The organism is Marivirga arenosa (genome assembly GCF_030503875.2).
GTDB classification, from domain to species: domain Bacteria; phylum Bacteroidota; class Bacteroidia; order Cytophagales; family Cyclobacteriaceae; genus Marivirga; species Marivirga arenosa.
On the sequence record NZ_CP129968.2, the window covers coordinates 1,095,758 to 1,326,443 of the forward strand.

The following is a 230,686-nucleotide window of genomic DNA, read 5'->3' on the forward strand; positions in this document are numbered from 1 at the left end:
AAGTACTCATATTATTACCTAATCAAGTAGAAGAAGCTGAAAAAGAAACTCTTCATAAGCTATTAAAAGCTATAGGGATAGAGAAAAATCAATATGAAGTTATAAATGATCATCCTGATAGTTTAAAATCAATTCAGCACTTAAAGCTATTCTTGTCTTTTCATAACCAATATCTTCAATCTGAAGAATACAGTATTCTCAAAATTAATAAAGGGAATGCTATTTATGCTCATAGCTTATCAGATCTGAATACAGATCAAAATAAAAAGCTAATGCTATGGAATCTCCTCAAAAAAATCGTTTGAGAATCTTTTGGGCGAGAAATTTTCAATACCATATATATCCTAAAAATTAAATAACCCATTTCTTTTTTTATATCCTGTTTCTAATGCTTATAGCTATAGTATTAAGGTGCATAGTATCTAATCATATTTTACTATAAATTATTTATTTAATAATTTGGTTTATAATATAAACTATATTATATTTGTTATGTACTAATTTTTATAGCCATGAAAAATATTTTAAGTTTAGTATTAGTTATTGTTTTCCTAGCTTTAGGAGCTGAAAAAGTTAGGGCGCAAGGTGGGTTTGGTGGGATTCATGTTGCATCAGAATTTACACCGAACGGTAATTTGTTATTGATGGGAGGCGGTGGAGCCTGGGTAATCAATTCAAATTTTTATTTAGGTGGTGCTGGTTATGGATCAGTCAATACTTTGGGAACGAATTCAGGTGATCTTAATTCAATGGGATATGGTGGATTTATGTTCGGTTATTATAAGGAGATTCAAAACTCATTTAAATTAGGTGCTGATATTTTAACCGGATCAGGAGGCTATTCTATAGATAATCAGGAAGATGATTTCTTCTTTATAGAGCCTAATTTAAAGCTCTGGTACTCAGTGCTTCCTTACATGCATATATCGGTTGGGGCTTATTACAGAATAGCATATCTTAATGCAGACGCTGTTTTAAATCCAAATGATTTGAGTAATGTAGGAATCAAGCTTAGTTTAAATTTTGGAATATTATAACAATAAAAAGATGGAACAAGATAATTTAAAAGTAGAAGAAAGTTTGAACATCATCTCACAGATGGTGAATACTACAAGGTATAATATAAGTGAAGATAAGATAATTTATCTAATGTGGGGTTATGCCGTAGCTTTATCAGCTATCACCCAATATATTCTTCAGTACCAATTAAATGTAGAAATGGCTTGGCTAGTATGGCTTACAATGCCAATAGCTGGAGTTGTTAATGGTATTTATTTTGGAAGAAAAAAGAAAAAGGCAACAGCCTTTAGTTTTACTGATAGAGCACTAAGTTCTTTATGGAAAGTTTTTGTGGTAGCCTTAATTATATTTTTATTTGCCTCACCAGTATTAGGTTGGGATGGTATTTATCCTGTATTGATGGTTTTATATGGTATAGGTACTGCTAGTACAGGTGGCATAATAAAATTTAAAGCCTTATCCATAGGGGGATATGTAAGTATGTTTATAGGTTTAGTAGCATTCTATTTAGGATTTGAAATTCAATTGTTTTTATTAGCCTTATCGGTAATGGTAAGCTTTATCATTCCAGGTCATTTATTACCTAAAAACTAATACCATGTTTGAGCCATTAGATCCATTATTACATTCTCAATTACGCTTAGCTATAATGAGCTTATTGATGAATTTAGAGGAAGCGGATTTTAATTACATTAAAGAAAAGACTGGTGCTACGGCAGGTAATTTAAGTGTTCAGGTGAATAAGTTAAAAGATGCTAATTATATAAAGGTTGAGAAATCCTTTAAAGATAATTATCCTCACACGAGTTGTAGCATAACAGAAAAGGGTGTTGATGCTTTTGAATCTTACTTAAATGCATTAAGGTCATACATCAAACCAACAGATTAAAGTTTTTTTAGATCTATATGGTTTATAAAATAAAGTAAATTATAAAATTAATAATGACGTCAAAAGATAAGATGGGAAGTCACGGAAGTTAGGAAAGGATAGAGTGAAATTTAAAGGACACTTGAGTATCTACTTTGTGGTTAAATTGTTCTTTTGAAACTTTTCTAGCATATAAGATCAATATATTTTTCTGTTATGACCTACATGAGTAAGCCTTGGATGGCCATAACCAGTGCTTTTAAATTTTTAGGAGTTTATGTAAATAATTCATTCATGTCTATATGATCATGAATATCAAAAATTGAAACAAAAGTAATAAGTAGATTTATGAATAAGAATGATTGCTAGCGTTTAGCTATTCAAGCTTCAACTATTCATAATCTAATAATCTGGAATTTTTTTTGTCAATATAGTTTATAAAATAAAGTAATTTATAATGAATAATTTAAGAATAAGTTTAGTAGTCATTTTTGTAGTGTTTTTTAATATGCAATTCAGCAATGCACAAAAGAAAGATAGTTTAATGTATCAAGCCTATCTGCTTAGCAGTGAAAGTTTATGGGAGTCCGCACTTAATCAATACAGTAGTGATTTGTGGTCTTTAGACAAAGCAGTTGCTTATTACGGGCTTTTGAATAATACAATGATTCATTCGAATGAAGATAAGTTTGATGAGTATGTAGAACAGGCCTTAGATTACCTTGAGACAATGGAGGAAAAAGGACTTCATACTGCAGAAGCCATAGCCATGCGTTCATCTATTTATGGATTTATAATGGCATACTATCCATGGAAAGGTATGTATTATGGTCCTAAAAGCTCCAATGCGATTGAAAAGGCTTTGAAAACGAATACTGAATCCTCCATAGTGAATATGGTGTTGGGCATCTCTTTATTTTACACACCAGAATCCTTTGGTGGAAACAAGCAGGCAGCAGTAGAAGCTTTTCAGAAATCTGTGGATTTATATGAAGAACAGGGGTACAATGGATGGCTTTATCTCAATACACTTGCTAATCTTGGAAAGGCTCATCAAGCAGTTGGTCAAAATCAAGAAGCAATAAATGTATATGAAAAGGCATTGGCAGTTGAGCCTAATTTTAAATGGGTATCAAGAAAGCTGTTGCCTGATGCTAAGAGAAGCAAATAAAGACGAGGAATCCCCAACAGAATACATCAAGTGGTCAAATAAATAATTTTTAATGATGAAGAATTTTCTATGTGTCCTTTGTTTTTTCTTTCTTATGAGCAGTATATATGCACAAATCACAATATCTGGGAAGGTAGTTTCTATTGAAGGAGTACTTCCCGGGGCTCATCTTTGGAAGAAAAGTAATTACAAAATCAACGATGTTACGGATGCTAATGGTTTTTTTAGGATTTCAGGCTTGAAACAGGGTGATACTATAATCTGCAGCTTTATTGGATTCAAAGAATATTCATTTAAAGTTGATGCATCAAAAGATAATATGCTCATAGAAATGCAATCTTTTTCGCAGCAATTGGAAATAGTGGAAGTAAAGGCCAGTGTTTTAGGAGCCGAAAATTTTGCTTTTGAAAAAATAAAGCCTTTGGATATTTATAAAAATCCTAATTCGAAAGCTGATGCCTTAGTGGCCATAACTACACAGATGTCTTCCACTACCAAAGATGAGAATGCAGCAGTTGCTTTTAGAGGGGCTTCTCCTCAGCAGACCGGATATTTCTTAAATGGAGTGCCGGTGAAAAATCCTGTGAAATATGCTCAATTAACGAATACAGGTACATTAAGTATTTTCAATACAGACTTTCTCAAAAGTGCTACTGTCTTTCCAGGAAATCCACCAATAGAATGTGGGCAAGCTACTTCTGGCACTGTAGTGCTGGAGCTTGCAGATCGTTTTCCTGAATATTGGCAACATACCGCAAGTATTTCCATGGCTAATGTAGGCTATTCTAGTAGGGGTCAGGTTGGAGAAAAATCTCATCTCGGCTTATTTGCCAATTATCAATTTGACGGAGTCTTAAAGAATGTCAATTCAGTAAATTTTCAGGACATCAATAGTTTTAATGCATTGGAGGGGGGAATCCTTTTTACTACCCATCAATCGTGGGGTTCTGTCAAGTTCTATCAGTATGGTCTAAATGATTCCTATAATTTTAATTTTGAACACCCTAGTTATCAGGATGGTTTTTTACAAGATTCTGAAAGAAGCTTAACCACCCTGCAGTGGATTCAAAATTTCGGTTACTGGCAGGCATCTATTGTGGCAGGAAATTCTTTTAATAAAAAACAATTCCAATTCGGTAATATGAATTATCATACCAGTAATACCGATCCCTATGCGGCTACAAACCTTACCTATTCTAACCAAGGTGATGTTTTTAAGTCAGGTTATGCGTACTGGGGACAGAATAGTTGGATTGTTGGCAGTGTGCCCACTTTGAATTACGCACTTGCACCTGATCATCCTTCCGTGAAGATTGATATGGATGATCATTTGGAAAGCCATGAGCTTTATGTATATGGTAGGAAGAAATGGAGGAATCAAGCCTTCGGATCAGGGGTTCGGACAGCATTTATGCCTGAAAGTAATAAGCAATTGTGGAGTTATCAATTCAACTATTTGTTAGACATAACACAAAATTTAAAGATAAAAGCCGGACACGGAAAGTATTATCAAACTCGCATCGATACGGAAAGGCAAATAATACAGCAAGCTCAAACAAGTTTAGACCTAGACTTTAAAGGAAAAAGATGGGCTATTCATCAAAGTTTTTTTCGTAATCACGGTGATTCTGCCATCACAGGTAGTGAGAGTCGAGTGAGTATATTCTTAAGAAGAAATTTTCAATTAGATCAGTCTACATCTTTTTATAATCAAGAGGGTGAATGGGAATGGTTTGCCCGAACATTTATAAAATATAATCCTCTTACAGATTGGACCTTGAATGCTTCATTTCAAGCTTTTAAAGGAAATACTTATAGATTAGTGAATAGTACTATTTATCTATCAGATCTTGATGTTTATGCACCCACTGAGCGCTCTTCTATACAGTTATTTAGCCCTTATGCTAATATTTCTATTGGAGCTAGTAAACTTTTTCAATTTTCAAATAAATTGAATGGTCTGATTTTCATTAATGTGTCAAATGTCTTCGACTTTAAAAATGAAAACTCTATAACTTATGATTTCGACTACAGTGCTTATGACCATAATTTATTAACAAGAAGAAGTTTATATGCTGGAATTATCTTTAATTTTGTCAATGATTAGTTTCAGATACAATTATCCAACAGTTCGAATTTAAATCAAATTTATCAGTATTAATCAGCTAAATAGTTCATATATAGTTTGATAAATTAAGAAATATGTAGAATATTTAATTATAATTCTATATATGTTTAAACAAGTACTGTTTTTTATTCTTCCTTTTCTTCTATTAATAAATTTCTCAATTTTCGCTCAACATCGTGCTGAGAAATTATACGAGGAATCAAATACTTGCTTTGATAATTCAGATTATGATTGTGTGGTAATTAAATTGGAGGAAATATTATCTTCCTCCGAACATGATGCTTTTTCTGAAGACTTTATCTTGAAGGTTTATCAAAAGATCACAGAAAGCTATTATCAGTTAGGTGATTTTCAAAATACATTAAAATACGTAGAAAAATCTTTATCGTTAACTTCCGGTGATTATAAACCATTTTATTATGCAGAAGCTAAGAAAGTAAAAGCTCATGTATTATGGCGAAAGGGAGAAAATGTTGCTTCTATTAATGAAATTTTAGAAAGCATTAAATCATTTGAACATCTTCATGATACTTCTAAAATTATAGAATCTTCAAATATTTTAGCAGGAATATATGTGAGCATAGCAGATTATAAAGAAGCTGAAAATATTTATGAAAAAATGCTGCAAATAGCTTTAGAGCGGAATGATTCAGCTAAGATTGCAGAGAATTATGAATATAAAGGGATCGTTAAATTTTTCGATGGGAAATTCGATTCCGCTATATATTATTACGATGAAAGCTTAAAAATTAATCAGAAGCTACAAAAGCCAATTGAAAGCTCGATCAATTTTGCAAACATAGGAGAAGCATATTTTAAAATGAATAATTATGTTCAAGCCTCTAACTACTTATTAAAAGCCATTGAGTTACAGAAAGAATATAGCTTTAATTCAGGGTTAATATTTTCATTATTTACCTTAGGTAATGTGTATACTAATCAAAATGAATATGATAGCGGTCAATATTATTATGATCAATCTATCGAGTTGATGTATGAAACTGGTGAGACTAGAGAATTACAATTGGTATACATGCTAAAATCAGAAAATTTTGCTAAAAGAGGAGATTTTGAGAGTGCCTACTTAGCGTATAAAACACATACTCAGCTGAAAGATTCAATATTTAATTTGGAAAAAGACCGTCACCTGAATGAGATTAGAGTACAGTATAATTTAGAGAGAAAAGAAAATGAGAATTTACTATTAAAACTTCAGAATGAAGAAAAGGCTTTAGAGGTTGAAGCAAAACAAAGGCTAATAAATTATCAATTTGTTTTTGGAGGGTTTATCCTTATTTTTCTAATAGTATCAGTTGTCTTAGCTATAAAATTAAATAGAGCAAAGCATACATTAACTGTTGCAAACAAGAGCAAGGATAAGTTATTTGGAATTATTGCGCATGATTTAAAAGGACCTATTAAAAATATTGATACAATGCTTAAACTTCTAAAAAATGAAAAGGAAGAGAGCATGAAGTCTGAGTATTTTAAATATTTAGATCAAACCGTCCATAATTTAATTGACCTTACCAATCAGCTACTTTCATGGACCTTCAGTAATAAGGGAGACTTTAACTTCAATATAAAAAATCTTGATCTGAAGAGTATTTCTAAAGATACGGTAGGATTGTTCGAATATGAATTAAGCTCTAAAAATATATCCGTTGATAATTCAATACCAGAGGAAATTAAAGTATTAGCTGATGAAAATGCTCTGCTCACCATATTTCGAAACATACTTTCAAATGCCATTAAATTTACCAAGAATGGAGGTAATATAAATTTAACTGCTGAACCTAAAGATGGTTCAGTTCAAATCATTATTTCAGATAGTGGGATTGGTATGAGTGCTAATGCTATTGAAAAAGCATTACAAGGGAAACATGTAAATAGTAGCTCAGGAACGGCAAATGAAAAGGGTAGCGGATTAGGCTTTTCAATTATAATTGAATTTGTGAAAAAATTAAATGGATCACTTGATATAAAAAGTGATCCAAATACTGGTACTAAAGTAATGCTACAGTTACCAAAAGTAAAATAGGTGCTATTTAAAATATCTTAAAATCTATAATTTAATATCAATTGAGAGTGGAAAATACTTTCGTAATGAAAGTGCTCCTCTTGATACCCTTTTGGAATAAAATAAGAGTTCAATAACCTAAGTCTTAAATCACTCCATTCGCCTCTGAATTGTGTTTGCATATCAAAACTAAGTTGAGTCAGAGAGCTTTCTTCATTTGAATTATTAAATGAACTATTCACACCATATATTCCAATATTTAATGATTTCCAATTATCAAAAGGTTGTAAATCCAATTTTAAGGCTTTAGAATTTACATTCTCCAACCCAATAATTCTATGGCGGCTTATTGTGGTATAGAAAGGTTCGCCTCCCCATTCTGATGGGAAAATTATGCCATTGTCAGATAATGATTGAGTATGATTATAGGATATCTGCAATCTATCACCGACCCATTTTGCCCTTGCTGATATTGTATGATTGGTGTGGTCTATGTCTGTATATTCATTTTCATGAGTCGTGCTTTGGTAATAATATTGAAGTCCAAAATTTAAATCACGAACATCAAACTCTAATTGATTAAAAGTAATAAAGCTAACATTCTCGATATAGTATTGCCACGAATGAAAACTGATATGCTCATTGGGGATGTAATGGCCTCCCAATAATGCTAATCCTTTAGTGTGAACTTCACGATGAGTAGTATCATCCCCTAAAAGGCGATCATATAAACCTATACTTTCACTCATGCTAATCCACTCTGTAGTAGATCTAGGGGAGACTTTGTTTAAAAACCCTCCATTAATTTCAAATTTATGTCCCTCATTCCAATCTAACCATAAACCTTGAAAAGCAGAGGGCTTCATACGGGAATCCTGAGGGTTTACTAATGGCGTATTCAATACCATTTTACCAAATTTAATGTATGAATCTTTAAAACGGTATTTTATAAAAAGTTCTTCTAATCTATCGAGGTCATGTTTGTTTTGAGGGTCTTCTAAATCAAATAACTGATGTTCCCATTTTGGGTTGAATTCATGATCCGCTGTTTCACTTAAGTCTGTTGATAGAATGTTATAGGTATAAATACCACCAACTCCCACTTGTAATCCATGCCAATACGCACTGTGGTAATAAATTCTTCCACCTAAACCAGAAGCTGCATGAAAGCTATTGCTGCTAGGTCTGAAGGTTTGAATTGTATTAGATCTGAATAGACCACTCACATGACCATTTTTAAACCATTCATGAAAACTATGAGCTTCATTAGGATTAAATGAACCATGTTTTACTGAATCAATCCCTTCATATTGCTGATGATTATTTTGAGCTAGTGCAGCTGTTGATAGAATAAAGAACGCAATTATATATGAATATTTTTTCATATAAATGAAATTAAAAAGAGGCTCTCCATTGCGGGGAGCCTCTATATTATGTTTAAACTATTATTTTAAAGTAGATGGACAAACATAATCCGTCTTAGGGATATCTGTTTCGCTAATTGCTTTGAATCCACCTGCGATATCTACAAGGTTATGAACCCCTCTAGATTTTAAGATAGATGAAGCAATCATTGAACGATATCCTCCAGCACAGTGAACATGGTATTCTTTATCTTTGTCTAATTCGTCAAAGTTCTCATTGATATAATCTAATGGGAAGTTTTGAGCATTTTCAACATGTTCTGACTGGTATTCGCTCGGTTTTCTAACATCTAAAATAGTTAGTTCTTCATTTTTAACTTTCTCAGCTAAAGCAGTAGCTGGAATAGATACTACAGAGTCAGTTTCTTTACCTGCTTCTTTCCATGCTTTAAGACCACCTTTTAAGAAACCTAAAGTGTTGTCGTATCCTACTCTTGATAATCTTGTAACGATTTCCTCTTCGCGTCCGTCTTCAGCAATAAATACAATAGGTTGCTGTAAGTCAGGAATTAAAGCGCCAACCCATGGAGCAAAACCTCCATCGATACCAATAAAGATTGAGTTCGGAATATGCTCTTTAGCAAATTCTTCTTGATGACGAGTATCTAATACTAAAGCACCTTCGTGGTTAGCCATAGCTTCGAAAGTATCAACATCTAAACCAACATTACCTTTTTCTAAAATTTTATCTAATCCTGAAGTATCAGCTGATTTATTCATTGCTACGTTTTGAGCGAAATATTGTGGAGGAGGTAATAATCCATCAGTAACTTCTTGGATGAATTCCTCTTTCGTCATGTCAGCTCTTAAAGCGTAGTTTGTTTTCTTTTGATTACCTAATAAGTCGGTAGTTTCTTTACTCATGTTTTTACCACAAGCAGAACCAGCACCGTGCGCAGGATAAACTACTACATCATCAGGTAATGTCATGATTTTATTTCTTAAGCTATCATATAAATAACCAGCTAAGTCTTCTTGAGTAATTTTACCTGCTTTTTGAGCTAAATCAGGTCTTCCAACATCCCCTATAAATAAAGTATCACCACTGAAAATAGCTTTTTCCTTTCCATCTTTGTCAATTAACAAGAAAGTTGAGCTTTCTAAAGTGTGACCAGGAGTGTGTAAAACTTTGATTTTGATATCACCAATTTCAAAAATCTCACCGTCCTTAGCTTCGTGCATGTCAAAATCAGTTTTTGCACCAGGACCATATACAATAGTAGCGCCAGTTTTTTCTGCTAAATCAACATGACCTGAAACGAAATCTGCGTGAAAGTGAGTTTCAAAAATATATTTGATTTTAGCACCGTCTTTTTGTGCTTTTTCAATATAAGGAGCAGATTCTCTTAATGGATCAATGATTGCAGCCTCTCCGTTGCTTTCAATGTAGTATGCGCCTTGCGCTAAACATCCTGTATAAATTTGTTCTATGTTCATAACTTTAAATAATTTTCTTTTTTAAACTTGCTACAAATATACGGCAGTGCTCAAATGTGGATTGTAACAACAGTTACTGAGCATTTCTTTTTGCCGTTTTCTGTTGATTTAAGGCTATTTTTAATTATAGAATTTCAATAATATTTCTTCGCTGTTCAATTTTATCCTCCTTTTCCAGCTTTTTTAAAAGCCTAGAAACTACTACTCTGGAAGTATTCAATTCATTGGCAATTTGCTGATGTGTTTTCTTAATTTCAAAGGAACCACTAGCAGTTTTCTTATCTAATAAGTAATTATATAATCTTTCATCCAATTTCATGAAAACCATACTATCAATAGTATGTAATAGCTCATCGAATCTGGTTTGATAAGAATTGAAAACAAACCTTCTAAAGTTTCTGTATTTCGTGATCCAATTATCTAGGTTAGATACAGGCATCATCCAAAGTTCTGAATCTTCTTCAGCAATAACATGAAAAGAACTTCTTTTGCCTTCTAAGCAGCAAGTGATAGACATAGCACATGTTTCTCCTCCTTCTAAATAGTAGAGAAAAACTTCGTTTCCATTATCATCATTTCGCATAACACGCAATAATCCCGACATTACTAAAGGCATTTCTTGAGCATCATCATCCGGAGTAATAACAGTTTGACCTGCTTTTGCTTTTTTTAACCTTCCAGATTTAATAATCTCCTCCTTTAATTCTGGCTCAAAAGGAGTTCTTTCTAATACTTCTTCAATCTTTTGTTTCATTTAGTATTTAGTTACAACAGTTTTCTATACAGTTCAATAATTTATGGAGTTCATCTTTAGCTGAAGAGTAATATATTTTTCTTCCTGATCTTCTTGAAATTAAAATTTCTGCTTGTTTTAATGCTGCTAGGTGATGTGAAATTAATGATTGTTCGCATGTTTCAATTCTTGAGCAAATCTCATTTACAGTCATCTCACCTTCAGTTAGTAATATTTGAACAATCTGTAGGCGATTATAATTTGAAATGGCTTTTAATATTTTGGCCATATCCGCTAATTTTTGATTGTTATTATGAACTTCCATCTGATCCATATCGTAATATATGAAAAAATGTTTATATATAAATTTACAGATTTTTAAAATCAAAATCTAGCTACTGTATGTCAGAATTAAGTGAATCTAAATATATAAAGAAATCTTTTCCAGTAACGGGTATGAGTTGTGCTGGCTGTGCTGCCAGTGTAGGATCCACATTGAAAAGTACGAAAGGAGTAGAAGATGCTGATGTCAATTTTGCTACACATACTGCATGGGCTTCCTTCGACCCAGATCAGGTAAGTCTTGAAGATTTAAAATCAGCGCTGCAGGGAGTCGGTTATGATGCGATTATTGAAGAGGAAAACGCTTCAGAGAAACAAGAGGAAGCTCAACTTAAAGCTTTTAACGAAATAAAAAGAAGTTTAATAGGTTCGGCTATTTTGACTATTCCTGTTTTCATAATCGGAATGTTTTTTATGGATTGGGCAATAGGGAAATATATTTCTTTACCCTTATCAGCCATAGTTTTATTTTACTTTGGGGGGCACTTTTTCAAAGGGGCGTGGAAACAAGCTAAACATGGCATGGCCAATATGGACACCTTAGTAGCCCTAAGTACTGGAATTGCATTTTCATTAAGTGTATTCAATACTTTTTTTGCTGAGTTCTGGACTTCAAGAGGTTTGGAAGCCCATGTTTATTATGAGGCAGCGGTAGTTATTATTACTTTCATTTCTTTAGGGAAATATTTGGAAGAAAAAGCAAAAACCAATACTTCTTCTGCTTTAAAGAAATTAGTAGGGCTTCAGCCTAATTCCACAACAGTTATAGTTGAGGGTAAAGAAGAAGTCATTCCTATAACAGCTGTTAAAAAAGGATTTCAAATATTAGTAAAGCCAGGCGAAAAGATTCCTGTTGATGGAACAGTAATCAGTGGGAATTCTTTTGTCAACGAAAGCATGATTACGGGAGAAGCCATTTCGGTTGAAAAGGTAAAAGGCCAAAAGATTTTTGCAGGTACTATAAATCAAAAAGGAAGTTTTGTTTTTACAGCAGATAAGGTTGGAGGCGACACTTTATTAGCCTCTATTATTGCCAGAGTGAAAGAGGCGCAAGGAAGTAAAGCACCAGTTCAAAAGTTGGTAGATAAAATTGCAGGTATTTTTGTACCCACTGTAATGGTTATTGCTTTGATTACATTTATTGTTTGGTTGATTTTAGGGGGCGAAAATGCATTAACCCAAGGAATATTATCCGCAGTGACAGTATTAGTGATTGCTTGCCCTTGTGCATTAGGTTTAGCAACGCCCACAGCTATTATGGTAGGGGTAGGGAAAGGAGCAGAAAATAATATTTTGATAAGAGATGCCGAAAGTTTAGAAAAGGCGCATAAAGTAAATGCTGTAATATTAGATAAAACGGGTACGATTACAGAAGGGAAGCCTTCTGTCAAATCAGAAAGCTGGTTTGATGAGAATAATATTGTAAAATCAATTCTTTACAGTATTGAAAATAAAAGTGAACACCCTTTAGCAGAGGCAGTAATTCAACATTTAAAAGGTGAAGGTCTTGATAAAATTGAGCTTGAAGATTTTCAAAGTATCACAGCAAAAGGAGTGAAAGCAAAATTTGAAAATCAAACTTATTTGGTAGGCAATAGAGCCCTATTAACTGAACATGCTGTTAATTTTTCTGCAGAACAAAATAAGCTAGTACAGGAACTGGAACAAGAAAGACAGTCCGTCATATACTTTTCTAATGAGAATAAATTACTGGCAATTTTGGCAGTTTCCGATCAGATAAAAGAGAATGCTAAACTAAGTATAGCAAATCTTCAACAACAAGGTAAGGAGGTTTATATGCTTACTGGTGATACGGAAGCCATTGCAAAAAATGTTGCGGATCAGGTGGGAATTAAGCATGTTAAATCTCAACTACTACCTTCTGATAAATCAAATTTCGTTAAAGAATTACAAGCTCAAGGAAAAATTGTAGCTATGGTAGGAGACGGTATTAACGACTCGGAGGCACTAGCTCAATCCGATGTGAGTATTGCAATGGGTAAAGGTTCTGATATTGCAATTGATGTTGCTAAAATGACACTCATCGGATCAGACCTACAAAACTTACCTAAAGCATTTCATTTGTCAGCAATAACGATTCGAGGTATTAAGCAAAATTTATTTTGGGCGTTTATTTATAATGTAATAGGGATTCCAATTGCTGCTGGTTTATTATATCCAATTAATGGCTTTGTTTTAAATCCAATGATTGCAGGTGCGGCAATGGCATTTAGTTCAGTATCTGTGGTGCTGAATAGTTTAAGATTAAAAGGTATGAAACTCTGATAATAAGATCGAAATTAAAATAGATACTTTTGTTTGAATAATCATACCGAAAGCTTAATTTCATTGAATACTATCAACCTAAGTTATGAAACTTTTTATTTTAATTTCGATCCTTTCAGTAATCGTATTTACTGTTTCTGCACAAAGTAAAATTGTAATTGATGATAGATCTTCAATAATCAATGAACAAGTTGAAAATTTATTAGAAGAAAAATTTCAGGATAAGAATTTAGAACTGACTTCATCTGTAGATTTCAAAACGAAATGTGATTATTATTTTGCTACTATTTCCCAAAATAATAGGGGATTCGTGATTAAAGTTGAAGATTGTGAAAATACTATTTTAGGGTCATTGTTTGCTGGTTCGCATCTAAATGAAGCGGGTGATCAAGAAAAGGCCGTTATTTTATTCTATAATATTTCGGATATAATTGAAAATCCTAGCTATTCTGATTCTTATTCTAAAACATATAATGAAACAGCAGAAGCAGTTCATCCAGATTCAATTGAATCTGAGCATGATTCCAGGTATTTCTTTGCTCCATCAGCTTTGCCTTTAAAGAAAAGAGAATTGTATTATAATTCCATATATTTTCTAGTGCATGATATTCAGTATGGGGTAACTGATAGATTAACTATCGGTATGGGAACCACTATTATTGGACTCCCAATTTACTTCACGGGTAAATTAAGCATACCTATTAATGAAAATTCTCATTTGGCCGTTGGAGATTTATTAATGTTGGGAACCTATGGTACAGAGTTTTTCGGGAACTTAGCATTTGCTACTTACACATATGGAAACAGAAACAGCAATATTTCTATAGGTGGAGGTTATTTATATTTTGATCCGGGTGAGTTTACTCAAACTACATCCTCTGCGGTAGCTAATATTTCTGGAATTGCAAAAGCAGGAAAATACTTTTACTTCCTTACAGAAAATTATATCACCAATTTCAATGATACTGAAGATGCCTATAGAGAAACGCCACTGCCTGATGGTTCCTTTAATTTTGAAAATGCCGAATTTACCATGAAAAGAAGTGTATGGTACGGGTTATCGGGTATCCGTTTTGTTCGAAAAGGTAATGAGCTTGTGAGTTGGCAATTTGGAATCACACACATATTAATGGTGAATTCATCAATTCCGGCTCCTTATAATGGAAATGGCTGGCAGACTTATACGGATGATCAAAGGGCTAGAATGATTGCTTTTCCTACTTTATCCTTCACTAGGAAATTTAAATTACGATGATTTTAGCAAAGAACCATTGAAAACAAAAATTATCTATCATTTATAAATGATGTAAATTATATCTTCCGCTATAATTAGTTTCACTTCTTAAATACTTACGCTATTTTTGCCCCAATGGAAGCAATAAAAGAAACAAACTTTCAGCTGCCTAATCAGCAAAAATTCTATAAAGGCAAAGTGAGAGATGTATATACTACTCCTTCTCAGCTGATTATGGTTGCGACAGATCGATTGTCTGCATTTGATGTCGTGATGCCAAGAGCTATTCCTTTTAAAGGTCAGGTTTTAAACCAAATAGCAGCTAAATTTCTAAAAGCCACTGAAGACATTGTGCCCAATTGGTTAATTTCCAATCCCGATCCTAATGTAAGTATAGGCTTCAATTGCGAAACCTATCCTGTGGAAATGGTGATTAGAGGCTATTTGGCAGGTCATGCGTGGAGAGAATACCGCGATGGGAAAAGATCAATTTGTGGGGTGTCACTTCCAGAGGGATTGAAAGAGAATGATAAACTGCCTAAGCCCATCATTACCCCTACTACAAAGGCGCATGAGGGCCATGACGAAGATATTTCTAGAGAAGAAATATTAAATCAAGGCTTAGTTTCTAAGGAAGAATATGAAAAGCTAGAATCTTATACCCAACAGTTATTCCAAAGAGGAACTGAAATTGCAGCTCAAAATGGTTTGATTTTAGTGGATACTAAATATGAATTTGGAAAAGTAAATGATAAAATTTACTTGATAGATGAAATTCATACCCCCGATTCATCAAGATACTTTTATGCTGATGTATATGATGAAAATCAAAAAAAAGGAGTAAAACAAAAGCAGTTATCGAAAGAATTTGTTCGTGAATGGCTTATTGAAAATGGGTTTCAGGGTAAGGAAGGACAACAGATTCCTGAGATGACGGATGAAAAGATAGAAGAGATTTCAAATAGATACATCGAACTCTATGAAAAAGTAACAGGAGAGAAATTCCAACCTAGAGACTATCAGGACGTATTAAAAACCATTGAACAAAATATCTTAAAAAGTATTTAATAAAATAGCTTTCGAATAGAAAGTAAAATTAATAGCAAATAACATATACACATGAAATATTCAATTGATAAAGAAGAGAAGTATTCATTAATAAAAATAAAAGAAGAGAAATTAGATTCATCTGTTTCTTCAAATTTAAAATCAGATTTAGTTACCATGCAGGCTGAGGGAGTAGAAAATATGGTAATCGATATGTCTGAGGTTAAATATATAGATTCATCAGGTTTAAGTGCTTTATTAGTAGGAAATAGAGTAATTGGTGAAAATGGTGGCGCTTTTATAATTGCAGCACCTACTGAGCACACAGAAAAATTAATCAAAATTTCTCAGCTTGATAAAGTATTTGATATACTTCCAACAGTACATGAAGCAGTAGAATCTGTTTTTATGCATGAGCTAGAAAAAGGTTTAGGCGAAGAAGGATCAGCTGAGTAAAACCTTTGTCATTTGAAGTTCACATATTAGGATCAAATTCTGCTGCACCAGCACATGGAAGACATCATACTTCACAGGTGCTTCGCATTCAGGATTTACAGATCATGATTGATTGTGGCGAAGCCACTCAATTACAAATGAAAAAATATGGCTTAAAGAAAAATCGTTTAAGCCATATTTTTATAAGTCATTTACATGGCGATCATTTTTTAGGACTGATAGGTTTACTTTCTACTATGCATTTAAATGGTAGAAAAACCGATTTGTATCTATACGGTCCTGTTGGTCTTTCTGAGATTATCCAATTGCACTTAAAGTATGCCAATACTCGGTTGAGTTATAAAATACATTTTAAAGAATTACAGGGAGAGGAATCTGAATTGATTCTTGATCATCCCAAAATCTCAGTTTATACTATTCCACTTCAACATAGAATTCCTTGCACAGGTTTTTTAATAAAAGAGAAGCCAAAACCCAAGAAGCTTATAAAAGACAGGATTTCTGAACTAAGTGTTCAGCATATTAATACATTGAAGAAAGGAAATGATGTGGTGGATGACACAGGAAAAGTCATCTATAAGAATACTGATTATACACTCCCAGCCAAGAAATCTAGAAGTTATGCGTATTGCTCTGATACCAAATATAACGAAGATATTATTCCTTTAGTAGATTCGGTAGACCTATTATATCATGAGGGTACTTTCTTACATGAGAATTTGGAAAGGGCAGAAGCTACCTATCATACCACCGCAAAACAAGCTGCAATTTTTGCTCAAAAAGCGAAAGTTGGCAAATTATTAATTGGTCATTTTTCTAATCGCTATAAGGATTTAAGCCCTATTCTGGAAGAAGCGAAAACAGAATTTGATAATACTGCTTTAGCAGAAGAAGGCAAAGTTTTTACTATAGAAGAATAAAAATGAAAGCAGGAAATACTACTGACTTAAATAGGAAAAAAAGAAATCTGTTTATAGTGCTTAGTGGTATTTTTCTTACTAATGCTTTATTAGCAGAAATTCTAGGAGTAAAAATATTTTCCGCAGAAGCTACCTTAGGATTTGAACCTGCCCAAATTAAACTTTTCGGTGATTTCGTATTAGATTTTAACTTAACTGCTGGGGTCATCATTTGGCCTATAGTATTTGTTACCACCGATATAATTAATGAATATTTTGGAAAAAAAGGAGTACGTAGGATCAGTTTTTTAACTGCTTTGTTTATTCTTTATTCGTTTTTCGTGATTTATGCTGTTACCAAATTAGCACCTGCGGAATTTTGGTTGAATGTGAATACCCCTGATCCCGATGGGAACGATTTTGATATCAATTATGCTTATTCTGTAATTTTCCGACAAGGCTTAGGAATTATCATAGGGTCCTTAACCGCCTTTTTAATTGGTCAGTTTTTAGATGTTTTAGTATTTCAGCATTTAAGAAAATATACTGGAAGCGGTAAAATATGGTTAAGAGCAACGGGTTCTACTTTAGTAAGTCAGCTGATTGATAGCTTTGTAGTGCTTTGGATAGCCTTCTATCTATTTGGAAATTGGAGCATGACTCAAGTGCTATCAGTAGGAGTGATTAATTACATTTATAAAGGAGGTTTAGCCATCCTACTTACTCCACTTCTCTATGTAGCCCATTACTTTATAGATCAATATTTAGGGAAAGAAAATTCAGAACTGGTTACTGAAGAGGCGGCAGGCCAGGGATTCTTTTAATTTATAAAAATCTGTTACAGTACTACATAGCTAATATCTCCTGCCAAAGTTTGTAATTCTGCTTCTTCATCTAATAATCCTGTGTCTCGCCATATCTTTCCCAAATCCTTAATGGATTCATCAAAAGTTTCCCAGAGTGCATCATAATCACGATGAGCCCACCAGATAATAAATTCATAATCTTGCTCTTCAGCATTAAGCAATAAAGATTCAAGATAAATTTTTTGAGAGCATTCATTTCCATCAATGGCAAGATTCAGTCCTGAAACTTCTAAGTCTTCTGCTATCATAGTGGTTTCTACAAATGCAATGGTTTTATTGGTGTTTTCGTGTAGGAAATCAAAAGCTAACTGAAAATCTTCTGATGTTTTCAGTCCCATAAAAAATGGATAAAAACTAATGGCAGTAAAGTCATAATCCGAAATGTAGTTTTGTATCTCATCAATAAATGCATCAGGATTTTCTACTTCGGGAGCGTACCAGTTATGTAAAGTTATAGACTCAGAAAGAGGCAAATCAGGATGATTTTGCGCTATCTGACTTTTTACATTTTGCATTAAACGTTTAAATTCTGGCCATTTACTAGGAGTGTTGATTAGTAATTCATTCGATTCTATGGAAATTATTAAATAATCGGGTTCCAGTTGATCAATAAGGTAATTTAAATGAGCTACATATGCGTTTACAATAGCTGGGTCATCTAATTGTTGATATTCTGGAATGTTTCCTTGGTAATCCTCAATGATGTTGGTTCTATTACTATTTAAAACACTAACGGATAATAATAAATCAAGACCATTTATACGTTTTTGTTTTCTAGAAGTGACATCGTTCAAAAAGCCTTCTGGAAGAGGCTCGTTTTTGATCCACGAATCCCATGGTATTTTATTGTCTAGATGTTCTGCATAAATTGATGCATTCTTAGATATAAAACTATATGTATTTTCTACACTCTCAGAAGTGGCATCATAGGGCCAGGTAGTAAAACCCATACCAAAATTACGTTCATTTAAATTGGAAAGTCTTTCTTCACTTTCACATATAGACTCATCTAATTCAGGATCTACTGATTCACAAGCTGAACAAAAAATAATATAGAAGAATAAGATTAAATTGCATGCTTTCATAAAGTGAATATACAAAAATCAAGTCAATATTGTATTTAAAGGCATTTTTGAAAATGACCTCTATGTATTCATTAGGGATAAGAATTCATGTTTTCTAAAAGCTGACTTATCATTTATGATTATATTTAAAGAAAAATCATCATGAAGCACATTCTTAATTTTTTCTTTACATCCTTGATTGGAATTATATTATTCTCTTGTTCAAATCAAGAGTCCACCAAAGTTGACCTTTTATTAAATAATGCATCTATAATTGATGTTAAAAATGATAAAATAATTGAAAGTCAGTTTGTAGCGATTAAAGGAGATACTATTTTTTCAGTCGGAGAGATGTCTGAACTTCCTGCCTTCGAAGCTAAGGCATCTATTGATCTTGAAGGGAAATATATAATGCCGGGTTTATGGGATAATCATGTTCATTTTAGAGGAGGTGAAGAATTGATTGAAGAGAATAAAAATTTGCTAAAGCTTTTTCCAAAATTTGGTATTACTACAGTTCGAGATGCAGGAGGAGATATCACTCCTTCGGTTTTAGAATGGAGGAAAACAATTCAAAACAAAAAATTGACTGGTCCACATATTTTCACTTCTGGACCTAAATTAGATGGGCCTAATCCAGCTTGGGCAGGTTCAATAAAAATAGAAAATCAAGAAGATATTGAGGATGCTTTAGATTCATTACAAGAAATTGGAGCTGATTATGTCAAGATGTACGATGGTAGTTTAACAGCTGAAAATTTTTATGCTATCATTAAATCGGCAGAAAAAAGAGGCATGAAAACTACCGGGCATATGCCCATGTCTGCTGATTTGAATAGAGCTATTGATTTGGGTTTAGACGGAAGCGAACATATGTATTACAGCATGAAAGCATGTTCTCCTAAAGCTGATAGTTTAACGGAATTAGGCCTAGGGTATGGCATGATGGAAACGATTACGGATACTTATGATCAGGAATTGGCACAAAGCTTTTTCAAAAAAATGGCTTCTAATGATGTTTACATCACTCCAACACTCTATATCGGAAAAGTGCTTTCTATGCTTGCAGATGAAGATCATAGTTCAGACTCCTTATTGTCTGACGTAGGTCCAGGTATTCAAGAAACTTATAAAGGGAGAATTGAATCTGCAAAAAGAGCAAAAGCATCGGGTAGTCAAATGAGATCAAAAGTATCTGATTTGGCTCGTGAAATGGTGCCTGCTATGGTTGATAATGGCGTTTCTATCTTAGCAGGGTCTGATTGTGGTCCTTTTAATTCATTTGTTTATCCTGGGGAGGCTTTATGGGGGGAGTTATTTAGCTTAAGCGCTACAGGTTTAACACCATCAGAAGTTTTAAGCACTTCTATAATTAATGGTCCTGCATATTTAGGATTGAGCGAATTTTATGGAAGCATTGAAAAGAATAAAGTTGCGGATATTATTGTTTTGAGTAAAAATCCACTTAAGGGCTTAGAAAATATACGATCATTAGAAAGTGTAGTATTGAAAGGGAAACAATTGTAAAAAATAATCCATTTCAATTAGGATTTATGCCCTTGGCATTCCTTTTCGCTTAACATTTTTCTAACTTTAAAATCCTTTAAGATTTAGATACTAATTCATATGGCTAACACACCTGATACTGATAAAAAATTATTTCTACTTGATGCAATGGCTCTAATCTATAGAGCTCATTTTGCTTTTAGTAAAACACCCCGAATCAATTCAAAAGGGATGAATACTGGGGCAGCATTAGGCTTTACAAATACCCTTTTAGAAATATTAAAGAAAGAAAAACCTACACATATTGGAGTGGCTTTTGATACTTCTGCCCCAACATTTCGTCATGAGGAATTTCCAGAATATAAAGCACAACGAGAAGAGCAACCCGAAGATATAAGAGTTGCAATCCCTTATGTGAAAAAGATAGTGGAGGCTTTTAATATCCCAGTTTTGATTAAAGATGGATTTGAGGCAGATGATATTATCGGAACCATTGCGAAGCAAGCAGGTGAAGACGGTTTCAAAGTTTATATGATGACTCCCGATAAAGATTATGCTCAATTGGTAACTGATAATGTTTTTCTATATAAACCTGCTTTCATGGGCAATGGAGTTGATGTATTAGGAATTGAAGAAGTAAAAAAGAAATTTGATATCGATAGAGTTGAGCAAGTAATCGATATACTCGGTCTTCAAGGTGATGCAGTTGATAATATTCCAGGTATTCCGGGAGTAGGAGCAAAAACTGCTATCAAATTCTTAAAGCAGTATGGATCTGTGGAAGGTCTTTTAGAACATACGGAAGAATTAAAAGGGAAAATGAAAGAAAAAGTGGAGGCTAATAAGGAACAGGCCTTACTTTCAAAGAAACTAGCTACCATCAAAATTGATGTGCCTCTCGCCTATGAACCAGATAAATTGGTTCTGGATGAACCAAATGAAGAGGCCTTGAAAGAGCTTTTTGAAGAGCTAGAATTTAGAACCTTAATGAAAAGAGTGTTAGGGGAAGAACCTGCAAACACGGGAAAATCTTCTTCTAAAGCTGATCCTGCTCAAATTTCTATGTTTACTGATACTCCAGAAGAAGCAGCTGAAAGTGATCAGGAGCCGGAGGAAAGAAGAACATTAGCTAATACAAAACATCAGTATCACCTAATTAATACAAAAGAGTTAAGAGAAGAGTTAATTACTTATTTATCAATTCAAGATGAGTTTTGTTTTGATACTGAAACTACAAGTTTAGAACCTACTGATGCTGAATTGGTAGGACTCGCATTTGCCTATGTAGCGGGAGAAGCCTATTATGTTCCCTTCCCAGAAGATCAAAAAGAAGCTCAAAAAATAGCGAATGAATTCAAAGAAGTTCTCGAGAATCAAGATATTGTTAAAATAGGGCAAAATTTGAAGTACGACATTCAGGTAATGCGAAATTATGGTGTTAAAGTTCAAGGTAAAATGTTTGATACCATGTTGGCGCATTACTTAATTGATCCTGAAACTCGTCATAATATGGATGTTATGGCAGAGAATTATTTGAACTATACTCCAGTTTCTATTACTGAGTTGATCGGTAAAAAAGGAGCTAAACAAGGAAATATGCGTGATGTTCCGGTTGAAGATGTAGTGGAATATGCGGGTGAAGATGCTGACATTACATTACAACTCAAGCACGTATTAGAAAAAGAAATTAAGGAAAACAATTTAGAGAAACTGCTACATGAGGTTGAAGAACCATTGTCATATGTGTTGGCAGAGATGGAATATGAAGGCGTGAAAATTGATAAGGAAGCACTTTCTAAAATGTCAAAAGAACTAGAAACAGCTGCGCTTGAAGCTCAAGAAAAGATATATGAAATAGCGGGACAGGAGTTTAATATTGCCTCTCCTAAGCAATTAGGAGAAGTACTATTCGATAAGATGAAATTGGTTGAAAAGCCAAAAAAAACCAAAACAGGTCAATACGCTACAGGAGAAGAAATTCTCTCAAAGTTAGCGCAAGAGCATGAAATAGCTGCTAAAATTTTAGAGTTTAGAGAATATCAAAAATTGAAATCTACCTATGTGGATGCGCTTCCGAAACTGATCAGCAAGAAAGATGGAAGAGTTCATACCGATTATCGACAAGCGGTTGCGGCTACTGGAAGACTAAGTTCAAATAATCCAAACCTTCAAAATATTCCAATTCGCACCGAAAAGGGAAGGCTAATTAGAAAAGCCTTTGTACCACGCGATGAGAATTACCAATTAATGGCGGCTGATTATTCTCAAATTGAGTTAAGAATAATGGCGGCATTTTCACAAGATGAAGCCATGATGGAAGCCTTCAAAAATGGTAGAGATATTCACGCAACTACCGCGGCTAAAGTTTTTGGTGTTGAGTTAGATGAAGTAGATCCTGGAATGAGAAGAAAAGCCAAAGAGGTGAACTTTGGAATTATCTATGGAATTTCTGCTTTTGGCTTAGCACAAAATTTAAATATTTCCAGATCAGAAGCTTCTGATATTATTAAAGCTTATTTTAAAGAATTCCCTAAAGTCCATGAGTATATGGAAAAGGTGAAAGAAGACGCCAGAGAGCATGAATATGTAACCACTATTTTAGGTAGAAAGCGATGGTTACGTGATATCAATTCTCGAAATCAGACGGTTCGTGGTTATGCAGAACGAAATGCTATAAATGCTCCAATTCAAGGTAGCGCTGCTGATATGATCAAGATTGCAATGATCAACATTCAAAAGTGGCTGGAAAAAGAAAATCTAAAATCTAAAATGATTATGCAGGTGCATGATGAATTGATTTTTGATGCCCATAAGGATGAAATCGAAAAGCTGCAGGAAAAAGTAGTAGATCTTATGAAAAATGCCATGGATTTAGAAGTTCCAATGGAGATTGGCGTTGGCGTAGCTGATAATTGGAGTGAAGCGCATTAAATAAGTTTACAAGATTATATGTTTTCAGGTTGGCAAGAAATGGTGAATGAAGAAAGATAAAATCATATTGGGACTCGATCCTGGTACTTCGGTTATGGGTTATGGGGTGATTCAAATCACCGGTAACAAAATGGCTATGCTGCAATATGGAGTGATCCATTTATCTAAATATGCCAATCATGAGATTAAACTTCGAAAGATTTTTGACCGGGTAACTAGTTTAATTGAGGACTATGCGCCAGATGAGGTTGCTCTTGAAGCTCCTTTCTATGGGAAAAATATTCAGTCCATGTTGAAGTTAGGAAGAGCACAAGGGGTGGCAATGGCCGCTGCCTTACGCTTAGATTTGCCTATTTCAGAATATGCTCCCAAAAAAGTAAAACAATCGGTTACCGGAAATGGAAATGCTTCTAAAGAGCAAGTAGCTGAAATGCTCAAAACTTTATTAGGTATTAAAGAAATTCCTAAGCTACTAGATGCAACGGATGCTCTTGGTGTTGCAGTTTGCCACCATTTCCAAGAAGGGAGAACTACTACAGGTTCCAAAAGCTGGAAGGCCTTTATCAATGATAATCCTAACAGAGTAAAAAAGTAAAAGCTTAGTTAGAAGAAGCCTTTTTACTAACTAAATCCTTTAACTTTTTAAAGAGTCCCTTTCCATCAGCTTCACCATCCTGAAAATTAGAATTGCCAATTAATAAGGCTATTGGCTTTAATGAATCATATTCTTCGCAAATCACTTTTAGCATTGCAGCAAAGGGAAGAAATAAAACCATTCCAGCAACTCCCCAAATAGAAGCACCTACTATTAAACTTAATATAGCTGCAAAAGCATTAACATTGACGCTGTTTCCAACTACTTTAGGACTTAAAAAATTGCTTTCTATCAATTGAATAAACCAAAATAGAATAGCTACTGCTAAAGGCACCCATAATTGGTCGTGTGACATAAAAGCATAGAGAACTGGAATAGTAGCTCCTAATGTTGTTCCGATATATGGGATGATCGATAGTGAAGCAGCTAAGAAACCAAACAGAAAAGGGCTGTCGATTCCAATAATCCATAAGCCAATACTATTGGCAAAGCCTAAAATTAAAATCAATACCAACATACCCGATAGATACTTTTGCCCTACTTGTTGAATCCCTTTCAACATTTTGAAGAAATCCGCCTTTTTTCCCTCAGGTGAAAACTTCATAAATGCTCTGATAAACCCTTTATTATAGATCAGAAATAAAAACATGTAAATAATGGTAGTAATTAAACCAGTTAGAAAATTAGCAGTGCCATTAAACGTACCACCTAATAAACTACCTGCAGAACTTTTAAGCCACGATTTTAAATCATTCAGCAATTGATCTTTATTAAGATCTTTAAAAAAACTTGTATTTTCATTTATATATACAATGAGGTCAGTGTAAAGCTTTGATAGCTTTTGACCAAAATTGCTGATTTCATCAGAAAGTGAAATGATTTCTGTTGAGAAAAAAGTAATGCCTCCGCCTATAATGAGGATTAACAACAAAATAGATAGAAAAGCAGCCAAAATATTTCCTAGTCCCCAGTGGGTAAATTTTTTATGTAGCGGGTAAAGAATGAAGGCTAATAGCAATGCGATCCCTAAAGGGATTAAAATAGATTTTGCTACTACTAAAAACCAAATTAGTATGGCAATAAATGCAAGAGTGAAAAATGATTTCTGAAATGAAACTTTCATAGATCTAGAGTTTAAAAATAATGTTTATATTCTTCTTTAATAAGTTCTAGTGCAGGCTTATCTTGAGGGGTATAGGCTTTTATAGTCCTTCTATGTTTCCCATTTCGATTTAAATGCCACTTCCAAATAAAGCCACCTGACCACCATTTTTCTTCTTTTAGAGATTCGAAAAGTGCTTCAAAGGCTAAGCTTTGATTTGGATAATTCACTTGAAGCGTATCTTTAGATAGCTTCCAGTGTCCCATGGTATTGTACTCTACACTTTCATATCCAAATTCAGTAAAAAGTATAGGTTTATCATACTTTAGATGAATTTTCTTCATCTCTTTTTTAGGAGTTTTCCAGGCATTTAGTAATTCAATTTTAGAGGGAGATTTTTCATCGCTAAGAGGGAAGTAAGCATCTATTCCAATATAATCTAGCTGGTTCCAAAACTGAATTTTATCATATTCATCCCAATTAGCCGCGTAGGTTAATTTACCCTGGTATTGTAATTTAAGACTATCGATTAAGCTTGTCCAAAAGTTATTGTGATTTAAGCTAGAGTTTCTAATCTCTGTTCCTATGCACAATATTTCTACATCAAGCGAGTCAGCAATTTGAGCATAAGTGAATAAGTATCGCTTATAATCATCATGAAATTTGAGCCATAAACTATCCGTTTCAAAGTTTAGGTCACCTGCCCATCCTTGACCTCCTACCCAGAGGTGAGGTTTGAGCATAATTTTTAAACCTTGTGATTTTGCCATTTTTATGGTTTCAATCACACCTTCTGGTTTTTCTCCCCACCACTGCCGAGGATGATCAAAAATAATTTCAGCAGTTTCGGCATTGCAGAATGCGTAAGGCACTATTGCCACCCAATCTGCGCCTATGTTTTTAATGCTCGTTAGTGAATCAATAGGGAAGGGTTTGGAAGGTGCTACTAGATTGAAGCCGTTAATTCTATTATGCTTAGCGGGTTCTGAAATTTTATTAAAAAATGAGTGGGCTGATAATAAAAGGATTATCATAATTAAGAATCCTAGCGAAATCTTAAGCTTATTCACTTTCTACCTCCTTTCCGAAACCTATCTTTTCCCACAAGCTATCTCTTTGATTATGTTGTTCTAATTTTTCAATTCGTGCAGGCTTCTCCAATCCTATCGTTGATTGGAAACCAGAAATCAGGCTGTTAGACCAATAACTGAACATGGATTTTCTGGTGTCTCTATTAAATTTAATTTTTCCTATTCGAAATTTACCGTTTTTTCTTGGGTTATCTTGTGCTAATGCCACGTTTGCTAACCAGCTAAGCGCTTTATCACCTTTTTCTTCCTCATTTAGAATTTTATAGAAGCGAATATTTAAATCTGAATATCTCAACTCCATCTCTCCGCTTACTGCTTTATTTCCGCCTGAATAATTGAAGTATAAATCATCAAGTCGTCCAGTGGTAATGGCTACTGGATATGAAACGGTAAGATATTGATTTATAGCTTTCAAATTCATTGGTTCTAATTTTCCTGATACCTCAAAATAGCCATAATTGGAATTAAGGTCATATTTAATTGTTGACTTAAGTTTACCTTCATTATATAATTGACCATTAGCATTTATATGCAGGAAATGGCCGTGTTTCAGCAGGCTGTCAGCATGATTTGTAATATTATTAATCGCTAGATTAATATTCGAGATATAGACCTTAGCTAGTTCATTTTTACCATTAGGGATTTCATGATAATGCAGGTCAAAATTTTCAATATTGCATTTCCTGACGTCAATTATTGTACTACTATTTTTCAATAAGTTCACTAATACCGGAATATACCTACTTTCGGGTAATGGATAGTTTTTATCCTTTGTAACCTTTAATTTAATGTCTTTAGAATACATATTTTCAATCGCTATTAAGCTATCACCTGCCCAATTTACATTAGTTAATCGAACGCTATCCAGATAGATGTCGATATGGTTTGACTGTTCTATCATTATTTTAGCAAACTTTTTTGGAGTATAAATGGGGCGATATCTTACAGATCGAAGAGTTATATTTTGATGAATGACATCTAGAGAAATATTTTCTACATCTAAGCGATGAATTTTATCTTTTAAATGGTAAGTGAGCTTCTTAAATTCTATTTCAATCTTTTCTGCTATATCTTTAAAAGAAGTAAGTGTTTTACTTTTTTGAAAGTATAAGTGGGAGGCTTTCAAATCATAATGAGAAGACACACTTCCATGTTTCTTTCCTTTTCTATCGTAGAATAAAATTTCTCCATCTTTTATATTAAAATTACTTAATTCTAATTCAAACCTACCATCAAAAGACGGTCGCGAGGCTTTGCTGTTCTTTAATTTTTCAAAATCGATAGGGAGGAGGAGCCTAGCTTTTTCAATGTCCAATGATTCAAATTTAAAATATCCCTGGTTAAAAGTTTCCCAATACTTATTCCATGTAAAATAAATGGAAGGGATTTCTAATTTGGCAATGGTATCATTTTCATTCGTCCTTAAAAATACCTTAACCTTTTCTAAGGTGAATTTTTTCTTTAGAACCTGAAATCGAATATTTTGTACTTCAAAACTGATGGAATCCTCAAAATAATGATTTAATTCACTTTGAATTGAGTTCACAACAAAAGCCTTCACTTTCAATTCTTTAAATAGCTGCCAACCGATAAAAACAGAAGCCAACAAGCTTGTAAAGATGATGAGGGTTCTTTTATGAAGTGTCTTCTTGGACATGTATGGTTTCAGGCTAATCGTTTAGTTTAAAATACAAAAAATATTTGATCCTTAGATTAACCAGATCCTAATCTTTCTGAATAAGGACAGATAATTTAATTGTTGCTTGAGCTTTTTTAAGTAGTTAGGACATCAGTTTTGCAAACTTTTTACCACTTGGAAACTCATTTAAAATTGTTTTAAGCAATACAGTCAATGGAATCGATAAAATTAAACCAGGAACGCCCCATATGAAGCCCCAGAACATCAGCATGATTAATACTATAATGATATTAATGGAGAATGATTTCCCCATGAAAATAGGCTCTAAAACAGCTCCAAATAAAACTTGAGCTCCTGTAAATAGTATGGCTGCCAATAATAGGGTACCAGGATTATCTATCTCTATAAAGGCAAAAAGCATCACTAATACAGTTGAGATTACTGAACCAACCATTTGTACAAAATTGATCACAAAGGCTAATAAACCCCAAAATAATGGGAAGCTTATTCCTAATGACCAGGCAATTATTCCAAAAGCTATTCCAGTTAATAAACTCACAAAGATTTTTACTTTTAAAAAGTCTGAAACACTTCTTTCTACTTTCATAAATGTTTTTACCGATTGAGTGCCACCAGAGAATAATGTACTTTGAAGAATATCTTTAAAGTTTAAGGACCCCGCCAATAAAAGCATTAAAAAGAAAAGCGTCATTAAAATATTGACAACAGTGCTTTGGATGAAAGAAATGGTAATGGTGAAATTATCTAAAATTAAACTCTCTATTCGGTCACTCTTCATTAGACTTTTTAAAGTGCTTCCTCCGTTTTGCTGGTCAAGGCCAAGTGTTTCTGCAAAAGGGGTTACCACCTGTTCAACTTTATGATCCAGTTTTCTGAAAATTTCAGATTTACCATCTTGAATCTGTTTACCAGACATTTGAACGATCTTAATCGTTGAAAAGCCAGTGAATGTTAAAATCAAAACTACCGTTCCTAACGCTATTATTTGAGGCACTTTACGTTTCTTCATCCACCGCATCATAGGTGTAAACAATAGTGCAATAAAAATGGCGAACATTAAAGGAATGAAAATAAAAGAAAGCAACTGAAGGCTGTAAAATATTACAGGGATAACTAATACTAATAGTAACTTATTGGTGGTAGATTGATCGTTTAATTTCATTTTGTAATTAGTGACTTTAAAAGTAATAAGGTTGCAAAATAAAATGATACACAAAGTTTAAGGTTTGCCTTGTGCTCATGGTGATTTAAAAATTGCTTTTGTATTGCATAAAGCTATGTGCAAGCTAACGAAGAACTTTTATTTTGGATATGTGATCCTAAAATAAATACGTAAATTTTAGTCAAAATCTTTTTATCATGAGACAAACAAGCTTGCTTAAAGACAATATCGAATTCTCTCCCTATTTAGTTGGGGTTATGCGCTTAGGGAAATGGGGAGTAAATTTTTCAACAAAGGAATGGATTTCTTTCATTGAAGAATCCTTATCGCTGGGTTTGGTAGATTATGATCACGCTGATATTTATGGAGACTATACCACAGAGAAAGATTTTGGGAAAGCTTTAAAAGAAAAGCCACATCTGCGCGATAAAATGCAAATCACTTCCAAATGTGGTATTAAAATGATAGCAGAAAATCGACCTCAGCATAAGATTAAGTCTTATGATAGCAGTGAAAAGCATATCATTACATCCGTTGAAAACTCATTAAGGAATCTTCATACTGATTATTTAGATGTTTTACTTCTCCATAGACCTGACTTCTTGATGAATCCCAACGAAATTGCAGAAACATTTGAAAAGCTCCAAGATGATGGTAAAGTGAAGCACTTTGGTGTTTCGAATTTTACCTCTTCCCAATTTGAGATGATTCATGATGTTTTTCCTCTTGTCACTCATCAGATAGAAGCTTCTCTATCTCATCTCAAGCCTTTTGAAGATGGTACACTAGATCAACTATTAATGAAAAACATAGTACCTACAGCATGGTCTCCTTTGGGTGGTGGAGTAGACAGCCAAAGGTTAAATCAAGAGCTACAGAACACGCTCAATAGTCTTTCTGAAAAATATGAACTCAATTTAGCTCAATTGATGTTACTTTTTCTAAAGAAACATCCTTCAGGTATAATTCCTGTTTTGGGAACTTCAAAACCAGAAAGATTAAAAGAAGCCATGGATCTTAATGCCTTAGAGTTAGAAAAAGAAGATTGGTATGCTTTATACAGCGCTTCAAAAGGAGAAGAGGTGCCATGATGCAAAGCCTCTTTATATGTAGAGAAAGCGGTTAGGTTTCGTCAAATAAAATAGTATTAAAATAATGTTTTGATGCCAAAATTAAGGTAAAGCTAAAGGGTTTAGGTAAATGTTCAGCTATAAAACACATATCCGTTTTATAATCGCCAATAATTAGTGAAATTTGCAAAATGTTAGATCAATATAAGGATACAATCATTGCATTATCTACTGCCCCTGGAGTTGGAGCTATAGCAGTAATTCGTTTATCTGGGGACGATGCCATTAAAATCGTGAATAATGTTTTTAAGGGTAAGAATCTCCTAAGCGAGAAAAGTCATACAGCCCATTTCGGGACTATACGTAATGATGATAATGAAATTATTGATGAAGTGGTAGCAACCCTATTCGTGGCACCTAATTCATTCACTAAAGAAAATGTAGTGGAAATCTCTTGTCATGGCTCTCCTTATATTGTTCAGCGATTAATCAAATTATTTTTGACCAAAGGTGTGCGTTTAGCGAAGGCAGGGGAATTTACACAGCGTGCCTTTTTAAATGGCCAATTTGATTTAGCGCAAGCGGAGGCAGTTGCTGATTTAATTAATGCCGATACGGAGGCTTCCCACAAAGCAGCCATGAATCAAATGCGTGGTGGATTTTCGGAGCAAATCAAAAACCTCAGAGCCGAGCTGATTCATTTTGCTAGTATGATCGAATTAGAACTTGATTTCGGAGAAGAAGATGTGGAGTTCGCTGATAGGGATGATCTCAAAAAATTAGTCAATCAATTATTAAGTGTGATTACAGCCTTAGTCAGCAGTTTTGATTTAGGTAATGTAATCAAAAATGGAGTGCCTACAGTAATTGCCGGTAAACCCAATGCTGGTAAGTCTACTTTACTGAATGCCTTATTAAATGAGGAAAAAGCAATAGTTTCAGACATAGCTGGAACTACTCGTGATTTCATTGAAGATGAAATTAATCTGGAAGGCGTAGTTTTTAGATTTATTGATACTGCTGGTCTAAGAGATACCGAGGATAAAGTAGAAGCGATTGGTGTTTCTCGAACTAAAGAAAAGATGAAGCAGGCTTCGCTCATCATTTATATGTTTGATCTTAAAAATGATACGCTAACCGAAGTAAATCGAGATATTAACATGCTCGAAAATTTGGGTATCCCATTTATTAAAGTAGGCAATAAGGTGGATGAAGCACAGAAATATTTGTATGCCGAAATGCAAAAGGATGAAAAGACTTTATTTATTTCCGCAATCAACAAAGATGGACTAGAAGCTTTGAAAACTAAACTAGTAGAGACTGTTAATCTCGATAATTTCAAGACAGGAGATACTGTAGTAACCAATATTCGTCATTATGATAATTTAGTACAAACCCAAAACAGCTTAAATGCAGTCTTAAGAGGTCTAGATGATAATATTACGGGTGACTTCCTAGCCTTAGACATCCGTCATGCGCTTAGGTTTTTAGGTGAGATAACTGGAGAAATTACCACGGATGATTTGCTGGCGAATATTTTCAGTAAGTTTTGTATCGGGAAGTAGGAGTTCCTTATATTTGGTTATGGAAAACCAAGACATACGTTGGATTCAGCGCTTTTCAAATTTCAATAAAGCCTTTTCGCAGTTGGAAAAAGCGGTAAAACTTAGTAATGAACGTGAACTTTCAGATTTAGAGGAACAGGGTTTGATTCAATCCTTTGAATACACACACGAATTAGCCTGGAAAACACTAAAAGATTTTATTCAGGATAAGGGCAACACAAAAATTTATGGTTCAAAAGACGCCACACGAGAAGCTTTTCAGCTAGAATTAATTAAAGACGGGGAAGGATGGATGGAAATGATTAAAAGTAGGAATGAAACTTCACATACTTATAATGATGATACTGCGGAAGCTATAGCTTCAAATATTAAAGTAAAATATTTTCGTCTATTCAAAGATTTTAAAGTGAAAATGGAAGAATTGGAATCCAGAAATCAAACCAACATATAATATTAAATGGCTTTCGGTTTGGGAAATAGCACTATTAAAAAAATTGAGGGTTGTCTCAACAATAATCCTAAAATTGAAAAAGCTGTCCTTTACGGGAGTAGAGCAAAAGGTAACTACCGGGATGGATCCGATATTGATTTAGTGTTAATTGGAGAGGAATTACAATTTGAAGATTTAGCGCTCTTGGAAAATGAGATTGATGATATGCTACTCCCTTATAAGTTTGATATTTCTATTTACCATCAAATTAATAACTCTGATTTAATAGAACATATAAAAAGAGTAGGAAAAACATTTTTTAAACGACCAGAATCAAAAAAATCATCCTAGAATAGGGAATTTAGAGTGGAACTTCAGATTTAACATTTATGCCTATTCATTTATATCAATCAAAGAAAGTCCAAAGCTACCTTGGCGACATGATTTATGATATAAATGAGCCTTTAAAAGAGCAAATTGATCCACTTTTAATTTGGTATGTAGATGTATATTTTATCAAGCGTAAACGCTATTTGATAATTGCTAATCCTCTAACGAAATTTACATTTTTTATCTTCCGGTACTCAAAAAAATCTCATCCTGATTTTCTGGTAGCATTTAAAGAAAATTTAGCTCATAGTCTTCAATCGATTGATATTGATCCTGAAAAATACTTGAATAAATGTGATAAGATTTACCCAATTACTGAGACTAATAGGTCTGCTTCTGCTCATTTGAGCCGTATAAAAGAAGATTATGGGGGGATGATTTCAACTTGCTGGCATGATGTTTACCCTCCTGACGATGAGTTATTTTATAATCAACTTATCTGCGAAAACATTACCACTTACGGTAGAAAAGAATATGATTTTCCAAAAAGAAGATTTTATCAAGAGCTTATTTTAAGAAGATGGGATTAGCACAACTCACACCTAAAAAACTAATCAAGCATTATTTGGCCACATGTAGTAATTTAAAAGTAAGTTCGTGTTAAAATAATATAATAAAATATGCGGTTTACTAAAGGTAATCAATTTGGGAAATGCTCAAATAAAGGTGGAACTAAAGGAAAAGAGGGTTATAAAGTTTGTAACTAATTATGCTACATAACCAGCAGAATATTACCGCTTTCTGATACAACTTTCTTCAAAATTCAATTATGAGATAGAATCGGCAAGATATTGCTGTTTACTATGATTCTATTTCTTTTTTATTGATATTTACTCATAATCGGCAAAGTACTACCGAAATGGATAAAAAAGCATTAGGAAATAGCATAAGAGAGCGAAGGAAATTCCTTAAAATTACACAAGAAGATCTGGCAGATATTGCTGAGGTGTCAGAACGTACTTTGCGCTCTATTGAAAAAGGAGAAGCTAATCCAGAATTGGATAGTTTACTGAAAATCTGTGAAGTATTGGGTATGTCAATTGATATTAATGTAATCAAATGAAGGCGGCCGTATATAACAATAAAGTTTTAGCAGCTTACCTAGAAAAGACTCAAGAGGGAGAATACTTATTTGAATATGATCAAGCATACCTTAAAGATCCGGAAAGCACTGCTATTAGTTTAACACTTCCCAAGTCAGCAAAACCATATCAGTCGAAAGTCTTATTTCCCTTCTTTTTTGGTCTATTGTCAGAAGGTGTTAATAAGTTAACCCAGTGTAAGCTATTAAAAATTGATGAGGAAGATCATTTTAGTTTGTTATTGAAAACGGCTGCAAGAGATACCATTGGAGCTATTACTGTAAAAGAAATATCAGAATGAATTGTCCGGGCTGTTTGAAAGAAAAGGAAAGTGGATTTTGTAAAAAGTGTTTGAAGTCGCTTTTTGACGGTCAAAAAGTAGAACAGGTATTGCCATTTAATTCTCCCTATGAAGGAAACTCAGATTTCTATTTAGAGCATACAAAGAAGATTTCTATTTCGGGTGTTCAAGTCAAATATTCATTACGATTAAAAAATAATGAATTACAATTGACCCATATTGGAGGGCAGTATATTCTCAAACCTATTCCTGCAGGCACCTTTAAATTTTTAGATCAAGCTCCTGCTAATGAACATCTAACTATGCAAATAGCTAAGCAGTTTAAACTGGAGGTTCCTGCTAATGCATTAATGGACTTTAAAGATGGCAGTACAGCTTATATAGTTCGGAGATTTGACCAAATAGACAGCAAGAAAATTCTACAAGAGGACTTTGCGCAAATTGCACAAATGACTTCTGAAACACATGGCAAGAATTATAAGTATGACTTATCCTATGAAGAAATCGCAAACCTCATTAAAAAATATATTCCTACTTATAAAATTGAATTAGAGAAATTTTTTAGGATGATTTTATTTAACTATATATTCTCTAATGGTGATGCACATTTAAAAAACTTTTCAGCCATGCAAACAGCGCAGGGTGATTATGTATTAACACCTGTATATGATTTGCTTTGTACACGCATTCATTCTCCCACTGAATCGGATATGGCGTTAGACTTATTGACTGAGGGGTATTCACAAGCATACGAGGCTTGCGGCTTCTATACCTACCAAGATTTTTTTGAATTTGGACAGAGAATTGGAATTAAGAACTCTAGAGTAAAAAAAATATTAGCGGAATTTAATACCTCAAATAAATCCGTTTACCAACTTATTGAGCGTTCTTATTTAAATGAAGAATGTAAAAAGCTTTATGCTGAATACTATGAGGATCGGTTGAAAAGAATGAATATGAATGTTGTATCTAGCAATTAGTAATTTAATATGATGTTCACCTTTGTTATCTTGAATAACTTAGATAGAAAACTGTCAATATCCTGCCTCTTTTAAATTATAAGTAATTGATAAATAGGCAATTAAAATTCTCTAATCTTTTGTAAGGGATAAGAGATTTACTTCTTCTGAACGTCTATTAAATCATCATCTTTCCAAATGCCTTGGGCTACAATTTCACCTTCTTTGCTATAAAAAATTCCTTTACCATTTCGCTTATTTTCTGCCCATTCGCCCGTGAATTTTTCACCATTTGGCCAATAATAAGTTCCTTTGCCTGACCTCTTATCATTTTTAAATTCACCTATATAATATTCCCCATCGGGCCAATAGAACGAACCTTCACCATGTCGTTGATTATTTTCCCATTCGCCTTCATATCGACTTCCGGAATCAAAAATAGCAACTCCCTTGCCGTTTGCTTGATCATTCTTCACGGCTCCTACATAATAAACTTTATTTCCTTTATTTAATTCAAATACTAAGTACTCTCCACTTTCTTTTTGCTTCAATTGTTTTTTCAGGTTTTCATTTTGAAGCTTAATTTTTGTGAGTGCAAATTGCAAAGAATCATACTGTCTTATTTCTTCAGGGTCAGCAAGTCTTTCAGTTATGATGGTATCATTATTTCCTATATTGAATGAATCTTTTGCTTTCAACTCTTTTCTCCAGCTTAAGATGTGTTTCGCTAATTTTATTCTTGCGCTGATAAATGGGCTTAAATCTTGCTTGTCGGGAGTCAATGTAAAAGCCTTATAGGCCTGCAAAGCTTCCTCATATCTCTCATTAAAAAGCAATGAATCAATTTCACCAATGGTAAAATAAATAGAAAGTGAATCAGTCTTATTAATTCTTTCATTACTTTCTGCCAATTTCATCTCAAGACTTATATTATTCATATAAAAGAATACCGCAATACCAGCAGCTATAATAGCGGCAAGTGTTAAAGAGATATTTACTTTTTTGTATTGCATATATAATTGCTCTTTGTGAATTAATCGGTGGTATGGATTTCAGGAATTTTATTTTTCACCCTTCTAATGTCAGGCGAGAAATAGATATGAAAACGACTAGTCCATTTTTGACCATAAATGGAACCATCATTTAAATCTTGGCCTTGAGAATACATTAAGCCAGCTGCAACGGTTACTCTGGAATTTATGATATAGCCTACAGATGAGTGAAGCCTTAAATCTTCCATAGGGCTATTGACCACTCTTTCACCACTTTGCATAATCAATTCAGCTTCTGGTGATACATAAAAAGTTCTTGGCCCTAATTTGGGTTTATTTAGTGGAATTTTAAATTTAAGCATATATCTGTACCTATTTCTAAAAAAGTAATCACTGTTATTTTCATAAGTCCGAGTCCACCTATGCTCTAACCTTAAACGGTGATATACCATAAAGCGATCAAAAGGCATGGCAAACTGATATTGATGCCAGATTCGCCATTCAGCCACAGATCTTTTTTCATTTAAATCATCAAGATTATCATTAGGATTAAAATTAATTCGCAATACGCCTCCTAAACTAACATTTAATTGTTTTGAAAATAAGTAACTGATAGCATGTCGGTTATAAACTTGAGCAATTTGTCCGGCAAAAGGGATGTTTTCACTTTCTTGAAACCGTAAATGTGTTTGGGCTATCCAGAATAGACGGTTTGAAATCCTAACATTGCCATAAGTATTTAACCATAATAAGGTTGTGGGATCTTTATAGCTCGCCTTAGTAGGTTTTTCTTCATCCTGTGAAAAACTTTTTTCTATATGGCAGAGGAGAAAGAAAAGGCTTAAAATCGCTATTTGAAAATTTCTGCTCATTCTAATTCGGATTTATAATTTGCATCAATTTCAAACAGTGTGAGGATACTCTTTGGATCTTTTTCTTTTCGAAGTTTCCGTTCTAATTTTTCTGTATCTTCTTCTCTCAACTCCAGCATTCGGTCGTAAATTTTTTGCTCTAACCTATATAAGCTGACTACATTATCGCATGCTAGATGATTTTTAATTTCATCTTTAATAAATGGGATAAGGATTTTAGTGTAAGACTCAACAATTCGACTTTTAACTTCTTCACTCATGACAGTTGAAGTGAATGGATTCCAAATTTCATCTATGTATAAGTTTTCAATTTCTTTTTGTTGACTTTTCAGACTACTAAAGCGATTAGCTAGCATTTTCAAATTAATCATGCACTCTGTCAGGTTTTTGGCTTCTTCTTGCTTTACCACTATATCTGAAATAGAGGAGTAATTTTTCAAGGCTTCGTTAGAGAAAGATTTTATTGCTGTTAATAGCTTACTGTCATTTCCAGAGGTTTTCTCTTGAAGAGAATCTATCACCTTGTTTAAAGAGTTGGATTCGTTAATTAATCCTGATTCTAAATCCTGTAATTCGTTTTGAAGCTCTTTGGTTTTTAATTTTTGCTCTAGTTTTTCTTTTAAAGATAGGGTGTATAAATAAGTGTATTCGCACAAAGAGTAAATAGCTTCAAGTCCTATTTCATCTTTATAAAATGTAAAATTTTCGACAGAAAAAATGCTAGATTTTAGGCTATCCCCCTCTTCATATTTCACTTCAATAGGAAAGATCTGAGACTCGTAAGTCCATAGCTTGCTAAGCAAACTGTCTCTTTTGATATGTTCAAGTAATCCTTTTTCATAGTACTGCATGAAATCACCAATGAATTTCAAATGATTAGATTTAATGGCTTGTACTGCTTTTAATTGAAAAAATACTTCAGGATCAGTGAATTTTAATAAGTTGAGCTGAGTGCTTTTAAGTAATTGATCAGAAATACTCTGTACTTTTTGAAAATATATCGCAGCTGAGTCAAGCAAAGCTAATTCATTTTCAAGCAAAGGATAAGATGCCACTTTCACCTTGAATTTTGGCATAAAATCTATTTCTCCCAGCTGTTGCAATAGCTTCTCTATCTTTTGATAATGCCCTGTATTTTTTTTAAGCATAGATAACATTCCGGATGGAAGTGTATCTCTAGAAGTAGAGGACAAGCGTTGTTGAATCTGGATTATAGATAAGTATTTCTCATCGAGATTCATTATTTCACTATTTTCTATTGGGTCATTGTAGATTGGAAAAGATTGAATGCTATCATATTGATTGATTGAAATGCTTTTTAATAAGCCTTCTGAAAATTCCCATGCCTCAGTAGTTTCAATACTTTCAGTGGAATATAATTCCCATCTATCGTGTGCTAATCCTTTTCTCAAAAACCGTCCCGCCAGAAATTCATTTTCGTTTTGAATTCTAAAACTTTGCTGCGGTACACCTTCTTTAAATGACAGGCTACTTCTAAAAACGGTGTCTTTAACGATTGAATTTTCAATTTTATAGGTGACATGAGTCCAAATCCCATCAGCTTTACCGTTTTTCAGACGCCCGTTAGCATGAGTTTGCTTTCCGCTAATATTCACCCTATACTGATAATCTGCTAAATAGCTACTGTCTGTCGCCTCAAACTCTCCAAATTTAAATTCCCAATTATTACTTGGCTGGTTATTTACGAAGTCACCTTTAATGGAAAGATAGCTATCGTTTTTATGAAATAAATTTTCAGGATTAGATTTAATAAATTCGAAAGCTCCATTTTTAATGGTATCCTGATCGCTCATTTTAAAGGTATAAGATGCCATCCCCGAGTTTGAACCTAGTGAAAAGGACCCATTGTATCGAAAATTATATTGACTCATGACCCTATTTGAACTCAAAAAAGAGCTCAGAATGATTATGAAAAAGAAAACATTTGTTTTAATTCTGATCATTAGCATTTTTGAAAGCGAACTTAATGATGTCGTTTTAACTAACTATTTAGATGGTTAGTCTAATAATTAAATGGACTCCGCAAAAGTACAAACTTTAGTATATTTTAGTTTCTTCTTTAATTGAATCAATTAAACTTAAAGCTGAAAATATGAAGGCAGCTTGAATATAAGAAAGAAAGATTCAGCGACTTTATTCTAATATTTAAATATTGAAATTAAATATTGGTTAATGAATAATAAATACTATTTTTATATGATAATTCAATAAAAATAGGGGATATGGAAAAATCAAAAATCTTTTTCGAGAATGATTCAGCTTGCGTTTATTACGATGAAAATTTAGACGCACTTTTCTTACAATATAAAAGTAAAGTGAAAACAATGGATGAATTTATATTGATTAATGGAAGTGTAGTTCAAGCATTTAAACAACTAAATACTACTAATTTAATTGCAGACATAAGAAAAATGGGTATAATTTCATTAGATGCTCAGGACTGGGTGCTCAATAATCTTTTTCCTCCAGTTCTTGAACACTTAAATGGTAAAAAGCTTTTTCATGCACAGCTTCTAGATCCTTCAGAGATCATGTCAAAAGTGGCAGCATCAAATCTTAGAAAAAAGACTAGTGCGATTGGCTTTACAATAGAACAGTTTGGTGATGAGCAAAGTCTTATTGAAAAGCTTCAAAGTTTAAAAAAGCCTATGGTTTAAAACTTACTCCTTTAAGCACCAGCTAATGCAATTCATCAATCCTCCATGTTTCCCTATTGCATCTATGTTAATAGAGATTATGTTTCTCTTTGGAAAAGCATCATGGATGGTTTGAAGTGCTTGTTCATTTTTCTGCTTTGGGTGATTAAAGATTGGGAAAAGAATAACATCTGCTATTTCAAGGAAATTCACATAAACTCCTATGGCGGAATAGTGATTTTCATGATCTGTGAAGAAAGGCATGTTGATGTATTTGAAATTATTCTTTTCACATAAGTTCTCAATTGAATTTTTGATTGCTTTATATTCTTGATTTAGGTCGTTCCCAATTAGAGTATTGCCATCTACAAAACGCATCATGCCGTCAATATGTCCTGTCATATCATCTTTTTCTTCATGGGCTTTTATTTTCAGTACTTCTGTTTGTAGGTCATCAGCTATTCTTTGGTAGAGTAAATCAGGATCATCTTTGTAGATATGATTTTCTGTTTCAACTCTGTCTGAAATAATAACCTTATCTTTCCATTTTATGATGTTGCCTCCATCTAGATTGATGTTATGTTTTGAAAAACGGCATTTTAGATTGTTTTCTTTAATGACAGTTGTTGGGTCTGTCCAGTTTGATCTGGGCTCATAGCTAGGCTGATAGCGGAATTTCAATAAACGTTTCGCATGTGTTTGAATGGGCATGTAGTCTCGCGCCCATTCATCTTTTGTCCCTTTTAATAATTTGATGTTGATATATTCAAATGGAGCTAATTTTTCACAAATCAAGGCAAATTCATCCGGGAAATTCTCTTTTAATTTTTCTGAAAAGTAAACTGTATTGCATTCCGTATCTAAAACCATAAATAATTAAAGATTATTAAATTGACCATGCTATTAAGCCTTTGATTTCATCAACATCTCTGACCGCTATATTTTCCTCATTATTTAATTCTGATTTTAAATATTGTGCCGTAGGTTTCATCCAAGCTTCGTTATCATTATTCCAATTCTTTAAAATAATGCATAGTTGAAAAACCCTTGTAAGCTTGTTGAAGAAATACTTAGCATGAAGCTCTAATTCTTCTTGTTTCATTTCAAAAAGAGCGTTCATTTTATTTTCTAGTATTTTTAATTGCTCCAAGATAACATTATCAAATTCTTGATTTATACCTAAAGCTGATTTTATTTCTTCCATCATTACTTTGAGGCCATCAGATTTAAAACTTGCTCTGAGCATATCTAAAATCATAATATTACCTGCACCTTCCCATATAGGAAGTACCATTACATCTCGCATAATTTTAGGCAAAACTCCATCTTCAATATAGCCTATTCCTCCCATTAGTTCCATACTTTCTCGGGTGATATATACTGCTTTTTCAGCAGACCATTTTTTGATCATAGGGGTTATCAACCGACCTAAATGCTTTTCTTTCTCATCTCCATTATCAGCTTTATCGAGCGCTTCAATTGCTCGCCACGTTAAATAGAAATTCGCAACATTAAGGCTGCCTAATTCGAAAAGTTTCTCTTTTATCAACGTATGCTCAATGGCTGTTTTTCCAAAGCTATTTCTGAATAGATTGAAGTTGTAAGCTTCTATTAGTGCTCTTCTGGCTCCAGACAATGCGGCTACTGAATTATAAAGTCTTGAAAGATTGATCATATCGGTCATGATCTTAAAGCCATTGAATTCATCTCCAATCAACTTTGCTTTAGTCCCTTCCAATATGCATTCAGCACTTGCCATAGATCTTACTCCCAATTTATCTTTCAATCTAACAATTGGTAATTTATTCAAACTTCCATCTGCTAAATGTTTTTCTATAAGAAAAATAGACAAGCCTCTCGTCCCTTCTATATTTTCGTCAGTTCTAGCTAAAGCAAAAATCAATTCTGCATTAACATTGCTGCAAAACCATTTTTCACCAGATAATAAATAACTTCCATCAGGCTGTTTTTCGGCTTTCACTAGATTTCTACCTACATCAGAACCGCCTGATTTTTCAGTAAGAAACATCGCACCTGTAAAGAATTCTTCTAGTTCAGTAGTATGAATATGAGGTAGTAATCTTTCCTTATCCTCTTCCGAACAATGTAAATCAATTAATCTTGCTACACCATCCGTCATGCAAAGAGGGCAATACTGACCAATTTCGCTCATGGCGTATAAGTAGCCTGAAGAAAATCCCAGGCTATGCAGTTCTTTAGAGAATTGTTGTTTTAATTGAGGTTCCCATTTTACTTTAAACATCTCAGAGTCAACAGCAATTTGCATTAAGCGATCATAGGCAGGATGAAATTTTACTTGATCAATCGTATCGCCAAAGAAATTTCTTTTTATTAACTCAGGGCCATTTTTGTCAGCATCTAAGGACAGTTCATCCATTTTTTGAGCAGCTGAGCGCCCAGTTTTAGTTAAAATAGGCTTTATGTAGTTAAGTCCTTCAGAACTTAATTTTCTATTTAAATACTCTTTCAAAATCAGGTCGCTTTCAAAAAAATTCTGACTTGATTGGAAAGTATTTTCAACAACTTGGTTTTTTATAGCTTGTTTTTGCTTAGTGTCTTCCACGGTTTATTCAATTTAGATTTAAAAGTTAAATCAAATTGACGAGAAAAAATAGGCTTTTTTGCCTAATTTATTTTTAATAGGATTTAGTATTGTTTTTTAACTCAACGCTTAAGGTAAAAAGCCGTATCTTTCCTAATGGCAAAATCCAAAAAGTACACAGAAGGAAAGATTTTAAATTCATTGGTAAGCCTTGCATTTCCCATCATCATGGCTAATGTTTTACAAACTGCCTATCAACTAATCGATACTTTTTGGTTAGGTAGGCTAGGAGCCAATGCGGTAGCAGCTGTAAGTTTAAGCTTTCCGATTTTGTTTCTAATTCTAGCGCTAGGGGGTGGTTTAACGTTAGCAGGTACCGTTATCGTTTCTCAACATAAAGGAGCAGATAATCAGATTAAAATCAATTATGCATCTTCTCAAACGGTTGTAGTCATATTCATCATCTCAATACTACTAGCAATAGTCGGCTTTTTTTCTGCTGAACCCCTAATGAAAATTGTAGGGGCTGGTCCGGAGATCTTAAATGACTCTATTAGCTATTTTCAAGTCTCCTCTTTTGGCTTCGTCTTTCTTTTTATGTTTTTTGTTTTTCAGTCCTTAATGAGGGGAATCGGGAATGTGTACTTGCCTATGTTTATTGTTCTTGGTACAGTATTTTTAAATCTGATCCTTGATCCTTTGTTTATTTTCGGTTGGGGACAAATAGAAGGAAATGGAGTTGCCGGGGCAGCTATGGCTAGTGTTTTTACGCAAGGAATTTCTGCTTTTGTTGGATTATTGATCCTATTTAGAGGTAAAATGGGGATTCAAATTAAATTCAAACATATGAAATGGGATTTTCTATGGGTGAAAAAATTATTTGAGTTAGGAATTCCTTCAAGCTTAGATCAATCAAGCCGTGCAGCAGGTATGACTTTTATGATCATGCTCGTAACGAGCTTTGGAAGTGAAGTAGTTGCTGCCTATGGAGTAGGAGCTAGGATTTTAAGTCTGGTAGTGGTCCCCGCTTTAGGTTTTGCTATTGCCACTACGAGTTTAGTAGGGCAAAATATTGGGGCGAATAAAATTAAGAGAGCAGAAAAAATTGGCGATTTAAGTAATAAGATTGGCTTCTTCGGACTTACTGCTATTGGTATTTTACTATTTCTTTTTGCTGAACCTATTACAGCTTTTTTCATACCCAATGATCCAAAAGTGATTAAAAACGGAGCATTATTTATTAAAATCATGGCGCCTAGTTTTGGTTTGCTAGGGGTACAGCAAATTTTAAATGGAGTATTCAATGGCGCTGGTTTCACACAGGCATCAATGCTCATTTCTGTTTTTAGTTTGTGGATTGTTCGTTTCCCTACTGCATTTATGCTATCGAATAAAACATCTTTAGGATTCGAAGGGATTTGGTGGGCATTCCCGATTTCTAATTTCTTAGCCGCAATTCTTGCTTTTGCTTATTATAAAATGGGATATTGGAAACTTAGGGTAATCAAAAAAAGACATCAGTTTTGATTTGGTATAAATTTCCTGAGCAACATTAGTGCCTTAATTTCCCGAACATTTTTATTAAATTCAAGCCGATTTAAACGAATAATAAATTATTATGATAAGGAAACGATCAATGCAGCTTTTTGGCCTGCTTATAATGATGTGGGCTTTTACCGTTCAAGCTCAAGAAAAACAAACCTTTAGCACTTTTGAAGAGGCTATGTCAGGCACTCGTCCTTTAAACGGAAACAGCGGACCAACAAATATTAATTGGATCAACGATGGGGAAGCTTATTCTTTCACTGAAAGAGGAGAGAATGGAGCTCAAATCATAAAATCATATAATCCAGATGCAGATGAAGAAACTTTAATCTTTTCTACTGAGGGTTTGAAAGTACCAGGCTCTGAAGATCCTTTTGAATATGTATCTTTTCAATGGTCAGATGATTCAAAATACTTATTATTTCAAACTAACTTCCGTCCTGTATGGAGAAGATCAGGTGTTTCGGATTATTACTACTATTCTATCGAGGAGAAAACATTGGATTTAGTAGCTAAGGATGCTCAAACAGCTGAATTATCTCCCAATGGTAAAAAAGTAGGGTATGAAAGAGGAGGAAATTTATTTGTATTCGACCTTGCATCAAAAAAGGAAACCCAATTAACTGATGATGCAGAAGATGGTTTTTATAACGGTCGTTTTGGCTGGGCTTATGAAGAAGAATTTGGATTAGCTCAGGCATGGGAATGGTCTCATGATAGTGAGTATATTGCTTTCTGGCAGTCAGATGAAAGAGAGGTTCCTATTTTCCAAATGACAGACTACCAAGGTACTCATAAAGAATGGGTAGAATTGCCTTATCCTCAAGTGGGGGACACTAATCCTACTGTTAAGATTGGTGTGATTAATGTTGAAAAGCAATCTAAAGAGTGGATGCAAGTTCCTTTAGAGGAAGGATATATTCCTAGGATTTATTGGACAGCTGAAAAAGCAAAATTAGCGGTTATGCATTTGAATAGAGCACAAACGCATATGAAAATGTATATGGCTGATGCTGATAATGGAAAAGCTCAAATGATTTTAGAAGAAGAATCTGAAGCATGGATTGATGTTTTTGATTTCTTTGCAGGTATTATGCATTATGCATTCTTCCCTAAGGATGCTAAAGAATTTTTCTGGATTACGGATAAGGATGGTTATGCTCACCTTTACCGATATAATTATGAAGGAGAATTACAAAATCAAGTAACAAATGGGGATTGGGAAGTGGTTTTTGTTCATGCTGTTGATAGCAAGAAAAAGAAAATCTACTACAGCTCCACTGAAGATTCACCATTAGAACGCCAACTTTATGTTATTAACTTTAATGGCAAGGGTAAGAAGAAATTAACTGATATGGTAGGTCGTCATACTATAGATATGGCACCAGAAGCAACTTACTTTATCGATCGTTATTCTAATGTAAACACTCCAACAAAAGTGGCTTTGAAAAATACTTCAGGTAAAACGGTTAAAATGCTTGAAGAAAATAAACGAGTAAATGAAGCGCTAAAAAGTGTTGCCTTTATAACTCCTGAATTATCTAGTTTTACTAATTCAGAAGGCGATAAAATTGATATTGCAATTTATAAGCCTGTTGGATTTGATTCAAATAAAAAGTACCCAATGGTTCTGGATGTTTATGGTGGACCTGGAGCTCAATCTGTTTACAATGAATGGAGGGCCAGTGCTTGGCATCAGTATTTGGTTCACAATGGCTATGTTGTAATTCAAGTGAATAACAGAGGTGGAGGAGGCTATGGCCGAGAATTTGAAAAAGTGGTTTATAAAAATTTAGGTCATGCTGAGGCGCAAGACTTTGCTGAAGCAGCAAACCATATGGTAGAATTAGGTTATGTTGATGCTTCTAAAATTGGAATCAGAGGACATAGCTACGGTGGTTATATGAGTAGTTTCAGCATTCTTAATCATCCAGATGTATTCAATGTAGCATTAGTGGGTGCTCCCGTAACCGATTGGAGACTATATGATAGTATTTATGCGGAAAGATATATGGGCTTAGAAGAAGATAATGAAGAAGGATATATTAATTCGTCTTCTACTACTTATGCACCAAACTTAAAAGGCCATATGTATATTGCACATAGTACAATGGATGAAAATGTTCACGTTCAAAATACCTTTCAATTAGTAAAAGGACTTATTGATAATGGAAAAGATCATGATTTAAAGATTTTTCCTCCAGGTGCTCACGGTGTAGCTTATAATTATCCAAGCTATATACTGCTGATGAATAATTACATTAATTATTTAGACCAACATTTGAAGTAATAAATTATATGTGATTAGAGAAAGACCAATTGAATCCTTTTCAATTGGTTTTTCTTTTGAAAATTATTTATTGTCAATTCACAACTATTTTCAATAAAAAAGTGTCAATCAATTAGTTGCGGAATATTATTCAAGTAAATTAGTCGTTATGCATAATAATTTTTTGCAACAATATTTTAAGAATGTGGTTTAAATACCTATTTTCACAACAATTAACAAACAAAACTACTATGAAGAAGAAAAATTTATTTTTAAAACCAACAAGTGGCTTGCTAGCCTTATTAATGTTAGCGATGTCATCTTTCATGTTCACAGCATGTAATGACGATCCGGAGCCAGAGCCAGAACCAGAAAATTCAATATTGGAGATAGTTTCTGCTAGTCCAGATCATACACAATTAGCAGCTTATGTAAGTGCCGATGCTGATTTAGCTGCTGCTTTAGGAGGAAATGATCTTACTTTATTTGCACCAGATGATGCAGCTTTTGAGAAATTAAGAGTAACATTAGGAGTGGATGACCTAAATCAAGTTAATCCTGGAGTTATCGCAACAGTTTTAAGATTTCACGCAGTTGCTTCTGTAGAGAGAAGAGAGTCATTTACGGAATCTACTTCTTTACCTACACTACAAGGAGAGAATATAACTTTTAATGCAAATGGTAATATTGCGACTGGTGGATCGGATACAGACGTTGAATTTGTTGGAGATGAGATTTTAGCTACCAATGGTGTAGTGCATGTTGTTGAAACTATTTTAATTCCACCAACTGTTTTTGCTACGATTGGTGCAAACTTAGGTAAAGTATCACAAACAGTTTTATTAGGTGCTGACTTCAGTACATTAGCAGCAGCTATTGCGAAAGCAGATGCGTATGCAGCTGGAGAGGGCTTAACGTTATTATCATCTGTTTTAGCTGGCGATGATCCAATTACGGTTTTTGCACCAGTAAATGCTGTATTCGAAGGTGCGGGTATCACTTTGGATACTTTCACTGGAGCTGAATGGTATGGAATTATTGCAACTCACGTAGTTTTAGGTGATTTTTCTGCACAGGCATTAGGAGCTGGTTTACAGCAAGGTACTAATACTTATGCTACGGCAGCAGGATCTAATATTCAAATAGCACCTACTGTTTTTCAGGAAACTGAAACTTTAGCTGCGGGCGGAGCACCAGTTGTATCTGCTGATATTGAATCAGATAACGGTAGAGTACATGCTGTTGCTGGTGTAGTTTCAAGTGTTAATACTTATACTACTGTTTTATTAGGTGCTCAAGGAAACTCTAATGAGGGTTTTTATAATGCATTCAGTAATGTTAGGTATACTTACGCAGAAGCAAGAGACGCTTCAGGAACTAGTGGTTCTCCTGTTGATTTCGCTCATTATGTTGGTTCTAATGATGGAGTAACTTTAGCTTCTATTGATGATGGAGGACTTAATACAGTTTATACAGCTGTTGGTTTACCAATTTCAAGCATTTTTGGAACAAGAAACTCTACTAAATTCAGAGTTACTGATTTATCTCCTGCGCAATTTGGCGGTATTTTATTAAATAGTCAATTAGAGGCTGCAGCTAGTTCTGAGAATAATACTAACTCTTCTGCAACTAACTTATCTGAAGGGAGTGTAGTTGCATTCACTTTAGATGCAGACAGAGGTGGATACTCAGGTTTAGTTAGAGTAGTTGAAATTGATGAGGGAGATGGACTTGGTAACGGAACAATTACTATTGAGGTAAAAGTTCAAGTTGAAGGAAATTAATAAATAGAGGTTAATTATTTTAAAAGGTCACCATTTGGTGGCCTTTTTTTATGTTCAACATTTTAGGATTCCAAGTTTTTAGATTCAAATATATACTGATTTAAAAAGCTTGATTGAAATGAATTAGAGCACTAAGTCTGATAAGCCTATTACATTAATAATTATTCTTTATTTATCTCTAATTAGAAAATTAACCGTAGTGGAGTGATATTTCATATTGAAGAGGGGCAATTTATTGGAATATTTAAATCCCTAAAGGGTAAGCCTTTTTATAGAATATATTGTATTTATAAGTACTATGGTATGGTGTTAATAGATTAGAAATATTAGCAATAAAAAAGGGTGACTGTGTTAGCAGTCACCCTTACTCTATTAAGATTACTAATATTAATTCATCAACTGATCGAATGTAATGGATACATAATAAATCCCACCAATACTTGGAGCTCCAAAGCTTTGTTGGTAATACTGATTTAATAAGTTAGAGCCACCCACTTTTAACATCATCTTAGATGGTAATTTAAATGATACTTGTGCATCAGCTGTACCAAAAGCTGGGATTATACCATCTCCAAATGATGACTCCCAGAAGAATTCTGATTGCCATCTGTACACCACATTAAAACCAATTTTATCAGTCAGCTTTCTGTTACCGAATTTAATGTTGAATTTGTGTTCTGGGGTATTGAATCCAAAAACAAAGTCATCACTAGCGTTCTGTGTGTTTAACTTATTATAGTTATAGTTAAAACCAATACTATATTTTTTTGGTAAGCTATAATTAACTTCACCAGCAAAGCCATAAGCACTTATTTGCTCATCAGCATTCGTATATACCTGGAAAGTGTTATCTGCAGTACCGTTTAATAAAGTTAATGGATTTACACTACCATCAGGATTTAAACCCGCTCTTCTCATTCTTTGTTGAACAATAAAGTTGTTATAGTTATTATAATATCCTACAAAATCTAACATCAATTTATTGTCTACAACACTTTTATAGCCTACTTCAAATGATTGTACTTGTTCAGGAGCAACAGGATCAAAATCTTCGATCGCTACCAATTGTTGTGCTGCATTAGGAATAAAATTAGCATCTGCCCTTTGTTCAGGAGTAGCAGCAAAAACATCAGCTGCAAATCCGTTTACAGATTCAATTGTGTAAATATTAGGATTGGTGCCAATTCCATACTCTTCTAAGTTTCCTGGTAAGCCTCCCAAAAGTCTACTTGATATAATATCTAAGTTAATAAATTGTCCTTGAGTGGTAGGGTTTCTAAATCCCGTCTGGAAAGATGCTCTAAGGTTGTGAGTCTTGCTGAAAGTTAAAACACTGGATAATCTAGGGCTGAATACTGCATTAAAGTTTTCATTTTTATCACCACGAATGGATCCGATAAGCTTTAATTTATCATCTAACAACCTTTTTGATGCTTGAACAAATCCCCCAAATTCGTTTATGGTTATCGGATTTTCAGGGCTATCTGGGAATATGGTTCCATTTGATCTTAAATCAAACTGTCTGAAGCTACCGCCAACCAAAATATCTACAAATTCAATTTGATCACTAAAGTCATATTGCGCTTCAGCATGATACATACGTGACTGGTCATTGAATTTCGGTCCATTTGGCACCGTCCCATCTGCTGCCTCTTCTAATATGTTTTGCCCCTCTTCAGAATCAAAATCTACATCAAAAAACGCTTCAGTAGTAGTTCTTGCATAACTAAACGCATCTTGTTGCATTTGTGTACTGACATCTGACACTGAATTAACATTAGGGTCAATTCCTTGAGCATCTAAATAGGCTAAATAATTGTATGCGTATGTACCAAGCCATCCTGATACATCTTGAGTAAATACACCTACAGGACTATTGCCAACACTTAAATCTAAAACCCTTTTGGCGTAAAATTCAGTAATATAGGAATCTCCTGAATTTTCTAAAGTAGCGTAACCTCTAACAAACCAATTTGTCCCTTCAAACTGTAATCTATGTTGTTGAATACCGAAATTTTTCAAACTGTATCTTTGTGCCCCAGTATAAATACTTGTACCAAAGCCTGCATTCCACAAATAACTTGCTTCAATATTATCAGTAAGTCTATAATACAATCCTACATTACCTTTAATATTTTCTGCACCATAATCAATTAATTGATGCTCTTGGAAAGGTGATGCAGATACTAATTGATTAGGTAAAAATCCATTTTGTACAAATTGATTGGTGGGTACTCCTTTTCTGATAAGATTATCTCTTTGAATTTGAGAGTTATTACTTAATTGTCCTGCTAAAGTAGCCCAGTCGCTTGATAAAGATAAAATGGCTAAGTTCACTGCGGCTTCATCTCCCATCAAATTAGGAGCATCTTTTCCTGGATTGAATGAAATGCCATCTGGTTGCAGTGCGCTATTTCTGTCTGAATTGTAATCAGTTGCATACCAGTCTTCAGCGCGCATGTAGCTTCCGTTAACCTTAAAAGCGAAACGATCATTGAATAATGATTTTGCATATCGAAATGATGCTTCATACATGGGTTGAGGCGAGCCTGGTGCTCCTGCCTCAGTATCAGCTCCTACATGATTTACTCCTGATTTAGCAAAAAAGCTAAATCCTTGGTATTCGAAAGCAGATTTACTAGTTACTCTCATAATACCATTAAAAGCATTTGGTCCATATAAAGCTGATTGTGCACCAGGTATGAATTCTACACTTTCAACATCCAATTCTGATGGCCCATTTAAGTTACCAATTGGAAAGTTTAAGGCGGGAGCTTGTGTATCCATTCCATCAGTTAACTGTACAAAACGAGTATTACCGGTAGAGTTAAAACCTCTGGCATTTACAATTTGAAAGTTGATACTACTTTGAGTTACATCAACACCTTTTAAGTATCCTATTGATTTATAATAATTGTCTGCGGGGGTTTGTTGAATTGCTAAAACATCCATTTTCTCTATGGAAACGGGTGATTGCAATATGCTTTCTTCTACTCTGGATGCTGAAACTACTACTTCCTGCCCCATCAGAAGTTCTTCCTTTAAACTTATTTTTATATCTGTACTGCTATTGTTTTCATCAATCGTATATTCTTGGGTTTGGTAACCAACCATACTAAATTGAAGTGTAATAGGAGTGGCTAGGCTAACAGAGAAATCAAAATTTCCATCGAAATCTGTTGTAGTACCTAAAACCTTACCTTTAATTACCACATTAACTCCAATAAGTGGAACCTTGGTTTCATCGTCAATAATTTTCCCTGTAATTCGTGTGTTTTGTGCATTACTTTGCCATATAATCCCTATTGATAGGCAAAATAATAGAGTGATTTTTTTCAGTAAATTCATTTCCATAGTAAAATATTTAAAATCATGTATCAAATTAATCAAAAATAATGGTTGATTAAGCTGTACAACCGACAATTTTAAGTAAATTAATACAATTTATCCTTATAATTTAGAATAATCTTTTGGAATATCTTTTTTTAGAGATTGAGACCTTAATTATTACATTAAAGTATTGGTTCATTTCATCTATTACACTAATTTGGCTGTTCTATGAGTTTTACAAATCCCAATGCTTTTTGGCTGTTTTTTTTGGTTTTAATACCTGTTCTGATTCATTTATTTCAATTCAGAAGATATAAAACTTTAAAATTCAGTAATCTATATTTTCTTAATGCAGTTCATGAAGAGGAGAAGAAAAGTAGAAAGCTCAAACATATTCTTATTTTAATTTCCAGAATACTGTTGATTATTTTTCTTACTTTCAGTCTCGCTAAACCTTTTTGGAAAAATGAAGCTACTAATTCTGAGTTAAATCTGATTTTAGTGGATGATACACCATCAAATTTAAGTTTTACTGAAGGTAAATCGAATTCAATTTTTGATGAAAATATAGGCTATGTTAATAGATTATATGAGCGATATCCACAAAGTTTAAAAGCGATTAACATAAATGGTGAGTTAATTTCTGCCTATTCAAATTCAAATATTTTAAATTCAAAAAGCTCTATTGATATAAAATCTGCCTTAAGTGAATATAAGGATGCTAAAAAGCTATTAATTCTCAGTGATTATCAAGAGAATCTTATTTCGGAAAATATTAACTATTTTAAGGATACTACTAAGGCTTTTATTTTCATGCCACCCTACCTTGAAAAGCCAACCAATGCATTTATTGATTCAGTTTGGATTGATCAAAATGCTGAAGAAACGGCAAGCCTAAATATTAGGATTTCATTATTTGGGAATGGACTAGATGTGAATTTATCGCTTTTGAATAATGATCAATTAGAAGGTACTCAACAAATCAGCTTGGAAGATAATGCTTCTTCAGTAATAAATTTTCCTTTGAAGCGATTTGCGGAAACAAAGGTTAGAGAATATGAAATTAAGCTAGAAGGTGATGAAATTGAATTTGATAATCAATTTTATTTTTCTGTTATAAATCAAGAGAAATTAAACGTTTTGTCATTAAGCGCTACTGAGCCTAATACATTAATCACTACTCTCTTTGAGAATGAAGATCTTTTTAATCTAGAAAAGGAATCATTAATTAATTTCTCTTATCAAAATTTAGAAAATTATGATTTGGTATTACTTGAAGTTGGAAATCAACTCAGCAGTTTTGCTTCTTCAGCCTTAAAAAGCTATGCTGCAGAAGGAAAAAACTTGGTAATAATACCTAATTCAAATTTTGATCAATTTAATTTTTTGGAAGAGTTAGGCTTTTCCAATATCAGCCTTATTAAGGATAGTAATGAAAATTCAATTCGACTTTCTGTTCCTGATATACAAAATCCATTTTATACAAATATATTCAGTTCATTGGATGGCAATATTAGTATGCCTGAATCAAGACTATTTATGAGATGGACATCAGGAAGAAATCTACTCTCATTTGTTAATACTTATCCTTTTTTATCCGTAGTAGGGATTCAAGATAATATTTATGCTTTTTCTAGTCCACTGAAAGAGGATTTTACGAATTTCACCAGACATGGCATCTTTTTACCTGTCTTTTATAAGATTGCTTTTTCGGGAAATAATGAAAATCAAGTGCAGTACAGTTATTTAAATGATGATTTGATCCAGCTAAATACTTCTAATTTGTCATCATCTGATATTTTTAAATTGAAGCAGCTGAACCAAGAGTTAGTTCCAGATCAGCGAGTGAGTACCAATCAATTGCAATTGATTTTACCTACTGATGATATTAACAATGGTTTTTATGAAATCATCAATACTAAAACTGAGGAAGTATTAGGACCTTTAGCATTAAATTACCCGAAAGCAGAAAGTGAAAATAGTTATTATACCACTTCTAAATTAAAGGAGTTATTTCAAGGTCAAAGTAATGTTGAAATCATAGAAAGTTATGATTTTTCTTCAATTGATGAATATATTGCTGAAACCAAGGAAGGATTTCCTTTGTGGAAATACTTCTTAGTATTAGCTTTGCTAAGTTTATTAGCTGAAGTTTTAATCATACGCTTTCTAAAATAGATATGAGTACCTGCATCAAGTCTGTAAAAATTGTAAATCCAAGCTCTGAATGGCATAATCAGACTGTTGATTTACTCATTGAAAATGGTAAGATTCAAGACATTAAACCTTCCTCTAATTTCAATGCTGAGAAAATTATTGAAGCTAATGAACTAATCGCTTCGCCTTCTTGGGTTGATATGAGAGTTTTTTCTGGTGAACCAGGAGAAGAATATCGAGAAGATTTTGATAGCTTAACTCATGTGATTCAATCAGGAGGGTTTGGAGCAGCATTATTAATGCCTAATACCAAACCTGTGATTCAAAATAAGGCAGATATCAAAACCGTTTTATCTCATAATATAAATCAAACCAGTCAAATTTTACCAACAGCTTCTGTTACGGTTGATTGTAATGGAGAAGATTTGAATGAAATGTTAGATGCACATCATGCAGGTGCTCTTGCTTTTACAGATGGTTCTGTACCACTATGGAATAGTGATATACTGGTTAAATCTTTACAGTATTTACAAAAGTTTGATGGATTGCTAATTACTTTTCCTCAAGATCATAAGCTTTCATTATTCGGGCAGATGAATGAGGGTAAAGTGAGCACTGGATTAGGGTTAAAAGGTATTCCGCATTTAGCAGAAGAGATAGTAGTAAAAAGAGATTTGGATCTCTTAGAATATGCAGGTGGTAGACTTCATTTTAGTTGTATAAGTAGTACCAAAAGTGTTGACTTAATAAGGAAAGCAAAAGAAAAAGGACTGAAAGTAAGTTGTGATGTAAATATTCACCATTTGATATTGGATGATGAAAACCTTGAAGATTTTGATACTAATTATAAAGTATTACCGCCTTTAAGAACTCAAAAAGATATCGATGCTTTAATTAAAGGAGTAAATGATGGTACTATAGACGTGATTGCTTCTTCTCATCAGCCATTTGATCAAGACCATAAGAAAATGGAATTTGATTTGGCAGAATTCGGAATTATGGGTTCTCAACTTTTATATCCATTATATCATCACTATTTAGCAGACAAAATTACACTTTCTACATTCTTGGACTGTATTGAAAGAAATCCGAAGAAACTTCTAAAATTACCAGAGAATAAAATCGAAATAGGAGCAATAGCGGATTTAACTATTTTCTCAACAGATGAAAAATGGACATTTGATTCTAAAAGCAATCAATCTAAAAGTGATAATTCTCCTTTTATGAATACTGAATTTACTGCAAAAGTTATTGCACTGTTCAATAACAATAATCAATATATTGATTCAAATTATATCAATTCCTAAACATGAATTTATTAATTAAAAGCCCCTTAAGATTTAGCTTAATAGCAATAGTTTTTGTGGTGCTAATGTTCGTTATTCTAATATTTTTAGATAAAAATCCTGTTGTATACAGCAGTAACATTATATTTATTGGACCTCTTTTGGCTATTTTTTTATTTTTTAGCGTAAAGATTTTTAGAGATGCTAATCCAGATGGTTTAAGGTTTTGGCAGGGATTTTCTATTGGTATTTTGTATACTTTATTTTTCGCACTCTTCTATTCAATAGTTCTTTGGGCAGATGGTAGTTTGTTTGAGAATAATCATTTTGATGAATATCGTGAAATGATATTGGAGAAGATCATTGCGGGTAAGGATATGTTAGTGGAACAAATGGGAGAAGAGGGATATCAAGAATATTTAAAATCAGCTGAATCATCAAATGCACGAATTATTGGCAGCTTAGCTTTCAATAATATTTTAATAGGAGTTTTAGTCACTCCATTAGTGTCATTATTTATGCGAACCTCAGAACCGAAACGATTATGAAGTATAGTTTAAGCATAGTAATTCCTGTATTTAATGAAGAAGAATCTATTCCTGAATTGGTGGAATGGATTGAAAGAGTAATGAAAGAACAGCCCTTGCTTAGCTATGAAGTAATCATGATTGATGATGGTAGCTCTGATAATTCCTGGGAGATAATTCAAGATTTAGCTAAACAAAAGCTTCAAGTAAAAGGCTTAAAATTCGCAAGAAATTACGGTAAATCTGCTGCACTTCATACCGGTTTTAAAGCTTCCGAAGGCGAAGTTGTCATTACCATGGATGCCGATATGCAGGACAGCCCTGATGAAATACCTGCACTTTATCATATCATTCAAAACGATGGTTATGATATTGTTTCAGGCTGGAAGAAGAAAAGACATGATCCTATCAGCAAAACTATCCCTTCTAAGTTTTTCAATTTTGTGACACGAAAAATATCAGGAATTAAGCTGCATGACTTTAACTGCGGTTTAAAGGCTTATAGAAGTAAGGTGGTTAAAAATATTGAAGTATACGGTGAAATGCATCGCTATATACCCGTTATAGCCAAATGGAATGGGTTTAAAAAAATCGGAGAGAAAGTGGTTCAACATCGAGCTAGAAAGTATGGTGAGACTAAATATGGACTCGAAAGGTTTCTTTACGGCTTTTTAGATTTACTATCCATCACCTTCGTTTCAAAATTTAAAAAGAGCCCAATGCATTTTTTTGGTGCTTTTGGTACACTTTCATTTATTTTCGGATTCTTTGTGACCCTTTATGTGATTGCCAGAAAGTTTTACGAAATTCATTATAATTTACCGGTAAGAGAAATAACGGATCAGCCACTATTCTTTTTATCTCTTGTTGCTTTAATTGTAGGAGTACAATTGTTTTTAGCAGGGTTTATAGGCGAAATGATTACCATGAACTCTCCTAAAAAGCTGGATTATATTGTGGATGAAGAAATTGGAATCGGATGAGATTTTATTCTGTAGTTATTCCTATTTATAATCGTCCCGATGAAATTGAAGAGTTGTTAGAAAGTTTAACCCAGCAAACTTTCAGCAATTTTGAAATAATAGTAGTGGAAGATGGATCGACTATTAAGTGTGATCATATTTGTGAAGCTTATTCATCCAAATTAAATCTGCAGTATTATTTTAAAGAAAATTCAGGACAAGGTTTTAGCCGTAATTTTGGATTTGAAAAAGCAAAAGGAGATTATTTTATTGTTTTCGATTCTGATTGTATTATTCCAAATGATTATTTTGAACAAGTAGAAGAACATCTAAATAAAGAAAAGTTAGATGCTTTTGGAGGACCCGATGCTGCATTAGATAGTTTTACTCGAATCCAAAAAGCGATTAGCTATTCCATGACTTCGTTTTTTACCACTGGGGGTATAAGAGGAGGGAATAAGCAGTTAGAAAAATTTAGGCCAAGAAGTTTTAATATGGGTATTTCTAAAGAAGTGTTCGAAAAAACTCAGGGCTACTTAATTACCAGAATGGGAGAGGATATTGAATTTAGTATTCGTATTGAAAATGCCGGATTCAAAATTGGCTTAATACCAAAGGCTAAAGTTTATCACAAAAGAAGAACCAAATTGGGGCAGTTTTATAAACAATTATTTTTCTTCGGAAGAGGAAGAATTAATATTTTCCGATTCTATAAAAATGAATTGAAGCTCGTTCATCTTTTACCCTTATTTTTCGTTTTAGGACTAGCTTTTTGGATTTCTACTTTATTTTGGAATATTAATTTGTTTGAAATTGGGGCCGCAATTATTGCTTTATACTACATCATGATTGGTATTGATGCTTTTATTAAAACTAATGATTTCTTGGTATCATCTTTAAGTTTAATTACCTCATTCATTCAGCTTTTCGCCTATGGTCTCGGTTTTATAAAAGAGAGCTTTACTTATATTAAGCAACCGAAACCTACAGGATTAAGGTAGTTATTATTTCTCCACCCTATAAATGATTTCACCCTTTGGAAGTGCGTATTTTCTTACCTCTTCTTCACTTAATTCGTTTATATAATTTTCTTCTATCACGTTAAAACCTGCTTTTCTTAACCTATCAGGATAGTCTTTCCCATAAAGACGAACGTGATCATCTTGACCAAAAATCTTTTCTCTTTCTTTAGGATCTGTGATAGAATTATCTTCAAAAGTTTTATCAGGAATGGGCTCAAAGAAAGGAATTTGTAATATTCCCCACCCACCTGGTTTTAAAACTCTATGTAATTCACTCATGGCTTTAATATCATCATCTACATGTTCCATCACATGATTGCAGAAAACTACATCAAAAGAATTTTCAGGAAATGGTATATCATGAATATCCATTTTAACTTTAGCTAATGGTGATTCTATGTCCGCAGTGATATAATCATCACCATGCAGTTTTTCAAAATGATCCATAAAACATTGTTCAGGAGCAACATGCAACACTTTTAATTTATCCTGAAAGAAATTTGTTCTATTCTTCAAATACAACCATAAAAGTCGATGCCTTTCTAAAGATAAAGTATCAGGGCACAAAGCATTTTCACGCGGATTTACTCTTCCATAGGGAAGAAATTTCCTGTATCCTTTTTCGTTAATTGGACAGTATACATTGCTTCCTCTATAAAAAAGTCCAATTATTTTCAAGCTTATACCACTTACTCTTTGTATGTATTTACGTGGGATGTTCCTTAAAACAAAACTTATTAATTTCTTCATCTTCTTTAATTAGGATTGCAAAGGTAATAAAATGGATCGTACTGTTTTGATAAAATCAAACTTGCTAAGAGTTTTGAATTAATACTAAGGTTAAATTAAATGTAGAAGATAATATAAACCTAAATGAAACTATTTCAATTCTTATATCATCCAATTTATACTATAGGCTGTAAGTGACCGTTTAACTATTTATTTAGTAGGCATTATAGATTTACGAGTGGAGAAATATTTCAAACTATTATAAGTAATTTTACATTATAAAGGGATCAGCCTTAAAATTTGTACTATGAATAAAAAATTAATAATTGGCTTATCAGCTGTAGTGATCATTGTGATAGCTCTTTTTACATTTTCTGGAAGTGGAAATAATGAATCGGTTGAAATATTGACTGAAGCACAAAAAGGAGAATTCGTTATTGCAATCACTACAACGGGAGAGCTGGAGGCAAAAAACGCCATTAAAATTACAGGTCCATCGGGATTGAGAGCGGCAAGATTATGGAATGTGAAGATCGATAAATTGGTAGACGAAGGAACAGTGGTAGAAAAAGGTGATTTTGTGGCCAGTTTGGATGCATCTGAATTATCAGATAGACTTCGAAATGTAGAAAACGAATATCAACAAAGCTTATCTCAATATACTCAAACCAAATTGGATACTGCTCTAACCTTAAGACAGTCTAGAGATGAATTAATCAATTTAGAATTTGCTGTAGAAGAAAAAAAACTAGTTTTAGAACAATCTCAATTCGAACCGCCAGCAACAATCAAGCAAGCTGAAATAGATCTAAGCAAAGCCAAACGTGCGTTTAAACAAGCCAAAGAGAATTATTTACTAAAGAAAGATAAGGCCGTAGCTCAGATGCAAGAAGCTGCTGCTGAATTATCTGAAGATAGAGATGAAAGAAACTTCTTACTGGAACTTAGAAAGAAATTTCAAATCACAGCTCCTGAAGATGGCATGGTGATTTACGTTAGAGAATATGATGGGTCTAAAAAATCTGAAGGAGCCTCTATTGGAGCATGGGACCCAACAGTAGCCACGCTTCCAGATTTATCTACTATGATTTCTACCACCTTTGTGAATGAAGTGGATATTAGAAAAATTACAAAAGGTCAGCATGTTAATATAGGTCTAGATGCATTTCCAGATAAAAAATTAACGGGTGAAGTTATTTATGTAGCAAATGTTGGGGAACAAAGACCTAATTCTGATGCTAAAGTATTTGAGGTGAAAGTAGAAATTAATGAAAGCGACACTACTTTGAGACCTGCAATGAGCACAGCAAATGAAATAATAACTGATATCGTACCGGAGGCAATTTATGTACCACTGGAATCAATATTTAATCAAGGGGATTCAATAGCATTTGTATATAAAAAATCTGGTCTGGAAACGATTAAGCAGGAAGTAACCCTAGGGAAAGCAAATGCAAATGAGGTGATAGTTCAAGAAGGTGTTGATTCAGTGAAAAAGTTTATTTAGTAGCTCCAAATGGATTGGAGGATAAAGATGTGCAGCTTTTAAAAACACCTCAACTCTAGATGAAAGAAAAAATATTAGCCAATCTTAATATTGCGTTTGAGGCGGTAGTAGCAAACCGAACGCGTTCTTTTTTAACGGCACTTGGAATTATTTTTGGAGTAGCGGCAGTAATAGCAATGCTTGCCATTGGTAATGGTGCCCAACAGGAAATTTTGAATCAAATCAAATTAGTAGGGGTCAATAATATTGTGATAGAACCAGTTATTGAACAAACAGAAGAAGATTTACAACAAAGTTCAGGTAAAAAAGAAAAGAAAAAATTTAGTCCTGGTTTAACCCTGGCCGATGCAGAAAGTATTGCAGAAATTATCCCAGGAATAGAAGCAGTTAGTCCTGAAATAATTTTAGATACCTATGTGATTCGAAACGGTATTAGAAGATCAGCTAAATTAGTAGGGGTTAATCCATCTTATTTTAATCTTTCTGCTTTTGAGCTAAACCAAGGTGATATGTTTATTGAGGAGCATCTCAAGATTGGAAGTCGCGTTTGCATTATTGGTAAATCCGTTAAGTCGCGATTTTTTCCTAATACTAATCCTGTGGGCAAGATGATAAAGGTAGGCCCTCACTGGCTCGAGGTTATAGGGGTTCTGAAAGAAAGACTATATAGCCAAAAGAGTTTGGATAATCTTGGCTTACGTGATTTCAATATGGATATCTATACTCCAGTGCAAACAGTATTAGTGAATTATAGAAATCGAGCAGCACTAACTCAAGCGCAGTTGAAAAAAGCTAACGCCAGAAATAATGATGATGAAAACAATCAGAAAGCGAACCCTAATTATCATCAGATTGATAAACTTACGGTTCAGGTTGAAAAGTCTGAAAGTTTAAATCCAACTGCGGAATTAATTTCCAGAATGCTAAAGAGGCGTCACTATGATAAAGTAGATTTTGAAGTGACAATTCCAGAATTATTGTTGAAACAGCAACAGAAAACAAAAAATATTTTCAACATAGTACTAGGAGCTATTGCTGGTATCTCTCTTTTGGTAGGGGGTATAGGAATTATGAATATTATGCTGGCTTCAGTAATGGAAAGGATTAAAGAGATTGGTCTTAGGTTATCTTTAGGTGCCAAGAAGTCGGATGTAATTCTTCAGTTTTTGCTCGAGGCCGTAATGATCAGTATAAGCGGTGGAATAATTGGTGTTATTTTAGGAATTGTTTTTGCTTATTTAGTAGCCTCATTTGCAGATATTCCAACTATTGTAAGTGGAATTTCAATAGTTATTTCGTTTGGTGTTGCCGCAACGGTTGGTTTAATATTCGGTATAGCGCCAGCTAGAAAAGCAGCAAACCAAGATCCAATAACTTCTTTAAGATATGAATAGAAATTTTATAGTAAGCATAATTATTTTAATAGGATTGAATCTCGTGTCAGTCCAATCAAATGCTCAAAGAACTTATACGCTAGAAGATGTAATTCAAATAGCTAAAACTCAGTCTCCAGCTTTCAAAAGAGCTGAAACCATAAAAGAAAACCGCTATTGGCAATACAGAGTTTTTAAATCTAATTTCGTTCCTCAGCTAAGTTTGAGTGGGACATTACCTAATTTTAATAGATCAGTTACGCCTATCACCCAGGAAGATGGTTCAACTGAGTTTAGATCAGTTTTTAATAGTAATTCTGATGTTTCTTTAAATCTTGAACAGCAAATAGGATTAACAGGAGGGACCGTTTTTTTGAATTCTACTGTAAACCGCTTTGATGACTTTGAGAGAAATGATTTCAGATATGGTGGTGATCCATTATCGATAGGGTTTATTCAACCATTATTTAGATTTAATGAGCTGAAATGGGATAAAAAGATTGAGCCATTACGGTTTGAGGAATCAAAGCGTGAGTTCGTAGAGGAGTTTGAACAGATTTCAAAAGATGTTTCATCTAGATTTTTCAATTTGTTAAGTGCTCAGGTTAGTTTACAAATCGCTCAAAAGAATTTAGGTAATAATGACACTATCTATAAAATTGCGCAAGGTCGCTATGAACTAGGTAAAATTCCAGAAAATGAATTATTGCAATTGGAATTAAGCTTAATGAATTCCAGGCAATCTGTTGCTCAAGCAAAACTTGACCTAGAAACAAGACAGCTAGCACTGAAAGCATTTTTAGGTTTAAAAAATGATGATGAACTCAATTTAATTGTTCCTGAGGAAATCCCGGAATTTAATATTAATCCTGATCTTGCACTGCAAGAAGCCTTACGCAACAGGCAGGAGGCTATTGGATTTGAAAGACGACTTTTGGAAGCAGATAAAGAAGTAGATAGAGCGCAAGGAGAAACCGGCTTAAATATGAATTTGTTCGGTAGTTTCGGTCTTACTAATCAAGGAGATCAGCTCCCTGCTATTTACCAAACTCCAGAAAATCAACAAAGAGTTCAGTTAGGCTTTACAATTCCTATAGTGGACTGGGGACGTCAAAAATCCAGAGTTAAAACTGCTCAGGCAAATTATCAACTAGTGCAATATACAGTTCAACAAGAGAGAGTGAATTTTGAGCAGGAGGTTTACACACAAGTTAAAACTTTAGAAATGTTAAGAGATCAAGTGGCAATAACTCAAAAAGCCGATGATATCTCTCAAAGAAGATATGATATTTCTAAAAACAGATACCTAATCGGAAAAATAAGTATTACTGATTTATCAATTGCCTTAACTGAAAAAGATCAAGCCAAAAGAGATTATATCAATTCATTAGGAAATTTTTGGCAAGCTTATTTCAATTTAAGACAACTAACCCTCTATGATTTTAAAGAAAACAAACGTTTAATTGAATAAATTTAAGAAATTAGCTTTCTTAAACATTCATTATAAGGTTTTGTATAAATGCGCTGGCTATTAGGTTTACTCTTTATCATTTTAATTGGCTCTTCCTCTAGTTTTGCGCAGGTAGATTATAATAATAAGTCAACCGAGAAAATAAAAAGAGAACCAGAATTAGAACCAGAACATGATAGAAAAGAAAGGCGGCTCCTCAGCATCTACATTAAGGACACTAAAAATGTACTGTATGGGAATCCTTGTATGGATAAAGTGACACTGCGTTTTGGTTATGAATACGTTGTGATGCCTAAGAATGCTTCTAAATTTCACTCTGGTCTCAGAAGAGTAATGCATAACTTTGGTGTTAAAACCGCCCTGTTTTTTCGAAATCCTTTCTGGAAAATCATATCTAATAAAAAGGCTAAAGAATGCCGACAGAAAACTGGAGACTATATGGGCTAGTCAATCACATGTTAATTATCTCCTAAGTATCAAAAAATCAGTAAGTTGTTTTATTAAATTTAATATTTTTTTAAATTGATAATGGAAACAACTTTGAATTACCATGGACCTAAGTAAGAATGCTATCGTAGACCTTTTAAATCACACCATTAAAGAAAGCAGAGATGTCAGTTGGAAAATGGGGGCTGGCTATCATAACGGAACCGATGTTTCTATCTATGAAGTATTAATCTATGAGATAAAAAATAACAAAACGATTGGAAGATTTGCTTTTAATGGTAAATCAGGAGAATTGATTAATCAAAGAATTGTGGGCTATAGACAAAAAGCTGCAGATAATATTATTGATGCTTTATTAGATGTCAGTAATTATTTGAAATCAAAATTCTTGAACTGAGTTTCTAGATTATTCATCATTGAGTGATTTATTTAACTCATTTTCATAAACCATGTAATCCTTCTCATTAAATAAAATAAAGCGTATCAATTTTATTGAAGTTGCTTTACTGCAATACTCTTTAACTGCGGATATAACGATTTTTGTTGCTTCTTCAATTGGATAACCAAATGCACCAGTTGAAATCGCAGGAAATGCAATAGAGTCAACATTATATTTTTCTGCTAACTCCAATGCATTTTTATAGCAGTCTTTTAAAAACTGAACCTCAGGTTGATTAAATCCATATATTGGTCCTAAAACATGAATTATTCTTTTGTTAGGCAATTCATATGCTCCTGTAATAACGGCTTCTCCTGGATGAATAGGAGCTAAGCTTTGGCATTCATCAGCTAGCAATGGACCTGCGGCAGTATGAATAGCACCAGCTACACCACTTCCTATTTGTAATTCAGCATTTGCAGCGTTAACTATTGTATTAATATCATTTTGCTTGGTGATGTCACCAATGTTAATTTCTATCTCAACTTTTCCAAATTTCATAAACGTAGTTTCGGTTATTTATATATTCGTAACTACGCTCGATAAGTTTTTGGAGTATTAAATGAAGTAGTAATTAATCTATATTATTTTCAATAATTCTTTAAAGATTTTTGTCATTTTGGGTTCAGCGTTCATTGCCGCTCCAATGATTTCAGGAATTTCAGCAGGTTTTAATTTTTCAGGATAACATAAGTCTGTAATTACAGAAACCGCAAATACTGGGATTTGAATGTGCCTAGCTGCAATATTTTCCGGTATTGTACTCATACCAACTGCATCAGCACCTATAATATCTAGGTATTTATATTCTGCAGGTGTTTCTAAATTAGGTCCAGCCACTCCAGCATAAACCCCTTCTTTAATGTCTATATTTTGCTGTTTTGCAATTGATTTCGCCTTTTCAATTAAGGTCGGATCATAAGCATCATACATGTCTGGAAATCTACCACCGTATTCATCTAAGTTTTTACCTCTAAGGGGATTTTCAGGAAAAAGGTTTATATGATCCTTAATAATCATTAAATCACTCAACTCTAAATTTTTATTTAAGCCCCCTGCTGCATTTGATATAAATAAATATTTGATTCCTAATAAATACATTAATCTCACAGGCATTACAACTTGAGTCATGCTGTAACCTTCATAATAATGAAATCTACCCTGCATGGCTACTACTTTTTTCCCACTTAGTTCACCAAATATAAGTTTACCACTATGGGTTTCTACTGTTGAAACCGGGAAATTAGGAATATCCTTATATGAAAATGAATATTCAATTTCAATATCATCAACTAAAGCACCCAAGCCAGTTCCAAGAATAATTCCAACTTCGGGCTTAAAATCAATCATTTTTGTTATATACTCTTTTGCTTCTTTTATCTCTTTGCTTGTATTCATAATCGCTAAACAATTTTGTTCCAATTTGATTCTTCTCATGGTGGCTTCAAAATATTTTAATAAAAATTTGAAACCTTTTTATTAAAACATTGTATATGTATCGACATTAAATGTAATAACATTAAATAATAAGAAAATGAAAACAAAAGTTTTATCAATTGGATTAGTGGCTATCATCATGGCTGCAGCGTTTACTATTTTAAGAAAAGAAGTTAAGGTAGATACCAATTCAAGCCAAATTGCTTGGGTAGGAGAGAAAGTTACAGGTCAGCACAACGGAACTGTAAATATTAAAGAAGGTGCTCTAGAAGTTGAAAACGGCCAGGTAACAGGTGGCTCATTCGTAATTGATATGAACTCTATTGACGTTTTAGATTTAGAAGGAGAATATAAAGATAAGTTAATGGGTCACTTAAGATCTGATGATTTTTTTAGTGTTGAATCTCACCCAACAGCTAAATTTGTTATCACATCAATTGAAAAAAGTGAAGCAACTGACGCAACTCATTTTTTAGCTGGTGATTTAACAATCAAAGGGATAACAAATAAAATTACATTCCCTGCTAATATTACGGTTAAGGACGGTAAAGCTACTGCCAAAGCGTCTTTTGCTCTTGATAGAACTAAATGGGAAATTAGATATGGGTCTGGTTCTTTCTTTGATGGATTAGGAGATAAAATGATTTATGATGATTTCAAATTATCTGTAAACTTATCATCATTATAATTAGTTAAATACTGAAAATTCTTAGAATAGGGACTTTATGTCCCTATTTTTGTGTCAAAATAAAAAAGCATGATAACGATAATCTCTGGTACTAATAGGAATAATTCTGTTTCAGCTCAAGTAGCTAAACTTTACAAAAAGTTATTAGATGAGAAACAAATAGAGTCAAATATTATTGATTTAGCTGATTTACCTAAAGATTTTGTATACACCGCTCTTTATGATAATAATGGTAAAAACCCCGAATTCAATGAATTCTTGACTCAACTGAAAGCCTCTAAGAAATATGTATTCGTAATTCCTGAGTATAATGGCTCATTTCCTGGGGTTTTAAAAGCTTTTATTGATGGGATGGAGTATCCTAATAGCTTTCAGAATAAAAAATGTGCATTGGTTGGGATTTCATCTGGCATGCAAGGTGCCGGCTTGGCTTTAAGTCATATGACAGATATTTTTAACTATTTAGGAATGCATGTTTTAGCATTGAAATTAAAACTTGCCAGAATTGAAAAAAACTTTAACGGTGAAGAAGTTACTGATAAACTTTACAGTGAATTGCTAGAAGAGCAGGTAGAGAAGTTGATTGAGTTTTAAATCATTTTTTAAGTCATTACAGTAAAAAAAAAGCTACTATTATTTCTAAAAGTAGCTTTATGAAAACTATTGAAGTAAAAGAACTAAACCGTCATTATTTCTTTTTCCTTATGCTCTAAGATATCATCTATTTTCTTAGTGAACTCATTAGTTAAATTCTGTACTTTTTCTTCGCCTCTTTTTACATCATCTTCCGATATCCCTTCCTTTTGGAGTTGCTTTAATTGATCATTAGCATCTTTTCTTGCGTTCCGAATAGAAATTTTCCCATCTTCTGCTTCGGTTTTAGCTTGTTTTGTTAAAGAAATTCTTCTCTCCTCTGTTAGCGGTGGAATATTAATTCTAACAATTTCACCATCATTTTGAGGTGTGAACCCAAGATCACTATTAATTATTGCGCGCTCAATTTCACCAATCACATTTTTTTCCCAAGGCTTTATTATGATAGATCGAGCATCGGGAGTACTAATTGAAGCGACTTGATTAATGGGTGTGTCATTATTATAATAATCTACCATTAATCCATCAAGCATTGAAGGGGAAGCTTTTCCTGCTCTGATTTTTTGTAATTCACTTTTAGTATGCTGAATGGCTTTTTCCATCAGCTCTTTTGCTTCTTCTAATACTAAGTCTATTTCTTCCATTGTATTTAATTTTGGGAATTTATCAATGTTCCAACATTTTCACCATTGATAAGGTCATATAAATTACCTTCTTTGTTCATGTCAAATACAATAATAGGTAAATTGTTCTCTTGACATAACGTAAAGGCTGTCATATCCATCACATTTAAACCCTTTTCATAAACTTCTTGAAAAGTGATATTTGAATATCGAGTTGCATCAGCATCTTTTTCAGGGTCAGCTGTATATACTCCATCCACTCTGGTTCCTTTCAATACCACATCTGCTTCTATTTCAATTGCTCTTAAACTAGCTGTAGAGTCAGTAGTAAAGTAAGGATTTCCAATTCCAGCACCAAATATAACTACTCTGCCTTTCTCTAAGTGTCTGATAGCTCTTCTTCTAATAAATGGCTCACAAACCTGCTCCATGTTAATGCCCGACATCAATCTAGTAAACATTCCATGGTTTTCTAACACACCTTGCACGGCCATTCCATTAATAACAGTGGCTAACATACCCATATAATCACCCTGAACTCTATCTATTCCGGCTGATTCTGCTTGTATTCCTCTAAAAATATTACCTCCACCAATTACAATGGCGATTTCTACTCCCTGGTCATGAATTTTTTTGATTTCCTGTGCATATTGATTTAAACGTTTAGAATCAATTCCATAACCCTCATCACCCATAAGTGATTCCCCACTCAATTTTAATAGAATACGTTTGAATTTCATAAGCTATATTGTTGCAGACTTTAAAGTATATTTATAAATACCAATTCATTATTAAATATAAATCAAATAATTAGAATTGGATGATCAATTGATTTTTTTCTACGCTATCGCCTTTATTGGCTTTAATTTCAGATATAGTACCATCTCCTTCAGCCTTAATCACATTTTCCATTTTCATAGCTTCTAGAATTAACAGCGGATCACCTTTTTTTACCTCATCTCCAGGAGCCACCATAATATCTATAATTAATCCTGGCATCGGTGCTTTCACATCATTTACTTGATTAGAATCCATATCGCTAATCCCCATCTCTTCTAATAAAAGATCCATCTTATCTTTCAGTTCAAGCTCAACTACTTTCCCATTCAATTGCAATTTGAATGTTTTATTATCGTAGTCTATTTCATCTACATGGGCTGTGAAAGTCTTGTTCTTATATATAATATGAAATGATTGATGATCTGTTTTACTGATATCCCAGTTTACTTTTTCATCTTCTATAAATATATCGCCTTCTTTGGTTGAAAGCTTATATTCTTTTTCAGATTGATTGAATTTGATCTCGTACATAACTAAAATTTAACACGAAGATAGGAACACATATCAAATTTTACACATTTAGATTTAAAATAAGAGGAATGAATTAAAATTTTCTTCATTCTTTATACATATACTTTGATTTGAAACCATTTTTAGATTAGTATTGCATCCTGATTTCAGAATAGCAAATAAATTTGCTGGTTACATGAAAAATTTTTGAACGTAAAAATCTGAACCACAGAGCTTAAGAAATCAGATCAACATAAAGTTGAAAAAAAATAATCTTTTTTAGCTTTAAAGTTTGATAAAATATAAAATCCATATAATTTTGCACTTCCTAAAACGAAAGGGATTTAGGAAATGCTTATTGAAACCATTGGGGGAATACCAAAGCGGCCAACTGGGACGGACTGTAAATCCGTTGTCTTATGACTTCACAGGTTCGAATCCTGTTTCCCCCACAATGTTGATTAACATTAGTTAAATGAACATAATTGAAGAGAAATCTTCAAACAAGCGGGAGTAGCTCAGTTGGTAGAGCGGCAGCCTTCCAAGCTGCAGGTCGCGGGTTCGAGCCTCGTCTCCCGCTCTATAATACAATAGGCATTTCGGTGATAAATTAAAGGCAGAACGGAAACGTCACTGCCTTTGTTAGGATGTGCCTGTAAAGGCACTGAATGATTTCAAGCCGATGTAGCTCAGGGGTAGAGTGCTTCCTTGGTAAGGAAGAGGTCGGGGGTTCAAATCCCCTCGTTGGCTCAATCAGTGTTATTGAATAAATATATTATAAATTTTAACTAAACTGAGGATTTTTCAAATATGGCTAAAGAAACCTTTGACCGTTCGAAACCACACGTGAATATCGGTACTATCGGTCACGTGGATCATGGTAAAACTACATTAACTGCAGCAATCTGTAAAGTATTATCTGATAAAGGATTTGCTGATGCAAGAGATTTCTCTTCAATTGATAACGCACCTGAAGAGAAAGAAAGAGGTATTACAATTAACTCTTCACACGTTGAGTACGCTACAGAAAACCGTCACTATGCTCACGTTGACTGTCCAGGTCACGCGGATTACGTGAAAAACATGGTTACTGGTGCTGCTCAAATGGATGGAGCTATCTTAGTAGTTGCTGCTACTGATGGTCCAATGCCACAAACACGTGAGCACATCCTTTTAGCTCGTCAGGTAGGTGTTCCTGCTGTTGTTGCTTTCTTAAACAAAGTTGACTTAGTAGATGATGCTGAATTATTAGAATTAGTAGAGATGGAAGTTAGAGAATTACTTTCTTTCTATGAATTCCCAGGTGATGATTTACCAGTTGTACAAGGATCTGCTTTAGGTGCTTTAAATGGTGAAGCCGAGTGGGTTGCTAAAATTGATGAGTTAATGCAAGCTGTTGATGATTATATTCCATTACCAGAGCGTTTAACTGACAAAGATTTCTTAATGCCTGTTGAGGACGTATTCTCTATTACTGGTCGTGGTACTGTTGCTACTGGTAGAATCGAGAGAGGTGTTATCAACTCAGGTGATCCTGTAGACTTAATCGGTATGGGAGCTGAAGGATTGAAATCAACTGTTACTGGTGTTGAGATGTTCCGTAAAATTTTAGATAGAGGTGAAGCTGGTGATAACGTAGGTCTTTTATTAAGAGGTATTGAGAAAGCTCAAATTAAAAGAGGTATGATTATCTGTAAACCAGGTTCTGTAACGCCACACGCGCATTTCAAAGCTGAGGTTTACGTATTGTCTAAAGACGAAGGTGGACGTCATACTCCTTTCTTTAACAAGTACCGTCCACAGTTCTATTTAAGAACAACTGACGTTACTGGTGAGATCATGCTTCCTGAAAACGTTGAAATGGTTATGCCAGGTGATAACGTTACAATTGAGGTAAACTTGATCAACAAAGTTGCTTGTGAAAAAGGTTTACGTTTCGCTATCCGTGAAGGTGGTAGAACTGTAGGTGCTGGTCAGGTAACTGAAATCTTAGACTAATATTTAAGATATAAAAATAAATTAAACGATGCGCTCTCGATATTGTCGGAGCGCATTTGTTTCTTATAAAACTTTTATCTACCTTTGCAGACCATTTTGAGTTGCATTGGTAAATACGGGTGTAGCTCAATTGGTAGAGTAGTGGTCTCCAAAACCATTGGCTGGGGGTTCGAGTCCCTCCACCCGTGCAATTTTAACACATTAATAAGATGCAAAAACTTAGTTTATTCTTAAAAGAATCTTGGTCAGAAATGCGATATAAAGTAACATGGCCTACTTACAGCAAATTACAAAATAGTTCTATTTTGGTTTTGGTGGGAGCTTTAGTTTTTGCCCTTTTAATCGGTGTTATTGATTTGGCATTCGATAATGCAATGGAATGGTTTTATAATGCATTTTAGCATTTAAGATATATTGATAATGTCAGAATATAAATGGTACGTTTTAAGAGTAATTAGTGGTCAAGAGAAGAAGATTAAAACTTATCTTGAGAATGAAATTGCTCGTCAAAAAATAGAAGAATTTATTCCTCAAATTCTTATCCCTACAGAAAAGGTATATGAAATGAGGAATGGTAAGAAACGTGTTAGAGAAAAGAATTTTTTTCCTGGTTACGTTTTTGTATCAGCTGACATTACTAATGGTGAAGCGCATCACGCCATTACAAGTATTCCTGGAGTAATAGGATTTCTTGGTGGGCAAGGTGATGAAAAAGAACCGGTTCCTTTAAGACAAAATGAAGTGAATCGAATTCTAGGGAAAGTAGATGAAACTGAAGAAATGGATGAAAAACTGAGCACTCCTTATATAGTTGGGGAATCAGTTAAAGTGATGGATGGACCATTCAGCGGATTTACTGGATCAGTTGAGGAGGTATTTGAAGAAAGAAAGAAACTTAATGTAATGGTTAAGATTTTTGGTCGAAATACTCCGGTGGAATTGAATTACATGCAAGTAGAAAAAACAGAATAGCAAGATGGCTAAGGAAATAAGTGGATATCTGAAATTACAGATTAAAGGGGGAGCTGCCAATCCGTCACCTCCCGTAGGTCCTGCTTTAGGTAGTAAAGGACTTAACATTATGGAGTTCTGTAAGCAATTTAATGGAAGAACTCAGGACAAAGCTGGACAAGTATTGCCGGTAGTGATTACTATTTACAAAGACAAATCATTTGACTTTGTAATTAAAACTCCACCAGCTCCAGTACTTCTATTAGAAGCTTCTAAGAAGAAAAAGGGTTCTGCTGAGCCAAACCGTAACAAAGTTGGTTCTGTAACTTGGGATCAAGTTAAAGAAATCGCTGAAACAAAAATGCAAGACTTAAATGCATTCAAAATTGAGTCAGCTATGCGTCAGGTTGCAGGTACTGCGAGAAGCATGGGTATTAAAGTTACAGGAACTGCTCCTTGGAATTCTTAAACAATAGGTAAAATGGCAAAGCTTACTAAAAATCAAAAAATTGCAGCTGAAAAAGTTGATTCTACAAAAGCATACGCTTTAGATGAAGCTTCTGCATTAGTAAAAGAAATTACAACAACTAAGTTTGATGCGTCTGTTGACCTTGACATAAGATTAGGAGTTGACCCTCGTAAAGCTGATCAAATGGTTAGAGGTGTTGTTGCTCTTCCTCACGGAACAGGTAAAGATGTTAAAGTATTAGCTTTAGTTACTCCTGACAAAGAGCAGGAAGCTAAAGATGCAGGTGCTGATTACGTAGGTCTTGATGATTACATCAAAAAGATCGAAGGTGGTTGGACTGATATAGATATCATTGTAACTATGCCTACTGTTATGGCAAAAGTAGGTAGATTAGGTAAAGTACTAGGGCCAAGAGGTCTGATGCCAAATCCAAAGTCAGGAACTGTTACGCTTGACGTTGGAAAGGCGGTCCAAGAAGTAAAGTCAGGTAAAATTGATTTTAAAGTGGACAAGTTCGGGATTATTCACGCAAGTATCGGTAAAGCTTCCTTCTCGAAAGAGAAAATTGCTGAGAATGCGAATGAATTAATTCAGACTTTAGCGAAGCTGAAACCAGCTTCTTCTAAAGGTACGTATTTTATGAGCATGACCATGTCGTCTACGATGAGCAAGGGAATCTCTATTGACAAAAACTCTATAGCTGGAATTTAATATGACTAGAAAGGAAAAAGGACAACTTATAGAGGAACTAACAGGTAAATTCACGGAAAATCCGCATTTTTATCTGGCTGATGGTTCAGGAATGACTGTTGCAGAAACTAATGCCTTTAGACAACTTGTTTTTGAAAGAGGATTAGAATACAAAGTAGTAAAGAATTCCTTGATTCAGAAAGCATTGGAGAATCAAGAAGAAGATTACTCTGCAATGTTTGGATCATTAAAAGGTTTCTCAGGAATTTTATTTTCTCCTGAAGTAGGTAATGCACCTGCTAAGGTGATTAAAGAATTCCATAAGAAAAACGATACAGAAAAGCCTTTACTTAAAGCTGCTGCTATAGATACAGATGTTTACGTGGGTGCTGAGCACTTAACACCACTTAGCGAGCTTAAATCTAAGAAAGATATGCTTGGTGACATTGTTGGATTACTACAGTCACCTGCTAAGAATGTTATTTCTGCACTACAAAGCGGAGGACATACTGTTTCAGGATTAGTAAAAGCGCTTGAAGAAAGAGCACAATAATTAACAATTTACAGAACAAAATCATTAAAATTTAAATAACACAATCATGGCTGATATCAAAGCAATTGGAGATCAATTAGTAGAATTAACAGTAAAAGAAGTTAATGAACTTGCTGATTACCTAAAAGAAACACACGGTATCGAACCTGCAGCAGCTGCAGCTCCTGTTATGGCAGCTGGTGGTGCTGGCGGAGGCGATGCAGCAGAAGAGAAATCATCTTTTGATGTAATCTTAAATTCTGCAGGATCTGCTAAATTACAAGTTGTTAAAGCAGTTAAAGAATTAACTGGTTTAGGCTTGAAAGAAGCAAAAGAATTAGTTGACGGTGCTCCTAAAGCTGTAAAAGAAGGAGTAGCTAAAGACGAAGCAGAGGCGCTTAAAAAGCAACTTGAAGAAGCTGGAGCAGAAGTAGAATTAAAGTAATAAGTTGATCCTGAAAGGGTTAACTGATTTCTGCCCAAGAAATTAGGCCTGGTCCCCGATATTGATAATTCAATATCGGGGTCAGGTCTTTTCCTGTTTGTACTAATTTACGAAACAGGACAGTGCGTTTCGCACTTTATAGATTTACAAAAACTTTAAATATTCAGAGCCTTGGCTAATATAAATCAATCTGAAAGAATCAATTTCTCGTCAATTAAAACAGTAATTGATTATCCTGATTTCCTTGATGTTCAACTCCAATCATTTAAGGATTTTTTCCAATTGGAAACTCCTGCTGAAAAACGAGCTGAAGAAGGAATTTTTAAAGTATTCCAAGAAAACTTTCCAATTTCAGATTCTAGAGAAAACTTTGTTCTAGAATTCGTTGACTATCTAGTTGACCCACCAAAATATGATATTGATGGTTGTATCGATAGAGGTTTAACTTATTCAGTTCCTTTAAAAGCAAAATTAAGATTAATTTGCAATGATGAGGACAATGAAGACTTTGAAACAATTGAGCAAGAGGTATTCTTAGGGAATATCCCTTACATGACAGAAAAGGGCTCTTTCATTATTAATGGAGCTGAGCGTGTTATTGTATCTCAATTACACAGGTCACCAGGTGTGTTCTTTGCTCAAAGTAAACACACAAACGGTACTAAATTATATTCTGCGAGAATTATCCCATTCAAAGGATCTTGGATTGAATTTGCTACCGATGTTAATAATGTGATGTATGCCTACATCGACAGAAAGAAGAAATTCCCTGTTACTACATTATTACGTGCTATCGGTTATGGTTCTGATAAAGATATTTTAGATCTTTTCAATCTTTCTGAAGAAGTTGAAGGTACTAAAGCGGCTTTGAAAAAAGTTATCGGAAGAAAACTTGCTGCAAGAGTTCTTAAAACCTGGACAGAGGATTTCGTGGATGAAGATACAGGAGAAGTTGTATCTATCGATAGAAATGAAGTTCTTTTAGAAAGAGACTCAGTAATTGAGGAAGAAGATATTGACTTAATCTTAGATGCTGGTGTTAAATCTATTATTTTACATAGAACTGATGTAAATATCACTGATTACAGCATCGTATATAATACATTACAAAAAGATAACTCAAACTCTGAGAAAGAGGCAGTAGAACAAATTTACCGTCAGCTTAGAAATACCGAGGCTCCTGATGAGGCTACTGCAAGAGAGATTATCCAAAACTTATTTTTCTCTGAAAAGAGATATGATTTAGGTGAAGTTGGTAGATATAGAATCAACAAAAAATTAGGCTTAGATATTGAAGCTGATACTAAAGTTTTAACAAAAGTGGATATTATTCACATTGTTAAATACCTAATTGGTTTGATAAACTCTAAAGCTATTGTTGATGATATCGATCACTTAAGTAACAGAAGAGTTAGAACTGTTGGTGAGCAATTATATGCGCAGTTTGGAGTAGGTTTAGCTAGAATGGCTAGAACTATCCGCGAGAGAATGAATGTAAGAGATAATGAAGACTTCAAGCCTGTTGATTTGATCAATGCAAGAACATTATCCTCTGTTATTAACTCATTCTTTGGTACTAACCAGTTATCTCAATTTATGGATCAGACGAACCCATTATCTGAGGTAACTCATAAAAGAAGAATGTCTGCTTTAGGACCAGGTGGTTTATCAAGAGAACGTGCTGGTTTTGAGGTTCGTGATGTTCACTATACTCACTACGGTAGATTATGTACGATTGAAACTCCTGAAGGTCCAAACATTGGTTTGATATCTTCTTTATGTGTTCATGCCAAAGTAAACAATATGGGATTCATTGAAACCCCATATAGAAAAGTTGAAAATGGTAAAGTAGACATGAGCGGTAACGTATTATACTTAACTGCTGAAGAAGAAGATGACCACAACATCGCCCAGGCTAACGCTCCAATTGATGATTCAGGTAAATATTTGAACGATAGAGTAAAAGCTAGATTTGAAGGTGACTTCCCAGTATTAGAGCCAAAAGAGCTTTCTTACATGGATATTGCTCCTAACCAAATTGTATCAGTTGCAGCTTCTATGATTCCATTCTTGGAGCATGATGATGCAAACCGTGCTTTGATGGGATCAAACATGCAGCGTCAAGCAGTTCCTTTATTGAGACCTGAAGCACCTATTGTAGGTACTGGTTTAGAAGGCCGAGTAGCTAGCGATTCTAGAAGTATGATTGTTGCTGAAAAGGATGGGGTTGTTACTTTTGTGGATGCCACTAAGATTGTGATTAAGTATGACATGACAGAAGAGGAAAAATTAGTTTCCTTTGATGATGATGAAAGAGTATATGACTTAATCAAATTCAGAAGAACAAATCAAAATACTACGATAAACCTTAGATCTATCGTTTACAAAGGTGATAGAGTAACTAAAGGTCAGATTCTATGTGATGGTTATGCTACTGAGAAAGGTGAGTTAGCTATTGGTAGAAATATGAAAGTTGCCTTCATGCCTTGGCAAGGATACAACTTCGAGGATGCGATTGTAATCTCTGAAAGAGTTGTTCGTGACGATATATTTACTTCTATTCACATTGAAGAATTTGAACTAGAGGTTAGAGATACAAAAAGAGGTGAAGAAGAATTAACTTCTGAAATTCCTAACGTAAGTGAAGAAGCAGTTAAAAACCTTGATGAAAATGGTATCATCAGAACAGGTACTGAAATCAAAGAAGGTGATATTTTAATTGGTAAGATTACACCTAAAGGTGAAACAGATCCAACCCCTGAAGAAAAACTACTAAGAGCTATCTTCGGTGATAAGGCTGGTGATGTTAAAGATGCTTCAATGAAAGCTTCTCCATCTTTAAGAGGAGTTGTAATTGATACTAAGCTTTTTGCAAGACACAAAAAAGATAAAGAAGGTAGAGCTGCTGCTAAGAAAGAAGTAGAAATTCTAGGAAAAGAGTATAGTCGTCAATTATTAAAGTTAAGAGAGCTTAAGATTGAAAAACTTACTGAATTATTAGAAGGTAAGACATCACAAGGAATCAAACATAAGTTTGGTGATGAGATTATGAGCAAAGGTGTTAAGTTCACTAGAAATAACATTGAGAAAAACTTATTCCCTGAGAAAAATATCTACAGAGATGAAAGTAATTACAATGTTCCTGAAGAAGTAAACTTAATTTCTGACTTAATTCTTGATAACTGGACTGATGATGACAATATCAATAAGCTAATCGTTGATTTAGTCAGAAATTACAATAAGAGACGTAATGAGATTGCCGGTAAATTCAAGAGAGAGAGATTTACGATTGAAGTAGGGGATGAATTACCAGCAGGAATCGTTCAGCTTGCAAAAGTTTATGTTGCTAAGAAACGTAAATTAAAAGTAGGTGATAAGATGGCGGGTCGTCACGGTAACAAAGGTGTAGTAGCTAAGATTGTTCGTGATGAAGATATGCCATTCTTAGAAGATGGAACTCCAGTAGATATCGTATTGAATCCACTAGGTGTACCATCAAGGATGAACATTGGTCAGATTTATGAAACTGTATTAGGTTGGGCCGGATTAAAATTAGGACGTAAATATGCGACTCCTATTTTTGATGGTGCTACTTCAGATGAGGTATCAGCAGAGTTAGCGGAAGCTGGATTGCCTGAATTTGGTAGAACACATTTATATGACGGATTAACAGGTGATAGATTCGATCAAAAAGTAACGGTTGGAGTTATTTACATGCTGAAATTAGGTCACTTAATTGATGACAAGATGCATGCTCGTTCTATCGGACCTTACTCATTAATTACGCAGCAACCATTGGGTGGTAAGGCTCAATTTGGTGGTCAGCGTTTTGGTGAGATGGAGGTTTGGGCATTAGAGGCATTTGGTGCTTCTCATGTTCTACAAGAGATTCTTACAATCAAATCTGATGATGTGATTGGAAGAGCTAAAGCCTATGAAGCTATTGTTAAAGGTGAAAATATGGGTAAACCAAATATTCCGGAATCATTCAATGTATTGGTTCATGAATTAAGAGGTTTAGCATTAGAAATCACTTTAGACTAATTTCAATTGTTTTATCGGGGTCTTTAATGGCCCCATTTAGATACATTTATTATGGCGTTCAAAAAAAACAAAAAAATCAACACTGACTTTTCAAAAATCACCATTAGTTTGGCTTCTCCAGAGTCTATTCTGGAAAGTTCTCATGGTGAGGTCACTCAGCCAGAAACCATCAATTACCGTACTTATAAGCCGGAAATGGGTGGTTTATTCTGTGAAAGAATATTCGGTCCTGTAAAAGACTGGGAATGTCATTGTGGTAAATATAAAAGAATCAGATATAAAGGGATTATCTGTGATAGATGTGGGGTTGAAGTAACAGAGAAAAAAGTACGTAGAGAGAGAATGGGCCATATTGAGCTAGTGGTTCCAGTTGCTCACATTTGGTACTTCAAATCTCTACCTAATAAAATTGGTTACTTACTAGGTTTACCTACTAAGAAATTAGACCAAATCATTTATTACGAAAGATATGTAGTAATCCAGCCAGGTGTTAAAGAAGAGGATGGTATTGCGTACATGGATTTCTTAACAGAAGATGAGTATCTAGATATTTTAGATAAATTACCTAGAGAAAATCAACAGTTAGATGATGATGATCCAAACAAATTCATCGCTAAAATGGGTGCTGAAGCGTTAGATATGCTTTTAAGCAGAATCCAATTAGATGAATTATCATACGAATTAAGACATCAGGCAGCTACTGATACTTCTCAACAAAGAAAAGCTGAAGCTTTAAAAAGATTGAGAGTAGTTGAAGCCTTCCGTGATGCAAGAACAAGAATTGAAAATCGTCCTGAATGGATGATCATCAGAATGGTGCCAGTAATTCCGCCAGAACTAAGACCTTTAGTTCCATTAGATGGTGGTCGTTTTGCTACTTCTGATTTAAATGATTTATACAGAAGAGTTATCATCAGAAATAACCGTCTGAAAAGATTGATCGATATCAAAGCTCCTGAAGTAATTCTTAGAAATGAGAAGAGAATGTTGCAGGAAGCCGTTGATTCATTATTCGATAACTCTAGAAAAGTTAACGCTGTAAGATCTGATGGAAACAGAGCCTTGAAATCACTTTCAGATATGTTGAAAGGTAAGCAAGGTAGATTCCGTCAAAACTTATTAGGTAAAAGGGTTGATTACTCTGGTCGTTCTGTAATTGTAGTAGGACCTGAGTTAAAAATGCATGAATGCGGTTTGCCTAAAAATATGGCAGCTGAGCTATTCAAGCCATTTATCATCCGTAAATTAATTGAAAGAGGAATTGTTAAAACGGTTAAATCAGCGAAGAAAATCGTTGACCGTAAAGATCCGGTAGTTTGGGATATTTTGGAGAATGTGATGAAAGGACATCCTGTATTATTAAACAGGGCTCCAACACTTCACAGATTAGGTATCCAGGCATTCCAGCCTAAATTAATTGAAGGTAAAGCAATTCAGTTACACCCATTAGCGTGTACAGCATTTAATGCCGATTTCGATGGTGACCAGATGGCGGTTCATGTTCCGTTAGGACATGAAGCAATTTTGGAAGCCTCAACATTAATGCTTTCTTCGCATAATATCTTAAACCCTGCTAACGGGGCTCCAATTACTGTGCCTTCTCAGGATATGGTTTTGGGTCTTTATTATGTTTCAAAAGGTAGAAAATCTACTGAGGAAGAGCCAGTTGCTGGAGAAGGAAAAATCTTCTACAGTGCTGAGGAAGTTATCATTGCTATCAATGAAAAGAAAGTTTCTAAGCATGCCCACATAAAATTAAGAACTTATGTTCGCAATGCTGAAGGTGAATTAGAAAGAAAAATAATTGATACAGTAGCAGGTCGTGTAATCTTCAATGAAAGTGTTCCTGAAGAAGTAGGTTATATCGATCAATTATTAACTAAAAAGAACTTGCAGGGTATAATTGCCCATGTATATAAACTAGCTGGATCAGCAAAAACCGCTAAATTCTTAGATGATATCAAAGAATTAGGTTTCCAAAATGCTTATAAAGGTGGTCTGTCAATGGGACTTGGTGATATCATGGTTCCTGAAGTGAAAGATACATTAGTTGAGCAAGCTAAGGAAGAAGTTGATGCAGTATGGAACAATTACTTGATGGGTCTTATTACAGATAATGAGCGTTATAATCAAGTAATTGATATCTGGACAAGAATCAATTCTCAATTGACGAACACTCTAATGCAACAATTAGAGGAAGATAATCAAGGATTCAACTCTATCTATATGATGATGCACTCTGGAGCTAGAGGTTCAAGAGAGCAGATTCGTCAGTTAGGTGGAATGAGAGGATTGATGGCTAAGCCACAGAAAAACTTAGCAGGATCTGTAGGAGGTATTATTGAAAACCCAATTCTATCTAACTTCCGTGAGGGACTTGATGTAATTGAGTACTTTATCTCTACACACGGTGCTCGTAAAGGTCTTGCCGATACAGCTTTGAAAACGGCCGATGCTGGTTACTTAACTAGAAGATTGGTTGATGTTGCTCAAGATGTTGTGGTAAATGAAGTAGACTGTGGCACGCTTAGAGGTCTAGTAGTTTCTGCCTTGAAAGATAATGATGAAATCGTTGAGTCATTAGCTGAAAGAATTCTAGGTAGAGTTAGTGTTCATGATATTTATCACCCACAAACTGACGAGTTAATCGTTGAGTCTGGTGAAACGATCACAGATGAAATTTGTGATAAAATAGATGAAGCTTTAATAGAAGAGGTAGAAATTAGATCTGTATTAACTTGTGAAACCCGTCAAGGAGTTTGTAGTAAGTGTTACGGAAGAAACTTAGCTACTTCTAAAATCGCACAAAAAGGAGATTCAGTTGGTGTAATTGCAGCTCAATCAATTGGTGAGCCAGGAACGCAGTTGACACTTAGAACCTTCCACGTTGGGGGTACTGCTTCTAACATTGCGGTTGAAGCAACCATTAAAGCGAAAACTGGCGGTGTTGTAGAATTTGAGGACTTAAGAGCTATTCAATCTACAGATGACGAAGGAGAGTCAAGAACGGTAGTAATGGGTAGATCTGGTGAGATTAAAATCATCGATCCTAAATCTAAAAAGGTATTAATGAGTAATCACGTACCTTATAGTGCAACCCTTAAAGTTAAAGAAGGTGAAAAAGTAGAAAAGGATCAGGAGCTTTGTTTCTGGGATCCATATAATGCTGTTATTCTTTCTGAATTTGAAGGAGTTACTGAATTTGAAAGTATCGAAGAAGGTATCACTTATAAAGAGGAATCAGATGAGCAAACAGGTCACAGAGAAAAAGTTATTATCGATACAAAAGATAAAACTAAAAACCCTGCTGTAATTGTAAATACTAAAGGACAAGATCCTAAGACTTACAATATTCCAGTGGGAGCTCACTTATCAGTTGATGAAGGAGCTAAAATTAAGCCTGGTCAGATCTTAGCTAAAATACCAAGATCTACATCCAAATCTAAAGATATTACAGGGGGTCTTCCTAGGGTAACTGAGTTGTTCGAGGCTAGAAACCCTTCAAACCCTGCGGTTGTATCTGAGATTGATGGTGTTGTGACCTTTGGTGGAATCAAGAGAGGTAACAGAGAAATCTTTATTGAATCTAAAGATGGTGTTAAGAAAAGATATTTAGTGTCTCTATCTAAACACATTTTAGTTCAGGATAATGACTTTGTGAAAGCTGGTTATGCACTTTCTGATGGAGCTACAACTCCAAATGATATTCTTTCTATTAAAGGACCGACAGCTGTTCAGGAATATATCGTTAATGAAATTCAGGAAGTGTACCGTTTACAAGGTGTGAAAATCAATGATAAGCACATCGAGGTAATCGTTAGACAAATGATGCAGAAAGTTCAGGTTCTAGAATCTGGTGATACTACTTTCTTACCTAATCAGGTAGTGGATCGTTTCGTGTTCAGAGAAGAAAACGATAGAATCTTAGATATGAAAGTGGTTACAGATGCTGGAGATTCTCCAAATCTAAAACCAGGGCAAATCATTTCAGCAAGAAAATTAAGAGATGAAAACTCAACGCTGAAAAGAAAAGATATGAAGTTAGTGAAAACTAGAGATGCTGAGCCTGCGGTTTCTAAACCAACATTACAAGGTATTACGCAATCATCTTTAGGAACTGAAAGCTTTATATCAGCAGCATCATTCCAGGAAACTACTAAAGTGTTAAGTGAAGCTTCAATTAGAGGTAAAGCCGACCACTTATTAGGATTGAAAGAGAATGTAATTGTAGGACACTTGATTCCTGCAGGTACAGGCTTGAAGGATTGGACTGAAATGATTGTTGGTTCTAAAGAAGAACTTGACAGCATGAAAGAAAGTAAAGTAGCAGAAGAAAAGACTGAAGCATAATTCAGTCTTTCTTTTAAATAAATCCAGTTTATAAAATGGAGGAACAAAAAGGAAATAAGAAACAGAACCAAATTAACATTGAACTACCCGAAGATGTAGCGGAAGGTGTTTATGCTAATTTGGCAATGGTGGCGCACTCTAACAGTGAATTTGTTATTGATTTTATCCGATTAATGCCAGGAGTACCTAAAGCGAAAGTGAAATCTAGAGTTGTAGTGACTCCAGAGCATGCAAAAAGGTTATTGAATGCATTAAAGGATAATATTAATAAATACGAAAAGAATTTTGGACCGATAAAACAATCAGAAGAATCACCGAAATTTCCGATGAATTTTGGTTCAAATGTCGGAGAAGCTTAAGCTTATTCCTTATAAATTAGGACTTTGTGAAAATAATTAATCAGATGTGTTTGGATAATGCATCTGATTTTTTACCTTTGCAGTCCTAAAAATCTCAAGTAGTAATAGAAGATAAAGTTATAATAAATGCCTACTATACAACAATTAGTTAAAAAGGGTAGAAAGAAATTGACTTCTAAGTCAAAATCTCCTGCTTTGGATTCTTGCCCACAAAGAAGAGGTGTATGTACTCGTGTTTATACAACCACTCCTAAAAAGCCTAACTCAGCAATGAGAAAAGTGGCTAGGGTTAGGTTAACCAATCAAAAAGAAGTGAACGCGTACATCCCTGGTGAAGGTCATAACCTACAAGAACACTCAATAGTGTTAATTAGGGGAGGAAGAGTAAAAGATTTACCGGGTGTGAGATATCACATCATTAGAGGTGCATTGGATACTGCTGGTGTAAACGGTCGTACCCAAAGAAGATCAAAATACGGAGCTAAAAGACCTAAGAAATAAAGAAAGATGAGGAAAGCAAAACCTAAAAAAAGATATATCCTTCCAGATCCTAAATTTGGAGATACATTGGTTACAAAATTTGTAAACTACCTAATGGTGGATGGTAAAAAAAGTGTTGCATACAACATTTTTTATGATGCCTTAAACATGGTAGAGGAAAAAACAAAAGAGAACGGATTGGAAGTTTGGAAAAAAGCTTTGTCTAATATTTCTCCTGCTGTAGAGGTGAAAAGTAGAAGAGTGGGTGGAGCAACATTCCAAGTGCCACTAGAAGTTCGTCCTGAAAGAAAAATATCTTTAGGAATTAAATGGATGATCACTTTTGCTAGAAAAAGAGGTGAAAAAACCATGACAGAACGTTTAGCTGGTGAAATCATTGCTGCTTCTAAAGGTGAAGGAGCTGCTATCAAAAAGAAAGATGATACGCACCGTATGGCTGAAGCAAATAAAGCATTTTCTCATTTTAGATTTTAAAAGCTAATATAATGGCAAGAGATCTCAGACTAACACGTAATATAGGTATCGCTGCTCACATCGATGCCGGAAAAACTACTACTACTGAAAGGATTTTATACTATACTGGTGTAAGTCACAAAATTGGTGAGGTTCATGATGGTGCTGCCACTATGGACTGGATGGAACAAGAGCAGGAAAGAGGTATTACTATTACTTCAGCTGCAACTACTGTGTTCTGGCCATACAAGGGTGAAGAATACCATATCAATATCATTGATACTCCAGGTCACGTTGACTTTACTGTAGAGGTAAACAGATCTTTAAGAGTATTAGACGGTTTAGTTTTCTTATTCAGTGCTGTTGATGGTGTTGAACCTCAGTCAGAAACTAACTGGAGACTAGCAGATAACTATAAAGTATCAAGAATCGGTTTCGTTAACAAAATGGACCGTGATGGTGCAGACTTCCTAAATGTTTGTCGTCAGGTAAAAGAAATGTTAGGGACTAAGTCAGTTCCTTTACAGTTACCAATTGGTGCAGAAGGAAACTTCAAAGGCGTTGTCGACTTAGTTGAAATGAAAGCTTTCGTTTGGAACGAGGAAGATAACGGAATGACTTGGGAAGAGGTTGAAATACCTGCCGATATGCAAGATGAGGTAAACGAATACCGTGAACACTTGTTAGAATCAGTAGCAGAGTATGATGAGTCTCTAATGGAGAAATACTTTGATGATCCTGAATCTATTACAAGAGATGAGGTAATTGCTGCATTGAGAGCTGCAACCTTAGATCTTGCATTTGTTCCAATGATGTGTGGATCAGCATTTAAAAATAAAGGAGTTCAGACTTTATTGAACTATGTAATGGAATTATTACCTTCTCCATTAGATAGAGATAATATTGTAGGTACAAATCCTGATACTGAAGAGCCTACAAGTAGAAAGCCAACTGCAGAAGATCCATTTTCTGCATTAGCATTCAAAATTGCTACTGATCCATTCGTAGGTCGTTTATGTTTCGTAAGATCATATTCTGGTACTTTAGAATCAGGTTCTTATGTATTCAATACTAGAACGAATAAAAAAGAAAGAATTTCTAGAATCTTCCAAATGCATGCAAATAAGCAGAACCAAATTGAAAAGCTTCATGCTGGTGATATTGCTGCAGTGGTTGGTTTTAAAGATATAAAAACAGGAGATACTCTTTGTAACGAGAATCACAAGATTGTTCTTGAATCAATGGTCTTCCCAGATCCAGTTATTGGTTATGCAATTGAGCCTAAAACTCAGGCAGATGTTGATAAGATGGGTATGGCTATCGCTAAATTAGTGGAAGAAGATCCTACGCTTCAAGTCAATACTGATGAGGAAACAGGTCAGACTATCCTTAGAGGTATGGGTGAGTTACACTTGGATATCATCATGGATCGTCTAAGAAGAGAATTCAAGGTTGATGTTAACCAAGGTGCTCCTCAGGTAGCATATAAAGAAGCTATCACAACTTTAGTTGATCACAAAGAGGTTTATAAAAAGCAGTCTGGTGGTAAAGGTAAATTTGCGGACATCGTTTTCAAATTATCTCCTGCTGAGGAAAATGAAAAGGGTGAAATCGAACCAGGTTTACAATTTGATAACAAAATTACTGGTGGTGTTATTCCAAAAGAATTTATACCAGCAATCCAGAAAGGTTTCACTGAGGCAATGTCTAATGGTCCTTTAGCTGGTTATCCAATTGAGGCTATGAAAGTTGAGCTTTATCATGGTAGTTTCCACGATGTCGATTCTGATGCTCTTTCTTTCGAATTAGCTGCAAGAATAGGTTTCAAAGAAGCTGCTAAGAAAGCAGGTCCTCAATTACTTGAGCCAGTAATGAAAGTTGAGGTTACAACACCAGATGAATATACTGGTCCTGTAACTGGTGACTTGAATAAGAGAAGAGGTTTAATGAAAGGTATGGATCCTAAAGGCGCTGCACAAATTATCAGAGCAGATGTTCCTTTATCAGAGTTGTTTGGTTATGTGACTGACTTAAGAACGATCACGTCCGGTAGAGCAACAGCTTCATTGACTTTCTCACACTATGACCCAGTACCTCAAAATATTGCTGAAGAAGTAATTGCAAAATCTAAAGGGGAGACTGTTAAATAATAGGAATTATGAATCAGAAAATAAGAATAAAGTTAAAATCATACGATCACAATTTAGTTGACAAGTCTTCTGATAAAATTGTGAGAGCTGTAAAGACAACTGGTGCAGTAGTAAGTGGTCCAATACCTCTTCCTACAGAAAAAGAGATTTTTACAGTATTGCGTTCTCCGCACGTAAACAAGAAGTCACGTGAGCAATATCAATTATGTACTTTCAAGAGATTAGTTGATATTTATTCAAACAGCGCAAAAACAGTTGATGCTTTAATGAAACTAGAACTTCCTAGTGGAGTTGATGTAGAGATTAAAGTATAATATAACAATTTTAAAATAGAGAAAAACCAATGATCTGTATATCATTGGTTTTTCTTTTTTATAATTTTGTATTTTTTAATGTTGTAAGTTTTGTAGCTTATAATATTTTACTAACTTTGCAGTCCTTTCGGGAAAAGCTACGGTTAAACCCGTTTAAAGGTTGTTAATCATAATTAATAATGTCTGGAATAATAGGAAAAAAAATCGGAATGACTAGTATCTACGGTGTCGATGGACGAAATGTCGCATGCACGGTGATAGAGGCTGGTCCTTGTGTGGTTACACAAGTAAAAAAAGAGGAAACCGATGGTTATTCTGCTATTCAGTTGGGCTATGAAGAGCGCAAGGAAAAGAATACACCAAATGCATTGAAAGGGCATTTCAAAAATGCTCAAACAACACCTAAAAAGAAACTCGTTGAGTTCCGTGAATACGAAGGCGAAGAAGCTTTTGTTGAGAACTACAGTTTAGGACAAACTGTAACAATTGGCGATGTATTCGAAGAAGGTGATTTTGTTGATGTTGCAGGTTCATCTAAAGGTAAAGGATTCCAAGGTGTTGTAAAACGTCATGGTTTCGGTGGAGTTGGTCAAGCAACTCATGGTCAGCACAACAGACAGAGGGCACCAGGTTCAATTGGTGGTGCTTCTTATCCGGCAAGAGTATTTCCGGGTATGAGAATGGCTGGTAGAACTGGAGGTAATAGAGTGAAAAACACTAACCTTAAGGTTTTAAAATTGATCCCTGAGAAAAACTTATTATTAGTAAGTGGCTCAGTACCGGGTGCTAAAAATTCATTTGTAATAATAGAGAAATAAAGATGGAGCTTTCAATTATAAAACATACAGGCGAAGACACCGGAAGAAAAATTTCTTTATCGGATGCCATCTTTGATATAGAGCCTAATGATCACGCTATCTACTTAGACGTGAAACAAAAAATGGCTAATGCGAGACAAGGAACGCATAAATCGAAAGAAAGAGCGGAAATTTCTGGTTCTACTAGAAAAATTAAGAAGCAAAAAGGTACTGGTACAGCTCGTGCTGGTAGTATCAAATCACCTATATTCAAAGGCGGTGGTAGAGTTTTCGGTCCAAGACCAAAAGACTACAGCTTTAAATTGAATAAGAAGTTAAAGTCATTAGCAAGAAAGTCAGCATTGACTTATAAAGCTAAAGATCAAATGATATCAGTATTAGAAGGTTTTACTTTCAATGAAATTAAAACTAAGCACTATACTGAAATGTTAAGCAAGTTGTCTTTAGGAGATAAAAAGACACTTTTAGTTCTTCCAGAATCTGATAAGAACATTGTCTTATCTGGAAGAAATGTAAAGAACGCACAGGTAACTACAGTTGATTCATTAAATACATATGATGTACTTCATGCTGATCAGTTGCTTTTCGTTGAAGGTTCTATAGAGAAAATTGAAAACTTATTTAAGTAAAAGATATGAGCGTTTTAATTAAACCACTTGTAACGGAAAAAGTCTCAGACCTCAACGAAAAAGGTAAATATGGATTTGTTGTAGATGTTAATGCTAACAAAATCCAAATTAAAGCTGAGGTTGAAAAAACGTACGGTGTAAATGTTGAGAGTATCAACACTATGAGATATTTGGGTAAACAAAAATCTCGATACACCAAGTCTAGGATCTTAACTGGAAGAAAACCTAGTTTCAAAAAAGCAATTGTAACTGTAGCAGAAGGAGAGGTAATCGATTTCTACAGCGAAATTTAATGATCTGAAAAATGGCAGTTAAAAAATTAAGACCAGTTACAGCTGGACAACGATATAGATTAGCACCGGTTTATACGGAATTAAGTAAGGTATCTCCAGAGAAATCTTTACTTGCTCCTAGTAAAAAATCAGGTGGTAGAAATAATTCAGGACGTATGACTATGCGCTACTTAGGTGGTGGTCATAAGCAGAGTCTTAGAATTATCGACTTTAAAAGAAATAAATTAAATATCCCTGCTAAGGTAGCTACTTTAGAGTATGATCCGGGTAGAACAGCATTCATTGCATTATTGCACTATGCTGATGGTGAAAAAAGATACATCATCGCGCCTAATGGGTTAAAAGTAGGGGATACTATTTTATCAGGTAAAGGAATTGCTCCTGAAGTAGGTAATGCGCTTCCTCTAACTGATATACCTCTAGGTACGATCGTTCATAATATCGAGATTAAGCCTGGAGCAGGTGGCGCTATTTCTAGAAGTGCTGGATCTTACGCTCAGCTTTTAGCGAGAGAAGGTAAATATGCTACATTGAAATTACCTTCAGGTGAGATGAGATTAGTACTAAGTGCTTGTATGGCAACCATTGGAACTGTATCGAATGCAGATCACATGATTGTTAAGTTAGGTAAAGCTGGACGTAAACGTTGGTTAGGTAGAAGACCTAGAACGAGAGCGGTTGTTATGAACCCGGTTGATCACCCAATGGGTGGTGGTGAAGGTAGAGCTTCAGGAGGTCACCCAAGATCAAGAAAAGGTTTATTAGCGAAAGGTTTAAAAACCAGAGCACCTAAGAAATATTCCAATAAATTAATTATCGGTAAAAAGAAATAATAGATGGCTAGATCATTAAAAAAAGGACCTTATATCGACTTTCGTCTTGAAAAGAAAGTTGATAATATGAATGAATCCGGTAAGAAATCGGTTATCAAAACTTGGTCAAGAAGATCTATGATTTCTCCTGATTTTGTTGGTCATACTTTTGCAGTACACAATGGGAATAAATTTATCCCTGTTTATGTAACTGAAAACATGGTAGGACATAAGTTAGGTGAGTTTTCTCCTACTAGAAACTTCAGGGGTCATATAAATAAAAAAGATAAAGGTAAGAGATAATGGAAGCAATAGCTAAATTAAATAACGTACCTACATCTCCTCGCAAAATGAGGATGGTAGTGGATCTTATCAGAGGTGAAAAAGTAAATCGTGCATTAAACATATTAAAGTTTGAATCTAAGCATGGTGCTGCTAGAGTAGAAAAATTATTGCTTTCTGCAATTGCCAACTGGCAACAGGCAAATCCAGATACTGATCTTGAAGATGCTGACTTAATCGTTAAGTCTGTTAAAGTGGATAGTGGAAGGATTTTAAAAAGATTAAGACCCGCTCCTCAAGGTAGAGCTCACAGAATTAGAAAAAGGTCTAACCATGTAACTTTGATTGTTGACAGTGCTGCGGATGAAGCGGTATTGGCTGAAACTGATAACGCTGAAAATAAATAACAATGGGACAGAAAGTTAATCCAATAGGTTTTCGTTTAGGTGTCGTTCGTGGTTGGGAATCCAACTGGTACGGAGGAAAAGGTTTGTCTTTTTCTGAAAAACTAATAGAGGATCAAAAAATAAGAGAATATATATTAGCTCGTATTCCTAAAGGTGGAATATCTAAAATTGTTATCGAAAGAACTTTAAAGAGAATTACTTTAACTGTTCACACTGCTAGACCTGGTGTTGTTATCGGTAAAGGTGGTAGTGAAGTAGATAAATTGAAGGAAGAGCTTAAAAAATTAACTGGTAAAGACGTTCAGATCAACATTTTTGAGATCAAACGTCCTGAATTAGACGCTAAATTAATTGGTGAGTCTATCGGACAGCAGTTAAAAGCTAGAATCTCTTATAGAAGAGCAATGAAACAAGCTATTGCTTCTGCTATGAGAGTAGGTGCTCAGGGTATTAAAATTAAAGTTTCTGGTCGTTTAGGCGGAGCGGAAATGGCACGTACCGAAATGTATAAAGAGGGAAGAATTCCTTTGCATACATTGAGAGCGGATATTGACTATGAAACAACACATGCTCACACCATTTATGGTACAATTGGTGTGAAAGTATGGGTATTCAAAGGTGAAGTATTCGGCAAGAGAGACTTGTCGTTAAACGTTGGGGCGAGCCAATCAGGAAAAGGTAGTGGCCCGGCTAATAATAGAAGAAGTGAACGTCCTAAAAGAAAGCGTAAATAATCGCTTTCTTTGGTAAAAGATTTTTAAAAAATGTTACAGCCAAAAAGAACAAAATTTAGGAAAAAGCAAAAAGGTAGAGTAAAAGGGATTGCTCAAAGAGGGCATAATATCGCTTTTGGTAGTTTTGCTTTAAAGTCACTGGAGCCGGGTTGGATTACCAGTAGACAGATAGAAGCCGCAAGGATTGCTATGACAAGAGCAATGAAAAGACAGGGTCAAGTTTGGATCAGAATATTTCCAGACAAGCCTATAACCAAAAAGCCTGCAGAGGTTAGGATGGGTAAAGGTAAAGGTGCTCCAGAATACTGGGTAGCAACTGTTAAACCTGGAACAATTATGTTTGAAGCAGGTGGTGTAACAATGGATTTAGCCAAAGAAGCTTTAAGATTGGCTGCACAAAAGTTACCTGTTAAAACTAAGTTTTCTGTTAGAAGGGATTACGCTGAAAACCCAATATTATAATGAAAAACGCAGATATTAAGAAATTATCCATTGACGAGCTCAATGAGAATATAAAAGTTGAAGGACAAAAACTTCATAAGTTGAAGTTTGCACATGCTATCTCTCCTATAGAGAATCCTATGCAAATAAGAGATACTCGTAAGAATATTGCTCGTTTGCAGACTGAACTAAGAAGTAAAGTACTTGCTAAATAATTGCTAAGATGGAAAGAAACCTTAGAAAGGAAAGAGTAGGGTTAGTTGTTAGTAACAAAATGGATAAGTCCATTACCGTTTCTGTTGAAAGAAAGGTTAAACACCCTATATATGGTAAATTCGTGAAGAAAAATACCAAATTCATGGCTCATGATGAGTCTAACGATTGTACAATTGGCGATACTGTCAGAATACAAGAAACTAGACCAATGAGTAAGAATAAAAAATGGAGATTAGTAGAAATTGTAGAAAGAGCTAAATAACCATGATACAACAAGAGTCAAGATTAAGTGTAGCGGATAATAGTGGTGCCAAAGAGGTATTGTGTATCCGTGTATTGGGTGGTACTAAAAAGAGGTATGCTTCCATTGGTGATAAAGTGATTGTTACTGTAAAGTCTGCTCTTTCTTCAAGTAATTTGAAAAAAGGTACCGTTTCTAGAGCTGTGATCGTACGCACTAAGAAAGAGGTGAGAAGAAAAGATGGTTCTTATATTCGCTTTGAAGATAATGCAGCAGTATTATTGAACCCTAATGATGAGCCAAGAGGTACTCGTATTTTCGGACCTGTTGCTAGAGAATTGCGTGAAAAGCAATTCATGAAAATTGTTTCTTTAGCACCTGAAGTATTATAAATTATGGAAAGGAGAAAAAACAAACAAAAGAAATTTCATATCCGTAAGGGTGACACTGTAAAAGTTATTGCTGGTAATTCTAAAGGCAAAACTGGAAAAGTGTTAGAAATGTTAGGTGACAAAGATAGAGCTATCGTTGAGGGAGCTAATGTTGTAACTAAACACAACAAGCCATCTGCGAATAGTCCTCAAGGAGGTATCGATAAGGTAGAAGCGCCAATTCATTTAAGTAACTTAATGTTAGTAGATCCTGCAACAGGTGATGCTACCAGAGTTGGACGTAAGCTCGATGAAAACGGTAAATTGCAAAGATATTCAAAAAAAACGGGGGAGGTAATCAAAAATGGCTAATCCAAGAATAAAAGATTTATACCTGGGTGAAATAATTCCCGCTTTGAAAGAAAAGTTTCAGTACAGCTCTGCGATGGAAGTTCCTAAGCTTACAAAAATCGTTATCAATAAAGGTATCGGTGCTGCTACTGCTGATAAGAAATTAGTTGACACTGGTGTAGAAGAGTTAACAATGATTTCTGGTCAAAAAGCTGTAGCAACGTATGCAAAGAATTCAATCTCTAACTTTAAGTTAAGAGAAGGGATGCCTATCGGAGCAAAAGTAACACTAAGAGGAGAAAGAATGTATGAGTTTTTGGATAGATTATTATCTGTTTCATTACCTCGTGTACGTGATTTCCAAGGTGTTAAAGATAAAGGCTTTGACGGAAGAGGTAATTATACTCTTGGTGTTAAAGAACAAATAATTTTCCCAGAAATTAGTATTGATAAAGTAACTACTATTTCTGGTATGGACATTACATTTGTAACCACTTCCAAAACGGACGAAGAGAGCTATGAATTATTAAAAGCTTTCGGAATGCCTTTTGCTAGTAAAAACAATAAATAATATGGCTAGAAAAGCAGTAATTGCCAGAGAAAGAAAAAGAGAAAGACTAGTTGCTAAATATGCAGACAAGAGAGCTGAGTTAAAAGCTAATGGCGACTATGAAGCTTTAGATAAATTACCAAAAAACGCTTCTCCTGTAAGATTGCACAATAGATGTAAATTAACAGGTCGTCCGAAAGGATATATGCGTAAATTTGGAATCTCTAGGGTAACCTTCCGTGAAATGGCTTCACAAGGTAAAATACCAGGAGTAACCAAAGCGAGCTGGTGATTTTTAAATTTTTATTTTTATAAACAAATTAATTTCTTAACTTTGCACGCCTGTTTCGGCAGAGCAATTTGAAATTATAATTAATTAAGAGATGGTAACTGATCCAATAGCTGATTTTCTTACAAGGGTTCGTAATGCTATAAAAGCAAATCACCGAATCGTAGAAGTACCTGCTTCGAATTTAAAGAAGAGTATTACAAAGGTACTTCATGAAAAAGGTTATATCCTAAATTATAAATTTGAGGAAAATAACTCACAAGGTAATATTAAAATTGCTTTGAAATATGATCCTGAAACAAAAACTCCAGCTATTTCTAATTTGGAGAGAGTTTCAAAACCAGGGTTAAGAAAATACTCTGATGCTGAAAATCTTCCAAGAGTATTAAATGGTTTGGGTGTTGCAATTATGTCAACATCTAAAGGAGTGATCACTGACAAAGAGGCACGTTCTCTTAATGTTGGTGGGGAAGTATTATGCTACGTATATTAAAGAATAGAAATGTCACGAATAGGTAAAAGTCTTATAAAACTACCTCAAGATGTAACTCTTGAAATTGCTAAGGATAACTTAGTAACAGTAAAGGGTTCCAAGGGTACTTTAACACAGCAAGTTGATCCAGCTATATCTGTGGAGAATAATGATGGAGTAGTGAAGCTAGAAAGAGCTACGGAATCTAAGAGACATAAAGCGATGCATGGATTGTATAGAGCTTTATTGAATAACATGGTTACCGGAGTTTCAGAGGGGTACAAAAAGCAGTTAGAGCTAGTTGGGGTAGGTTATAAAGCTACAGTACAAGGGAATGTATTAGAGTTAAACGTAGGTTACTCTCACAGTATATTTTTAGGTTTACCTGAAGAGGTGAAAGCTTCTGCTGAAACGGTTAAGGGTCAAAATCCTATCGTTACTCTAGAAAGTTTTGATAAGCAATTAATTGGTCAAGTAGCCGCTAAAATTAAGTCCTTACGTACTGTTGAACCGTACAAAGGTAAAGGAATTAGATTTGTTGGTGAACAAGTTAGACGTAAAGCAGGTAAAACTGCCGCTAAATAATATTAAAAAATGGCTATTAGTAAACAAAATAGACGAGCTCGAATTAAAAAAGGTATCCGTAGAAAGATCTCTGGTACTGCTGAAACACCTCGTTTGTCGGTATTTAAAAGTAACCGTGCCATTTATGCACAAGTTATTGACGACTTAAAAGGTCATACATTAGCAGCTGCCAACTCATTAGAATTGGGCGCTAAAAGTAATGCTGATATCGATACTTCTGCAAAAGTAGGAGAAGCTATTGCTAAAAGGGCTAAAGAAGCCGGTATTGAAACAATAGTTTTTGATAGAGGTGGATATAGATTTCACGGTAGAGTAAAAGCATTGGCAGACGGTGCTCGTAAAGGTGGCTTAAAATTCTAAAAATATGTCTCAGAGTAATATAAAATCTGTTAGAGCAAGCGAAATCGAACTGAAGGAAAAGGTAGTAGCTATCAAAAGGGTAGCTAAGGTTGTAAAAGGTGGTAGAAGATTCAGCTTCTCGGCAATTGTTGTTGTAGGTGATGGTAATGGTGTTGTGGGTTACGGATTAGGTAAAGCTAATGAAGTAACTGATGCAATTACTAAAGGAATTGATGATGCGAAGAAAAATTTGGTTAAAGTTCCAATTTTAAAAGGAACTGTACCTCACGAGCAAATAGGTAAATATAGTGGTGGTTTTGTTTTAATTAAACCTGCTTCACAGGGTACTGGAGTAATTGCAGGTGGTGCAATGCGTGCTGTATTTGAAAGTGCTGGTGTTCATAATGTTCTAGCAAAATCTAAAGGTTCTTCTAACCCACACAACGTAGTTAAGGCTACTTTCGATGCTCTTCTTAAATTAAGAGATCCTTATACTGTAGCTAAAGATAGAGGAATTGCACTTTCTAATGTATTTAATGGTTAATTACGATGGCTAAGAAAATTCAAGTAACACAAATAAGAAGTGTAATAGGTAGACCTAAAAATCAGAAGCTTACAATAGAAGCTTTAGGTTTAGGGAGAATTAATAAAACAGTGACAAAAGAATCAACTCCTCAAATAGAAGGTATGTTGAAGAAAGTTGCTCACTTAGTTAATGTAACTGAAGGATAAGATGAAATTACATACATTAAAACCAGCAGAAGGTTCTATAAAAACTAGAAAGCGTATTGGTAGAGGTCAGGGCTCTGGTGCTGCCGGTACTGCGGGAAGAGGTCATAAAGGAGCTAAATCAAGAAGTGGTTATTCTCAGAAACAAGGTTTTGAGGGTGGTCAAATGCCATTGCAAAGAAGAGTTCCTAAGTTTGGTTTCAATAACATCAACAGAGTTAGCTACAAAGCTATCAATTTAAGTGATCTACAAACTCTACAAGAGAAGTATAGTGTCGACACTATAGATGTTGAATTATTGAAAAGCAAAGGACTTGTTGCTAAAAATGACTTGGTTAAAATTTTAGGAAACGGAACCTTAAAGGCTAAATTAAATGTAACTGCTAATGCATTCTCTAAGACTGCGTTAGAGGCAATTGAGAAGGCTGGAGGAACTGCATCAAAAATATAATATGAATCGTTTTTTTTCTACCATAAAGAATATTTTCTCCATTGAGGAGCTTAGAGATAGGATTTTAAATACCATTGGTTTTTTAATTATCTTTCGTTTAGGCTCTTTTGTGGTTTTACCTGGAGTAGATCCATCAAAATTATCAGGTGATGCTCAAGGTATATTTGGCTTATTAGACACTATCTTAGGTGGAGCATTCTCTAATGCATCCATTTTTGCGTTAGGTATTATGCCTTACATTTCTGCCAGTATTGTTATACAGTTATTAACAGTTGCTGTGCCTTACTTCCAAAAGATGCAGAAAGAAGGTGAGTCAGGTAGAAAGAAAATTACACAAATAACTAGGGTGTTGACTATCGCTATCACTTTTGTTCAAGGTGTTAGTTATGTTGCGGGTACTATTCCTACCGAAGCAATTATGATGAGTCAAACCTTCTTCACAATTACATCAGTTATTGTGCTTACATCAGGTACTATTTTCTGTATGTGGTTAGGTGAAAAAATTACTGATAAAGGAATTGGTAATGGTATTTCAATGTTGATTATGATTGGTATCATATCACGTTTTCCTGGTTCAATTGTTGCTGAAGCAATTTCTTTGGGAATGAGCGGATTATTATTCTTCATTCTTGAGATTGTAGCTTTATTCTTTGTGGTAATGGTAACTGTAATGTTAGTCCAAGCTACAAGGAGAATACCAGTTCAGTATGCTAAACAAGTTGTAGGAGGTAGAGTTTATGGTGGGCAACGACAGTATATTCCGCTTAAAGTTAATGCTTCTGGTGTAATGCCAATTATCTTTGCTCAGTCTTTAATGTTTTTACCAGCTTTGTTGGCAAATCTGTGGTCTGAAAATAGTGACACAGCAGCTTATATAGGAAATGTTTTCTCTGATTTTCAGAGTTGGCAGTATAACCTAACATTTGCATTATTAATTATAATTTTTACTTTCTTATATACTGCAATTACTATTAATCCTAGTCAAATTGCAGATGATATGAAAAGAAATGGAGGTTTTGTTCCGGGTATAAAACCAGGTAAAGAAACTTCAGATTTTATAGATAATATTTTAACAAAAATTACTTTACCAGGATCTATCTATCTAGCACTTATCGCAATTTTACCTGCTTTTGTTGCTAGAGCTGGTGTCGGTACTCAATTTTCTCAATTCTTCGGAGGTACATCTCTTATCATTATGGTAGGGGTTATTTTGGATACATTACAGCAAATTGAGAGTTACTTATTGATGCGTCATTACGAAGGAATGATGAAATCAGGTAAAGTAAAAGGAAGTTCATCACAAAGAACAGCGGTAGCTTAATTTAATAATTATGGCAAAACAAAGTTCAATAGAGCAAGATGGAACAATAACAGAGGCATTATCAAATGCTATGTTTCGTGTTGAATTAAGTAATGGTCATGAAGTGATTGCTCACATATCTGGTAAGATGAGAATGAACTACATTAAGATTCTTCCAGGTGATAAAGTGAAGTTAGAAATGTCACCTTATGATTTAAGTAAAGGTAGAATAGTATACAGGTACAAATAAAAAGATTATGAAAGTTAAAGCTTCAATCAAAAAGAGAAGTGCTGATTGCAAAGTTGTCCGTAGAAACGGTAAGCTTTATGTAATCAACAAAAAGAATCCACGTTTCAAACAAAGACAAGGGTAATTATGGCAAGAGTTTCCGGAGTAGATATTCCTGATAATAAAAGGGGAGTTATATCATTGACCTACATATTTGGTCTTGGTAGAAGTTCAGCTGCTAAAGTTTTAGAAATAGCTGGCGTAGATGCTGATAAAAAAGTAAGTGATTGGACTGATGATGAAGCGAATGCAATTCGTTCAGCAATCAGTGAAAATTTCAAAACCGAAGGTGTTTTGAAGTCAGAGGTTCAGATGAGCATCAAAAGATTGTTAGATATCGGATGTTACAGAGGTTTACGTCACAGAAAAGGGCTTCCATTAAGAGGGCAGAGAACAAAAAATAACTCTCGTACTCGTAAAGGGAAAAGGAAGACTATTGCAAATAAAAAGAAAGCTACTAAGTAATCAATAGATCATGGCTCAGAAGAGAAAAGATAAAGCTAAAAAAAGAGTAGTTAATGTTGAAGCTATTGGACAAGCTCACATTAAAGCTTCATTCAATAATATTATTATTTCATTGACTAACTCTACAGGTCAAGTTATTTCTTGGGCTTCTGCCGGTAAAATGGGATTCAAAGGTTCTAAAAAGAACACTCCATACGCTGGTCAGGTTGCAGCTCAAGATGCAGCACAAACTGCTTATGACCTAGGTCTTAGAAAAGTTGAAGTATATGTAAAAGGGCCTGGTGCAGGAAGAGATTCTGCTATCAGAACTATACAAAATACAGGTATTGAAGTAACGGTGATTAAGGATGTTACTCCATTACCACATAATGGATGTCGTCCACCTAAAAGACGTAGGGTTTAATTCATCGCTTAAGTAATTAAAGAAAATGGCAAGATATAAAGGACCAAAATCCAAAATTGCAAGAAGGTTTAACGAACCAATTTTTGGTGCAAGTAAAGCATTATCAAAAAAGGCATATCCTCCTGGTCAGCATGGTAGAGGAAGACGTAGAAAGCAGTCTGAATATGCTGTACAGTTAATGGAAAAGCAAAAGGCTAAATACACTTACGGTGTTTTAGAAAAACAATTTGCTAATTTATTCGATAAGGCTTCCAGAAAGAAAGGTATTACTGGTGAAGTATTACTTCAATTATTGGAAAGCAGATTGGATAATGTTGTTTATAGATTAGGAATTGCTCCTACTAGAAGAGCAGCAAGACAGTTGGTAGGTCATAAACATATTTTAGTAAACGGAGAGATTTTAAATATTCCTTCGTATCAGGTAAAAGAAGGTGATGTAATTGGAGTTAGAGAGAAATCTAAATCTCTTGAGGCTGTTACTGATAGTCTTTCTGCTAATACAGTTTCTAAATATTCTTGGTTAGAATTTGATAAATCTTCAATGTCAGGAAAGTTTGTTAACACTCCTCAAAGAGAAGATATACCTGAGAATATCAATGAGCAACTAATTGTCGAGTTGTACTCAAAATAAAAAGTTAATTTAAAGAAATTTAATAATATGTCCATTTTAGCATTCCAAATGCCTGAAAAGGTTGCAATGGAAAAAGCAGATGATTTTCACGGGCTTTTTACATTCAAACCATTAGAAAAAGGATATGGTGTTACTGTAGGTAATGCCTTAAGAAGAATTCTGTTATCTTCCTTAGAAGGTTATGCTATCACAGGAATTAAAATTCCTGGTGTTCTGCATGAGTTTTCTTCAATCGAAGGTGTGGTTGAAGATGTTTCTGAAATCATCCTAAATCTTAAAATGGTAAGATTTAAAAAGGTTGCTGAAACTGCAGATAACAAAATCAATATTTCTCTTAAGAATGTTAAGGAATTCAAGGCAGGTGACATTAACAAATTCACTTCTGCATTTGAAATCTTAAATCCTGAATTATTGATTTGCCATATGGACGAATCAGTAAACTTTGAGATAGAATTAACTATCGAAAAGGGAAGAGGATATGTTTCTTCTGAAGATAACAAAGTGGTTGATCAGGCTACGGATTATATTTCTATTGACTCAATTTTTACTCCTATAAAAAACGTTAAGTATAGCGTTGAGAACACAAGGGTAGAACAGAAAACTGATTATGAGCAATTAGTTTTAGATATTGAGACTGATGGAAGTATCCATCCTGAAGTGGCATTAAAAGGTGCTGCTAATATTTTGATTAAACACTTTATGTTGTTCTCTGATCAAAATATGGTATTGGATGCTGGTGGATCTGATGAGCCAGAAGCTGTAGATGAGGAAATGCTACATATGCGTAAATTACTCAAAACAGCTCTTAATGACTTAGATCTATCTGTTAGAGCATATAATTGCTTGAAAGCTGCTGATGTTAAATCTTTAGGAGACTTAGTAGCTTTAGAAATTTCTGATATGATGAAATTCAGAAATTTCGGTAAGAAATCATTAGCTGAATTAGAGCAATTGGTAGCTGATAAAGGTTTAACCTTTGGAATGGATTTATCCAAATACAAACTTGACGAAGAATAAGGACAATGAGACACGGTAAGAAATTTAATCATTTAAGTAGAACTGCTTCCCACAGAAATGCGATGTTATCTAACATGGCAGGTTCTTTAATCCTTTCTAAAAGGATTACTACTACTGTAGCAAAAGCTAAAGCTTTAAGGAAGTATGTTGAGCCTTTATTGACAAAGTCAAAAGAGGATACTACACATAATAGAAGAGTTGTTTTTTCTTCTTTAAAAAATAAAGAAGTATTAAAAGAACTTTTTGATGAAGTAGCTACTAAAATTGCTAACAGACCAGGTGGCTATACTAGAATTATTAAATTAGGTTCTAGACTTGGTGATGATGCAGAGATGGCTTTAATTGAGTTAGTAGATTACAATGAAAATCTACTTGGTGGTTCTGATAAGAAGGAAGCTAAGAAAACTACTAGAAGAAGTAGAAGAGGTGGTGGATCAAAATCAGCATCAGCTAGTACTGAATCTAAAGCTACTGAAGCAAAAGAAACTAAAGAAGAAGCTCCTAAAAAAGAAGCTAAGAAAGAGGAAGCTCCTAAGGCTGCAGCTAAAAAAGAGGAAGCTCCAAAAGCTGAAAAGAAAGAGGCTAAATCTGAAGATAAAAAAGAGGACAAAAAAGGAGATGAATAATCTTTCTGTCTATAGAAATAATAAAAGGGATTGGATATTTATTCAATCCCTTTTTTTTATTTATTTTTGTCTCGATCATTTGAAAGAACTCCAAATCATTATCAATTTCAGAAAAGTATCTGATGAAATACAAGAATAAAAACAAAGCAATTTTACTTTTAGAAGACGGTACAGTCTTTCATGGAAAATCAATTGGTTTTTCAGGTACAAAAGGTGGAGAAATCTGTTTTAATACAGGTATGACCGGTTATCAGGAATTATATACTGATCCATCCTACTATGGGCAAATTATGGTGAATACTAATGCACATATCGGGAATTATGGAGTTCATCCTAATGAGTCTGAATCAGATGGCCCTAAGGTGTTTGGTGTTGTAATCAACGCATTTTCTGATGATTACAGTCGAGGTCAGGCAGTAGATAATTTAAATAATTATCTGATTAAACATGAGATTCCCGGTATATGTGATGTTGATACGAGAAAGATTGTTCGCCATATTCGTAATAAAGGAGCAATGAATGCGATTATTTCTTCTGAGATTTCGGATATAGATGAATTAAAGAAGGAATTAGACAAAGTTCCATCCATGGAAGGTCTATCCCTTTCTTCTTTTGTAAGTACTAAAGAGCCTTATGAAATGGGTAAAGATGATGGTATTAAGTTAGCTGTGATGGATTATGGTATTAAAAGTAGTATCTTATCACAACTAGTTGAAAGAGGATTCAGATGCAAAGTTTTTCCTCATGACTATAGCTTTGAACAAACTGAGGAATGGAAGCCACAGGCATATTTCTTATCTAATGGGCCAGGTGATCCTGGTGTGATGACAAATGCTATTGATAATTCTAAAGCGATAATAGAAAGTGGAAAACCTCTATTTGGTATTTGTTTAGGTCATCAGCTCATTGCTTTAGCAAATGGGATCAAAACATTCAAAATGCATAATGGTCATAGAGGTTTAAATCAGCCAGTTTTAAACAAAGAATCAGGACGAAGTGAAATTACTTCACAAAATCATGGATTTAGTGTCGTTACAGAAGATGTTGAAAAATCAACTACAGTAGTTGCTACACATATTAACTTGAATGATGATACGGTTGAAGGTTTGAAAATGAAAGATAAGAAAGTATTTTCAGTTCAATATCATCCAGAATCATCACCTGGGCCACATGATTCAAGATATCTATTTGATCAATTTATTTCATTAATCAACTAATAAAACTATGAGTATTATAGAAAACATTCACGCAAGACAGATATTAGATTCCAGAGGGAATCCTACTGTTGAGGTAGAAGTATTTACTTCTAACGGAGGATTCGGTCGTGCTGCAGTACCTTCAGGTGCTAGTACCGGAATTCACGAGGCTGTTGAGCTAAGAGATAAAGATAAATCCATTTTTATGGGAAAAGGGGTTTTAAAAGCGGTTAATAATGTAAATACTACTATCGCTGAGGAATTAATTGGATTTTCTGTATTTGAGCAAAATCTAATTGATAAAATCATGATTGAGTTAGATGGTACTAGCAATAAAGCAAAGTTAGGTGCAAATGCTATTTTAGGTGTATCTATGGCTGTTGCTAAAGCAGCTGCTCAGTTATCAGGCCAGTCTCTTTACAGATATTTGGGTGGTGTAAATGCTAATACACTTCCAGTTCCTATGATGAACATCCTTAATGGTGGTAGCCATGCAGATAATAAAATTGACTTCCAGGAGTTTATGGTAATGCCAGTAAACGCTGAATCTTTCTCGGAAGCTTTAAGAATGGGTACCACTGTTTTTCATCACTTAAAAGAAGTATTAAAAAGTAAAGGTTTATCAACCAACGTTGGGGATGAAGGTGGTTTTGCTCCTAACATTGAGTCAAATGAGCAAGCGATTGAGGTAGTATTAACAGCTATCGAAAAAGCTGGCTACAAGCCGGGTGAAGATATCTTCATTGCTTTGGATGCAGCAGCTTCTGAATTCTATGATGAAGGCAAGAAAAAGTATGTATTCGAAAGTACTGGTGAAGAGCTTTCTTCTGATGAGATGGTAGCGTATTGGAAAAAATGGTGTGATAAGTATCCTATCCTTTCTATTGAAGATGGTATGCAAGAAGATGACTGGGAAGGTTGGGAAAAACTTACTCGTGAGATAGGAAGAACAGTTCAGTTGGTAGGGGATGATTTATTCGTTACAAACACTGAAAGATTACAAAGAGGTATTGATGAAAAAATTGGTAATTCAATCTTAATAAAAGTTAACCAAATTGGTACCATTACAGAAACTATCAATGCAATCCGAATGGCTGATAAAGCTTCCTACAAAAATATCATCTCTCACAGATCGGGTGAGACAGAAGATACTTTTATTGCTGATTTAGCAGTAGCTATGGGTTCTGGACAAATCAAAACAGGATCTGCTTCACGTTCTGATAGAATGGCAAAATACAATCAATTATTAAGAATAGAAGAGGAATTAGGTGAAATGGCATATTTTCCAGGTATTAATTTCTAAATTACATTTATTATAAAATTAGGCTATTGGTATTAAACCAGTAGCCTTTTTTATTTTAGGCCAATTCATAAATTTGTATTACTTTTAATTATACTTTAATGCAACTAATGGATCGAATTCCAAAAATATTCAAAAATTTCTACTTTATAGCAGGAGCAGTTTTCCTGATCTGGATGTTATTTATTGATGGGAATGATTTAATTTCTCAATGGAGGTTATCATCAAAATACAATGATTTATTAAAGGAAAAGGCTTATTATCAAGAAAAGATCAAGGAAGTAGAGGTAGATCGAGAAGGTTTGATGAGCGATGATGAATTATTAGAGAAATTTGCTCGAGAAAGGTATCTTATGAAAAAAGAATCTGAAGACCTTTTCGTTATAGTTGAAAAAGAATAAAGTTGAAAAAGTTATATCTATCCATTCTCATCATATTTACGTTTCTTTTTGTTGGAACTCAATATGGTCATGCTCAAAAATATGTAGATGAAAACTCTAGTTTTTTTGATCGCTTGTATTTTGGAGGGAACTTTGGTATACAGCTTGGAAGCTTTACTCATATTGAAGCCTCACCAATTGCGGGCTATATGGTGAATCAAGATTTATCTTTTGGTGCTGGGGTAATCTATCAATATTTTAGAATAAAGGGGACCACTCAAGTTGGGAATTATGAAACCAATATTTATGGCGGTAAATTATTTGGAAGATATAATATTTCCAGTCAATTTTTTGGCTACTCAGAATATGAAAACATCAATTTAGATGTAATTCTCAATACTCCAACCGGTTATGAATTAGGAAGAGCCTGGGTTCCGGCTTTTTTTATAGGAGGAGGCTATTTTCAACCAATAGGAAACAGAGCAGGGTTTACAGTAATGGCCTTATATAATCTACTACATAATCCTTTAAGATCACCTTATAATTCTCCTTTTGTATTCAGAGTAGGTTTTACTATTTGAAATACTGATCAAAATCCAATTCAAATTTTTTCCCAATAGTACTTAAATCCTTTACTACGGGCTTTAATAAAGGTATTCCTTCAGCTTTTCTAAGTTCACTCATTTCCCTTTCAGGATCACCAGGAATTAAAACTTTATCGTTTTCATCAGTAGTTTCTGAAGCTCTGAAAGTTTTAATCCAATTATCCATATGAGATTTAAAATCAGATGCAGGTCTAAATGCATCAATACGCATCGCTCCTAAGAAATGACCTAAGCCTTCTCCTACAGGATTTTCCTTTAATGGAAGAAAGCTAACAAATGGAGGAGCCCATGGGCCATAATTAGCGCCTGATAGTACGGCTGAAAATATATCTACTATAGAACCCAAGATATAACCTTTATGTCCTGAATGTTCTCTAGACCCTCCAAGAGGTAACATACTTCCACCTTTTTTTAAAGCATCAACATCCGTAGTGCCTTTACCGTCTGCATCTTGAACCCAACCCAGAGGTGCAGATTCATTTTTTCTTTTTAATACCTCTAATTTACCATTAGCTACGGTGGTAGTTGCGAAATCAGCTACATAAGGTGGTTGCTTCTCAGTAGGAATAGCAATTGAAATGGGGTTAGTTCCTAATAATCTCTCTTTTGAAAAAGTTGGTGATACTAAAGGACTCGCATTGGTCATCGACCAGCCAATCATATCTTTTTCTAAAGCCATCATACTGTGATGCCCCGCTATACCATAATGATTTGAATTTTTAACCGAAACCCAGCCTGTACCTACCTTTTCTGCCTTTTCCATTGCTATTCGCATTGCAAAAGGAGCTACCACTAATCCTAATCCCTTATCACCATCGATAGTAGCAGTACTAGGAGTCTCGTGTATGATCTTAATTTCAGGTTTAGCATTTATTCTACCTTCTTCCCAAAGCCTGATGTAACCATGTAATCTTGCTACACCATGAGAATCAACTCCTCTTAAGTCAGCATTTACTAGAACTTCAGCCGCTTCGGTTGCTTGAGAATCAGGACAGCCCATTTTAATGAATACATCATTTACGAAATTTTGTAAAGCTTTATAATTGTAGGTACTCATTAAGATATATTTAAATCATTTGAGATGATAGCATCAAGTAATCCTTCTTTAAGAGCATAGGTAGATACCTTGATATTAATAAAATCATTATTTTCTATTAAAAACTGAATGAGGCAAACAGCAACTACTATCATATCCACGCGCATTTCAATCATGCCTGGTATTTTCATTCTTTCGTCTCTATTTTTATGAATAATTTCATTGTAGATCCTATCGAAATCCTCAAGTGGAAGAGAGAAAGAATTTTCATCAGGTTTTGTTATATTTTTTTCCTGATAATCTATATCTATTAAAGTATCGAAGGTGCCAGAAGAGCCAATAAGATGGTGAGGCTGATAGATGTCCATTTTCATTTTGAGCTCAGCTAATTCGGCTCTTAAAAAATCGTCTAATTTTTCAATGTCTCTAGGTTGAATGGGGTCATGTTTATGGAATTTATCTAGTAATCTCTGAGCCCCAATTTCAAAACTTTTCATCCAATAGACTTCTGTTTGATCACAAATAATGAATTCAACGCTTCCACCACCAATATCCATGATTAAGGCTGGCTCAGGACCTATTTCAAGTGCCTTTTTCACTCCTTGATGAATAAACTTTGCTTCCTCCAGCCCTGAGATTAATTGAACCGAAATACCAGTTTCGTCATAAATATGTTGGATTACTTCCTTGCCATTAGAGGCATTTCGCATTGCGGAAGTAGCGCTAGCGAAAACATTGCTGACATTTTCTTCTTTTAGCTTATGGCTAAAATACTTCATGGTATCAATAGCACGTTCTTCTGCGGCTTTACTAATATTCCCTTTGCTGATTCCTCCTTCACCTAATTTTACAGCAATTTTTTCTTTGAAAAGAATAGTCTCCTTTCCATCATTCACCTCAACTATCAGTAAGTGGAAGGTATTTGTACCTAAATCTATAATGGCTATTTTATCCATATTTATAATGCCTGCCTATAAAACAATGCGCAATATACTACTTAGAATGCAATTGGCAATTGCATTATTTGTCGGCCTTATTGAATCTTTTAGGTAGAATGAAAACCTTATAGATGCTTTCTCGCTTATTTAGAAATTGTTTTCCTATTTTTAGACTATTTAAAGTGACTATTCTCTATATGCGTCAATTGTATATTTTTCTCTATACACTGTTTTTTAGCTTTTTAATCACAGGCTGTGCTTATAAGGTACTAAATGCTGATAAATTTTTAGAGGAAGAGAAAATGGCAAAAGCGAAAGCTCGAATTGATAAAGCATATGATAAAAATAATTCTGATCCTACCACTCATTATATGTTGGCTAAATATTTTAGCCATCCCATATGGAACTTAGAAGCTATCGATTCTGCACATTATCATATTAATGTGGCAACTGATTCATTCCCTAATCTCAATATTAAGAAGAAAGAGACTTTAGCTAAGAAAGATTTTGATAGTCTTGCAATCGTAAATCTTGGAAAAAGAATAGACTCTTTAGCCTTTGAAAAGGCGGATTCAATTTATACTGAGGAATCGTTTAATCATTATTTAAAGGATTATCGTTATCTGCTTTTTGAAGAAGAAGCGACAAAGCTCAGAAATCAGATTGCCTATGATAATGCGATTGCTCAAAATACACCTCAAGCAGTTAGTGAATTTTTTAAGAAATATCCTAATGCTACACAGGCTCAAAAAGCAAGAGATGTTTTCGAAACGCTTTATTATGAGAAAAAAACTAAGCTGCAACGCCTTAATGATTATATAGAATATGTTGAAGAAAGACCTCAAACTGAATTTGCTGAGGATGCAGTTTTTCAGATTCTTAATATTATGAGTGCCGGGGCGGATAAGTCAGATTATCAAAAATTTATAAGCCAATATTCGAATTTTGAAGCTGCAGACCTGGCGTTGTCAATTTTGAATGGTTTAAATTATTCAGAGAATTCATCTGAGATTTTAACACATAAAAAAGACAGTCTTTACTACCTTTTTGATCTAAAAAAGGAAGAATTATTACCTTTTTATTTTTCAGAGATAATGCCAGATTCCTGTTTTATTATTCAAAGACCCTTTGTTTTGACAGGAAATGAAGATTCTATTTTTGCTTATTTAAAGAATGGCGAAAAGTTAAGCGATAAAAATATAGTTGCAATTAAGGATTTTAATAATGGCTTTTTTGAAATAGAAGATGCTACTAATCGAAATTGGATTGAGCATTATTCTAATAAAGATCAATTAAACTATGAAAGCTTAGATTTTCAAAAATTAGATGATTTCCATTTTGCAAAAAAGGTGAATTCAGGCTGGCAATTAACTTCAGTAATGAATGAGGATATTTTAAAAAAACCAGTTGATAGTATATGGATAGAAGGAGAGCTATTTTTTCTTAAAAAGGGTAATGATTTGGGTATTGCTTCTAGAACTGAATTCAAGAAAATCTCAAAATCAGATTTTAAAAATTTTAGCTATTTATATGATGATTATGAATGGATAAATGACGAATATTTAAGATTATATTCCAATGAATTTGAAACCATACTCAATAAGGAGGCGGAAGTTATTTTCCCTGTTGAAAGAGCTGAAGTCATCAAGTTTAAGGATTACTGGATAAAAAACAAGGAGGGGAATATCATAATCTTAGATGCAAATCTCAATAGTTTTTTTGAAAATTCATTTCAAGATTTTAAGGAAAAAGATGGTGTTTTAGCGCTTAAAAAAGATAGAGGCTGGGCTGTTTTTCAAAATGGATTGCAATCCTATCCTCAATTTGAATATGACTCAATTCGCATATTTAATAGTTGGCTTACTTATGCAACGAAAGATTCTGCTCAATATTTATTATTTCAATCAGGTAGAAAAGTTCAACTAGCTGAAAAAGAACAATTTAAACTGTTAATGAATTATAATATTGAATTGTCACCAGAATCTAATAATATCCGTTTTGTGGAGCTTATCAATGAAAAGGCTTACACTCGCCTCTTTAATGGTTTTGGGAGAAAGATTAAAGAAGGGCAAGATTTGGATAATAATGTTTTAACCGATCACCTGGTTCAAATCCAAAAAGGGAAAGAGAAAATATTAATTGATTCAGCTGCTAATACTATTGCCGTGGGAAAAGTAAATGCTTTTGGAGCTTATCACAATGGCTTAATTCCATTCCTTAGAGATAAAAAATTTGGAGCTGTATCAGTTGATAGCTTAAAAGTGATCCCGCCTCATTCTCAATCCAAATTGGAAGTGTACGTTAAAGATTCTTTATACATTTTTAAAGAGGAGGGTTTATTCGGAATCAGTAATCAAAATGGAGAAACCGTTTTAAATCCAGATTTTGAGGCTATTGAGTATTTGAATGATTCGGTGGCGATAGTTCAGGAAGAGGGTGAAATTGGTATTATTAATATTTTCCAAAATGAGTATTTATTAGATGAGATTGATATTTGGAAAAAGGTTGAGTTTGAAAATCAAGCTTTTTATATCGTTAGACAATCAACAGGTTATGGTGTTCTCAATCAAAAAGCGGAAAAGATTATTCCTTTTATTTTTAATGAATTAAATCCATATAATAGCAAAGGAGAATTATTCTGGATAGCAGAAAGACGCTTATCTGAAATAAACTATATTGTTATTGCTTATTTTGACAAAGAGGGTAAAGTACTTTTTAAAGAAGGTTTAAACTTTGATGATTATCTTGAAACGGCATGTGATTGATTATACAATAATGAAATGCACTCCTAATATTTCTTGTTTTAAACCCTAACATACACTTAACTTTAAAAACTATTAAAAATAAGCTTTAACTATTATTTTAGCGAAAAATTATAATATAACTCTATGTATAAATATTTCAATCTTTTGGTAGTGTTGTTTTTTATCAATGCATGTCAACCAATTGAACAAAAAGAGAACAAAGAATTGAAGAAACCTAAACTGGTTGTAGGAATAGTAATTGACCAGTTAAGACATGATTATTTTGAACGCTATGCCGAAAATTTTGGTGAAGAGGGTTTCAAACGATTGATCTCGGAAGGTTTTTATAATCATAATACCCATTATAACTACATTCCAACCTTTACAGGGCCTGGTCATGCCTCCATTTATACTGGAACGACTCCTGCAACCCATGGTATAATTGCCAATAATTGGTATGAAAAGAATCTTAAAACATCTGTTTATTGTGCTGAGGATACTTCTGTTTACACAATAGGTTCACCGTCAGATGCAGGTGAAATGTCTCCTCATAGAATGTTAAGTTCTACAATTACAGATGAAATTGGTTTGGCTACGAATTTCAAATCAAAAGTGATCGGAATATCTATTAAAGATAGAGGTTCGATTTTACCAGCAGGTCATAATCCAACAGGTGCTTACTGGTATGATAAAAGTACCGGAGATTTCATTACAAGCTCTTATTATGAAAAGGAGGAATTACCACAATGGTTACAAGATTTCAATTCAAGAAAACTAGCTGATCAATATCTGAATAAAAGCTGGGAGCTTTCAATGCCTTTAGATGAATATACACAATCATCTCCCGATGATATGCCTTATGAAATGAAGGTTAGAGGAAAAGAAAAGGCTGTATTTCCATATAATTTAAAAGAACTTAGAAAGGAAAATGGGAATTTCGCTTTGTTGCCAAATACAGCATATGGAAATTCAATTTTAGCTGATTTAGCTATTTCAGCAATAGAAGGCGAAGAGATGGGTAAAGATGAAATTACGGATTTCATGGCCTTGAGCTTTTCCTCTACAGATTATATCGGTCATGGATTTGGTCCCCGCTCAGTTGAAGTACAGGATACCTATATCAAATTAGATCAGGAAATTGCTCGCTTATTTAAGGCTTTAGATGAAAAAGTAGGAAAGGGAAATTATTTAATCTTTGTAACGGCTGATCATGGTTGTGCAGAAGTACCAGAATATTTACAATCTAAAAAAATTCCTGCAGATCATTATGACGATGATTTATATGTGAAACAAATGAGCGAAGCATTGCAAGCTAGATATGGGCAAGGAGACTGGATAGAAGATTTTTCTAATGAACAATTTTTCCTGAATCATCAGTTGATTGAAGATCAAAAATTAGATTTAAATTCAGTTAGGGAATTTGTGACCTATGAAGCATTAAAATTAGATGGAGTTGCAGAGGCGTATTCAGCAACGGATATGCAAAAACAAGAGTATACTAAGCATAGAGCAGCAGCCTTACAAATGGGCTATAACTTCAAACGTTCAGGCGATGTATTATTAATACTTCAGCCTGGGTGGTTTTATCAAACAAGTGCTGCTACTACACACGGAACGGGATATGCCTATGATACCCACGTTCCTTTAATTTGGTATGGAAGTGGAATAGATAAAGGAGTATCCTACAAAAGACAAAATATAGATGATATTGCTGTTACTTTAGCTCATATATTAGGTACTAATTTACCGAATGGAGCTACTGGTGAACCGATACAAGAAGTATTAAACTAATTACTAGTCAATTATTCCCATTTTAAAAGGCGTTAAACAAAGTTTAACGCCTTTTTTATTTACTAACAGCCATTGCTTTTTTATATGATATTTCTAAGAAGTGTTGTTATTCTAAAAATTATTTAAATGTTTTAAGAATAATCATTCTGAACTTGATAAAAATTACGTTATATTAATAAAAAATATGAATCATCCTATAAGGTGAAATAGACATCAGCTTAATTTTTTACTATAAAGTATGTAAGGTGTGCATTCTTTTAAATAAGAATTGGATTTGACTATCATATTAAAATGTGATAGTAGCAACAATATAATGAAGAACAGAGATTTACATACCAGCATTAGGACTATTGATGAGAAGCTCAATAAAGCTAGTCAGCAGCTAGCAGAAACTCAATCTGAATTAAAAGAAATAACAGATAAATACCGAACGCTTTTTGAAAATTTGGGTGATGAGGTTCATCTATGGAAGGTAATTAGGGATGAGAATGACGAAATAGAAACTTGGGTTTTGGATGATGCAAATCCAGCCGCTTTGAAGGCTTGGGGTAAAACAAAAGAAGAGGTGGTGGGTAAGCTAGCTAATGAAATATTCGGATATGATGCCACCTCTCAATTCTTGCCCATTATAAAGCAAATTTTTCAAAATCGGGAAACATACAAATGGGAAGAGTACTTTCCACCGACTAATCAATATTTGAGCATGAATACTATTCCTTTGGGTGAGTATTTTATATCAACAGGAGAAGATATCACGGAAAGAAAATTGGCTGAGGAGGCTTTAATAAAAAGTGAACAGAAATACCGTAACATAGCTGATAATTTACCTGGAGTAGTATTGAGATATAAACTAAATTCCGATGGTACAGACGAATTAGAATTTGTTAGTAAAGGGATTTATGATTTATATGAAATAACTCAAGAGCAGGCCTTAGAAAATAATCAATTGCTATGGGATAGAGTTCATGAGGATGATAGACAAGCTTACATTGACTCTATACGTGAATCCGCAAAAAATCTATCCCACTGGTCATTTGAACACAGAATTCAATTAGCAGATGGAAGAATTAAATGGGTACACTTAAATGGCATTCCTACGCGACAAAAAGGAGGTAGTATCATTTGGGATTCTGTTGGTTTGGATATAACGGAAAATAAAAATTCGAAGGAACAACTAGAGCTGCTAAATAATACTTTAGAAAAAAGAGTAGAGGAAAGAACTAGGGAAATTTTAAAAATGTCTGAAGAACTTGAGCTTTACAGGCTAGCAGCTGAGCATTCTAAGTCAGGCGTTTGGTATTATGATTTAATAAAAAATGAGCTGAAGTGGGATGATATCATGTATCAATTATATGGCATCAATAAAGATGATTTTAATGGTGCTTTTGATGCTTGGGAGAAAAGTTTACATCCAGAGGATAAGCAACGATCGGTAGATGAATTAAATGAAGCCATCAACGGTAAAAAGCCATTCGATACATTATTTCGAATTGTTCAATCAAAAACAGGTAAAATATCTCATATAAGAGCCAAAGGGAAAACCGAATTTGATCAAAATGGTAAAGCTGTAGCCGTTTATGGTACAAATTGGGATGTGAGTAGAGAAATGCTACTTTCAGATGAAAGAAAAAGGGCTTTAGATGAATTAAGAGAAATGCAATCTCAATTAGTATTGTCAGAAAAAATGGCATCTATTGGTGTTTTAACGGCAGGTGTTGCTCATGAAATTAATAATCCTCTTAACTATATAGTAGGAGGATATCTGGCCATTGATAAACATCTAAAGAATGGGAAAAACCCAGACCAAAATGAGATTACACAATATCTTGAATGGATTAAAAAAGGAGCCGATAGAGCTACTGGTATAGTTAAAAGTTTGAATTTATTAAGTAGAAATAGTGAAAGTAAAAATGAGGAATGCGAAATCAATACAATAATTGAGGATTGTATTTTAGTTTTACATCATAAGCACAAAGACCATATAAAAATCACGAAAGATTTTGAGCAGCCAGAGTTGATTGTGTATGGGAATAATGGAAAACTACATCAAGTGGTATTAAACATATTATCAAATGCGATCGATTCTATCACCAATTATGGAGAGTTACGCATTCAAACCAAATCATTAAAAAACCAAATACAGATTAAAGTTAGTGATAACGGATGTGGAATTGCTAAAGAAAATTATAAGAAAATAACAGATCCATTTTTCACAACTAAGCCTCCAGGTAAAGGAACCGGACTTGGGTTATCCATTTGTAAATCGATAATAAATGAACATAATGGCGATTTAAGTTTTGAATCAGAATTAAATAAAGGAACAATTTTTACCATTAGCTTCCCAAAAGGAAAACGGAATGAACGCAAAGCCTAAAGTATTATACGTAGATGATGAAGAGTTGAATCTCTTGATTTTCGAAAAATTATTAGAAGATGATTATGAAGTGATTAAGGCTGAAAGTGGTGAAGAAGCACTTGAGATATTAGAGAAACAATCCGATATTGTTAATATCATTACAGATTTGAATATGCCTTTAATGTCAGGCTTAGAATTCATTAATGAGGCTAAATCTAGATTTGAAAATAAAAAGTATTATGTGCTTACAGGCTATGCCATCAATGATGAAATGCAAGAAGCTTTAGATTCTAAACTAATTATTCAATTCTGGACTAAACCTGCTGAGTTTGATAAGATAGATAAAGCGCTTAAAGAAAACTGAAATTTAAAAGCGCTCTAAAATTGATACTGCATTGGAGGTTCCAGAACCTCCAATATTAACAACCATTCCACTGGCTTTATTATTTAACTGAATCCCATAGGCTTCCTGCATCAATTGCTTGTATATATAAGCGTGCATGGAAACTCCTGTGGCTCCGATTGGATGACCTTTAGCTTTTAAACCACCAGATAAATTGATAGGTAATGAACCATCTCTAAAAACCGTTCCATTTTCTAAAGCTTCAAATTCTTTTCCGGGTGAGGTGATTCCCATAGCGCTGTATAAGAGTAATTCAGTGATGGTAAAGCAGTCATGAATTTCAGCCATGTCAATATCTGTAATATCCATTTTAGCTTCTTTCAATGTCTTTTCAACCGCATAGGCCGCACCCTCTAAAAAATAATCGGATTTATGTTTTCCAAAACTATCAAGGTAGTCACCCGCACTGTAAAAGCTTTTGATATTAACTCCAGCATTTTTTCTTAAGGATTGATCTTCCAATATCAGTGCTGCAGCGCCATCCGAAACCAAAGAGCAATCATGCAATCGCAACGGGGCATAAATTACAGGATTCTTCTCATCTGGGAGGGCCAGTATTTCATCAGCAGTTTTAGCTTTTTGTAATTGTGCTAATGGATTTTCAGTGGCATTTGAATAAGCTTTTGCAGAAATTTTAGCGAGCTGAGCTCTCAATTGCTCTTCAGAAAATTGATATTTTTTTATCCAACCTTTAGCTAAATCAGCAAACATACAAGGAGCTGTAACCTTCTTATTTCCTTCTTCTGGCCAATAGGTAGCCATGGCTAATGCCTCAGTGATCCCTTTTAAATCTAATGAAGTCATTTTTTCCAAACCCACAACCATCACACGCTTCATCATGCCTGATTTGATGGCCATAATAGCCATATGGATTGCAGAAGAACCAGATGAACATGCAGTTTCAGTTCTGTACATGGGTTTGTGTCGTAGTTCAGAAAGTATATTAACAGCATATGGGGCTATATTTTCTTGATGATTAAAAGCACCACCACTATAATTGCCAACAAAAACACCATCAATTTCAGAGGCTTCCATTTTAGCATCTTTTAATACCCCTAAAGCCGCTTTTTCATACAAAGAATAGAGCGTGTCATCTTCTAATTTTCCAAATTGAGAATGATAGGCACCTACTATATTTACACTCATACTTTTAATTTTTTAATTCCTTTGAAAGTTAATAAGAATTGCTTGAAATTGTAGTGAATGTATAGATTCTAGTGAACAGAATATGAATATTAGAAAAAATCCATCTTACTCGGTATTTAAAAATCATGAATAGAGTTAAGAAAATTGATTTGCAAGCTTATTAAAGTTGGTAATAAATTTTTAAACCTTTTTCTTTAAAATCTATTATTACACCTTGAATCAACTAATCAAATCAAAATGAAAAGAATTATAATTTTAACATTGGCTGTATTAGCATGCTTTACCTTTGGTATTAATGCTCAAGCACAAGAATTTCCGGAATTAGATAAAAGCCCAATGGATATGGCTTATTATCCTTCAAGAGTTGCATTTAGAGCTTTTGCTAAAACTGATGAGGAAAAAAATGCTAAACCTCTTATTAGAGTAACCTATTCAAGACCTAAAGCTGATGGTAGAGCTGTTTTTACGGAATTAGAAAAGCCGGGAAATATCTGGAGAGTTGGTGCTAATGAGTCTACTGAAGTGATGTTTTTTGAAGATGTAACGATTGATGGTAAAAAAGTAAAAGCAGGACGTTACACTATATACATCAAATTAGGAGAGGAAAACTGGGAAGTACACTTTAGTACTGATACAGACGGTTGGGGGCATTATGCTTTCAAACCAGAAGAAAGCACGGTTGCTAAAATTACGGTACCAACTGAAGAAACTGAAAGCACAGTAGAATACATGAGTATCATGTTTGAGGAGGCTGATCCAGGAGCACATATGATTATCGCTTGGGACGATACTATGGCAAGAGTGCCAATCGGTTTGAAATAAGCATTTTTATATTTAAAATAAATAGTATGAAAGCATGGGGTATACAAACCATGCTTTTTTCTTTTTACATCCTTACTTAGATCTGAAAATGAAATATTAATCTTATATATTTAAGTTCAGAACTTTTTAAGATGATCGATACCTCCCTTAATACATCTAATTTCTACTTTTTAGTAACTGTAATACAAGGCATAGTATTATCAGGATTGATTGTTTTTCAAAAGCCGTATAAGAGACCCAATTTATACTTTGGAATTTTATTGTTTCTATTCTCTTCCACAATTCTTCATATCGTATTAGAGGGTTCAATCTCTGGCTTTAATCGGATTTTTCCATTCCCTATGGAATTTTCAATGGCTTACGGACCTTTAGCCTATCTGCATATATTGCATATCAAAAACCCTTTAAGAGCCTTCAAGGCTAAAGATTTACTTCATTTTGTCCCTTGTTTAATTTTTGAAGGGCTCTTTTTTTATTTCTTCTTTCGCTATTTAGGAGCTAATCCAGACTGGACGAATTCACATTCTAATACGGTTATATTCATTACTATGACTTTAGCTTTACTAGGAAATCTGCACTTATTAATTTATACCCTATTAATATTTAAAGAATCTAAGGCTACTCGCTTTTTATTAAAGGATTTTGTTAAAGTTCAAAAATGGCTAAAGTATCTTATTATATCTTGGGGAATCTTATTTACTGCCATCATTATTGCCATTACAGCTTCCATTTTATTTGTAGATATTATAAGAGGCTATACACAATATATTTTTATTCCCCTAGGTATCATCTTTACTGCTTTTATTTATGGTTTAGGCTATATGTATTTGTTGAAATATTCTGGCGCCTTAAAACAATATATGGATAAAGCAGCCAAGTTCAGTTTTACACAGGAAGAACTTGAAAAGAGGCAATTACAATTGATTAAAACTGTGAAATGTGAGGAGCTTTACAAAGATCCTAAGTTAAGCATTGCTAAACTTGCAGGGCATGTAGGCTGGCCGATTAATGATTTGTCCCAAATCTTAAATGAAGTAATGGATACCAATTTCAATGATTTTATTAATCATTACAGAGTACTAGCTTTCAAGGAAAGTATATTGACAGATGAAGCTAAAAAATATTCCATTGTAGGCTTGAGTCAAAAGGTAGGTTTTAGTTCTAAAGCCTCGTTTTATAGAGTTTTCAAAAAAGAGACAGGTTTAACCCCTTCAGAATTTATGGAAAATGAAGGTTTATGAGTCTTAAATAGTCATATGAGACTTTAAGGACTGTCTTTTAAATTGAGAATACTTTAGAATTGCAGAAAAAATTAACAGATGAAAACAATTTCAATTTTCAGCTTACTGGTATTCATTAACTTAAATTTATTCAGTCAAAATGAAAAGTATTACTCAAATGAAGAGATTAAATCTGATTTAGACTTTTTATTCAAAGCCCTAAAAGAAACTCATTATAATCCAAATGAATTTATTAAACCAGAAGCCTTTGATTCAATTTATCATCAATTAAAATATGATATAAAAGAGGATTCATTAAGTATCCTAGAGATAATTAATCGCTTCCAATTCTTAACATCTGCAGTTCAAAACGGGCATACTGCAATAGAATTTCCAATACCGCAATATCTTGAATATGCCAAAGGGGGTGGAACTGTTTTGCCTATAGAAATTGCGTTTCAAGATCAAAGGCCATTAATACGGAAAAATTGGTCTGACATGAATATTGAAATAGGATCAGAATTGGTAGGTATAAATGGTAAAAAGATAGAAGAAATATTAGAAAAAATATACCCTCATATTTCTGCAGAATCTAAATACTTTAAGCAGGCTAAACTTGAGCTTTTCTCCCTGCCAAGATACTATTGGCAAATTTACGGTAAAGTTGATGAATTTAGCATTGAAATCAAGTATGAAGGCCAACTTAAAACCCACAAAGTAAAAGCAATTAATGCCATCGAGGATTACGAAATGAAGCGTAATCCAATAATAGACGGGGAAAGATTTTTTAAATTTTATGATTATGCAGCTTATTTAAAACCTGGAAACTTTGATGGAGAATTATCAAAATTCAAAGCTTTTATTGATTCTGCTTTTTTAGAAATAAACAAGGCCAATAAACCTAATATAATTATAGATTTTCGAAATAATGCAGGCGGTAATGACTCTCATTCTGATTATTTGGTTTCCTACATAGCTGATGAAGATTTTAAATGGAATTCCAGCTTTAGCTTAAAAAGCAGCCAGATACTAAAGGATTATATATTAGAGAATCAGGATACTTCTACTTCTAAATTTTATAAAAGCGTTTTTGATCATGAAAATGGTAGTATATATGAATACCAATTTGATTCTTATAAAACACAAGAAATTGAAAAACGATATAAGGGAAATGTATATCTTCTAGTGAATCGACAGTCACATTCACAATCAACAGTTGCTGCTGCTCAGATACAAGATTATGGTTGGGCCACTATTGTGGGTGAGGAGACCGCAGAATACCCTACTTTATATGCTTCAATATTTCCTTTTACATTACCTAATACTGGCATTACAGTAAATATATCAAAAGGCAAAATCGTAAGGGTGAACGGCTCCGAAAAGCACGAAGGAGTTATGCCTGATATCCGTATAAAAGATTATCTATTAGACGAGCATGATGAAATATTACTAGAGCTGCTTAAAAGATTTAAGCATTCTAATAAGTGAAATATAGAAGCTATAAAACAACACTTATTCCGCAAATCCATTGTCCCACAATAATCGTATTTTGTTTAATATTGTAAAATAAAATTTGTTATTTTGTTAAACAAAATTATTACATTTAGTACAAATCAACCTGTTTTTGTTTAAATAAATGACTGTGGGGCTTAAAGATGGAAAGAATTGATATACTAGGATACAGGCCAGATCGGCATAAAGTGTTTACGAAAGAATTATTATCTCAGACAGATGATAAAGTTCTTCACAATATTGTTAAAAAAGCAGCTGAAGAATTATCCAGCCCTATGGCTATGATTAATATCGTTTTAGATCATATCCAATTATTTAAATCTTCATTCGGATTACCTGCTACACTTGAAGCAGCGGGAGGAACCCATAGAGATGTTTCCTTTTGTCAATATGTTGTAAAGAATGATCAGTATTTCAAGGTATCTGATGCCAAGCATAATAAAGAGGTGCCTCAACAATTAGTATCCGAATACGGGATTAGTTCTTACTTGGGAGTTCCTATTTATATAGATGAAGTTGTAATTGGTTCACTTTGCGTTTTAGATACTAAAAGTCGCGAGTTTACTAAAAACGACATTAAAGTTTTAGAGAAATTAGCAAAGCTGGTTAATAGACGATTGAAATCCATTACTGAAAAGCGTAACCAAAATCGTTTAGAGATTACAGAAAGTGCTTTACTACCAGGAATAAGAGAATTAATTGAAACACTAAAACCGATTCAAGATTCAATTTATAAAGGCTATGCTAATGCCTCCGCGGTTAGCTCTTATATGAATTGCTCCAAATATCTATTATTTAATAATCATTTATTTGATGAAACACCACGTTTAAATTTTGAAGCAGCACAAGAAGCTAATAGTCAAAATATAGATATGTTGGCAAACATTGAAATGGCTCTTGCAGATGTGACAGATTGTGTGAATGCACTTAAAAATTTAACGCTTAATACAGCGTATTCCCATCTATCAGAAATCATAATAAGCGCACAAGATTTATCCAGAAATAGCACCAAAGCGGTAGGAGGATTCGGTATTCCTGATTTTCCTTCAGACCCTCTGATTTATACTAAAAACAATATTGCAGTAGCTATAGTAACCAATTGCATTTTAGCGATTACCAATGAATTGATAAATAGAAATGCTAAAGATGGTATTTTAATACAGATTGTAGAGGGAGATTCGAATAATATGCTGATACAAATGTCATCCCAAAATTTAGATGCAGTTGCCTATCAAAAAATTCATGATAGTCTGACTATTCTATTAAACAGTGAGCCACATGTTTCATTAACCGCAGATGAAAAAGGAATTTGCTTGTCTTTTAATATTGTGGTTTGAACTAAAAAGTTTAATAGTCTTCAAATTTAACACTTACCATACTATTATACTCCATTCCTAATAGCTCAGCAGCATTGCCTTCTTTAATTCCAATCTCCAATACTCCCTGATCATTAAATATGGCAAAAGCTTCTCCCCCCTGGCTTTCATGATAGTGTTTTTGAACACCTGTCAGTGAATAGTTTCTGAATTTGATCTGTACACTTTTGCCTTTACTTAGGATGTCATAATCATACTGCATGATATCCGTAATCAAATTCCCATAATCATCAATATGCACCACATGTCCTTGTATGATTTCTCGAGTAGCTTTTACTTTTGGAATGATAAACTTTTTGAATTTTTCTGCTGCTAAGGCAGAGCCTAATGCAGTAATATTTTGCGCTTTTAAGAGTTTAGCAGCCCCAGGAGCCAAAACATCTTTTGCTAGAAAATTTCCTTTTAATTCTGTATCAATTTTTACGATCTGATCGGGATCTTTTTCTCTTAACAAGCTCAATATTCCATTATTACTGGCTAGGAAATAATGTCCTTTAATTTCAGCGGCAATAATATCTTCATTTGCTTCTGAAAGTGAATTGACAGCTACTATATGTACACTTCCCTCAGGGAATTCTTGATAAACTGATTTTAAAACATGGGCAGCGTGAATGATATCATGCTTAGTGATGTTATGAGTTATGTCAACCACTTGAAGATTAGCATCTTCACTCAGTATTTTGGCTTTCACCGCTGCCACATAATGGTCGCGCCAACCGAAATCTGATAGAAAAGTGATCAAAGGCATACAAAAAATTGAATTATTGTTAAATTTGTTAAAAACAAAACTACAGAAAATTTAGTACTAACACATTGAGACATCATAAATAAGAAAATCATTTGGTAGAAAAAGTTATCACCTTGGAAAATGTATCCCTTGTGGATTTTTTAGGAGTAGAAAATCGTAATATCAACGAGTTATCCTCTGCTTTTCCTAAATCAAAAATTATCTCTAGGGGAAATGAAATAAGAATACAAGGAAGCACACCTGAAATTATTCGAATCAATCAAATTGTGCATTCTCTAGTAACTCATTATCATAAGTTTGGAAAAATTACGGAGGAAAGTGTAAAAACGTATTTAAACGAGGAATACGAAGAAAGCAAAAAGAAACTAGATGGTAATGCGGATGAAACTTTAGTATTCGGAACTAAAGGATATGCCATAAAAGCTAAAACTCCGAATCAAATCAAATTGGTAGAGGCTGTAAGAAAAAATGATTTGGTTTTCGCAATTGGGCCGGCCGGTACTGGAAAAACCTATGTATCTGTAGCAATGGCTGTGCAAGCCCTTAAAAACAAGGAAGTTCGTAAAATTATTATCACTAGACCTGCGGTTGAAGCAGGAGAAAATTTAGGTTTCCTTCCTGGAGATTTAAAAGAAAAAATTGATCCTTATTTAAGACCAATTTATGATGCATTAGATGATATGGTGCCTGCGGAAAAGCTAAAATATTATCAAGAAAACAGAGTGATAGAAATTGCTCCTTTAGCTTATATGAGAGGGCGAACACTTCATAATGCCTTTATATTATTGGATGAGGCCCAGAATACGACCCCAATGCAAATTAAAATGTTCCTAACCAGAATGGGGCCGCATTCTAAAGCGATCATTACGGGTGATATGAGCCAGGTTGACTTGCCCAAGAAGCAAAAGTCAGGATTGATAGAGTCAACTCAAATCTTAAAAGATATTAAAGGGATAGGAATAGTGAATTTAAAAGGTGAAGATGTAGTTCGCCACCGATTGGTGAAACACATAATCGAAGCCTATGATAAAAATGATGCTAAAGTTCAAAAAGAAGAAAAATGATTTCGGTACGAGTTGTAGATAATCAGGAAGATCTTAAGAAAATATTCTCAATCAGAGAAAAAGTATTTGTTGAGGAACAAAATGTAGCTCGTGAAGAGGAATATGATGAATTCGAAGATATATCAACCCATTTTATTGCGGAAGATGAATTGGGTAACGCATGCGGTACTGCCCGTTGGAGATTCACAGATAATGGAATGAAATTAGAACGATTTGCTGTACTAAAATCCCATAGAGGAAAAGGAGTAGGGCAGGCATTGGTACAGGCCGTAATTGATGATATCCGAGCTAATCCAAAGTCAGAGGGTAAGAAGCTTTATATGCATGCTCAGCTCCCTGCTGTTAGCTTATATGAGCGATTTGGTTTCAAAAAAGTTGGAGATCAATTCGAGGAATGTAATATCATGCACTATCAGATGGAGATGATGAATAGCTGAACCAAATGGTAATTCATCTCTTATTCTAAGTCAAATCAGACAAAATTTCTACACAAAAGTAATTTATCGGGAGAAACAAAACGCAATTAAGTTGCGTTTATTTTTAATCTTTTTATATTTGCAATTGAGTTGCGTTAGTAGTCATCAATTATTCAATTGGTAAAGATGAATAGATTAAATGTTAGTTCAAATAAAATACCGCTCGATGCAATCGGCATGATGGCTTCTATATTATGCGCCATTCATTGTGCAGCATTGCCAGTGTTGTTAAGCCTTTCAACTTTGGCAAGCCTGCACTTTTTAGCTAATCCTTGGATAGAATATTCAATCATTTTCTTCAGTTTATTATTAGCATTAGTTTCTTTTCTGCCTGCTTTTAAAAGACATCATTCGAATTTTTTACCCTTAATACTATTGGGATTGGGCTTTATATTGATTGGGATGGGTCAATCTGGATTAATAGAGGTAAATGAAGTTGTACTTACAGTCAGCGGTGCATTTTTAATTGCGATAGCCCATATAGTCAACTGGATTATGGTAGTCAAAACAAGAAAAGCATTTTTGATGGCAGAAACAATTTAAAGTGACAGAAATCATCAACTTTTTAAAAAGGCAAATTTATAGAGTAGATTCGAAAAACATCACAAATGGAAACTGGAACGCTATTCGACAAACGAAGCCCTTTGATGTAGCCTTTTTAAAAGGAGAAAACCTTTTATACCCAAATGGTAAAGGCATTGTGCATAGATCACCTCCAATTGAAGAAAGTGAAGAAAAGAGAATCTTATTAAGAATAGATGAAAGATAATTCCTGAATAGTAAAATAAGACTAATATTTTTGCAAATATGTTGCGTTTACTGATTATTACGTTTTTATTTTTCTCTCATTTTTTTGTTCTAGCTCAAAAATTTGAAGGAAATGTTGTGGGCACAGACGGCCAGCCATTAGAGGCTGTATTACTTACTTTCCACCCAATGAAAGTTCGTACTACCACGGATATTGAGGGTAAGTTTGCTATCAACATCGACAAACAGCAAAAAGTGGAATCAATTGAAATCAATCATGTAACGCATATTCCACAAATCATTCCTATTTCAGAATTTAAGAACCTAAATGACATCAAAATTGTATGCCATGAGGATGTCCAGACCTTGTTTGAAGTTAAGGTTGTTTCCGACAATATTTTATCGAGAGTAATCGATAAAACCCAGCCGGTTCAAATGGTGGATAAGGATTTTATTGAGCGAAATAGTAGTGGTACATTTTCTGGTGCACTCGCTGCTTTGCCTGGGGTCAATACCATTAATGTTGGTGTGGGAATAGCTAAACCTATGATTAGAGGGATGAGTTTCAACCGAATTATGGTAAATAATAGGGGAATTAAACAAGAAGGACAACAGTGGGGTGCTGATCATGGGCTCGAGATTGATCCATTCGATGTTGATCAGGTGGAAGTCATAAAGGGGCCTGGATCTCTGCTTTTTGGGCCAGATGGAATGGGCGGTGTGATTAACATCAAGGAGAATAATATACCCTTGCAGGACGGAAATACTATTGAGTATTTATCTTCCTACCAAACCAATAATCACGCTTTTTCAAATTCCTTGGAATTTAAGGGTAAGAAAAGGGCGCTCTTTTACAGTGCCCGAATGACCCATCAGGATTTCGGAGACTATTCTGTGCCGGCTGATGATTTTACCTATGCAGGATTTGAGCTTCCAATTGAGGAAAATAGACTGAAAAATACTGCGGGTAATGAATTACATTTGAGCGCTTTAATTGGTTTAAAATACCAGAATTTTAAGAGCAGCTTGAGGTTTACAAGCTTTAATCAAGAAGCTGGAATCTTTACAGGGGCTATAGGGCTTCCTCGCAGTTATAATTTAAGGCATAACGGTGATTTTAGAAATGTGGATTTACCCAAGCAACGAAATCAGCATCATATGCTTATTAGTAACTCTTACTGGCGTTTTGGAAATCAAAAATTCGAGCTGGATTTAGGGTATCAGCGGAATAATAGAAATGAATTATCGTTTCCGGGCGCTCATGGAATCGCACCAGAATATGCCAATTCAAATTTGGCTTTGGGTCTACATTTAAATACTTATACCGCCAACCTTAGATACGAATTTAATCCTAATCCAAATCATCAAATATTAATGGGCGGGCAGTTCCAATGGATGGAAAATCAAAGAGATGGTTTTGAGTTTTTATTGCCCGACTATACGAGTTCGCAATTAGGCTTTTATCATTACCAGCTTTTTGATATGAAAGATCAATTTATTTTAAATGGGGGAATACGATATGATCGAGCTAGTCATCAAATCAATCAGCATTTACAACCCGTTTTTGATAGAGGAACGCTACAGCCGACCGGGGAAATGATGGAAAGAACGCCAGCTTTCGATCGCTATTTTGAAAATTTTAGTGGAGGATTAGGCGTGACGTATATGGCTACTAAGCAGGATCACATAAAATTTAATTTAGGCAATAGTTTTCGCTATCCCACTGCTATAGAGCTTTCCAGTAATGGCGTTCATCATGGGAATTTCAGACATGAATTGGGAGATCGTGATCTTGATATAGAAAATGGCTATCAAGCAGATATAAATTACATCCATCAGTCTGAACAATTGTTCCTGGAGATTTCTGCTTTTTACGCCTATTATAATGATTATATATATTTAGCGCCCACGGGAAACTTTTCATTCCTAGCATCAGGGGGGACTATGTGGCAGTACCGTCAGGATGACGCGCTATTCAATGGTTTTGAAATTAGTACATCCTACCAACCGGTTTTCTATTTTAAGAACGAAACAGTAATTGAATTTGTGCAAAATCTGAATTTGAATAGCAGATTAGCCCTGCCCTTAACACCACCTCCATCAATTGTTAATACTTTTGAATTTGAAAATTTTGTATCTGAAGGATATCGATTAAAGGAGGAATACCTTTTCATTTCCGGAAGGTATAATTTTGCTCAAAATAGAACAGATCGAAACGAGAGACCAACATTCGATAGTTTTATATTAAACTTTGGAGCGGGTGCTCACACATTGTTTTTCAATCAAGAATTTGATTTTAAATTTTCTGTGAATAACGCACTCAATACCTTCTATTTTAATCACATCAGCCGATATCGATTAATAAATTTACCCGAGCAAGGCAGGAATTTTACCTTTTCTGTAAAAATAACAATTTAATTAACGCAAACTACTTGCGTTTGTAGTTTGCGGATGTATATTTGCAATTATGTTGCATTAGTAATATTGTTGCAAATGAAAAGAAGACTTTACCTTTCATTACCAATTCTGCTGATATTCAATTTTGCTTGTTTAGAAGAAGCGGAGGATATACAGTTTGATGAACCACAGATCAATCCTTTAGAAGGCCTGCAAAGTATTTCACCCCAATACTTCAAGATTGTAAGACCGGATGAGAACGAGATACCCTTAGCCTTTTCAGTTCAAGATGATTCAGGGATCGAAGAAATTAAAATTGAATCTCATTCAGGCTTTGATGGGCACACACATGGTAGATTGGCCTTTGCTAACAATTTTCTATTGTTCAATTACTTTCATGTCATCGAAGCATCCGAATTAGAAGATCCTACATTTTTTTCCACAATTGAAGATGATAATTTAACGATCTACTTGGATGAAAGACATGATGGATTAGGTGAGGATGATAACATTTTGGCTGGCCCCTATCACTTTTCCATTACAGCTACTGATGTGGATGGAAATGAAACCAGTTACAGAGAGAATACGACTTATCATACCGTCATTTATATTCAAAGACCCTACGCGCCACAAATAGAAATCAACTCAGACGATTTATCCAGGGGCGAAATAAGAGGTAGAATATTTAGGAATACAGCCCATGAATTGTCTTCTGACATAGGGTTTCTTTGGTTGTTTATTGAGAAAAAAGATCCCGAAAAGCCTAATCAGGAAGGCGAAATTATGGAAGAGTGGATTTGGGGTGAAGCTAATTGGCCACATCAATTTAGAGAAAATAGCGGGAAAGCCCTTCCTAGCTCTCAGGAAATCGATATCAAAAGCTTAATCGAAAGTGAAAATATATCTTTCGATTTAGCCGAGGATGAAAGAATGGTCTTCTGGATAGAAGACGCTAACGGAAATATAACTGTAGAATACATTGATAACTAATAAATTTAATTGTAATGAAAACAACTTTGATTAAAATTTGGAGCCTGATCTTTTTGATTGCTTTATTTTCTGCTTGTAATGATGATATAGATGATGTAGCTGATGATTTGGAATCTTTTGAAGAAATGGAAAGCTCTTGGGTAAGATTGTCATTGATGGATCAAAATGGAATTGATGTTATGCAACCCAATAATAGACAAATTCATGCAAGAGTTGAAGGGAACTTAGTTGAAGGAGCAAGATACTATACCAGTAATTCGGGAAGATATCTAATTGCAATTGATAGAGCGGGCGGTGCAGTGAAATTCTTTGATTCTGGTGTAGAATTTCATATTGATCATGGTCACGAACATACACCAAAATGGTTAGATTTAGAAGTTAATACTTTATTGCCAACCCACTTCGGAAGCTCATTAGGTCATATGGTGATATTTAATGATGGTGATGGCTCCATTACCCATATAAATGAGGCTCAATTAGAGATTCCTACCTACTCACCCGTTACTTATTCTTTTGAAAATACGGTTGCACATCATGGAGCTGGTTTTAGGTTAGAAAATGGTCAGTTTGTTACAACTTTCAAAAATAATAATGAGCCTGGCGGATTGCCTCAAATGGTGAAATTTGTTGAAAGTAATGGAAATGTAATAGACGATAATGGTGGAGTAGAAGTGGGAGCTATCCATGGAGATGCTTCTAATGGACATCACGGTATATTTGGAAGTACAGATGGAGTTATTTTAGTGAATGATGAAGGGGAAATTAGTTTAATTGAGAACACTGGCGACTTAAATTCAGAATCAGGCAACTGGTTAGGGACTTTAAAAGGACATGATAATTCAAAGATGTTTTTTGCACGATCTAGAAATGTAGGAGCTTTTATGATCGATCCTGAAAATAAATCTATGACTCAAATTTATGCAGGTTCCGATGTAGTGGGAGATATGTTTAGCTTTGATGGGAAGTATTATATTTTACATACTGCAGATAATATGTTGAGAGTATTTGATGCGCATGATGGAGTTGAAATTGCCAGCAGAATGGTAGAAATGGCAGATATTCCTGAAGCTGAAGGTCACGATCATAGATCAGCTTTATCAGAAATTGAAATTTTAAGAAAAATGGACGATCCTGATCCGGTTTTAGTTTGTTCCGATAAATTCTTATACGTTTTGTCTACTAATAGAACTCAAATCAAAGTTTTAGAAATTGACGATTTACATCACGTAGAAACAATTGAATTAGATAATGCAGTTGAAAGTATGATGAAAAATGGGTTTTCATTAGAAGGTGATGATGATCATGATCACGATCACGATCATTGAAAATTGCTTTAATAGTTTCGGTAAATGAATTGGGGATTAGGCTCCCCATTCATTTGAATTAAAATACTAAGGGAGTGTAAACAAGGTAAAATTTTAGTGATTAAGCTTGGTCCAGTCATATTATTAGATTTTGGTTAGTTAGCTGGTAATCACTCCCTTTTTTTCTATTTCTCTTCATCTTTTTTATCCATCCAACGAAGGCTAAGAAATGAGCTAACCAGGCCAATTCCGCCAAAGATGAAGATGCCTGATACATATAGGACTTCATTATTATTTTTCATGTCAAGCGCATTATCAAGTATAACGGCAAAGACAATCCCTAAACCAATACCGATAGCCATCATTCCTATAACTAAGGCAATAGCATAGACCGGATGTCTCTTTCTTTGCACTTTAGGTGCCTGAAATAATGAGGCATCAGCGCCAGCTTCAATTAAGGCTAGCCTTTCTTTATTTCGAGTGTAAAAGAAATAGTAGCTAATACCGAAGATTGTAGCGAAAAGGGATATAAATACGATTACTGCTTCCATGATTAATGTTTGTTTGTTTTAAAATTGATTTATGCCCTTTGGACAAGCGAAACTTTAAACTGGTTACAGCTTTTCTAAAATATTTTTAATTGCAGCTTCTTATAATTAATAGAAACCTGTCGGATTTGGATAGGTATTCGAGTTATCAAAAAAACTAGCCCATTCAAAGGAGGAATACATCAGAGTATGCATGATCAAGCTATCCCCTTGAGGGGATTATAGGGGTGTGAATTAAGAAAAGTATCATGTAATAAGTATCAAGTTTTAATTAATTGGTTTCATGTAGTAAGTAATTAGTAATTAGTAATGATAAACCTGTCAGGTTTCCAGAATTTAAAATCCAATAGGTAATTTTCATTATAGTATAGATCTCACTAAAACTTGACAGGTTTTATAAAAGTAGACCATCGAACCGGGATGGAAGGGTGAAAATGCGGGCCAGAGTTGGCCTTGTGCATGGAAGCATATTGCTTGTCTGAATATTGGCTGATCACTTTGATTTTTTCTAATGTTAACATCCCCCTAGCCCCCTTCAAAGGGGGAGTCTCCAAAGCATTCATTATCAAATTATTTCCTTGAGGGGATTATGGGGGTGTGAAAGTAGTAAGTATTAAGTTATAAGTTTTAGGTAATAGGTTTTGTTTAAAACTTACCAATTCATTATTCTTTTAAAAAATCCGTAAATTTCTGTAACCATACTTTGATTAGGCTTGTCCAAACCATATCAAAACTTAAAAATTGGAAGAAAAGCATCTGAACAATATTATCGAAGAAGTAAAGCGAGGGAATTACCATGCTTTTAATGCTATTATTGTTGCGCATGAAGTTCAGGCCTATAATCTGGCTTTTCGTATCGTGAAGAATAGGGAGGATGCTGAAGAAATAGCTCAGGATAGTTTTGTAAAAGCGTATAAAAGAATCAAATCATTTAAGGGAGATTCAAAGTTTAGTACCTGGCTGTATCGTATTGTTTATAATAATAGTATTAATAAATTAAGAGCAAATAAAAGGTTTAAGCTTAATGATGAAATAGAGGATGATCAAATTGGAACTTCAGTTTCCGATCATAGCATGCAGAATTTACTGGATCAGGAAAGAAAAGACTTCATAAAGCAAGCGTTGAACAAATTGAATCCTCAGGAAAGTACTTTAATCACATTGTATTATCAAAATGAATGTGATTTAAAGGAGATAGAAGAAATAACAGGTGTGAATAAGAATAATTTAAAAGTGCAATTACACCGAGCGCGTAAAAGATTAGAGCAGCATTTAAAACAAATGCTTCCAAATGAATTAGAAAGCATAAGATGATGGAAGAGCAAGAATTTAAAGATTTATTGAATGATAATGTAGAAGGCCCTTCATATGGTTTTTCTACTAAAACCATGCGTAAAATTGAAGCCTATGAAGCATCCAAGCCAAGTTTTGTAAGGAGCGGAAGTAGGTCAATTATTGCTTATATAATTCCAATAGTGTTTTTGGTTTTAATCATTACCACCCTATTTATAAATGATTCTAGCTTGATTAATTTCAATATTAGCTTACCAGATTTTAAAACTGTTTGGTTAAAAGTGAATTTACATATTAGTTGGATACTGGGTTCTATAGGATTAACTGCCGGCTTCTGGGCCTGGATTTGGTGGGAGAAAAAGAATTTCAGGTTTAGATAGAATTAAACATCCCCCTAGCCCCCTTCAAAGGGGGAGTCTCCAAAGCTTGCATTATCAATATATCCCCTTGAGAGGATTTTAGGGGTGTGAAAGTAGTAAGTATTAATTTGTAAGTTTTAGGTAATAGAAAACCTGTCAGGTTTCGAGAACAATTATTCATCTAATATTAGATTTTATCAATTAAAATAGCCAGCAAAAACCTGACAGCTTTCAGATAGTAATTAAATGAGAATAACAAAAATTCGGGCCAGAGATGGCCTTGTGCATGGAAGCATATTGCTTGTCCGACAACTGGCTGATCACTTTGATTTTTTATAATGTTAACATCCCCCTAGCCCCCTTCAAAGGGGGAGTCTCCAAAGCATGTATTATCAGGCTATCCCCTTGAGGGGATTATAGGGGTGTCAAATTCTAAACCTGACAGGTTTTGATCAAAAGGAGGATGAGGTTTTACTCCTCCTTCTTCTCTAGAATAGTCTCTAAATAATGCTCTTCCACTCCAAATTCTTGCTTTAAACCTTCAATTTTGGCGTTAATGGCTTCCATGTTTGGACTTTTGCTCGCTTTGCTGCCGACTAGCATTACATTTTTACGCGTATGCTCATTAGAGATAAACTCAAATACTTTGGTGTTATATTGATTTTTCTCTAAAAGTAAAGCACGTATGGTATCGGTAACCATCTCAAACTGACGCTCTTTAAAAATACCAAACTTCAAGATAGGATTTTCCTGAGTGGTTCCTTTTACGCTTTGCCTAACCTGCTTATGGCAGCATGGTGCACAAATAATAAGAGATGATTTAGAAACTAAGCCTTTATAAATCGCATCATCAGTGGCCGTATCGCAAGCGTGTAATGCTATCAGAATATCAATTTGATCCTTATCGTAATTTTCAATCCTTTCAGAAACGAAGGATAAGTTTTCATACCCACACTTATTGGCTACATCATTACAATAGTTAACCAGTTCCTCTCTTAGCTCAATTCCTGTAACTTTTACGTCTAAGTTTTTAGTATTGTATAGATAATCATAAAGCGCAAAGGTTAAATACCCTTTGCCCGAGCCCATATCTACTATATTCACTTGCTTAGGTAGATCAGTAGATTTGATGAGCCCATCAATGATCTCCAGGTATTTGTTAATCTGCTTAAACTTATCCGCCATCTTTGGGATCAATTTTCCCTGCTTATCTTTTATTCCTAAATGAACTAAGAATTCACTTTCTTCAGCACGTTTCACTTTTTGTTTATCGTGATGCTCAGGAAGCTTATTGCTGAAGGTAGGAGGGGTATTCGTTATCGTAGCTTTTCCCTTTTTATTAATCCGAAGGGCTACATCTTTCTCTAGCGTAAATAAAGTCGCGATGCGGAAAGCATCTTGCAACAATTTTTCTAGTTCCTGAATAGCTTCTTTAGCAGTATAGTTTTTTACCTGATCGTTGGTTTTGTAGCGATAGGTAAAAGAGAGGAGCTTCTCATTTTTAATTTCTACTTCACGTAGATATACATTCGCTAAGTCTGCTGACTTCCGAATGGGTTTACTTAAAGTAAGTTTTACAAATAAATCCTCTTTTAAGGATTTTTCCATTTCCTGAAAAAACTGCTGCATCTCCTTCATCTTAAATACAAAGCTACAAATGGTGATAATAAAAAGCTATGCCTTGGACAGGTTTTGATAGAAGTAAAGGTAAAATGTGAAAGTTGTAAGCTAAATAAGTTGTAAGTAATAAGTAATAGGTTTTTTCTATTCGATTCTTTAAAAATATAACATCCCCCTAGCCCCCTTCGAAGGGGGAATCTCAAAAGCATGCATTATCAATCTATCTTATCCCCTTGAGGGGATTATTGGGGTGTCTTGTATTAGAAAGTTAAAGCTGATAAAACCTGTCAGGTTTCCAGTACTTAGAATTTGCAAAAAATAGTTTCTTTATGAGCTATATTTTATCAAAACCTGACAGGTTTCAGATAGTAATTAAATGAGAATGACAAAAATTCGGGCCAGAGATGGCCTTGTGCATGGAAGCATATTGCTTGTCCGAAAAATGGCTGATTATGCTGATTTTTTCTAATGTTAACAACTTCCTAGCCTCCTTCAAAGGGGGAACCTCCAAAGCCTGCATCATCAAGCTATCCCCTTGAGGGGATTATAGGGGTGTCTTGTATTAGGAAATTAAAGCTGATAAAACCTGTCAGGTTTCTAATACTTAGAATTTGCAAAAAAATAATTTCTTTATGAGCTATATTTTATTAAAACCTGACAGGTTTCAGATAGTAATTAAATGAGAATAACAAAAATTCGGGCCAGTGTTGGCCTTGTGCATGGAAGCATATTGCTTGTCCGACAACTGGCTGATCATTTTAATTTTTTCTAGTGTTAACATCCCCCTAACCCCCTTCGAAGGGGGAACATTTCCTAGCCTGCATCATCAAGCTATCCCCTTGAGGGGATTATAGGGGCGTTGTTATTTTTCCATGCAAAAAAAAGCAGACTTTTCAGTCTGCTTTTGATGTTCCCTTTTGAAAACTAATATTATTGATAGTAGAATCTTTCGTGAACGATCTGACCGTTTTCCCACTTCTGAACGCCTACTTGTTCCATGTTTACTCTGTTACCATCTTTGAATGTAACATCCATAGTAGTTTCATGCATTACGATACCTGCTTCTTCATTAGAAGTAATCGCTTTCACTTCCATTCCGTGGAATTCTTCGATCATTCCTAAGAATTCTTCTTCGTGCTTTCTGCATTCTGCTTTCCCAGTCCAAGTACCTCTTGGCTCAGTGATTACCACTGGCTCACCGTAATACTTGTCGAATGCGTCTAATAATTTTCCTTCGCCTATCATCTTATAGATGTCTTCGCATTTTTCTCTTAATGTCATAATAGTAGTGTTTGTTAAAAAATTATATGTATATACATACAATATTGAAAAAGGTTTGAAAATAGTTTAAATATTTAATCAATATTAATGTAGATTAATACTTCACTATTGAGCATTGCCTCATAATTATAATAATGATGAATATAAGGCCTTATCAGTCAGCTTATTTTCAAAAAGTACTAGCGCTATTTGATCTTAATACACCCCAATATTTTGCTGAAAGTGAAAAAGCAGATTTGGAAGAATATTTACAGCAAAAACGGGAAGATTATTTTGTGGTGGAGGAAAATGGAGAATTTATAGGGGCAGGAGGAATTAATTACGATCCTGATCGAGCAGTAATTTCTTGGGATTTTATTCATCCTGAATGGCAAGGAAAAGGAATTGGAAGAAGATTAATGGATTTTAGATTAGCTTATATTCGATCGCAAAAGCAATATGAAAAAGTGATAGTAAGAACCTCTCAATTGGCCTCCGGCTATTACGAAAAAATGGGCTTCAATCTACTGGAAGTAAAAAAAGATTTTTGGGCTGAAGGCTTTGATTTATATTTTATGGAGCAGACCATTTCAGCAGGATCATATTAATTACCCGCTTTTTTCGATAAACACCTAAAGTTTTAGGATGTATTTCAAATAAAATCCTATACATTTATAGTTCATCAAAAACCAAAACCCAAAGTCGAATTTCAAATTAATTTTCTGAGGGTTTGTTAAAAAATTATAGTCTGTATAAAGTAAGTTTAGTTATTTTAAATACAGAATGTTAGATATAAGACACGCTAATGTGCTTTATACAGTTTTTGGGCTGCATAAAAAAAGAATATGAGTACAAATCAAGATAACGCTGCACAGTCATTAGTTGGGAAAAAACTCAAAAACGGTTGGACAGTTTCAAAAAAAATTGAACCGAAAGAAGGATCAACAGGAGGGTTCTTTAGTGTTTGCTATGTAGTTACTCGCGGTGATGAAGAAGCATTTCTTAAAGCTCTAAATTTTCAGGCGTTCTTTCAAATGTTTAGAGGTCGACCAATTGTAGAGATAATAAATGAGCAAACCAATGCCTATCAATTTGAAAGGGATTTACTTCTGAGATGTAAAAACAATAAGCTATCTAAAGTTTCCATGGTTATTGATGAAGGAGAAGAAGTTCTAGAGGGATTTACAATACCAAATGTTCCTTACCTCATTTTTGAAATGTCTGATGGCGATGTTAGATCACATATGAATTTTAGTAAGGATGTAGAAATCGCTTGGAAATTGCAATCGCTTCATAATGTAGCTGTTGGTCTAAAACAACTGCATGGTGTTGAAATTGGGCATCAGGATTTGAAGCCATCAAATGTTCTTCTATATCAAGATGGAGTCGTTTCAAAAGTCGGTGACTTGGGCAGATCACTTTGTGCTGAAATAGAAGCTCCACATGAAAATGGAGGAGACTTCCCAGGTGATCTAAACTATGCACCAACAGAGTTTCTTTATAGATACATCGACCCTGATTGGAATTTTAGAGTTCGATCTACCGACATGTATTTATTTGGGAGCCTTATAGTCTTCTATTTCTCAGGAGCTAATATGACTGCTTTAATTGGTAAAAATCTCGATCCACAATTCAAATGGACACAATGGCGAGGGAAATTCGAAGGAGTTCATGATTATTTAGTTGATGCATTTTACAAAGCAATTAAAGAATTCAAATCATCAATAAGCGACAAAGAACTTAGTGACGAGCTTTCTAAAATTATAGAATATTGTTGTTTTCCTATACCTGATAGAAGAGGTCATCCAAAAGCAATTGAACTATCATTAAATAGAGATGGCAGCAGAAACCTAAACTCAAATCAATTTGATTTTCAGCGAATTGTCTCAAAGTTTGATGTTTTATATAGAATGGCTAATTACAAGTTCAAATAAATTATATGGCCGTTATCTATGAAATAAAAGAAAGGAGAGTTATTCCAAATTGGAGAGACTTCAAACGAACTCTTCAATTAGGTGAATTAAGCCAATCAAATAAATCGGCTGAGCCAATCATTTTGAACATTGATCGCTCAATTGAAGATTGGAAACAGGGTAAAAACATTGGAACTGCTGCAGATTTAATCAATTCAGCTTTTGTTTCAGGCATCCAAAATTTCGAAGTAAAACAAGCCATTGAATTCATAAAATCTGATCAACAAAAAGCTTCATCTAGTCTTTTGGATTTAATTAAACTTATTGAATTAGACTCGCCAACGCCTGCTGTTATATCGAACAATTCACTTTTAGAAATTGATGTTGACACTGTAAATGAATTTCAAGCATTTATTAATAACAAGTCATTTCATAAAGTAATAAATAAGACTAAAAATCGCACAAAAAACGAACTTAGAAATCCTATAATTTGGGTTGAATTAGCAAGACTATATACAATGAGAGGGCACGAACATAAAGCCGAAAACGCCATTCTTACTGCTCTTCATCTCGCTCCTAATAATAGATTCGTTCTTAGGTCAGCTACAAGATTTTTTATTCATCAAGAAAAATTTGACCAAGCTCTTTTTTATCTCAGAAAAGCTGAAGGATTAAAAGATGACCCTTGGCTAATTTCTGCACACATTGCCACTTCCTCTATAATGGGAAGGTTTTCTCCATTGATTAAAGAAGGTAAAAGATTGCTTGATTCTAATAATTTCTCAGATTACGAACTTACCGAACTTTCAAGTTCTCTTGGTACACTAGAATTTAAAGATGGTTCATTCAAAAAGGCAAAAGGTTTTTTTGAGAAATCTATGAAAATGCCGAATGATAATAGCTTAGCTCAACTTGAATGGGTTTCAAAAGATGAGCAAAGATTTCAAATTAATCCTTTTCAGTTTGATAAGGTAATTAACCCTTTCGAAGCTAGGGCTCTCGAATTATATGAAAGAGGTAATTGGAAAGATGCATTTTACAATTCCATTAAATGGTTTTTGGATATGCCTTTTTCCAAACGTCCAGCCTTACTTGGCTCATACATTGCAGGTTCCCTACTAAAAGATAAAAACGCGGCAATTATTTTGTGTCAAGTTGGACTACAAGCAAACCCTTATGATCCGACATTACTTAATAACATGGTCTATAATCTAGCTACTTCTGACAATCAACAGATGCTAGATACGTATGTACGTCAAATGATGGAAATTGATATTAAAGGCCTTCCAAATGAGAGCAAAATAACTTTCCAAGCAACTTTGGGTCTTGTTTCTCTAAAAAGAGGAGACACTGAGTTAGGAATGAAAATGTATAAAGTTGCCATTCAAAACGCAACCAATATTAGAAATGATTACTTAAAGAATTTGGCGATAGCAAACTTTGCAATGGAGCTTATTAATCTGAATTCTCCAGAACAAACGACATATGTAGACTTGGTAAAAAATATGAGAATTTCAGAAAAACATAAGGACTTGCTACAACTTCAAAGTGAAATCTTAGAAAAAATAAAAACGCAGCCCAACACGAGCTAAAAAACATGCCCTTCTGGAAACTTTTCCTAGCCAGGCGTTATAAAAATCATAAAAAGTAATTATATCCCCGCTGGCGCATGCGTGTCGCTTGTGCCTCTATACTAACATCTTTTTTTGCTGAAAAATAATATGCGCATGGCCATTTCACAGAAAAAAATTATGCGCAGTTCGAATTTTTCATTCACGCATAACGGATTTTCCTGCTGTGTATGTATGCGTACCACAAAACAACTAAGCATATTGCGTGATGGAAATGCAGTACGCATAAGAATGTGCCCATTTTCGCTATTCTCTGAATCCTTATGTATTATGCAAATAAGATTTTAAGCCTGGTTCTCGATATATTTTACTTGGTTTTAAGAAAATCCGATTGGTCTACAATCAAGAAAATCCTGAGAAGTGGGAATCGATTCCGTATTTAGATTGGAGATATTGCCACTCATTTTGGTAGTGGTGGGTATTATAATGCTGACCTTAGGTCTTTTAGGCTATTTGGATATTATAGAATTAAACTTATCAATAATTCAATAAAATACTATAACCGCTTCCTTTTAAGAAAAATAAAAAAGTCAATCTGGTTGCCCAAATTGACTTAAGAACTTTAGATGCAGTTACCATTGGCATCCATTATGCATGGTGGATTTGGATTTGTCGGATCATTTGGCTCAATTGGAATTTCTGGGTCTCTTCCTGGAAGACCACCTCCAGAGTAATTCCCATCATCATGATAGCAATTTCTAACATTATTTGTAGTAGATCGCCATGAGCAAGCAGATGAACTCGAACCGTTAACATTAGCAATTGTAATGGTTACATCACCATATCGTTCACTCGCAATTTGAAATACGTCTTGATTGTTTGATACGGTTGCTCCCGCTGGAATGGTGACATAAGCAGCATCGATTATGGTACTACCTTTGCTTAGCATTAATTCAATGGTTCGATTATAATTTACTGCTCCATTGTATCCTGCTGTAACTGCAACTGTGTATCGTGTACCACTAACCGCCTGGCCGGCAGAACCACTTCCATAGCAATTACCACCGGGCACAATTTGTGGCGTTAAGTAACAGTTGTTCCAGTCAGTATCTTTTTCAGGATAATTTTCTACACTGGCATTGTCGTTTGAGTTAGCAAACAAAAAGATGTTCGCAAACATCAAAAAAATAAAATTTAATTTGATCATAACTTTTAAGGGTTTGGTTTAAAATATTCATAAGTAACTACGGATGTATGAATTTGTTTAAGGGGGGCACTTATTTCTTTTCAGATCTACTGGGTTTAGCTATCTATGAACATAAAGTAAAGATATTTATTCCGTTCAAGAATATAATTGCTATTTTGCGAAGAATTTAAATCCAATCTGATACCGCATTTTTTAGATCCTATAAAGAACCCTAGAAAAATTCAACCAAGAATATGAGATCCCTTTTAATTTATGTTTTTATAATCATCGCGAACCTATATTTGGCGCAAGGGCAGGATTTACGGTATTTACATTTTTCTGATAGTATCATTAGCCAGATAAATAATCAACACAGCGAGCGATTAAATAATTATAAACTACAGAATGGTGATATTTCTCTTTATGAGAAGATATACGAGCGTAGAAAAGAGAATCTCGAAAAGGCCTTTAGTGATAGCTTATTTGTCTATGATAAATTAATTTATGAAGGCATAGACCACTGCCTTCAAAAAATTAGCACATCCAACGAAGCAATTCAAGAAGAGAACTATACGATTCTCGTAAGTAATTCTCCCATTGCGAACGCCTATTCTATAGGAGGAGGAACTATTATTCTAAATCTTGGCATTCTTAGAAAAATCAGAACTCAAGGCGAGCTGGCTTTTATTATTGCGCACGAAATCGGGCATGACTACAAACAGGACGTTGATATATCCGCCTATCGAAACTTAGAACGATTGGATTCAGAAGAGTTTGAAGATGCCATTGATCGTATTGATAAAGAGAAATACAATAGAAGAGCACAGCTGGAGACTTTTTTTAAAAGGCTGTATTTAACAGAAATGAAATTTAGCCGCCAGCAAGAAATCAGGGCGGACTCACTGGCCTTGAAGTTCATCCTCAATGCCAATTATGACTATAGGTACTCAATTAGTACTCTAAATTTATTAGATTCCATTGATTTCTATACTTTTCCTGCGATTGATTATTCCAATACCTTGGGATTTGAAGATTACCCCTTTAAGGAGAAATGGATTATAGATAAAAGCGATCTGTTTTCTATGGCTGCTGAATCGCCTGATGAAGATACTAAAGCTTTAAAGTCTCACCCAGATGTAGAAGAAAGAATTGCTCGTTTAAAGCTTATCACTGAAGTAAAAGCAGATACAACTACTGAATTTTTCAATCCAAGAAAGCTTCCAGCTCTTAAATCAGGTGTTGACCTCGATTTAGCATTTATAGATAGTTGGGAAGCTCAAAATAATTATGGGAGAGCTTTATTTTTTTCATTAAAGCAATTAGAAGCACAAGCAGACAATAAGCAGTTGTTGAGGAGAATTAGTAAGCTGTTTGATAAGATTTACGAAGCTCAAAACTCTCATGAGCTAAGCAGATATGTAGAATCTCCTGGCCCTTATCAAGAAGCCACCTATAAGGAGTTTATAACTTTTTTGAGTAGAATCAGACTTTCAGAATTGGAAATGCTTATCTATCATTTTCATTTGAAAAATAGCGGTTTACTGGGGCAGGATGAAGATTTCTTAGATACATTAAATAAATACAAACTAAAAATTCGATAATCAATTTTAACAAAACTAGAAAACATGAAAATTAGATTTTACGCATTACTGTGCTTCTTAATCATTGCTATCAGCGCAAAAGCGCAAGAGAAGAAAATCCAAAATATAGTAGAAGTAGAATTAAGAAATGCAGGCTCTATTATTAACGATGAAATTGTAGTGGGGCATTACCTGTTTTACAAAACCGACAGAATAAATAGAAAAACTTACAACTATGAATTGCAGATACTAGATCAAAATCTGAATGAAGTAGGTAAACATACGGTTGAAAGTTCAAAGCATCTCTTTCTAATGGATGCTGTATATAACGGCCAGTCACTTATGCTGAAGCTTTATGATTATAAAGAGGATAAAGTGATGTTGCAACAGTTAGATAATTCAGCTAAGCTATTAAGTACAGAAGTTCGAGAAGTCGGTAAAATTGAAAAGGCCCAATTCCGCCAGATGCAGAGCAGCAAAGCTGCTCAGGCAATCTTTTTATTTCCTTTGAAAGATTTTGGTTTTGCGGACTTCAGAACTCTGAAAAATAAAAACTATGGATATAGTATAGATTTTTATTCATCTGAAGGGGGCGAAAATTGGAATTACAGCAGTGATCCTAAACTGAAAACTCATGTTTTCCCAACCATGCTTTATGGCGATAAAGATATCATGATGAACCTTATCATGGAAAAGGATGGCCTTTTAAGCAAAGATTTCGATTTAAATTTAATGGTTCTTGACTCTAAGACGGGAATGCCATTATTTGAAAAATCCTTAGATGACGATAAGTATAAATTATCCCCAATTAATGGCTTTAAAGTAGATGATAGCGGTGAATTTTATCTTTTAGGGTATTACTATGACAAAGAAAGTAATATCATAACTAGCGAGAGTCTAGGGCTATTTAAGTATAAAATCAATAATTCTGGCGATATAATAAGCAAGGATTATATCTCATGGACTGAAGATGCTGGTAAGTATTTAAAAGTTGACGAAAAGGGAGAGTTTGAAGATTTTGGATATGTTTTTTTTCATGACTTTGTAGAAGACAATATGGGCAACTTTTACGCCATAGGGGAACAATATGACAAAGAATTTAAAGGGCTTGGGTTTGATATAGTAGTTAAAGATATGATGATATTCAAGTTTGATAAAGAGTTTAAATTGACCAACATAGAAACCATCGAAAAAACAGAAAACAACATATCTGTACCGAATGCAGCATTTTTTAGTCCTCAAATGTTGGCAATGATTGTGAAAGCCCTAAATGGTTATGACTATGAATTTATGACTAGTAGTATGGAAAAAGATGTCATCAGTATTGGGTACCAAGACTACTTGGAAATAAAGAAGGAATCAGATAAATATGTTTTTGGGAATGTTTTTATCGCGGATGGTAAAATCTCCACTGATACTATCGACTTAATGGAAGTAAAGGAAGAAAAGAGGTTTAAAGTCTTACCTTCTGAAGCTGGATATATTGTGGTTTTAGAGTATGATGAAAAAGAAAAAGCACTCACAATAGAAAAAGTAAAACTAAATTACTAATCCCCAAAAGGCTGCTGTAAAAAGCAGCCTTTTTTGTTCTATATATCATCAAGAGGGTTTTTAGATTTTTGTATCTAAAAAAAGGTATTCTTAATAATTTACCTTGCTGAAAAAAGACCTTAAAGCCGTTAATGCCTTTTTGATATTAGCTCATTTTCCTATCTCCTAAATAATAGTTTTCCCTTTCATTCAAACTAAATATTAAATAGAAGTTAATATCTTTCGGGATGAACTATCGACTTTTGTATTTAATAAGTATTCTTATCTTTTTTTCTGCATGTCAAAGTCCGCAAGAAGAATATGTATGTACTCCCTGTAATTTAGAATGTGATCAATTGAGCTTTGCCAAAGCAGGCGATTGTCCCCACTGTAATATGAAGCTTATCAAGAAGTCTGAGCTTGAATCGCTTCAGAATTTAGTACTCAATCAGGTGAAAATTGAAAATGGAAAAGGAGCTTTTTTAATTGATGGGGGCTACCACCAAGGCCGGCAAATCATAGTTCATTATTAAAAAGCAGAAGAATTTAATCAATTTCCAAAGTATTGATAGTGGTATATGGGACGGTTCCTAACTTTTCAATTAATATTTTCCGTGCTAATCAATTTTCCGATCTCTTCTGTGACCGTCCTTCTACATATCTAATAAATGGTACATCCACTTTATTCTACTTCCATAATTTGCATTATATTTCTGACACTATTTTAAAACAAGTCATTATCTGTCTAATTTAAAAATTTGATTTGTTGAAGAGTTTAATCCAACATACAAATCACCGTCATACGTAAATGCAGTATAAAAATCAGAGGAGGTAGGAATCGGAACTGACCTTTTTTCAAAAATTTTATTACAAGACATGTTAATTACAAAAGTATTATAATTTATTTGTAATCCTGTACCAGAAGAGTTGCCCCAAGCCTCCCCCAAAAAGCCCTCTGATGAGGAAAAAGAATGAAATCCAAAGTAATAATACTCTGAACTTAAGTACTCAATAAATTCATTTTCATTATTATTATACTTGTAGAGGACTTTTGAGCTATTTGAAAATCCTGCATATAGTGTTTCATCTATCACAAACAAGCGTGGTGATTGACCTATATTTGGTTGATTTCCAAGAATTAATCGCCAAGAATCTTCTGCTTTTGAGTATGCCCAAAGTTGAGATTCATCATTGTTATTTCCAACTAATGCAAATATTTCTTCATTTACTGAAGCCAATGTATAATAAGCTGTTCGATTGGGAATAGAAGCTAACTCAACCCAGCTATCTGTTTCCGGTGAATATTTGTAAAAATCATTTGTGGTATTTATAACATATCCTTCAGTATTATTAACAGCAGTTGATGATGTCACGCCACTGTCAAAATCAGATAATTGCGTCCATTCCGAAGTTTCAAGATTTAATTTCCAAAAATCAGATAAACTACCATCTCCACCAAAATACAAAAATTTGTCAATAACAAATGATAAAGCCGAATTTCGTGGTTCTCCCGGGAAATCAGAATTCACAAGTGACCAATTTCCTAAGCCTTCAACATAAATAGTTTTTGGGTATACATATTCAATTTCATTATCTGTTGATTTTAAAATCAAGTTATATTCACCAGTTGCTATACTTAGCGGAATCTTAAAGGAATTGCTGTCAGGACTACTAAATAAGACTCTAATAGTTTCTGATCCAATTTTTATTTCGTCAATGACATCGAGATCAGTTCCTCCCAATTTAACTTCCTCCTGAATGCCAAAGCATGTATCATTAATGTAAGTAATTTTAGGATTGAAAATTTCTTCCTCTGAATTATCTGTATTGCATGAAAAATTGATGACATTTAGTAACAGAAGAAGTAAGTAATTTATTTTTTTCATTTTCTAGGATATATTTTTTTAATTCAAATCTACAGTTTTCAAATTGTTTTTCTACTACTATGAAAGATTTTCTGGTGTAGATATTATTTCATTCTAATTTGTAAAGATGCTGTTAAATAATTTAAGTAAGTCTTGAGAAATCAACTATAAAGAGAATCGTATATCAAATTGCTAATGTTTGCGCATGCGTTTGGCTTGTGCCTTTTAAAAAAGCTTTTAGAAGCAGAAAATATGGTTATATCTACTTTAAAAAAGAAAGTATGTGCAGTACAAAACAGCTACACATAAATAGAAAATGATCAGTTCACTAGAAGCTAATATCTTACGGTATGAACTATCGATCCTTCCTTTATATCTCCCGTTCCCAGCATGCTCTGCATGGTGGTATTTAAACATGCGCACTTCAAATTTTAAATCACGCATAACACTTTTTTTTATTGCGCATATAGCGTGATGGAAAAGCAGTACGCATAATATAGCTAGTTCCCTCCGTGCTCTAAATACTAGGGTTTAATTTGAAGAGAACTTTTGATTAGCCCTGTTTGATAGTAGGTTTTTGCTATTAATTAATAAAAACAACAACCATCAGTTACAATAGTATAGCAAATTTTACATCAGCACAATTAATTTCTACTATCATAAGACTTGCATGGTCAATGGCACCCATACTGACTATAAGTGACCCTTGTGCGTGATGGGTTGGCACTGTAATTGATATCAATCTTAAAAACCAAAAACTCATGAACCAACGATTAATCCCCATTCTCCTCTTAATAAATATATTAAGCGTTTCACTTCATGCTCAGGATATCGAAACACAGGAAATTGAAAACTTTCTGAAGAAGGAATACGCAGAAAACAGCCCAGGAGCAGTAGTTCTGATAGCGAAAAAAGATCAAATAATCTTCAAAAGGGCATTTGGCCTCTCAGATATCAAAAAAAGAAAGCCTATCAAAACCGATATGATTTTCCAGATAGGATCTATGGCGAAGCAATTTACCTCAGCTGCGCTACTTCAGTTAGTAGATGAGGGAAAAGTTGCTCTTGATGATCCTATTCAAAAATATGTTGAATACTTCCCGATCAAAGAATTTCCTATTACCCTCCATCACCTTCTTTCTCAGACATCGGGAATTCCAGAATTTTTTGACATTGATGAAGAAGAGATGCATCTGCTTTCACAAGGACATACACCCGAACAACTAATTTCATATTATAAAAACCAGCCTTTGGAATTCGAGCCAGGTACCAAATTCCAATACAGCAATTCCAATTATCCTCTACTGGGAGTGGTTATAGAACGAGTTTCGGGGATCTCACTCAAGGAATATATGAGGATAAATCTTTTCGAACCTTTGAAGATGAGTTCAACTAGCTTATGGTATAATAATGAAATGAAAAGGAAAAGAATTGCAAAAGGATATAGAATATATGAGGGAGAGTTAATTTCTTCACCCAAAATTGTAGGGTCTGTCCCTTATGCAGCAGGAGCCATTGTTTCTACGGTAGATGATTTATGGATATGGAATCAGGAATTAAAAAACAGGACAGTCCTAACTGATTTTGTGGTTGATAATCTGATTACTGAAAAAAGGACAACATCAGGAGCCGGAACCGGATACGGCTATGGTTTTTTTATTAAAAATCTTTTAGAGCTAAAAACCATTCAGCACGGAGGAAATATGTACGGCTTTACAAGCTATGGTCTTTACCTACCTTCTGAAGATCTGTTTGTTTGCGTTTTAGCCAATAAATCACTGGAAAGAACCGAAGAAGTGGCTAACTATCTAGCTAGTGTTATTCTAAAAAATCCTTTGGAGATTGAAGATAGGAGTCAGTTGGAGTATGACAAATACCAGGAGTATTTTGGTACATACCAATTAGAGGGCGAGTCGAAACTAATTGAAATTTTTATGGTATATGATGTTCTAGTTCTAGATTTTCCTGAGGCAAGAGGAACTGGAACTAAACTGATGATAACAGAGGCAGACAAAATGGAATCAAAAGCGGTAAATGTTAAGATTCAATTCACCAGGAATGATAAAGGTGATATCATTGGGTTTACTGCTGAACAAAATGGCGAAACTGAATGGAAAAAGATAAAATAGGATGAATGCACCATAAATGAAATAGTACCTATCTCATATCTAAACTGATTTACTGGTTGAGGTTCAGGTCTCCACAGGAGCGCCTTGCGAAGCATAACGCGTTCGTTTTTCTCTCGTAAATCAACCCTCCTGTTACCGCCATGTTCTACATACTGGTTTTTCATAATTAAATTAGCTAATATTATGAAGATGCTGATATTTTTGAATATGAACTACCGCTCATTTTATTTTATAAGCTTTATTATCCTATTTATTTCCTGCCAAACTAAGCCTCAAGAGGATAGTAAATTTCAAGAAATAATAGAAGAAGGTTATGAATTAGTTATTCCTAATGAGCCCATAAAAGGAGTTGTGGTTTTATTTGGAGGCTATCCAGAACAAGCATCTGATATTAAACGAGAATTCGATATTTTAGAAAAAGCAATCGAAAATGATGTTGCAATTCTATATTCTAACTTCAATCAGAAAATCTGGTTGAAACAGCTGGAAATTGAAACTTTAGCGTTTGAAATTAAACAAGCTTTAGAAAACTATAAGCTTCCTAGGGACAATCTACACATCGGAGGTTTTTCAAGTGGAGGGAATGTGGCAGTCCTCTTATCCAATTACTTAGCGGGCAATGCTCAAATTGGAATAATGCCAAGGGGTGTTTTCTTGGTGGACTCACCGATAAATTTAAAAGCATTGTATGATAATGCTGAGCTCAACATTAAGCGTGATTTTTCAGAGGTTTCCGTTGAAGAGGCGAACTGGTTGCTGCAAAAGTTTGAAAACACTTTAGGGAATCCAGAAGATAGCGTGGCTAAGTTCGAACAATATTCTGTCTATACTTTACAAAATCAAAATGTATCAAATCTGAGAAATCTGAAAAATACGAAAATAAGACTTTATACAGAGCCAGATTCGTTATGGTGGAAAGAAAATAGACAAACTGATTTTGTAAACACTAATGCCTATCAAATTCAAGAATTAGCCAAAGTTTTAAATCAAAACGAGTTTGAAAAGGTGGAATATTTACCCTCTCATCAAAAAGGCTACAGATCAAATGGTAATCGCCATCCCCATAGTTGGTCCATCATAAATCAGAATGATTTATTGGATTGGATGTTAGATCCTTAAAATTTATCTCTTTAATCATTATATCTTTTTGAATTTTATAAAAGTATTTAGATATTTATCTAAATAACTAAATAAATGAATTCAATCTTTAAAGCCCTGAATGATGAAACCAGGCGGGAAATTATCGAATTGCTGAAAGATCAGGATTTGAATGCCGGTCAGATAGCGGATAAATTTAATATGAGCAAACCTAGTATTTCCCATCATCTGGATATTCTCAAAAGGGCCGATTTAATTAGCAGTGAAAAGAAAGGCCAGTTTGTGGAATATTCATTGAATACCACCATACTGGAAGATTTATTAAACTGGATCATGACCTTAAAAAAATAAATAATGAAGCTTAAAAAAGAACTACCCCTGATTGCGATTGTATTATTGCCTTTTGTCTATTTGGCCTACGTTTGGAATGATTTACCGAATAAAGTTCCACTACACTGGAATTTACAAGGAGAGGTTGATCGTTACGGTGAGAAAACTGAATTAATTTTAGCAGTTTTTGTACTCCCAGTTTTGGTTTATGTATTACTCTTAATTGTTCCGAAAATTGACCCCAAGAATAAACTTCATCAAATGGGGAATAAATATGATAACATTCGGTTTTTGTTAATCACTTTTATTTCGGCCATAACTATTTTTATTATTTATTCTGCCAACAATCAGTCTGTTGCCAATCCAAACTATATTGTGCTCCTAGTGGGAGTATTGTATCTCATTTTAGGAAACTACTTCAAAACGATCAAAGCAAATTATTTTATTGGAATTAGAACTCCATGGACACTCGAAAGTGAAGAGGTATGGAAAGCCACCCATAAACTGGCAGGTATATTATGGTTAATAGGAGGCATTGCTGTAGTGTTGTCCAGTTTGATTTTTGAAAAGCAAATCAATTTTATGGTGTTTATTTCAATCACTGCGGTCATTAGCCTGGTGCCCATCATTTATTCTTATATGACTTTCCAAAAATTAAAAATCAATTAAAATGAAAAAATATTTCATATTCTTAGTTTCGGCATTATTAGTCAGCATAGAGGCGTATAGTCAAGTAAATCGACCTCAAGAACCTAAACCACCCTTCGACTACACTATAAAAGAAGTGACTTTCAAGAATGAAACAGAGGGTATCTCTTTAGCCGGCACCTTGACCTATCCGGCCAAGGGTTCCAAGTTCCCTGCTGTGATTTTGATTAGCGGAAGTGGTCCTCAGGACAGAAATTCAGAAATTATGAATCACAAGCCCTTTTTAGTCATAGCGGATCATTTGACCAAAAATGGGATAGCCGTGCTTCGAGTAGATGATAGAGGAACAGCTGAATCAGGAGGAAATTATAATGAAAGTGGACTTAATGATTTTGTAGCGGATACTAAAAGTGCTTTGGAATTTCTGAAAGGCCATAAAAAGATTAACAGGAAACAAATTGGATTGATAGGGCATAGTTTAGGAGGAAATATAGCGCCAATTGTAGCAACCGAAAGAGAAAGTGATGTTGCATTTATTGTATTATTAGCAGGCTCTGGTATCAGGGGAGATGAATTAATGCTTTTGCAGAAAGCGACCATTGAACGAAAAATGGGTGTGCCGGAAGCAGCAGTAATGCAGGCTCAGAATAATATGAAGGGAGCTTACGATATTATATTAAATTCAGCTGCTGAGCCGGATGAGATACAAATAGAGTTAAAAAAGTATTTCACGGATAAATTTGGAGGTATGATTCCTGAAAAGCAAGTAGAAGCAATTGCAAAGCAAATGACAATGCCCTGGTTTTCAGATTTTGTAAAATTTGATCCTGAAGAAATCCTTGAAAAGGTAAAATGTCCTGTTTTAGCTTTAAATGGAGCAAATGATCTTCAAGTACCTTCTAAGGAGAATTTAGCAGCAATAAATAAGGCTTTAGAAGCAGGAGCTAATAAAGATTACCAAACCCAAGAGTTAGAAGGCTTAAATCACCTATTTCAAGAAAGTGAGACTGGTTTGCCTAATGAGTATGCTTCAATAGAACAAACTTTTTCTCCACTAGCTTTAGACATCATTACTGAATGGATAAATGAGAGAACCCAATAATGAAAATTCGAAAATAAAATCTGTCCCTTAAGATTTTATTTTCGAGTTTTTCAACCATTCCAAAACCTCTTTAAAATGATCATTTTTAGCATCAGGATGGGTTAGTAAATTAATATGATCATAATCGTGTTGATAGCCTTGCTTTTTGCCAATTACTTTGAAAACAAAGTTCTCTTGATCTCCGATTTCATTTAATAATCGCTTGCAGTCTACCGGATGACCAATTTCAGTATCATTTGAACCTGTTATGGATAAAATAGGGGGAATGTTTTTGCTTTGTAGTGCAGCTGCATAATCAAAACCATCTCGATGATCTTTCCAATCTTTGGAACGAACCCATTTGTTCACTTCCAAGAAATAGTCCTTTGCTTCATCAGCACTTCCTATTTTATATTTTCTAGCTGGTAAATAACCTTTTGTTTTGGCAAGGAATGTGCAAAAGCCAAACCAAATTACGTTTACGATCCACCATTTTTTCAGACTTTTCACTCTTATGTCTCTTTTACTACCAAAGAAGACTAATGATTTAAGATCTTCTAAATCATTTTTTGCTAAATAGGCCATAAGATGAACTCCACCCCAACTATGCGAAATTAAATGATGGGGACCCTGTCCTTTTGTTCTATTAATTTCTTCAATGAAATCAGGTATGTCTTCCTCAAAAGCAGATGCATGACCAAAATTATGGTTGGCACTTGGATGAGGCGTACTTTTTCCTCTTCCTCTGAGATCAGCTACGAAAACATCAAAACCATTTTCTGCTAGAAAAGGAGCCAATCCTTTTCCTGATTTGGAATAGAATATTTTGCCATCCTCTATGCTGCCATGGATTAACAATATAGAGGGGGCATTTTCCTGTTTCCAGAATCTTTTGAGGTGAAGCTTATAGTGCTCTTTGTTAATGAATAGACTTTCTGATTGCATGCCTGAAATTATATAAAAAATAGTAGGCATGCATAATAAATTATGAATTTATTTCTTACACCAGGAACGTTCTTTCCGTCATTGCGAAGGAGGTACGACTAAGGCAATATAATTAAACAAGAGTCAAGATTCCTGATCAAGTCAGGAATGACGCTATGAAAAAGCTTTTTGAGAATTAGCTATTGAAGGGATTGCAAGGCTGCTCTCACAACTACGATTTTTAGTAACTATTTTATTTGATCACTTTAGTAAGTATGATAAATGTAGAACAAGTTTAATTTTCTAAAAGGCTAGTAATTACCATCATTACAAATCCCTTTAGGGTGAAGCAATCTTTAAATCTAAATTTGAGATTGCTTCATTCCTAACAGTGCTGCTCAGAGCAGACAATTATAAACTCTACTTATTCAACTTATTTACCTTATTCATCGGTGGAAATAGCCAATTGCTAATGTGAGGAATAGGGTAACAGTCTAATAATTTAGTATTGACCTCCAGTTCTATTCCTGCATAGTTAAGCGGGTATTGTTTTCGGAAATAGGTAGTTAATCCATCATCTATACCTAAATAAGGATAATTAAATTTTACTCGCCAGATGTCAATGTTTTTTAGAATGTTTTTTTGCCATTTCAGAGCATATTCTGCCTCTAATGTTCTATCCGGATCAAATAAAATCCCAATTTCAGTTTTTCGAACTTCTCCATTCAAAATAGGAGTAAAGCTGTGAATGGAGAGATGGATTACCTTTTCATCTTGCTCAAGATAATGTTCTATTTTCTGAGCTAACTGACTTCTATATGGAATATATAATTCATCTATTAATTGTTGCTGCTCTTGCGAAGTTAATTTTTTGCTGAATTCAGAAAAGAGTTCGTTATGCTCCAAACTTCTATTAAATTCAATTAAAAGGCGACTTATGGTATTCGAAAATAAAGGTTGGCCCGATCTTTTATGTAGATAATTTGCAATTTCTAAAGCACCTTTATCCCAACCTCTATGACTTTTCAATACTTCTTCAGCCCCCTGAAATAAAGGCTCATAATTTGTAGGTATTTCAAAGCCACCATGCTCACAACTGATAATCATTTTACTCATTAGCGTAGTTTGTAAACTTTGTTTTCACTTAAACATTCCACTAATAGCTGATATTCTTTTTTAATATACTCAACCGAAAATGATGTATTTTTTAAGTTGAATAATATTCTTTGAGATAGGTTTCCATACTCCAAAATATATTCAACTACGCTTTTTTGTGCATCACCTAAATCAACTTGTTGGAGTAAATATTTCCATATCTCTTTGATGCTTAAGTCGCCTTTCTTTTCTATACCTAAATAGCGTAAATAATCAGAGTAATGAATAATGCTTTCACCTCCATCTTCCAATGCTAACCTATAAATATCATAAAGATCTAGCTCATCAATAGGATTATACTTCTTGATTTGCGGAATTAAATATTGTAATGACTTACTAATGAATGCAGCGATAGCGATATCTGCTGCTGGGCATTCTTGCAGATCAATAATTCGTATTTCAATTGCATTACGGTCAAATCTGGCAATTGCACCTCTTGAGTTCAACCATTCGTATTGTAAGTTTTTGTCCGGATCAAAAGGAGCTATATGTTTATATATTTTGGTTAGAATTTTCTGCTCATACTCATCCTTACTTTTTACCGATTCGGGAATTACATGCCCTGTTATAGATGGAATTCGTTTTTGGTTCTGCTCATAAAATGCTAATCTATTATCCAATACTTCAGATTTCATACCTTCAAAAATTGGAGATGAAGCTGTTAAAGCTGGAATGATCGCCATTAAATGACGGATAGCTTCATGTAACACATGAAATTCTTCATCATCCGCAAAAGGCAAATTGATATGCATGCTTTGTAAATTTCCCCAGCCATGGCCTTTGCAATCAAATATGCTATTATACTGATTATAAATCTCATTTCTTTCATGAGGCCAAAGCTTAACTTCTTTCAGAGGATCCATTAAAGGATGCATAGCAGTTGGCATTAATACACAATCCACTTCTGCAAGCAAAGCATTTATTTCAACTATGTTTTGATGAAAATCTTCCGCTAATTTCTCTAAGGATTGAACAGGTTTGGTAGTTTTTAATTCTAATACATGCAAAACCAGCTCATTAGACCAGCTAATAGTTCCGTTTTCCAGTTCATCTGTAATATGGCCTAATTTTTTAATGATCACTTGATCAGAAATAGGAGCGGGCATTAAGCTTTTACGATTTACAATCATGTATTCTAACTCAATGCCGAAGCATTCAAATAGGGAGTAGGTTTTGGTTTTATGTATAGTTTCCATTTTATTAAAAATGTCTTTTATTTAGTTGTTCTTGATTTCTATGAATTTTATAGATTTCTGCAGTTTTCTCTTCTTCGGAATGAATTTTCCTTTTTACAAGTAGGTAGTTTGTTTATAGGACTTTCCTAATATAATATTACTCGTTTAGTTTTCTGGATTCGGTTTAAGAATACATCCATCATTTTACTGTATAATTTATCTTTCAATACAGCATCTTCCACCCCTGTGTCGATATTGGGGTTATCATTTATTTCAATCACATAAAATTTATTTCCTTTCTGCTTGATATCCACCCCATAAAGACTGTCACCTATCAAATTGGAAAGTTTTTCGGCCGTTTTAATCAAAGCAGGAGGAGCTAGCTCAACAGGAATAGTTTCTACCTTTCCATATTGTCCATTTTTATTCCAGTTTACAATTTGCCAGTGCTGCTTGCTCATATAATACTTGCAAGCATAAAGTGCTTCACCATTAAATACTCCCACTCGCCAGTCAAAATCGGTTTGCAAAAACTGTTGTCCGACAATCAGGTCAGATTTTTCTAATAAGTCAGCCACTTTCTTTTTGTATTCCTCCATATTTTCGGCTTTGCTTACACCCTGGCTGAAAGCACTATCCGGTTGCTTTAATATGATAGGGAAGCCCAAAATATCAGGGGCAATATTGATGTTTTCTTTATGGATAATGATTGTTTCCGGAGCTTCAATTTGATGCATCTTCAGAAGTTCAGCTAAATAAACTTTGTTGCTACATTTGATGATGCTTTCAGGATCATCTACTACTACCAATCCCTCAGCTTTAGCGCGTTGAGCAAAGCGGAAAGTATGATGATTCACAGCTGTAGTTTCTCTTATGAATAATGCATCATAAGAGGATAAATAGTTATAATCATCTTTAGTAATTAAATTTGCCTGGATGCCTTTTTGAGAAGCTGCTTTAATGAACTTCTGTAGAGTTTTATCCGAACTAGGTGCAGTTTTTTCATGAGGGTCATATAAAATCGCCATTGAATAAGCAGCAGTAGTTCTTTCCGGTACATTAAACTTTTTAGCTTCAAAGTATTTTGCTGCTGCTTCTTCTACAAAAGCCTTATGCTCTTCAGGAATATCTCCCGATGCAATAGGTGAAATGTTTTGTACTGCCCATTTCCCATTACTCATAATAAAATGAGCTCTAATAAATGGAGACTGAAATAAGTTGAATAACTGCATGCTCAAAGCATCATATTTTTTGGATAAGTTTTTACCAAAATATATACTTAATGTAAAACGCTCAGATTTTATGTCTTTCAATGATTTTTGAATGAGTGAGTCTAATTCTGTAGAAAGAATCTTCACCACTGAAATAGACTTCATTTCCTGAATAGTAGCAATGCTAGGAATCGCTTTATGCTTTCTGGCTGCTGCTAATAAAGACACATAATATCCAGCACTTTGATATTTATAATCGCGGCATAGGTTAAATACTCTAGCATTTTTAAGTTTAGAGTAATCTTGATTGGTTAAATATTGTTTGGCAGTAATGACTTCAATATTCTTGATTTCAAAATCCCAATCTTTAAGGTTATTTACAGTTATAATTATTTTCATTTTTGAATAATCAATAGATTTGCATCATAGGTGATTACACCTAATAAAATAGCGCATATTAGATGGTCTATATCCACCAAATAATTTTGTGACTCAAAAGGATTTGCATGCAATGGATCAGCCACAGTAATACTGTTTTGGTCATAGTTGATTCCACTCAATACCACAAAATGCCCAGAAGGATATCCTTTTACATCATCATAGCGAACTGGGTCACCAAATTCTCTTTTTTCATTATAAAGATAGGTGGCACTCAATCCCGTCAAAATCGGAATATCTTGAATGAGATAAGAGTGCAATAAATCCTTATTTAAGGTTTTATAGGTAATCTTACCCCCATTTTCAATAAACTGAATATAGGCTTTTGAAGCCTGCTTAACTTTTGAAGTTTTTTTATATTTAAGTTGTTCTTTTAACTTTTGGACTAAGTCAATGTCTTCATCATGAAACCAACTGGGATCAAAAACTTTTAAATTAAAAGTTATGACCTCAACCTGATACCCCTTTTTTAGCGCATCAATTCCTAACATTACAGCTAATGTTCCGCCACTTTCAAGATATTCAATGGAATCAATTACTTCTTCAAGACTAATAGAGTCATTAAAAAATTGATAAACAGCATGCAAACTTGTGGGCCCGCAAGTACTGTCATTAGGCTGTCTGGAAATGTCCAGACGGAGTGTGTTATTTTTCAATATTTAGTTATAAAAAGTAAGCTAAGAACGCTAGCTTTTATAATTAGTTTCTTTTGTAGGAAATATTTTCAACTTTTCGGGAATAATTTTTTAAAAACTTGATAATCAGTATTTAAGACTCCTATTTTCGGATAAAAATATAAGTCAAATACGCTAAAAAAGTGAATAGAAATAGAATAGCTTCCCATCGATCTAATTTTTTATTTTTCAGAGTAAACATGAAGATGAAAAGCAATATGGAACCACCAATTAATACGTAAAAATCTAGATTCAATTGAGTGTTATAATTTAAGGGCTTCACTATAGAGTTAATCCCTAATATAAAGGTTAAATTAAAGATGTTTGAGCCAATTACATTTCCAATTGCGATATCTGCTCTGTTTCGATAAGCCGCCACAGCACTGGTTGCTAATTCAGGTAAAGAAGTACCCGCAGCCAAAATGGTTAAACCAATCAGTTTTTCACTTAATTCAAAGCTTCGGGCTATATCAACTGCATTATCTACAACTAATTTCCCTCCTAATACCAATCCTGTTATCCCCCCTAAAATCATTAATAAAGTCACCCAATGATTATAAATTTTGGTTTCATCAGGCATGTCTAAAATATGGTTATTATTTTTTACATTATAGAAAACGTAATAAATGAAGCTGACAAAGAGGAGTAATAAAATAAAACCATCGATATAACCTGCGGAATTAAATTCTTGACCGAAAAAGAATTGATCATTTACCAATATGAAGAGCAAGATCACCACTCCCATACTAAAAGGTATTTCTTTCCAAACCGTCTCTGATTGAACGATTAAGGGCCGGATTGTACCGGCAATACCTAAAATCAGGAATAAATTAAAGATGTTGCTCCCGATTAAATTACCAAATACTACATCATCTAATCCCTGAGAACCTGAAACCAAATTCACCACTAATTCGGGCGCAGAAGTTCCCATTGCTACAATAGTTAATCCAATAGCGATTTCAGAGACATTAAATTTTTTTGCGAAGGATGATGCACCGCTGACCATAAAATCAGCTCCTTTTATCAAAAGAATAAATCCTAAAATGATAAAAGCCGTATTTAGAAATAATGCCAAAATGAGGTTTTTACATGTTTACACATCAATATAATATAAGAATCCTTATTGGGAAACTAGAATTATAAATTATTACCAAAATAATTTAATTATTCTTATTTTAGAAAATAATAAAAAGACAATCATAAATCAAAAACTATGGGAAAAGGAGACAGAAAATCTAAAAAAGGAAAAATTTGGAGAGGAACATTTGGTAATACCCGTCCAAGACCAAGCGCTTCTTCTGGTCCGGAAACTGCAACTAAGGAAAAGCCAAAAGCTAAAAAGAAAGCAGAGCCAGCAAAAAAAGCAGCCTCTACTAAGAAAGCTTCAACCGCTAAAAAAGCCACTGCAAAGAAAAAAACTGAAAAATCTGACAAATAATTTTGCTTATATCAGTTTCGCACATACATTTGTGGAAATGCAAAAAAGAAATACAAATATCAATTGGTGGTGGACTTCTAAAATTTAGAAGACAGCACTGGTATATATAAATATTTAAACCTCGCTGTCGCGAGGTTTTTTTTGACCAAAAATTAAAAAAAGATGATTAATAAATTCAATTCAGCATGGTGGTGGCACTTAATAACATCTGAACCCGGATGAACAGATTTGCTATGCTCAATTGAGAAAAAGGCTTATCGGACATCCGGTAAGCCTTTTTTGTTTTTAAGGGTTGAATCCAGAACATAAATTATAAACAGAAAGCTAGTATAAAATTAAAATAAAGTATAAATGAAAATAAAGAAATCACATATCACCCTACCGGCAGACTCCTTTACTCCGGTAGCACTTTATTTACGGTTGAGAGATCAATTTCCGCATACCTTTTTGATGGAGAGTTCTGATTATCATACCAGAAGAAACAGTTTTTCATATATAGGAGTACAATCCGTTGCGGAGGTAAAAGCCAATGAAAATAGCTTTTATACTGAAATTGAAGGAGAGACAAAAACCGAAGAACTTAATAGTAAATTAGAACTGCCTGATAAGCTACAATCTTTTATTAATCAATTTGAAGCAGATGAAATTTTCCCTCAGGAGGATTTTGAAGAAAGTGGTTTCTTTGGCGCTACTGGCTTTGACGGGGTGCAGTATTTTGAGGATATCAACTTTGAAAAGGTAGATAAAGATATTCCATTTCTTCGTTATCATTTTTATCGCTTTGTATTAGTCTTTGATCACTTTAAAGATGAATTGCATGTTTTTGAACATCAGCTTAAAAAAGAATATGATTTTAAATTGAATGACTTAGTTCAGATCATATTAAATCGTTCTGTCCCTCAATTTCAGTTTAAAAAAGTCGGAGAGGAAGAAAGCAATATGACGGATGATGAATTCCTTAGCATTATCAACAAAGGAATTGAGCACGCTCAATTTGGAGATGTATTTCAAATTGTTCTATCCCGTGCTTTTTCTCAATCATTCAAAGGTGATGAATTTACAGTGTATAGAGCTTTACGCTCACTAAACCCATCGCCTTATTTATTTTATTTCGATTATGGAGATTATAAGCTATTTGGCTCTTCACCAGAAGCTCAGGTAGGGGTGAAGTCAGGAAAAGCATATGTGAATCCTATAGCCGGTACTTACCGCAGAAGTGGGGATGATGCAGCAGATGCCAAATTAGCGGATCAGTTACTAAATGATGAAAAGGAAAATGCCGAACACACCATGCTGGTTGATTTAGGGAGAAATGATCTATCTAAAAATGGTGAAAATGTGGAGGTGGAAGTATACAAAGAGATTCAATTTTATTCTCATGTAATCCATTTAGTAAGCAAAGTAACAGCGGATGTTCCTGAAAAATCTGCAGTACAACTATTGGCTGACACCTTCCCAGCAGGTACCTTAAGTGGTGCGCCAAAGTATAAAGCTTTAGAATTAATTAATAAGTATGAACCTACGGGTAGAGGTTTGTACGGGGGTGCTGTAGGTTTAATTGGATTGAACGGAAACCTCAATCATGCCATAGTGATTCGATCTTTTGTGAGTAAGAAGAATAAGTTGAATTATAGAGCAGGAGCAGGAATTGTGGCTTTGTCTGATCCTGAAAGTGAATTACAAGAAGTGCATAATAAGTTATTTGCCTTGAGAAAAGCAATGGATAAGGCTGAGCATTTGTTTGATCAAAATTAATTAAGGTGAAGGATATGAAAATATTATTGTTAGATAATTACGACTCCTTTACTTACAACTTGGTGGAGGTGATTAGAAAGCAAAAGTTGTCTATTGAAATTGATGTAGTCAGAAATGATAAAATTACTTTGGATGAGGTGGCTAAATATGATAAAATTTTATTGTCTCCTGGTCCTAGTGTACCTGAAAATGCAGGTATCATGCTTAATTTAATAAAAGAATATGCACCTACTAAACCTATTTTGGGAATATGCTTAGGTCATCAGGCTATAGGTCAGGTGTTTGGCGGAAAGCTATTAAATATTCAGCCTGTAAAACACGGTATTCAAAATAAAGCAAAACTAGAACAGCATTATTTGTTTGAAGGAATAAATGAAGAAATCAATGTGGGTCGCTACCATTCCTGGGTAATTGATGAAGTTGATTTCCCACAGGATTTAGAGATACTGGGGAGAACAGATGATGGACAAATTATGGCGGCTGCTCATAAAGAATATGATGTATGCGGATTACAATTTCATCCTGAATCTGTCATGACCCCAGAAGGTGGTAAAATACTTAAGAATTGGATATTGAGAGCTTGAAGTTAGATGTATTTGATAAGGTCAGTACCAAGGTCAGACCGTAATTATGGTACCAGAGGTCAGATCATACTTATGTGGTTGATAAGGTCAGTACCAAAGGTCAGACCTTACTTATCTTGTAGATTAGGTCGGTACCAGTGGTCAGACCATATCTATGGTATCAATAGTCAGACCAGACTTAACATTAATATGAAATAAAATAGAGATATAAAAGACGAAAAAATAGTCTTGAATCTTGATTCAAGACTCTAAAAATCTAAATTATGAAAGAATTACTTAATAGATTATCACAATATAATACGCTAAGCAAGGAAGAAGCTAAAGCCATATTTTTAAGAATAGGGCAGGGTGAATTTAATAATTCAGAGTTGGCGGCTTTCATGACTCTTTTTATGATTCGCCCTGTAACGGTAGAAGAATTAAGTGGATTTCGCGATGGCTTGATGGAATTGAGAGTTCCTATTGACTTATCTGCCTATGACGGTATGGACTTATGTGGTACTGGAGGTGATGGTAAAAACACATTTAATATCAGTACACTATCTGCATTTGTAGTAGCAGCTTGTGGTCAAAATGTAGTGAAGCATGGAAATTATGGGGTTTCTTCTAAATGTGGTAGTTCTAATTTATTGGAGCATTTTGGATATGAATTTACCAATGAGCAATCTGTTTTGGAAAAACAATTAGAAGGAAGTGGTATTTGCTTTTTGCATGCCCCGAAATTTCACCCCGCTATGCGATTTGTAGGACCAATCAGAAAAGAACTAGGAGTCAAGACCTTCTTCAATATGTTGGGGCCTTTGGTAAATCCAGCCAGACCCAAAAAACAGTTAGCAGGTGTTTTCAGTCATGAACTGGCTAGAATTTATTCTTACCTATTCCAGGAAACCGATACTAAATACAGTGTAGTATATGACTTGGAAGGCTATGATGAATGCTCCTTAACCTGTGAAACTAAGGTGTTTTCTTCAGAAGGCGAGCAGTTTGTAAAAGCTGAAGATTTTGGTTTGACTAAAATAAAATCGGAAGAGATTCATGGCGGAGAAACTATTGAAGAAGCTGCAAAAATTTTCACTGATATATTAAAAGGAGAAGGAACGCAAGCACAGCATTCTGTGGTTTATGCCAATAGCGCATTAGCCTTAAAAGCGGCTGGAAAATATGAAAGCTTATCAGAAGCTAAAGAAGCGGCAAAAGAAGCTGTGGAGTCTGGGAAAGCTTACCAAGTATTTAAAAAATTATTAGGGTGAAGCTTGAAGTTTAGGTCAGTACTAAAGGTCAGACCTAAAAGACATTCGTTAAATATTTCCTTGAGTAATTCCTGCGAAGGCAGGAAACTATAAAATTCAGGTCATTAACAGAGGTCAGATCGTATTTAGGTTTAGAATGAAAAAATTAGAAAAAAAGTAGAAATATGAAAGGTTCTAGAATCTAGAATCTAAAATCTTATAAAAATGAACATATTAGAACAAATAGCAGAATATAAAAAGGAAGAGGTTAAAGAGAGACAAAAACTATTTCCAGTAGAATTTTTAAAACAAAAACTCTATTACAAGACAAAGCCTGTCAGTTTGAAATCATACATATTGGATGAAACTAAATCAGGTATCATTGCAGAGATAAAGAGGAAATCACCTTCTGAAGGCGTGATTAATCCAAATATTTCAGTTGAAGAGGTGTCAATTGGGTATATGCAAAGTGGTTCTAGTGCTTTATCTGTTTTAACCGATGAGCCTTCTTTTGGAGGTAGTCTTAAAGATTTAGAAACAGCAAGAAAATACAACTATTGCCCAATCTTGAGAAAGGATTTTATGTTAGATCCTTATCAGGTTTATGAAGCGAAAGCGCACGGAGCGGATGCTATTTTACTAATAGCAGCCATGATTGATAAAACTCAATGTCAGGAGTTAGCATCTTTGGCTCATGAATTAGGAATGGAAGTTTTATTGGAAGTTCACAATCATGCTGAGTTAAATTCTCATTTTGGTAATTATGCTGATTTAGTAGGGATAAACAGCAGAGACTTAAAAAGTTTTAATACGAACCTTGAGGTAGCCAAAGAATTAGCGGATCAACTTCCTGATGACGTTCCTAAAATAGCTGAAAGCGGATTAAAAACTCCGGAGGATGTTTTAAGAATGAAAGTAGCTGGATTTGATGGTTTCTTAATTGGCACCACCTTTATGAAAAGCAGTCAGCCCGCTAAAGCTTGCCAAAGGTTTAGTCAGCAAGTGAAAAATCTAATCACAAATCAAGGAGAAGTAGCATAATATAAATTTTCAACTAAAATCTATAGATATGAAAAAGAAGATTTGCGGAATGAGGGAGGTTCAAAATGTTAAAGATGTACTGGAATATAATCCTGATTATATGGGCTTCATTTTCTATGAAAAGTCAAGTCGCTTTGTAGGTAAAGATCAAATGCAGGAGCTGATCAAATTGAATTTTGGTGAAACAGAAAGAGTAGGGGTGTTTGTGAATGAGTCATTTGATAAAATATTAGAATATGCTGATTTAGGTTTTTTTGATATTGTTCAGCTTCACGGAAAGGAGAGCCCAGAGCAAGTTGAAAAATTGAAAGCAGAAGGTTTAGAAGTGATAAAAGTATTCTCGGTAGGAGATGATTTTGATGGGGCACAATTGAAAGCATATAAAAAAGCCGATTATTATTTGTTTGATACAAAAGGAAAGCTGCCAGGAGGTAACGGAGAAAAGTTTGATTGGTCTGTTTTAAATTCAGCGGCAATTAATAAGCCATTCTTTTTAAGTGGAGGCTTAGATGAAAACGATACTAACATAGATAAAAGTCAGTTTAAAAATTTATATGGACTTGATTTCAACAGTAAACTGGAATTGGAGCCCGGATTTAAGGATGTGATTAAAGTTCAAGAAGTATTGGGTACTTAGGTCAGCACCAAAGGTCTGACCGATAATTGATAGATCAAAGATTATAAAAAGTAAAAATAATTAGAAAAATAAAGAGAGTATCGCTGTACTTGATACCAGATACTCACTACTTAATATTTAAAGTATGGAAATTAAAATAGATGAAAACGGATATTATGGGAAATTTGGCGGGGCATTTATTCCAGAGCTTCTCCATCCTAATATAGAAGAGCTAAAAGCCAATTATCTTAAAATATCCGAAGATGAAGAGTTTCAAAATGAGTTTAAGTCTTTATTAAAGGATTATGTAGGGAGACCCACTCCATTATTTCTGGCTAAAAAGCTATCTGAAAAATACGGGGCAAAAATATATCTTAAAAGAGAGGATTTAAATCATACAGGCGCTCATAAAATTAATAACGCTATTGGGCAGGCACTATTAGCCAAGCGTTTGGGTAAAAAGAAAATCATAGCTGAAACTGGGGCTGGTCAGCATGGGGTGGCTACAGCTACTGCTTGTGCATTATTAGATATGCCTTGTACAGTTTTTATGGGTGAAATTGACATGGAACGTCAGAAGCCCAATGTTGAAAGAATGAAAATTTTAGGGGCTAAAGTGGTACCTGCTACTTCAGGTTCTAAAACACTAAAGGATGCTACAAACGAAGCTATGCGTTTTTGGATCAACAATCCTGATGATACGCATTATATAATAGGTTCAGTAGTGGGGCCTCACCCTTTTCCTGATATGGTAAGTAGATTTCAATCTGTCATTAGTGAGGAGATTATGCACCAACTTCAAGAACAGGAAGGTAAAAACGCCCCTGATTATGTAATAGCCTGTGTTGGAGGAGGAAGTAATGCAGCAGGTGCATTCTACCATTATTTAAATAATGAAAAAGTGAAATTGGTTGCGGTTGAAGCAGCAGGGCATGGAATAGACAGTGGAGAAACTGCCGCAACAACAGCTAAAGGTAGTGAGGGTGTTTTACATGGCTTCAAAACTTTATTAATGCAATCTGAAGACGGACAGGTTACCGAGCCTTATTCTATTTCAGCTGGTTTAGATTATCCAGGTATTGGGCCGCTTCATGCTCATTTATATGAAAGCAAGAGAGGGATTTTTAAATATGTTACAGACAAAGAAGCTATGGACGCTGGTGTAGAATTAAGCAAAATGGAAGGTATTATTCCAGCAGTGGAGACTGCACATGCATTAGCTGCATTAGATCAGTTTAATTTTAATAAGGAGGATGTAGTGGTAATCAATTTATCGGGAAGAGGGGATAAGGATTTACAGACTTATATCAATTTTGGCAACTATTAATTATTACTATTTAGTTTTTGGTAATTAGTTTTTAGTCTTAGGGAGTTACTCCATTATGTAACTGCCATAAACTTAAAACCTAAAACTAATAACCCTGTAAATCAAAAATATTAAAGGAATTGTACAGCACCATGGTCAGACGATAGTCAGACCATAGCTCTTAGATCAGACAATAGTCAGATCGCTTGAAACAAGATCAGACAGTAGTCGAATCGGTTCTAATACTAACTAAAAAATAATGACTAATAGAATAGAAAAAGTTTTTCATCAGAAAGAAAAAGAAAAGCTTACGATTTATTTCACAGCAGGCTATCCGCGCTTAGAGGATACCAATACAATTTTAAAAGCACTGGATGAATCAGATGTTGACATCATTGAAATTGGGATGCCCTATTCAGATCCATTAGCCGATGGTCCTACTATTCAACAAAGTAGCATGACGGCTTTAGCCAATGGAATGAACCTTAATAAACTTTTTGAGCAATTGGCAGAGCTAAGAAAGATAACTCAAAAGCCGGTCTTCATTATGGGTTACTGTAATAATGTATTGAAATATGGGACTGAAAAATTCTGTCAAAAGTGTGCTGAGGTCGGTATTGATGGTTTAATCCTACCTGATATGCCTATGCATGAATTTAAATTACAATTTAAGCCCATTTTCGATCAGTACAATCTTAAAAATGTGTTCTTAGTTACTCCCAAAACCTCTGAAGAGAGAATTAAAGAGGTCGATGAGCAAGAAGGAGGGTTTATTTACATGGTTAGTAGTTCGAGCACCACCGGGGGTTCTTGGGGAGATAGTCCGGAGCGATTAGAATATTTGAAGAGAATTCAAAGCATGAATCTAAAAACACCGCGTATGGTAGGCTTCGGTATTAGCGACCACGCTGCTTTAAAAATGGTGAATCAATTTGCGGATGGAGGTATAATTGGGAGTGCTTTTATTAAAGCATTGAATGCAGATGATCTGGAAGGAAGTATTAAAGGTTTTATTAAAAAGATAAAGCCGTAGCCAAAAAGGTCTCCTAACCCTCAAAGGGTGGAAGTAGCTTGCTTAGGTCAGTACCGTAGATTAGACCTGAAATAAATATGCTCGCTTAGGTCGGCACCAAAGGTCAGACCGGCAAAGAGCTATGAAACAAAATGGATACTTAGGTCAGAACCGCAGGTCAGACCGGTAAAAGTTACCAAATATAATGGAAGCTTAGGTCAGCTCCGAAGGTCAGACCGTTAAATGCAATAACAATTAAAAATATAATAAACCTAAAATCTAGAAGCATCACATTAAATCTTGACTCTAGATTCTGGACTCTAAAATCTTAAAAAAAAATGATATTACAACTAGAAAAAAATATAAGTGGAAATGCTAAGAATGATTTGATTTCTTCATTGGGGCAATTCACTAAATCGGTAAGTGAAGTACAAACTCAGAAAGGATTTTATTTAGTAGCACTTGAAAAAGGCGATATTGATATTCGAGAGATTGGCCATCTAAAAGGTGTAAAAGACGTGCATGTTGTTTCTGATAATTATCAATTGGTTTCTCGTAAATGGAAGGTTAATCCTGCTGAGATTCAATTAAGAGATGGAGATGTGATTTCACAAAACCATTTTAATGTGATGGCTGGGCCATGTAGTATTGAAAATGAAGAGCAAGTAGATGCGGTAATCGCTCACTTAGTTGCGAACAATGTCAAAATCATGCGTGGAGGAGTGTATAAGCCTCGATCTTCTCCCTATTCCTTTAGAGGTCTTGGTATGGAGGGTTTAAAGATGTGGTATCAGAAAGCCAAAGATGCTGGCATTAAGATCATAACAGAGGTTATGCAAGTTTCGCAAGTAGAGGAAATGTATGACTATATCGATATTTATCAGGTAGGGGCACGAAATACTCAAAATTTCAACTTGCTGGATGAATTAGGAAAAGTAGATAAACCCGTTATGATTAAAAGAGGGGTAAGTGGCACCATTGAAGAATTACTGTATTCAGCAGAATATGTATTCAGTGGAGGTAACGAAGATCTGATCTTATGCGAAAGGGGTATTAGGACTTTCGAAAATATGACCAGAAATACATTGGATATAAATGCAATTCCAGTATTGAAAGACAGATCTCATTTGCCAGTGGTGGTAGACCCTTCTCATGGAATTGGGATTAGAAAGTATGTTGAATCAGTAGCACTTGCCGGAATTATGGCTGGAGCGGATGGAGTTATTTATGAGCTTCATCCTGATCCTGAAAAAGCGATGAGTGACGGGCAACAATCTTTATATTTTGAAGAAAGTTCTGCATTAATTCATAAAATGAAACAGACTTATACCCTAAGAAATGATATTAATTAGAGTATAAATTTAATTTTTTTAAGCTAAAAGGCAGTCTCCTATAGACTGCCTTTTTTTGTATTGTAGGTATATTAAATTGATAATTACCTATTTGTAGGTATTTTATTTGTGTAAAAGTTTTGAAATATTGCATTTATTCTACAAAAATAGGATAAATTTAATTTATTGAAATTGAACAATTAATATTTGAAAAGTGCAATTAAAAACTAAAAATTTGCGTAAAAATTTAAAATATTTGTTCTTTTGTATAAAAAATTACGTATTATTGTACGAATTCGAATAGAAAATTACATTTTAAACCATTAAAATTAAATTTTTAACACATAACCCGCTTAATATGAAATACTTATTCAAATGTACGATTAAGCTTTCCCTAGTCTTAGCATTTTTGCTGGCTGGCTATGGTCTTAAAGCACAAATCGGATTAGGAGTTAGTGCTGGTACTAACATCAATCAATTAAACTCACCTGGAGTTTATATGGGAGCGAATATTGGAGCTTTTGCATCTTATGATATTCTCTTCTTAAATGCCAGAGCTGGAGTAAGCTACAACCAATTGGGGGGAGCAAGACCAAATTATTTTGATCAACCACCGGGACTCAATGTTGTAACTGAGTATGTTGATAGACAAGTTATATTTCACAATATAGAGGTGCCAATCTATGTTAATATCTATTTTCCTGGTATGGAAGAAGCAGAAATTAAGCCAAGATTAACCGTTGGTTTTGCTTATGGATTTAATATGTCGGCTATTGAAAGAAGAGATTTGAGACAAACCTTCGGTAACCCTGTTACAGGAGTAGATACTTACGCAGTTTTTTCTGACGACAAAGAAAATGTGAGAGGTGATTATGTTAATCATCACTTTGATTTTCTAGGTGGATTTGGCGTTGACTTCAATTTAGAAGAAGATAGAAAAGGATACCTTGAAGTAATATATCGTCAGGGATTAAATCAAATGAATAATGTTGGTTTTGGAAGAATAGGAAATGTGGGAGATGTGTACACCAACAGCATTATGTTAAATTTCGGAATGACAATCTTTAATTTATAATTTTTAACCTTAATACAAACAATAATTAAATTTTAACTTAAATCAATAATCATGAAAATCAACAATTTACTTAAAATGTGCTTAGGGATGTTGGCGATGACAGTCATCATTTCATCCTGTGCAGATGAATTTACTGAAGAGGATTTATTGCAAGCGCAATATGACCTTCAGCAACAACAACAAAACGCGGCTAATGCCAGACAAGATTCTATTGATAATGCAGAAAGACAAAATAACATTGATGCATTAAACGATGCTGGAGAACTTGTAAGTTTGCAATTGACAATTGTAGACCTAGACGGTACTCCAGTTGAGGGTGCAGATGTTAGTTTGAGAGCTGCTGCAGGTGGTGATGCAGATGAACAAACTGCTACTTCTGCTGCTAATGGTACTGTTTACTTTGATAGAGTTGCTATCGGTGGTAATACAATTAATATCTCTGGTGCAGGTATTACGCCGGCTACCTTACAAGCAGATTTTGGTTCTATACAGCAAGGTGTGCATTATGAAATAATTGACGGTATTGTTATTCCAACTCCTGTAACTGAATCTGCAGTAATCACCGTAATTTCATCAAATGCTGCAACTGCAACTGTTAGTGGAACTGTTAATATTGAGACAGATGTAACAAACACTACACCTGAAGTACCTCAAGATTTAACTATTAGAGCTAATTTTACCAATAATTTATCTAGAAATGCTTCATTTTCTTTGAATTATTTCTTTTCAAACAGCGGTAATGAGTTTAATGTAGGTGAGTCTGCAGTTGATAACACAACAGGTGATTATGAACTAATTGTACCTGCAAATATTAATTTCACTATGACTGTTCCAGATTTAACCTTAGATCAAACAATCGCAATAGATAGAGAAAATGGCGTATTACTTGATAGACCTGAATATAGAACTGTTGAGGCAAATTTTGGTCCTAATTCAGGTTCTGACAATATCAGAGCAATTAACGGTGCAATCGTTGTTTTTGATGAGCCAAACGGTGGAGGTAGTGGTTTTGTGATTGATTCATGGGCAAGAGTGCCAAGAGATTTTGGATTTACTGCAATTGGAAATAATACTACTAAAACTGATGGCGGTTCTTTTGTGTACCAATTTACTTCTTTAGGTTCTGGTTATGTTGAATCTCCTTTAGTAACTATCACAGATCCAAATGCTGGAGCAGAAAACCTTTATGCTGAAGCGCATTTAGATTTTGCTATTAATGGTTTAACATTATCTCAGGCAGGATCTGGTTTCCCTGCTGATACTGATATTGATTTTGATTTCCGTTATGACTCTCCGTTTTATGATGCTACTGAAGATGACGTAGATACTACGGAAAATATTTTTGTTGCTGGAAGCATTTTGTCTGTTAGAACAAATGCAGCGGGTGCAATAACAGCTGATTCAGTTGCTGCAGCTTTAGCACAAGCTATAGAAGATGAAGATAATTGGTTTGATCAAGATGATTTAAACTTCATTAATAATGCAGCTGTTAATTTAAGATTACAAACTGGTGGAGCAGTGCCTACTGCTAATGATGCGATTTTAGACATAACATCGATGAAGTCAAGAATTAGAGCTATGGCTTTTCAAGGAGATAATTTAACGAATCCTTCTTTTACGTTCTCAGGTGGAGGCGCTACAGCTCAAGCTGTTATAGATATTTCAGCATTCGAAACTAGATGGACATTTGCTTTAAATAATGACAATGTAGAGCCTTATAGTTCTGTTCCAGGAATTAGTTTTGATTATTTTAATGCAAATATTAATCCTCAGGAATTTAATAGTACTCAAGTTAGAGTATTAGATTTAGAAGGTAATTTCCAGACTACTGCAAGTATTCAAAGTAGATTAGAAGTAGATGCTGATGGCGATATAGTATATCAAGATGCTGTAGAAAATAATGAAACTAACTTCTTTGCAGCAAATATGCCAAGTGCTGTTATTGTGAATCCACAAGCAGGAGTAGCTCCTACTGGTACTGTTGCCATAAATAATAATGGTGAGGTTACTGGAGTGAACATCTCTAATTTTGGTACCTCTACAAATGGTTCCAACACTGGATATACTGAAAAATTTGGTGCGATGATAATGGTAGCTGCCGAAGGTGCTCCTGGCTCAGGTGCTGAAATTGTTTTAGGAAATGGTATATTTAACGCAGATGGAACTTATCAATGGTTTGGTGGAAGAACAATCACTGAAAACGGAACTGGATATTTACAAGATCTAAACCAACAAAATGCGGGTAATGGTCAGCAAGGATTCTTTGTTTCTAGTGGTAATATTAATAGTACAAGAAACTTGAACGAAGGTCAAAACTTTGTTCTAGATATAAATTACGGTACTGGTAATAAAGTTGGAAACTTCTGATAGTTAGACCATTTTTAAAATACTAAACCGATCCGGATTCCGGATCGGTTTTTTTATGTCTAAATATTTGGTTGAACATAAAATGTAATAACACTTAAATATTTAGTTTTTAATTTTTGTTCTTACCTTTTGTATATATACTTTAGTGCTTTGTTTTTAAAATGAATCACTATATGAAAAAACTTTACTTATTATCAACCTTAATCTTCTATAGCTTTTTTGGCTATTCTCAAACAGATTGTGCTTCTGCTGTTACCATTGCCGAAAATACTGAATATATCAAAACCTTGGTGCCATTTGAATATCAATGGTATAAATTTACTATTCCCAGAGATGGTAAATTGCAAATAGAATATTCTAATTCCGATAATGCACAAATTGAACTTTTATCTGGTAGTTGTGGAAGCTTAACTGATCTAGGCGGTGGACTTGGTCTGATTTCTTATTTGGAAGCTGCTGAAGGAGAAGAAGTTTATTTAAGGCTTTCTACTTTTGAATTGTCTAATCAAGACATAACTTTCAGTTTAGAAGTAAATGATATTGTTGAAGGAGATTCTTGTGACGACCCGATTACCGCTGTTAAAGACACCGAAGGTGTTAATACAATCCCTCCTACTCTTAATCAATTTATTTGGTTCCAATTCCAAATGCCAGCTGAAGAAAAGATACTAACTATTTCTAATCCTTTAAATTCTAGAATTGAAGTCTATGGTGAAAATTGTACCGAATTTAGAGCTTCCAATTTCTTCAACCAAAATGATGATTTGGTCACTCAGAATCCAAGACCCAATGAGGTCATAAATATAAAGTTCACTTTAGACGGAACAGGGGATGTTGATTGGAACCTTTCGTTAGATGATTTTGCTGCGGGTGAAAAATGCGATTTAGCAGAGATTGCAACTGACGGAATCAATTCAGTTCCCTCTTCAAATGCTCCATTTTTCTGGTTTTCCTATACCATACCAGCTGAGGGAGGGAGATTGGAAGTTACTAGTTCTGTTGATAATAATGTTCATGTTTATAGGAATGCCTGTGATGCTCTTGAATTTTTAGGATCAGGCAATGGAAATATCTTTTTGAGTTCTTTAGATCCTGAAGAACAAGTGTTGATTCGTTGGAATTTGTCAGACGGAAATAATTTTGATTGGAATATTGCTACTCAAGCATTTTTAGAGGGCGATATTTGTTCCAATGCCAAAGTGGCAATTGAAGGCCAAAATATCCTTACAGAAGACAATTATGCGGACTATTGGTATTCTTTTGAAATCTTGAATAATAATGCCACTGTTTCAATATCTCCAAATAGTTCTTTTTTTACTTACGAAATATATAAGGGAAGCTGTGGAGATTTTACCAAATTATTAGATGGTTTTGGCAATGAAGAAGTTACTAATCTTTCTGCTAATGATGAAATCTTTATAAAATGGAATATTAGAGGGACTAAATCCTTGGATTTTGATTTAGATTACTCTTACGAGAAGCAAGACCAAGAAATAATTTTTAACAATTTAGACAGCAAGACTTTCGGAGATGCTAATTTTGATTTGACTGCATCAGCATCCTCTGATTTAGATGTGGGATACTCTAGCTCAAATACTGCTGTGGCCACGGTAATTGGTTCTACCGTAACGATTGTCGGAGCTGGTACTACAACCATTACTGCTTCCCAAGATGGGAATACTGAATTTAATGCTGCAGAACCTGTAGAACAAATCTTAACCGTAAATAAGGCAGATCAAACTATTACATTAGATCCGATTACAAATAAGTTAGTTTCAGACGCTGATTTTGAAATCAATGGATCTTCAACAAGCGGGTTAAACCTTAGTTATTCTGTAACAGGACCTGCTACCGTATCTGGCAACTTTATAAGTTTTACATGGGAAACAGGAACTGTCGTAGTAACTGCTTCTCAAGCAGGTAACGATAATTATAATGCAGCTCAGGATGTAACTCAGGAGTTTTTAGTTACTGATCCAAATAAGACAAACCAAACTATTACCTTTGATGCTTTGCCCGCAGTAAGCTTTGGGGGTGCTAATTTTGATTTAAGTGGCTCAGCTTCATCGGGCCGAGCGCTTACGTATGAAAGTAGTAATCCAAATGTAGCCACAATAAGTGGATCTACAGTTACTGTAGTTGGGGCAGGAACTGCAACCATAACTGCTAGTCAAGAAGGAGATGGAACTTATAATCCAGCTTCTCCAGTTAGTCAGGAATTAGTAGTTAATAAGGCGAATCAGACCATATCAATTACAGCTATTTCAGATAAAGAAGTAACAGCTGCTGATTTTGATGTTACGGCTAGCACAGCAAGTGGTTTAGCCTTAATCTATGAGGTTTCAGGGCCTGCGTCAATTTCAGGCAACACTATTACATTAGAGGGAACTGTAGGCACCGTAACCGTAACAGTTTCTCAGTCTGGAAATGCTAATTATAATTCAGCTTCAGCACAAGTTAGTTTTGAGGTTATTAATTCAAGAAGCGACCAAACCATCAGCATTACTTCAATACCAGATAAATTCACAACGGATTCTTCTTTTGATGTTGAGGCGAGTACGACTAGTGAATTAGATTTAACTTATGAAGTGAGTGGGCCTGCCACAATCGAGGGTACAAGCATTACATTAGATGGGACTGTGGGGACTGTTGAAGTTACGGTAAGTCAAGCCGGAAATGATGACTTTAATCCAGCTACCGAATCAGTAAGCTTTGATGTTACAGAAGATCCTTGTTTAGATTTTACTGTTACAGCGACAGTAACAAATTCAGTGTGTGCAGGAGATGACCAGGGAATTATTGTTATTGATCCTACAGCTGGAACCGCCCCATTTAGCTATAGTTTAAATGAAGCTGATGCAGTTCGGGAAAATATCTTCACAACTTTAGCTCCAGGTGAATATTCTGTAGTGGTAACCGATGCTAATGGATGTACTGCAACAGCAACCGCTACCATCACGAGCCCTGATCCACTAGAAATTACTGCAGAGGTAGTGAATAGCAATAGTATATTAGGTAATGGAAGTATTAGTTTGAGTGTGACGGGTGGTACAGGTGAATATACTTATAGCTGGAGTAATGATGCTACTACCGCATCCATTGAAGAATTAGAAGTGGGAGAATATTCAGTTACAGTTACAGATGAAAATGGTTGTAATATTGAAAAGAGCTTTACAATTGGTGGAGTCACGGCAAATGCTGAAACTTTATCGAAAGCTATTAGCATTTTCCCAAATCCTGCAAAGGATATCATACAAATCGAGTATGATGAAGAAGTTAAGTTGATACAATTGTATGATGTGAGAGGTAAAATTCTAAATGAGATGAACCTTGATGGATCGAAAAGTGAAATCAATGTAAGTCAACTACCAGCAGGCTTGTATTTCATCAAAATGGATGGAGATAACCAGCTTTACAGATTTATTAAAGAATAAAAGATATTAGAAATGAAAATACTATTTAAATATATAAGCTTAATGATGATGGCGGCCATCATGATGTTCTCATGTAACCCAGATGATGCATCAGAAATAGACGAAGAAACGGCAAATGCTGTAATTGAGGCTTTGCAGGGAACATGGACGGCTAGCGAAATAAGAAAAGACCAGGCTGTGATTTCTGACTTTGAAAACTTCAGTATCACTATTACTGACAAGAGCTACAGCACTGAAAATGGTAGCCCAGTATGGCCTCAAAGTGGAACTTTTGAGGTACAGAACACAGAAGTGGAGGATGAGTTTATAAGAGAAGACGGTAGATTATTTACTGCGAATGTTAATAATGGAATATTAACTGTAGTAATTGTGTATCAAGAGGAGACAGGAAGAGGAGAGTATGGTACCTATGAATTCGTGATGAATTAAAATTATATCATTATTTTTTCTAAAAGAGCATTTGTTAGCTAACGAATGCTCTTTTTATTTTAAGTCCTATCGAATCATACAGTTGAAACTAAATTTTTATAATTACAGTTTTATAAGACTTTAAACCATATTAAAATTTTTAACTTTATAAGTTAACATAAGTACTTAAGTTATTAAATGAGAAGTATATTTTTCACAGTATTTTGTTTTTTGACGGTATTGAGTTTCCAAGCTCAATCTCAAATACTACCTTCTAGAAATTGTGCTGCTCAAACAATCCATAATCAAAAGCTTTTATCCAATCCGACCTATAAGAATCGGTTTTTAACTATTCAGAAACAAACTGAGGAGTTTTTATTATCAAGAAGATTTTCAAGAACTACTCAAAATAATACTTACAGAGAGATACCAGTTTATGTTCATGTTATATATGATCAAGATTCATTAGATCAAAATATAAGTAATGAACAAATTGCTTCGCAAATTGCAGTAATAAATGAAGATTTTAGAGCTTTAAACAGCGATACAGTGAATGTTCCAGCCGAATTCAAAAATTTAGTAACGGATTATCGTTTAACATTCAGATTAGAAGGAATTAGCCGAAAGGCTTCTACAGTTACCGCTTGGAATACCAATGATGAAATGAAAAGTTCATCTTCAGGTGGTGTTGATGCGATTACGCCAGAAACACACCTCAACATTTGGGTGGTTCCCTTAGTGGGTGATATACTAGGCTACGCTCAATTTCCAGGTGGGGACTATGCTACAGATGGAATTGTGGTGAGCCCTTACTATTTCGGAAGTTCTGATTATGATAACAATAATGATTTTTATTTAGGAGCGCCTTTTGACAAGGGTAGAACTACCACCCATGAAATCGGTCATTATTTAAATTTATTTCATATCTGGGGTGATGGTGGTTGTTCTGTGGATGATGAAGTAGAGGACACTCCAATAGCAGGAAGTTCAAATGTTGGATGCCCATCCTATCCTTCCAAATCTTGCAGTGAAAATACGACAAGCACTAGTGATATGTTCATGAATTATATGGATTACGTGGATGATGATTGCATGAATATGTTTACAGAAGGACAAAAGTTACGCTCTCAGGCTTTATTCGAAACGGGTGGTTTCAGAGAAAATTTAGGTCAGGTTTATGAAGATTGTACTTTAGCACCTCCATTAGAAATATCTTTAGTTAATAGAACTGAAACTTCTTTGAATATAAGTTGGGACACTAATCCTGAGGCTTCAAGTTATGAGGTTTGGTATAATGGATTTACGGTAACAACTGAGTTAAATTCTATAGAATTAGTAGACTTAATCGCTGGACAAAATTATGAGATAAGAATTGCTTCAATATGTTCTGACGGGGCAAAGGGAGAATATTCTGATGTATTCAATTTTAATACATTAGGCTGTTATGTTGGTCCATTACAATTTGTTTTAAATACGGATGATTTTGGAAGTGAAACTACTTGGGAATTATCGCTAAATGGTGAAATTGTTCAAAAAGATTCAATCACCTATAATGATAATACTGAATATATAGAGTCTTTTGATTTTGGAGATGGAAATTATGAGTTTACAATCTATGATTCCCAAGATGATGGTATTTGTTGCCAGTTTGGGACAGGTTCATTTACCTTAACAGACTCAAATGGAGCAGAAATTTTAACTGGTTCCGATTTTGGCAGTAGTCTATCAGCTTCTTTTTGTGTTGAGCAAAGTCCACAAATAGATTGCGATAATGCTTCAGTAGCTTCTTTTGGGATTAATACTTTAGCAAGTTCTCCTGCTATTTATGAATTTACAGCACCTGAAGAAAGAGAATATATCATCAGCTCAGTTGGCTATACCACAGTAAATACAGACTTAAAATTATATAGGGATTGCAATTCGATTATTGCAGAGAATGATGATTTTGGAGGATTACAATCTGAATTAAGAATTACTTTGAGTCAAAATCAAACCATATATATAGTATGGGATGATACTTACAGTACTTCAGGTTTTGAATGGGAAATTTCAAATGGTAGAGACACTCAAACCATAAATTTCCCAGATTTGGAATCCAAAAAAGTGAATGATCTAGATTTTGCATTGAATGCTACTGCTAGCAGTGGACTGGAAATTAGCTATACCTCAAGTAATCATGCTGTAGCAACTATACAAGGTGATATTGTAACTATTACTGGAGCAGGACAAACTACTCTTAGTGCGAGTCAAGCAGGTAATGATAGTTTTCTTGCTGCTCCCGTAGTAAATAAAATTTTAACAGTTAATAAATTATCCCAGACAATTACTATTAATACTATTCCTGATAAGTTAACAACTGATGCTGATTTTGTAGTTATAGCTTCAACAACAAGTGAATTGCCTTTGAGATACGAAATATCTGGCCCCGCCAGTATTCGAGATTCAATTGTTGCTTTAAGTGGAATTCCCGGTGATGTAACTGTTAGAGTAACTCAAGATGGTAATGATGAATATAAGGCGAATACTGCCACAATTAGCTTCCAAGTGATAAAAGACCCTTGTGAAGATTTCACATTTGAAAATATAATTGTAGAAAATATTAGCTGCTATAATGCAAATGATGGTTCAATTGAAGTAAATCTAATAGAGGGAATAAAGCCCTATCGGTATATATTAAATTCTGGAACAGCAGTAGAAACAAATTTATTTGAAGGTTTAAAAGCCGGAGAATATATTATTACAGCTCTGGATGCTCAAGATTGTTCAATTTCTGACACGGTTATTATACAGAATCCCGAACCTTTACAATTATCTGCTAAGATAATTGAGACTGAAGGTTTCTTGGATAATGGTTCCATTGAATTAAGTGTTGCTGGGGGCACTGGAGAATATAATATTGAGTGGAGTAATGGAGCTACAACGGCTTTAAATGATAATATTCCTGTTGGTACTTATTCAGTTATAGTAACAGATGAGAATGCTTGTAGCATTGAAGGGACTTATGAGGTTAGGAGTTTAACAGTGCTTAAAGAGGTGAAAGATACTGAATACTTAGTTTATCCAAATCCTGTTTTTCAAAACCTAAAAATTTTCCATACTGGTAATTCTAATCAAATCTATCTTTATGATTTAAATGGAAAACTGATATTGGAAGCTCCAATTCAAAATAAAATCACGACTATTAATGTTCAACATCTGAGATCTGGATTATACTTTATTCGATTAGAAGGGAATAATGAGATCAAAAGGTTTGTGAAGGAATAGCTATTTTGATCCTTTAGGATGGTTTATCAATTGAAAATATTTCTCTTTTAATAGTTGAGGAGGATAACCTTTTAAAAACATTCTGAATATTTTGAGATTGGCTGTATTGACTTTCCAATAGCTATTGAATTCATATTTTCTTGCAGAGACTAATACAGATTTTGGTATAATTCCAAATCGGTAATTTTTCCATAATCGCTTTATGAGCTCAAAATCCTCCATTAAAATATATTCTTCATTGAAGCCTCTATTTTCATTAAAAATTGATTTTTTGATGAATAGTGTTTGATCACCACCTCTACACCATAAGAATTTGAAACGGGTAAAAAATGAATTAACGGCTAAAAGTGGACTTTTAGAATCAAATTTAAAGCGATAACATCCAAAATCATTTCCTGAATGTACTGACTGTTGGATATCTTGTACAAAACTTTTGGGAGGTTTTGCATCGGCATGTACAAAATATAAAATATCACCTTTTGCAATTTTAGCTCCTTCATTCATTTGATGTGCTCTAGAAGCTTTTTTTGTGCTGATTGTTATTACTCCCAATTTTGAAGCAATTTCAGCAGTATGGTCTTCGCTTTTAGCATCACTTACGATTATTTCTATATCACTATGCCCACTATTGGCTTTCAAATGCTGAATTAGGGTACTTATGTTTTCGGCCTCATTTAGTGTCGGTATAATGACAGATATTTTATTATTCTGTGTATGGGACATCTATAAAGATTATAATTGCGTAGTTGATTGAAACATCTACGAATTAACAATAATGAAAAGATTTAGCCTCCTAATAATTATCATTTCTTTAACAATTTTTAGTTTTCCTTCTAACGGTCAGAATAAAATTGATAATGAACCAAATGAATTTGTCAAACTTAGTATGAAATTGATTTCTGCTGTTAAAAACAAAGAGGATTACCAAAAATACGTAGATGAATATAAAGCATTACCTCTTTCTGAATTAGCTCAATCATTAGATACTGATGAAAAAACCAAAGCATTTTGGATCAATACGTATAATGCCTATGTACAAATTCTACTTTCTGAGGATCCCTCATTGTTTGAAGATAGAGGTTCGTTCTTTAAATCAGATTTAATCAATGTAGGAGGAGAAATGTTAAGCTTTGATTTTATAGAACATGGAATCATTAGAGGATCAAAGGTAAAATTATCAATGGGTTTTTTGAAAGATCCTTTTGCAAGTAAACTAGAAAAAGAATTTAGAGTTGACGAGACTGATGGTAGAATCCATTTTGCTTTAAACTGCGGTGCTACTTCTTGTCCTTATGTAGCGGTTTATAGTGCTCATGATTTAGAAAATGAATTAGATCAAATTGCCAAACAATTTCTTCAAAGAACAATTCGATATGATGAAAATGAAGAAGAAGTTTATGTCACTACTTTATTCAGTTGGTTTAAAGGAGATTTCTCTGAGCAGGGCGGAGTTATTGGATACTTGAAGAAGTATGATTGTATTCCCGAAGATGCTAGTCCTGGTGTTAATTATAAGGATTATGACTGGACTCTCGATCTAGGAAATTTTACTGAACTAAAATGAAAAAATAAAGCCTGCCAATTTAAATTAGCAGGCTTTTTGCTAAAAAGCTTCATTAAAGGCAATGTAAAAGCCACTACTTTCTTTTCCTACTGCATAATCAAGTCTAACATTTATATGTTTGGTTTTATCAAAAACGAATCTTAAACCCGCTCCACCCGCATAATTCCATCTACCCATGCCATAATCTCCCCAATTGGCTGCGGTTTGACCAGCTGATCCAAAAACCGCTAAACCAAATCTCCAAAATAGCTCTTGTCTAATTTCTAATTGTCCTAATAGTAGGTTTTTGTCTTGAAAATACCCCTGAAAATAGCCACGCATTTTCTTATTTCCTCCGAGTTGGGCCAATCTGTTGAAAGGGACATCTCCAAAGTTGTTGACCACAAATGCATTGCTGGCTAAAACCGTTTTATCTGTGATCGATTTATAATAGGCGTAATCTAGCGATACTGTTCCATAATTATGTGTACTCCCTGTCACGCTATGGTTAAACTCAGTATAACTCTCTAGATAATGTCCTTCTCTAGGATAATAAACTCCATCTCGGGTATCATAAATTAAAGCAGGTCCAATACCACTTGTTCTATTATAAAGACCACCTGAGTAATCCTCTTGCTGAAAACTTCCCGTATTATCCCATTCAATTATATCGTAATTTTCAAACCAATATCGACCACCGATGAATAAATTAGGGATTGTTTGTTTTAGCAGAAATATTCTCGCCCTTGGGAATATGGCTCTATATGTAGAGAACTGATCAGGTTGTCCATTATTCCCTATGCCATAAAAAGGATAAGCATAATTATAGAAGCCAAGCTCCCCTATACTTCTCCATTTATTCTGATCCCAATAGATTTGAAATGGAAGAAAAATTAGCGTTTGGTTTTTGGTAGTATATCCTGCAGCCAATTGAATTTGACTAGCTATAATTGGCTTTTTTCGCTCGGTGAAGAAATTATATAAGATGCTAGCTCCATAAAATAAGCCGGATTCAGGAGTGTAATAAACTACAGGTAATGGAAATAAAGAGTTTTTATCAGTCTCATAAATAGTGGAGTCTAATTCAACTATATTTTCATCGAACTGGTCCTGCGCTATTACATTTTCACTTAAAATAGGAATTGTTGAAAGGGTAATTAAAAATGAATAAAATAAGTTTTTTGAGGATTCTTTCATGAATTTTCGATTCACTAAAATTAAAGTTTTGTATAACAGTAAGTAAAAGAGTATTTTGTATGGAATTTTTTCAAATGATCCGAAATATATAAAGAAAATACTGAAGCATAATAGTAGCATTCATTCTAATATTGTAGATGAAAAATATATTCCTAATCCTTTTTATAAGTATAATTCCTTTTTTAGGATACACACAGGAATCTGAGATTGATAGCTTATACAACCTAGCTCAAAACTCCAATGATAGTGTTAAGGCTAATATCTATTTGGATATAGCAGTAGCCTATCGTACAATTGATCCAAAAAAAGCACTCGAATTTGCAAATGATGCATTAGGTTTTGCTAACAAAAGCAATTTCTATTACATCAAAGCGGAGTCTCTTAATATCTTAGGTGCTATTTATAATGTGCTGGGAGAATACGATAGAGCAGTGTCTTTATTGCAAGAGTCGTTACGGAATTATGAATTACTGGGGTATTCTAAAGGAGTGGCAAATTCTTCCAACAGTTTGGGAGTATTATATTTTAATCATCATGATTATGAAAATGCCAAAAAGTATTACCAAAAGGCTTTAAGTTTAGTTGATTCTGCCGAATATCCTGTAGCAGTTGGTGTTTACAAACTAAATATTGGAGAAGTTTATCAGGCCACCCAAGAAAATAATAATGCTTTAAAGTTAGAAAGGAAGGCCTACGAAATTTTTGAAGCGCTCGAAGATGTTAATGGCATGGCTTACGCTTTAGGGGTACAGGCAAAAGTTTATTTAAATGAAGGTAAAGAAGCCAAAGCAATTCAAAACACAAAAAAAACGCTAGATCTTTTAATTGAAAGTCAGGATTTTTTAGGAGCCGTTGAATACTTAAATTTTCTGGTAGGGATATACATCAGAACCGGAAATTTAGCTGCTGCTGAAGAGAATGTAAATTCTGCTTTAGACTTATCACGCCAAATTAATTCTTTAAAATGGAAGATTGAGTCTTTTGAGAATTTGTCCGAAATCTTGTATAAAAAAGGTCAATATAGAAAAGCTTTTCAATACAAAGACTCTGCCGATATAAGTAAAAGTAAATTGCTTGATGAAGAGAAACAAAAACAAATTTCAAACCTTAGAATTATTTATGAAACAGAGCAGAAAGAGAAAGAGAATGAAATTTTAAGAATTGATAAAGAGTTAAAGCAGAAAACGATTTACCAACAAAGAGTTCTGAATATTGTAATTGTAAGTGTTTTGGTAATTATAATAGTTTTTGCAATTCTTACGTTCAGAGCTAAAAACCAAAAGCAGAAAGCTAATATCCAGCTTAAATTACAAAACGAAGAAATTCTTCAGCAAAGGGAGGAAATCGAAACACAAGCGGAAAGACTCAAAGCCATTAATACTGATGTCATTCATAAAAATCAGTTAATTCAGGAGAAAAATCAAAATATTACCGATAGCATGAATTATGCTAAAAGTATCCAAACGGCTCTTCTTCCTTTTCACACTCGAATATCAGCAGAATTAGAAGATTTCTTTATTTACTATCAGCCAAAAGATATTGTGAGTGGTGATTTTTATTGGTTTAATGAAACCGAAAATAAGGTTTTTGTTGTTGTTGCCGATTGCACGGGTCATGGAATTCCCGGTGCGTTTATGAGTTTTATTGGTCATGATCTCCTTAACCACATAATTAATTTTAAAAATGTTAATAATCCTGCAGAAATATTAAAGCAGCTAAAATTGAGTGTGGCGCATCTCCTAAGGCAAAAGCAAACAGGCAATAGGGATGGGATGGATATTTCTATATGCGTTTGGGATAAAAAAGAACAAAAAGTACAGTTTTCCGGTGCTAATCATGAATTGATTTATATTCAGAATAAGCAATTACATCAGCTAAAAGGAAATAAAACCACCATCGGGCTTGATCATGATAAAAAAGTTAAGGATTTCGATGTTCATGAAATAAAGATTACTAATGATACTTGCTTTTATCTCTTCTCAGATGGTTATGTAGATCAATTTGGAGGTCTAAATAACAAAAAATATATGATTAAGAATTTCCGAGAATTATTGTTAAGGATTCATATGAAGAAGATGAATACACAAAAGGAAATTATTAAGGAAACCTTTGATCAGTGGAAAAAAGATCAAGAACAAGTTGATGATATTTTGGTGTGGGGATTTAGGATTTTTAACTAAATCTCATCAATACTTTTCTTAAATGTTACTTTCTTGTGTTTTAGTTAGATATTTCAAGAATGTAAAACTCTATTTTTCAGTTATTTAAAAGCAAATTTAGTTTTTTCTATGCTTAACTGAATCATCCTATTATTTTTGCAGCATGACAGAGCAAATTATTATTCTAGATTTTGGTTCACAATACACTCAACTAATAGCAAGAAGAGTACGTGAACTTAACGTTTATTGTGAAATCCATCCTTTCTATGACGCACCAGAATTAACCCCTGATGTAAAGGGAGTCATTTTATCAGGTAGCCCTTGTTCAGTAAGGGATGAGGATTGCCCAAAGATTGATCTTTCAAAATATCGTGGAAAAGTTCCGCTTTTAGGAGTTTGCTATGGAGCGCAATATTTAGCCCAAAATAATGGAGGAGAGGTTTTGCCTTCAGAAATAAGAGAATACGGTAGAGCAAAACTTACTAGTTTTGATGAAAATAATGATTTGCTGAAAAACCTAACCAAAGGATCGCAGGTTTGGATGTCACATGGCGATACTATAAAAACATTACCTAGTGGGTTTACAATTATTGCAAGCACTCCCTCTGTAGAAGTTGCCGCATTTAAACTAGATGATGAACCTACCTATGGCATTCAATTCCACCCAGAAGTAACGCACACTTTAGAAGGTAAGCAGCTGTTAGAAAATTTCTTAGTAAAGATCTGTGGCTGTGCCCAAGATTGGACCTCAGAAGCTTTTGCTGATAGCATGATTGCGGAATTAAAAGAACAATTAGGTGATGATAAAGTAGTATTAGGGTTGTCAGGTGGTGTTGATTCATCAGTTGCAGCAATGCTTATCCATCATGCAATTGGTAAAAACTTATATTGCATTTTTGTAGATAATGGTCTATTGAGGAAGAATGAGTTTGAAGAGGTTTTAGAATCCTACAAACACATGGGACTTAATGTAAAAGGGGTTGATGCAAAAGACCAATTTTATAAAGCTTTAGCAGGGGTTTCTGATCCTGAAGGAAAACGAAAAGCAATTGGTAAAACATTTATAGAAGTATTCGATCAAGAAGCTCATGCTATTAAGGATGTGAAATGGTTGGCGCAAGGAACAATATATCCTGATATTATTGAATCAGTATCCGTAAAAGGACCTTCTGCAACTATTAAATCACATCACAATGTGGGCGGTCTTCCAGAAAAAATGAATTTAAAGGTGGTAGAACCACTGAAAACACTATTCAAAGATGGTGTTCGTTCAGTAGGAAAAGCATTAGAAATCGATCAAAAAATATTAGGTCGTCACCCATTTCCAGGTCCAGGCTTGGCAATTCGTATTTTGGGAGATGTTACACCTGAAAAAGTCCATATTATCCAAGAAGTAGATGCGATATTTATAGGAATGATGAAAGAAAGAGGACTTTATGATGATGTTTGGCAAGCAGGATCAATTTTACTTCCAATCCAATCTGTAGGAGTAATGGGAGATGAAAGAACTTATGAAAGAGTAGTGGCATTGCGAGCTGTAGCGAGTGTAGATGGTATGACTGCAGACTGGGTTCATCTGCCTTATGAATTCTTAAGTGATGTATCGAATGAAATTATAAATAAAGTAAAAGGTGTTAATAGAGTTGTTTATGATATTAGTTCTAAGCCCCCAGCTACAATTGAGTGGGAATAATTAATTTTAAACTTATTAATGCTTTCTATCAGGATAATAAAGAGATCATGCGATTAAAACCAATTATTATATTTGGAGTGATAATGTTTTGTGCCTTTCAGCTAAATGCACAAGTAAATTATCAATCAGAATACTTGTCTGGAAAGAATTATTTCAAACAGGCTAACTATCAAAGAGCTCAAAATCATTTTGTAAATCTGTTAGATCTTAACGAGAATAATCCATTTTATCTTTATGCTTCCTATTTCTATGCAATTTCAGCTTATGAAACAGGCAATAAAGAAAGAGCCATGGAAGTGTTAGGAAGAATAAGAACTACACATCCTGAATGGGATAAAATTGATGAGGCTAATATTTGGTATGGCAAAATGTTATTGCAAGAAGGTGATCTTCTCAAAGGACTTAATGTTTTAAACAGTATCGAAAATAGGGACTTAGATACCGTTGCTCAGAAGATCAAGCGTTACACTTTGGTTAACTATGATAGCATTCCTCAACTCCAGAAAGCTTTAGAATTAAACCCTTATGATAAGATTCTGGCTGAGCATTTAGCCATGAAAATTAATCAACAACCCATAGTAGATAGACAGGTTGAGTTAATGGAATTCTTGATTGATTCATTCAATTTAAATAGAGCAAGCTTCGATTTTGTTGATAAAAGTGTTTCTGAAAAGAAAGACCAATACAGAATTGCGGTTTTATTACCTTTTTTAACTGATAATCTTACTACTACTAAGGGAAACAAAGGAAATCAGTTTGTATTGGATATTTATCAAGGCATTGAAATAGCTGCGAATGAATTGAATGCAAATGGAAAGAAGATTGAGCTTCTTGCTTATGATACCAAAAGAGATAGTTTAACCACGTCAGAGATCATTGAAAGTGGTGAGTTGTTACAAATGGATATGATTATTGGACCTTTATATCCTATTCCAGCAGGAATGATAAGAGCCTATTCTTATGAGCATAAAATAAATATGGTTAATCCATTATCTACCAATTCTGAGACAATTGCCACGAATCCTTATTCCTTTTTGACTAAGGCGACTCCTGAAACACGAGCTAAAATGGCAGCTAGGTTTGCTATAAATAATATGGAGTCTAAAAATGCTACTATCTTATATGGAAGCAAATCACAAGATTCTATTTTTGCTTATACATACAAAAGAGAATTAGAAAAGGATTCCTTTAATATTACTTGGATGGCCGCATCTCGCTCTGCAGTTTCTAGTACTGAAATATTACGTTCTTTAACTGAGGTATTTGATCCTGACACTACCTATACTGATGGTAAAGTTTATGTTAGTAATACAGTTAAAGTGAGAGTAAGTGAAGAGGATTCTTTAATAATGTCACGAGATACCATAGGTCATATCATGCTAGCTTCTTCGGATAATTTATTAGTATCTAATGTTTTGAGTGCGATTGATACAAGAAGAGATAGTATTCCTTTAATTGGATATGATGAATGGATGGAATTTAATCAAATTTCATTTGATCAATTACAAAGAATGGGCGTAATAATGATTGGTCAGAATTATTTCGATTTTACGTCTGCAGAAGTAGTAGATTTTAAAGATTCCTATAAAGAAAGTTATAACAAATTGCCTTCACAGTATAGTTATGATGGATATGAAACCATGAGATTTTTTGGAGCTAAATTAATTCAATATGGTAATTATTTCCAGTATGGTCTTTATGAAGAAGGGTTTCAGGAAGGCTATTTATACTTTGGGTTTGATTATACAAATGCGAATGATAATCAAGTAGTACCAATTATGAAAATGGAGGATTTAAAATTGAAGATGCTCAATTATGAGCAAGAAGAGGAAGAGAATCCTTCTGTTTTCAAAGAATAATTTTCAAATACAAAAAGCAAACTATTTATGTTGGATAAGTCCAAAAGCAAATCTTTATTTACTAAGGCGCAAAATTTTATTCCAGGTGGTGTGAACTCACCTGTTAGGGCATTTAAAGCAGTTGGGGGTGATCCTATCTTCATAAAAAGTGCTAAAGGTGCTTATATGTATGATGAAGATGGAAATAAATACATTGATTTAATCAATTCTTGGGGGCCTATGATTTTAGGTCATGGAAATGGAGCTATTGAAGCAGCAGTAGCGGATGCTTTAAAAAGATCACTTTCATTTGGTGCTCCTACAGCAAAAGAAATAGAGATTGCTGAATTAATAACCCATATGGTGCCATCCATTGAAAAAGTTAGGATGGTAAACTCGGGTACTGAAGCTACTATGTCAGCAGTTCGATTAGCTAGAGGTTATACGGGCAGAGAAAAAATATTGAAATTTGAAGGCTGTTACCATGGCCATGGTGATAGCTTCTTAATTGCAGCAGGAAGTGGAGCAGCAACCATGGGTACTCCTAATTCTCCAGGGGTAACACAAGGAACCGCAAAAGATACTTTAACAGCTCCATTTAATGATTTAGATGCAGTAAAAAATATTGTAGAACAAAATAAAGATCAGATTGCGGCTTTAATAGTTGAGCCAGTCGCTGGTAATATGGGCTGTGTTCTTCCAAAGGAAGGTTATTTACAAGGCTTAAGGGAAATCTGTGACCAAAATGGAATCGTATTAATTTTTGATGAAGTAATGACTGGTTTCAGATTATCCAAAGCAGGCGCTCAGGGAATCTTCAACATAAAACCAGATATTACCACCTTAGGTAAAATTATTGGTGGAGGTATGCCTGTAGGTGCTTATGGAGGTAAAAAAGAAATCATGGATTTTGTATCTCCGCAAGGCCCAGTTTATCAGGCAGGTACTTTGTCTGGGAATCCTATTGCAATGGCGGCAGGCTACGCTATACTAAGCTATTTGAATGATCATGACGAAGTATATGAGCAAATTGGAGCTTCTGGTCAATATTTAGCTAAAGAATTAGCCAAAGTAAATACAGCTTTAGGTAAGGATTATACGATCAATCAATTAGGATCTATGATTAGCATATTCTTTACAAACGAGCAAGTTCATGATTTTGAAGGGGCGAAAAAATGCGATACCGAGATGTTTGGAAAATATTTTCAAGGTATGTTAAATGAAGGGGTTTATTTACCACCTGCTCAATTTGAATCATGGTTTTTATCTACTTCATTATCAGCTGAAGATCTTGATCATATTGTTAAATCACACGAAAAAGTGCTTAAAAATTTAGTGGGATAAGGCTATTATTATAAATAATTGCTATTTTTCCATAATTTATCGAGGTTTTGCCTCAATTAGGAACTACATTTATTGTAGTCCTAATTAATTATTATATTTACAGCTGTAAAAAATAGAATTATAGTGAAGCTAGTTAGACTTATTCTTGTCATCTTAATATCTTATACTTTTGTATTCACTGCGGATGCACAGTTTAGAAGAAGATCTGATAATAAGACCGTTACATATGAAGAAATGTATAACGATCCTTATGATATAAATAAACTATTTATTGGGATTACACCAGCATATGGTGATATACATGTAACCAACATAACATCAGGTTTTGGCTTAGATGCTACTTATTATCTTAAGGATAAGATGCATTTTAAAGCACATGCTAGAACTCCTTATTTTATTGGAAGTGATTTTGCAAGAAACTCTGCTCAGAAAAATGGATTTGATCCTCAATCAAGGGCCAGAACGTATTTCTTCGCTGAAGCAAGTGCCTCTTATCATATCTGGGATAAAGAGCAGGAATCTGAAAGTTTAATACCTTTATATTCTAAGAATTATCAAGGTGCAGAATGGGCAGCAAAAGTTCCTAAAAGAGCTCCAATACCTAATAAAAGAAGAGAGATTTTATTCGCTAGATTAGGTGGTGTATATTATGAAACTACTTCTGAATTAAGTAGAGCTATCGGTTCTCAAGGAGTGGTAGTAAATCCTGTTGGAGAAACTGAACAATCGGACAACTCGATTACGGGTGAAGATAGTGGAGCAGTATTCGGTAATGTTTTAGGTGCTGGTGTTTCAGTTGGAGGTGGTTTTACGTGGATCAAAAACTTTGCTGCGAAACCAGATAAAACCTATGAAGAGTTAGTGGATGATCATGTGTTTTCTACCTTCTTAGATTTATTCATTTTCCCAATGGTAACAGTTGAAAACTTCTTTCACCAACCAGCAGGAGCAACTCAGTTCTTTGAATATGATGCTTCTACAATCAATACTTTCATGTTTGGTGGTCGATTAGGTATTGATGGCCATTTCAACAGAACGTTAGGATGGGGTTATGGTGCTGAAATTGGGTTGAGACCAGGTTTACAAAAAAGAGGTTTTTATGGAATGCTTAAAATAACTTTCCCAATGTACGGTACAAAACTTGATTATAACGTAGAAGCATTCGGGAGATAAAATATTATTATTCTATAAATATAAAAGAGACCGCAGTTATTCACTGCGGTCTCTTTTTTTGTATTAGGTATATCCCAATAAAATAATATTTATTTTATTCTAGTTGATTGTAATTGCTAATTTAAATTCAAACATAAATTGGTAATCTAAATCATAATGGTTGAATAAGATTTAAACACACTATTCATATTCTGAGCAGCAGTTTTTACATTCATAAATGTAAATTTTACAAATCTCCCTTCCACTATAGGACTGATGATTATTGCCCTAGTTCTTTCAGTATAGATTCTCCTCTCAGTCTATTAAGTTCCCGAAATATTATACCTAGCATTTCTATTTTCTGAGGGTTTGATTTTATGGAAGTATAAATGGTTGTGATGTTGAGGTTTTTTGCAAAACTTTATCAATTAATGTTAAGCAATTAAAGGAGGAGCGATGGCACAATATGATTTTGATGCTAAAAATATTATTCTTTACGCTATTTATTCGGTTGTATTTTCAATTTTAGTTCAAGGCTTAACGATAAAGATATTTGTACATCAATCTAAAATTAAAATAATAAGGAGAGTAAATTATATTAGTATTCTACTTTAATTTGATGTTTCATTAATAAGCCAGCTAAATCATTATTTGAAAATTTGGCAGCTCTGATTTTATTGATCTCTGGATCAATATTAAAGTTTTCTGCATTTCTGAAATCCACTTTTTGTAAATCGCAATTTTCAAATACTGCTCCTGATAAATCAGAGTGGTTAAAATTAGATTCTTTTAAATTACATTCTGTAAAATCAACTTCAATAAGTTTACAGTTTACAAAATTGGTTTTATTTAATTGCATACCATAGAATACAGATTGATCTAAAATACAGGTTTTGAAATTGATTGAAAGACCAAAATCGTTGCATTGATCAAAATGAGCTCCTAATATTTTACAATTAGTAAATTCAATTGATTGTAATGAAGTGTTATGAATTTTTACTGAGGATAGATTGCATGCATCAAATTGACAATCAATAAACTTAAAATTTCTTAAATCATAATTTTGAAAGTTACAGTTTTTAAATGTACAATTATCATATTCAGCCAATTTGAAATTGACTTCACTTGCTTCAATATTTTCAAATAATTCATCAGAAATAAATTCTTCCATCATTTATAGTTTACTCCTTTAAAATCAATGTATAAGCCCTATTAAGTATTTCAGCTGACATTTTAGCAATAAATAGGTAACATTTGTTACGCCTTTCGGAATGTTCTACGTTTAATTTTGTAACATCATATTAGGAAAAGAACGGACTTTTAAATTAAAGAATTAAATTAATTAGAATTAAACTAAAAAAAGTATTTTATGAACAATATTTTAGAATGGATTAGTCAACCATGGCCATGGTACGTTGCAGGCCCACTCATTGCTCTTGTAATGTTTTCAATGCTATTTTTCGGGAAATCATTCGGGCTATCTGCAAATTTAAGAACTATGTGCTCAATTTTAGGAGCAGGTAAATCATGTGAGTTTTTTGATTTTGATTGGAAAACCCAAACATGGAACTTGGTATTTGCTCTTGGTTTAGTATTAGGAGGTTTAATCTCGCACTTATATTTAGGATATGAGCCTGCGGCCAATATTTCTGAAACTACTATTACAGAATTACAAGCATTAGGAATCAATAATCCTGGTGAGACTTTAGTACCAACAGAAATTTTTAATTGGGAAAATTTACTTTCAGTTCAAGGATTCATCTTTATGGTAGTAGGTGGATTTCTAGTAGGTTTTGGTACCAGATACGCAGGAGGATGTACTTCAGGTCATGCAATATCTGGACTAAGTGATCTTCAGCCTGCTTCATTAGTGGCTGTTATCGGTTTCTTTATTGGAGGTTTAATCATGACCTACTTTATCTTACCCTACTTACTTGTAATGTAAATTTTATCAAAATTAAACTGAAACGAAGAAATGAAATTTTTAAGATATTTATTAATAGGCGCAATTTTTGGGATTACACTGGCAAAAGCTGAAGTAATCTCTTGGTTTAGAATTTATGAAATGTTTAAATTTCAATCATTTCATATGTATGGAGTGATTGGGTCAGCTGTAGTAGTGGGTATAATTGTAATTCAATTGATTAAAAGAAACAACTTAAAATCGATTGACGGTGAACCAATTAATATTCCACCTAAAGCATTTAGCTGGGCAAGATATTTAATTGGAGGTACAATCTTTGGTTTAGGTTGGGCTATGACTGGTGCTTGTCCAGGACCAATGTTCATTTTGGTAGGTAATGGTGTTGGCGTTATTTTGGTAGTAATCCTATCAGCTGTATTAGGAACTTTTGTTTATGGAAAGCTTAAAGATAAGCTTCCTCACTAAGAGTATAGATATAACTTAGCCATATTAAATAGACTTAGTATAATGGACTTTTTGAAATTAATCAGGATGACAGCAGCAGTAATGTTTGGAATCCTGGCAGTTGTAATAACTCTTTTCATGGCGGTTGTATTTATGGACGAGGCTCCTGACTGGATTGGGGTCTCGTCTTCTAAAGCAGATAAAGAATGGCACCTTCCATCTCTTGACAAGGATTTGCCAGAAGGTAAAAGAGGTGATTTAGTTAAATTCGGATATCTTCTTACAACCGAATCACCGAAATGGATGGGGCCTCAGGTGATCAATAAGGATGAAAGACTTTATTCAGGTAACAATTTAACCTGCCAAAACTGTCATTTGGAAGCAGGAACTAAGCCAGGAGCAGCATCTTGGGTAGGAGTTACTAACAGATTTCCACAGTTTAGAGGCAGAGAAAACAAAATTGGTACTATTGAAGAACGAATTAACGGTTGTATGCAAAGAAGTATGAATGGTAAAGCACTACCTGAAGATTCTGAGCAGATGCAGGCATTAGTTGCCTATATGGAATGGTTGAGTGAAGGAGTTCCTGAAGATACTGCAAAATGGTTTAAAGGGTTTACTTCAGTAAAAATACCAGAATTTAAAGCAGATACTATAGTAGGAAAACAAGTCTATGTAAATGAATGTCAGGTTTGTCATGGAGAAGATGGACAAGGAACTCGATTAGATGATGCTAGAAAAGGATATCAATATCCGCCATTATGGGGGGGAGATAGTTTTAATCATGGTGCTGGTATGCATAGAGTTTTGACTGCAGCCCAATTTATCAAAGCGAATATGCCGCATTTAATAGCTACAAAAGCTAATCCTAAGTTAACGGATGAGGAAGCTTTTCATGTAGCAGCTTATATCAATAGCTTTGAAAGACCTCAAAAAGATAATCCGGAAAATGATTTCCCTGATTTAAAATTAAAACCAGTTTCAACTGCTTACGGACCCTGGGATGATCCATTCCCAGCAGAGCAGCACAAATATGGTCCATTTAAACCAATTGTTCAGTATTACGATAGCGTTTATCAAATCAAGAAAACGAAGTAAATGAGAATTACTGTCTTAGTATTGATAGCTCTATTTCCCTTTTCTTTATTTGCTCAGGACAATAATAATCAGGAGGAAGTAAAGAAAGGGGACTTTAGTGGTCAATGGAGAAATTATTATTTACATACATTTAATGAAGGGGATCTTCAAAACTGGTATGGATTAGCTACAGGCCTTAAGTTGTCATATAAATATAATTTTAATGATAATTGGCAAGTAGGCGGTGCTCTATATAGCAGTATAAATACTGGATTAAGCAATGTAGAAGTTTTAGATCTTACAACTGGTAGAGGTAGCAGGTATGTTTCAGGTCTTTTTAATAGTCAGGATTTATCGCAAAAAGTTATTGCCTTTCCAGGAGAGTTATATCTTCAATATAAGCAAGATAACCATCAAATTAAGATTGGTAGACAAGGTTTTAAATCCCCCTTCTTAAATGGTCAAGATGGCCGGATGATACCTACTTTATTTGAGGGCGCTTTTTATAAATATGAGGAAAAAGATAAAGTTAAGTTCCAATTAGGCGCAATTAATAGAATTGCACCAAGAAGTTACGATGGCTTCGAAAATATTGGAGAAAGTATCGGGATTTATCCTGTAGGCAGAGATGTGAATGGTCAGGCAAGCCAATATAGAGGAAATACAGAATCTGATTATATAGGAGTTTTGAATTTCGAATACAATTTGAACAATTTAAATGTTGTAGTTTGGGATTATTATGCTGATAATCTTTTTAATATGGTTTATGTTAAACCGTCTTATACCTTTTCAGATTCAAACTTTCAATTTTCAGCGGAATGGTTGCTTCAAAATCGAGTGGGGAATGGGGGGAATGAAACCTACGAATATAGATATGTTCAGGATGAATTAGCTCAACTTTTTGGAATTCAATTATCAAGAACAGTAAAAAATGGTAAATTAAGCCTATCCTATAATTATATAACTGATCAGGGACGTTATTTATTTCCAAGAGAATGGGGGAGAGAGTTTCTTTTTAGCTTTCAGAAAAGAGAGCGAAGCGAGGGTTTTGGAGATAATCAGGCAGTAGTATTTAACTACCTACATCATTATACGAGAGATGTTCATGATTTTAAATCCGCAATTAGTGTTGGGCATCATTGGACTCCTGATGTAACAATGGCTGAATTAAGTAAATATGCCTTACCGAATTACATGCACATTAATCTAGATTTATTCTATGAGAATGATAATTTAAAGGGTTTTAAGCCAGAAATTTTATTAACGAGTAAAATATTAACTAAAGATATTCCTGAAAATCCTGCATTAGTAATCAATAAGGTTAATCTGTTCATGATTAATGCAATAATCAACTACAATTTTTAGGGTTTTTTCCACAGGTTTTATTAATTGATTTGTCTTTCTGCTTTTAGATATTTTATGTAACTTAAGTCACTCCAAAAGTCGAAATAATTGCTTTTTTTTATAGTGAAAGTTGAAGGAGATATCAGCTTTTATACGAACGAAAACTAAAAAATTTGGAATCATGGCAAAGCATAAAATCCTAATAATCGGAGGAGGAACTGCAGGCATTACGGTAGCCGCACAACTCAAAAGAAAGGATAAAAAACTTGATATTGCTATCATCGAACCGTCTGATAAACATTATTATCAGCCCGCATGGACTCTTGTTGGTGCTGGTACTTTTGATTATCAAAAGACTATCCGAAAAGAGGCTGACTACATTCCTAAAGGTGTGGAATGGATTAAAGATAAAGCTACTAACATTCTTCCTGAAAAGAATACGGTAACCACAGAGAAGTCTGGGGATGTAGAATACGAATATTTAATTGTAGCACCTGGATTGGTGATGGCTCCTGAATTATTACCAGGCTTACCTGAAGCTATGGAAAAAGGAGTCGTATGTAGTAACTACACTGATCCTGAGCATACTTGGAAGAAAATGCAAGAATTTAAGGGAGGGAATATGGTTTTTACTCAGCCCACTACTCCTATTAAATGTGGGGGTGCTCCTCAAAAAATCATGTATTTGGCAGAACATTATTTAAGAAAGCATGGATTGAGAGATAAATCTAATGTCATCTTTGCAACACCAGGTACTGTTATTTTTGGAACTAAGGAATTTGCGAGAACATTAAATAAAATTATTGCAGAACGTGATATTATATTTAAACCCTACTATGCACCAGTAAGAATAGATGCAGATGCTAAGAAAATCTATTTTAAGTATACTCATAATATTGAGGGAGGATGCGTAGTTGAGGAGAATAATCCTATTAATGAAAGTCTAGTATCTGAAACAGAGATAGAAATGCCTTTTGATTTCCTTCATTTAGCTCCACCTCAAGCGGCTCCTAAATTTATTCAGGATAGTCAGGTTTCAATACAAGAAGGTGCTAATAAAGGCTGGGTAGATGTTGATGAGCATAGTTTACAACATAAGCGATTTGCAAATATTTTTGCACTAGGTGATGTTGCGGCTTTGCCAACTGCTAAAACAGGCGCTGCGGTGCGTAAACAAGCCCCAGTATTGGTTGAAAACCTTTTAGAAATGATGAAGAATCATAAAATTGGTTTAGCTAGTTATGAGGGATATTCTTCTTGTCCATTAGTTACAGGTTATGGTAAAATGGTATTGGCTGAATTTAAGTATGGAAATGAAAGAGATAGTGATCCATTTTTATCAAAATTTGTCGATACTACCAAAGAGCAGTGGAGTATGTGGATATTGAAAAAATATGGTTTACCTTTTATGTATTGGAACTTAATGTTGAGAGGTAAAGCTTAATATTTTTAGTTTTTATTCTGTAATTTTTATTCAAAGGAAAACCGCATCTGGTATTGATGCGGTTTTTTTATTAATCATAATAATGATTTATGATATCTAATTATTTTTTTCTTACTGGAAAACATAATTAGTACTTGGTACGGTAGAAAATGAATAAGTACCTAATGCATCACTATATGCTCTTCCGTCAAGTTTTGGTGCAATAGGTGAATTCTCTGCTAAATATTCTTCAACTACCTCATGAATCGTGTATTCTTTTGTATCCACATCCGTTACTCCGTCCATTCTACATAATCTATCAAGAGGATCGCCAGGGCGTAAACAAGCTGAAATTGAATAATACTGGTCATCTTGCATAGGTTGACCTTTAACTGTTATACTCTCAATTCGATTTCCTTTTTCATTTTCTACATTGAATTTCACTTCCATGCCCGAAAAACGAACTAACCAGCCTCCGAATCGATCACTAGGCTCTTTAGCAAATGCATTATGCATCTCTTGTTCTAACCATTCTTTGATTTGCTTTCCTGTTGCCTTACCTGTTTTAACAGGTTCATTTACAGGTAGAATATTCCAAAGGTTTGCTCTTGTGATAGGGGCAGGCTTGCCATTTTCAGGGACAATCGGATTGCCAAATCTGAAGCCATTTGAAATCGCTATATCAACTCCTGTTTTCCAACGAGCAGCATCCGTGATCATATTATCCATTGGATTTTCAACTGTTAGGTATCTGTAAACTGGAGTACTAGTATATCCAATTACAGTTTCAAGGTTTTCTTTGTATGGAGCCTTGTTTTTGTCTACTAGTGCTTGGATTTCTTCATCAGCAGCATAAACTTCTGGATCAACATCTAGCAATTCATAATCATCCCCAACTAATTCGCCCTCTACAAAATGCAATGTTAATTTACCCACAAATGAACCAAATGCACCAGGTTCAGTAACCTTTGCATATTTACCTTGTATTGGTTCTCTAACTCGTTCGTGAGTGTCATTACCTAATACATAATCCACATGCTCGGAAATTGGATTGCTAGCCAATTCTAATTGTTTAAACACACCTAAGTGCGTAACTAAGAACAGAACATCTATATTTTCTTTCTCTTTAGTTTCATCTACCATTTTCTTCAAATCAGCATTTAAGCCACTAAAAGCAATTCCTTCACTAAATATGGGGTTTTGTCTGATTGGAACGGCAGGATCATTTATTCCTATAAATCCAATTCGTACTCCCTCAATTTCTTTTACAGTATAAGCTGGGAATAAGTTTTCTTTGGTTTCCTCATGATACATATTCTGTGCAATCACATCAGTATTATAGCTATTCATCACATTCATCATGATTTCCTTACCATAAACCACTTCCCAGTTGCCAGGAATGATTACATCATATCCCATTTTACTAATGATGTCAGACATTACCTGACCTTCAGATAAAGCAGCATAACCGCTACCTTGAATCAGATCTCCACCATCTACTATTAAGGTACGATTTGGATTTTTTGCTTTTTCTTTCTCAAATAAGGTTTTGATATTAGCTACTCCACCACGCGTTTTGAATTTTATTTCTTCATTTTCCCAGAATAATTCTGGATGTGGATCAAGCTGGCCGTGTATATCGGCAGTTTGTAAAATGGTTATACTTAAAGTATCGGACTTCGCTGTACTATTTTCTTTATTGCCTGATTTATTATCGCAAGCAAATGTTAATGCCATAATTCCGATTAAGAATAATGACTTACTTAATTTATTAATTATCGTTTCCATATTCATATACTTATAGAGTTATACTTTTGTATCCTTTTTTCTGAAGTTGAAAATTGTAAAGAATACCATTTTCAACCGTTTCTATTTCTTGAGGGATTTTGGTTTTATCTACTTTGAATTTGTTGAGAGAAAATCCGCATGCTATAATTTTTACGCCTGCATTATCCGCTTTTTTAATAAACTTATTGATTTTATCAGAATCAGTAATATCTCCAATTTCCTTCCCGCAGATTATAATTTTAAATTCCCCAAAGTTTTCTCCATCTTCTGCTTTGAGAGCTTCAGCAGTAAGAAGTATCGGTTGGAGTTGTGGTATTTTTTTGGTTATCACCACATAGTTGATTTTATCTTCATTTCCTGAATGTTGAGCATTTAAATTGTGGGCTCCAAAAAGTATAGTTAAAATAAGTAAGGAGCTAAATATGTAATTTTTCATGTTTATTGTATTTTGGTTCATTCTATTAAGAATTTAACCGGTAATAGTTTGATTTTAAATAGACAGATTTCCCTATTTAATTTTATAAATAATTGAGTGAGCATCACGCATTTTTCCGTTAAGCAGAAATACATCCGATATAAGATGTAATTTGATTAGTTTTCAGTGTAAATCTGAATTTGATTTTATGCAATAAACTTACATCAAATTCAAAACTGAGAAATGAGCAATACTTAGAATAAAAATTGTTAGAAAAGCCGTGGTGGAGGAGAGTCTTGATCTAAATAGAGGTAAAGTAGTCTTGAAATAATGAATTTATTAAAAGACTTAACATGTTTAAAAACATAAAATTTTAAGGTAGAGAATTCGAATTTAAATTCAGTATTACAAAAACTTAATATAATAATTGATTGAGAGTTCTGAGTCTCATTTTGATCAATTTGAATAGGTTTGTGAGAAGATTTTATGTTGTTAACCTTTTTACAGTAAGGATTGTAAAAAGAAATGATACTAGGGTCAAGCAAATTATTAAGCCCTTTGGCGTCTACCGCCAATGACTTTCCTACAAAAATGTAGATTAATAAAATTGCTATCTTAACCTTGTAACTCATGTGCAAAATATAAATTGCACAATAATATAATATTTATTTGTATCATTTGTAACATATAGGATATAATTCTTTTAAAGGCAGTAATTTCCATATATAATTATTTAAAATAAGCTTTCATATCCTACATCTATTTTGGCAACCTAAAGGGGGTAGTGCAAAAAAAAAAGACCTCAATTAAGAAGTCTTTTAATATTAACCACAATTAACTGTGGACTACGGAAACGAAATTTAAATTAGTTTTAAAACTGAGCTTCTTCAGTGGAACCTTTCAAAGCTGTTGTTGAAGCCTTTCCTTGTGTTACGGCATTTTGAACCGCATCAAAATATCCTGTACCTACAAAGGCTTGATGTTTAACGGCTTTAAAGCCTTGTTTTTGTAACGCAAATTCTCTCTGTTGTAATTCAGAGTAACCTGCCATGCCTTTATTTTTATAGGCAGTAGCTAATTCGAACATGGCGGTATTTAAAGCGTGGAATCCAGCTAAAGTAATGAACTGAAATTTATACCCCATTTCAGCTAATTTCTCTCTGTATTCTAGCATCTCATTTTCTGTTAACTTAGCCGCCCAATTGAAAGAAGGGGAGCAATTGTAGGCCAACATTTTATCTGGATATTTTTCCTTTATCGCTTGAGCAAATTCTCGAGCTTCTCCTAAATCTGGATGTGAAGTTTCACACCATACCAAATCCGCATAAGGAGCATAGGATAAACCTCTGCTAATCGCTTGTTCTAATCCATTTTTTACTCCAAAGAATCCTTCAGAAGATCGCTCACCTGTTAAGAATTCACGGTCTCTTTCATCAACATCTGAAGTTAAAAGGTTAGCAGCATCAGCATCAGTTCTAGCAATGATGAGCGTTGGCACATCCATCACATCTGTTGCTAGGCGAGCTGAAATTAATTTATTTATGGCTTCTTGTGTTGGTACTAATACTTTCCCTCCTAAATGACCACATTTTTTGGCAGATGATAATTGATCTTCAAAATGAACTCCTGCAGCACCCGCTTCTATCATGCCTTTCATCAGTTCAAAAGCATTTAAATTGCCACCAAAACCAGCTTCAGCATCTGCAACGATAGGCGCCATCCAGTGGATATCACCTTCACCACTAACAGATTGAATTTGATCTGCTCTTAATAGAGCATTATTGATTCTTTTCACCACATTTGGTACGCTGTCCGCAGGATATAAACTTTGATCAGGATACATTTGTCCGGCCAAGTTAGCATCTGCCGCTACTTGCCATCCACTTAAATAGATTGCTTTTAATCCAGCTTGAACTTCCTGTACTGCTTGATTACCAGTTAAGGCACCCAATCCCGCCACATAATCTTCCGATTTCAGAAGATTCCATAATCTTTCTGCTCCTAAACGTGCTAAGCTATGATCAATTTTTACAGTACCAGCAAGCTTAACTACTTCTTCTGCAGTATAAGTCCTTTCCACATCTTTCCATCTTGGGTTAGTATCCCATTCTGCAATTAGTTTATTAATTTTTTCTTGAGTATTCATATTTTTAAGATTTATAGGTTATTTGTTTATTGTAAATGAGGGTATGCTTTCAAGGTCAAGAAGTCCTCAAATTCTTCACTTTTCACTAGCTTTTTAAGTAAATCTCTGGCAATAGCTAGCTTTCCACTTTCTACTCTTTCCTGGCCTAATAATTCTTTTACTTTTTCCGTTTCTTCCTCAAGGAGCATACAGAATAAGGCTCTATTAAATATCTTACCACATTTCAGAGATACTTGGTGATGATACCATTGCCATAGTTGCGCTCTGCTAATTTCAGCGGTGGCTGCATCTTCCATTAAATTATAAATGGCAGCTGCTCCTATGCCTTGTAACCATGATTCTATATACAGCAGAGCAACATTTATATTCATTCTTACTCCTTTCTCTGTAATTTCACCATACATTACTTGAGGAGATGTTAAAGCTGAAGCAGAAGTGGAAAACTCTTCTCTTAAAATATGTTTCTGATGTGGTTGATCGCCTATGATTTGATCAAATACTGCTTCTACACTTGGGATTAATGCGGGATGGGCTACCCAGCTGCCATCATATCCTGCTAGAGCCTCTTCAGTTTTGTCATTTCTTACGGTATCAAATATTTTTTCATTCTTCTCTTTATCCTTTGTTGGGATGAAGGCAGACATTCCACCTATAGCATGGGCGCCACGTTTATGGCAGGTTTTCACTAATAAATTAGCATAAGCCTTCATAAAAGGCACTTGCATTGTCACTTGATTCCTATCGGGAAGGATATAATCTGGTTTATGTCTGAATTTTTTAATGAAACTGAAAATGTAATCCCATCTTCCTGCATTCAATCCAGCCATATGCTCTCTCAGTTCATAAATAATTTCTTCCATTTGAAATGCAGCAGTAATGGTTTCAATTAGAACAGTAGCTTTTATGGTTCCATTGGGAATACCTAATTCATTTTGAGCAAATTCAAATACTTCATTCCATAATCTAGCTTCAAATCGATTTTCGAGTTTGGGAAGATAAAAATATGGACCGCTACCTTGTCTGATTAATTCGTGTGCATTATGAAAGAAGTATAAGCCAAAATCAAACAATGAAGCAGATATAGGTTCGCCATTTACCAAGAAGTTTTTTTCGGAGAGATGCCATCCTCTTGGGCGAACTTTTAAAACTGCTCTTTCCTTATTCAGTTTATATTTTTTACCGTTAGGTGCAGTAAAATCTACTTGATTTCTTATTGCATCATATAGATTTATTTGACCCTCCATTATGTTTTTCCAACTTGGACTGGTGGCATCTTCAAAGTCAGCCATGAAAACTTTAGCGCCAGAATTCAAAGCGTTTATGATCATTTTTCTGTCAACAGGTCCTGTGATTTCCACTTTTCTATTTTGTAAATCCTTTGGTAATGGATCGATTGACCAATTAGGATCATTTCTGATGTCCTCAGTAGTTTTAGGGAAATTTAAGTTTTTACCGTTTCTTAGTTGGTCATAAACTTGCTCACGTTTTCCAATCAATTCATACCTATTATCACTAAACTTTTCATGTAGTCTGTTCAAAAACGAGATTGCCTCATCAGTTAAAAGATTAAATTCTTTTTGCTTCGGTTTTCTGCTCTGTAATTGTTCGATTGATGTTTCCATTTGATTATCAGATTTTTAAATGATCGATGCTTCAAATGTAGGTTAGCGAAAATTAATTTACAAGCGAATATTCGCTGTAAGAAATTATTCGCTATATTAGCGAATGATAAAGAAAGGGCTATACTTAGAAATAGCTAGATAAAAAAAAATGAAAAAAGTTTGTTCGCTTAACTGGTGAAGGATATCAAAAGGAAAATATTTGAATAAATGTCAGTATCTCAAGAAAATGTAAAGCTAATTTTTGGATTGAAAGTAAGGCAATTAAGAATTGAAAAAGGGCTTTCTTTTATTCAATTATCAAAACTTACGGGTTTATCAGCGTCCTATTTAAATGAAATAGAGAAGGGTAAAAAATATCCGAAAATTGAGAAAATAAATATACTTTCTGATGCGCTTGAAATCAATTTCGATGATTTAGTTTCTTTACAATTAAGTAAGAAGCTAGCTCCTTTGGGTGAATTATTACAATCTAATTTATTTAAAGAATTACCTCTAGAGCTTCTAGGGATAGAACCAGCTCATTTATTAGATTTATTAAGTAATGCTCCTGCAAAACTTGGTGCTTTCATTAGTACTCTTATTGAGATCAGTAGAAATTACGGTTTAAGAGTGGAAAGCTTGTATTTGAATATGCTACGATCCTATCAGGAAATGCATGATAATTATTTCCAATCTTTAGAGGATGAAGTAATAGCTTTTAAGGAGAAATATTTATCGAAGCATACTTTCCCTTTTAGCTATGAGCAATTATATGAAATTTTGAATGAACAGTTTAATTATCAAGTTTGGCCAAAGGGGTTGGAACATCATCAGGAGTTAAAAGCCTTAAGATCCATGACTATTCAAGGAGAAAAGCCGCAGTTATTAATGAATCCTAAATTGACAGAGCAGCAACAGGTTTTTACCATGGCTAAAGAATTAGGATATCAATTTTTGAAATTAAATCCGCGACCTTTTACCTCAAGCTGGGTTTCTGTTAACTCTTTTGAGGAGATGTTGAATAATTATAAGGCTTCTTATTTTGCTTGCGCTCTCTTACTCCCTGCGAAAGAATTTACTGATGATTTAAAATCATTTATTTTACAGCCACAATGTAATTCTGAAATAATATATAATATTTTAGAAAAGTATAGATGTACACCAGAAATGTTGATGCATCGGATCACAAACCTATTACCCAAAGAGTTTGGGGTTAAAGAGTTGTTCTTTTTAAGGTTTAGCACTTCCGATAATCAAACTTTTAAGCTCACCAAAGAAATGCATCTGTCTGGATTGCATAATCCACATGGTACTGCTCTGGACCAACACTATTGTAGAAGATGGGCATCAATAGAAATTCTCAAAGAGCTTCAAAATGACAATGTTGTTGCTGAAGATACTGTTAGATGTAAAGTTCAGAAAAGTAAATATGTTAATTCAGATAATGAATATTTGATCATAAGCTTAGCCAAGTCAAGCAATAAAAATATAGGTCAAAATAGTAGCGTTTCCATTGGTTTGTTAATCACTCCTCAAATGAAGAAAAGAATAAGTTTTCATAATGATCCTACGATTCCGATTAGAATTGTAAATGAGACTTGTGAGACATGTCCACTGTATGATTGCAAAGAAAGAGCTGCCAAACCTTATGTATATGAAGCCAAACAGCAATTAGATGCAATGAAGAAGGCTGTAGAACTCATGGTTAATTCTTGATTTTAAATTTATTAGGTGAGAAACTCAAGAAAATCGTATATTAGGATATAACAAAACACTAATTATTATGAAGGCAAATATGGGAACGGCTGATAAAGCAATCAGAATTTTATTAGCTATCACAGTGGGTATTTTATATTATTTTGGAGTTATTTCGGGTACATTAGCTATAATTCTAGGAGTATTGGCTATCATTTTTATAGCTACTAGCTTTATCAGTTTCTGTCCACTTTATTTACCATTTGGAATATCAACCCGGAAGAAATCATAATCAAACAAGCGATACTAATTCAGTATCGCTTGTTTATATAAGAATGCTCAATGCAATTGTTATTGTTTTTGTAAAAACACCTTCCTTTTTATAATCAAAGTGTATATTTGCCATCATGATTTCAAAGAAGTCTAAATATGCAATTAATGCTTTAGTGCATTTAGGTAGAAAGTACGGGGGTGGTCCTATTCTCATTAGCACTATAGCTGAAGAAGAAAATATTCCTCAAAAGTTCTTAGAAGCTATACTGTTAGAATTAAAGAATGATGGGATATTAGGAAGCAAAAAAGGCAAAGGGGGAGGCTACTATTTAAGAAGAGAACCCGAAAACGTGAATTTAGCTCAAGTTCTTCGTTTGTTTGATGGGGCTATAGCCTTATTACCCTGCGTTACTTTTAAGTTTTACGAACGCTGTGAAGAATGCAAAGATGAAGAAACCTGCTCTATAAGAGAGGCTTTTCTAAAAGTGCGTAATGAAACCGTTAAGATTTTTAAAAATCAGACACTCAAGACTTTAGTAGAAAAAGAGAAAAAATTAATAGCTAAAAAGAAAAGCTAATACTCTAAAAAAGGAAGTTATTCTTTGTTCAACGGAAATTTGATAATAATTCTGGTGAAATTGTGTTCTTCCGATTCACATTCTAATTTTGCTCCTATTTTTTCAACGGCTACTTTAACTAAATAAAGTCCAAGCCCATTACCAATCGATTTTTCAGAACCTCTGTAAAACATTTCAAATATTTTAGGAAGTTGTTTTTCAGGTATTCCTATACCATTATCTTCAATAGAAAGATAAAAAGTGTTTGTTTTTCTTATTGTACTAAGTTTTATTTCTTTTTGTGGTTTATCGTCATCAAAATAGGTTAAGGCATTCTCTAACAAATTAAGTAAAATGAGTTCTAACATTTTTACATCAGTTTTCAACTCATTTTCATTTTGTAAATCAAATTTAAATTTAAATTGAGATTGTTCAACCAATGGACTAATTCTATCCATAACATCTCTAAATACTGTAGGAATGTCAATACTATTATATTCAATTTTTGAATTATAAATATTATGGACTTGCGTAAGTTTAGCTAAGAGAATATCCATCTCTTTGGTTGTTTTTTCAATTAAATCTAAATATTTATCAGATTTGGCTTCAGGGTTTTCATATCTTGCAAGAGCTAAAATCCCTTTAATCCTACTTATAGGGCCTTTTAAATCATGAGAAGTTTTATAGGTGAAAGTGTCTAAGTCTTTATTGGTCTGCTGAAGCTTTCTTATTGTATCTTTAATTTTTGCTGTTCGCTTTTCAACTCGTTCTTCAAGAGCATGGTTGAGTTCTTGAAGTTTCTCATTGGTGGTGATTATTTTTTGCTGCGAGCTTTCTAATTCTTCATTTTTTTCTAATATGTCATCACGCTGCTGGCTTATTTCTTCATTTAAATTTTGCATTTTGACTAATTGCTTTTCAATAACCCTTTTTTGCTGCATTACTTCAAATGTTCTATCGGCTACAATGAGTTTTAGCTTTTTTCGGTGTTGACGAACTCTATATGTATAGGCTAACATTAAAAACCAGATAATACCTACAGTTATAACACTAAAAATTAGATATGCCCAGGTGGTTTGATACCAGGGTGGAAGAATACTAAATGTATAAGTAGCAGTGGCTCCTTCTACATCATATAAGTTTTTAGATTTAACCTTAAAGGTGTAACTACCTGCTGGTAAGTTGGTATACTCTTTATTGTTTATTGAGGTCCAGCTAGACCATTTTTTGTCAAACCCTTCTAATTTATATGAGTATTGATTTCTTTTAGGTTGCTCATAAAATAATGCACTAAAACCAAATTTTATGTTGTTATTACTAAAGTCAAATTTTGGTATTTCATCTTCTGATTGTTGTATAGTTAATGTTGGTATTGAATCCAATCCTTTGTAGGTTTTGTAAATACCAGCAGAAATTAAGGAATCTCTTAAACTTACGTTATTTATGAATGTATTAAATTTAATATCATAATTAACTTTAATTTTTTCATCAAATCGATATAATCCTTCACTACCAGCTATCCAAACAACACTATCTTCAGATTCATCAACATAAATTGTAGAAAAATTTTGATTTGGAATTACTTTTAATGCTTGGGTGATTTTTAAATAACTACCGTCTTTTTGTCGCTCATATTTTATTACCGATTGTTTTTGTGATTCTTCAATTACAGTAATCCAGTAATTACCGAATTTGTCCTGATCAATATTGTTGATGTTTAATTTCTCAGAGGTAATTTTTGTATGTGGAACAAAAAAATCGCTTGAATCAGCTTTCGGTCTTGCATTAAGAGTATAAAAGCCTTTTGTGGTAGAAAATAAGATTTCATCATCAAGAGTTTTTAATATATTGATTCCACTAACATCTGGTAATCCGTGTTTTTGATTGAAAAATTTCCATTTTGGATGACCATTATTATCATTAATCAGATAGATTCCTTCAGATTTGTAACTTAACCAATGAATGGAATCCATACTTAATGTACTATTGCAAAAGCCATTTATCTCAGGGATATATTCATGTACGTCTTGATTTTTGAAATTGTATTTAATTATACCATCATTAAATGTAGTTATTGAAATTGTACTTTCATTAAAATCAAAGGAATTAGTAGCTTTTTGTATCGGGTGAGTCTTTATGTTTTTACTATCTATTATCTGATACATTCCTTTTTCTCCCATTGCAACTCTAAAATTTTGATATTCAAATATGTGGAATAATCTGTCTTTGCTAGCTGGTATAAAATTCAGCATACTATTTTTCTTAAGACTATATAAACCATTGAGAGTTGCAAAATATGGAATGGAGTTCTTGTTTGAAATTTCACTAATTATGAAGCTGGAATTTTTATTTTTATTCCAGCACATTATTTTTTTATCAGATTGGATTCTAGTGATTCCATCTTGATGTAGTGCCCAAACTCCATTTTGCTTATCTGAATGTATATTGAAAATTATATTAGTAGGGAAGCCATTTTTCATCCCAATATGATTTATTATCGAACTTTTCAAATTGAAATTAAAAATACCATCTCTTACTGTTGATGCCCAAAAAGAATTCTCATTACCAGTAATAGATAATACTGACTTACCAAAAGGAAATGTGAGTTTTGTTTCAAAAATAGAATCATTCTTGAATTTATAGCCTTTATTTGAATTAATGTCTATTATATACAGTTCATCGGACTGGGTTAAATTTGTTACATTATTTCTGATCAAGTTTGGGTTAATTGTGTTTATCATTGGAATAGCATTTAAACTGTCATTCTCCAGCTTCTTCAATTCTTTATCAACCTCTTTTATATAAATTCTTTCATTATATATAAAGCCACCAAATCCTTTATTTAATTTCCAGTGTTTAAATTCCGATTGATCATATTGGATAAGGTAATTTAGTGTTATGAAATAAATTTTATCTTTTATACTTAGCGTTTGAATGACATTGCCAAACTGCTCTATTTGTAATTTTTTTCTTAAAGATTGGTAATATACTTGGCCTAAGCTGTCGGAGTTTAAGTAGCCTATTTCATTATTACTGCCTATATATATTCTGCCTTTATAATCTTTGTGAATGCTACGGGATATTTTTCCCCCATTAATTTTAATATAATCCCAATTATATCCATCGTATCTTAATAAACCCGTCAAGTTAGAAAAATATAAAATCCCATAATTACCTATTGCCATATCCCAATTTGAAATTCCAGCTTTATATTCTTTGGAAGAATAATTTTGGATCATTGGAGAAAAATAAGATTGGCCAAATACTTGGTTAAAATTCAAACATATAATGAATATGATTATGAATTTAAATAACAAATTTGATAAATAGATTTTACTCGTATGGTAGAATTCTTCTTTCAATTTTTATTTAATCAGGCAAAATGTAAGACTGAAATAGAAATATATAGAATTAAATTGAAAAAAATTAAGGCTTATAGATACTATTGGATAGATTTATTGAAATAATAAAAAAACGGTAGCAAATCATCTTTTCTACTACCGTTTTTATTGAAAATTAGTTATTGGTCAGCGTTTTATCGCTTGCATTTTCTTTTGATTAAATTTTTCAGGAAATTCCTCGTACCATTTAGTTAAGGTTTCTGGACCTAACTTATCATATATATATGATAATTGTTGACTTAATTTTTCCTCCTGATTTTTTTCAAATTTTTGTTTTTCTGCTTCACTGTCAAACCCTATTACTTTTTCAGAAGCAGGAGTGGGTTCATGATGAATAAATGTATTTAACTTTTCATGACAAAATTTTTGATAAAGCCTTGTATGCAATATAAAATTGTGCCACATCTCATCAATTATCATTAATGAATTATCAATAAAAAGTCGAAAACCCTTTTTCTCCTTTATATTTTCAGAAGCTAACCATAACCATTTTTTAGTTTCATTAAGTATTTCTGTAGCTTCATCACAACTAACAGAATATCTTTCCATAAATCCTTGTATTATTATATTATCATCTTCAGAGTCTAAAGCTGATAATAAAGATTTATTTATTGTAGAATTATGAAACATTTTACTTAAGTAAAATGGATTAATTAACTGAACAGATTACAGAACAAATAGGAGAATTCAACTTTTTATCTGTCAAAATTCTTTTTACTAATTGAGCTTTTTCTGAGTTTGATTTAGCATTGTTTTTTGTAGAAGTAGTATTCATTTCTTGTACTTTTTAGAGTTATTTTAAAATTTGAGGATGCAAAAATACGGAGCTCATTTTATTAAGCAAGGAAAAGTATAACGATTTGAAATAGTGTATTTTAACCGATTTAATAAATCATGAAATATTCAACTTTATTATTAGTTATAGCATATAATTACTTAAACAGTTAATGCTATTTTAAAAGAAATTTAAGGTAATATTTTATATTTTTTTTACCATAAAATTTAATATTTCAAAGAATCGTTGTCTTCACCAATTATTATTCTATCAGTTGAAATTGTATTTTAGTAATAATTGTAATTCCTTTTCCCAGTATCAAGTCTTCTTCTTTTTCTTTTTAGCTGCTGGAAATAGGATATTATTTAATATCAATCTGTAGCCTGGTGAATTAGGGTGCAAATTTAAATCGGTAGGAGGTTCACCTACAAAATGCTGGTAATCTTCAGGATCATGCCCTCCATAAAAAGTCCAAAATCCTTTGCCAAATATTCCGTGAATATATCGAGCTTCATTAATCTCATCATTCTCACCTAATATTACGACATCAGGTTTTATTAATGACTTTCGATAGGCAGTAGTTTGTCCCATAAATCCTTTAATCAGTTTTTCATGATTTTGAGTTAGCATAGTAGGGATTGGGTCCCATTTAGCTGAAAACTCAAATAAGGTAAAGAAATCATTTCCTTCTTTTATACCGGGTCTGTCAATTTGGTTTTGGTCAATATTTGAATATTCGTACTCTAATGGGTTCATTTCTAATTTGAAATCCTCAAAAGCTAAAGTTTGCTCATAATCTAGTTTTTCTTGAGCGTTCGGATCTGCAGGATCACCATCATACATTCTAGCAGCTATATCAACACCAGCTGCAGCCAAGGCTATATCGTAAGTATCAGTAGCAGAACACATGGCAAATAAGAAGCCTCCCTTGTTGACAAAACCTCTGATCTTTTGAGTAATAGCTAATTTTAATTGACTTACTTTTCTGAAACCATGTTTTTTAGCCATGGCTTCATATTCTTTTTGTTGTTCAATATACCAGGGTTGATTTGCGTAGCTCCTATAAAATTTACCGTATTGCCCGGTGAAATCCTCATGATGAAGATGAATCCAATCATATTCTGATAAACCTTCTGTCATGATTTCATCATCGAAGATTACATCATAAGGAATTTCCGCATAAGTGAGTACAAGCGTTACGGCATCATCCCAAGGTTGTTTTGACTTCGGTGAATATACTGCGATTTTAGGAACCTTATTCAGTCGCATTGCATCTTTATTAGAAGAAGGGCTCGCTATCTCATCCAATAAACTATTAGCATTGGCATCAGAAATAATTTCATAGCTAATGCCCCTAATGATTAATTCATTAATAATGGATTGTCGACTTTCTATCAGAAAGCTCCCGCCTCGGTAATTCAATAACCAATCAATCGGAATTTCTTTTTCTAAAATCCAATAGGCTACTCCGTAGGCTTTCAAATGATTGGCCTGTTCTTTATCCATTGGAACTAGAATTTGATTGGCGAATAGAATATTTGCCGAAAAGAAGCTTATAAAAAGGTATAGCGTAATATTTTTAATCATAGTAAAGGGAAAATAAATCACTTATCAATGTATAACTAATTATAATTAATGGAGTTTCAAATTAAAGTTTTATACATTTATGTAATAAATCGTGTATAATCACATTAAATTATTAAAATTTACAAAAAATAATTGATTTGGATTACCTAGAAAACATAAAAGAAGGCGTAAGGTCGATTAAAGGAAATCGGTTAAGAACTATTTTAACGGCAGCTATTATTGCTATTGGAATCACTGCATTAGTGGGTATACTTACCGCTATTGATGGTATTCAGAATTCAGTTAGTGGTAATTTAGCGGGACTAGGTGCCAATAATTTTGACATAGAAGCAAGAGGACAGGATGGAAGAAGAGGTACATCTCAAGGAAAGAAAGAGAAAAGTTATGAACCTATAGGTTACAAAGAAGCTTTACTTTTTAAAAGTAAATATAATTATGCTGGTAATGTGTCCATTTATACCAGAATAACCGGAAGTGCTGAATTAAAATATAAATCAGAGAAAACTACACCTACCATCAGAGTCTATGCCTCTGATGAAAACTATTTAATACAGAAAGCTTACGATATTGCTGAAGGAAGGAATTTTTCACCTCTTGAGGTTCAAAATAATAATAAAGTAGTGATTTTAGGTGCTAATGTAGTAGGTAAATTATTTAATGAAAATGTTGATCCTATCAATAAAGACATATCCTTTTTTGGTTCAAGATTTAAGGTGATCGGTGTTCTGGAAGAACAAGGAGGTATGGGAGGTGGAGGTGCCGACCAGTCAATAATAATTCCAATTGGATTATCTACACTTTTTGCTAACCGTACTTTACAATACGCTATTACGGTTTCTTTACCAGATGCAGTAATGATGGATCAAGGAATCGCTGAAGCAACGGGTGTTATGAGAGGGGTTAGAGGAGATGGAATTGGACAAGAGAACTCTTTCAACATTCAAAAAAGTGAATCCTTAGCGGAAAGGTTAGAAGAAATTGCAGGCTACCTCAGAATCGGAGGCTTCGCAATAGGGGCTATTACATTGTTAGGAGCATCTATTGGTCTCATGAATATTATGATGGTTTCAGTAACAGAAAGAACTCGAGAAATCGGAATTAGAAAAGCGATTGGTGCGTCACCTACAAAAATCCGTTTACAGTTTTTATGGGAAGCCATCGTAATATGTCAGATAGGGGGTCTGGCAGGAATTGTATTAGGTATTGCCATCGGAAACGGTATATCGGCTCTCATTAGTGAAGGAGGTTTTGTGGTGCCATGGGTCTGGATGATTGTAGGATTTACCATTTCTGCATCCGTAGGTTTAATTTCTGGTTATTATCCTGCATTTAAAGCTTCTAAGCTTGATCCTATAGAATCATTACGATATGAATGATTATTAGGGAGTTATGATGAGAAATTGCTCGCTTTTATTTTTATTATTTACTATCATATCCTTTTCTTCGATAGGAAAGGATACCTATTTCCGTGGTTTTTACAATGGTGAGAACGTATTTGTTCGTAATCCTTATTTAGGGCAGGGAGCAGGCTTTTGTATTGAGGCCATTTATTTAAATGGACAATTGTTGGTTAAAAACCCTGATGTCTCTGCTTATCAAATTGATATGCAAGGTCTTGAAGTTGACAGCCGGGTAGTGATCAGAATTGTGCATGATGATAGCTGTGAACCAGAACTTACCAATCCTGAAGTAATAGAAGATTTACTTGAATTCAATTGGCTGAAATTTTATGTGGATGAGAATGAAATAATTTGGATTACCACAAAAGAATCGAAAGAAGGTTTTTACATAGTGGAAAAACAAATTGACAATGAATGGATGATATTGGATACTGTCAAAACCAAAGGGGGTATATTCATCAATCAGCATAGTGTAGAAGCGGATCATAGCTTTGGAGAAAACCTGTACCGAGTACAATATCATGATCTGAAGTTACCTGTAAAATATTCAGAAACCTTCAATTATAAATCAGATAAGCGTGAAATTACATACGCTATAACGGATGATTGGATGATTGAATTTTCTGAGGAGGTTAGCTTCTGGTTGTATAATGCAAATAGTAGAATTATTAAAAGAGGTAAGGATGTTACCTGCGACATTCAAAAATTACCCAAAGGCCGTTACATGTTAAAATATGATGGTAAAGAAGTTTATTTCGATAAGGAATAAACTATCAATTCATCTCTTATATTTTCAATTTCATTTTAGTTTTTTGTTAATGGTAGAGTTTTTATTCTTCAAATAGTGCAAATATTATTCTGCCTTTCATTTGTAAGTTAAATTAATATTTTGCAATTTCATTCTAGTACAGCATAAAACAAAAACCAAAACTAAACACTATGGAAATTAAGAAAATTTTAACATTAATATTAGCAGCCTCAATTTTATGGTCGTGTTCTAATGATGATGAAATGCTGGATATGAAAGATGATTCAGTTGAAATAGTACAAGAAATAGAATTAGTGCCTAAAGAAGATATTGATGCTATTATTATAAAGTCATTGCAAGATAATGATGAGTTCAAATGGTCCCAATTAAATGATGTTCAACTATGGAGCGCCTTAATGCATGCTGATAGTATACTAACTGTAGGATATAAGGCGGAAGGTGAAAGCAACATTAACGAAAGAATAACCTCAATTAATGTTGAAGATCCAAATTGGGTAAAATCTAGAACGGATATAGTAGAAGAAACCCGTTTTGTATTGGAAAGAAAATATCAAAGATCAGTCAATAAAGATGATTTGGAACGCTTTTCACATGATGTATTACCTTTTCTTGAAATGAAGATTCTTGATTTAGAGGTAATTAGCAGATTGAGATCAATGGAAAACGTTCGGTATATTGAGCCTTTAAGCTATGAGGTTGATTTTCAAACCTATAATGAGGGTCAAAGATATAGTGATTCGGGTTGCTCAAATGAACCGAATTTTAATATCTCTGGGCTTTACACTACCATTTCTCCAAATGCTAAAATGTCATGGAATTATCCTCAGATGGGCATCAACCAAGCTTGGGAATATAGCACTGGTGCTGGTATTACAATTGGTATGATTGACACAGGTGTTTCTCCAAATCAGGAGAATTTAGGGGGGCAATTCAATTCTGGTTTTTCTCAAGGCAGAACTGTTGAACGTAGAGGAACCTATCAAACTGGAATGTGGTGGTGGAAGGAATACGATGGACCGGATGATAAATGTGGTCATGGCACCTCTATGGCTGGAGTGGCTACCGCGCCAAGGGGAAATGATGGGAATGCTGTTGGTGTAGCTTATAACGCCAATTTAGTAGGCGTTAGAGGAACTAGTGATGTAGTAATAAATGGTGGGAATGAGAAAGATGGAGTAACTGAAGCTTTGGTTTATTTAGGGAACCGATCTGATGTGAAAATCATTAGCATGTCAATAGGAGATGTTTTTAATAATTCTAAAGTAGCGGATGGTATTCGTTATGCTTATGGAAAAGGAAAGTTAATTTTTGCAGCTGCAGGAACTTCTACAAGCTTTACGAATTGGTTTGGTGTAATCTTTCCAGCAAGCATGAATGAAACGGTTGCAGTAACGGGTGTTAAAGAAGGTCAATATAAAAGATGTGATGTTTGTCACTCGGGTAGTAAAGTAGATTTCACTGTAATTATGGAGCAGGCTGGAACAAATGCGCATCCTTTATCAGTAGCCATGAATGGTGATCAACCTTCTACCGTAGGAGGCTCTTCAGTTGCTACTGCTACTACTGCTGGAATAGCGGCTCTTGTTTGGTCAAGAAATCCTGGGTGGAGCAGAAGCCAAGTATTACAAAAAATGAAAGAATCGGCAGATTTTTATCCTAATAGAAACTCAGAATTCGGATATGGTAATTTGAATGCGTTTACTGCTGTTCAATAAATAATTAAATTATATGCTGTATTAACTAAGCTGGTCATATTGACCAGCTTTTTTATTTTTTTAAATGATTTAGTGTCAAATCCTCAGATTATCAGAATATTAAATTATTTCCAATAACTATTATACCCCAAACTATTTTCCTTACCTTTGCAACTTGATTAGTTGATACTTTTTATTAGTTGTATTAACTAGTTGAATATCAGTTAATTTATTTATATTATTTAGATGTCAGAAATTAGAAATGTGGCGATTATCGCCCACGTTGACCACGGTAAAACTACATTGGTTGACAAAATTATTTATGCTTGTCAAGAGTTTCGTGAGGGAACGGAATCAGACGAATTAATTTTGGATAACAACGATCTTGAAAGAGAAAGAGGAATTACTATATTAAGTAAAAACGTTTCCGTTACTTATAAAGATATTAAAATCAATATTATTGATACTCCGGGTCACGCTGACTTTGGAGGTGAAGTGGAACGTGTATTAAAAATGGCTGATGGAGTGTTACTTTTAGTAGATGCTTTTGAAGGAGCTATGCCACAAACACGTTTTGTTTTAGGGAAAGCATTAGACTTAGGTCTTAAACCAATAGTGGTAGTCAATAAAGTTGACAAAGAAAACTGCCGTCCTGATGAAGTACATGAGCAAGTTTTTGATCTAATGTTCAACTTAGACGCTACCGAAGAACAACTTGATTTCCAAACTATTTATGGATCAAGTAAAATGGGTTGGATGAGTACAGACTGGAAAGATAAAACCGATAATATTTTTCCATTGCTTGATGAAATCGTTAAAACTATTCCAGCAGCCCCAGTAAAAGAAGGAATACCACAACTGCAGATTGTGTCATTAGATTACTCTTCTTTTGTAGGTCGTATTGCAATTGGTAGATTATACCAAGGTACTTTGAAAGAAGGAATGCAGATTGGACTTTGTAAAAAGGACGGTACGATTAAAAAAATGAGAATTAAAGAACTTCAGGTTTTTGAAGGATTGGGTAGAAAGAAAGTAGAAGAGGTACATTCTGGTGATCTTTGTGCAATTATTGGACTAGATAATTTCGATATTGGTGATACGGTTACCGATCCAGAAAATCCAGAGCCATTACCAAGAATTTCTATTGATGAGCCAACAATGAGCATGTTGTTTACCATCAATAACTCACCTTTCTTCGGAAAAGAAGGTAAATTTGTAACTTCTCGTCACCTGCGTGATCGTTTAATGAAGGAAACGGAGAAAAACTTAGCCTTAAGAGTAGAGCCAGCAGGTTCTGAAGATAAATTCTTAGTCTATGGTAGAGGGATTCTTCACTTATCAGTTTTAATTGAAACCATGAGAAGAGAGGGCTATGAACTTCAAGTAGGCCAGCCACAAGTATTATATAAAGAAATTGACGGAGTTCGTAATGAACCAATGGAGCATTTAATTATCGATGTTCCGGATGAAGTTTCTGGTAAAGCAATTGAATTGGTAACTCAAAGAAAAGGTGAGCTGACTGTAATGGAACCTAAAGGTGATGTACAGCATTTAGAATTCAATATACCTGCTAGAGGGATCATTGGACTAAGAAATAATATTTTAACTGCAACCGCAGGTGAAGCTATTATGACGCACCGTTTTAACGGTTATGAGCCCTATAAAGGCCCAATTGCAGGTAGAAATAACGGCTCTATGATTTCAATGGATGCAGGTATGGCTACTGCTTACTCATTAGATAAATTAACTGATAGAGGTACTTTCTTTGTTGCGCCTGGTGATGATCTTTATGCAGGTCAGGTAATTGGAGAGCACTCTCGTGATAATGACTTGGTCGTGAATGTAGTAAAGGGTAAGAAACTAACGAACATGAGAGCTTCAGGGTCTGATGATAATGCAAAATTACCACCACCAAAGAAATTCTCTTTAGAGGAGTCTTTAGAATATATTCAGAAGGATGAGTATTTGGAGGTAACCCCACAAAGCATGAGAATGCGTAAGATTTACCTTGATGAAAACGAGCGTAAAAGAATGGCTAATAAAGATAAGTCATAATAGCATCATTTAAATAAAATAAGAAAAAGCCGGTTTATGCCGGTTTTTTGTTTCTCTAACTTTTAGCTATCAATTTTTAAGTTAAGATTAGAGTGTTTTTTAGTAATTAGTTTTATAAAATGGAACAATGGCAAAACTATTTTTATACATCTCTTTTGGTCCTCGCATCTCTAGTTCATAAAGACCTTCTTTTAAATACCCAACATTTAAATACGTGATAATTCCTTTTCTATTTGTGGAGTTATTATATTGAAAATAGCTTTTTGTATTGAATATAGAGTCATCGATACTTAATTTGTAGAAGTTACTAAGGCCTTTTAAGAAATACCGTCCTTTATTAAAATTTTCTTTTTTTGAACTCATTACTGAATCGTATTTTATAAATTTTTTTATTGAATCTTCCATACTAATGGACAAGGGAATAAAAACTCTCAATATATTTCCATTTATTATATCTGAAGGTATCTGAATAATTCCTGATGGGTTTGAGCTATTCTTGTCTTGGTAAAAACCTTCTAATGCTCTATTTCCTTTGTTGTTATTCCAAATTTCTAGTCTTGAAAATACTTCCTCAGGATTGTTTTGATGTACGGAAGAAATACCTATGAAACTTGTGATAATAAAAAATAGAAGAAATATGAAAACATAAGCTTTTTTAAAATTGGAGATGACTGCAAAGTAGGTGGGGCGATAGAAGCTTGATAAAGTTAAAAAGTTAAAAATTTTGTAAAATGGCCAAAATAATTTTGCAAAGAGTTTAAACCTTCTAAAATACCCCATTGTTAGAAAATCAATTACTCCTATTATTCCAATCGATAGCACTATATTTCCATATAATTCGAGTGATTGAATTAAGTTATTTGTTATCAGTTCATTATCCGATAGGCTAATGATAGTCACCATAGGTATTATAACCAATACTGTTGCATAAATATATGTTCCTACCAAACTCATAAATAGAAGGAAGGCAATGCTATAAATAAAGCTGCATATTCTTTCTAAGTTCAGTACAATTTGATCAAATGCGGGCACATCATTTACTTTGGCTAAATATTTCGGTTGAAACTTTAATTTATCGGGCTTAATTCCATTTGGAAATGTATAGCTTAAGCCCACCATTCCTACCCATAATCCTCTTGTGATAAGGTGTAAAATAAGCCCTCCAATCAGCCAAAAAACACCAATTTTTAAAATTGCAACTAATGTAAACATTGCATTCATGTCGTTATATACTTCACTGGAGAAAAACAGTAAAAATTGATCTAATAGAAGGGGGACTTGAAACATTCCATACAAGACTATTCCGGAGAGCAAAATTTCAGGCTCCCAGCTGTTTAACTGAAGTTTTAGAAGCCATTTTGGTTTTGGTTGAGAGTTCTTTTTTTGCATAGTTAAATTTAAATAAAATATTAGTATATCAAAATTTCACTATTATGTATCCATAGGAAAAAACAGTGCTTTAGATAATTATATGCTCATTTTTATAATTCCATTTTATTACTCTAGTTTTGTAATCTAAACTTACATTTTTATGGCTTCAGGATTTTTCGCTCTTTTTGATGATATCGCAACGCTTATGGATGATGTGGCTACCATGAGCAAAAGTACCACAGAAAGAACAGCAGGATTATTGGCAGATGACCTGGCAGTAAATGCCGAAAAGGCATCTGGATTTGTTGCAGCAAGAGAATTGCCAATTCTTTGGGAGATCACCAAGGGTTCCTTTCTCAATAAATTAATAATATTACCAATCGCTTTCCTTTTAAGTGCCTTTTTACCAATGGTAATTACGCCTATTCTTTTAATAGGAGGGGTGTATTTATCTTTTGAAGGGGTTGAGAAGATTTATGCCTATTTCTTTCATAAGAAGGAGAAAAAACAACATGATTTAAATAGTAAAATTTCAAAAGAAGAAGTCCTTGCAATGGAAAAAGAGAAGATAAAAGCAGCAATTTTAGTTGACTTTATTCTATCTATAGAGATCATCGTCATTGCATTAGATAATGTGGCTGAGGAAGAACTTCTTATGCAAATTATTGTGGTTACCATAGTGGCTGTATTAGCAACTGTGGGAGTTTATGGCATAGTCGGTTTATTGGTACGAATGGATGATTTGGGCTATAAATTAATAGCTAGAAGTAAAGGAGAGAAGAGTTTTTTATCCGTTTTAGGAAAAGCTTTAGTAAAAAGCTTACCCATGGTGATTAGAGCACTTACAGTTTTAGGGACTTTTGCAATGCTGTTAGTGGGTGGCGGGCTTTTCCTACATAATATCCATTATTTACATGATCTGTTTCATAAATTACCTTCCATTCTCGGTGAGTTAATAGTTGGCTTGATTGTGGGGGTAATTGCATTACTATGTTTTAAATTTTTCAAGTTATTGAAAGTGTGGTGGTAGTTAAGTAGTTTTAATAAGTATATAATTAAATAATACTTGAAAATATTGTAATAAAACTTATGTCTTACTATTTCTTATGAAGGTTATTACTTTTTTTAATTGTTTATTCATCTGAATAATTTCAAATAGAAGGGTGTTTACAAATTTATTCTTCCGAATTAGAATTAATTTTTTAGTTTTATTTTTGAATTAAAGAGTCAAACTAAAACCTTTAAAGTATTTCATAAGACAAAAGGTAGTTACCTATTTCATAGAATGAATGGATGCAGATTTTTAAAAATAATAGCTTCTTAAAGCGTTTTATTCTAATAGACTTATTACTATCAATACATTAATTCAAAGGACCATGAAAAAAAGCTGTATAATAATTCTTGTAACGCTGCTATGTATAGTAACAGTTCAAGCTCAAACAGTTTATAGGGAAGCACTAGGTCGTTATGTAATAAGGGAAAGTCCGGAAAAAGTTTATCTTCATTGTGACAAGCCTCAATATGCGGCTGGAGACGATTTATGGTTTAAAGCATATATTACTGATGCCATAAATCACCTACCTACTCAAGTTAGTAATACTTTATATGTCGAACTCATCAATTCCGAAAGCGAAATTATTGACTCTCTGGCTCTATTTATTTTAAATGGTGCAGCACAGGGGAGCTTTAAGTTTTCAACTGATTTAAACCCTGGTAGGTATAGAATTAGGGCATATACAGAATGGATGAGAAATCAACAACCAGATTTTTTTTACAGGTTTGATTTTTCACTCATTAACCCCATAAAAAGTGATGATTTAAAAAAAAATAGCAAAGTAGCGTACAACGAAAAAGGTATAGAGGCTAGTTTTTTTCCTGAAGGAGGTGACCTAATAGAAGGAATAGCAACAAGGGTAGCCTTTAAAATTACAAATTCTAAATTTTCAAATTCAGAACTAAAGGGGGTTGTGCTTAATGAAAAAGGACGGAAAATTACCACTTTTAAGTCGAATGCACTGGGATATGGGAATTTTTTTATTGATCCCGATATTGAAGACCGGTATTTAGCAGTGATCGAAAAAGATACTTTTTTTCTTCCGACAGTTAAAAAGGAAGGAGCAGCTGTAAAAGTTATACATTCTAAAAATTCAGATTTATTACACATAACAGTTCAAGCTAAGAATGTTGACATTGAAGATGGTACGCTAGTCATTCATAGAAGAGGGCAAATTCTATTAAGTGAAAATAGTGATCATAAGTCTGAAATGGCCGTAAGGTTGAAGAAAAGCTCCTTGGGTAATGGAGTCATCCATATAACGTTTTTTGATAAAAATAGGATACCTCTCAGTGAGCGACTGATTTTCCCAAGTCCTAACCATAGTAAACCTCAAATAGAATTGACTTACGATCGAAAGTCATATGAAACGAGATCCAAGGTAGATTTGAATATTTTTTCAAGAGAGAAGGATACAGTCAGGTCTGCATCTATTACTATTAACCCTCTATCGGAATCATCATATGATGTGTACAATAAAAATATTAGAAATTACTTATTATTAAGTTCAGATTTAAAAGGAAACATTGAATTTCCTGACTACTATTTTACTGGTTCGGAAAAAGCTTATAATGCACTTGATCTTTTGATGTTAACCCACGGATGGTCACGTTTTAATTGGACTTCTCTTTTAAGAGATAAAGAAAATCAAATACAATTCTTACCTGAAAAGGGACTTAAACTTAGAGGAAAAGTTGCTGATTATTATAATGATAAAACAATCAATGAATTCTTACTTGGAGTCACTATTCCTTCTATTGGAATGATTAATGATACATTGTTCGTAAACAATGAAACTGGAAGTTTTCAGGTTACAGATTTAAAGTTAATGGATAGCACTTGGATATTTTTTCAAGTTTACAAGAAAAAGAATGAAAAAGTTAAAAAGTATAAAAGTGCCAAAGTAAAGTTAACTTATTCACCCAGACCACAAATAAGGGATGTTTTTGATGTTGATTATGAGATTAAGGAAGATTACATTGAAAAAGTGCGTAAACTAAACCAAATTTCAGAGGCATATTTTCTTGATAATAAATCAGTTGAGTTAAATGAAGTTCTTGTTAAGGCAAATAAATTAAATGAACCTGATTATAATATTACAACATTATATGGGGAGCCTAGTAATAGAATCGTTTTAGATTCAATGGGTATAGTGGGGTATCAGAATGTATTTGATCTTTTGCGTTTTGTACCTGGAGTTCGAGTAATAGGAAGTTTTCCATTTGAGACCGTCACTATACGGGGAGTTGTTAGTCTTAATCGTAATGCCACCCCCACTTTTTTCATTGATGGTGTTAGGGTATCTCAAGACTTTGTAAGATATTTACCCATTGAAGAGGTTTTACTTATTGACGTTTTAAAGGGGCCCGATGCTGCAATTTATGGTACTAGAGGGGCCTTAGGGGTAATTGCTATTTATACAAAAATAGGTGATTTAAGATACCAAAATCCAGAAGTAAAATCGACAGGATTATCTTCCTTCATTCACCCTGGTTACCATAAAGCAAAAGAGTTTTATAGTCCCAATTATGATCTTGATAAGGAAGAAAATACGATTCCTGATTATAGAACAACACTCTATTGGAATCCTGATATTACTTTCGAAAACAATATAGCCACTGAGTCTTTTTTTACCTCTGATCAAAAAGGAACTTACATTGTAAGAATAGAGGGAATGCTAACAAATGGGCAACCCTTTTTCGAAGAAAGCTATATTGAGGTGAAATAGAAGTTATTTCTTATGTTAGGATTTTAAAACAATTTCACCTTTTTCAAATCAACCTCTATGACCAAGAACCAAAAACTGTTAATGCTTATTCCTGCCTTGTGGGCCAGTATATTTGATATTTTTATCACTACCTTTTTTCAGAATCCTGATTATTGGAAGGGTGACCTAAGTAAAGCAACAGAAGGTAACCCGATAGGAGCTTGGTTTATGTCACAACATGTTTCAGGTCTTTTTATTATTTCAGCATTCTGGATAGTTTTGATTGGCGTATTGGGATATTACCTGCCTAGAAAACTGAGTAAGACTTTTTTATTGTTTTGTTTGATTGCTCATAGTTATGGGGCTTCTACTTGGCTTAGTAAATTTACCGGCTTCTGGAGTTTGATTGTCTTTATTTTATTTAATACCATTTTATATGTGGTTTTGGATGAGATTATTAATCGAAAACAACAACTTCAAAAGGCATAGTGCATAAACCTACACGTTTTTAAATCTTTTCACTTTGTATTGAAACATTGAATTTCAATTGGTTCCTTTTTTATAACTAATCTTTAAAACAATTAAGGCTAAAAAAATTCAGTAGTGCAACTCAACTCTATTGTTGTTTGATTTCCGATTGGCCTCTTTAAAGTGCTTTTAAATATGGTTTATAGCTAAAAAATTAAAATATAATTCTATTATTAACTAGTTTATTGAATTAAAATATTGTTAAATTGATATATATATGCTAAATTGATATATACCTGTACAATATTAACATCTACAATTCAAATGAAACTAACAATTTGTCCTAAATGCCAGAGTGAAGATATCGTAAAAAGTGGTATTATAAAGAACAGGCAGCGATTTAAGTGTAAAGTCTGCAATTATAATTTTACTGTTAACAAAGTAGGGAAAGAAATTGATTCCTATTATGTGGTTAAAGCTTTACAGCTATATGTGGAAGGAATTTCCATGCGTGAAATAGAAAGAGTTTTAGGGGTAAGTCATGTTTCTGTTAGAAATTGGGTAAAAAAATATAATATTAAATCTCCTGAAAAATTAGAATATCATCCAACCTATAAAGTATTGTCGCATAAAGAGTTATGTGATTATGTTGCCGAAGGTAGAAATCTATCAGAGGCAGGGCTTATGATTAGTTCACTTGGTGATAAATACATGCTCATTCGCTGGGAAAGATTTAGAGACTAACTATATCCTTAACATAGGTATATATATTATGAAATAATTTAGCTATTGATCATTGATTTTTGGAGGGTAGTTCATCTGCATATAAAGGTGTATACTTAAAAAAATCAATCATGAAAAAACTACTACTCTTTTTAGTAACAATTATTGGGGTTTGCTCTTCCTCTTATGGTTTTCAGTCAGACACAACCAGTAAAGAGCTTAAGAAAGAAAAAAAGTGGGATGAGCTGACTCAGCAAGAAGTAGATCATTCCTACAAATCATTAACCGTAAAGCTGACTGAGGATGGCGCCAAATATGTCCGCTTTATTCTTTGGCACCAGCAATGGTTGCAAACATCTAATTTAGCCATTGAAGATGCTCCATTAAGAGCCAGCACCAGTATAAGAAGATCAAGGGTACTTGCTTTTGCTCAAATATCACCTAGGTTTCTCATTTTAACCCATTTCGGTTTAAACAATCTTAGCACTGCTAATATGAGTGCTTTAGGTAACAATGGGGATGGCCCTCAGTTGTTTTTACATGATGCGTGGACGGAATTTAAACTTTTCGATAATTCCGAGGCCTTATTCATTGGTGCAGGGCTTCATTATTGGAAAGGGCTTACGCGTCTTGCTAATCAAAGTACCTTAAATTTTATGACAATGGACAATACACGTCCATTTGTGCAATGGCATTCACTAGGAATAACCGACCAATTCGCCAGACATATGGGGTTCTATGCTAAAGGGCAGATCGGGAATTTTGATTATCGTATAGCAGCAAATAATCCACTTAACCCTGCAAATGCTTTAGGTTTGGGTTCCGATCTTATTAATTCAACAAATGGAGGTAATGACAGCGATTTAGTTTATCAAGGAAGTGTTGCACCTGATACGGATGGGAATCCTGTTGGGAATACTATTATTGAAGGCTATTTCCGATATAATTTTCTTGATAAAGAATCCACCAAATTACCATATCAAGTGGGTACCTATATGGGTAGTAAACAGGTTTTGGGTGTTGGTTTAGGTTTTTTTGCTCATCCAAAAGGAATGTTTAATACTGTCAGTTTAGAGCATTCTAATGTTACTCACTTGGCTGCAGATGTTTTCTATGATGCTCCAATAGGCTCAGGTGGAAATGCAATTAACGCCTATGCCTCCATTATTAATTTTAACTATGGTGAAAACTATATGTCCAGATGGGCAGGTACTGGTACGAATATATATGGTCAACTAGGCTATTTTATCAGGAAAGCCAAGTTGATGCCTTATGTTGCTTTTCAATCTGGAAATTATCAAGCTTATAATGATAATCTAAACGCTTTTGATGCTGGGGTGAATTATTTTGTAAATGGACATAATGCTAAGATCACTCTTGAGTATCATACCATTTCAAATAATCCACTTGAAGGAGGATTGGATGCTGATGGTAATCCGAATGGAGTACAACAATTAAGATTACAACTACACATATTTTTATAAAACCTAATATTATGAAAGATAACAAAGCAAGTATGAAAGCCTACTGGAAGCGAAATCTTCGGTATTTACTGATACTTCTGGTCGTTTGGTTTACGGTATCCTACGGCTGTGGGATTCTATTAGTCGATCAACTAAACCATATTAAGATCGGAGGATTTCCACTCGGATTTTGGTTTGCCCAACAGGGTTCAATTTATGTTTTTGTGATCCTGATATTCGTCTATGTTCGCTTGATGAATAAATTGGATAAGGAATTTGATGTGGACGAAAAGTAAAATTTACACCTATAAAATTTAATTAAAATGGATCAACAAATTTGGATATACTTACTGGTAGGTGTGACTTTCGCCATCTACATTGGAATTGCACTCTGGACTAAGGCGGGGTCAACGAAAGAGTTTTACGTAGCTGGTGGAGGAGTTTCTCCATTAGCAAACGGTATGGCAACTGCGGCAGATTGGATGTCAGCAGCCTCATTTATTTCAATGGCAGGTCTCATTTCCTTTGCAGGATATGATGGAGCTGTTTTTTTAATGGGCTGGACAGGGGGTTATGTTTTATTAGCCTTATTGTTAGCACCATATCTCAGGAAGTTTGGTAAGTTCACGGTTCCTGATTTTATCGGAGACAGATACTACTCTAATACTGCCAGAACTGTGGCAGTTATATGTGCGCTTTTTATATCATTTACTTATGTTGCGGGTCAAATGAGAGGTGTAGGAGTGGTTTTTAGCCGTTATCTTGAAGTAGATATTAATACCGGTGTGTACATTGGAATGGCCATTGTATTCTTTTATGCAGTATTGGGCGGTATGAAGGGGATTACCTATACTCAAGTGGCGCAATATGTTATTTTGATATTTGCGTTTATGGTACCGGCTATTTTTATTTCTATTCAATTAACTGGCAATCCTATCCCAATGCTTGGTTTTGGTTCTAAAATGACCGGTAGTGAAACTTATTTACTGGATAAGCTAAATGGATTACACGCTGAGCTAGGTTTTGCAGAGTACACAAGTGGGTCAAAATCTATGGTAGATATATTCTTTATTACCGCAGCATTAATGGTAGGTACCTCGGGCTTACCTCATGTTATTGTTCGTTTCTTCACAGTACCTAGAGTGAGAGATGCTCGTATTTCTGCTGGTTACGCTTTAGTTTTTATTGCTATTCTTTATACTTCAGCTCCTGCAGTTGCTGCTTTTGCCAGAACAAACTTAATTCAAACTGTAAGTAATAAGGAATACTCATTGATGCCTGAATGGTTCAGCAATTGGGAGCAAACAAAGCTTTTGATTTTTGAAGATAAAAATGACGATGGTGTTATTCAATATGTAGCTGATGAGAAAAAGAATGAATTAACGATTGATAAAGATATTATGGTATTAGCTAATCCAGAAATCGCTCAATTACCGAATTGGGTTGTAGGCCTTATGGCTGCAGGGGGGTTAGCAGCTGCTCTTTCAACTGCTGCAGGTTTACTCTTAGTGATTTCAACCTCTGTTTCTCATGATTTGGTTAAGAAACAAATAGCTCCAGATATTTCTGATAAAGCAGAATTATGGATCGCTAGAGGCGCAGCAATTGTAGCAGTAGTAGTGGCCGGTTATTTCGGTATAAATCCTCCTGGTTTTGTAGCGGCCGTGGTTGCCTTAGCTTTTGGATTGGCAGCAGCTTCATTTTTCCCGGCTATTATATTAGGTATTTTCTATCAAAGAATGAATAAATACGGAGCTATTGCCGGTATGGTGTCAGGATTAACTATTACTTTATTCTACATGATCACCTTTAAGTTTAACGCTTTCGGAGAGACAACTGCAGATGATCTTTGGTTTGGAATCTCACCAGAAGGTTTTGGTACTGTAGGAATGTTAATCAATTTTATTGTATCTTTTGCAGTGAGTGCTATGACGCCTCCTCCACCACAACATGTGATGGATATTGTAGATAATATCCGTTTCCCTAGGGGTGCGGGCGAAGCATCAGGCATGCACTAATTTATCTGTTTACTGAAGAGCATTGCAAAACCGCAATGCTCTTTAGTAAATTTATTTGAAGTGAAATATGACACTTAGGGATACATCAAAAAGATTAGCTTTTATCAGTGTACTTTTTATTATACTGTTCAATTTTCCATTTATATCTGTATTTAATAGTTTAGAGAGTTTCCTGGGTATCCCTATTTTATACCTTTATGTATTTTCGGCTTGGGTCATTTTTATTTTGGCGGTATATCTACTAATGAGGAAACGTTCAAAAGGTAATAAATCGTGATGAATAATTGGGTGATCATATTAGTGTCAATTGGCTACCTTATTTTACTATTTTTAGTAGCCTACTTTGGGGAATACCGTGCCAAAGCAGGAAAAAGTCTATTAAAAAATCCCTATATATATGCCCTTAGTTTAGCAGTATATTGTACTGCCTGGACGTATTATGGTTCCGTAGGAAATGCGGCTGAATCAGGATTGAATTTTTTGGCTACCTATATCGGTCCAACTTTGCTGGCACCTATATGGTGGTTTATCTTCAAAAAAATTATTAGGATTAGTAAAATTTACAAAATTACTACCATAGCAGATCTTATTTCTACACGTTATGGTAAATCTGTATCATTAGGGAGTCTAGTCGCTATTTTTTGTGTTTTAGGTATCATACCCTATATTTCTATACAGTTAAAGGCTATTTCTTCAAGTTTTCAAATGTTATATGATTCTAGCCTTGTAAGCAACTCGGCTGGTATCTCCTCCTTTATTTTCAATGATTATACTTTCTACATCACCATAGTACTTGCATTTTTTACGATAGTTTTCGGTACGAGAAATATTGATGCTACTGTAAAACAGGAGGGTATGGTGACTGCTATTGCTTTTGAATCCTTATTGAAGCTGGTAGCTTTCCTTATCATAGGATTCTTTATAACTTTTTTTGTATTCGATGGCTTTGCAGATATTTTTTCTGTGGCTGCAGAAGATTCCTCCTTAAAAAAGCTAACAACCCTGGATTTTAGTGGAGGGTATTCCGAATGGTTTTGGTTGAACATGCTATCGATGATGGCTTTCATGTTTTTACCTCGACAATTTCATGTTTCTATTAAAGAAAATACAAACGAAAAGCATCTCGATAAAGCTATTTGGCTATTTCCGCTATATATGCTAGTGATTAATATCTTTGTTATTCCTATAGCATTTGCTGGTAAAATTTTATTTTCAGGTCAAGAAGCCGTCTTAGCGGACACCTATGTTTTAGCTATTCCAATACTACTATCTCATGAATTTCTAGCCATATTGGTTTATCTGGGAGGTTTTGCTGCTGGAACAAGTATGGTGATTGTATCGACTATTGCGCTTAGCATCATGATCAGTAATAACTTGATATTTCCTTATTTGGTAGGAAATAGTCGTTTTATACGCCTTTTCAAGAATAATATTGGTCGGGGATTATTAAATGTAAGGCGAGCCTCTATATTATTGGTTTTATTATTAAGCTATGGATATTATAGCTTGATTAGTGTCCGCTTTTCCATCGTTTCGGTAGGTTTGATTTCTTTCGTAGCGGTAGCTCAATTTGCTCCCTCAATTATTGGAGGCGTATTCTGGAAAGAAGGAAATAAAAAAGGCGCTATTAGTGGTTTAGTAGCGGGTTTCATAGTCTGGTTTTTTTTTCTAGTGTTACCCACCCTTGATCAGACAGGTATCTTTGATTTCATAGTTCAAAATGAAAGACTATTTAATATAATCCCTTTGTCCGATGCTCAAGCTTTTGGGTTACCGATGAGTAAAATACCTGCCGCCCTTTTCTGGAGTCTATTCATCAATACTGCACTTTATATATTTATGTCTTTACGTTTTACTCAAAGTTCAAAAGAGCGAAATCATGCAGAAGTTTTTGTAGATGTTTTTTCATATGCCAAGGAATTTGAAAACACCATGGTTTGGAAGGGTACAGCTTATGTGAAAGATATTAAGGATTTATTGATCAAATTTATAGGATACCGTCAGGCGGATAAGATTTTAAAAGAATATGAATTAAGACAAAGCCTTCAGCTTGACCCCGATAATCTTGCAGATGCCAAATTGGTAGGATCAGTAGAGCGTACTTTAGCAGGTTTAATAGGCTCTTCTTCTGCTCGTCTTTTATTGAGTTCTACATTAAAGGAAGAGGAGATTTCAACTAAAGAAGTATTGGAAATATTAAGAGAAACACAGCAAATCGTTATTGTAAATAAGCAACTAAAAGAAAAATCAGAAGCTTTGGAAAGGGTAAGTCGAAAGCTTTTTAATACCAATGAAAAGTTATTGAAGATGGACCATATTAAAGATGAATTCATTAGCACTATAACACATGAAATGAGGACGCCTATTACTTCAATAAGAGCATTTTCTGAAATACTATATGATAATGATGATATTTCGGTGAACGAAAAGCAAGAGTTTTTAGAGACGATCATAAAAGAAACGGAAAGAATGGATAGGCTCATTTCTCAGGTTTTAGATATTGAAAAATTCAATACTGGAAAACAGAATTTTCATTTAGAATATTTAACGCTAAATGAAGTCATTCAAGAGGCTGTTAGCACTGTCCAAACTCTGATAGATCAGAAAGAAATTACCCTCAGGATAAACTTAGAACAATCAAGTGAATTTGTTTACGTCAATAAAGATCGATTGATACAGGTTTTACTTAACCTTATTTCAAATGCAATTAAATTTTGTGATCAAACTGAAGGTGAAATTCTGATCAATAGTAAGAAGGTGGAAAGTAACTTTATTGTTGAAGTGATTGATAATGGTCAAGGAATACCGGATGAGATCAAGGAGTCAATTTTCGATGTTTTTTATCAGGCTCCAGATCAAACGCGTAAAAAACCGAAAGGAAGTGGCTTAGGATTAAGTATTTGTAAAAAAATAATAGAATATCATCAAGGCGACATTTGGGTAGAGAGTGATGGTGAGCAAGGCTCTAAATTTATCTTTACCCTGCCTGCCAAAGTAATGGAAAGCATAAATGAGAATTAATTAAAATTAATGAAAAAGATATTAATTGTAGATGATGAGCCAAGTATCTTGATGTCATTGGAGTTTCTAATGAAAAAAGAAGGTCATAAAATCTTTATCGCTCGAAATGGAAGAGAGGCCATAGGGATAGTCAATCAAGAATTACCTGACGCTTTAATTCTTGATATCATGATGCCAGAAGTAGATGGTTACGAAGTGTGTGAATTTATCAAAAGCAAAGAAGAACTACAGCACATTAAAGTTATATTCCTTACAGCAAAAGCAAAAGAGGAAGATATAAAAAAAGGCCTTGATCTAGGTGCTGATTTATATTTGAAAAAACCCTTTTCAACAAAAGAATTAGTTAAAAAGGTAAATGAATTGGTTGCCTAATTTGTGAACCTTAAATGCCAATGAAAAGACGGCATACATTGCCCAAAAAATTGAATTATGAAGTACGAAGATTTTTATAAGGAAAGTATCGAGAGACCGCAAGATTTCTGGAGAAAACAGGCTAAACAGTTAGATTGGCATTCTTTTCCGGAGGTAATCATGAGCAAAGATGAATACGATTATGCACAATGGTATCAGGATGGTAAACTCAATTTGAGTTATTTATGTATTGATAAACATATTGAAGATGGATTTGGCGATACTGTAGCACTCATTTATGATTCTCCTGTCACACAAAGCAAAGAGCATATCACTTTCAATCAGTTGCATCATGAAGTTTCAAAGCTCGCAGGTGGTTTACAAAAGTTAGGCTTACAAAAGGGAGATACTTGCATAATTTACATGCCGATGATACCGCAAGCAATCTATGCTATGCTAGCTTGCGTAAGAATAGGCGTTATTCATTCTGTTGTATTTGGTGGTTTTGCTCCTCATGAGTTGGCGATAAGAATAACTGATTGCAAAGCCAAAGCCATTATAACTGCCTCAAATGGAATAGAAATTGATAAGATAATTCCTTACAAACCTTTTGTTGATGAAGCGATTGAAAGTGTTCAAGATAAACCAGAGCATGTCATAGTCTTTAATCGGAATGACACTGAGATTGAATCACCTAAAAGTTATGATGTAGACTATCAAAATCTTGTTGATAGTGCTCCTTCAGTAGAAGCAATTCCTTTGCACTCTACTCATCCTTCATACATTTTATACACTTCAGGTACTACGGGAACTCCCAAAGGGATAATTAGAGATACAGGTGGTTATGCAACCGCTTTGAAATTTTCAATGAAATATGTTTATGGAGTTGATGAGGGAGAGGTATTTTGGGCTGCAAGTGATGTGGGTTGGGTAGTGGGACATAGTTTTATTGTATACGGGCCTTTATTAAATAGAAATACGACAGTTCTATTTGAAGGCAAACCCATTAAAACTCCTGATGCTTCGACTTTTTGGCGTGTAATTAGTGAACATAAGGTAAATGTGATGTTTACAGCCCCAACGGCCATTAGAGCGATTAAAAAAGAAGATCCGAATGGTGAATTCATCAAAAAATACGATATGGATTCTTTAAAGTATCAATTCTTGGCGGGGGAACGATGTGATCTAGCAACTTTAAACTGGACTAAAGAGCACTTAAAAGTACCAGTAATCGATCATTGGTGGCAAACTGAGAGTGGCTGGCCCATGATAGCGAATATGGCAGGATTAGAGTTGAAGAAAGTGAAGCCAGGTTCAGCATCTTTTGCGGTTTGCGGTTATGATATTAGAATTTTAAATGAAGCCGGAGAGGAGGTTAATGATGATACCGAGGGATATGTTGCGGTTAAGCTTCCATTACCCCCTGGTACTTTAACGAGTCTTTGGGCTAATCCTCAGCGTTTCAAATCTGGTTATTTAGAACGTTTTCCAGGCTATTATTTTTCTGGTGATGGAGGTTATAAAGATGAGGATGGTTACATCTTTATAACAGGACGAGTAGATGATATCATCAATGTGGCAGGTCACAGATTGTCAACTGCCGAGATGGAGGAAATTGTTTCTTCCCATACATCTGTAGCAGAATGCGCTGTATTTGGCATTAACTGTGAATTGAAGGGGCAAAAACCATTAGGCTTGGTGGTTCTGAAAACTGAAAATAAACTTGAAGAAGAAAAAATAAAGAATGAAATTATCGCTAAAGTCAGACATGAGATAGGAGCAGTAGCTTCATTCAGGGATGTGCTTATAGTGCAACGATTGCCAAAAACAAGAAGTGGTAAGATTCTTAGGAAGTTGCTTCGAAGTATAGCAGATGAAAAGCAATATAATGTTCCATCCACTATAGACGATATACAGATTATAGATGAAGTGAAAACGGTATATGAAAAAGAGGGTATTGGGATTTTTAAATAAGAAATACCATTTTAGTTAAAATGATTAAAAGAATACTATTCAAAATTAAATAAACAATTATGAGTAATTACCACATAAAACATCTTGAAGAATATTATCAGGTATATAGAAAATCAGTTCGAAACCCCAGCGCATTTTGGGAAGAAATTGCCGAAGAACACTTTATGTGGCGTAAAAAATGGGATAATGTGTTAAGCTGGGATTTTTCTAAGCCAGAAGTGAAATGGTTTGAAGGAGCTAAGCTAAATATAACTGAAAATTGTATAGATCGCCATCTGTTTACTAGAGGGGATAAAACAGCTATCATATTTGAACCTAATAATCCGGATGAGGAGGCTTTGCATATTAGCTACAAAGAATTGCATAAAAGAGTATGTAAGTTCGCTAATGTGTTAAAACAGAATAATATTAAAAAGGGCGATCGAGTTTGTATTTATCTTCCGATGATACCTGAGTTAGCAATCGCAGTATTAGCTTGCGCTAGAATTGGGGCAATACATTCCGTTGTTTTTGCAGGCTTTTCATCTTCTGCACTTGCAGCTCGAATTAACGATTGTGATTGTAAAATGGTCATCACAAGTGATGGTTCCTACAGAGGGGCTAAAACGCTTGATCTAAAAAGCATCGTTGATGAAGCTTTGAAAAGTTGTTCAGGTGTAGAAACGGTACTTGTAGCTAAAAGAATAAATACTGAGATTAATATGGTTGAAAACCGTGACAAATGGCTTCAACCTTTATTAGAGGAGGCATCCACTGATTGCGAGCCAGAAATAATGGATGCAGAAGATCCGCTATTTATTTTGTATACCTCTGGTTCGACAGGAACTCCTAAAGGGATGGTTCATTCCACTGCTGGTTACATGGTTTATTCCGCCTACACTTTTAAAAATGTTTTCCAATATAGAGAACCAGACGTTTATTGGTGTACAGCCGATATCGGTTGGATTACAGGACACAGTTATATTGTTTATGGACCGCTTTGTAATGGTGCCACCACAGTGATGTTTGAAGGAGTTCCTAATTATCCAAATTTTAGTCGATTCTGGGAAATCGTGGAAAAACATAAGGTAAATCAGTTTTACACCGCTCCAACTGCAATTAGAGCTTTAGCGAAAGAGGGTGTGAGTCATTTAGAGAAGCATGATCTTTCTTCTTTAAAAGTATTGGGTACAGTTGGTGAACCAATTAATGAGGAAGCATGGCACTGGTATGATGATAATGTAGGTAAAAAGAAAGCACCAATAGTAGATACTTGGTGGCAGACAGAAACTGGAGGAATTATGATTACACCTTTAGCATTTTGTACGCCTACAAAACCGACTTATGCTACTTTGCCTTTCATTGGAATTCAACCGGCTTTAATGGATGCTGATGGCAATGAATTAATAGGAAATCAGGTCAATGGTAATTTATGCATTAAGTTTCCATGGCCAAGTATGGCAAGAACGATTTGGGGAAATCATCAGCGATACAAAGACACTTATTTTTCAGCTTATGAAAATAAATACTTTACCGGAGATGGTGCCCTAAGAGATGAAGTAGGTTATTATAGAATAACAGGACGAGTAGATGATGTCATTATTGTATCGGGGCATAATTTAGGTACTGCACCAATTGAAGATACAATAAATGAGCATCCAGCAGTGGCTGAAAGTGCAATTGTTGGCTTCCCTCATGAAATAAAAGGGAATGCACTATATGGTTACATCACGCTGAAAGATACAGGTGAAAGTAGAAATCAAGATAATTTAAGGAAGGAAATTAATCAGCTTATCACCGACCAGATAGGACCTATCGCTAAATTGGATAAAATGCAGTTTACGCAAGGTTTACCTAAAACAAGATCTGGAAAGATTATGAGAAGAATATTGAGAAAAATTGCAGAAGGAGATACCAGTAATTTAGGAGATACTTCTACATTATTGAATCCGGAAGTGGTAGAATCCATAATTGAAGGAGCAAAGTGATATGTGATAGTCAAAAGGCTGTTTTGAGTAAAGAAACAGCCTTTTGATTATCATAATAATAGTAGTACAAAACTGATGGTTAATATAATATCCTCAAAAATAGCAGACTTAATTGTGCGTTTTCCTCCTTTTGATAAGCTTGAAAAAGAAGAGCTTAATAAATTGAGTGAAGAGGCTGAGGTACTATATTTTAAATCTGGAGAAACCGTATTTAAACAAAAAGAGAAAGCCCAACCTTTTATATTTTTTTTAAAGGAAGGTCAGGTTTTACTTCGTGAAACTGATGGGCAAGAAAAAAAACTTGTTGACATATGTGATGAGGGAGAACTCTTTGGTGTTCGCGCCATGCTTACGGGTAATCCTTATGTTTTTGAAGCATACTGCGAGGAGGAGTCATTAGTTTATGCATTTCCCCTTTCTATTTTTAAGCCATTAGTAGATGCTAATAATCAAGTAAGCTTATTTTTTGCAGCAGGTTTAGCCTCCGGTCAAAAAGGAGCCCCTCAACATATTATTTCTTCCCACAATTATCGAAATACTGGATCAGACTTGTTGAGCTGGCAAAAGCCTTTGAATGAATTCAAAGAGTCACTTATTTTGATCAATTGTAGTTCTAGTATTCAATCTGCCAGTCAGAAAATGACTACTCATTCTGCAAATTGTGCTGTAATAACAGATGAGAAACAAAGAGCTGTGGGTATTATTACAGACACTGATTTGAGAGTAAAGGTAGTAAGTACTGCTTTATCTGTTCAGGAATCAGTATCTAAAATCATGTCAACAGATTTAGTAACGAAAGAAAAGGGACTCCCGCTAGCTGAATATATTATCAGCATGATGAAGTATAATATTAAGCACCTAATTATCACTGAAAAGGAAAAGGTAATAGGGATTTTCAGTCAAGAGACGCTTTTTTCTCAATTACGTTCCAATCCCTTTGCCATTATTTACAGTTTAGAATCATCTGAGAATGTTGAACAATTATGCTACCATAGAAATAAGGTAGATCAGTTTCTTCAATACTATTTAGAACAGAATATTAAAACCTCAGTTGTATCACAGCTTATCACTACTATCAATGATTCCTTAATTAAGCGAGCTATTCAGCTTGCTATTTTGGATATGGAATCTGAAAAATATTACAAACCCAAAGTAGCTTTCGCTTTCATTTCATTAGGTAGTGAAGGTCGAGAAGAACAGCTTTTAAGGACGGATCAAGACAATGCTATTATTTTTGAGAATGTAGACGCTGCAGCAATTAATTATACACGTGAATATTTCACTCAATTAGGAAGAAAAGTCAATAAAATCCTTTTTGAGGCAGGTTTCGACTATTGCCCTGCGGATATGATGGCAGGAAATCCTAATTGGTGCCTTACGCTTTCAGAATGGAAAAATCGCTTTAGTGGCTGGATCCACTCACCTGAAAAAGAAGCCTTATTGATGTCGACCATTTTCTTTGACTATCGGTATATATATGGTGAGCAGAAATTGACAAAGGAACTGGATCAATTTTTACAAAAAGAAATTAGGAGCAATAAGATTTTTTTAAATTTCTTAGCTAAAAATGCTACAAAAAATCCTGCTCCCTTAAGTTTCTTTAAAAATTTGATTGTAGAAAGATCAGGTAAACATGAGAAAGAATTTGATTTAAAGGCAAGAGCTATGATGCCCCTTACGGATATTGCTCGTGTTTTATGTCTTGAAGCAGGAAATGTGAACACTAAAAATACGATAGAGAGATATCTTTTTTTGGCAGAGAATGATAATTCCAGGAAAGAACTATACATGCAAGCGGCTCAGGCTTATGAATTTCTTTCCCAGTTTAGAGCTATTGAAGGGATGAGAAATCAAGATTCAGGAAGGTTTATTTCAATAAAAGAAATTACAAAGTTTGATCGACAGCTTTTAAGGAATTCCTTTGAACCTATTTATGATTTACAACAAATGATTGAATTGAGATTCCAACTAAATTATTTTTCATAAAATGAAAATTAGTTTTTGGAAAAATAAAGCGAAAACAGAATACCCAGAAGAAATCCTTAATTATTTCAACTTAAATAAATTGGACGATTCGCATGAAGCAGGCTATGTGATTTTCGATACGGAGTCTTCTTCACTATCTGTGTCCTCCGCACAATTGCTTTCTATCGGAGCAGTAAAAATGATAAACAATCGCATTTATGTTAATGAAACTTTCAATTGTTTTCTTGAAACCGGGAAATCAGGAGTGAAAGGAAATATACATATTCACGAGATTATGACTTCTGGAAAAGAGAACCGGGTTGAAATTAAAGCAGCACTTCTTAGCTTTTTAAAATTTATAGGGAATTCAATTTTAGTGGCACATCATGCGAAACACGATATAAGTTTAATCAATCGGTATTTGACAGAGAATTTCCCTGGGGTTAGATTAGTGAATAAAGTAATTGACACAGTAGATTTAGCCATTAAAAAGGATCAAAGTAATAATCCTTCAATTCAATTTAATGCTGAAAATTATTCGCTTGATGCCTTGCTTAAAAGATACAATATTGATCCCTTAGATCGTCATACTGCTTTGGGAGATGCCTACTCAACTGCCTTACTTTTTCAAAAGCTTATATAAGTTCAATGAATATATTATTCATATAGTCGTATTTAAACCACTAATCCTTTCATATCACTTCTGATGGTATTTTGGCTGTTGATATTTAATCCTTTCATTTAGCTTTAGGTTATAGTAAAAAACACAATCAGATAAAATATGAATTATATCAAATCTATAGCATTAATGAGTCTGCTGCTGATGGGAATTACAGTAGCTGCTCAAAATCGAAAAATTGCAGTTGATACAATGGTAGTGACAAATCATACTACTACTATTGAAGGTCAAAAAGTTTCCTACAGCGCAACAACAGGAACTCAGCCCGTTTGGAATGAAAAGGGCGAGCCAGACGCTACACTATTTTATACTTATTATAAAAGAACAGATGTGCAAGATAAAAACCGACCGCTTTTGATTTCTTTTAATGGTGGTCCGGGTTCTGCTTCAGTATGGATGCATGTGGCCTATACTGGTCCTAAAATATTAAATATCGATGCAGAAGGTTATCCTGTTCAGCCTTATGGCTTTCATGAAAACCCACATTCTATTTTAGATGTGGCGGATATTGTTTTTGTTAATCCTGCAAATACTGGCTATTCTCGTACCATTCCGGAAACGGGTAAAGAGGTAAACAGAGATAAATTTTTTGGAGTAAATGCTGATATTAAATACCTGGCAGAATGGCTAAACACTTTTGTAAGCCGTCATGAAAGATGGACTTCCCCTAAGTATTTAATAGGAGAGAGTTATGGCGGTACGCGTGTATCGGGTTTAGCTTTAGCTCTTCAAGAGCAACAATGGATGTATTTAAACGGGGTTATCTTGGTTTCTCCAGCAGATTATAAAGCCATCAATTCAGACAGTCCGGTTTCATCGGTAGTGAACTTCCCATATTTTACCGCTGCAGCTTGGCACCATGGGGTATTACCAGAAGCTCTTCAATCGAAAGACCTATTGGAAATTTTACCAGAATCAGAAGATTTTGCTATCAATAGCTTAATGCCAGCTCTAGCAAAAGGAGGATTTCTTTCTCAAAAAGAAAAGGAAACCATAGCGGAAAAGATGTCTTATTATTCAGGCCTATCAGAAGAATCGATATTGCAACACAATTTGGATGTACCTACTAGCTTTTTCTGGAAAGAGTTATTGCGTGATGAAAAGGGCTATACAATTGGTCGCTTAGATTCACGTTATTTAGGAATAGATAAAACAGAAGCAGGTGTTTCTCCTGATTATAGTGCTGAGCTCACTTCTTGGCTACATTCCTTCACACCCGCAATCAATTCCTACATCAGAGAAGAATTAAAATTCAAGACGGATATTAAATACAATATGTTTGGGTCCGTTTATCCTTGGGATTTTGAAAATAATAATACTCGTGATAATCTAAGAAAAGCCATGGCTGAAAATCCATATTTAAATGTGATGTTCCAAACGGGTTATTACGATGGCGCAACTACCTATTTCAACTCGAAATATACCATGTGGCAGATTGACCCAAGTGGCAAAATGAAAGATCGAATGAGCTTTAAAGGCTACAGAAGTGGACACATGATGTATTTGCGTAAAGCTGATTTAGAAACTGCGAATGATGATTTAAGAGAATTTATTAAAAATACCTTGCCAATGGGAAAATCGGCTAAGTATTGACTTAATAAAAAAGCCGATGAAATCTTCATCGGCTTTTAAATACCATATTATTATTTATATCTAATTAAATTAACCCCACAAATATTCCATAGTATATGGAGATCCTTCTTGAGTCCAGAAGCTACCATCTACGAATCGGTAGTTGGTATCTGTCAGGCTGATTTTGTTCACTTCATCTTCTGTTAAATTAATTTCAGCTGCTTCCAGGTTTTGCTTAATTCTACCCGCATTGGTTGATTTTGGAATAACTGATATTCCTCTATTTAGAGCAAATGCAATCAAGATCTGCGCAGGCGTTTTTTCATATTTTCCAGCAATTTCTTTAACTGCTTCTAATTCAAATAAGTTAGGCTCATCATCCTTTTTCATTTGACTAGCTCTATCTTTTGAACCTAATGGGGAATAAGCAGTAACTAATATATCATGCTCTTGGCAATAACTCACTAAATCCTCCTGCACCAAATGAGGATGGAGTTCAACCTGATTCATTTCTACCTTTATAGAAGCATTTTTATTTATTCTTTCTAAATTTTTGATATTGAAGTTGGCTACTCCAATATGTTTGCTTAAACCTTTTTCTACAAGCTTTTCCATGGCAGTCCAAGTTTTTTCGATAGGGGCAACCTCAGCACTTAAGAA

The 230,686-nt window shown here is 34.1% G+C and carries 209 protein-coding genes and 4 tRNA genes (2 of these 213 cut by a window edge); 164 read left to right on the top strand and 49 right to left on the bottom strand.

What is annotated here, in order from left to right:
• From QYS47_RS04735 to QYS47_RS04765, 7 genes are all read left to right on the top strand, one after another.
• On the top strand, positions 1-305 hold the 3' portion of the coding sequence (locus tag QYS47_RS04735; protein WP_322347895.1) for a hypothetical protein. The gene continues 184 nt to the left of window position 1, outside the view; 305 of the gene's 489 nt are visible here — the last part of the coding sequence; its start codon lies off the left edge, out of view; it ends in the stop codon at positions 303-305.
• Between the two features lie 207 nt (positions 306-512).
• Positions 513-1,037 carry a hypothetical protein gene (locus QYS47_RS04740; RefSeq protein WP_308357538.1) on the top strand — a complete coding sequence of 175 codons (525 nt, stop codon included), beginning with the start codon at positions 513-515 and terminating at the stop codon, positions 1,035-1,037.
• A 10-nt stretch (positions 1,038-1,047) separates the two neighbouring features.
• Positions 1,048-1,614 (top strand): hypothetical protein, encoded by a 567-nt coding sequence (locus QYS47_RS04745; protein WP_302103652.1) that lies wholly within the window; start codon positions 1,048-1,050, stop codon positions 1,612-1,614.
• A 4-nt stretch (positions 1,615-1,618) separates the two neighbouring features.
• A complete protein-coding gene (locus tag QYS47_RS04750; RefSeq protein WP_302103653.1) occupies positions 1,619-1,909 on the top strand; it encodes a winged helix-turn-helix domain-containing protein in 291 nt (96 codons plus the stop codon).
• Positions 1,910-2,345: 436 nt separating this feature from the next.
• On the top strand, positions 2,346-3,059 hold the full coding sequence (locus tag QYS47_RS04755; protein ID WP_322347896.1) for a tetratricopeptide repeat protein: 714 nt from the start codon (positions 2,346-2,348) through the stop codon (positions 3,057-3,059).
• Positions 3,060-3,153: 94 nt separating this feature from the next.
• Positions 3,154-5,166, top strand: coding sequence for a carboxypeptidase-like regulatory domain-containing protein (locus QYS47_RS04760; protein WP_322347897.1), 2,013 nt, complete (start codon positions 3,154-3,156; stop codon positions 5,164-5,166).
• Between the two features lie 124 nt (positions 5,167-5,290).
• Positions 5,291-7,228: an ATP-binding protein gene (locus tag QYS47_RS04765; RefSeq protein ID WP_322347898.1), complete on the top strand. Its 1,938-nt coding sequence runs from the start codon at positions 5,291-5,293 to the stop codon at positions 7,226-7,228.
• A 17-nt stretch (positions 7,229-7,245) separates the two neighbouring features.
• Here the strand turns inward: QYS47_RS04765 and QYS47_RS04770 are convergent, their stop codons facing one another.
• From QYS47_RS04770 to QYS47_RS04785, 4 genes are all read right to left on the bottom strand, one after another.
• Positions 7,246-8,592, bottom strand: a complete 1,347-nt coding sequence (locus tag QYS47_RS04770) for an OprD family outer membrane porin (protein WP_322347899.1) — start codon at positions 8,590-8,592, stop codon at positions 7,246-7,248.
• A gap of 60 nt (positions 8,593-8,652) precedes the next feature.
• The gene (locus tag QYS47_RS04775; protein ID WP_308357531.1) at positions 8,653-10,068 is read right to left on the bottom strand and encodes an MBL fold metallo-hydrolase; all 1,416 of its coding nucleotides are present in this window, start codon (positions 10,066-10,068) and stop codon (positions 8,653-8,655) included.
• A gap of 124 nt (positions 10,069-10,192) precedes the next feature.
• Entirely contained in the window at positions 10,193-10,822 is a 630-nt protein-coding gene (locus QYS47_RS04780; RefSeq protein ID WP_302103664.1) for a Crp/Fnr family transcriptional regulator, read from the bottom strand.
• A 7-nt stretch (positions 10,823-10,829) separates the two neighbouring features.
• On the bottom strand, positions 10,830-11,135 hold the full coding sequence (locus QYS47_RS04785) for an ArsR/SmtB family transcription factor (protein ID WP_322347900.1): 306 nt from the start codon (positions 11,133-11,135) through the stop codon (positions 10,830-10,832).
• 68 nt (positions 11,136-11,203) lie between these two features.
• Between QYS47_RS04785 and QYS47_RS04790 the strand changes: the two genes are divergently transcribed.
• From QYS47_RS04790 to QYS47_RS04815, 6 genes are all read left to right on the top strand, one after another.
• Positions 11,204-13,429: a heavy metal translocating P-type ATPase gene (locus QYS47_RS04790; RefSeq protein WP_322347901.1), complete on the top strand. Its 2,226-nt coding sequence runs from the start codon at positions 11,204-11,206 to the stop codon at positions 13,427-13,429.
• 85 nt (positions 13,430-13,514) lie between these two features.
• A complete protein-coding gene (locus QYS47_RS04795) occupies positions 13,515-14,684 on the top strand; it encodes a hypothetical protein (protein WP_322347902.1) in 1,170 nt (389 codons plus the stop codon).
• Between the two features lie 114 nt (positions 14,685-14,798).
• The gene (locus tag QYS47_RS04800) at positions 14,799-15,731 is read left to right on the top strand and encodes a phosphoribosylaminoimidazolesuccinocarboxamide synthase (RefSeq protein WP_322347903.1); all 933 of its coding nucleotides are present in this window, start codon (positions 14,799-14,801) and stop codon (positions 15,729-15,731) included.
• A gap of 51 nt (positions 15,732-15,782) precedes the next feature.
• Complete coding sequence (locus QYS47_RS04805) at positions 15,783-16,166, top strand: STAS domain-containing protein (RefSeq protein ID WP_308357525.1); 384 nt, start codon at positions 15,783-15,785, stop codon at positions 16,164-16,166.
• A 5-nt stretch (positions 16,167-16,171) separates the two neighbouring features.
• The gene (locus QYS47_RS04810) at positions 16,172-17,086 is read left to right on the top strand and encodes a ribonuclease Z (RefSeq protein ID WP_322347904.1); all 915 of its coding nucleotides are present in this window, start codon (positions 16,172-16,174) and stop codon (positions 17,084-17,086) included.
• Between the two features lie 2 nt (positions 17,087-17,088).
• Positions 17,089-17,889, top strand: a complete 801-nt coding sequence (locus tag QYS47_RS04815; RefSeq protein ID WP_322347905.1) for a queuosine precursor transporter — start codon at positions 17,089-17,091, stop codon at positions 17,887-17,889.
• Positions 17,890-17,903: 14 nt separating this feature from the next.
• Here QYS47_RS04815 and QYS47_RS04820 read toward each other — a convergent pair whose 3' ends face one another.
• Complete coding sequence (locus tag QYS47_RS04820; RefSeq protein WP_322347906.1) at positions 17,904-19,016, bottom strand: glycosyl hydrolase 53 family protein; 1,113 nt, start codon at positions 19,014-19,016, stop codon at positions 17,904-17,906.
• A gap of 141 nt (positions 19,017-19,157) precedes the next feature.
• Between QYS47_RS04820 and QYS47_RS04825 the strand changes: the two genes are divergently transcribed.
• The 3 genes from QYS47_RS04825 to ruvC all read left to right on the top strand — a co-directional run bounded on the left by QYS47_RS04825 (position 19,158) and on the right by ruvC (position 24,027).
• A complete protein-coding gene (locus QYS47_RS04825) occupies positions 19,158-20,522 on the top strand; it encodes an amidohydrolase family protein (protein WP_322347907.1) in 1,365 nt (454 codons plus the stop codon).
• A gap of 99 nt (positions 20,523-20,621) precedes the next feature.
• Entirely contained in the window at positions 20,622-23,432 is a 2,811-nt protein-coding gene (gene polA / locus QYS47_RS04830; RefSeq protein WP_322347908.1) for a DNA polymerase I, read from the top strand.
• Between the two features lie 46 nt (positions 23,433-23,478).
• Positions 23,479-24,027, top strand: a complete 549-nt coding sequence (ruvC, locus tag QYS47_RS04835) for a crossover junction endodeoxyribonuclease RuvC (protein WP_322347909.1) — start codon at positions 23,479-23,481, stop codon at positions 24,025-24,027.
• A 4-nt stretch (positions 24,028-24,031) separates the two neighbouring features.
• On the opposite strand, the gene QYS47_RS04840 is transcribed toward ruvC, so the two are convergent.
• The 4 genes from QYS47_RS04840 to QYS47_RS04855 all read right to left on the bottom strand — a co-directional run bounded on the left by QYS47_RS04840 (position 24,032) and on the right by QYS47_RS04855 (position 29,042).
• Complete coding sequence (locus QYS47_RS04840; protein ID WP_322347910.1) at positions 24,032-25,150, bottom strand: AI-2E family transporter; 1,119 nt, start codon at positions 25,148-25,150, stop codon at positions 24,032-24,034.
• Positions 25,151-25,161: 11 nt separating this feature from the next.
• The gene (locus QYS47_RS04845) at positions 25,162-26,163 is read right to left on the bottom strand and encodes a glycoside hydrolase family 113 (protein WP_308357518.1); all 1,002 of its coding nucleotides are present in this window, start codon (positions 26,161-26,163) and stop codon (positions 25,162-25,164) included.
• A gap of 28 nt (positions 26,164-26,191) precedes the next feature.
• Positions 26,192-27,877 (bottom strand): hypothetical protein, encoded by a 1,686-nt coding sequence (locus QYS47_RS04850; protein ID WP_322347911.1) that lies wholly within the window; start codon positions 27,875-27,877, stop codon positions 26,192-26,194.
• A 124-nt stretch (positions 27,878-28,001) separates the two neighbouring features.
• A complete protein-coding gene (locus QYS47_RS04855; RefSeq protein ID WP_308357516.1) occupies positions 28,002-29,042 on the bottom strand; it encodes an AI-2E family transporter in 1,041 nt (346 codons plus the stop codon).
• Between the two features lie 197 nt (positions 29,043-29,239).
• Between QYS47_RS04855 and QYS47_RS04860 the strand changes: the two genes are divergently transcribed.
• From QYS47_RS04860 to QYS47_RS04895, 8 genes are all read left to right on the top strand, one after another.
• Entirely contained in the window at positions 29,240-30,133 is an 894-nt protein-coding gene (locus QYS47_RS04860) for an aldo/keto reductase (RefSeq protein WP_322347912.1), read from the top strand.
• 170 nt (positions 30,134-30,303) lie between these two features.
• Positions 30,304-31,677 carry a tRNA uridine-5-carboxymethylaminomethyl(34) synthesis GTPase MnmE gene (mnmE, locus tag QYS47_RS04865; protein ID WP_322347913.1) on the top strand — a complete coding sequence of 458 codons (1,374 nt, stop codon included), beginning with the start codon at positions 30,304-30,306 and terminating at the stop codon, positions 31,675-31,677.
• A gap of 19 nt (positions 31,678-31,696) precedes the next feature.
• Entirely contained in the window at positions 31,697-32,128 is a 432-nt protein-coding gene (locus QYS47_RS04870) for a nucleotidyltransferase substrate binding protein (protein ID WP_322347914.1), read from the top strand.
• Between the two features lie 6 nt (positions 32,129-32,134).
• Positions 32,135-32,458, top strand: a complete 324-nt coding sequence (locus tag QYS47_RS04875) for a nucleotidyltransferase domain-containing protein (RefSeq protein ID WP_322347915.1) — start codon at positions 32,135-32,137, stop codon at positions 32,456-32,458.
• Positions 32,459-32,496: 38 nt separating this feature from the next.
• Complete coding sequence (locus QYS47_RS04880) at positions 32,497-33,027, top strand: DUF6933 domain-containing protein (protein ID WP_322347916.1); 531 nt, start codon at positions 32,497-32,499, stop codon at positions 33,025-33,027.
• A gap of 329 nt (positions 33,028-33,356) precedes the next feature.
• Positions 33,357-33,560: a helix-turn-helix transcriptional regulator gene (locus QYS47_RS04885; RefSeq protein WP_322347917.1), complete on the top strand. Its 204-nt coding sequence runs from the start codon at positions 33,357-33,359 to the stop codon at positions 33,558-33,560.
• On the top strand, positions 33,557-33,880 hold the full coding sequence (locus QYS47_RS04890) for a HipA N-terminal domain-containing protein (protein ID WP_302127552.1): 324 nt from the start codon (positions 33,557-33,559) through the stop codon (positions 33,878-33,880). The genes QYS47_RS04885 and QYS47_RS04890 overlap by 4 nt, the downstream gene beginning before the upstream one ends.
• Positions 33,877-34,860, top strand: coding sequence for a HipA domain-containing protein (locus QYS47_RS04895; RefSeq protein ID WP_322347918.1), 984 nt, complete (start codon positions 33,877-33,879; stop codon positions 34,858-34,860). The genes QYS47_RS04890 and QYS47_RS04895 overlap by 4 nt, the downstream gene beginning before the upstream one ends.
• A 137-nt stretch (positions 34,861-34,997) precedes the next feature.
• Here QYS47_RS04895 and QYS47_RS04900 read toward each other — a convergent pair whose 3' ends face one another.
• Genes QYS47_RS04900 through QYS47_RS04910 form a run of 3 tightly spaced genes read right to left on the bottom strand, consistent with a single transcriptional unit; the run spans position 34,998 to position 38,595 of the window.
• Positions 34,998-35,852, bottom strand: coding sequence for an MORN repeat-containing protein (locus QYS47_RS04900; RefSeq protein WP_322347919.1), 855 nt, complete (start codon positions 35,850-35,852; stop codon positions 34,998-35,000).
• 20 nt (positions 35,853-35,872) lie between these two features.
• Positions 35,873-36,703 (bottom strand): DUF2490 domain-containing protein, encoded by an 831-nt coding sequence (locus tag QYS47_RS04905; RefSeq protein ID WP_322347920.1) that lies wholly within the window; start codon positions 36,701-36,703, stop codon positions 35,873-35,875.
• Entirely contained in the window at positions 36,700-38,595 is a 1,896-nt protein-coding gene (locus tag QYS47_RS04910; protein ID WP_322347921.1) for a hypothetical protein, read from the bottom strand. Before QYS47_RS04910 ends, QYS47_RS04905 begins: the two co-directional genes overlap by 4 nt.
• 351 nt (positions 38,596-38,946) lie before the next feature.
• Here QYS47_RS04910 and QYS47_RS04915 point away from each other — a divergent pair, with 351 nt between their 5' ends.
• On the top strand, positions 38,947-39,381 hold the full coding sequence (locus QYS47_RS04915) for a hypothetical protein (protein ID WP_302127543.1): 435 nt from the start codon (positions 38,947-38,949) through the stop codon (positions 39,379-39,381).
• 3 nt (positions 39,382-39,384) lie between these two features.
• Here QYS47_RS04915 and QYS47_RS04920 read toward each other — a convergent pair whose 3' ends face one another.
• Positions 39,385-40,230: an agmatine deiminase family protein gene (locus QYS47_RS04920; protein ID WP_322347922.1), complete on the bottom strand. Its 846-nt coding sequence runs from the start codon at positions 40,228-40,230 to the stop codon at positions 39,385-39,387.
• Between the two features lie 16 nt (positions 40,231-40,246).
• Complete coding sequence (locus QYS47_RS04925; RefSeq protein WP_322347923.1) at positions 40,247-41,944, bottom strand: acyl-CoA dehydrogenase family protein; 1,698 nt, start codon at positions 41,942-41,944, stop codon at positions 40,247-40,249.
• 135 nt (positions 41,945-42,079) lie between these two features.
• On the opposite strand from QYS47_RS04925, the gene QYS47_RS04930 reads away from it, so the two are divergent.
• The 3 genes from QYS47_RS04930 to QYS47_RS04940 all read left to right on the top strand — a co-directional run bounded on the left by QYS47_RS04930 (position 42,080) and on the right by QYS47_RS04940 (position 47,521).
• On the top strand, positions 42,080-43,450 hold the full coding sequence (locus QYS47_RS04930) for an MATE family efflux transporter (protein WP_322347924.1): 1,371 nt from the start codon (positions 42,080-42,082) through the stop codon (positions 43,448-43,450).
• A gap of 91 nt (positions 43,451-43,541) precedes the next feature.
• Positions 43,542-45,758 (top strand): S9 family peptidase, encoded by a 2,217-nt coding sequence (locus QYS47_RS04935; protein ID WP_322347925.1) that lies wholly within the window; start codon positions 43,542-43,544, stop codon positions 45,756-45,758.
• Positions 45,759-45,988: 230 nt separating this feature from the next.
• Positions 45,989-47,521: a fasciclin domain-containing protein gene (locus tag QYS47_RS04940; protein ID WP_322347926.1), complete on the top strand. Its 1,533-nt coding sequence runs from the start codon at positions 45,989-45,991 to the stop codon at positions 47,519-47,521.
• Positions 47,522-47,908: 387 nt separating this feature from the next.
• On the opposite strand, the gene QYS47_RS04945 is transcribed toward QYS47_RS04940, so the two are convergent.
• Positions 47,909-50,875: a TonB-dependent receptor gene (locus tag QYS47_RS04945; RefSeq protein WP_322347927.1), complete on the bottom strand. Its 2,967-nt coding sequence runs from the start codon at positions 50,873-50,875 to the stop codon at positions 47,909-47,911.
• Between the two features lie 204 nt (positions 50,876-51,079).
• Here QYS47_RS04945 and QYS47_RS04950 point away from each other — a divergent pair, with 204 nt between their 5' ends.
• From QYS47_RS04950 to QYS47_RS04970, 5 genes are read left to right on the top strand one after another with little or no spacing between them, the layout of a single operon-like run.
• Positions 51,080-53,029: a BatA domain-containing protein gene (locus QYS47_RS04950; protein ID WP_322347928.1), complete on the top strand. Its 1,950-nt coding sequence runs from the start codon at positions 51,080-51,082 to the stop codon at positions 53,027-53,029.
• A gap of 2 nt (positions 53,030-53,031) precedes the next feature.
• Complete coding sequence (locus QYS47_RS04955; RefSeq protein ID WP_322347929.1) at positions 53,032-54,315, top strand: dihydroorotase; 1,284 nt, start codon at positions 53,032-53,034, stop codon at positions 54,313-54,315.
• A gap of 2 nt (positions 54,316-54,317) precedes the next feature.
• Positions 54,318-54,842: a DUF4199 domain-containing protein gene (locus QYS47_RS04960; RefSeq protein WP_322347930.1), complete on the top strand. Its 525-nt coding sequence runs from the start codon at positions 54,318-54,320 to the stop codon at positions 54,840-54,842.
• On the top strand, positions 54,839-55,804 hold the full coding sequence (locus tag QYS47_RS04965) for a glycosyltransferase family 2 protein (RefSeq protein ID WP_302127525.1): 966 nt from the start codon (positions 54,839-54,841) through the stop codon (positions 55,802-55,804). The genes QYS47_RS04960 and QYS47_RS04965 overlap by 4 nt, the downstream gene beginning before the upstream one ends.
• Entirely contained in the window at positions 55,801-56,784 is a 984-nt protein-coding gene (locus QYS47_RS04970) for a glycosyltransferase (protein WP_322347931.1), read from the top strand. Before QYS47_RS04965 ends, QYS47_RS04970 begins: the two co-directional genes overlap by 4 nt.
• Positions 56,785-56,787: 3 nt before the next feature.
• Here QYS47_RS04970 and QYS47_RS04975 read toward each other — a convergent pair whose 3' ends face one another.
• A complete protein-coding gene (locus QYS47_RS04975) occupies positions 56,788-57,555 on the bottom strand; it encodes a class I SAM-dependent methyltransferase (RefSeq protein WP_302103706.1) in 768 nt (255 codons plus the stop codon).
• Positions 57,556-57,841: 286 nt separating this feature from the next.
• Between QYS47_RS04975 and QYS47_RS04980 the strand changes: the two genes are divergently transcribed.
• The 5 genes from QYS47_RS04980 to QYS47_RS05000 all read left to right on the top strand — a co-directional run bounded on the left by QYS47_RS04980 (position 57,842) and on the right by QYS47_RS05000 (position 62,729).
• Positions 57,842-59,041, top strand: a complete 1,200-nt coding sequence (locus QYS47_RS04980) for an efflux RND transporter periplasmic adaptor subunit (RefSeq protein ID WP_322347932.1) — start codon at positions 57,842-57,844, stop codon at positions 59,039-59,041.
• A 59-nt stretch (positions 59,042-59,100) separates the two neighbouring features.
• Positions 59,101-60,435, top strand: coding sequence for an ABC transporter permease (locus tag QYS47_RS04985; RefSeq protein ID WP_302127521.1), 1,335 nt, complete (start codon positions 59,101-59,103; stop codon positions 60,433-60,435).
• Positions 60,428-61,885, top strand: coding sequence for a TolC family protein (locus QYS47_RS04990; protein ID WP_302127520.1), 1,458 nt, complete (start codon positions 60,428-60,430; stop codon positions 61,883-61,885). The genes QYS47_RS04985 and QYS47_RS04990 overlap by 8 nt, the downstream gene beginning before the upstream one ends.
• A 48-nt stretch (positions 61,886-61,933) precedes the next feature.
• Complete coding sequence (locus tag QYS47_RS04995; protein ID WP_302127519.1) at positions 61,934-62,332, top strand: hypothetical protein; 399 nt, start codon at positions 61,934-61,936, stop codon at positions 62,330-62,332.
• A gap of 103 nt (positions 62,333-62,435) precedes the next feature.
• The gene (locus tag QYS47_RS05000; protein ID WP_302103711.1) at positions 62,436-62,729 is read left to right on the top strand and encodes a hypothetical protein; all 294 of its coding nucleotides are present in this window, start codon (positions 62,436-62,438) and stop codon (positions 62,727-62,729) included.
• A gap of 9 nt (positions 62,730-62,738) precedes the next feature.
• Here the strand turns inward: QYS47_RS05000 and QYS47_RS05005 are convergent, their stop codons facing one another.
• Complete coding sequence (locus tag QYS47_RS05005; protein WP_302127518.1) at positions 62,739-63,272, bottom strand: macro domain-containing protein; 534 nt, start codon at positions 63,270-63,272, stop codon at positions 62,739-62,741.
• A gap of 78 nt (positions 63,273-63,350) precedes the next feature.
• The gene (locus tag QYS47_RS05010; RefSeq protein WP_322347933.1) at positions 63,351-64,169 is read right to left on the bottom strand and encodes a purine-nucleoside phosphorylase; all 819 of its coding nucleotides are present in this window, start codon (positions 64,167-64,169) and stop codon (positions 63,351-63,353) included.
• Positions 64,170-64,305: 136 nt separating this feature from the next.
• Here QYS47_RS05010 and QYS47_RS05015 point away from each other — a divergent pair, with 136 nt between their 5' ends.
• A complete protein-coding gene (locus QYS47_RS05015) occupies positions 64,306-64,896 on the top strand; it encodes a YceI family protein (RefSeq protein WP_322347934.1) in 591 nt (196 codons plus the stop codon).
• Between the two features lie 69 nt (positions 64,897-64,965).
• Positions 64,966-65,490, top strand: a complete 525-nt coding sequence (locus QYS47_RS05020; protein ID WP_302127516.1) for an NADPH-dependent FMN reductase — start codon at positions 64,966-64,968, stop codon at positions 65,488-65,490.
• 83 nt (positions 65,491-65,573) lie between these two features.
• Here QYS47_RS05020 and frr read toward each other — a convergent pair whose 3' ends face one another.
• The 3 genes from frr to QYS47_RS05035 all read right to left on the bottom strand — a co-directional run bounded on the left by frr (position 65,574) and on the right by QYS47_RS05035 (position 67,424).
• A complete protein-coding gene (gene frr, locus QYS47_RS05025; RefSeq protein WP_302103715.1) occupies positions 65,574-66,134 on the bottom strand; it encodes a ribosome recycling factor in 561 nt (186 codons plus the stop codon).
• Positions 66,135-66,139: 5 nt separating this feature from the next.
• Positions 66,140-66,853 carry a UMP kinase gene (gene pyrH, locus QYS47_RS05030; protein ID WP_302103716.1) on the bottom strand — a complete coding sequence of 238 codons (714 nt, stop codon included), beginning with the start codon at positions 66,851-66,853 and terminating at the stop codon, positions 66,140-66,142.
• 70 nt (positions 66,854-66,923) lie between these two features.
• Positions 66,924-67,424 (bottom strand): acetyl-CoA carboxylase biotin carboxyl carrier protein subunit, encoded by a 501-nt coding sequence (locus tag QYS47_RS05035; protein WP_302127515.1) that lies wholly within the window; start codon positions 67,422-67,424, stop codon positions 66,924-66,926.
• 348 nt (positions 67,425-67,772) lie between these two features.
• Here QYS47_RS05035 and QYS47_RS05040 point away from each other — a divergent pair.
• The 50 genes from QYS47_RS05040 to QYS47_RS05285 all read left to right on the top strand — a co-directional run bounded on the left by QYS47_RS05040 (position 67,773) and on the right by QYS47_RS05285 (position 101,857).
• A tRNA-Tyr gene (locus QYS47_RS05040) sits at positions 67,773-67,855 on the top strand.
• Positions 67,856-67,910: 55 nt separating this feature from the next.
• A tRNA-Gly gene (locus QYS47_RS05045) sits at positions 67,911-67,983 on the top strand.
• A gap of 98 nt (positions 67,984-68,081) precedes the next feature.
• Positions 68,082-68,153 (top strand) — tRNA-Thr (locus tag QYS47_RS05050).
• 60 nt (positions 68,154-68,213) lie between these two features.
• Complete coding sequence (gene tuf, locus QYS47_RS05055; protein ID WP_308357494.1) at positions 68,214-69,401, top strand: elongation factor Tu; 1,188 nt, start codon at positions 68,214-68,216, stop codon at positions 69,399-69,401.
• Positions 69,402-69,516: 115 nt separating this feature from the next.
• Positions 69,517-69,589, top strand: a tRNA-Trp gene (locus QYS47_RS05060).
• Positions 69,590-69,610: 21 nt separating this feature from the next.
• Positions 69,611-69,802, top strand: a complete 192-nt coding sequence (gene secE, locus QYS47_RS05065; protein ID WP_302103719.1) for a preprotein translocase subunit SecE — start codon at positions 69,611-69,613, stop codon at positions 69,800-69,802.
• Positions 69,803-69,821: 19 nt separating this feature from the next.
• Positions 69,822-70,373 carry a transcription termination/antitermination protein NusG gene (gene nusG / locus QYS47_RS05070; protein WP_308357493.1) on the top strand — a complete coding sequence of 184 codons (552 nt, stop codon included), beginning with the start codon at positions 69,822-69,824 and terminating at the stop codon, positions 70,371-70,373.
• Between the two features lie 4 nt (positions 70,374-70,377).
• Positions 70,378-70,821 (top strand): 50S ribosomal protein L11, encoded by a 444-nt coding sequence (gene rplK / locus QYS47_RS05075; RefSeq protein ID WP_308357492.1) that lies wholly within the window; start codon positions 70,378-70,380, stop codon positions 70,819-70,821.
• Positions 70,822-70,833: 12 nt separating this feature from the next.
• On the top strand, positions 70,834-71,532 hold the full coding sequence (rplA, locus tag QYS47_RS05080) for a 50S ribosomal protein L1 (RefSeq protein ID WP_308357491.1): 699 nt from the start codon (positions 70,834-70,836) through the stop codon (positions 71,530-71,532).
• A gap of 1 nt (position 71,533) precedes the next feature.
• Positions 71,534-72,064: a 50S ribosomal protein L10 gene (rplJ, locus tag QYS47_RS05085; RefSeq protein WP_308357490.1), complete on the top strand. Its 531-nt coding sequence runs from the start codon at positions 71,534-71,536 to the stop codon at positions 72,062-72,064.
• A gap of 46 nt (positions 72,065-72,110) precedes the next feature.
• Entirely contained in the window at positions 72,111-72,488 is a 378-nt protein-coding gene (rplL, locus tag QYS47_RS05090; RefSeq protein WP_302127512.1) for a 50S ribosomal protein L7/L12, read from the top strand.
• A 171-nt stretch (positions 72,489-72,659) separates the two neighbouring features.
• Positions 72,660-76,532, top strand: a complete 3,873-nt coding sequence (gene rpoB / locus QYS47_RS05095) for a DNA-directed RNA polymerase subunit beta (protein ID WP_322347935.1) — start codon at positions 72,660-72,662, stop codon at positions 76,530-76,532.
• Between the two features lie 51 nt (positions 76,533-76,583).
• Positions 76,584-80,882 carry a DNA-directed RNA polymerase subunit beta' gene (rpoC, locus tag QYS47_RS05100; RefSeq protein ID WP_322347936.1) on the top strand — a complete coding sequence of 1,433 codons (4,299 nt, stop codon included), beginning with the start codon at positions 76,584-76,586 and terminating at the stop codon, positions 80,880-80,882.
• Between the two features lie 35 nt (positions 80,883-80,917).
• On the top strand, positions 80,918-81,241 hold the full coding sequence (locus tag QYS47_RS05105; RefSeq protein WP_308357487.1) for a DUF3467 domain-containing protein: 324 nt from the start codon (positions 80,918-80,920) through the stop codon (positions 81,239-81,241).
• A gap of 126 nt (positions 81,242-81,367) precedes the next feature.
• Positions 81,368-81,742, top strand: a complete 375-nt coding sequence (rpsL, locus tag QYS47_RS05110) for a 30S ribosomal protein S12 (RefSeq protein ID WP_013455147.1) — start codon at positions 81,368-81,370, stop codon at positions 81,740-81,742.
• A 6-nt stretch (positions 81,743-81,748) separates the two neighbouring features.
• The gene (rpsG, locus tag QYS47_RS05115; protein WP_308357486.1) at positions 81,749-82,216 is read left to right on the top strand and encodes a 30S ribosomal protein S7; all 468 of its coding nucleotides are present in this window, start codon (positions 81,749-81,751) and stop codon (positions 82,214-82,216) included.
• A gap of 11 nt (positions 82,217-82,227) precedes the next feature.
• A complete protein-coding gene (gene fusA, locus QYS47_RS05120) occupies positions 82,228-84,345 on the top strand; it encodes an elongation factor G (RefSeq protein WP_308357485.1) in 2,118 nt (705 codons plus the stop codon).
• 8 nt (positions 84,346-84,353) lie between these two features.
• Positions 84,354-84,659 (top strand): 30S ribosomal protein S10, encoded by a 306-nt coding sequence (rpsJ, locus tag QYS47_RS05125; protein ID WP_302127502.1) that lies wholly within the window; start codon positions 84,354-84,356, stop codon positions 84,657-84,659.
• Positions 84,660-84,838: 179 nt separating this feature from the next.
• Positions 84,839-85,477 carry a 50S ribosomal protein L3 gene (gene rplC / locus QYS47_RS05130; RefSeq protein ID WP_302127501.1) on the top strand — a complete coding sequence of 213 codons (639 nt, stop codon included), beginning with the start codon at positions 84,839-84,841 and terminating at the stop codon, positions 85,475-85,477.
• Between the two features lie 2 nt (positions 85,478-85,479).
• Positions 85,480-86,106, top strand: coding sequence for a 50S ribosomal protein L4 (gene rplD, locus QYS47_RS05135; protein ID WP_308357484.1), 627 nt, complete (start codon positions 85,480-85,482; stop codon positions 86,104-86,106).
• Between the two features lie 5 nt (positions 86,107-86,111).
• Complete coding sequence (rplW, locus tag QYS47_RS05140) at positions 86,112-86,399, top strand: 50S ribosomal protein L23 (RefSeq protein ID WP_308357483.1); 288 nt, start codon at positions 86,112-86,114, stop codon at positions 86,397-86,399.
• A gap of 11 nt (positions 86,400-86,410) precedes the next feature.
• Positions 86,411-87,232: a 50S ribosomal protein L2 gene (gene rplB, locus QYS47_RS05145; RefSeq protein WP_308357482.1), complete on the top strand. Its 822-nt coding sequence runs from the start codon at positions 86,411-86,413 to the stop codon at positions 87,230-87,232.
• 3 nt (positions 87,233-87,235) lie between these two features.
• A complete protein-coding gene (rpsS, locus tag QYS47_RS05150) occupies positions 87,236-87,514 on the top strand; it encodes a 30S ribosomal protein S19 (RefSeq protein WP_201918317.1) in 279 nt (92 codons plus the stop codon).
• Entirely contained in the window at positions 87,514-87,900 is a 387-nt protein-coding gene (gene rplV / locus QYS47_RS05155) for a 50S ribosomal protein L22 (RefSeq protein WP_302103723.1), read from the top strand. Before rpsS ends, rplV begins: the two co-directional genes overlap by 1 nt.
• Positions 87,901-87,902: 2 nt before the next feature.
• Positions 87,903-88,634 (top strand): 30S ribosomal protein S3, encoded by a 732-nt coding sequence (gene rpsC, locus QYS47_RS05160; RefSeq protein WP_308357481.1) that lies wholly within the window; start codon positions 87,903-87,905, stop codon positions 88,632-88,634.
• A gap of 30 nt (positions 88,635-88,664) precedes the next feature.
• Positions 88,665-89,096 carry a 50S ribosomal protein L16 gene (gene rplP / locus QYS47_RS05165; RefSeq protein WP_302103724.1) on the top strand — a complete coding sequence of 144 codons (432 nt, stop codon included), beginning with the start codon at positions 88,665-88,667 and terminating at the stop codon, positions 89,094-89,096.
• On the top strand, positions 89,096-89,290 hold the full coding sequence (gene rpmC / locus QYS47_RS05170) for a 50S ribosomal protein L29 (protein ID WP_013455159.1): 195 nt from the start codon (positions 89,096-89,098) through the stop codon (positions 89,288-89,290). The genes rplP and rpmC overlap by 1 nt, the downstream gene beginning before the upstream one ends.
• 8 nt (positions 89,291-89,298) lie before the next feature.
• Positions 89,299-89,553, top strand: a complete 255-nt coding sequence (gene rpsQ, locus QYS47_RS05175; RefSeq protein WP_308357480.1) for a 30S ribosomal protein S17 — start codon at positions 89,299-89,301, stop codon at positions 89,551-89,553.
• 2 nt (positions 89,554-89,555) lie between these two features.
• The gene (gene rplN / locus QYS47_RS05180; RefSeq protein WP_013455161.1) at positions 89,556-89,924 is read left to right on the top strand and encodes a 50S ribosomal protein L14; all 369 of its coding nucleotides are present in this window, start codon (positions 89,556-89,558) and stop codon (positions 89,922-89,924) included.
• Positions 89,925-89,927: 3 nt separating this feature from the next.
• Positions 89,928-90,275 carry a 50S ribosomal protein L24 gene (gene rplX, locus QYS47_RS05185; RefSeq protein ID WP_308357479.1) on the top strand — a complete coding sequence of 116 codons (348 nt, stop codon included), beginning with the start codon at positions 89,928-89,930 and terminating at the stop codon, positions 90,273-90,275.
• Complete coding sequence (rplE, locus tag QYS47_RS05190) at positions 90,268-90,825, top strand: 50S ribosomal protein L5 (protein ID WP_322347937.1); 558 nt, start codon at positions 90,268-90,270, stop codon at positions 90,823-90,825. The genes rplX and rplE overlap by 8 nt, the downstream gene beginning before the upstream one ends.
• Position 90,826: 1 nt before the next feature.
• Positions 90,827-91,096 carry a 30S ribosomal protein S14 gene (gene rpsN, locus QYS47_RS05195; RefSeq protein ID WP_308357477.1) on the top strand — a complete coding sequence of 90 codons (270 nt, stop codon included), beginning with the start codon at positions 90,827-90,829 and terminating at the stop codon, positions 91,094-91,096.
• 91 nt (positions 91,097-91,187) lie between these two features.
• A complete protein-coding gene (gene rpsH, locus QYS47_RS05200) occupies positions 91,188-91,586 on the top strand; it encodes a 30S ribosomal protein S8 (protein ID WP_302103726.1) in 399 nt (132 codons plus the stop codon).
• Between the two features lie 9 nt (positions 91,587-91,595).
• Complete coding sequence (gene rplF, locus QYS47_RS05205; protein ID WP_308357476.1) at positions 91,596-92,150, top strand: 50S ribosomal protein L6; 555 nt, start codon at positions 91,596-91,598, stop codon at positions 92,148-92,150.
• Between the two features lie 9 nt (positions 92,151-92,159).
• On the top strand, positions 92,160-92,510 hold the full coding sequence (gene rplR / locus QYS47_RS05210) for a 50S ribosomal protein L18 (RefSeq protein WP_302127500.1): 351 nt from the start codon (positions 92,160-92,162) through the stop codon (positions 92,508-92,510).
• Positions 92,511-92,514: 4 nt separating this feature from the next.
• Positions 92,515-93,033 carry a 30S ribosomal protein S5 gene (gene rpsE / locus QYS47_RS05215; protein WP_302103728.1) on the top strand — a complete coding sequence of 173 codons (519 nt, stop codon included), beginning with the start codon at positions 92,515-92,517 and terminating at the stop codon, positions 93,031-93,033.
• 5 nt (positions 93,034-93,038) lie between these two features.
• Positions 93,039-93,221, top strand: a complete 183-nt coding sequence (rpmD, locus tag QYS47_RS05220; protein ID WP_302127499.1) for a 50S ribosomal protein L30 — start codon at positions 93,039-93,041, stop codon at positions 93,219-93,221.
• A gap of 1 nt (position 93,222) precedes the next feature.
• Positions 93,223-93,669 carry a 50S ribosomal protein L15 gene (gene rplO, locus QYS47_RS05225; RefSeq protein WP_308357475.1) on the top strand — a complete coding sequence of 149 codons (447 nt, stop codon included), beginning with the start codon at positions 93,223-93,225 and terminating at the stop codon, positions 93,667-93,669.
• Between the two features lies 1 nt (position 93,670).
• Entirely contained in the window at positions 93,671-94,990 is a 1,320-nt protein-coding gene (gene secY, locus QYS47_RS05230; RefSeq protein ID WP_308357474.1) for a preprotein translocase subunit SecY, read from the top strand.
• A 10-nt stretch (positions 94,991-95,000) separates the two neighbouring features.
• Positions 95,001-95,219, top strand: a complete 219-nt coding sequence (infA, locus tag QYS47_RS05235; protein WP_302103730.1) for a translation initiation factor IF-1 — start codon at positions 95,001-95,003, stop codon at positions 95,217-95,219.
• Between the two features lie 7 nt (positions 95,220-95,226).
• Positions 95,227-95,343, top strand: coding sequence for a type B 50S ribosomal protein L36 (gene ykgO, locus QYS47_RS05240; protein ID WP_302127498.1), 117 nt, complete (start codon positions 95,227-95,229; stop codon positions 95,341-95,343).
• A gap of 2 nt (positions 95,344-95,345) precedes the next feature.
• A complete protein-coding gene (gene rpsM / locus QYS47_RS05245; protein ID WP_308357473.1) occupies positions 95,346-95,723 on the top strand; it encodes a 30S ribosomal protein S13 in 378 nt (125 codons plus the stop codon).
• 10 nt (positions 95,724-95,733) lie between these two features.
• Positions 95,734-96,126, top strand: a complete 393-nt coding sequence (gene rpsK, locus QYS47_RS05250) for a 30S ribosomal protein S11 (protein ID WP_308357472.1) — start codon at positions 95,734-95,736, stop codon at positions 96,124-96,126.
• A gap of 25 nt (positions 96,127-96,151) precedes the next feature.
• Positions 96,152-96,757 (top strand): 30S ribosomal protein S4, encoded by a 606-nt coding sequence (rpsD, locus tag QYS47_RS05255; protein ID WP_308357471.1) that lies wholly within the window; start codon positions 96,152-96,154, stop codon positions 96,755-96,757.
• Positions 96,758-96,784: 27 nt separating this feature from the next.
• The gene (locus tag QYS47_RS05260; protein WP_308357470.1) at positions 96,785-97,774 is read left to right on the top strand and encodes a DNA-directed RNA polymerase subunit alpha; all 990 of its coding nucleotides are present in this window, start codon (positions 96,785-96,787) and stop codon (positions 97,772-97,774) included.
• A 5-nt stretch (positions 97,775-97,779) separates the two neighbouring features.
• Positions 97,780-98,400 (top strand): 50S ribosomal protein L17, encoded by a 621-nt coding sequence (gene rplQ / locus QYS47_RS05265; protein WP_322347938.1) that lies wholly within the window; start codon positions 97,780-97,782, stop codon positions 98,398-98,400.
• Positions 98,401-98,522: 122 nt separating this feature from the next.
• Complete coding sequence (carA, locus tag QYS47_RS05270; protein WP_322347939.1) at positions 98,523-99,617, top strand: glutamine-hydrolyzing carbamoyl-phosphate synthase small subunit; 1,095 nt, start codon at positions 98,523-98,525, stop codon at positions 99,615-99,617.
• Between the two features lie 7 nt (positions 99,618-99,624).
• Entirely contained in the window at positions 99,625-100,899 is a 1,275-nt protein-coding gene (eno, locus tag QYS47_RS05275) for a phosphopyruvate hydratase (protein WP_308357467.1), read from the top strand.
• A 98-nt stretch (positions 100,900-100,997) separates the two neighbouring features.
• Positions 100,998-101,297 carry an FtsB family cell division protein gene (locus QYS47_RS05280; protein ID WP_322347940.1) on the top strand — a complete coding sequence of 100 codons (300 nt, stop codon included), beginning with the start codon at positions 100,998-101,000 and terminating at the stop codon, positions 101,295-101,297.
• Between the two features lie 2 nt (positions 101,298-101,299).
• The gene (locus tag QYS47_RS05285) at positions 101,300-101,857 is read left to right on the top strand and encodes a hypothetical protein (RefSeq protein WP_322347941.1); all 558 of its coding nucleotides are present in this window, start codon (positions 101,300-101,302) and stop codon (positions 101,855-101,857) included.
• Here QYS47_RS05285 and QYS47_RS05290 read toward each other — a convergent pair.
• Both QYS47_RS05290 and QYS47_RS05295 read right to left on the bottom strand, forming a co-directional pair.
• Complete coding sequence (locus tag QYS47_RS05290; RefSeq protein ID WP_322347942.1) at positions 101,850-102,938, bottom strand: Ldh family oxidoreductase; 1,089 nt, start codon at positions 102,936-102,938, stop codon at positions 101,850-101,852. The genes QYS47_RS05285 and QYS47_RS05290 overlap by 8 nt on opposite strands.
• The gene (locus QYS47_RS05295; RefSeq protein WP_308357463.1) at positions 102,938-103,873 is read right to left on the bottom strand and encodes a Ppx/GppA phosphatase family protein; all 936 of its coding nucleotides are present in this window, start codon (positions 103,871-103,873) and stop codon (positions 102,938-102,940) included. The genes QYS47_RS05290 and QYS47_RS05295 overlap by 1 nt, the downstream gene beginning before the upstream one ends.
• A gap of 164 nt (positions 103,874-104,037) precedes the next feature.
• Here QYS47_RS05295 and QYS47_RS05300 point away from each other — a divergent pair, with 164 nt between their 5' ends.
• The 4 genes from QYS47_RS05300 (at position 104,038) to QYS47_RS05315 (ending at position 111,110) form a co-directional block, all read left to right on the top strand.
• Positions 104,038-106,620 (top strand): tol-pal system YbgF family protein, encoded by a 2,583-nt coding sequence (locus QYS47_RS05300; RefSeq protein WP_322347943.1) that lies wholly within the window; start codon positions 104,038-104,040, stop codon positions 106,618-106,620.
• Between the two features lie 123 nt (positions 106,621-106,743).
• Positions 106,744-108,390: an alkaline phosphatase PafA gene (gene pafA / locus QYS47_RS05305; protein WP_322347944.1), complete on the top strand. Its 1,647-nt coding sequence runs from the start codon at positions 106,744-106,746 to the stop codon at positions 108,388-108,390.
• Positions 108,391-108,703: 313 nt separating this feature from the next.
• A complete protein-coding gene (locus QYS47_RS05310; protein ID WP_322347945.1) occupies positions 108,704-110,764 on the top strand; it encodes a PAS domain-containing protein in 2,061 nt (686 codons plus the stop codon).
• Complete coding sequence (locus tag QYS47_RS05315; protein ID WP_302127482.1) at positions 110,748-111,110, top strand: response regulator; 363 nt, start codon at positions 110,748-110,750, stop codon at positions 111,108-111,110. Before QYS47_RS05310 ends, QYS47_RS05315 begins: the two co-directional genes overlap by 17 nt.
• 3 nt (positions 111,111-111,113) lie before the next feature.
• Here QYS47_RS05315 and QYS47_RS05320 read toward each other — a convergent pair whose 3' ends face one another.
• Positions 111,114-112,295: a thiolase C-terminal domain-containing protein gene (locus QYS47_RS05320; protein ID WP_322347946.1), complete on the bottom strand. Its 1,182-nt coding sequence runs from the start codon at positions 112,293-112,295 to the stop codon at positions 111,114-111,116.
• Between the two features lie 237 nt (positions 112,296-112,532).
• Between QYS47_RS05320 and QYS47_RS05325 the strand changes: the two genes are divergently transcribed.
• The 4 genes from QYS47_RS05325 (at position 112,533) to QYS47_RS05340 (ending at position 117,186) form a co-directional block, all read left to right on the top strand.
• Positions 112,533-113,117, top strand: coding sequence for a DUF2911 domain-containing protein (locus QYS47_RS05325; protein ID WP_322347947.1), 585 nt, complete (start codon positions 112,533-112,535; stop codon positions 113,115-113,117).
• A 131-nt stretch (positions 113,118-113,248) separates the two neighbouring features.
• Entirely contained in the window at positions 113,249-114,358 is a 1,110-nt protein-coding gene (locus tag QYS47_RS05330; RefSeq protein ID WP_322347948.1) for a helix-turn-helix domain-containing protein, read from the top strand.
• Positions 114,359-114,436: 78 nt separating this feature from the next.
• Positions 114,437-115,825: a S41 family peptidase gene (locus QYS47_RS05335; RefSeq protein ID WP_322347949.1), complete on the top strand. Its 1,389-nt coding sequence runs from the start codon at positions 114,437-114,439 to the stop codon at positions 115,823-115,825.
• Positions 115,826-115,992: 167 nt separating this feature from the next.
• Positions 115,993-117,186, top strand: a complete 1,194-nt coding sequence (locus QYS47_RS05340; protein ID WP_322347950.1) for a GAF domain-containing protein — start codon at positions 115,993-115,995, stop codon at positions 117,184-117,186.
• 10 nt (positions 117,187-117,196) lie between these two features.
• Here the strand turns inward: QYS47_RS05340 and QYS47_RS05345 are convergent, their stop codons facing one another.
• Positions 117,197-117,973, bottom strand: a complete 777-nt coding sequence (locus QYS47_RS05345) for an SAM hydrolase/SAM-dependent halogenase family protein (RefSeq protein WP_302103752.1) — start codon at positions 117,971-117,973, stop codon at positions 117,197-117,199.
• A gap of 92 nt (positions 117,974-118,065) precedes the next feature.
• On the opposite strand from QYS47_RS05345, the gene QYS47_RS05350 reads away from it, so the two are divergent.
• The 7 genes from QYS47_RS05350 to QYS47_RS05380 all read left to right on the top strand — a co-directional run bounded on the left by QYS47_RS05350 (position 118,066) and on the right by QYS47_RS05380 (position 124,972).
• Positions 118,066-119,037, top strand: coding sequence for a PhoH family protein (locus QYS47_RS05350; protein WP_322347951.1), 972 nt, complete (start codon positions 118,066-118,068; stop codon positions 119,035-119,037).
• Positions 119,034-119,474, top strand: a complete 441-nt coding sequence (locus QYS47_RS05355; protein WP_302127469.1) for a GNAT family N-acetyltransferase — start codon at positions 119,034-119,036, stop codon at positions 119,472-119,474. The genes QYS47_RS05350 and QYS47_RS05355 overlap by 4 nt, the downstream gene beginning before the upstream one ends.
• A gap of 165 nt (positions 119,475-119,639) precedes the next feature.
• Positions 119,640-120,056, top strand: a complete 417-nt coding sequence (locus QYS47_RS05360) for a MerC domain-containing protein (protein ID WP_322347952.1) — start codon at positions 119,640-119,642, stop codon at positions 120,054-120,056.
• A 1-nt stretch (position 120,057) separates the two neighbouring features.
• A complete protein-coding gene (locus QYS47_RS05365; protein WP_302127467.1) occupies positions 120,058-120,282 on the top strand; it encodes a DUF1826 domain-containing protein in 225 nt (74 codons plus the stop codon).
• A gap of 38 nt (positions 120,283-120,320) precedes the next feature.
• Entirely contained in the window at positions 120,321-122,678 is a 2,358-nt protein-coding gene (locus QYS47_RS05370) for a TonB-dependent receptor (RefSeq protein WP_322347953.1), read from the top strand.
• A 75-nt stretch (positions 122,679-122,753) separates the two neighbouring features.
• Positions 122,754-123,647, top strand: a complete 894-nt coding sequence (locus tag QYS47_RS05375) for a DUF4625 domain-containing protein (protein ID WP_322347954.1) — start codon at positions 122,754-122,756, stop codon at positions 123,645-123,647.
• 14 nt (positions 123,648-123,661) lie between these two features.
• A complete protein-coding gene (locus QYS47_RS05380) occupies positions 123,662-124,972 on the top strand; it encodes a hypothetical protein (RefSeq protein WP_322347955.1) in 1,311 nt (436 codons plus the stop codon).
• Between the two features lie 164 nt (positions 124,973-125,136).
• Here QYS47_RS05380 and QYS47_RS05385 read toward each other — a convergent pair whose 3' ends face one another.
• Entirely contained in the window at positions 125,137-125,502 is a 366-nt protein-coding gene (locus QYS47_RS05385) for a DUF6249 domain-containing protein (protein WP_302127458.1), read from the bottom strand.
• A gap of 738 nt (positions 125,503-126,240) precedes the next feature.
• Between QYS47_RS05385 and QYS47_RS05390 the strand changes: the two genes are divergently transcribed.
• Together QYS47_RS05390 and QYS47_RS05395 are read left to right on the top strand one after the other, a co-directional pair.
• On the top strand, positions 126,241-126,813 hold the full coding sequence (locus QYS47_RS05390; protein ID WP_322347956.1) for an RNA polymerase sigma factor: 573 nt from the start codon (positions 126,241-126,243) through the stop codon (positions 126,811-126,813).
• Entirely contained in the window at positions 126,810-127,172 is a 363-nt protein-coding gene (locus QYS47_RS05395; protein WP_322347957.1) for a hypothetical protein, read from the top strand. Before QYS47_RS05390 ends, QYS47_RS05395 begins: the two co-directional genes overlap by 4 nt.
• Before the next feature lie 450 nt (positions 127,173-127,622).
• Here QYS47_RS05395 and QYS47_RS05400 read toward each other — a convergent pair whose 3' ends face one another.
• Together QYS47_RS05400 and QYS47_RS05405 are read right to left on the bottom strand one after the other, a co-directional pair.
• A complete protein-coding gene (locus QYS47_RS05400; protein ID WP_322347958.1) occupies positions 127,623-128,780 on the bottom strand; it encodes a class I SAM-dependent methyltransferase in 1,158 nt (385 codons plus the stop codon).
• A 921-nt stretch (positions 128,781-129,701) separates the two neighbouring features.
• On the bottom strand, positions 129,702-130,052 hold the full coding sequence (locus QYS47_RS05405) for a nuclear transport factor 2 family protein (protein ID WP_308357445.1): 351 nt from the start codon (positions 130,050-130,052) through the stop codon (positions 129,702-129,704).
• Positions 130,053-130,186: 134 nt separating this feature from the next.
• Between QYS47_RS05405 and QYS47_RS05410 the strand changes: the two genes are divergently transcribed.
• From QYS47_RS05410 to QYS47_RS05420, 3 genes are all read left to right on the top strand, one after another.
• A complete protein-coding gene (locus QYS47_RS05410) occupies positions 130,187-130,639 on the top strand; it encodes a GNAT family N-acetyltransferase (RefSeq protein ID WP_322347959.1) in 453 nt (150 codons plus the stop codon).
• A 237-nt stretch (positions 130,640-130,876) separates the two neighbouring features.
• A complete protein-coding gene (locus QYS47_RS05415) occupies positions 130,877-131,965 on the top strand; it encodes a protein kinase domain-containing protein (RefSeq protein WP_322347960.1) in 1,089 nt (362 codons plus the stop codon).
• A gap of 5 nt (positions 131,966-131,970) precedes the next feature.
• A complete protein-coding gene (locus QYS47_RS05420) occupies positions 131,971-133,536 on the top strand; it encodes a tetratricopeptide repeat protein (RefSeq protein ID WP_322347961.1) in 1,566 nt (521 codons plus the stop codon).
• A gap of 601 nt (positions 133,537-134,137) precedes the next feature.
• On the opposite strand, the gene QYS47_RS05425 is transcribed toward QYS47_RS05420, so the two are convergent.
• Complete coding sequence (locus tag QYS47_RS05425) at positions 134,138-134,695, bottom strand: hypothetical protein (protein WP_322347962.1); 558 nt, start codon at positions 134,693-134,695, stop codon at positions 134,138-134,140.
• Positions 134,696-134,955: 260 nt separating this feature from the next.
• On the opposite strand from QYS47_RS05425, the gene QYS47_RS05430 reads away from it, so the two are divergent.
• The 3 genes from QYS47_RS05430 (at position 134,956) to QYS47_RS05440 (ending at position 138,344) form a co-directional block, all read left to right on the top strand.
• Positions 134,956-136,302, top strand: coding sequence for a M48 family metalloprotease (locus tag QYS47_RS05430; RefSeq protein ID WP_322347963.1), 1,347 nt, complete (start codon positions 134,956-134,958; stop codon positions 136,300-136,302).
• A gap of 24 nt (positions 136,303-136,326) precedes the next feature.
• Positions 136,327-137,832 (top strand): DUF6770 family protein, encoded by a 1,506-nt coding sequence (locus tag QYS47_RS05435; protein ID WP_322347964.1) that lies wholly within the window; start codon positions 136,327-136,329, stop codon positions 137,830-137,832.
• Positions 137,833-138,059: 227 nt separating this feature from the next.
• Positions 138,060-138,344, top strand: coding sequence for a hypothetical protein (locus QYS47_RS05440; RefSeq protein ID WP_322347965.1), 285 nt, complete (start codon positions 138,060-138,062; stop codon positions 138,342-138,344).
• 204 nt (positions 138,345-138,548) lie between these two features.
• On the opposite strand, the gene QYS47_RS05445 is transcribed toward QYS47_RS05440, so the two are convergent.
• Positions 138,549-139,697: a Kelch repeat-containing protein gene (locus tag QYS47_RS05445; protein WP_322347966.1), complete on the bottom strand. Its 1,149-nt coding sequence runs from the start codon at positions 139,695-139,697 to the stop codon at positions 138,549-138,551.
• 740 nt (positions 139,698-140,437) lie between these two features.
• Here QYS47_RS05445 and QYS47_RS05450 point away from each other — a divergent pair.
• From QYS47_RS05450 to QYS47_RS05470, 5 genes are all read left to right on the top strand, one after another.
• Positions 140,438-141,805 carry a serine hydrolase domain-containing protein gene (locus QYS47_RS05450; protein WP_322347967.1) on the top strand — a complete coding sequence of 456 codons (1,368 nt, stop codon included), beginning with the start codon at positions 140,438-140,440 and terminating at the stop codon, positions 141,803-141,805.
• A gap of 207 nt (positions 141,806-142,012) precedes the next feature.
• Positions 142,013-142,924, top strand: coding sequence for a hypothetical protein (locus QYS47_RS05455; RefSeq protein WP_322347968.1), 912 nt, complete (start codon positions 142,013-142,015; stop codon positions 142,922-142,924).
• Positions 142,925-142,999: 75 nt separating this feature from the next.
• On the top strand, positions 143,000-143,254 hold the full coding sequence (locus QYS47_RS05460; RefSeq protein WP_302127438.1) for an autorepressor SdpR family transcription factor: 255 nt from the start codon (positions 143,000-143,002) through the stop codon (positions 143,252-143,254).
• 3 nt (positions 143,255-143,257) lie between these two features.
• A complete protein-coding gene (locus tag QYS47_RS05465) occupies positions 143,258-143,902 on the top strand; it encodes an SdpI family protein (protein ID WP_322347969.1) in 645 nt (214 codons plus the stop codon).
• 1 nt (position 143,903) lies between these two features.
• Entirely contained in the window at positions 143,904-144,983 is a 1,080-nt protein-coding gene (locus QYS47_RS05470) for an alpha/beta hydrolase family protein (RefSeq protein ID WP_322347970.1), read from the top strand.
• A gap of 27 nt (positions 144,984-145,010) precedes the next feature.
• Here the strand turns inward: QYS47_RS05470 and QYS47_RS05475 are convergent, their stop codons facing one another.
• From QYS47_RS05475 to QYS47_RS05500, 6 genes are all read right to left on the bottom strand, one after another.
• Complete coding sequence (locus QYS47_RS05475) at positions 145,011-145,937, bottom strand: alpha/beta hydrolase family protein (protein ID WP_322347971.1); 927 nt, start codon at positions 145,935-145,937, stop codon at positions 145,011-145,013.
• Between the two features lie 369 nt (positions 145,938-146,306).
• Complete coding sequence (locus QYS47_RS05480) at positions 146,307-147,002, bottom strand: N-formylglutamate amidohydrolase (RefSeq protein ID WP_302127432.1); 696 nt, start codon at positions 147,000-147,002, stop codon at positions 146,307-146,309.
• Positions 147,002-148,237: a carboxylate-amine ligase gene (locus tag QYS47_RS05485; protein ID WP_322347972.1), complete on the bottom strand. Its 1,236-nt coding sequence runs from the start codon at positions 148,235-148,237 to the stop codon at positions 147,002-147,004. The genes QYS47_RS05480 and QYS47_RS05485 overlap by 1 nt, the downstream gene beginning before the upstream one ends.
• A gap of 125 nt (positions 148,238-148,362) precedes the next feature.
• The gene (locus QYS47_RS05490; RefSeq protein WP_322347973.1) at positions 148,363-149,826 is read right to left on the bottom strand and encodes a RimK family protein; all 1,464 of its coding nucleotides are present in this window, start codon (positions 149,824-149,826) and stop codon (positions 148,363-148,365) included.
• Positions 149,823-150,521 (bottom strand): C39 family peptidase, encoded by a 699-nt coding sequence (locus tag QYS47_RS05495; RefSeq protein WP_322347974.1) that lies wholly within the window; start codon positions 150,519-150,521, stop codon positions 149,823-149,825. Before QYS47_RS05495 ends, QYS47_RS05490 begins: the two co-directional genes overlap by 4 nt.
• A 121-nt stretch (positions 150,522-150,642) precedes the next feature.
• Positions 150,643-151,614 carry a calcium/sodium antiporter gene (locus tag QYS47_RS05500; RefSeq protein WP_322347975.1) on the bottom strand — a complete coding sequence of 324 codons (972 nt, stop codon included), beginning with the start codon at positions 151,612-151,614 and terminating at the stop codon, positions 150,643-150,645.
• A gap of 138 nt (positions 151,615-151,752) precedes the next feature.
• Between QYS47_RS05500 and QYS47_RS05505 the strand changes: the two genes are divergently transcribed.
• From QYS47_RS05505 to QYS47_RS05570, 14 genes are all read left to right on the top strand, one after another.
• Entirely contained in the window at positions 151,753-151,977 is a 225-nt protein-coding gene (locus QYS47_RS05505; RefSeq protein ID WP_322347976.1) for a 30S ribosomal protein THX, read from the top strand.
• 351 nt (positions 151,978-152,328) lie between these two features.
• Positions 152,329-153,732 carry an anthranilate synthase component I family protein gene (locus tag QYS47_RS05510; RefSeq protein ID WP_322347977.1) on the top strand — a complete coding sequence of 468 codons (1,404 nt, stop codon included), beginning with the start codon at positions 152,329-152,331 and terminating at the stop codon, positions 153,730-153,732.
• A gap of 14 nt (positions 153,733-153,746) precedes the next feature.
• Positions 153,747-154,316, top strand: a complete 570-nt coding sequence (locus QYS47_RS05515) for an anthranilate synthase component II (protein WP_322347978.1) — start codon at positions 153,747-153,749, stop codon at positions 154,314-154,316.
• 263 nt (positions 154,317-154,579) lie between these two features.
• Complete coding sequence (gene trpD, locus QYS47_RS05520) at positions 154,580-155,566, top strand: anthranilate phosphoribosyltransferase (protein WP_322347979.1); 987 nt, start codon at positions 154,580-154,582, stop codon at positions 155,564-155,566.
• A 204-nt stretch (positions 155,567-155,770) separates the two neighbouring features.
• Complete coding sequence (gene trpC / locus QYS47_RS05525) at positions 155,771-156,586, top strand: indole-3-glycerol phosphate synthase TrpC (protein WP_322347980.1); 816 nt, start codon at positions 155,771-155,773, stop codon at positions 156,584-156,586.
• 28 nt (positions 156,587-156,614) lie between these two features.
• The gene (locus tag QYS47_RS05530) at positions 156,615-157,223 is read left to right on the top strand and encodes a phosphoribosylanthranilate isomerase (protein WP_322347981.1); all 609 of its coding nucleotides are present in this window, start codon (positions 156,615-156,617) and stop codon (positions 157,221-157,223) included.
• Between the two features lie 124 nt (positions 157,224-157,347).
• Entirely contained in the window at positions 157,348-158,529 is a 1,182-nt protein-coding gene (gene trpB, locus QYS47_RS05535) for a tryptophan synthase subunit beta (protein ID WP_322347982.1), read from the top strand.
• Between the two features lie 238 nt (positions 158,530-158,767).
• Positions 158,768-159,541 (top strand): tryptophan synthase subunit alpha, encoded by a 774-nt coding sequence (gene trpA, locus QYS47_RS05540; RefSeq protein ID WP_322347983.1) that lies wholly within the window; start codon positions 158,768-158,770, stop codon positions 159,539-159,541.
• A 317-nt stretch (positions 159,542-159,858) separates the two neighbouring features.
• Positions 159,859-160,872 carry a 3-deoxy-7-phosphoheptulonate synthase gene (gene aroF / locus QYS47_RS05545; RefSeq protein WP_322347984.1) on the top strand — a complete coding sequence of 338 codons (1,014 nt, stop codon included), beginning with the start codon at positions 159,859-159,861 and terminating at the stop codon, positions 160,870-160,872.
• Positions 160,873-161,209: 337 nt separating this feature from the next.
• Positions 161,210-161,926 (top strand): hypothetical protein, encoded by a 717-nt coding sequence (locus tag QYS47_RS05550; RefSeq protein ID WP_322347985.1) that lies wholly within the window; start codon positions 161,210-161,212, stop codon positions 161,924-161,926.
• 51 nt (positions 161,927-161,977) lie between these two features.
• The gene (locus QYS47_RS05555) at positions 161,978-164,293 is read left to right on the top strand and encodes a carboxypeptidase-like regulatory domain-containing protein (RefSeq protein ID WP_322347986.1); all 2,316 of its coding nucleotides are present in this window, start codon (positions 161,978-161,980) and stop codon (positions 164,291-164,293) included.
• Between the two features lie 173 nt (positions 164,294-164,466).
• A complete protein-coding gene (locus QYS47_RS05560; RefSeq protein WP_322347987.1) occupies positions 164,467-167,727 on the top strand; it encodes a T9SS type A sorting domain-containing protein in 3,261 nt (1,086 codons plus the stop codon).
• Between the two features lie 12 nt (positions 167,728-167,739).
• Positions 167,740-168,156: a hypothetical protein gene (locus QYS47_RS05565; protein ID WP_302127407.1), complete on the top strand. Its 417-nt coding sequence runs from the start codon at positions 167,740-167,742 to the stop codon at positions 168,154-168,156.
• A gap of 177 nt (positions 168,157-168,333) precedes the next feature.
• The gene (locus QYS47_RS05570) at positions 168,334-171,399 is read left to right on the top strand and encodes a T9SS type A sorting domain-containing protein (RefSeq protein ID WP_322347988.1); all 3,066 of its coding nucleotides are present in this window, start codon (positions 168,334-168,336) and stop codon (positions 171,397-171,399) included.
• On the opposite strand, the gene QYS47_RS05575 is transcribed toward QYS47_RS05570, so the two are convergent.
• Positions 171,400-172,122 (bottom strand): TIGR04283 family arsenosugar biosynthesis glycosyltransferase, encoded by a 723-nt coding sequence (locus tag QYS47_RS05575; RefSeq protein WP_322347989.1) that lies wholly within the window; start codon positions 172,120-172,122, stop codon positions 171,400-171,402.
• Positions 172,123-172,174: 52 nt separating this feature from the next.
• Between QYS47_RS05575 and QYS47_RS05580 the strand changes: the two genes are divergently transcribed.
• Complete coding sequence (locus tag QYS47_RS05580) at positions 172,175-172,963, top strand: DUF547 domain-containing protein (RefSeq protein WP_322347990.1); 789 nt, start codon at positions 172,175-172,177, stop codon at positions 172,961-172,963.
• Between the two features lie 39 nt (positions 172,964-173,002).
• On the opposite strand, the gene QYS47_RS05585 is transcribed toward QYS47_RS05580, so the two are convergent.
• Positions 173,003-174,139, bottom strand: a complete 1,137-nt coding sequence (locus QYS47_RS05585) for a BamA/TamA family outer membrane protein (protein WP_322347991.1) — start codon at positions 174,137-174,139, stop codon at positions 173,003-173,005.
• Between the two features lie 137 nt (positions 174,140-174,276).
• Here QYS47_RS05585 and QYS47_RS05590 point away from each other — a divergent pair, with 137 nt between their 5' ends.
• From QYS47_RS05590 to QYS47_RS05610, 5 genes are all read left to right on the top strand, one after another.
• Complete coding sequence (locus tag QYS47_RS05590; protein WP_322347992.1) at positions 174,277-176,319, top strand: tetratricopeptide repeat protein; 2,043 nt, start codon at positions 174,277-174,279, stop codon at positions 176,317-176,319.
• Positions 176,320-176,461: 142 nt separating this feature from the next.
• On the top strand, positions 176,462-177,991 hold the full coding sequence (guaA, locus tag QYS47_RS05595) for a glutamine-hydrolyzing GMP synthase (RefSeq protein WP_322347993.1): 1,530 nt from the start codon (positions 176,462-176,464) through the stop codon (positions 177,989-177,991).
• Entirely contained in the window at positions 177,982-179,850 is a 1,869-nt protein-coding gene (locus tag QYS47_RS05600; RefSeq protein ID WP_322347994.1) for an ABC transporter substrate-binding protein, read from the top strand. Before guaA ends, QYS47_RS05600 begins: the two co-directional genes overlap by 10 nt.
• 27 nt (positions 179,851-179,877) lie before the next feature.
• Complete coding sequence (gene hemL, locus QYS47_RS05605) at positions 179,878-181,173, top strand: glutamate-1-semialdehyde 2,1-aminomutase (RefSeq protein ID WP_407660358.1); 1,296 nt, start codon at positions 179,878-179,880, stop codon at positions 181,171-181,173.
• Between the two features lie 123 nt (positions 181,174-181,296).
• The gene (locus QYS47_RS05610) at positions 181,297-182,346 is read left to right on the top strand and encodes a hypothetical protein (protein ID WP_308357415.1); all 1,050 of its coding nucleotides are present in this window, start codon (positions 181,297-181,299) and stop codon (positions 182,344-182,346) included.
• A 577-nt stretch (positions 182,347-182,923) separates the two neighbouring features.
• On the opposite strand, the gene QYS47_RS05615 is transcribed toward QYS47_RS05610, so the two are convergent.
• Positions 182,924-183,499 (bottom strand): pentapeptide repeat-containing protein, encoded by a 576-nt coding sequence (locus tag QYS47_RS05615; RefSeq protein ID WP_322347995.1) that lies wholly within the window; start codon positions 183,497-183,499, stop codon positions 182,924-182,926.
• Between the two features lie 195 nt (positions 183,500-183,694).
• Here QYS47_RS05615 and QYS47_RS05620 point away from each other — a divergent pair, with 195 nt between their 5' ends.
• From QYS47_RS05620 to QYS47_RS05640, 5 genes are all read left to right on the top strand, one after another.
• Positions 183,695-184,270 carry a YeeE/YedE family protein gene (locus QYS47_RS05620; RefSeq protein ID WP_308357414.1) on the top strand — a complete coding sequence of 192 codons (576 nt, stop codon included), beginning with the start codon at positions 183,695-183,697 and terminating at the stop codon, positions 184,268-184,270.
• A gap of 30 nt (positions 184,271-184,300) precedes the next feature.
• A complete protein-coding gene (locus tag QYS47_RS05625; protein WP_308357413.1) occupies positions 184,301-184,714 on the top strand; it encodes a DUF6691 family protein in 414 nt (137 codons plus the stop codon).
• A gap of 66 nt (positions 184,715-184,780) precedes the next feature.
• Positions 184,781-185,791, top strand: a complete 1,011-nt coding sequence (locus tag QYS47_RS05630; protein WP_308357412.1) for a c-type cytochrome — start codon at positions 184,781-184,783, stop codon at positions 185,789-185,791.
• On the top strand, positions 185,792-187,135 hold the full coding sequence (locus tag QYS47_RS05635) for an OprD family outer membrane porin (RefSeq protein ID WP_322347996.1): 1,344 nt from the start codon (positions 185,792-185,794) through the stop codon (positions 187,133-187,135).
• A 160-nt stretch (positions 187,136-187,295) separates the two neighbouring features.
• On the top strand, positions 187,296-188,558 hold the full coding sequence (locus tag QYS47_RS05640; RefSeq protein ID WP_302104154.1) for an NAD(P)/FAD-dependent oxidoreductase: 1,263 nt from the start codon (positions 187,296-187,298) through the stop codon (positions 188,556-188,558).
• 111 nt (positions 188,559-188,669) lie between these two features.
• Here QYS47_RS05640 and QYS47_RS05645 read toward each other — a convergent pair whose 3' ends face one another.
• The 5 genes from QYS47_RS05645 to aceB all read right to left on the bottom strand — a co-directional run bounded on the left by QYS47_RS05645 (position 188,670) and on the right by aceB (position 194,508).
• Positions 188,670-190,325: a bifunctional metallophosphatase/5'-nucleotidase gene (locus QYS47_RS05645; protein ID WP_322347997.1), complete on the bottom strand. Its 1,656-nt coding sequence runs from the start codon at positions 190,323-190,325 to the stop codon at positions 188,670-188,672.
• A 10-nt stretch (positions 190,326-190,335) separates the two neighbouring features.
• Positions 190,336-190,761, bottom strand: a complete 426-nt coding sequence (locus QYS47_RS05650) for a DsrE family protein (RefSeq protein ID WP_308357409.1) — start codon at positions 190,759-190,761, stop codon at positions 190,336-190,338.
• Positions 190,762-191,009: 248 nt separating this feature from the next.
• On the bottom strand, positions 191,010-191,372 hold the full coding sequence (locus tag QYS47_RS05655) for a hypothetical protein (RefSeq protein ID WP_322347998.1): 363 nt from the start codon (positions 191,370-191,372) through the stop codon (positions 191,010-191,012).
• A 239-nt stretch (positions 191,373-191,611) separates the two neighbouring features.
• Positions 191,612-192,886, bottom strand: a complete 1,275-nt coding sequence (gene aceA, locus QYS47_RS05660; protein ID WP_308357408.1) for an isocitrate lyase — start codon at positions 192,884-192,886, stop codon at positions 191,612-191,614.
• A gap of 26 nt (positions 192,887-192,912) precedes the next feature.
• A complete protein-coding gene (aceB, locus tag QYS47_RS05665) occupies positions 192,913-194,508 on the bottom strand; it encodes a malate synthase A (protein ID WP_322347999.1) in 1,596 nt (531 codons plus the stop codon).
• Positions 194,509-194,715: 207 nt separating this feature from the next.
• Between aceB and QYS47_RS05670 the strand changes: the two genes are divergently transcribed.
• The 3 genes from QYS47_RS05670 (at position 194,716) to QYS47_RS05680 (ending at position 197,033) form a co-directional block, all read left to right on the top strand.
• Complete coding sequence (locus QYS47_RS05670) at positions 194,716-196,203, top strand: helix-turn-helix domain-containing protein (RefSeq protein WP_322348000.1); 1,488 nt, start codon at positions 194,716-194,718, stop codon at positions 196,201-196,203.
• A gap of 67 nt (positions 196,204-196,270) precedes the next feature.
• A complete protein-coding gene (locus QYS47_RS05675) occupies positions 196,271-196,474 on the top strand; it encodes a YgaP family membrane protein (protein ID WP_302103834.1) in 204 nt (67 codons plus the stop codon).
• A gap of 115 nt (positions 196,475-196,589) precedes the next feature.
• The gene (locus tag QYS47_RS05680) at positions 196,590-197,033 is read left to right on the top strand and encodes an RrF2 family transcriptional regulator (RefSeq protein ID WP_302103835.1); all 444 of its coding nucleotides are present in this window, start codon (positions 196,590-196,592) and stop codon (positions 197,031-197,033) included.
• 17 nt (positions 197,034-197,050) lie between these two features.
• On the opposite strand, the gene QYS47_RS05685 is transcribed toward QYS47_RS05680, so the two are convergent.
• The 3 genes from QYS47_RS05685 to QYS47_RS05695 all read right to left on the bottom strand — a co-directional run bounded on the left by QYS47_RS05685 (position 197,051) and on the right by QYS47_RS05695 (position 202,775).
• Positions 197,051-200,251 carry a sensor histidine kinase gene (locus QYS47_RS05685; protein WP_322348001.1) on the bottom strand — a complete coding sequence of 1,067 codons (3,201 nt, stop codon included), beginning with the start codon at positions 200,249-200,251 and terminating at the stop codon, positions 197,051-197,053.
• 288 nt (positions 200,252-200,539) lie between these two features.
• Positions 200,540-201,043, bottom strand: a complete 504-nt coding sequence (locus tag QYS47_RS05690; protein ID WP_322348002.1) for a glycine-rich domain-containing protein — start codon at positions 201,041-201,043, stop codon at positions 200,540-200,542.
• Between the two features lie 463 nt (positions 201,044-201,506).
• Positions 201,507-202,775, bottom strand: coding sequence for an asparagine synthetase B (locus QYS47_RS05695; protein WP_322348003.1), 1,269 nt, complete (start codon positions 202,773-202,775; stop codon positions 201,507-201,509).
• A gap of 137 nt (positions 202,776-202,912) precedes the next feature.
• Between QYS47_RS05695 and QYS47_RS05700 the strand changes: the two genes are divergently transcribed.
• The 4 genes from QYS47_RS05700 (at position 202,913) to typA (ending at position 208,693) form a co-directional block, all read left to right on the top strand.
• Complete coding sequence (locus tag QYS47_RS05700) at positions 202,913-204,151, top strand: ABC transporter permease (protein ID WP_308357402.1); 1,239 nt, start codon at positions 202,913-202,915, stop codon at positions 204,149-204,151.
• Between the two features lie 13 nt (positions 204,152-204,164).
• Positions 204,165-204,944 (top strand): hypothetical protein, encoded by a 780-nt coding sequence (locus QYS47_RS05705; RefSeq protein ID WP_322348004.1) that lies wholly within the window; start codon positions 204,165-204,167, stop codon positions 204,942-204,944.
• A 170-nt stretch (positions 204,945-205,114) separates the two neighbouring features.
• Positions 205,115-206,659: a S8 family peptidase gene (locus tag QYS47_RS05710; RefSeq protein ID WP_322348005.1), complete on the top strand. Its 1,545-nt coding sequence runs from the start codon at positions 205,115-205,117 to the stop codon at positions 206,657-206,659.
• Positions 206,660-206,884: 225 nt separating this feature from the next.
• Entirely contained in the window at positions 206,885-208,693 is a 1,809-nt protein-coding gene (typA, locus tag QYS47_RS05715) for a translational GTPase TypA (RefSeq protein ID WP_322348006.1), read from the top strand.
• Positions 208,694-208,792: 99 nt separating this feature from the next.
• Here the strand turns inward: typA and QYS47_RS05720 are convergent, their stop codons facing one another.
• Complete coding sequence (locus tag QYS47_RS05720; protein WP_322348007.1) at positions 208,793-210,082, bottom strand: hypothetical protein; 1,290 nt, start codon at positions 210,080-210,082, stop codon at positions 208,793-208,795.
• Positions 210,083-210,224: 142 nt separating this feature from the next.
• Between QYS47_RS05720 and QYS47_RS05725 the strand changes: the two genes are divergently transcribed.
• The 14 genes from QYS47_RS05725 to QYS47_RS05790 all read left to right on the top strand — a co-directional run bounded on the left by QYS47_RS05725 (position 210,225) and on the right by QYS47_RS05790 (position 230,047).
• Positions 210,225-211,094 (top strand): DUF808 domain-containing protein, encoded by an 870-nt coding sequence (locus QYS47_RS05725; protein WP_322348008.1) that lies wholly within the window; start codon positions 210,225-210,227, stop codon positions 211,092-211,094.
• 346 nt (positions 211,095-211,440) lie between these two features.
• Positions 211,441-213,846, top strand: a complete 2,406-nt coding sequence (locus QYS47_RS05730) for a TonB-dependent receptor (protein WP_322348009.1) — start codon at positions 211,441-211,443, stop codon at positions 213,844-213,846.
• A gap of 57 nt (positions 213,847-213,903) precedes the next feature.
• Entirely contained in the window at positions 213,904-214,314 is a 411-nt protein-coding gene (locus tag QYS47_RS05735; protein WP_322348010.1) for a hypothetical protein, read from the top strand.
• 303 nt (positions 214,315-214,617) lie between these two features.
• Positions 214,618-215,037, top strand: a complete 420-nt coding sequence (locus QYS47_RS05740; protein ID WP_322348011.1) for a transposase-like zinc-binding domain-containing protein — start codon at positions 214,618-214,620, stop codon at positions 215,035-215,037.
• A 110-nt stretch (positions 215,038-215,147) separates the two neighbouring features.
• Positions 215,148-216,500: a porin gene (locus tag QYS47_RS05745; RefSeq protein WP_308357395.1), complete on the top strand. Its 1,353-nt coding sequence runs from the start codon at positions 215,148-215,150 to the stop codon at positions 216,498-216,500.
• A gap of 11 nt (positions 216,501-216,511) precedes the next feature.
• Complete coding sequence (locus QYS47_RS05750) at positions 216,512-216,775, top strand: DUF4212 domain-containing protein (protein WP_302103851.1); 264 nt, start codon at positions 216,512-216,514, stop codon at positions 216,773-216,775.
• 27 nt (positions 216,776-216,802) lie between these two features.
• Positions 216,803-218,497: a sodium:solute symporter family protein gene (locus QYS47_RS05755; protein WP_308357394.1), complete on the top strand. Its 1,695-nt coding sequence runs from the start codon at positions 216,803-216,805 to the stop codon at positions 218,495-218,497.
• Positions 218,498-218,773: 276 nt separating this feature from the next.
• Positions 218,774-221,518, top strand: a complete 2,745-nt coding sequence (locus QYS47_RS05760; protein WP_322348416.1) for a sensor histidine kinase — start codon at positions 218,774-218,776, stop codon at positions 221,516-221,518.
• Positions 221,519-221,527: 9 nt separating this feature from the next.
• Entirely contained in the window at positions 221,528-221,890 is a 363-nt protein-coding gene (locus QYS47_RS05765) for a response regulator transcription factor (protein WP_322348012.1), read from the top strand.
• A 57-nt stretch (positions 221,891-221,947) separates the two neighbouring features.
• On the top strand, positions 221,948-223,843 hold the full coding sequence (locus QYS47_RS05770) for an acetate--CoA ligase (protein ID WP_322348013.1): 1,896 nt from the start codon (positions 221,948-221,950) through the stop codon (positions 223,841-223,843).
• A 59-nt stretch (positions 223,844-223,902) separates the two neighbouring features.
• On the top strand, positions 223,903-225,810 hold the full coding sequence (gene acs, locus QYS47_RS05775; protein WP_308357391.1) for an acetate--CoA ligase: 1,908 nt from the start codon (positions 223,903-223,905) through the stop codon (positions 225,808-225,810).
• 75 nt (positions 225,811-225,885) lie between these two features.
• A complete protein-coding gene (locus tag QYS47_RS05780) occupies positions 225,886-227,796 on the top strand; it encodes a DUF294 nucleotidyltransferase-like domain-containing protein (protein WP_322348014.1) in 1,911 nt (636 codons plus the stop codon).
• A gap of 1 nt (position 227,797) precedes the next feature.
• Positions 227,798-228,418: a 3'-5' exonuclease gene (locus QYS47_RS05785; RefSeq protein WP_322348015.1), complete on the top strand. Its 621-nt coding sequence runs from the start codon at positions 227,798-227,800 to the stop codon at positions 228,416-228,418.
• 138 nt (positions 228,419-228,556) lie between these two features.
• Positions 228,557-230,047 (top strand): S10 family peptidase, encoded by a 1,491-nt coding sequence (locus tag QYS47_RS05790; RefSeq protein WP_407660359.1) that lies wholly within the window; start codon positions 228,557-228,559, stop codon positions 230,045-230,047.
• Positions 230,048-230,116: 69 nt separating this feature from the next.
• On the opposite strand, the gene QYS47_RS05795 is transcribed toward QYS47_RS05790, so the two are convergent.
• Positions 230,117-230,686: the 3' portion of an aldo/keto reductase gene (locus QYS47_RS05795; RefSeq protein ID WP_322348016.1), read on the bottom strand. Its footprint extends 381 nt past the window's final position; the window shows 570 of its 951 coding nt (coding positions 382-951); the start codon falls outside the window, past its right edge; its stop codon occupies positions 230,117-230,119.

Bases quoted from the DNA above. Each gene is read 5' to 3' on its own strand.
- QYS47_RS05435 (WP_322347964.1), top strand. From the start codon at position 136,327: ATGAAAATTAGATTTTACGCATTACTGTGCTTCTTAATCATTGCTATC.
- QYS47_RS05420 (WP_322347961.1), top strand. From the start codon at position 131,971: ATGGCCGTTATCTATGAAATAAAAGAAAGGAGAGTTATTCCAAATTGG.
- QYS47_RS04780 (WP_302103664.1), bottom strand. From the start codon at position 10,822: ATGAAACAAAAGATTGAAGAAGTATTAGAAAGAACTCCTTTTGAGCCA.
- QYS47_RS04745 (WP_302103652.1), top strand. From the start codon at position 1,048: ATGGAACAAGATAATTTAAAAGTAGAAGAAAGTTTGAACATCATCTCA.
- QYS47_RS04915 (WP_302127543.1), top strand. From the start codon at position 38,947: ATGGAAAAATCAAAAATCTTTTTCGAGAATGATTCAGCTTGCGTTTAT.
- trpB (WP_322347982.1), top strand. From the start codon at position 157,348: ATGGAAATTAAAATAGATGAAAACGGATATTATGGGAAATTTGGCGGG.
- rpsS (WP_201918317.1), top strand. From the start codon at position 87,236: ATGGCTAGATCATTAAAAAAAGGACCTTATATCGACTTTCGTCTTGAA.
- frr (WP_302103715.1), bottom strand. From the start codon at position 66,134: ATGGAAGAAATAGACTTAGTATTAGAAGAAGCAAAAGAGCTGATGGAA.
- rplJ (WP_308357490.1), top strand. From the start codon at position 71,534: ATGACTAGAAAGGAAAAAGGACAACTTATAGAGGAACTAACAGGTAAA.
- QYS47_RS04815 (WP_322347905.1), top strand. From the start codon at position 17,089: ATGAAAGCAGGAAATACTACTGACTTAAATAGGAAAAAAAGAAATCTG.
- rpsN (WP_308357477.1), top strand. From the start codon at position 90,827: ATGGCTAGAAAAGCAGTAATTGCCAGAGAAAGAAAAAGAGAAAGACTA.
- QYS47_RS05360 (WP_322347952.1), top strand. From the start codon at position 119,640: ATGAATAGATTAAATGTTAGTTCAAATAAAATACCGCTCGATGCAATC.
- QYS47_RS04995 (WP_302127519.1), top strand. From the start codon at position 61,934: ATGCGCTGGCTATTAGGTTTACTCTTTATCATTTTAATTGGCTCTTCC.
- QYS47_RS05415 (WP_322347960.1), top strand. From the start codon at position 130,877: ATGAGTACAAATCAAGATAACGCTGCACAGTCATTAGTTGGGAAAAAA.
- QYS47_RS05635 (WP_322347996.1), top strand. From the start codon at position 185,792: ATGAGAATTACTGTCTTAGTATTGATAGCTCTATTTCCCTTTTCTTTA.
- QYS47_RS05760 (WP_322348416.1), top strand. From the start codon at position 218,774: ATGAATAATTGGGTGATCATATTAGTGTCAATTGGCTACCTTATTTTA.
- rpmD (WP_302127499.1), top strand. From the start codon at position 93,039: ATGGCTAAGAAAATTCAAGTAACACAAATAAGAAGTGTAATAGGTAGA.
- QYS47_RS05280 (WP_322347940.1), top strand. From the start codon at position 100,998: ATGCAACTAATGGATCGAATTCCAAAAATATTCAAAAATTTCTACTTT.
- QYS47_RS05465 (WP_322347969.1), top strand. From the start codon at position 143,258: ATGAAGCTTAAAAAAGAACTACCCCTGATTGCGATTGTATTATTGCCT.
- QYS47_RS04795 (WP_322347902.1), top strand. From the start codon at position 13,515: ATGAAACTTTTTATTTTAATTTCGATCCTTTCAGTAATCGTATTTACT.
- QYS47_RS04945 (WP_322347927.1), bottom strand. From the start codon at position 50,875: ATGGAAATGAATTTACTGAAAAAAATCACTCTATTATTTTGCCTATCA.
- QYS47_RS05440 (WP_322347965.1), top strand. From the start codon at position 138,060: ATGAACTATCGACTTTTGTATTTAATAAGTATTCTTATCTTTTTTTCT.
- QYS47_RS04940 (WP_322347926.1), top strand. From the start codon at position 45,989: ATGAAGAAGAAAAATTTATTTTTAAAACCAACAAGTGGCTTGCTAGCC.
- QYS47_RS05450 (WP_322347967.1), top strand. From the start codon at position 140,438: ATGAACCAACGATTAATCCCCATTCTCCTCTTAATAAATATATTAAGC.
- rplN (WP_013455161.1), top strand. From the start codon at position 89,556: ATGATACAACAAGAGTCAAGATTAAGTGTAGCGGATAATAGTGGTGCC.
- QYS47_RS05575 (WP_322347989.1), bottom strand. From the start codon at position 172,122: ATGTCCCATACACAGAATAATAAAATATCTGTCATTATACCGACACTA.
- QYS47_RS05335 (WP_322347949.1), top strand. From the start codon at position 114,437: ATGAAAACAATTTCAATTTTCAGCTTACTGGTATTCATTAACTTAAAT.
- QYS47_RS04800 (WP_322347903.1), top strand. From the start codon at position 14,799: ATGGAAGCAATAAAAGAAACAAACTTTCAGCTGCCTAATCAGCAAAAA.
- rpsH (WP_302103726.1), top strand. From the start codon at position 91,188: ATGGTAACTGATCCAATAGCTGATTTTCTTACAAGGGTTCGTAATGCT.
- QYS47_RS04850 (WP_322347911.1), bottom strand. From the start codon at position 27,877: ATGTCCAAGAAGACACTTCATAAAAGAACCCTCATCATCTTTACAAGC.
- rplR (WP_302127500.1), top strand. From the start codon at position 92,160: ATGGCTATTAGTAAACAAAATAGACGAGCTCGAATTAAAAAAGGTATC.
- QYS47_RS05720 (WP_322348007.1), bottom strand. From the start codon at position 210,082: ATGCAAAAAAAGAACTCTCAACCAAAACCAAAATGGCTTCTAAAACTT.
- QYS47_RS05680 (WP_302103835.1), top strand. From the start codon at position 196,590: ATGATTTCAAAGAAGTCTAAATATGCAATTAATGCTTTAGTGCATTTA.
- QYS47_RS05580 (WP_322347990.1), top strand. From the start codon at position 172,175: ATGAAAAGATTTAGCCTCCTAATAATTATCATTTCTTTAACAATTTTT.
- QYS47_RS05400 (WP_322347958.1), bottom strand. From the start codon at position 128,780: ATGCAGCAGTTTTTTCAGGAAATGGAAAAATCCTTAAAAGAGGATTTA.
- QYS47_RS04765 (WP_322347898.1), top strand. From the start codon at position 5,291: ATGTTTAAACAAGTACTGTTTTTTATTCTTCCTTTTCTTCTATTAATA.
- rpsG (WP_308357486.1), top strand. From the start codon at position 81,749: ATGAGGAAAGCAAAACCTAAAAAAAGATATATCCTTCCAGATCCTAAA.
- QYS47_RS04750 (WP_302103653.1), top strand. From the start codon at position 1,619: ATGTTTGAGCCATTAGATCCATTATTACATTCTCAATTACGCTTAGCT.
- QYS47_RS04840 (WP_322347910.1), bottom strand. From the start codon at position 25,150: ATGAAAGTTTCATTTCAGAAATCATTTTTCACTCTTGCATTTATTGCC.
- ykgO (WP_302127498.1), top strand. From the start codon at position 95,227: ATGAAAGTTAAAGCTTCAATCAAAAAGAGAAGTGCTGATTGCAAAGTT.
- QYS47_RS05315 (WP_302127482.1), top strand. From the start codon at position 110,748: ATGAACGCAAAGCCTAAAGTATTATACGTAGATGATGAAGAGTTGAAT.
- QYS47_RS05670 (WP_322348000.1), top strand. From the start codon at position 194,716: ATGTCAGTATCTCAAGAAAATGTAAAGCTAATTTTTGGATTGAAAGTA.
- trpA (WP_322347983.1), top strand. From the start codon at position 158,768: ATGACTAATAGAATAGAAAAAGTTTTTCATCAGAAAGAAAAAGAAAAG.
- QYS47_RS05105 (WP_308357487.1), top strand. From the start codon at position 80,918: ATGGAGGAACAAAAAGGAAATAAGAAACAGAACCAAATTAACATTGAA.
- typA (WP_322348006.1), top strand. From the start codon at position 206,885: ATGTCAGAAATTAGAAATGTGGCGATTATCGCCCACGTTGACCACGGT.
- QYS47_RS04990 (WP_302127520.1), top strand. From the start codon at position 60,428: ATGAATAGAAATTTTATAGTAAGCATAATTATTTTAATAGGATTGAAT.
- QYS47_RS04855 (WP_308357516.1), bottom strand. From the start codon at position 29,042: ATGAAATTAAACGATCAATCTACCACCAATAAGTTACTATTAGTATTA.
- carA (WP_322347939.1), top strand. From the start codon at position 98,523: ATGAAATACAAGAATAAAAACAAAGCAATTTTACTTTTAGAAGACGGT.
- QYS47_RS05485 (WP_322347972.1), bottom strand. From the start codon at position 148,237: ATGGAAACTATACATAAAACCAAAACCTACTCCCTATTTGAATGCTTC.
- QYS47_RS05530 (WP_322347981.1), top strand. From the start codon at position 156,615: ATGAAAAAGAAGATTTGCGGAATGAGGGAGGTTCAAAATGTTAAAGAT.
- mnmE (WP_322347913.1), top strand. From the start codon at position 30,304: ATGTTAGATCAATATAAGGATACAATCATTGCATTATCTACTGCCCCT.
- QYS47_RS05570 (WP_322347988.1), top strand. From the start codon at position 168,334: ATGAGAAGTATATTTTTCACAGTATTTTGTTTTTTGACGGTATTGAGT.
- QYS47_RS05455 (WP_322347968.1), top strand. From the start codon at position 142,013: ATGAACTACCGCTCATTTTATTTTATAAGCTTTATTATCCTATTTATT.
- QYS47_RS04975 (WP_302103706.1), bottom strand. From the start codon at position 57,555: ATGAAGAAATTAATAAGTTTTGTTTTAAGGAACATCCCACGTAAATAC.
- QYS47_RS05395 (WP_322347957.1), top strand. From the start codon at position 126,810: ATGATGGAAGAGCAAGAATTTAAAGATTTATTGAATGATAATGTAGAA.
- QYS47_RS05550 (WP_322347985.1), top strand. From the start codon at position 161,210: ATGAAATACTTATTCAAATGTACGATTAAGCTTTCCCTAGTCTTAGCA.
- QYS47_RS05630 (WP_308357412.1), top strand. From the start codon at position 184,781: ATGACAGCAGCAGTAATGTTTGGAATCCTGGCAGTTGTAATAACTCTT.
- QYS47_RS04985 (WP_302127521.1), top strand. From the start codon at position 59,101: ATGAAAGAAAAAATATTAGCCAATCTTAATATTGCGTTTGAGGCGGTA.
- QYS47_RS05655 (WP_322347998.1), bottom strand. From the start codon at position 191,372: ATGAGTTACAAGGTTAAGATAGCAATTTTATTAATCTACATTTTTGTA.
- QYS47_RS05460 (WP_302127438.1), top strand. From the start codon at position 143,000: ATGAATTCAATCTTTAAAGCCCTGAATGATGAAACCAGGCGGGAAATT.
- rplK (WP_308357492.1), top strand. From the start codon at position 70,378: ATGGCTAAGGAAATAAGTGGATATCTGAAATTACAGATTAAAGGGGGA.
- rplW (WP_308357483.1), top strand. From the start codon at position 86,112: ATGAGCGTTTTAATTAAACCACTTGTAACGGAAAAAGTCTCAGACCTC.
- QYS47_RS05290 (WP_322347942.1), bottom strand. From the start codon at position 102,938: ATGAGTACCTACAATTATAAAGCTTTACAAAATTTCGTAAATGATGTA.
- QYS47_RS05615 (WP_322347995.1), bottom strand. From the start codon at position 183,499: ATGATGGAAGAATTTATTTCTGATGAATTATTTGAAAATATTGAAGCA.
- QYS47_RS05785 (WP_322348015.1), top strand. From the start codon at position 227,798: ATGAAAATTAGTTTTTGGAAAAATAAAGCGAAAACAGAATACCCAGAA.
- rpsC (WP_308357481.1), top strand. From the start codon at position 87,903: ATGGGACAGAAAGTTAATCCAATAGGTTTTCGTTTAGGTGTCGTTCGT.
- QYS47_RS04825 (WP_322347907.1), top strand. From the start codon at position 19,158: ATGAAGCACATTCTTAATTTTTTCTTTACATCCTTGATTGGAATTATA.
- QYS47_RS05510 (WP_322347977.1), top strand. From the start codon at position 152,329: ATGAAAATAAAGAAATCACATATCACCCTACCGGCAGACTCCTTTACT.
- QYS47_RS05765 (WP_322348012.1), top strand. From the start codon at position 221,528: ATGAAAAAGATATTAATTGTAGATGATGAGCCAAGTATCTTGATGTCA.
- QYS47_RS05035 (WP_302127515.1), bottom strand. From the start codon at position 67,424: ATGTACGAGATCAAATTCAATCAATCTGAAAAAGAATATAAGCTTTCA.
- QYS47_RS04785 (WP_322347900.1), bottom strand. From the start codon at position 11,135: ATGGATCAGATGGAAGTTCATAATAACAATCAAAAATTAGCGGATATG.
- QYS47_RS05020 (WP_302127516.1), top strand. From the start codon at position 64,966: ATGATAACGATAATCTCTGGTACTAATAGGAATAATTCTGTTTCAGCT.
- QYS47_RS05310 (WP_322347945.1), top strand. From the start codon at position 108,704: ATGAAGAACAGAGATTTACATACCAGCATTAGGACTATTGATGAGAAG.
- QYS47_RS04885 (WP_322347917.1), top strand. From the start codon at position 33,357: ATGGATAAAAAAGCATTAGGAAATAGCATAAGAGAGCGAAGGAAATTC.
- rplO (WP_308357475.1), top strand. From the start codon at position 93,223: ATGAAATTACATACATTAAAACCAGCAGAAGGTTCTATAAAAACTAGA.
- QYS47_RS05735 (WP_322348010.1), top strand. From the start codon at position 213,904: ATGACCAAGAACCAAAAACTGTTAATGCTTATTCCTGCCTTGTGGGCC.
- rpsE (WP_302103728.1), top strand. From the start codon at position 92,515: ATGTCTCAGAGTAATATAAAATCTGTTAGAGCAAGCGAAATCGAACTG.
- QYS47_RS05445 (WP_322347966.1), bottom strand. From the start codon at position 139,697: ATGAAAAAAATAAATTACTTACTTCTTCTGTTACTAAATGTCATCAAT.
- rpsQ (WP_308357480.1), top strand. From the start codon at position 89,299: ATGGAAAGAAACCTTAGAAAGGAAAGAGTAGGGTTAGTTGTTAGTAAC.
- QYS47_RS04910 (WP_322347921.1), bottom strand. From the start codon at position 38,595: ATGAGTCAATATAATTTTCGATACAATGGGTCCTTTTCACTAGGTTCA.
- eno (WP_308357467.1), top strand. From the start codon at position 99,625: ATGAGTATTATAGAAAACATTCACGCAAGACAGATATTAGATTCCAGA.
- rpsK (WP_308357472.1), top strand. From the start codon at position 95,734: ATGGCTCAGAAGAGAAAAGATAAAGCTAAAAAAAGAGTAGTTAATGTT.
- QYS47_RS04905 (WP_322347920.1), bottom strand. From the start codon at position 36,703: ATGAGCAGAAATTTTCAAATAGCGATTTTAAGCCTTTTCTTTCTCCTC.
- QYS47_RS04900 (WP_322347919.1), bottom strand. From the start codon at position 35,852: ATGCAATACAAAAAAGTAAATATCTCTTTAACACTTGCCGCTATTATA.
- rplB (WP_308357482.1), top strand. From the start codon at position 86,411: ATGGCAGTTAAAAAATTAAGACCAGTTACAGCTGGACAACGATATAGA.
- infA (WP_302103730.1), top strand. From the start codon at position 95,001: ATGGCAAAACAAAGTTCAATAGAGCAAGATGGAACAATAACAGAGGCA.
- QYS47_RS05345 (WP_302103752.1), bottom strand. From the start codon at position 117,973: ATGCCTTTGATCACTTTTCTATCAGATTTCGGTTGGCGCGACCATTAT.
- QYS47_RS05385 (WP_302127458.1), bottom strand. From the start codon at position 125,502: ATGGAAGCAGTAATCGTATTTATATCCCTTTTCGCTACAATCTTCGGT.
- pafA (WP_322347944.1), top strand. From the start codon at position 106,744: ATGTATAAATATTTCAATCTTTTGGTAGTGTTGTTTTTTATCAATGCA.
- QYS47_RS05355 (WP_302127469.1), top strand. From the start codon at position 119,034: ATGATTTCGGTACGAGTTGTAGATAATCAGGAAGATCTTAAGAAAATA.
- QYS47_RS05515 (WP_322347978.1), top strand. From the start codon at position 153,747: ATGAAAATATTATTGTTAGATAATTACGACTCCTTTACTTACAACTTG.
- QYS47_RS04960 (WP_322347930.1), top strand. From the start codon at position 54,318: ATGAATTTATTAATTAAAAGCCCCTTAAGATTTAGCTTAATAGCAATA.
- QYS47_RS04870 (WP_322347914.1), top strand. From the start codon at position 31,697: ATGGAAAACCAAGACATACGTTGGATTCAGCGCTTTTCAAATTTCAAT.
- QYS47_RS05260 (WP_308357470.1), top strand. From the start codon at position 96,785: ATGTCCATTTTAGCATTCCAAATGCCTGAAAAGGTTGCAATGGAAAAA.
- QYS47_RS05005 (WP_302127518.1), bottom strand. From the start codon at position 63,272: ATGAAATTTGGAAAAGTTGAGATAGAAATTAACATTGGTGACATCACC.
- QYS47_RS05490 (WP_322347973.1), bottom strand. From the start codon at position 149,826: ATGAAAATAATTATAACTGTAAATAACCTTAAAGATTGGGATTTTGAA.
- rpmC (WP_013455159.1), top strand. From the start codon at position 89,096: ATGAAAAACGCAGATATTAAGAAATTATCCATTGACGAGCTCAATGAG.
- aceA (WP_308357408.1), bottom strand. From the start codon at position 192,886: ATGAATACTCAAGAAAAAATTAATAAACTAATTGCAGAATGGGATACT.
- QYS47_RS05560 (WP_322347987.1), top strand. From the start codon at position 164,467: ATGAAAAAACTTTACTTATTATCAACCTTAATCTTCTATAGCTTTTTT.
- ruvC (WP_322347909.1), top strand. From the start codon at position 23,479: ATGAAGAAAGATAAAATCATATTGGGACTCGATCCTGGTACTTCGGTT.
- QYS47_RS04770 (WP_322347899.1), bottom strand. From the start codon at position 8,592: ATGAAAAAATATTCATATATAATTGCGTTCTTTATTCTATCAACAGCT.
- QYS47_RS05470 (WP_322347970.1), top strand. From the start codon at position 143,904: ATGAAAAAATATTTCATATTCTTAGTTTCGGCATTATTAGTCAGCATA.
- QYS47_RS04895 (WP_322347918.1), top strand. From the start codon at position 33,877: ATGAATTGTCCGGGCTGTTTGAAAGAAAAGGAAAGTGGATTTTGTAAA.
- guaA (WP_322347993.1), top strand. From the start codon at position 176,462: ATGACAGAGCAAATTATTATTCTAGATTTTGGTTCACAATACACTCAA.
- rplX (WP_308357479.1), top strand. From the start codon at position 89,928: ATGGAAAGGAGAAAAAACAAACAAAAGAAATTTCATATCCGTAAGGGT.
- QYS47_RS05320 (WP_322347946.1), bottom strand. From the start codon at position 112,295: ATGAGTGTAAATATAGTAGGTGCCTATCATTCTCAATTTGGAAAATTA.
- QYS47_RS04890 (WP_302127552.1), top strand. From the start codon at position 33,557: ATGAAGGCGGCCGTATATAACAATAAAGTTTTAGCAGCTTACCTAGAA.
- QYS47_RS04875 (WP_322347915.1), top strand. From the start codon at position 32,135: ATGGCTTTCGGTTTGGGAAATAGCACTATTAAAAAAATTGAGGGTTGT.
- nusG (WP_308357493.1), top strand. From the start codon at position 69,822: ATGTCAGAATATAAATGGTACGTTTTAAGAGTAATTAGTGGTCAAGAG.
- QYS47_RS04980 (WP_322347932.1), top strand. From the start codon at position 57,842: ATGAATAAAAAATTAATAATTGGCTTATCAGCTGTAGTGATCATTGTG.
- QYS47_RS04755 (WP_322347896.1), top strand. From the start codon at position 2,346: ATGAATAATTTAAGAATAAGTTTAGTAGTCATTTTTGTAGTGTTTTTT.
- QYS47_RS05340 (WP_322347950.1), top strand. From the start codon at position 115,993: ATGGAAAGAATTGATATACTAGGATACAGGCCAGATCGGCATAAAGTG.
- QYS47_RS04955 (WP_322347929.1), top strand. From the start codon at position 53,032: ATGAGTACCTGCATCAAGTCTGTAAAAATTGTAAATCCAAGCTCTGAA.
- polA (WP_322347908.1), top strand. From the start codon at position 20,622: ATGGCTAACACACCTGATACTGATAAAAAATTATTTCTACTTGATGCA.
- QYS47_RS05565 (WP_302127407.1), top strand. From the start codon at position 167,740: ATGAAAATACTATTTAAATATATAAGCTTAATGATGATGGCGGCCATC.
- rpsM (WP_308357473.1), top strand. From the start codon at position 95,346: ATGGCAAGAGTTTCCGGAGTAGATATTCCTGATAATAAAAGGGGAGTT.
- QYS47_RS05555 (WP_322347986.1), top strand. From the start codon at position 161,978: ATGAAAATCAACAATTTACTTAAAATGTGCTTAGGGATGTTGGCGATG.
- rplL (WP_302127512.1), top strand. From the start codon at position 72,111: ATGGCTGATATCAAAGCAATTGGAGATCAATTAGTAGAATTAACAGTA.
- QYS47_RS05780 (WP_322348014.1), top strand. From the start codon at position 225,886: ATGGTTAATATAATATCCTCAAAAATAGCAGACTTAATTGTGCGTTTT.
- QYS47_RS04760 (WP_322347897.1), top strand. From the start codon at position 3,154: ATGAGCAGTATATATGCACAAATCACAATATCTGGGAAGGTAGTTTCT.
- QYS47_RS04775 (WP_308357531.1), bottom strand. From the start codon at position 10,068: ATGAACATAGAACAAATTTATACAGGATGTTTAGCGCAAGGCGCATAC.
- QYS47_RS05295 (WP_308357463.1), bottom strand. From the start codon at position 103,873: ATGGATAAAATAGCCATTATAGATTTAGGTACAAATACCTTCCACTTA.
- QYS47_RS05585 (WP_322347991.1), bottom strand. From the start codon at position 174,139: ATGAAAGAATCCTCAAAAAACTTATTTTATTCATTTTTAATTACCCTT.
- QYS47_RS04820 (WP_322347906.1), bottom strand. From the start codon at position 19,016: ATGAAAGCATGCAATTTAATCTTATTCTTCTATATTATTTTTTGTTCA.
- hemL (WP_407660358.1), top strand. From the start codon at position 179,878: ATGTTGGATAAGTCCAAAAGCAAATCTTTATTTACTAAGGCGCAAAAT.
- QYS47_RS04880 (WP_322347916.1), top strand. From the start codon at position 32,497: ATGCCTATTCATTTATATCAATCAAAGAAAGTCCAAAGCTACCTTGGC.
- QYS47_RS05590 (WP_322347992.1), top strand. From the start codon at position 174,277: ATGAAAAATATATTCCTAATCCTTTTTATAAGTATAATTCCTTTTTTA.
- trpD (WP_322347979.1), top strand. From the start codon at position 154,580: ATGAAAGAATTACTTAATAGATTATCACAATATAATACGCTAAGCAAG.
- QYS47_RS05405 (WP_308357445.1), bottom strand. From the start codon at position 130,052: ATGACATTAAGAGAAAAATGCGAAGACATCTATAAGATGATAGGCGAA.
- QYS47_RS05410 (WP_322347959.1), top strand. From the start codon at position 130,187: ATGATGAATATAAGGCCTTATCAGTCAGCTTATTTTCAAAAAGTACTA.
- QYS47_RS05330 (WP_322347948.1), top strand. From the start codon at position 113,249: ATGATCGATACCTCCCTTAATACATCTAATTTCTACTTTTTAGTAACT.
- QYS47_RS05505 (WP_322347976.1), top strand. From the start codon at position 151,753: ATGGGAAAAGGAGACAGAAAATCTAAAAAAGGAAAAATTTGGAGAGGA.
- QYS47_RS05620 (WP_308357414.1), top strand. From the start codon at position 183,695: ATGAACAATATTTTAGAATGGATTAGTCAACCATGGCCATGGTACGTT.
- QYS47_RS04845 (WP_308357518.1), bottom strand. From the start codon at position 26,163: ATGATAATCCTTTTATTATCAGCCCACTCATTTTTTAATAAAATTTCA.
- QYS47_RS04935 (WP_322347925.1), top strand. From the start codon at position 43,542: ATGATAAGGAAACGATCAATGCAGCTTTTTGGCCTGCTTATAATGATG.
- rplV (WP_302103723.1), top strand. From the start codon at position 87,514: ATGGAAGCAATAGCTAAATTAAATAACGTACCTACATCTCCTCGCAAA.
- QYS47_RS05010 (WP_322347933.1), bottom strand. From the start codon at position 64,169: ATGAATACAAGCAAAGAGATAAAAGAAGCAAAAGAGTATATAACAAAA.
- rplC (WP_302127501.1), top strand. From the start codon at position 84,839: ATGTCTGGAATAATAGGAAAAAAAATCGGAATGACTAGTATCTACGGT.
- QYS47_RS05745 (WP_308357395.1), top strand. From the start codon at position 215,148: ATGAAAAAACTACTACTCTTTTTAGTAACAATTATTGGGGTTTGCTCT.
- QYS47_RS05710 (WP_322348005.1), top strand. From the start codon at position 205,115: ATGGAAATTAAGAAAATTTTAACATTAATATTAGCAGCCTCAATTTTA.
- secE (WP_302103719.1), top strand. From the start codon at position 69,611: ATGCAAAAACTTAGTTTATTCTTAAAAGAATCTTGGTCAGAAATGCGA.
- rpsL (WP_013455147.1), top strand. From the start codon at position 81,368: ATGCCTACTATACAACAATTAGTTAAAAAGGGTAGAAAGAAATTGACT.
- QYS47_RS05015 (WP_322347934.1), top strand. From the start codon at position 64,306: ATGAAAACAAAAGTTTTATCAATTGGATTAGTGGCTATCATCATGGCT.
- QYS47_RS05640 (WP_302104154.1), top strand. From the start codon at position 187,296: ATGGCAAAGCATAAAATCCTAATAATCGGAGGAGGAACTGCAGGCATT.
- QYS47_RS05425 (WP_322347962.1), bottom strand. From the start codon at position 134,695: ATGTTTGCGAACATCTTTTTGTTTGCTAACTCAAACGACAATGCCAGT.
- QYS47_RS05625 (WP_308357413.1), top strand. From the start codon at position 184,301: ATGAAATTTTTAAGATATTTATTAATAGGCGCAATTTTTGGGATTACA.
- secY (WP_308357474.1), top strand. From the start codon at position 93,671: ATGAATCGTTTTTTTTCTACCATAAAGAATATTTTCTCCATTGAGGAG.
- rplD (WP_308357484.1), top strand. From the start codon at position 85,480: ATGGAGCTTTCAATTATAAAACATACAGGCGAAGACACCGGAAGAAAA.
- QYS47_RS04790 (WP_322347901.1), top strand. From the start codon at position 11,204: ATGTCAGAATTAAGTGAATCTAAATATATAAAGAAATCTTTTCCAGTA.
- QYS47_RS05685 (WP_322348001.1), bottom strand. From the start codon at position 200,251: ATGATCCAAAATTATTCTTCCAAAGAATATAAAGCTGGAATTTCAAAT.
- QYS47_RS04965 (WP_302127525.1), top strand. From the start codon at position 54,839: ATGAAGTATAGTTTAAGCATAGTAATTCCTGTATTTAATGAAGAAGAA.
- QYS47_RS05740 (WP_322348011.1), top strand. From the start codon at position 214,618: ATGAAACTAACAATTTGTCCTAAATGCCAGAGTGAAGATATCGTAAAA.
- QYS47_RS05380 (WP_322347955.1), top strand. From the start codon at position 123,662: ATGAAAACAACTTTGATTAAAATTTGGAGCCTGATCTTTTTGATTGCT.
- fusA (WP_308357485.1), top strand. From the start codon at position 82,228: ATGGCAAGAGATCTCAGACTAACACGTAATATAGGTATCGCTGCTCAC.
- QYS47_RS05375 (WP_322347954.1), top strand. From the start codon at position 122,754: ATGAAAAGAAGACTTTACCTTTCATTACCAATTCTGCTGATATTCAAT.
- pyrH (WP_302103716.1), bottom strand. From the start codon at position 66,853: ATGAAATTCAAACGTATTCTATTAAAATTGAGTGGGGAATCACTTATG.
- QYS47_RS05430 (WP_322347963.1), top strand. From the start codon at position 134,956: ATGAGATCCCTTTTAATTTATGTTTTTATAATCATCGCGAACCTATAT.
- aroF (WP_322347984.1), top strand. From the start codon at position 159,859: ATGATATTACAACTAGAAAAAAATATAAGTGGAAATGCTAAGAATGAT.
- QYS47_RS05705 (WP_322348004.1), top strand. From the start codon at position 204,165: ATGATGAGAAATTGCTCGCTTTTATTTTTATTATTTACTATCATATCC.
- rpsJ (WP_302127502.1), top strand. From the start codon at position 84,354: ATGAATCAGAAAATAAGAATAAAGTTAAAATCATACGATCACAATTTA.
- aceB (WP_322347999.1), bottom strand. From the start codon at position 194,508: ATGGAAACATCAATCGAACAATTACAGAGCAGAAAACCGAAGCAAAAA.
- QYS47_RS05695 (WP_322348003.1), bottom strand. From the start codon at position 202,775: ATGATTAAAAATATTACGCTATACCTTTTTATAAGCTTCTTTTCGGCA.
- QYS47_RS05790 (WP_407660359.1), top strand. From the start codon at position 228,557: ATGAATTATATCAAATCTATAGCATTAATGAGTCTGCTGCTGATGGGA.
- QYS47_RS05325 (WP_322347947.1), top strand. From the start codon at position 112,533: ATGAAAAGAATTATAATTTTAACATTGGCTGTATTAGCATGCTTTACC.
- QYS47_RS05750 (WP_302103851.1), top strand. From the start codon at position 216,512: ATGAAAGATAACAAAGCAAGTATGAAAGCCTACTGGAAGCGAAATCTT.
- rplA (WP_308357491.1), top strand. From the start codon at position 70,834: ATGGCAAAGCTTACTAAAAATCAAAAAATTGCAGCTGAAAAAGTTGAT.
- QYS47_RS05645 (WP_322347997.1), bottom strand. From the start codon at position 190,325: ATGGAAACGATAATTAATAAATTAAGTAAGTCATTATTCTTAATCGGA.
- rplQ (WP_322347938.1), top strand. From the start codon at position 97,780: ATGAGACACGGTAAGAAATTTAATCATTTAAGTAGAACTGCTTCCCAC.
- QYS47_RS04805 (WP_308357525.1), top strand. From the start codon at position 15,783: ATGAAATATTCAATTGATAAAGAAGAGAAGTATTCATTAATAAAAATA.
- QYS47_RS05725 (WP_322348008.1), top strand. From the start codon at position 210,225: ATGGCTTCAGGATTTTTCGCTCTTTTTGATGATATCGCAACGCTTATG.
- QYS47_RS05370 (WP_322347953.1), top strand. From the start codon at position 120,321: ATGTTGCGTTTACTGATTATTACGTTTTTATTTTTCTCTCATTTTTTT.
- rplE (WP_322347937.1), top strand. From the start codon at position 90,268: ATGGCTAATCCAAGAATAAAAGATTTATACCTGGGTGAAATAATTCCC.
- rplF (WP_308357476.1), top strand. From the start codon at position 91,596: ATGTCACGAATAGGTAAAAGTCTTATAAAACTACCTCAAGATGTAACT.
- QYS47_RS05475 (WP_322347971.1), bottom strand. From the start codon at position 145,937: ATGCCTACTATTTTTTATATAATTTCAGGCATGCAATCAGAAAGTCTA.
- QYS47_RS05730 (WP_322348009.1), top strand. From the start codon at position 211,441: ATGAAAAAAAGCTGTATAATAATTCTTGTAACGCTGCTATGTATAGTA.
- QYS47_RS05480 (WP_302127432.1), bottom strand. From the start codon at position 147,002: ATGAGTAAAATGATTATCAGTTGTGAGCATGGTGGCTTTGAAATACCT.
- QYS47_RS05690 (WP_322348002.1), bottom strand. From the start codon at position 201,043: ATGTTTCATAATTCTACAATAAATAAATCTTTATTATCAGCTTTAGAC.
- QYS47_RS04970 (WP_322347931.1), top strand. From the start codon at position 55,801: ATGAGATTTTATTCTGTAGTTATTCCTATTTATAATCGTCCCGATGAA.
- QYS47_RS04860 (WP_322347912.1), top strand. From the start codon at position 29,240: ATGAGACAAACAAGCTTGCTTAAAGACAATATCGAATTCTCTCCCTAT.
- acs (WP_308357391.1), top strand. From the start codon at position 223,903: ATGAGTAATTACCACATAAAACATCTTGAAGAATATTATCAGGTATAT.
- rpoC (WP_322347936.1), top strand. From the start codon at position 76,584: ATGGCGTTCAAAAAAAACAAAAAAATCAACACTGACTTTTCAAAAATC.
- QYS47_RS04930 (WP_322347924.1), top strand. From the start codon at position 42,080: ATGGCAAAATCCAAAAAGTACACAGAAGGAAAGATTTTAAATTCATTG.
- QYS47_RS05000 (WP_302103711.1), top strand. From the start codon at position 62,436: ATGGACCTAAGTAAGAATGCTATCGTAGACCTTTTAAATCACACCATT.
- rpsD (WP_308357471.1), top strand. From the start codon at position 96,152: ATGGCAAGATATAAAGGACCAAAATCCAAAATTGCAAGAAGGTTTAAC.
- QYS47_RS05755 (WP_308357394.1), top strand. From the start codon at position 216,803: ATGGATCAACAAATTTGGATATACTTACTGGTAGGTGTGACTTTCGCC.
- QYS47_RS05650 (WP_308357409.1), bottom strand. From the start codon at position 190,761: ATGAAAAATTACATATTTAGCTCCTTACTTATTTTAACTATACTTTTT.
- QYS47_RS04920 (WP_322347922.1), bottom strand. From the start codon at position 40,230: ATGGTTTTAGATACGGAATGCAATACAGTTTACTTTTCAGAAAAATTA.
- trpC (WP_322347980.1), top strand. From the start codon at position 155,771: ATGAACATATTAGAACAAATAGCAGAATATAAAAAGGAAGAGGTTAAA.
- rplP (WP_302103724.1), top strand. From the start codon at position 88,665: ATGTTACAGCCAAAAAGAACAAAATTTAGGAAAAAGCAAAAAGGTAGA.
- QYS47_RS05675 (WP_302103834.1), top strand. From the start codon at position 196,271: ATGAAGGCAAATATGGGAACGGCTGATAAAGCAATCAGAATTTTATTA.
- tuf (WP_308357494.1), top strand. From the start codon at position 68,214: ATGGCTAAAGAAACCTTTGACCGTTCGAAACCACACGTGAATATCGGT.
- QYS47_RS04950 (WP_322347928.1), top strand. From the start codon at position 51,080: ATGAGTTTTACAAATCCCAATGCTTTTTGGCTGTTTTTTTTGGTTTTA.
- QYS47_RS05770 (WP_322348013.1), top strand. From the start codon at position 221,948: ATGAAGTACGAAGATTTTTATAAGGAAAGTATCGAGAGACCGCAAGAT.
- QYS47_RS04740 (WP_308357538.1), top strand. From the start codon at position 513: ATGAAAAATATTTTAAGTTTAGTATTAGTTATTGTTTTCCTAGCTTTA.